This is a genomic window from Nocardia sp. NPDC050630, from assembly GCF_044457245.1.
GTDB lineage: Bacteria > Actinomycetota > Actinomycetes > Mycobacteriales > Mycobacteriaceae > Nocardia.
In genome coordinates, this window is the sequence record NZ_JBITGN010000006.1 from 109,382 (window position 1) to 334,462 (window position 225,081).

Here is a 225,081-nt window from a genome sequence, read left to right on the forward strand (position 1 = left end):
CCCCTGCCCGCGCCCCTCCGGGACCACCCGACGGCACCCACCACCGGCGCCCCGCCGCCCCCCCCCCCCCACACCAGGGGGCCGCGAACACGCAGCGCCGAAGGCGCTGCCATTGAACACAGTCAGACCTTGTACTGGTAGAAGCCTGCGCCGGTTTTCTTGCCGAGCAGACCGGCCTCGACCATGCGCATCAGCAGCGGCGGCGCCGAGTACAGCGGCTCCTTGAACTCCTGGTACATGGAGTCGGCAATGGATTTCACCGTGTCGAGCCCGACCAGGTCGGTCAGCGCCAGCGGACCCATCGGGTGGGCGCAGCCGAGCACCATCGCCTTGTCGACGTCTTCCTTGGTGGCGAAGCCGGATTCGACCATCCGGATGGCCGAGAGCAGGTACGGCACCAGCAGCGCGTTCACCACGAAACCGGAACGGTCGGCCGAACGCACGACCTGCTTGCCGAGCACATCACCGGCGAAGGCCTCGGCGCGGGCGGACACCGCCTCGCTGGTCTTCAGCGTGGTGACCAGCTCGACCAGCGGCAGCACCGGCACCGGGTTGAAGAAGTGCATGCCGACCACGCGCTCCGGGTTGGCGGTGGCGACGGCGATCTTCATGATCGGGATGGAGGAGGTGTTGGAGGCCAGCACGGCGTCCGGATCGGTGACGACCTTGTCGAGTTCGGCGAAGATCGCGGTTTTCACCTTCTCGTCCTCGAGCACTGCCTCGACCACCAGTTGGCGGTCGGCGAAATCGCCGAGGTCGGAGGTGAACCGCAGCCGCCACGCGGCCTGTTCGCGTTCGCGCTCGGTGATCTTGCCGCTGCTCACACCGCGGTCGAGCGAGCGCAGGATGCGGGCGCGACCTGCGGCGGCTAGCTCCCGGGTCTGTTCGTAGACGAGCACGTCGATATGCGCCCGCGCACACACCTCGGCGATGCCGGCACCCATCTGGCCGGCACCGATAATGCCGACGCGCTGAATCTTGTCGCTGCTCACGTCCCGCTCCTGCTGTTTGGTCTGGCTGTCGGGTGGCTGATGGAAGGCTGCTCCGATAAGAGCCGACCTTCGATGGTCCAAGGTATAGGGATGCCCTCCCGGCTGGGGCTGTTCAGCCGGGAGGGCGGTGTTGGATGGCCGCGCTCCGCGCGGCGTGTTCGCGGCCCCCCGATGTCTCGCGTCCGAGCCGTCGAGACTCGCGACTACGTCGCATGCGCTTCGACGACTCGGACGCGAGACGGGCCGCGAACGTCGCTCGTAAGACTCGCTCCGTCGGGGTCGGTTCAGCGTCGAACGCTGGTACACCCCGGTGTTCGACCGACTCGGACCGAGCGATGGCCATCGTTCACTTCATTCAGCTCAGTGGAACTGACCCTCTTCGGTGGAGCCCTTCAGGGCCGCCGTCGAGGTGTTCGGGTCCACGGTGGTGGCGATGGTGTCGAAGTAGCCGGCACCGACCTCACGCTGGTGCTTGATGGCGGTGAAGCCACGCTCGGCGGCGGCCTTGAACTCGCGCTCCTGCAGGTCGACGAAGGCGGTCATACCCTCGCGGGCGTAGCCGTAGGCCAAGTCGAACATGCCGTAGTTGAGCGAGTGGAAGCCGGCCAGGGTGATGAACTGGAACTTGAAGCCCATCGCGCCGAGCTCACGCTGGAACTTCGCGATGGTCGCGTCGTCCAGGTGCGCCTTCCAGTTGAAGGACGGCGAGCAGTTGTAGGCCAGCAGCTGGTCCGGGAACTCGCCGCGGACGGACTCGGCGAACTTGCGCGCGACCTCGAGGTCCGGCACGCCGGTCTCCATCCAGATCAGGTCGGCGTAGGGAGCGTAGGCCTTGGCACGCGCGATGCAGGGCTCGATGCCGTTCTTCACACCGAAGAAGCCCTCCGCGGTGCGGGTGCCGTCCAGGAACTCACGGTCGCGCTCGTCCACGTCCGAGGTGATCAGGGTGGCGGCCTCGGCGTCGGTGCGGGCGATGATGACCGAAGGCACGTCGGCGACGTCGGCCGCGAGGCGAGCCGAGGTCAGGGTGCGGATGTGCTGCTGGGTCGGGATCAGCACCTTGCCGCCCAGGTGGCCACACTTCTTCTCGGAGGCCAGCTGGTCCTCCCAGTGCACACCGGCGGCGCCGGCGGCGATCATGGCCTTCTGCAGTTCGTAGGCGTTCAGTGCGCCACCGAAGCCGGCCTCGGCGTCGGCGACAATCGGGGCCAGCCAGTTGGACACCGAGGTGTCGCCCTCGACCTTGGCGATCTCGTCGGCGCGCAGCAACGCGTTGTTGATGCGGCGCACCACGGACGGCACCGAGTTGGCCGGGTACAGCGACTGGTCCGGGTAGGTGTGGCCGGACAGGTTCGCGTCACCGGCGACCTGCCAACCGGACAGGTAGATGGCCTTCAGGCCGGCGCGGACCTGCTGGACCGCCTGGTTACCGGTGAGGGCACCGAGGGAGTTGATGTAGTCCTCGTTGTTGACCAGATCCCAGAGGATCTCCGAGCCACGACGGGCGAGGGTGGCCTCTTCGACGACGGTGCCCTGCAGCTTCGACACCTGGTCGGCGGTGTAGTTGCGGGTGACGCCCTTCCAGCGCGGGTTGGTGTCCCAGTCCTGCTGGATCTCCGCAGCGGTCTTCGGGGTGCCGACGTTCGACATCTCTGACTCCACTTCTTCGTTTCGGTGCCCCACGGTCGAGCATCGCTCGGACTGCTGTGGCGGCAATTTGCAGGCTTGCTAGGCCCATGGGGTGTACTTCCACACGATGGCACACCAGGAAATAGCCGTCTACCTGTTGCAAGTGTGAATCCGAGCTAGCTTTCGAACCGTCTTTGCTAACTCTGCGAAATTTGCCCGCAAATTGCAAGGATGCAACCTACCCGCCGGTAGCTCTGACATGCGGTTTTAGCGTAACGCTCGTACTGTTTGCGATCACCCCAGGGGTCACCATCCGAGGCGCCGGACATTCCGGGTTGTGAGCACCTTCACAACCGTCTGTGTGGTCTCCGCCACCTCGGCTGGGCGCCGATGGTTCGATTGACGGACCGAGTCATCGCGGACAGACGTTCAGCGTCCGAGTAGGAGCTTTTATGCGGAAAATGTGGTTCACCGTCGCCGTCGTCTGTGGTCTCGGCCTGCGGTTGCCCGCGGCGAGCGCCGATCCGGGCACGGTGGAATCCGTCGCGCCGCTGGCCACGGCGGCGACGCTGCCGGGTGCGGTGAATTCCAGCCGCATCCTCTACACGACGTCGACCGCGAACGATGTGCCGACGGTAGCCAGCGCCGCGGTCTACTTCCCGCCCGGGGAAGCCCCCGCGGGTGGTTGGCCGGTGATCGCGTGGGCGCACGGCACGGTCGGACTCGGCGACGACTGCGCATACAGCATCGCCGGGCCGAGCGCGGTCGAGCGGGACTGGGCCTATCTCGGGACCTGGCTGCGGCAGGGGTATGCGATAGTGGCGGCGGACTATGCCGGACTCGGCTCGCCGGGCGAACACCCCTACATCAACGGGCTCGTGGAAGCGCACAACATCGTGGACGCGGTCAAGGCCGCCACCGGGCAATACGCCACGCTGGCGAAGCGCTGGGTGGTCGTCGGACAGTCACAAGGCGGCGGTGCCGCCGTCTACACCGCGCGCTACGCGACCGAGTTCGGCGGACCCGAACTCGACTACCGGGGCGCGGTCGCCACCGGTGTGCCTGCCTATATCGAGGATGTCGTGCCGCTGCTCGGGCCGCACGTGCCGCCGGTGCGGCTGTCGGATTACACCACCGCTTATGTGCTGTACATCCTCAATGGCCTGCGCACCACCTACCCGGCCCTGGACATCGAGTCGTACCTGAACGATTCGGGTCGTGACTGGCTCGCGCGGTCCCGCGAGGCCTGCGTCACCCCGCTGCGCGACGAACTCGCGGCCCATGGCGTAGTCGCCGGTGACCTGTTCGCGCGTCCGCTGCTACAGATCCCGGATCTACACGGGTTGCTGACCCGCTACCTCGGCCTGCCCGAATCCGGTTACGACAAGCCGCTGTTCCTGGGTCAGGGACTGCTCGACACCGATGTGGTCACGCCGGAGACACTGCGGTTCGCGGCGGTGCTTGCGGTCAATCGGCAGCCGGTCACGTTGCATGTCTATCCGGATGATCACAGCGGAGCGGTCAATGGGTCGCTGCCGGATTCGCTGCCGTTCGTGCGGAATCTTTTCGCCTAGCCGACCGCCGGATGCACCCGTCGCCAGTGTTCGGCGATATCGATGCGACGCGCGACCCACACGTCGCCATGCGACTGGACGTGGTCGAGGAAGCGCTCCAGTGAGGCCAATCGAGCCGGACGGCCGACCAGACGACAGTGCAGACCGATCGACAGCATCTTCGGATTGCCCTCCGCCCCTTCGCGATAAAGCACGTCGAAGGCGTCGCGGAGGTGGGCGAAGAATTGTTCGCCGCTGGGGAAGCCCGCGGGCGAGGCGAAGCGCATGTCATTGGTGTCGAGGGTGTACGGAACGACCAGGTGGTTTCGGCCGTGCACGGTGACCCAGTACGGAAGATCGTCGGCGTAAGAGTCGGAGTCGTAGACGAAACCGCCGTGTTCGACCACCAATTCCCTGGTGTGCGGGGAGTCGCGGCCGGTGTACCAACCGAGCGGGGCCGCGCCGGTGAGTTCGGTGAGGATGCGCACGGCCTCGGCCATATGCGCGCGCTCGGTGTCGCGGTCGGTGAGTTGGTAGGACTGCCAGCGCAGGCCGTGGCTGGCGATTTCGTGACCGAGTTCGACAAAGGCGGCCACCGCCTCCGGATTTCGCTGCATGGCACGGGCGACGGCGAAAATGGTCAGCGGTAGGTCGCGGCGTTCGAAGGCGCGCAGCACCCGCCACAGTCCGGCGCGGGAGCCGTATTCGTAGAGCGATTCCATGCTCATGTGCCGATTCGGAAACGCTTGCGCGGGAGTCATTTCCGAGAGAAACGTCTCCGAATGTGGATCACCGTCGAGTACATTGTGCTCCGCGCCCTCTTCATAATTGAGGACGAACTGGACCGCGATCTTCGCAGCATCGGGCCACTGCGGATCCGGTGGCGTCGCGCCGTAGCCGACGAAATCGCGGTCGCCCATGCCGCTCAGCCCCCGAGTTCGCCGTAGAGGCGCAGTCGTGCCAGCCCACCGTCCGGGTAGATATCCAGCCGAACCTCCTCGACCGAGGCCGCCATCGGCGAGATCGCGAAGCGATGCCTGGTATCGGGCAGCAGGTCGGTGCGCGCAAGCAATTCGAGTTCGGTGCCGTCGGTGGTGCGGCCGGTGAGCCGGGCCGAACCCGGGCTATTGCCGAGGAAGTACGACGTATCGATCTCGGCGAGGCGGATGAGCCCGGGTCCGGCCAGTCGGATCCGCACCCAGTCGTTGCCGTCGTCGCGGCGGCGAGCGGTTTCCCAGCCGTCACCCATTTTTCCGGCCAGACCCGGATAGAGCAGCTGGTTCGGCGAACTGTAGAAGCGGTTGGAGCAGTCGAGCACCAGGGCGCCGTTTTCCAGTGCGGCCAGGTCCAGCGGGCCCAGACCGAGCAGATTCGGGTCGGGCCTACCCTCGCCGTGTACCCGCAGCCGGGCGACGCCGCCGTCCGGGTGCATGGTCAGTCTCACGTGGGTCCAACGGTTTTCGTTCTCGATCGGAAATCGATTGCGGCTGTCGCCGGTTACCGGGGCATGGTCGATCAGGGGCACCCAATCGTCGCGCTCGGCAATGGTTTCCGCGGGTGGATAGCCGTCGATCTCGAGTGCGGAGACCGAAACCGCGGGCGGATAGTTGCCCTTGAACCACGCGGTGTCCACCACGATGCCGCGGATGACGGCGGGTACGCCCAAGCGCACTATGGCGGAATCGTCACCGGGGCGGCCGCGGTGCCTGCGCGTTTCCCAGCCGTCGTAGATCTGACCCTTGTGCCCGAAGGTCGACGGCCGGTATTCCGAGGGGCCGGGATTGATCAAATTCTCTTTCTCGGCGAAGAATTCGTCGTCGGCCCAGATGACCGAGCCGCCGAGCGGTCGGACGGCAAGGTCGGGCAGCAGCGTGAAATCCGTGGGGTCGAGCCCACCCGTCGCCCGACCAGCACCGTCCACGGAATCGCTTCCGCTCATGACACCTCCTGCGTAGTCGTTCACAACGTCTCCTGCGGAATCGGCTCGCGCGCGACGAGTGCCCGCAGCACCTCCGGCGTCAGTACCGGCGCGAGCGCGCGCAGTTCGTCGGCGGTGCGTGCGCCGCAGTTCACGCCGCGTAGCACGGTGGCAGCCAGGGCTTCAGCGGTAGCGGGCTCGTCCATGACGCTGCTGGAACGCCGGTCGAGGTAGGCGACCAGACGCGGTACCGCGACATCGATGGCGCGACGGAAGAATTCGTAGGTGGCCAGCCAGCGGGTGATCAGGTGGCCCGGATGCATATCCCAGCCCTGGTAGTAACCCAGGCGCAACGCCCGGCCGACGAGCCGATGATGGTTGAGCAGTGCCGATTCCGGATCGCGGTCCGGCACGATCTGGGTGGAGCCGTCACAGATCCACACCCCGGTTTGGGCAGCGGCCACCTGCATGATCGACTTCGCGTAATCCGCCGCCGGATGATCGAGCGCCTGATCGGGCGCGGCGATACCGCACGCGGCGGTGTAGTCATAGGTGCCGAAGTGCAAAGCGCTGCAACGGCCTTCGGACAGGTGAAGCATCCTGGCGACGGGGGCGCTGCCGTCGGCGGCGATAATCGCCTGCGGGCTCTCGATCTGCAGTTCGAATCGCAGGGTGCCCGCATCGAGTCCGGAGCCGCGCTCCAGTCCGTCGCACAGCACTGCCAACGCCGAAGCCTGTTCCACCGCACGGATTTTCGGGACGGTGAAGACGAAACCCGGCGGCACACCGCCCGCGCCATCCAACACCAACTCCAGGGTGCGTATGGCGCGACCGCGTTCGATACCCGCCAAACCCTTCATCCGGATGCCGACGCTGGTCGGCCCACCGGGTTGCCGCGCCCACTCGGCGAGTGCCGCGCCCGCATTGGCGGCGGCCCGGTCCTCCTCGGCGTCGGCGCGGAATCCGTAGCCGTCCTCGAAGTCGATGCGCAGATCCTGGATCGGCCGCTGCTCGAGTTGGTTGCGCACGGCGGGCAGCGCGTCGGTGCCGTCGATTCCGGCGAGGAGTTCGTGGTGGTGATCGAGCAGCTCCAGCGCCGCCGTACCCCATTCGGCGGGGGTCGCGGCGGTTGCCCGGTCGGCGGGCACGTAGGCGGTGTGGATCGGCTGGACGCGGCCGCCCGGGCCCGGGTACCGGGTCCGCAACTCGGCATCGACCGTGTCGAGCATCGCTTCGATGCGAGCGCGGACATTCTCGGGTAGCTGTGTTCGATTTGCGCCGCTCCCCGGCCCTCCGTGATTACGCACGCTGCCTCCTCCGGGCCTGATGCTCACGACGCTGGGTTCGATTCGCACCGCTCCCCGGCCCTCCGTGGTCACGCAGGCAGCCTCCAACGGGCCCGATGCTCACGACGCAGGGTTCGATTCGCACCGCTCCCGGCCCTCCATGGTCACGCACGCAGCCTCCAACGGGCCTGATGCTCATGCGCTGGGTGCTCACACCCGGTCTCCTTCCTGAAGGGCGCGCCAGATCCGGTCCGCCGTCATCGGCAAACTGGTCTGTCGTACCCCCACAGCATCGCGGATAGCGTTCGCCAGTGCGGGCGCTACGGGGTTGTACGGGGATTCGCTCATCGACTTGGCACCGAGTGGGCCCAGGTCATCGGCGGTTTCGGCGAAGTAGACCTCGGTGTGTGGCAGGTCGGCGAACTGGGGGATGTGATAGTGCCGCAGCGTTCGCGTGGTTACCTCGCCTTGTGCCGATCGCATGTCCTCATAGAGGGCGGTGCCGATGGCCTGTGCGACGCCGCCGACCACTTGACCGCGGCACTGGACCGGATTGAGCACCGTGCCCGCGTCGGCGGACTGGACGGATTGCAGGATGCGCACCAACCCGGTCTCGGGCTGCACGGCCACCCGGAATGCCTGCACATTGAAGCTGACCGAGCGCGGGCTGCCCGCGTGTGCGCCGTGTCCGGACAACTCGCCGTCGGCCAAGAGTTCGGTGGCGCCGATCAGTCGATCGCCGCAGCGGACGCCCTCGGCCACCAGGTCACATTCCGCTTCGGCACGACCGGTCAGTTCGGCGGCCCGAACCAGGATGTGCTCGCGCAATGCCACGGCCGCGGCATAGGCGGCCTTGCCCGCGACGGTGAGGCCGGTGGATCCGAAGGCACCAGTGTCGTGGCCGACGATATCGGTGTCCGATTGCAGGATTACTATCCGGCGCACGTCGGTGTGCAGTGCCGTTGCCGCGAGTTGGGCGTGCACCGTTGTGGTGCCGTTGCCGAATTCGACTGTGCCGACGCGGAGTTCGTAGCGTCCGTCGGGGAGCAGGGTGACGGTTGCCTCGGAGCGGTGGCCGCGCGGTGGGATGGTGGCGATCATGGCCAGCGCCATACCGGTGCCGACCCGCCATTCCGGTCCTGGCGCGCGAACCGCATTGCCGCGCAGTAGTGCTCGTTCCGCGAGGTCGAGACACTGATCGAGGCCGTAGCTGCCGAAGTCGAGATCGCTGTCGCCCACTTGCGCGCCGACGAATGCGTCGCCGGGGACGATGACATTGCGGCGGCGGAATTCGAACGAGTCGATATCGAGTGCGCGCGCCAGTTCATCCATCGCCGATTCGATGCCGAAGATGATCTGTCCGAGGCCGTAGCCGCGGAAGGCGCCGGAGGGAATGTTGTTGGTGTAGACCGTCTTCCCCTCGACGCGCTTATTGGCGCAGCGGTAGACCTCGATGGATTCACCGACGCCGTGAAACAGCACGCCCGCACTGTGATTGCCGTAGGCACCGGCATCGGCGAGCACGTCGATCGACAGTGCGGTCAATACGCCATCGCCATTCGCGCCCGCGGTCACCGCTACCCGCATCGGATGACGGCAAGTGGCACTGGTGAATTCGTCGGAGCGGGTGAATTCGTATTGTGCGGGACGGCCGGTGCGCAGGACCGCCAGCGCTATCAGATCCTCGGCCAGCATCTCCTGTTTGGCGCCGAATCCGCCGCCGACGCGCTTGGCGAATACGCGGACCCGTTCACGTGGTAATCCGAATATCTGGCACAGTTCGTCGCGCACCAGGAACGGGACCTGCGTGCTGCAGCGGATGACCAGCCTGCCGTCCGTGTCCAACCAGCCGATACCGCCGTGGGTTTCCAGGTGTACGTGCTGGGCGCGCGGCGAATGCCAGACACCGCTGACCACCTTCGCCGCTGCCGCGAGGCCCGCCTCGACGTCACCGACCTCCCCATTGATCTCGGCGATCAGATTGCGTTCGCGATCGGCGATGCGAGCCGTATCCGGTTTACCGTCGTGCAGTTTCGGCGCTTCCGGCAGTAATGCCTCGGCCGGATCGAATACCGCCGGCAGGATTTCGTATTCGACCTTTAGTGCTCGGCAACCCGCGCGGGCGATATCCAGGCTCTCCGCCACTACTGCGGCGACCCGCTGTCCGATGAATCGCACCGTGCGATCCAGCACGTAGGTGTCGTCCGGATCGTCGGCTCGAATTTCGTGACGTGCGGTGGAAAAGGCGATATCGGGAGCGTCGGCGTAGGTGAGCACTACGTGCACGCCCGGTAGGTTTTCGGCGGCGGAGGTGTCGATGGATACGATTCGCGCGTGGGGGTGTGGGCTCGGTAGCACTGCGATATGCAGGGGGGTCGTGGGCGGTGCGTCCCCGCCCTCGGTGCCGACGTCGAAGGTGAAGGGCTCTGTGCCCGTGACAATTCGGGGTCCGGCAGGTGCGCCGGCACCGGTGCCCGCTCGTCCGGCGGCCTCGTCCGATGAGATGTGCCGAGCATTGGAGTCGACCTGCTCCCCATCCCTACTGTCGAGGCTCGGATATGCGGTTGCGTCCGCATCATGCGCCGAGATGGCATCGGGATCCGCGCCCAAGTCATCGGCGCTGGCCGGTGGCCCATCTCCACTGGCGCGGAGTTGGTCGCTCGTCGATTCGGGACCAGCAGTCGCACGTTCGCTCGGTGCCGAAACCGGGTTCAGCGATGCGGTCGCACCACACGCCGAGACGACATCCGGGTCCGTGCGGGAAGCCGCGCCGAGCGCATCGACGATCGCGCGATATCCGGTGCAGCGGCAGAGATTTCCCTTCATGAGCTCCGGTAGCGCCTCGGGATCCGGGGCGGTAGGGCCGCCGCAGCCGAGGCCCGCGGCGGTGACCACCATGCCCGCGGTGCAGAAGCCGCATTGGAAGGCGGCGGAATCGACGAAACGTTGCTGGACAGGGTGCGGCTCTTCAGCGGTGCCGAGACCGGATGCGGTGGTTATGGTGCGGTCGGCGGCACGGTAGGCGGGAATGATGCACGAGTGCACGGGGATGCCGTCGAGTTGCACGGTGCACGCACCGCAATCGCCCGCATCACAACCCTTCTTCACCGCGAAATGGCCGTGTTCGCGCAATAACGTCCGCAGGCATTGGCCAGGACGCGGTTCGGCCTGCACCGACTGGCCGTCGATCTCGAATCTCATTGCCCATCACCGGCTTCGCGGAGCTCGGTCGCAACCTCACGAGCGAGCACACCGGCGATATGGCGACGCCAGTCCGGTGCGCCATGCGGATCGTCGAACCAGAGCGTCGGGTCGATCGCGGCCACCGCACCCCGCACCTCGGCATCATCTGGTGTGGCAGCGAAATCCAGCACGATCGGACGGGTCGTCGCCGCGGTTATGGTCAGCGCGGTGCCACCGTCAGCCTCCCGCCGACCCATGACAACCGCACCGGAACGGCCGAGCGGAGCAAGGGCGATCTTCCGAAATGCCGTGCGTGCGTGCAGACTTCGAGTCGGGATAGTAATCGACCGCAACACATCACCCGAGCCGAGCACATTACATCCCGGCCCGAGCACGAACTCACGCAACGGGATCCGACGATCTGAACCATCCGGTGCCCACACCAGCGCTACACCGTCCAACGCCACCAGGGCCCCCAACACCGCCCCGGCGGGCAACGACAAACACACGTTCCCACCCACCGTCGCCGTCCGCCATATCTTGTGCGAGGCCACCAACGCCCGACACGCCCGCGCGAACACCGCGGTCCCCGGCCACTGCGCCCGCAATACCTCCACCCCCAACTCCCGCCCCACGCCAGCCCCCGCCAACTGCGCCAATGTGCAGGTGGCCGCGATCTCCAAGCCCTCCCCCGTCACAGTCAACGCCGCCCACCCGAGCCCAGTGATATCGACCAGCCGCTCCAACCCGTCCTGCGGCTCGGAAAACAAAAACGTGCCCCCAGCGAGCACTCCACAGCTCCCACCGACAAAAGCCAGGTCAGCCCGCCCCCGAGCCACAACCACATCCCGAATCGTGTCCAGATCCACGCCACACCTCGCTCCACTACCGCTGCCGACACAGTAGAAGCCGCGGGTTGCCGCGATGTTGCGCGACAACCGCCCCAGGTTGCGCGGTCGTTACCCGCTGAACCGAGCATCCCGCGCCCGCGGATCCGCACAGTCCGAGACATCTCTGTTCCAGTATTCAGCAAATCCGCCTGATCAGGTCATTCGCCTTGATCCGCGGCAACTTGCGGCCCCGCCGGACAAGCCGTTTACTCCTCGGACCTTCCGATCGGCGGACATCCGCGGCCTCGGAGAAGGCCAATCGACAGCGGGGATACGAGTGGGCAACCAGCCCGCTGCTCGCCGCGGGCTCCGAACTGCTCGAGCGGCGTTGGACCGCGAGTCAGCCCGCCTTCGCGACCAGCGCCGCCTGCGCCCGCGCGACCTCGCCGCCGACTTTCTCCTCGTCGACCGTGCGCACCTCAGCATCCCGAACAACGATGCGCCCGTTGACCATCAACGCCGCCAGTGGCGGCGCCGAACCGAGAATCAATGCCGTCACCGGGTCACCGATGCCCGCGTGGGCGGGCGTATCGAGCCGCCATAAAGCGAGATCGGCAAGCTTGCCGGGTTCGATCGACCCGATTTCGGCTGCTCGCCCCAGCACCCGCGCACCACCGATAGTGGCCAGCTCCAAGGCTTTTCGAGTACTGATCGCGCGCGGTCCGCCCTTGGCCCTGGCATAGAGCAGCGCATTGCGCGGCTCCTCGATCATCGAACTGGATTCATTGCTCGCCGCACCGTCCACGCCGAGCCCTACCGGGACCCCCGCCGCGACGAGCTCCGCTGTGCGCGCCGTACCCGCGCCGATCCGCGCATTCGAGGTTGGACAATGTGCCACTCCGGTACCGGTTTTCGCCATGGTCTCGATGGCGGCATCGTCGAGGTGGATGCCATGGGCGTACCAGACATCCGATCCCAGCCAGCCGAGGCGCTCCATGTACTGCGCTGGTGTGCAGCCGAATTTATCCGCACAGAACTCCGCTTCATCGATCGTCTCGGCCAGGTGCGTATGCAGCCGTACGCCGAGATCGCGTGCCAGCACAGCGGATTCGCGGAGCAACTCGGTGGTCACCGAGAACGGCGAACATGGTGCGAGTGCGATCCGCAGCATCGAATCGAAGGACGGATCATGCCAACGCGCAACGGCATCCGCGCTCGCGGCGAGAATGACGTCGAGAGTCTGCACCACCTCATCGGGCGGCAGCCCGCCCGAACTCCGGCCGAGATCCATCGAGCCGCGCGTCGGATGGAATCGCAAGCCGACCTCGGCGGCCGCGGCGATTTCCGCGCCGAGCAGGTCACCGCCTTCGCGCGGGAATACATAGTGATGGTCGGTGGACGTGGTGCAACCGGTACGAGCCAGCGCGCTGAGCGCACCGGTCGCGGCAATGCGAACCGCGTCTTCATCGATGCCCGCCCAGATCGGATAGAGCGTGGTGAGCCATTCGAAAAGCGTGTTGTCCGCGGCCAGCCCTCGGCTGATCCACTGGTAGAGATGGTGATGGGTGTTGACCAATCCGGGCGTGAGCAGGCAGCCACGGCCATCGATGCGGTGCACATCCGCGCCGAGATCGGGCGCAGCACCCGCACCGACCGCGGTGATCCGGTTGCCCCGCACCGTCACATGCCCGCGACGGTATTCGGTGCCGTTCGGATCGACGGTCGCCACGGCGCACCCGTCGATGACCGTCGTAGTCGTCATGGCATCTACGGTAGCCATGCGGGTCCGGCTTCCGGGGCATCTTCGCGCTGCACAGTGGCATGGATGAGTCCGTAGGGCCGGTCGTCGGCGTGGAAGACCTCGCCGTGGTTCTCGATGCCGAATCGAGCGAGGTCGTAGTCGAAATGATGCTTATTCGGCGCGGCCAGCCGGATTTCGGCGAGCACAGGAAATGCCTCGAGCGCGGCCTTGCCCATTTCGAACAGCGTCTGCTGCATAGCCTTGGAGTGCAGCGTCGCGAAGACCTCGATCATCCGCTGCCGGATCCCGGCATATACCGCATCCCAGTTCACACCGGTCGCGGCGGCGAAACGCCACTGCGCGACGAGGGAGGTCGCGAGCATCCGGTCATCCGTCGGCGCGAGCACGGTGAAGTCGTCGGTGAGAAAGTCGGCGAACTCCGAGCCGGTCGACTTGAGAATCACCAGATCCTTGACCCCGCCGATCACCCAGGCCTGCTGCCGCTCGCCCTTACCCGACACCGTTACCGTCGCGGTCCGCACCTCCGAACCCTGCCGCACCCAGGTGTGATCGTGCTCGCTGCCGTCGACGGTAACCCGCTGCCAGGCATACTCCTCGACCTCGACGCGCGCGCTGTCGACCGGTGCGATCTCGTCGACGAAATGTGCGGCGAGCGTGAGCGCATAGTCCTCGATCGGTTGCAGCCCAGGTTTCTTCGCGTACGCATAGGCGGTCTGCTTCTGGCTGTCGGTGGGCAGCACCTTCGACTGGTCACCGGCGACATATGCGTCGGCGAAATCGCCACGCAGCACCGTGGATACGTTCACATCGCGGATCTCGTGACGCGGCTGGTCCCGGTAGATCCGGACGATACGATTCTCGGCCTTTCCATACCGGTTGTCGGACAGCACGATCGGCCCGGTCAGCTCCATGAATGGCTCAGCTCCCTCGGTAGGTGGAAAAGGCGAAGGGCGACAACAACAATGGCACGTGGTAGTGCCGCTCTTCGATGACGACGAAGGTGACGCAGACCTCCGGATAGAACGATTCGACCTCGCGCGCGGCGAAATATGCGCCGGTGTCGAACACCAGCCGATAGGTGCCGGGTGACAATGCCGCACCGAGCGAGGCGATCCTGCCATCGTCATCGGTGGTTCCGGAACCGAGCACCTCGCTATCTCGATAGAGCACCACCGCGATACCGGCCGCCGGCGCACCCGCGACGGCGTCGAGCACATGTGTACCGAGCGTGCTCATGATTGCAGCCGTGCCAACCGAATCCGATTGATCTTCGCCAATTCCGTTCGCATAACCCGCCTTTCGGTCTCCGGATCATTTCCGAGCCGGGCGGTGAGCAAATCGAGCAGCTCCTCCCCGGACTTACCGGTCGCGCACACCAGATAGATATGGCCGAACTTCTCCTCATAGGCCAGATTGCCATCGGCCAGTCCCGCCCGCACCGCATCCCCGGCCCCGGCCACCCCGGCCTGCTCGCGCACCGATGCCGCAGTATCGGGTCGGGCACCGATACGGGGATGTCCGTCGAGTGCGCGATCGATCTCCGCCTCGGACAACTCCGCCAGCACCGCGTCGGCAGCATCGAAGAGGGCATCGATATTCGGGTACGGCCGCCCGGCGACCAGCGCACGCGCCCATTCCGGCGACGAGCAACACGCGAGCAAGGCCGCGTTCGCCTCCGCTTCGGGCAACGCGTTGAATTCCGCTAGCCCCAACCCGTCGTCTGTCATCGAACCAGCATCGAATACGACCGACCCGGTCGCCAGTCGAAAGGGATAGATCACTTCCGGCGTGTCGTCAGCGTCCGACTGTCGACGTCACAGCACTCTTCCGTAACTCACTGGCTACGCGACCGGGCTACCGTCTTTTCATGGCTGCATCACCCGAACCGGTCTGCGCGGGCATCGTCCTGGCCGCGGGAGCCGGGACGCGCTACGGGATGCCCAAGGCATTGGCCGAGGGCGGCGCCTGGCTGCGGTCGGCGGTGGCGGCACTGCGCGACGGCGGCTGCGATCCGGTGATCGTGGTGCTCGGCGCAACCGGTCCGGCACCGGCCGCGGTCGACCTACCGGAGGGTGTCGATCATGTGTGGGCAGCCGACTGGGCGACCGGACTCGGGGCCTCGGTGCGGGCGGGTTTGCGAGCCGTCGCGCGCACGCCCGCCGAGTACGTCGCGATCATGCCGGTGGATACCCCCGATGTCGGAGCTGATGTGGTCGCCCGGGTACTCGGCGCGGCCGCCGCGGCACCGAGCGGCCTCGCGAGAGCTGTGTTCCACAACACACCAGGGCATCCGGTTGTGATGTCCCACAAGCATTGGACCTCGGTGTATCAAGCAGCCGTTAGAGATTCCGGGGGGCGCACCTATTTGGTCGGTAATAAGGATATGGTGTGCGTCACGTGCGACGATTTGGCGACAGGCGATGATCGTGACTTCCCGGCCGCGCCGCACGCGTGAGCGGAGCTGAACAGATGCGGGACATCGTCGAGGACCTATTGCGGGTGTGGCATTCGGGCCGGACAGGTGGACTGGCCACCGTCGTGCGAACTGTTGGTTCCGGGCCGCTGCCGGTGGGGACATCGATCCTGGTAGATGCCAATGGCGCGGTCTATGGTTCGCTCCTCGGCGGCAGCGTCGAAACGACCGTGATCGAGGCGGCGGCCGATGCCGCGCGCAGCGGTCGACGCGGACTGCACCGCTTGGGCGTTCCGCCGGGTGAGCCCGGCTTGGACTCCGGCGGCATGGTCGATGTTTTCGTCGAGCCGTTCTCACGGCGGGACTTCCCGGAATTCCCCTCCATCGCCGCGGAAATCGCCGCGCACCGCAGGGTTACCCTGTTCACCGTGGTGTGGAACCCGGACCCGGATCTGATCGGACAGCATCTGATCACCCCGCAGCGACATGCGACGGAACTGGTCGCGCTGCCCGAATCCGATGTGTTCGTGGCCTCGTTCCCACCGCCGCCGCGACTGATCATCTTCGGCGCCAACGCCTTTGCCGCAGCGCTGTCCGTACAGGCCAAACTGCTCGGCTACCGCGTAACCATCTGCGACTCCCGCGACACCTTCGCAACGCCGGATGCCTTCCCGGGCGCCGAGGTGGTCGTCGACTGGCCGCACCGATACCTGAACACCCTCTCGGCGGCGGGCGAAATCGACAGCAGCACGGCGATTGTCGTACTCGGGCACGATCCGACGTTCGAAATCCCGCTGCTCACTGTGGCACTGCGACTACCCGAACTGGGTTACCTCGCCGCAAACGGCTCATGGTCCGCGCATCTGAGACGCATCGAAGACCTGAGAGCGGGCGGTTTCGACGACGCGACGCTGGCCCGCCTGCATTCCCCCGCCGGTCTCGATATCGGGGCACGCACCGCCGCCGAGGTCGCCGTTTCGATCGCCGCGGAACTGCTTGTCGCCCGATCCGGAGGCGGGCAGCGGAGCTCCGAAAACCGGAGCGCGGAACCGCAATTCAGGGAACTACCGGCCAACGCCCCGGTGGCGCTCTAGCTCTACTTCAGGCCCGGGTTCTCCGCGTACACCTCGCGCAGCACCGAGAGGTCGAAAAGCTGGTCGGCCTTGATATCGATCTTGGCATTGCGCAGCGCGGCGATATTCTGCTCGATCAACTGATCGGTCATGGTCAGCAAACCATTGGCGGTCGAATCAGCCGAGACGACGAGGCCGTTCTGCGCGGTCGCCTCCTGGGTTTGTTCATTCAGATCGAGTTTCTGATCCTTGCCGTATACCTCGACCGCCAGACGCGCCGATTCGGCCGGATTCGCGACCGCATCTTTCCAGCCCTTGATCTCGGCGATCAGGAACGCCTTCAGCTTGTCGCGTTCCTTATCGATGGTGGACTGCTTGACCGTCAGGGTCTCGGCCACCAGCGGCAGGTTGTAGTCGGCGAAGAGGAAGTTGATATTCGGGAATCCCTTGGCGGTCAACGTGATCGGCTCATTGGTCACATAGCTGACCCAGCCGTCGACCTCACCGTTGGCCAGCGGGGTCGGATCGTATTGCGCCGGCACGATGGTCACATCGCTCGGCTTCATGCCGTTGGCATTCAACAGTGCGTTGAAGATCAGCTGATTGGTGTCCTGGACGCCGATCTTGCGACCCTTCATATCCTGCGGGGTCTTGATTGGCCGGGCGGCGGAGCTGACGATACAGAACGGGTTCTTCTGATAGGTGGTCGCGACGATCTTGGCGGGTAGTCCCTCCAGGATCGCGGGCGCGGTGGTCTGCGGGGCCGAGGTGCCGAGCCAGACCTTGCCGGTATCCAGTCCCGCCTCGACCGAGGTGCTCGCCGCGCCACCGGCGATCAAATTCACCGAACCGAATCCGGCCTCCTTGTAGTAGCCCTTGGAATCGGCGAAGTACTCGCCCGCGAATTCGATGTTCTTGAGCCAGGACAGCTGGACCGCGACGGAACCGTACTTGGATCCGTCCGCCACCGACCCGCCCGACGAGTCTTTCGAATCATCGCCACATGCGGCCAACAGGCTCGCGCCGCCCAATGCGGCGCCGGCCAGCGCGGAGTAACGAAGCAGGGATCGCCGGTTCAGGTTCGGCCCGAACGAAGAGCGTTGTACGGGGTTCATGGGCCGAATCTAGGGGGATTCCGTTTCGATTTCTTTACTTTGGCGTTCCGAGCATTGATTTTGCGAAAACTGACCGGTCAGCGGCGGCCCGCCTCGGGCCCGAAGCGGGCCAGCACCAGGTTCTCGATGACCCCGACAATCGCGTACAGCAGCACCGAGACGATGGTCACGATCACGATCGAGGCCCACAGCTTGCTGTATTGGAAGGTCGGGATAGCGCGAATCAGACTGGCTCCCAATCCAGTGCCGCTACCCAACCATTCACCGAGTAATGCGCCGATCAGCGCACCGGGCACCGAAATTCGCGCCGCCGCGAAGACCGAGGGCAGGGCGGCGGGCACGGCGACCATGCGCAGTCCGGTCCAGCGGGAGCCGCCGTACGCGGCCACCAGGTCCATCGCCTGCCGCGGTGCATTGCGCAGACCGGCCATGATCATGACCAGTGCCGGGAAGAACACCACGATCGCCGCGAGCACCGTCACACCGGCGAGTCCGCGCCCGAACACCAGCACGATGATCGGAGTCAGCGCTACCAGGGGCACCGAACGCAACAGCATGGCGACCGGCATGAATGTCTGTTCGACCGCGGAGAACGAGACGAACAGCGCCGCGACGACGAGTGCCGCGAGCATACCGACGCCGAAGCCGATCGCGGCGTCGCGCAAGGTGATCTGTAGGTCGTCGAAGATGGCCTGACGTGCGGTGTGTGCGCCGGAGGAGTTGAACAGGTACTTCCAGATGTCGCTGGGTGTTTTGCCTACTCGCGGCCCGACCTGGGGGAAGGCATGGAGGAAGACGTACCAGATCACCAGCATCAGCAATAGCGCGGTGACCAGGGGGAACAGGAAGCGGCCGATGCGGGTGAGGACATTGAGCATTCCGGCGGCGGCGCTGCGCTGGGGCCGCGTGCTCGCCTCGACGGGCGGCGGCGCGGCGGCGGTCATGTTGTCCATCGGCACAAGTTCGTCAGTCATCCCTACCCTCTTTCGTGGGTTGCTCGGGCCAGTCGTAGGGTCTTGGTGCCCAGGGGTGCCGGGTATGGCTCTCAGTCATCTGCATCGGTTGTGGCTTAACACGATTGGCCGCCCAGCACCCCCTCGACGACTCGGCTGCTGATTGAGAATTGCGAACCAGTCGCTCCGTAGGGATAGGCCAGCGAAGTCGTCTGTGGTGCAACCGGTTTGGTGAGCGAGGGAGGCGATCTTGGAGTGTGCTTGGGCCGGAGTCGACATCGGCAAGGAACATCACCATGCGGTGGTAATCGACACCGACGGCAACCGGCTGCTGTCGCGCAGAGTTCACAATGACGAGACAGCCCTGTTGGATCTGATCGACAAGATCACTACTCTGGGCGACCAGGTCGACTGGGCCGTGGATATCGTCACCGGCGAGTCCGCGCTGCTGTTGACCTTGCTCGCAGCCCACCATCAACGGGTCTTCTACATCAGCGGCACCCAGGTCAACCGGGCCGCTGATGGCTACCGTGGCGCTGGAAGGACCGACGCGAAGGACGCGGCGATCATCGCCGATCAGGTCCGTATTCGCCGCGATCTGTCCCCGATGCGTATCGATGACGAGCTCATCGTGGAACTGCGGATGCTCGTTGCCCGCCGTCGTGACCTCGCCGGCGACCGTGTCCGGCTGGTCAACCGGCTGCACCAGCAGTTGCTGAGCATCAGCCCCGCCCTCGAGCGAGCCCTGGACTTGACCAACAAGGGACCGCTGGTGCTGCTCACCGGCTATCAGACCCCCGACGCTCTGCGGCGGGCAGGTGTCGCCGAGGTCGAGCAATGGCTGCGCTTGCAGAAGGTCAAAGGAGCTGGGGCGCTGGCGGTCAGGGCCGTCACCGCGGCCACCGCCCAGCACACCACCTTGCCCGGACAACGGTTGGCCGCCGAGTTGGTGGCCGACATGGCCAAGGGGGTGATCACCCTCGACGAGCAGCTCAAATACATCGACAAGCTCATCGAGGGCCGATTTCGCCGCCACCATACCGCCGAAATCCTGCTGAGCATGTCCGGTATCGGTCCGCTCATGGGCGCCACGTTCCTGGCTGCCACCGGCGGCGACATGACGGTCTTCGATTCGCCCAACCACCTGGCCGGCTACGGTGGCGTCGCACCAGCACCCCGGGACTCTGGACGAATATCGGGCAATCTGCACCGGCCCCGGCGCTATCACCGAGGATTGCACCACATGTTCTACACCTCGGCACTGATCAGTATCCGATTCCATGAGCAATCGCGAATCTTCTACGACCGCAAAAGATCTGAAGGCAAACACCATAATCAGGCGGTGCTCGCCCTCGCTCGACGCCGGGTCAACGTCCTCTGGGCACTTCTGCGCGAGGGCCGCACCTACGCCCCAGCCCCGCCCGACCACGCGGCCACCGCCGCCTGACACCAGACGCCCAAACTGATCTTGAAGGCTTGACATCATCATTGAGAATCGCACTCCTCCAACCCGGCCGCGGGCGGTCTCGCCCGACGCGCACTGCTTTGCCCGACGCACGCCAACTCGCCGCACGCTACCGGGCGACTGCGCACGCGGACGTCGAGTGCCGCGATAGCTTCGGCCGTATCGAGCTCGGCCCCAGGCAGTTCCCCCGAGCGGAGTCGAATGATGGTCGCCAATGCCGCATTCGACCGCCCTATCACTACCCTCGGCGAGCAAGCTGTCTGCATGAGAGGCGCGGCTCATGTCGGCTCCTGCGCGGTCCAGGGGGTGACCAATCGGGCGACCAGGGCGACAATCGCGTAGCCGAGCCCGGCGAGAGCGGCGGCGGCCAGTGCCATCCCCCAGGTACGCGGCACGTTGTAGGCGGTTTGCGCGGCGGTCAGCGCGACGCCGATGCCGCTGTCGACACCACCGAGGTATTCACCGATGATCGCGCCGAGCACAGCGGACGGCGCGGCAATCTTCAACGCCGCGAACATATTCGGCAGCGCGGCGATCGCCTGCACCCGGTAGAGCTGTTGCCAGCGGCCGCCGCCGTAGGCCCGCACCAGATCGAGGCTGGTGACATCGGCCGAGCGGAGTCCGGTGACCGTGCCGACCATGGTGGTGAAGAAGCAGTACATCGCCGCGAGGAATACCGTCGGGGTGCGCCCGCCGAAGACCACCAGAATGATCGGCCCGAGCGCGAGCAGTGGAATGCAGTAACTGAGGATAGCCAGCTGGGTGGCGAGCGGTTCGATCCACGGGATCAGCACGATCAGGAACGCCAGACCGATGGCCAGCGCATTACCCCAGATGAATCCCTTCAGCGCGCCGAGCGCCGTGATCCGGAAGTTGGGTCCGTACAGATCCCAACCGTCGCTGTACATGTTGTGCAGGACAGTCCACGGACTCGGGATCGTGCCACCCGCGACCTCCAGCGCCGCCAGCAGCCACCAGATCGCGATCAATCCGAGTACGCCGATCAGTCCGCCGATCCGTTTCATGCCACATCCCCTCGACTGCGGCGCCATGCCACCGACGGTCGCGGCTGATCCTGTCCGCCGACCTGCTGGTACCCCTGGCGCGCGCGGGACAGGCATCTGGTCACCTCATGCGAGCGCGGCTCTCGATTGTCATTCATCGCCGTACCTCGCGGACCGTTCCGATGCTGCGCGACACATGATTCGCTCACTCATGCGACACCGCCCTTGCCGGACTTTCCGAACAACAGCTCGGAAAGGTAATCATGCAACTTGTGGAATTCCGGTGTGCGCATCATCTCCGGCGTGCGCGGGCGCGGCAGATCGATCTTCACCAGTTCCAGCACCCGGCCCGGCCGCGGACTCATCACCGCGACGACATCGGAAAGAAATACGGCCTCCGCGATGCCGTGTGTGACCATCAGTGTGGTCGCTGGCTTCTCAGTCCAAATCCGCAACAATTCCAGATTCAGCCGCTGCCTGGTCATATCGTCGAGTGCGCCGAACGGCTCGTCGAGCAGCAGCACGGTCGGCTTGACGACCAGGGCGCGCGCGATCGAAACACGCTGGCGCATGCCACCCGACAGCTGCGCCGGTTTGGCCTTCTCGAAGCCGTCGAGGCCAACCAGCCGGACCAGATCCGCGATCAGTCCCGGATCCGGTGAGATGCCCGCGACCTGCAGCGGCAGCTTGATATTGGATTCCACCGAACGCCACGGCAGCAGTGCCGAATCCTGGAAGGCGATGCCGCGTTCGTGGCGGCTGCGCAGTTGGGCGGGGGTTTCACCGTCGATGAGCGCCTTGCCCGCCGTCGGTGTCTCCAGTCCGGCCAGGATGCGCAGCACCGTCGATTTGCCGCAGCCCGATGGGCCGAGCAGGGATAAGAACGCGCCCTGTTCGGTATGCAGCTCCACTTCATCCAGCGCCTGCACCGTCTTCCGGCCGACCCGGAATGTCTTCGTCAAACCGCTGATGTGGATGCCCGTCCCGCCGATGGGCTCCTCGGTACCGCTCGCCGTCATGACCAAAACACTAGGAGCAGGTCGTTGCGCGGATATTGCGAATCGCCACCCCAGATTGCGCAATCGTTACGCACGCCGCTTCGCAGACCTTTCTCGTACCTCGCACACCGACTCGCCGCACGAAATGCCGTCGCCGGAACGCGAAGGTATGCGTGAGACACCGCGGACGCTGTGGAATGAGAAGTCGAGGTGCTCGGGTTGTAGCGGAGGTGAACCCATTTTTCGCGCTGCTCGACGCGAAGCTGCATATCGCGGGCTCGGAGATCCTCTGGCGCGAGATCATCGGCAATGGCTTCGGGCTGGCCTCCGCGGTCGGCGGAATGCGACGGCGGGTGTGGGCGTGGCCGATCGGGATCGCGGGCAATGCGCTGTTGTTCACCGTTTTCGTCGGCGGAATCTTCCATACGCCACAGCATTTGAATATGGCCGGGCAGGCCGGTCGTCAGCTGATGTTCATCGCGGTCAGCATGTACGGCTGGTGGAGTTGGTATCGGCATGCCCACGCCGAAACCGGACTCGAGCACCGCGGCGTCATGCCGCGCTGGGCAAGCGGGCGTGAGCGGCTCGTGCTGGTGGCGGCCATGTTGGTCGGCACGGCCGCATTCGCTCGATTGTTCGCGTTGATCGGTTCCTATGGACCGTGGGCGGAGGCATGGATCTTCACCGGATCGGTGCTGGCGACCTACGGGATGGCGCGCGGGCTCGCCGAATTCTGGCTGATCTGGATCGCCGTCGACCTCGTCGGCGTGCCATTGCTGTTGCAGGCGGGCTATTACCCGTCGGCGACGCTGTATCTGATCTATGCGGGCTTCGTCGCGTGGGGCTTCGCCGTCTGGGTGCGCACCCTGCGCAAAGCCCCTGTCGTCGCTGATCTCGTGCCTTCGCGTTCCTAGAAACTTTTTTCGCAACCTCCGATGAATCCGCGCGGCGGCGCCGGTATGTACCCGCACAACCCATCGGAGGAATGCAATGAAGATGACCACGGGGCAGCGCTGGGTACTGGCGCTGACATCACTGGCGGGCTTGATGATCGTGCTCGACGCACTGGTCGTCACCACCGCGATGCATGCGATCCAGCTGGATCTGCACGCATCGATCGGCGAGTTGGAATGGACGATCAACGCCTACAACCTGAGTTTCGCCGTGCTGCTGATGGCGGGCGCGGCGCTCGGTGACCGCTACGGACGCAGACGGGTGCTCGTCGGTGGGCTGGCACTGTTCAGCGCGGCCTCGGCCGGATGTGCGCTGGCGCCGAATCTCGGTCTGTTGATCGCCGCCAGGACGGCACAGGGCGTCGGGGCCGCCGCCATCATGCCCGTTGCGGTGGCTTTGCTTTCGGCGGCGTTCCAGCCGGAGCAGCGGACCAAGGCACTCGGATTATTCGCGGCGGTAACCGGATTGGCCACCCTCGGCGGACCGCTCGTCGGCGGTGCGGTGGTGCAGGGCCTGGCTTGGCAGTGGATCTTCTGGTTGAACCTGCCGATCGGCGCGGTGCTGATCCCGCTGGCGCGCACACGGCTGGTCGAAAGTGTGGGCGAGGCGCGCAGATTGGACTTTCCCGGGATCGTGTTGGTGAGCACCGCGGCCTTCGGAATCGTCTGGGGTCTGATTCGGGGCAATGAATCCGGTTGGGCCAGTCCGGAAGTCGTCTCCGTATTGCTGATCGGCGCGGTGGCCGCAGTGGGATTCGTGCGCTGGGAACTGCGCACCACGGCTGCGCTGATTCCGATGCGTTTCTTTGCCTCTCGCGCCTTCTCCGCCGGCAATGCGGTCGGGTTCCTGTTGGCCGCCTCGATTTTCAGTGGTGCGTTCTTCTTCGCTCAGTTCTTGCAGATCGTGCAGCAGCAGGGCCCGCTCGGCGCCGGACTGCGTTTGGCACCGTGGACGGTCACGCTGTTCCTCGTGGCACCGATCGCGGGTAAGCAGGTCAACCGGTTCGGTGAGCGTCCGCTGGTTGTCACCGGTTTGCTCATGCAGGCCATCGGCTACGGGTGGATCGCCCTCACCGCCGGACCGGACCTGTCGTATGCGGCGATGATCGCGCCCTTCATCATCTCCGGCGTCGGTGTGTCGATGGCGATTCCCGCCGCGCAGAGCGCGGTACTGCGGGCCGTTCCGATGCCCGCGGTCGGGGCCGCATCGGGAACCTACAACACCCTGCGCCAACTCGGTGGCGCCTTTGGAATCGCCGTCCCCGCAGCGGTTTTCGCTGCCGTTGGCGGCTTCGCCAGCGCGCGGGCCTTCAGTGACGGTTTCGCGGCCGCCATCGCCACCGCTGCCGTGCTCGCGCTGCTCGGTGCCGCGATCGGTCTGCTGATTCCGGCCGGTGCGCCCCACGCCACCGAGCCGGTTGCGGCCGGCCCTGCGGACACACCGGGCGCTGGAATGGCCGCCTCGGCAGCCGGCGACGACCGCAGCGGGGTGCAGGCATGACCAGCACATCCTCGGTAGGTTTGGCACCCATGACGGTCAGTGCGGATTTCGCGGCGCGCACCGCGCCCTACCGGCCCGAACTGCTCGCGCACTGCTATCGGATGCTCGGCTCGATCCACGACGCCGAGGATCTGGTGCAGGAGACGATGCTGCGGGCATGGCGCTCGGCCGACCGTTATGACGCGGACCGCGCGTCGCTGCGCACTTGGCTGTATCGAATCGCCACCAATGTCTGCCTGACCGCGCTCGAACAGCGCGGCAGGCGGGCGCTACCGACCGGACTGGTCGGACCGAGCGATAGCCTGGTCACCAAACCGCAGCGTCATCCCGAAACCCCTTGGCTGGAACCGATTCCCGATGCACTGCTCGGCACCGCGTCCGATGATCCGGCGACCGTGGTCGCCGCCCGAAGCGGCATCCGACTCGCATTCATAGCGGCACTGCAATACCTACCCGCCCGACAACGCGCGGTCCTGATCCTGCGCGACGTACTCGCCTGGTCCGCGGCCGAAGTCGCCGACCTACTCGAAACCTCCCCCACCGCAGTCAATAGCGCACTGCAACGCGCGCACGCCCAATTGGAGAAAGACGCCCCCATGCTCGACCACGTATCGGAATCGTTGAGCCCGGACGAACGCGCGATGATCGACCGCTACGTAACCACCTTCGGCAACGCCGACATGGCTGCTTTCGCCAAACTCCTGCGCGACGATGTAGTCCTCGAAATGCCACCCGCCCTGCTCTGGTTCGCAGGACGCGCCCACGTCGTGGCCTTCTTCACCGACAGGTGTGGTTCCACCCCCGACCTCTGGCGCGCAATCCCCACCTCCGCCAACACCCAACCCGCCATCGCCTACTACCGCCGCGACCAAAACGACACCTACCAGGCACATTCCATCCACCTACTCACCCTCCGCGACGAAGCCATCGACCGAATCACGGTCTTCCTCGACGCCACCCTCTTCCCGGGCTTCGGGCTCCCTACCACCCTCTGAACAGGGGAGGTGAAGGGAAAACGCCGAGCCTGTTCTCCGCGACCGGATGCCGAAATTCGCGGCGGTATCGCCAGTGGCGAACGGCACCTTTCAAGCGGCGCACCTGGCCCGATCGCGGAGTGCCGTGACAGCGGGAAGGACGCGAGTTGCGGTATTGCGCAGCGCGATTCCGGCCTTCGTCGCCGGTATGAGCATCGATGCCGCAGTGGCCACGCCATTGAGTTTGGGATCGACCAGCACCCGGTGCCGGGTCTCGTAGCGCTGGAACGCGGCCTGGTGGTCCTCCGGTGCGCCCGCCAGTTCCTCCGCCAACGTGTACGCCCCGGCGATCGCGAGGGTGGAGCCGTCGCCGAACAGTGAGACGCAGGATGCGGCATCACCGAGCAGCGCGATGCGTCCGTGCGACCAGCGCGGGAGTTCGCCCTTGCTGACGGCATCGAAGAACAGGTCGTCGGTGTCGCGGACGCGGTCCAGCAATTCGGGAACCCGCCAGCCCTGGTCGGTGAAGGCCTCGATGACCAGGCGCTTGTGCAGTTCGGTGTCGCGATGGTCGAAACCGGGAACGCCCTTGTGCCGGAACATAAACGCCGCGAGAGCGCGGCCCTTCGTCGGGTGCACCGACAGCGCCCGTCCCGGCGTGTTGTAGATGAGGACTTCGCGGTCGCTGCCGAATGGCTCATCGATTCGGATGGTCGCGATGTAGATGCCCATATGCCGGACGAATTCGGATTCATCGCCGAAGGTCAGGCGGCGCACCACCGAATGCAGGCCGTCCGCGCCGATCACGAAGTCGAAGCGGCGCGGATCGGCATGTTCGAAGGTGACATCGACGCCGTCGGTGTGCTGTGACAGGCCGGTAATGGTGTCGCCCCACAGGAAGTCGGCGCTGTCGCGGCTGGCGTCGAGCAGGATCGTGGCGAGATCGGCTCGGGGGATCTCGACCTCGCGGTCGCCCGCCGATCCCTGGAAGGCCTTCAGATCGACCCCGGCGATGCGGCGGCCGCTCGCGTTGACGAAATTCATCTGGGACACAGCGGAATTCGCGGCGCGCAGTTGCGCCATGATGCCCATGCGCTCGGCCACATCGATGGCGGGTCCCTTGACGTCGACCGGATTTCCACTCGAGCGTTGGCCTGTCGCCCGCTCGACCACCGTGACCCGGAAGCCGCGGTCGGCCAGCCAGTACGCCAGGGTCGCACCGCCGATGCCCGCACCGGAGATCAGAACCGTCTTGTTCATGACAACACCTTCTGGTTAAGTGGACGAATTTCGTCCGGTTAAGAGGGAGCGTACAGTAAGTGGAAGGATTTCGTCCACTTAAACTCGGAGGTGAGGGCGACGACCGGTCTGAAGAGGGCTGATGCCAGGAACAACCGGGATCAGATCATTGCCGCGACGCTGGTGACCTTCCGTGAGCACGGTGTCGATGTGCCGATGAAGGAGATCGCGGATCGGGCGGGTGTGGGTGTCGGCACGTTGTATCGGCACTTCCCGGATCGGGATGCGTTGATCGCCGAGACTGCCCGGTCCTACCTCGCGGAGCTGGCCCAGATGGCGGCGACCGCATTGGAGCAGGAGGATGCGGCGTGGCCAGCGCTTGCGCGGTTTCTGCACGAATGTGCGCAGCGACGGGTCGGGGCGCTCGCATCGGCGATCGAGCCGAATCTGCACGCCGAGATACAGGCCGATCCGCGGTTGCACGAGGTGCGAGGGCGGATTGTCGAATCCGTCTCGCGGATGACCAGGCAGGCCCAGCAAGCCGGTGCCATGCGCGTCGATATCGATCCCGGCGAGGTGGCCGGGCTGATGACCTTGCAGATCTATACCCGGGCCGGTGAGTCGTATGCGGACGCGGTCCGTCGGGTGGTCGATCTCGTGCTCGATGGATTGCGGGCGCGGTGATGAAGGTGTCCGACTTGGTAATACGGCGGCCGAATCTCTACGGTCGGCACGTGCCTGTGCTCAGATTGTTCGCGTGCATGGAAAACCAGCAGGTCGCTCGCGTGGACGGGAAGGCTTGACATGACCGGACCGACGGACCGGCCGCAGCGATGGAACCGACTGCTGGAACTGCTCGCCGACACCGGGCGGCTTTCGGTAGAGGAGGCCGCCGAACGCCTCGGGGTTTCCCCGGCGACGGTACGCCGCGACTTCACCGCACTCGCCGAACAGCAGTTGGCGACCAGGACACACGGCGGTGTTGTCGCGACTTCGGTCGCCTACGACCTACCCGCGCGCTACCGGCAGGGCGCGGATGAACCGAAGCAGCGGATCGCCGAACACGCTGCGGGACTTATCGAACCGAGTGCGGTAGTCGGAATGAACGGTGGCACAACGACGACCGCCGTGGCACGCGCATTGGCCGGACGAACCGATTTGGCCAATGCCGCCGGTGACCCACTGACCATCGTCACCAACGCGCTCAATATCGCGGGCGAGATGGTGTTGCGGCCACATATGCGCACAATCGTGCTCGGCGGGGTGGCGCGCCGGGAGTCCTATGAGTTGCATGGCCCGTTGGCCGAGCGGGCCCTGGCCGAATTGCGTTTGGACGCACTGATTCTCGGTGTCAATGCGATTTCCGCCGAGGGCGGCGCGCAGTGTCGACATATCGATGAAGCCGGGGTGACCACCGAGATGGTCCGGCGGTCCGGTCAGGTGATGGTCGTCGCCACCGCGGACAAACTGGAGCGCTCAGCGCTGGCCCGGATCTGCGGGATCGAGCAGGTCGATGTGCTGGTGACGGATTCGGATGCGGATCCGGCCGCGGTGGCGACGATTCGAGCTGCCGGGGTTCGAGTGGACGTGGTTTAGCGCGGCGGGGACTTCGAAGTCCCGGATAGGCGTCAGAGGAACGCCAGGAGGTGGCGAGCGGTCTGCTCCGGGGCTTCCTCCGGCAAGAAATGTCCGGCGTCGAGCGGAGCACCACGGACATCGTCCGCCCAGCGGCGCCATACCTCCAGCGGCCTATGCCAACTGCCGACAGCGCCTGTGGCACTCCACAATACGAGCAGCGGACATTCGATCCGCCGCTGCCCGCGGTCAGCCTCGTCATGCGCATAATCGAGGGTCGCGGCGGCCCGATATTCCTCGCAAATCGCGTGCACGGTATCCGGGTCGCGGAATTTCTCGATGTATTCCGTGCGGATTTCATCCGAGAAAACACCGGGATCCTCGGCCCAGCTATCGAGCATATGGTTCACCAGAATCGCCGGATCACCGGCAATGAGCCGTTCCGGAATCGGTGCCGGTGCGGCGAGGAAGGACCACACCCAGAATCCGAGGCTGAAGTCCATATCCGCCGCACGGAAGCTGTCAGCGGTTGGCACGATATCCAGCACCGCCAGCCGCGTAACGATTGCCGGATGATCCAGCGCCATGCGATACGCGCACCGCGCGCCACGATCATGACCGACCACGCTGAACCGATCATGGCCGAGACTCGCCATCACCTCGACCTGTTCGGCGGCGATGGTCCGCATGCTGTGCGGACTGTGGTCCGGCCGACTCGGCGGCGAGGCGCTGTCGCCGAATCCCCGCAGATCCGTTGCCACGATGGTGAACCGCTCGGCCAACCGCGACGCGACCTTATGCCACATGAGGTGCGTCTCGGGTATCCCGTGCAGTAACAAGACGGGCGGCCCGTCACCACCGCGCCGCCCATGCACGCGCCCCTCGGCGGTCTCGATATCGAACTCGACGAATCCCTCGAACACCATTGCTCTCACCATAGCGGTTGGGCCCGAACCATTTTGGTTCGCTGATCAGTACAACGCAAGTCCAGAATTCACGAAATATGCTATTTCCTCGCATATTTCATCCAGCGACACCTCGGTATCGGGATGTGTGGTCCGCACCAACTCCTGGGCCAGTGAATTCACCGCGCCGATTACCGCGAGTGCGAATAGATCGAACCGGCGCGCCTTGGTCTCACCGCGCTCGACGGCTCGCTCCGCCTCGCTGATCAGCAGCGATGACAGCAGGCGGCGCTGCTGCCTGCGCCAATCCTCGACTGCCGAACTGACGCCGACGACTTCGACATAACACACCCGCGCCGAACGGTGATCGGCACAGGTCACCTCGAGATAGGCGCGGAAAGCATCGATGACCCGTGTGGAAAGCGGTTGTCCCGCGGTCTTTGCCATACTTTCCAGCGCGCGTTCGACCGCATGCGAGGTAATGCGATTGACCAGCGCGATCAACAACGCCTCGCGGCTGCCCATATCCTCGTAGAAGCTACGCGTGGAAACATTCGCGACGGCACACAGCCGTTCGATCGAGGTGGCCGCATAGCCCTGAGTACCGAACAATTCCAGCGCGGCATCGATGAGTCGCGCCTGCCGCTGGGCTACCCGCTGTTGTTTGGACAGCCCGCCGTAATTGCGGCCCTCCTTGGTTTCGTAATCCTGCCGTGCCACGGATTCGATGCTACCGGCCGGAAGCGACTACCCCCGGGCACGGACATTTGAATGACCGCTGCTTCCGCGCGCCGACAGCCTGTCCGACCAGGGGCTTGCGCCAAGGGCGGCAACAGTTCCGAGGGCGGGTGGCACACAGCCACCCGTCGCTCTCGGCGATTACTTGACGCTGCCTGCGGTGAGCCCCGCGACCAAGCGCTTCTCGATGAACGCGAACAGGATGACCACCGGAACGATGCCGACCGTGGAGATCGCGAAGACGTACTGCCACGCCGTGTCGTATTGCCCGACGAATTTGGTCAGCGCCACCGACAGCGGCTGATTCTCGGGAGTGGTCAATACCACCAGGCTCGCGGCGAATTCGTTCCAGCAGGCCACCACCACGAAAATCGTCGCGGTGACAATGCCCGGCCAGATCAACGGCAGACTCACCCGGACCAGGATCTGCCAGCGACTCAGACCATCGAGCTGCGCGGCCTCCTCGATCTCCACCGGAATGGCGGCGAAGAAGCTGTGCAGGATCCATACCGCGAACGAGAGGTTGAACGCGGCATTCACCAGAATCATGGCCAGCCAGGTGTCATTGATGCCGAGGGTGAAGAACTCCCGGATCAAACCGGTCACCAATACCGTCGGCTGCAACATCTGGGTGACCAGCACCAACGCCAGGAATACCGCGCGTCCAGGAAACTTGTGCCGCGCTGTGTAATACGCGGCCGGGATGGCCACGAAGAGCACCAGCAAGGTGGCACAGAACGAGATGATGATCGTGCTCGCCAGGTTGTAGGGCAGCGGCGTCTCCGGAGTGTCCCACATGGTGGCGTAGTTGTCCGGATGCCAGGTTTCGGGCAGATAGGTCGGTGGGATGCGCAGGATTTCGGCGCGGCTCTTCAGCGAGCCGAGCACCATCACTACGAACGGGGTCAGGAAGATGACGGCAAGCACCACGCCTACCGCGGTGAGCTCCCAACGCCGTCGCCGAGGTCGCCCGCTCGGGGCTTCGACAACCGTGGTGTCCGGCGGCATTTCCACACCCTCGATGTGGATGTCGGCCTGTGTGGTCATGCGTCCACCTGCTGAGTCGGCTTGATGATCTTCACATAGATCGCGATGATGACCACGATCAGCGCGAAGTTCAAAACGCTCATGGCAGCGGCGGTGTCGAGCTGTTGATTCTGCCGAATCAGCTTGAAGGTCAATGTCGTTGTCGTATCCGCACCGAAGCCCGCGATGCTGCCGGTGATCACCTGCAGAATGGGCAGCGAGTTGAACACGTTGATGATGTTGATGATGGTGGCGACCGCGATCGCCGGTCGCAATTGCGGCAGTGTGAGATACCGATAGCGCTGCCACGCACTGGCGCCGTCCACCCGGCCCGCCTCATCGATTTCGGCCGGAATCGATTGCAGGCCAGCCAGAATCGTGTAGGTCGTGAACGGGATCGAGACGAAGACCGCGACACCGATCGCCACCAGGAATGCGGGCGTCGGTTGTTTGGTGAAACCGTAGCCGCGATCCAATAGCCCGATATCGACCAGGAATCGGTTGGCGATGCCGACATCGGGGTCGAGCATGTAATAGAAGATGGTCGTCGTCATCACGACCGAGGCCGCCCACGGCACCAGAATCGCCATGCGCACCGCGGTGCGTCCCGGGAAATCCTTGTTCAGGAACTGCGCGAGTCCCGCGGAGAGCACCAGGGTGATCAGCACGACGCTGACCACCCAGACGACGGTGTGCGCCAATACCGATCCCAGTTCGCTGATGTCGAACAGGTTTCGGTAATTGGCCAGCCCAGCGGGACCACGGTCCTGGCCGTAGGCGCTCAGGTCCCGGGTGCTGGTCCAGACCATGTAGCCGACCGGGAACGCGACGATGGCCGCGATCAGCACCAGGGAGGGCCCGATCCAAGGGACGGCCCGCAGTGCCGAATTCTTCCCCACCAGTACCCGGGTACCTGTGCTGCGCCCCACGCTATTTCGCTGCTTCCTGAATCCGCTGCAACACTTGAGCCGGGTCCGCACCCTGCGCGATGGTGCCCATCTGCTGATGCATGGCGCCCTGCGCCGCTGCCCATTTCGGGTTATTGCTCGGATAGAACTTGGCCACCGGCAGGGTCGCCGCGAAGGCCTTGGTCACCGGATCGTCGGCGAGCACCGCGGTCGCACTGGTGGTGATCGGGATGAAGTGCTCGTTCTTGACGAAGTTCGAGTACACATTCGCCGAGTAGAAGAAGTCGAGGAACTTCTTGATCGTCTCGGCCTTCGTACCGTCCTTCTTGAAGGCCATCAGGTGATCGGCGACGCCCAGCGTGACCGGCGCGCCGTCCTTGGTCGGCGTGGGCGCGGTGGCGTACTTCAGACCCGGATTCTTATCGGCGATCTGGGCGATGGTTGGCGGCAGACCCTCGATCATCCCGATCTTGCCCTGGATGAAGGAATTGATGACGTCCTTGCGGTTGGTCGCACCTGGATTCGGCTGGGTGACACCGGCGTCGAAGATCTCCCGCATGGCCTTGACTCCCTCCAGGTTCTGCGGAGTATCCACGGTGATCTTGTCGCCATCGGACCAGTTTCCGCCCGCACCGAAGGTCCACAGCGATGTTTCGGCCTGCGATTCCTCACTGCCCAGCGGCAGACCGTAGCCGGAAACACCACCACCGAGCGCCTGGATCTTCTTGGCGGCATCGGTCAGCTCGGCCCAGGTCTTGGGTGGCGTGCTCACCCCGGCCTGCGCGAAGAGGTCGGTGTTGTAGAACAGGGTGCGAGTGGAGGCGAACAGCGGCATCGCATACTGCGTGCCGTTCAGCGAGGCATTCTTGGCGAAGCCGGGCTGCACGTCCGCCAGCACATTCGGGGAGACGACCTCGGAAACCGGATAGAGCATCCCGTCACCGGCGAAGCTGGCGTAGGCATCGATATTCAGCAGGTCCGGGGTGGTGGACTTGGACTGCAGTTTGGTCTTCACCACATCGTTGATCGACTCCCAGGACTCCATCTGCAGATTGACCTTGTAGTCCGGGTTCTGCTTCTGGAAGTCGTCGATGATCCGGTCCCATAGCGCCTTCGTGCCATTGGCACCGTCGCTATAGGTAGGAGCCAGGAAGTTGATCGTTTTATCGGAGTCGGCCGAATCCTTGGAGCCGAAACCACAGGACGTGACGGCGAGCGCGAGGCCGGTGACCAGCGCTATCCCCGCGAGGACGCCATGGAGGGGTCTTTTCACGAGCAGAACCTTTCAAATTTTCACTCCGGGCGCTACCGAAGCGCCGATGATGGAGCGAACGAATCGCTTGTCCAACAGGCTAGACCCAATCGTGATCATATGTGACTGATTTGATCGTAAATTTGACATGAACGATCACCTGGGGTGATTCTGTTGTTGTGCCGATCTCCGCTCACCCCGCCCCCGTGACTCATCTGGCCGCCGAAGTCGCCACCCAGCCGGACGACTGGATGCGCGCCGAGACCACCGCCGCCGAGCACCGCGCCGTACTACCCCAACCAGGCGAGCGCGTCGCCGTCATCGGCTGCGGCACGTCGCTGTTCATGTCCAGGGCCATCGCGGCACTGCGCGAGAGCTCGGGTCACGGCATTACCGACGCCTGGCCCGCGAGTGAGGTCCGCGCCGGTCGCGATTACGACCGCTACCTCGTCATCTGCCGCTCCGGCACCACCACCGAGGTGGTCGATGCCATGCGGGCGATACCGGCACGGATTCCGCGCACCGTCATCTGCAGCAGTCCGGGCACCCCGGTGCTCGACCTGGGCGATCCGATCCTGATCGAGGAGGTCGACGAGCAGTCGGTGGTGCAGACCCGTTTCGCCACCACCGCGCTGGCGATCCTGCGCTGGCATCTTGGCCAGGAACTGCGCCCGGCCATCGAGCAGGCAAGGGCCGTACTCGCCGAAGACCCGGCGACGGCACTGGCCGACGTGCGTCGTGCCGAGCAGATCAGCTTCGTCGGGATGGGGTTCGCGGCCGCGATCGCCGAGGAGGCGGGGCTCAAGCTGCGCGAATCCTGCCAATCCTGGACCGAGTCGTATCTGCAGACCGAATACCGGCACGGTCCGATCAGTATCTCCACCCCCGGCCGCGCCGTTTGGGCGTTCGGGCCGCTGGTCCCCCATTTCGCCGAGGATGTGGCCGTCACCGGCGCGCATTTCGAACACCGCGATATCGATCCGATGGCCGACCTGGTCCGCGTGCACCAGCTCTGCGTGCTGCGCGCCGCCGACCAAGGACTGGACCCGGACCATCCGCGCAACCTGAACCGTTCCGTCGTTCTGGATCGGTGACCGGTCGCTACCAGGAACTACTGTGCGGATATGGGAACGGAACAGCAGCCGGTCACGGCATTGACCGATGATCTGCTGGTACTCGGCCTCGATGTCGGCGGCACCACGATGAAGGGCGAGGTCACCGATGCCGCGGGCACGGTGCTCGCCGCGGGTGTGGTGGCCACACCGCAGGGCGAGGCGGCCTTCGAAACCATGGGCGCACTCGGTGATCAGTTGCTTGCCGAGTTGACCGATGACCAGCGCGATCGCGTCGCCCGCGCGGCGGTTCTGCTGCCGGGCATTGTCGATCCGGTCCGTTTGATCGCGGTATTCAGCAGCAATGTCGGTTGGCGCGATGTGCACATCGGTGATCGGTTCACCAGACGCTGGGGTATGCCGGTGCTGATCGAGCACGACGTCGCGGTGGCAGGCTGGGCCGAATGGCGGTTCGGCGCCGGTCGCGGTCACGATGACGTCTGCGTGGTCATTCTGGGCACCGGCATCAGCGGCACCCTTTCCGTCGGCGGCCGTTTGATGCGCAGCGCCTATGGACAGACCGGCGAATACGGACATATCCCGGTTCGGCATGCGGACGGATTGCGCTGTCCCTGCGGCAATATCGGCTGCGTGGAGACCGTGGCATCGGGAGCGTCCATCGCCCGGGCCTACGCGAAACGCACGGGACGCGCAACAGCCAGCGCAGCCGATGTTTTCGCGATACTCGATACCGATTCCGACGCCAAAGCCGTGGTCGACGAAGCGATCAGCGCACTCGCCGACGGGCTGCTCGGCCTCATCCACGCGGCGTGTCCGGAACTGATCATCCTTGGCGGTGGCCTGGCCGGGGCCGGGCCAGCACTTACCGAGCCCCTGCACCACACCATTGCCGAACGCCTGCGCGTGGTGCCCGCACCGCGCGTGGTGCTCGGCGAGTTCGGTGCTCGCGCGGGGGTCATGGGTGCGGCCCTGTTCGCCAGACAGGGCGGGCTCATATGACTCGCGTCGAGACGAGTGCAGGTCAACGCGTTCAGCCGATGGGTTCGGTCGCACGACGCTACGAAACGCGCATCGGCGAGATGGCGCTGGCCCATGCGAGGGCGCCCGCATGAGTCTCGAGATTCGCGGACGGATCGTATCGGCGACATCCATCTTCGACGACGGCGTCGTGTCCATACGCGCAGACCGGATCGAGCGGGTGCGGTCGCTTACGGATTGGGTTGTCGCGCATCCGGATTCGACCGTGCCACCGTTTTCCGGCACCCTTCTGCCCGGCCTCGTTGATATTCACAACCACGGCGGATTCGGCCACCGCTTCGACACCGTCGACGCTGACGAAGCCCGTGCGGCCGCGGAGTTTCATCACCGACGCGGCTCCACCACCGTGCTCGCCAGCGTTGTCACCGGCCCCGCGACCGATATGATCGCGCATGTCGCGACGCTGCGTGCGTTGGCCGCGGATGGCACCGTCGCCGGGATACATGCCGAAGGACCATTCCTGGCCGCCGCACGATGTGGTGCGCAGGACCCCCGATATCTGCGCGATCCCGATCTCGAGCTGACCGAACGCCTGCTCGCCGCCGCCGACGGCCATCTGCGGGTCATGACCCTCGCCCCGGAGCTGCCTGGATTCGATACAGTCGCCCAACGTCTTTCCGAACGTGATGTGGTGGTGTCGCTCGGCCACAGCGACACCGATTTCACCCGGTTCCAGCAGGCACTGCGACCCAACGGATTCGGCAGTCTGGTCACGCATTTGGCGAATGGAATGCCGCCACTGCATCACCGAACGCCAGGCCCGGTGGCCGCCGCACTCGTCGCCGCGGCGCGGCGTCAGGTCGTCGTGGAGCTGATCGGCGACGGAGTGCATATCGACTCCGGTTTCGGCGCATTGGTTTTCGCGACCGCACCTGGACAGGTCGCGCTGATTACCGATGCGATGCAGGCCGCGGGTATGCCTGATGGCGAGTATCAGCTCGGTCCGCAAGTCGTCCACGTCGTCGATGGCGTGGCCAGGATATCCAATGGATCCATCGCCGGCGGCACCGCCAACCTGCTGCGATGCCTCGCCTGGGCGGTCCGAGAATGCGGTGTGCCATTGCGCGAGGCCGTGCTTGCCGCCACGTCCGTGCCCGCCGCGGCGGCGGGACTGAGCGATGTCGGCGACCTCGAGGCCGACCATTTCGCCGACCTGCTGATAGTCGATGACAACCTAGAGTTGCGCCGGGTGCTCAGACGTGGACAGTTGTTGACGTGATCCTCACCGTGACAATGAATCCCGCCTACGACATGACCTACCGAGTAGAGCATTTCGAGCGCGGCCAGGCCCATCGGGTCCGTTCGGTCGAGCAGCGCATCGGCGGCAAGGGCATCAATGTGACGCGGGTGCTCAATCAGATCGGAAAATATGCCAGGGCAACAGGTTTCTCCGACCATGCCTTCGCCGCCGCCGCGGAGCTGGAAATGCCGGTCGACTTCGTACACGCACTGCCATGGGTCCGGCGCACGGTGGTGATCAGCGAATCCAGTGACGGAACCGCGACCGCACTGTGGGAGCCCGGCGCGCGCGTCTCGAATCCACATGCCGCCGAGCAGCTCTCGGTCCGGGTGTCGGGCATGCTGCCCGATATCAACGGCCTGGTCATCTCCGGATCACTGCCGGGCGGTATCGCCCACGGCCTGCCCGCCGACATCGCGCGCACCGCCATCGCCGCCGGTGTCCCGACCATCTGTGATGTCGACGGCGAGGCATTGCGCTTGGCCGCGCAAGTACCCGGCATCGTGCTGATGCCGAATACCGAAGAGCTGGAACGGCTCACCGGACGAGTTCCGGTGACGCCGGACGAAGTCGTCACGGCCGCACTGCCACTCATCGAACGCGGAGTGCGCGCGATCATCGCCACCCGCGGTGCCGAGGGAATGGTCGTGGTGACCGCCGATGGCGCGTGGTCGGCGGCGCTGCCCGAACCACTCGCCGGAAATCCCACCGGCGCGGGTGATTCCGCGACCGCCGCGGTGATCGCGGCACTCTCGGATGCGAAAGACACCCCGGACTGGTCTGACGTGCTCGTCGACGCCGTCGCGACCTCGGCCGCCGCGGTGGTCATCCCGGTCGCCGGTGAAATCGATCGCCGGGTGCGCACCCAGATCGCACCGACGGTGATCGTCGAACGACTAGCTACCCCGCAGGAGACTTCACCATGACCTCTAGAACCGTCGCGGACCTGATCGCGGCCGCCAGTCCGGGAGGTCTCGGCGCTTTCAATGTGATCACCATCGAACATGCCGAAGCCATCGCCGCGGCCGCCGAGACGGCGAAACGGCCCGTACTGCTTCAACTTTCGCAGAATACGGTGCACTACCACGGCAATCTGGCCCCGATCGCCTTGGCCTGCTTACGTATTGCCGCTGACAGCAGCGCGGATATCGCCGTACACCTGGACCATGCCACCTCGTTCGAACTCATCCGCACCGCGGTCGATCTCGGCATCGGCTCGGTAATGTACGACGGCTCCACTCTCGACTACGCCGAAAATGTCGCCGCCACCGCCGATATCGTCAGTTGGTGCCACGACCGCGATGTCTTCGTCGAGGCCGAACTCGGCGAGGTGGGCGGTAAGGACGGTGCACACGCCCCGGGTGTGCGCACCGATCCGGACGAGGCCGTCGAATTCGTCGCGGCCACCGGCGTTGACGCCCTCGCCGTGGCCGTCGGCTCCTCGCACGCCATGCAAACCCGCACGGCCGAACTCGATAACGACCTGATTGCCCGACTGGCCGCGAAAGTTCCCGTCCCCCTTGTGCTGCACGGCTCCTCCGGCGTCCCCGATGCGGGTCTGCGCGCCGCCGTCGCGCACGGCATGACCAAAATCAATATCGCCACCAGGCTGAATGTCCTTGCCACCGAGGCGATCCGGGCCGTGCTCGCGGACAGTCCCACCATTGCCGATCCGCGCAGGTACCTGCGGTCCGCCCGCGATGCGATCCAGTCCGAGGTCGAACATCTGCTGCGAGTGCTGGCCGGGTAGTTCTGGCCGACCCCGGAAAGTATGGGCAGCCGTTGTTGGGCAGCGATGATACGATGGATTGCCTTTAGTTTAGCTAAGGATTTGCTGTCCGCTAGAGCTGTATCACCTGATGAAGGAATAACAACTCCATGGCTGTCATCCTGCAAACAGGAGAACAGCGCGCTGCCGGTGCGGGGACGCAGCCCAAGGTCTCGCACAATTCAACGCTCAGTGCCGCAATCGTATTCGCCTCCCTGTCCATCGGCGCCTGGCTGCTATTTCTGCGGCCCAACTGGCAGATGTACTGGCACCAAGTCGATCTCCAGGTCTATATGTGGGGCGGTACCGCCGCGGCGACTCATCCCGCGCTGCTGTACGACGGCCGCGGACCGCTCGGCTTGCCCTTCCTGTATCCCGTCTTCGCCGCGTGGATCTGTGCCGAACTGTCGCGATTCCCGATCAATTACATCGGGACCGCCGTCACGGTGCTCACCATGGTGTCACTGTTCGTGAGCGTCTGGAGCGCCGCCAGACTTCAGCGAATCCGCCGTGGAACCGGTTTGCTGGCATTGAGCATCGCCGTCACCGGCGCCGCGATCTGGTTGGAGCCCGTCCAGCAGACATTCCGGTTCGGTCAGCTCAGCGCGATCCTCATGGCCTTGGTCCTGGCGGATCTCGCCATGCCCAAGCAGAGCCGATATCGGGGCATCCTCATCGGCATCGCGACCGGACTGAAGCTGACCCCGGCGGTCTTCATCGTCTATCTGCTCATCACCCGCCAGTTCCGGGCCGCCGCGACGGCCGCCGCGACCTTCGGCGCCACGGTGGCGATCGGCTTCTGGTACCGGCCGACCCAAGCGCTGCAGTTCTGGACGACGACCACGACCTCGCAGAACCGAATCGGCTTCGCCTATGTGCAGAATCAGTCGATCAACGGCATGTTCGGCCGCCTGGAATGGTCGACCTGGAACGACACCACAGCCTCGTTCGTCTGCGCCGGACTGCTCGGGCTGGCCGGAATGGCGGCGGCGCGGATCGCCCACCTGCGCGGTGACGAATTGCTCGGCGTACTGCTCGCGGCCACGGTAATGCTGCTGGTCTCGCCGATTTCCTGGACCCACTACTGGGTGTGGATCGCGCCCGCCCTGCTGTGGGTCATCCACGTGCTGCGCCATCGTCGGCTCGCCGTCCGGATCGCCGTACCCGCGCTCATCTATCTGTTCGTATTCGCCTGGCCGCTGCGGTCCGACCGGTTCGGCGCATGGGATCCGGACCTGCCACTGCTGCCGCAGGGGCTGATCTGGCAGGTACCGCAGACCGAGGGCCGCGAATTCCGTTGGACACTATGGCAATTCCTGCTCGGTGATTCGTATACCCTGCTCGCCACCATCGCGCTGATCGCCGCGATCGTCTGGCTGATTCCGCTCCGGCCGACCGCTGCGCAGCCGCCCGACGAGGAGTTCCCGGACCGGCGGCGCGAGCGAGGGGTGGGCGCCGCCGGTCGGCGGGAAGACGGTCCGAGCAGTGAACCGCCGGGGTCGAGCGAATTGGAAGCCGTGGGGTAGGCCCCTTTTCACTGGAAGCCGCTTCGCATTCGCCGACATCGATCATCCTGCTCCGATCACCTCGAGAATGCTGGCAATCCAGCTGTGAATCGGCTGGGAACCGATCACCCCGCCGGTTGCCGGGTGTGCCCGCGACTCGGCTGCCCTGCGCTAATCGGCGCTTTCGGGATCGGTCAGTGGGGTCGCCAGCGGCCAGCCGCCCGCCGCCAGATGGGACGCGACCCTGGCGATATCGTGCGCGTCCGGCTGTTCCTTCGCCATCCGCGCTATCGCCGCTTCGATATCGGCATGGCTGATCTCGCTGTCCGGATTGGAGTCCACCAACTCCTCGGCGATCGCCACCACCTCGTAGTCGGTCAGATGGCGGTGCAGCACCGCGAACAGGGCGACATAGTCCGACCGCGGAATCCCTTGTGGATAACCGGCGCGCAGCCAGCCGATGACCCGGCCGAGCAGATTCGGCCGGACCTGAGCGGATTTCGCTGGATCAGTCACGATTCGCCCTCCTCATGCGCCGAACAGATGAATACCGAATTTAGCCGCAAGGAATGCCTTCGCGGTGTAAAGAATTCCAGTGACAATCGCGACGACGATCAGCGCGAAGCAGGCGTAGGCACCGGCCAGTGCCGGATAATGGCGTTGGGCGCCAACATCTTCCGCGGGCACCGTCTCGGCAACCGACCAGAGCCGAACCCCGACGGCGAAGACGATCGGCAGACCGGCACCGAGTACGAGACCCGCGACGGTCACCTTCCACAGCGCGTTCAGATTCGTGACGAGTGTGTGCACGATATGGCTCCTCAGACCTGGGCCGAACGACTATTGGGTCCCGGCGCGGTCGCATCGGTCCCGGGCGCGGTCGCATCGGGCCCCTGCGCTGTCGCATCGGTCCCGGACGCGGTCGCATTGGGACCCTGCGCGGTCGCATCGGTTCCCTGCGCGGGCGATCCGCCTCGCGGCGAGAGCCCGTTTTGCGCGACCGGCGCGGTGTCCTTGGCGACCTCGGTGCCGGAGTCCGGCGTGTCGCCCGGCCACTCGTTGACATTGGTGGTGTCCACCGGATCCCGCCGCGACCGCAGATACATCACCAGCGACAGCGCGATCAGGAGCGCGAATACCACCAGCACACCGGGCAATCCGCCGATGAAATGCGCGATCGCCCAGCAGATGGCACCGGCCACACCCGCGAGCGGCAGCGTCAACAGCCAGGCGACCGTCATCCGGCCCATTACACCCCAGCGCACCTCCGCACCCTTGCCGAGCCCGGTGCCGAGAATGGATCCGGTCGCGGTCTGTGTGGTCGACAGCGGCAGGCCGAAGTGAGCCGAGGTGAGGATGATGGCGGCGGAGGAGGATTCGGCGGCCAGCCCCTGCGGCGAGTCGATTTCGACCAGCCCCTTGCCGAGGGTGCGGATGATCCGCCAGCCGCCGAGGTAGGTGCCCGCCGCGATGGCGACGGCACAGGCCGCCATCACCCACAGCGGCATTTCGTCGTTCTTGGTCAATGTGCCGTGCGCGACAAGTGCCAGGAAGATCACGCCCATGGTCTTCTGTGCGTCATTGGTGCCGTGCGCCAGCGAGACCAGTGACGCCGAACCGATCTGGCCCCAGCGGAAGCCCTCGTTCACCTTGTCGGGATCGGACTTTCCGGTGATCCGGTAGACGCCCCAGGTGCCGATGGCGGAGACCAGTGCGGCCACGACCGGCGCGAGCAGGGCGGGCAACACGATCTTGGTCAGCACGCCGTCCGCGCCGTGCGCCCAGATCACCCCGCCCCAGCCCAGTGCGGCGATGGTGGCGCCGATCAGGCCGCCGAACAATGCGTGCGAGGAACTCGACGGCAGGCCGAACAGCCACGTCAGCAGATTCCACAGAATGCCGCCGACCAGACCAGCGAACACGATGATGAGCAGCGCCTCGCCCTGCACCGCATCGAGCCGGACGATGCCCTTGGCCACCGTCGCGGCGACCGCGACCGACAGGAATGCGCCGAGCAGATTCAGCACCGCGGATACCGCGACCGCGATCCGTGGCCGCAGCGCGCCGGTGGCGATCGAGGTCGCCATGGCATTGGCGGTGTCGTGGAAGCCGTTGGTGAAATCGAATGCGAGTGCCGTGACGATGACGATAAGGAGTACCAAGAGGTCCGCGGTCACCCCTCCAGTGTGCGGCACTCGCGATCCGGATTGCCATGCGGTTGCCGCTTGTCGGGACGCATTTTCGATCGGTTACCGTGAATCTTCGCTCTACCTGTTGATCTTCGAGCAGCCGACCGGGGCGGGCGCACCGGCGAAGCGTTGTTCGATCCAGGAATCGGCGGCTCGAGCCGCGACATTGCCGACGATCAGATGCTCGCCGGGGTAGGCCTCGAAGCGCACCGCAACCCCCAACCGGCACCAGTCGTCGTAGAGGTGCTCGGCCCCGGCGAATGGCAGCCAGAACTCGTTGATGCCGTGGTACAGGAAGACCGGCACGCGCGGCGCGGCGGTGCCGAGGCGGTTCTCGGCCAGGATCTCCCTGATCATCGGCAGCTTCGTCGGGTGCGGCACGTCGGTGAGTGTTTCCGCGGGTATCGGCGCGAGCGCACCGAGCAACGCGGCGTCGAGAAAGCAGAGATCCTTCGCGAAATGCGAGAGCCGCCAACCGTTGTCGTTGAACAGCGCCATCATCTCCGGATACTCCCTGGCCAGCCCGAGGGTCGCGGCCAGGAATACCCCGGTGGCGGCATTGGCGCCGTTCATCGTGTCGATCAACATGCCGAAGTCGGCGGGCACGCCACCGACCACCGCACCGACGAGATTCAGCTCGCCCGCGTACACCGGTGCGAGTTGTGCCGCCCAGCCCGAGGCGATGGCACCGCCGGAGTACCCGGCCACGATAGTGGGCGCATCGGGCAACAGCCCCAACTCGGGCGTCTGTACGGCGGCGCGTATGGAGTCCAGCACGGCATGTCCGGCCATGCGACCTGCCGCATATGCCTGTCGCGGGCCCTGGTGATCGGGCACGATCACCGCGTAGTTCTTCGACAGCGGCACCTGCACCGAGCGGAGACCGGCCGCTAGCCCCATCTTGAGCTGCTGCGAGGGCGCACAGAGGTTGCCGAGTGAATCGATCGGCACATTGTTGGCGACGAGCGGGCGGGGTCCCGAACCCTGCCACGGTGTCGATGGCACGAGCAAGGTGGCGACCACCGGCACCGGACGGCCCTTGGCATCGGTCGATCGGATCAGCAGTTCGGTGGCGGTGAGCGGCGTCGGCTTCAACCCGATATCGACGACACGGGCCGCGACCACCGCGCCCGGACGCAGGTTTTCGAAACCCCGCGGCGGTGTGTAGAAGGGATCATCCAACGGGGTAGGCATGACCGAGGCGGGATCACGCGCGGGATGCAGGAAATCGGCCGTCGGATTCGGGTCCGCCGCAGCTGTTCCCGGCACCGCCATACCGACCGCCGCTACCACCCCGATACAGGTCACCGCACCGAGCACCTTCCGCATCGGCCGACCGATGGCCGACCCCGTCTGTTGTTTTCGTGCTGTACCGAGCAACGCCGAGTCCCCGTTTCCGCGCGTGTACCGGACTGAACCGGAGCCAGTCTGGCCTATGACCAGCTCGAACACTGGGAACCGGACGGCACGGTCGGCATAACAATTCTGCTGGCGGCGGACACTCGACCGAACAACCGTCGGTGCCCCGTCCAGAGAGGGTGCTTCGCTATCAGCGCCGGCTGCGCGTCGAGCGCAGTCGAAACGCGGCTCGTCGCGCCGTCCGACACCACGTTTCGGACTGCGCTCGACGCGATGGTGCTCGGGTGCCGCAAATCCGCCCGGGTTCGGACCCGCCAACTCGGCGGACGGGCGGCTACGAGGGCGATTCGGTTACGGCAGGAGCGCGCGGACCGTTTCGATGGTGTCGGCATCGGCGGCGGATTTATCCGGTCGATAGCGCACGACACGGGCGAAGCGCAGTGCGACGCCGCCCGGATAGCGCGGACTCACCTGGACGCCGTCGAGGGCGATCTCCACCACGAGTTCCGGCCAGAGGTAGACGGTGTATTCGTCGCGGGCACGCTCGTGCCTCGGGAATTCCGCGGTCTGCCACTGCAGCAGCGCATCGGTGAGGCCCTTGAAAGTCTTGCCGACCATCACCGGATCTCCGGTTTCCGGATCACGCGCGCCGAGATGCAAATTCGACAGATATCCGGTGCGACGGCCGTAACCCCATTCCGCGCCGAGCACAAGCAGGTCGAGGGTGTGTGTCGGCTTGATCTTCAGCCAGGACCGGCCGCGGCGACCCGCGGCGTAGTTTGCGCTCAACGACTTGACCATGACGCCCTCGTGTCCGGCGGCCAGCGCGCCGTCGAAGTATTCCGCGGCCGCCTCGGCGTCGGGTCGGATCAGCGCCGGGATGGTGTGCGCGGCCGCCACACTGGTCAGCGCCGTGCGGCGCTTGTGCAGCGGGACGTCGAGCAGATCCTCGCCGTTGAGATGCAGACAGTCGAAGAAGTACGGATGCAGCAGCAATTCCCTGGTCGAGCTGACCTCGGCGAAGCGGCTCATCGTTTCCTGGAACGGACGCGGCCGTCCGGAATCGTTGAGCGCCAATGTTTCTCCGTCCAGCACCACACTCGTGCAATTGAGCTGAGCGACCAGATCGACCAGTTCCGGCACACCGGCGGTGATATCGCGCAGCGTCCTGGTGAATACCCATACCCGCGACCCCTCGCGGTGCACCTGGATGCGCGCGCCGTCCAGTTTGTGCTCGACGCTCACCTCGTCACCGAATTCGGCCATCGCCTCGTCCAGCGTCGCACCGGGCGAGGCGAGCATGGGTTGGATCGGGCGGCCGATCTCGAGCCGGAATTCGCTCAGTGCCTCTGCCCCACCGGTCAGCGCGGCGACGGCCGTGACCGGCAGCTGACCCGACAGCATGTACGCCCGGCGGACCAGCTCGATCGGGACCGCAGCGGCCGCCGCGACCGCCTCGGCGACGATTGCGGTCAGCGCGCCCTGGCGCAACTCACCGCCGAGCAGGCGCATCAGGAAGGCCTGTTGGTCGGCGGTCGCGGCGGTCCACAAACCGCGCAGCAATGCCCTGCGCCGGTTCGTCGAGCCGGGGCCTGAGGTAGTGGCCAATTCGCTGAGCGTGTTGTCTACCGACGAAACCGTCAGCGTCGCAAGCTCACTCGGCTCGCATTCGAGTGCGGTAAGGGTGCGCCAGCCGGTGCCGATGCGCCCCTGCCGTAGTTCACCGGAAACCCATGCGACCACCGGCTCCAGCTCATCCGGGGCAGCGGCGGACAACAGCGCGGCCAGCGTCGCGATCTTCGTCTTGCGGGACCGGGTCGCCCGAACGGTCTCCGAGGCCTGCACGACATCCGAGAACAGCATCACTCGAAGGTAACCCGCCCCTGTGACATATCGCTCAGCTCTGCTGCTAATTACCCATTGGCAGGTTTGCGAATCCCTCATAAACTGGACGTATGGCCAAGACTTACGTCGGGGCGCGGCTTCGTCAGCTGCGGACCGAACGCGGGCTGAGCCAGGTCTCACTCGCCCAGAAGCTGGAGATCTCGGCGAGTTACCTCAACCAGATCGAACACGATGTGCGCCCGCTCACCGTACCGGTACTGCTGCGGATCAGCGAAGTGTTCGGCGTCGACGCGACCTTTTTCTCTTCCCAGGACGACACCCGGCTCATTGCCGAACTTCAAGAGGTCGTCATGGACCAGGAGCTCGGCATCGAGGCCGATACCCAGGAAATCGCGGATATGGTCTCCGCGCATCCGAGCATGGCGCGCGCACTGGTCAATATGCACAACCGGTACCGCAACACTTCCGCGCAGCTGGCCGCCGCGACCGAGGACCGCTTCGCCGACGGCTCCGGCAGCGCGGCAATCAGCAAACCGCACGAGGAAGTACGCGACTTCTTCTACCAGCGACAGAACTACATCCACGAATTGGATACCGCGGCAGAGGAACTCACTGCCCGCATCCGCTTCCACGGCGGGGATGTGAACAGTGAGATCGCCCGCCTGCTGCGCGCCCACGATGTGAACATTGTCGAGCGCATAGATCTCGGCGAGGGCGTATTGCACCGCTACGACCCACAGACCCAGCGCCTCGAAATCGCGCCCCACCTGTCCGGCGGCCAGCGCACCTTCAAACTCGCCGCGGAACTCGCCTACTTCGAATGCGGTGATCTGCTCGAAAAGCTGGTGGAGGAAGGCAATTTCGCCACCGAGGACACCCGCAAGCTGGCCATGCTCGGCCTGGCGAACTATTTCGCCGCGGCGACCGTCTTGCCCTACACACACTTTCACGAGGTCGCCGAGGATTTCCGGTACGACATCGAGCGCCTGTCTGCCTTCTTCACCCAGAGTTACGAGACCATCTGCCATCGCCTATCGACCCTGCAGCGGCCCAAGCTGCGCGGCGTGCCGTTCTCCTTCGTGCGCGTGGACCGCGCGGGGAACATGTCGAAACGCCAGTCCGCCACCGGTTTCCACTTCTCCTCCAGCGGTGGCACCTGCCCGCTGTGGAACGTCTACGAGACCTTCGCCTATCCAGGCAAGATCATGACGCAGATCGCCCAGATGCCCGACGGGCGCAAATACCTGTGGGTCGCCCGCACCGTCGAACGCCGTGCGACCCGATATGGGCAGGCCAGCAAGACCTTTGCGATCGGTCTGGGTTGCGAGCTGCGCCACGCTGGTCGCGTCGTATACGCCGACGGCATCGATCTGGACGAGGCGAAGGCAACGCCGATCGGTGCGGGCTGCCGGGTCTGCGAACGCGCCAATTGCCCGCAGCGTGCGTTCCCGCCGCTGGGCAAAGTCCTCGATATCAGCGAGCATCGAAGCTCGGTTTCCCCGTACGTCCTCAAGTGAGGCGGTGCCGCCTACGCGGCATGGGAACCGCACACCAGGCGGAGGCGTCGCGGCGAGCGCTCGGCCGACATCGGCGAATCCGATGTCGGCCGAGCGCATTCGACTAAGCAGGCAGCGACGAACGCTGGATCCGTACCCCGAACAGAGTCAGGCCGAGCGCCGCGACCAGCAGGATGGCCAGGGTCCACGCCAGCACCGAAAAGCCGTGGGGCGCGGCGGCCGCGGCCACCAGCGGTCCGGCGGTGGCACCGACGTAGAAGCTGAACATGGCGACCGAGGACGCGGCGGCGCGAGCCTCACCGCCCAGCTCCCCCGCCGTCTGCAAGACCGCGGGCGCGATGACGCCGAGCCCGCCGACCAGCACGGCGAGCAGGATGGTCAGGACGGCGAGATGAGTGCCTTCGAAAGTGGCGATCACCATGGCGGTCGCTGCGACCAACACGCCGAGCACCATCTGGCCCGGCTTGGTCAGGCGCGAAAGCGGGATGGCCAACAGCGGCAGTGCGAACATCACCGGCAGCGCACCCGCACGCAGTGCGAGCAGTTCACCGGAACCCCTGACCAATCCAGTGATTTCGATGCCGGTATAGACACCGACCATGACCGCCATAGCCAGCGCGCCCGCGGCCAGCATCGGCAGCAGCGCCTTGATGCGCAGCACGGCCGGAATCGCGGCGTAACTGTGCACGAGTGGCTTATCGCGGCCGGTGGGAGCGTCATCGAGCATGACCGCACGCAGCACGAATGCGAGCGCTACGAACACGACCGCCGAACCGATGAACATGGTGCGCCACGGGAACGCGGCGACGACGGCCTGCGAGGCGATCTGCGCCAGCACCGTGGCGGCCAGGAACGAGGTGGCCACCGACATGGTGACCACCGCGCGATGCGTCGGTGCGATGCGGGTGGCGATATAGGCCATGATCGCGGGCGGTATCGAACCGACGACAAGTCCCTGTGCGACGCGCAGACCGACCGCGATCGGCGCACTGACCGATAAGCCGGTCAATAGCGTGACCACCGCAGCGACGATCATGCCAGTGACCAGTACCCGACGGTGGCCATACCGATCCGAGAGCGGGCCGAAGAGCACGAAGCCGCCCGCATAGCCGAAGGCGAAGGCGCTGATGATCCAGGTCATGACGCCCGCGCCCACATTCCAGTCGGCCTTCATGGCCGTGAACAGGGGAATCGGGATGTACATCTGGCCGGTGGCCAGCAGAGCGGACAGAACGAATACAGGGAGGGTACGCCCGGTGTGCGCGCGTGGTGACGCGCTGCGAGTGCGTGCCCGAGCCGGGATACCGGCCGGAAGCTGAAGAGTCGGCGTTGCCATGTGGACGAAGTTAGGCCCATGACAGGGTGGTTGTCAACCAAATAGTTGGTTTAATGGGATGGTAAAGTCGCGGTCATGACGGTCACCATGAAACGCAGCGACGCGACCAAGCAGGCCTTGCTGCGCGCCGCGCGCGACGAATTCGCCGAGTACGGCCTGGCCGGCGCGCGGGTGGACCGGATCGCCGAAGCGGCCGGAGTGAACAAGGAGCGCATCTACGGCCTGTTCGGCAGCAAGGACAAACTCTTCGACGTCATCCTGATCGACACCATGCGCGAATTCCTGGATGTGGTCCAACCCCTTGCCGAGACCGAACCCGGCGAGTACGTGGGCAAGCTGTTCGACTATCACCGCGAAAATCCGCAATTGCTCAGGCTTCTGCTCTGGGAGGGACTGCACCGCGGCACCGACGCGCACGATATCGACGGCTGGCGCGCCCAGCACTACCTGCGGAAATTCGACCGCGCCAAGGAACAGTTCGATGTCGACGCCAGTCACGCGGGCCGCCTGCTGCTGGCCCTGTGCGGCCTGTCCAACTGGAGCCTCGCGGTCCCGCAGACCACCCGCCTGCTGCTCGGCGCGGATGCCGAGAACCAGGGAGCGACCCGCGAATTCATGATGGAGTTCGCCAGGGCGGCGATGCGAACGGATAAGTCGGTCCCACACCGCGAGGCGGTCAATGCGTTGACCACCGAATCGGCCAGCGGGGTTGACGCCGCTGCCACGGGCGTCGATCCCGTAGACCGCGCGGCCCAACGGCTACGCGCGGCCCAGGCCGCCGCCGATGCGGCCCGCGACGAACTCGCCGCCGCCCTGCGCGACGCCCACGCCGAAGGCACCAGCGCCAACCAACTCGCCCGTCAGGTCTCGGGCACCCTGTCCCGCCCTGTCGTCCTGAAGCTTCTAGCCGACTGATCGCATTTCCGATCTGGCCATACCTGCGACAACTCGGCTTGAAAGCCACCCTCCTAGCACTGGTGTACGGGATGGTCGCCTGGGCCGCGCGGCGGGTTCGATCGCGAGAGTCAATCCCGCACGGCACGTGAGAGTTTCGTGAACTCGATCGCCTGCTGGGCACGCGCGAGTACGTGTGTTCGCGAGCTTCCGATGTGTGCGGTGAGGGTGCGCAGCGCGGCATTCGGATCACCAGCGAGCAGGTGTTCGGCGATAGCGATGTGCTCGGCGGTCATGGTGGCGATCCGCTCCGGCGTCGGCAGGTCCAGGGTGCGGACCGGGCGGACCCGGACGTACACGCCGGTCAGTGCGTCCGCCAGCGCCGCATTGCCCGCCGCCGCGAGCAGACTCGTGTGGAACTGTTCGTCCGCGGCGACCAGCGCGGGACCCGGCTCGGGCGGATCATCGCGAAATCCGCGCCAGATATCGAGTTCCGCACGCACCAGCGACGAGTCGTGCACCGGTGCTGGTTCGCCGACGACACCGATTACGCGCTGAATTCCCCTGGTCTCCAATACAATCCGTAGCTCGTAGAGATTGCCGAGCTCCTCCAATCGCGGTCGATACGGGTAGAGCCCGTCGGCGTGCCGCTCCACCAGCCCGTCGGCCTGCAGCCGGGCGAGCGCTTCCCGCACGGGGGTGCGCGAAACCCCGTAGGTCTCGGCGAGGCGTTCCTCGCCGAGCCGTTCGGTGGGCACGATCGCCCCCGTGGCCAAGTCTCGCCGCAGCGATTCGTAAACCCGCTCGCTGAGCGGAACCCGCCCCCTGCGCGTCATGGCGGCCAGCTCAGATCGCCATCGCCGAGCGAACCGAGGTCTCCGCGCCCGCTCCGCCGTCACCGGTGGATGTCACACGGCCGGACTGCAGCACGTAATAGCGTTGCGCCGCTTGCAGTGCGAAGCCGATGTGCTGTTCCACCAGCAGTACGCTGAGTCCGCCACGACCGGTCAATTCAATGATGGTGCGCTCGATTTCGGCCACGACGGACGGCTGGATGCCCTCGGTCGGCTCATCGAGAATCAGCAGCTTCGGCTCAGTGACCAGTGCCCTGGCGATCGCCAATTGCTGGCGTTGACCGCCGGATAGCAGGCCAGCCTTGCGATTCAACAGTTCTCGCAATGCCGGAAACAGATCGAGCGATTCGTCGATCAAGGCCTTACCGCGTTTGCGGCCGTCGGCGACGACCTGCAGATTCTCGGCGGTGGTGAGTTGCGGGAAGCTCTGTTGTCCCTGCGGCACATACGCGATACCGCGTTTGACCCGACGCGACGGCGACATTTTGGTGATCGCCTCACCATTGAAGTTGATCTGTCCGGATTTGCTGCCGATCAGACCGACGGCCGTGCGCAACAGCGTGGTTTTGCCCGCGCCGTTGTGGCCCATGATCGCCACCACGCTGTCATCCGCGACGGTGATCGAGACGCCGTGGATCACCTCGGTCCGGCCGTAACCCGAATGGATGTCGATGAGTTCAAGCATCGGCGGACTCCTTTGCGGTCAGCTCCTGCGCGGTCTGCGCGTCTTCGAGTTCGGTGCCGATGGCAGCGGCAGTGCCGAGATAGACCTGTTGTACCTTCGGATCGGCCTGCACCTGTTCGACGGTGCCCTCACTGAGTACCTTGCCCGAGGCAAGCACGGTCACCGAGCTCGCGAAGGAACGCATGAAATCCATATCGTGCTCGACCACCACGACGATGCGCTCACCGCCGATGCGCCGCAGCAGATTTCCGGTCTCCTCGCGCTCTTCGGCGCTCATCCCCGCCACCGGTTCGTCGAGCAGCAACACCGAGGCGTTCTGCACCAGCAGCATGCCGATTTCCAGCCACTGCTTCTGCCCGTGCGCCAGCACACCGGCGGGCTTATCACGCAGCTCGCCGAGACCGGTGATCTCCAGTGCCTCTTCGATACTCGGCAAGACCGACTTTCTCCGGCGCAACAGCGTCAGCGCCGAACGCCCCGCACCCGCCGCGATATCGAGATTCTGCAGCACACTGAGTTGCTCGAAAACGCTTGCCGTCTGGAAGGTTCGGCCGATGCCGAGCCTGGCGATCTGATGCACCTTCTTGCCGAGGAAATCGACGCCGGACTTCTGTGCCGATCCGGTAGCGGGCACCAGGCCGGTGATCGCATCGATGAGCGTGGTCTTACCTGCCCCATTGGGTCCGATCAAGAATCGCAGATCACCTTGCAGCACAGTGAGATCCACATCCGATACCGCGTTGAACCCGTCGAAGCTCACCGAGAGACCGCGGATTTCGAGGTACTCACTGGACATACCCGCATTGCCGCCCGGCTTCGGGTCGTGTGCGCTCATCGCGATTCCACCTTCTCCTCGGTCACGACTTCGGGCAGCGTTTCATCGACAACTGCCCGAGCATGCGCGGGAGCCGCACGAAACTTACTGTCCAGCCACCCCTTCACCATCGGCCACACCCCCGCCAGACCCGCCGGAATGAACCCGACGACCACGATGAACAGCACGCCTTGCAGATAGGTCCAGCTGGACGGAAACTCTTCCGAGAGCGCGGTCTGCGCCCAGGCGACACCGATCGCGCCGAGTACCGGACCGAGTAGTGTCGTCCGCCCACCGATCGCCACACCGATAATGAATGCGATGGACGGCACGACGCCGATATCGGCGGGTGAGATGATACCGACGATCGGGGTGAACAGCGCACCCGCGATGCCAGCGAAGAATGCCGCGACCACATACGCCACGATCTTGATATTGGCCGGATCGTAGCCGAGGAAGCGCACCCGCTCCTCCTGATCGCGCACGGCGACAAGCAATTCGCCGTAGCGGCTGTGCATGAGCTGGCGGACCGCGGCGACCACCAGCAGCAAGGTGCCCGCCGCGATGAAGAACAGCATCTGCCGGTTGACCGGATCGGAGAGTTTGAAGCCGAAGAAGGCGCGGAAGTCCGAAAGTCCGGTGAATCCGCCGATCTTCTGCTGTCCGGTCAGCAGGATCGCGAGCGCCGCGGCCAAAGCCTGGCTCAGGATCGCGAAATACGTGCCCTTGACCCGGCGCTTGAACACGCCGTAACCGAGTGCCGCCGCGATCAGCGCGGGCAGCACCAGAATGCCGATGAGGGCGACCGGAGCCGACGCGAAAGGCCGCCAGAACGACGGCAATTCACGGATTCCGGCAATTTCCATGAACTCCGGCACCTCATTGTGCAACCGGGCCGCATCAGCCATCTGCAGATGCATCGCCATGATGTATGCGCCGATCCCGAAGAACACACCTTGCCCGAGCGTAAGCATTCCGCCACGGCCCCAAGCCAATCCAATGCCCGCCGCCACGATCGCGAAGCACAGGAATTTGGCCAGCAGGTTGAGCCGGAAGTCGCTGAGCACGGCGGGCGCGACCGCGAACAGCAGGATCGCGGCGACGATGAAGCCGCCCCACGCGGTCACGGAAGAATGTGCGCGCCAACGTTGTCCGAGTGTGGTCATGCCAGGCTCCTCGTCCGAACGGTGAATAGCCCCTGCGGACGAACCTGCAGGAAAATGACGATGATGACGAAGACGATCACCTTCGCGATCGAGGCCGTCGTCGAGTATTCGATATACGAATTCAGCAGGCCGAGCGCGAAGGCCGCGATCACGGTGCCCTTGATCTGCCCGAGCCCGCCGATCACGACGACCAGGAAGGCATCGATCAGATAGCTCTGTCCGATGGTCGGGCTGGTCGAACCGATCAGCGTCAGCGCGACGCCCGCGACCCCGGCCAGGCCGGAGCCGATGAAGAAGGTGCTGATATCGGTGACGCGGCTGGAGACGCCGCTGGTCTCGGCCAGACCACGGTTCTGCACGACCGCGCGAACGCGCCGACCGAGCGGGGTGGTCTTGAGCACGGTGGCCAGCGCGGTCACCGCGACGACCGCGAGCACGAGAATGAAGATGCGGGTCTTCGGCACCACCGCACCGACGATCGTGACACCGCCGCTGAGCCAATCGGGTGCGAGCACGTTCTTGGCGGGCGCGCCGAAGATGTCCCGCGCGGCCTGCTGCAGCACGAGTCCCACGCCGAAGGTGACGAGCAGGGTGTCCAGCGGCCGGTCGTACATCCACCGGATCAGACCCATTTCCAGAGCCGCCCCGAGCAGTCCGCCGACCAGGAAACCGACAAGCAGGGAAACGACCAGCGATACCCCGGTCGACGAGATGACCTTCTGCACAACATAAGTCGTGTAACACCCGGCCATGATGAATTCGCCGTGCGCCATGTTGATCACGCCCATCTGACCGAAGGTCAGCGAAAGGCCCAGCGCCGCAAGCAGAAGTATGGATCCCAGACTCAGCCCGGTGAAGAGCTGGCCGATCAACACGTCCATATTTGGATTCCTAACGGGGTTTGCCGGATGCGGGCTCCCCCTCGTAGAGCCCGCATCCGGCGCTATTCGACTACTTGAGGCCCTTGGCCCACTCGTAGGACGTCAGGTACGGGTCCGGCGTCACCGGCTTGCCCGAGTCCCACACCGTGTAGATCAGGCCATCCGGGCGGATTTCGCCGATGCGGGCGGTCTTGGTGATGTGGTGGTTGGAACCGTCGATGGTGACCGAGCCCTCCGGAGCATCGAAGCTCACGCCGTCGGCCGCTGCCTGAATATCGGCCACCTTGAACGACTTCGCCTTTTCAACAGTGTTCTTCCACAGGAAGACCGAAGTGTAGGCGGCCTCCATCGGGTCCGAGGTCGGCTTGTCGGCGCCGAATGCGGCCTTGTAGTCCGCGACGAACTTCTTGTTAACGGGAGTATCGACCGTCTGGTAGTAATTCCACGCGGTCAGCTGTCCGGCGATATTCTGCGCGCCGATACCGGCGACCTCTTCCTCGGCGATCGATACCGAGACCACGGGCATATCAGCGGCTTTCAGACCCGCATTGGTGTACTCGCGGAAGAACGCCACATTCGAATCGCCATTGAGGGTGTTGAATACCGCGCCCGCCTTGGCATTACGGACCTTGTTCACAATTGTGGAGAAGTCCGTGGAGCCCAGCGGGGTGTAGTCCTCACCCTTGATCTCGATGCCGTTCGCCGCCGCGTAGGCCTTGATCTCGCGATTGGCGGTCTGCGGGAAGACGTAGTCCGAGCCGACCAGGTAGAGGGATTTGATGCCCTTCTGCTTCAGATAATCCAGCGCGGGCAGGATCTGCTGGTTGGTGGTCGCGCCGGTGTAGAAGATGTTCTTGCTGTCCTCCAGGCCCTCGTACTGGACCGGGTAATAGAGCAGTGAGTTCAGGCTCTCGAACTTCGGCTTCATGGCCTTGCGGCTCGACGAGGTCCAGCCGCCGAATACCGCGGCCACACAGTCGGAGCTGATCAGCTTCTCGGCCTTCTCCGCGAACGTCTTCGGATCCGAGGCGCCGTCCTCGAGGACCAGGTCGAGCTTCTTGCCGAGTACACCGCCCGCGGCGTTGATCTGGTCGACCGCCAGTTTGGTCGAATTGGCCACCGTGACTTCGGAAATCGCCATGGTGCCCGATAGCGAGTGCAGCGAGCCGATCTTGATCGAGTCCTTCGAGGTGTCGACGCAGGACGAGGCGTTGGAGCCGCTGCTCGAGGCGTCATCCTTGGCGCCACAGCCGGTCAGCAACAGACCGGCGAGTGCGACGGCCGTCGGCGCGGCCAGCGCCTTGCTGACGCGGCGCGAACGCGATCGACGGATATCACGGGATTCTGGCATGGAGCGCCACCCTTCTCACTTCATCAGGTGTTCGGCGGCGCTGCGTGCGCCGCGCCGAATACGCCCGCCTTTGCCCCGGTCACGGCTGTAGACCGGGTTGTATACAGCGGCTGTATTCGTGGTGCGAACGTTAGACAGAAGTTGTTGCGCCGGAATATCTCTCGGTGACGAGTCCGTTGCGCACGTTTCGTCAGTGTGAACGTTCGCCGAAATCGCTCGGCAAACCGCTGTGAGGCCCCCTCCTGCCTACGGTTGCGTAGCAAGACAGCGGTACGGCACGCTCTTTTTGTACAACGTCAAAACGCCGATTCCGTGGCTGCCCGGTCGCGGAGGCGTGAGTCCGAGGAGGACCGGTGGGTCACTACAAGGCGAACGTTCGGGATATCGAGTTCAACCTGTTCGAGGTGTTGGGACTGGACAAACTCCTTGATACGGGTGCCTATGGCGATCTCGATTCGGAAACCGTGCGCGAGATCCTGGCCGAGGTGAAGCGGCTGGCCGAGGGGCCGGTGGCGGAATCCTTCACAGCGGCCGACCGCGACCCAGTGGTCTACGATCCGGCCACCTTCTCGATTTCGGTGCCCGAACCGCTACGCAAGACCGTCCAGGCCGTGCACGAGGCCGACTGGAGTCGGCTCGGCATGCCGGAGGGGATGGGCGGCACGCCCGCTCCCGCCGCGGTGGTCTGGTCGATCAATGAGATGCTCACCTGCGCCAATCCGGCGGCGAGCTTCTTCAATATGGGCCCGGTGATGTCCTCGGTGCTGTTCAACGTCGGCACCGAACAGCAGAAGCAATGGGCAACGAAGGGTTACGACCGGGGCTGGGCGGGCACCATGGTGCTGACCGAACCCGACGCCGGTTCCGATGTCGGCGCGGGCCGCACCAAGGCGCTCGAGCAGGAGGACGGCTCCTGGCATATCGAGGGCGTCAAGCGCTTCATCTCCGGCGGTGATGTCGGTGAGACCGCCGAGAACGTCTTCCACCTGGTACTGGCTCGTCCGGAAGGCGCCGGTCCCGGCACCAAGGGCCTGTCGCTGTTCTATGTGCCGAAATTCCTGTTCGATCACGAGACGCTGGAGCTGGGCGACCGCAATGGCGTCTACGTGACCGGTGTCGAGCACAAGATGGGTCTGAAGTCCTCGCCCACCTGTGAGCTGACCTTCGGCGCGACCGATGTTCCCGCCAAGGGCTGGCTGGTCGGCGAGGTGCACAACGGCATCGCCCAGATGTTCCAGGTGATCGAGAACGCCCGCATGGTGGTCGGCATCAAATCCGCCGGAACCCTGTCCACCGGATACCTCAACGCGCTCGACTACGCCAAACAGCGCGTGCAGGGTGCGGACCTGACCCAGATGACGGATAAGGCCGCCCCGCGCGTCGCCATTACCCACCACCCGGATGTGCGACGTTCGCTGGCGATGCAGAAGGCCTACGCCGAAGGTCTGCGCGCGGTATACCTTTACACCGCAGCCCATCAGAATGCCGATGTGGCACAACTGGTTTCGGGCGCGGACGCCGAATTGGCGCACCGGGTAGACGATCTGCTGCTGCCGATCGTCAAGGGTGTCGGTTCCGAGCGGGCCTACCAGTACCTGACCGAATCGCTGCAGACACTCGGTGGTTCGGGCTATCTGCAGGATTACCCGATCGAGCAGTACATCCGTGACGCGAAGATCGACTCGCTCTATGAGGGCACGACCGCGATCCAGGCGCAGGACTTCTTCTTCCGCAAGATCGTTCGGGATAAGGGTGTGGCGCTCGCGCATGTCAACGGGCAGATCGCCGCCTTCCTGGAGGCGAAGACCGGCCGCTTCGAGACCGAGCGGGCGCTGCTGGCCACCGCGGTCGAGGATGTGCAGGCGATGACCGCCACGCTGACCAGCTATCTGATGGGCTCGCAACAGGATCCGAAGCAGTTGTACAAGGTCGGACTCGGTTCGGTGCGCTTCCTGCTCGCGGTCGGCGATCTGCTCATCGGCTGGCGACTGCTGGCGCAGGCCGAGATCGCGGCCGCCGCACTTGCCGCGGAAGCACCGGCGAAGGATCGGGCGTTCTATTCCGGAAAGGTCGCTGTGGCAAGCTTTTTCGCGAAGAACGCATTGCCGGAATTGACCGCGGTCAAGAACATCATCGCCGCGATCGACAACGACATCATGGAGCTGGACGAAGCCGCGTTCTGAATCAGCAGTTGGTCTGCAGGGGCCAGCACTCGGTCGGACGGTACGGCGGCGGCGAGGGCGTCACGCTCGTTGTCGAGGTATCCGGTTCGCGGGCCGGATCGGCCGAATCGTTGGCGAGCGAACTCGCGATCACGATGAGGACCACGACCATTCCGATCAGGGCAACCGCGAAGACCGTCCACCCCGCCGCCGTCTGGCGCCTGCTCGGCGGCAGCGGCGCGGGGATGACGTGCTGGCGCAGCTCCCGCGCCGATGGCGACGGCGCTTTCGGCTGCACCTCGTCGAAGCCATCGGCGAGTAGCTCGGCGCGCGAAGGCTTTTCGGTGACGCCGAGTGCGTCGCAGGCGGCGACGATCCGATCCGCGGTCCAGCTGCGCGGTCCGGCGGAAAAGCCCTCGAGGTAGATGCGGAGTTCAGTCGCGTCACGGGCATTCGAGACGAGGATGTCCATACCCGGACGCAGGTTGGTCCGCGCGGGCCGCACCGCGACCCCGCGGAACGGCACGAGTACGACGGCGCCGCAGATGTGGCCCGGATCGATCAGCGCCCGCTCCAGCCGGGTCTTCACCGCATGCACGCTGTGTTCCAGCTGATCGACCGGATTGCCGGAGATCTCCTCGTCCAGGTCGGTAGGCTCCGCGCTGATCGTCCATCGACCGTCGCCCGCGATATTCAGAATCCCGCTCTGGCGGCGTCGGAAGCCCTTGATATCGGCCACGGTAATGCCGCGCGGGGTCAGGATGACCGCGTCGACCCGACGGGATCCATGGTCGCCGATCTCCATGCCGACCAATGCGACAGCGGTCGTCGGATACAACCGCAGGCATTCCACGAACTCCTGTTCGGCTCCGGACAGATTCGCTCCGGTCTTGATCTTCACCAGCATCGCGTATTCCCTACCCTCATCCGGTTCACCCCGGCGCCCCACATCCACCGCGCCGGTACTGATGATGACCCGCCGTCGCGACGAAGACCACCGGAAAGCCCAACTCGGTGCCGCCGACCCGCCGATCGCGGACCTACCCACTAGTACGCTCGGATTCGGTCCGGGAAGACCAATCCCGCCACCGGCAGTGAACAAGGAGGCATAGGCATGGTTTCGGCGTTGCAACCACGCATTTCACCCGGTCGGCTCCGGGAGCTCGGACCGGTCAATTGGGTTGTCTGGCAGATACTTTCGCGTGCGGCTGGGACGGACGACGCGCACCTGTTCAGCACACTTGGCCGCACCAGGGGACTATTCCGGGGCTGGCTGCATTTCTCCGGACGGTTGATGCCCGGTGGCCGACTGCCCAGACACGAATCGGAGCTGGTGATCCTGCGCGTCGCCCAACTGCGTGACTGCGCCTACGAGATGGACCATCACATTCGCCTCGGCAGGCGGGCGGGCGTCACGCCGGAGATTCTGGAGCGGGTTCGCACCGGCCCCGCCGCCGACGGATGGTCGGGCAAGCATCGAGCGCTGCTTACCGCGGTCGACGAACTCGTCGAGACCCGCGATATCGACGACACCACCTGGACCGCACTTGCCGGACATTACGACGAGCGCACTCTGATCGAAATCGTGCTGCTCATCAATCAGTACGAGGGACTGGCCGCGACCATAACCGCGCTGCGGATCCAGCGCGACGGAATCTGACCGACCGCGGCGTCGGGCGCACAGTTCTCCCCTGGCCACTGCCGTCAGCTCTCGATTTAGCAATTCCAGAGCGATCGCCATCGATAGCCCCTAAACTGAAACGCGACACGCACAGAATGACGGCTCTCGTGACGGTCATCATTCTGCAACCTCAGCTTTCGAGACACTGACCGATGTGTGTCGCATGCCATAGTGTGGCGGCACCAGGATCGGAAACCCCTCCATCAAGCTAGCTGGCAATTAGCTGTCGGCTCGACAGGAGAAAGGGGCCGTCATGACCGTCAGCCTCGTGTTGATCGTGGCGGGATTCATCCTTCTATCCATCGTGATCACCAGCTTCATGCTTCCCGGCAGTCCGGACGCCGCACGGCATCCGAAATCGCACAATGAGACCGGCGATCAGTAGCCTTGCGACTCAGCGGTTTTCGATGATCTGGGCCAGTCCGTCCAGGACTCGCGCCAGGCCGAATTCGTAGGCGTGGTCGGCGCTGTAGGCGGAGTCGTGCGCCTGCCCCGCGACCGCGCCGATGCGGGCGGCGAGCGGGTAGCGCTCGGCATCGAAGAATTGGGCCAGTAGCGGGGCCGCACGCTCCCACCATTGCCGGTCGGACATGGCGCTATCGGCGGCGGCACGTTCGGTGTCGATGGCGATGCGCGCCACCGAGGTGACGAAGCCGAGGACATAGGTGACGGCGGCGTCCATCTCGAGATCATCGAGGCCGAGGCCGTCGAAGGCACGCAGTTCGTGTTCATATTTGGCGGCGATACCCGGACCGAGCGGCGGCCGCGTGGTCGGCAGGTAGGCGACCCACGGGTGGCGGACCAGCATGGCGCGATTCTCGGCGGCGATCTTCACCACGCGATCGCGCCAGGGCAGTTCGGTCAGATCGGCACGCGGCATCTGCTGGTAGACCGCATCGAGCATAAGGTCGACGAGTTCCGCCTTGCCGGGTACGTAGGTGTAAGTGGCCATGGGTGTCAGCCCCAGTTCGGTGGCGACGGCTCGCATGGTGAGCGCGCCGATCCCCTTCGCATCCGCGATTTCGATGGCCACCGCGACCACGGCATCCACACTGCTGCGCTGCTTCGGTCCACGGACCGACGCCATAGGCACTCGCCACAGCAGTTCCAAGGTGCGCACGGGATCGCCCGCGCTGCTGCGGTCCCGCGACTGCTCGGCCATGCCGCCTCCTCGTTTCCGTATGCGAAAGCCGATCGTATCGGCGTGATCCACGCGACAGTGTGCCCGGTCGGATTTCTCTATACAAAGTACAGAGTACTTTGTATAGTGTTTGAATCCGGCTCCAGAGGAGGACCTTGTGCACATCACCGCTTCCGCCATCTCGCTCAATGTCGCCGACCCGCAGGCCTCGGCGAAGTTCGCCATCGACCACCTCGGCTTCACCGAGCAGATGTCGGCCGACGGTTTCGTCTCGGTCGCCCGCCCCGATGCCGGTTTCACCCTGTGCTACCTGCGCACCGGTCTCGACAGCTTCAAGCCGAAAGATAAGGCCGGGAGCGCGGGCGAGGGCCTACTCGTCGCATTCGTCGTGGACGATATCGATGCCGAGTACGAACGGCTCCAGCGCGAGGGCGTACCGATCGTCACCCCGATCGAAACCGAGCCCTGGGGTGAGCGCTACTTCCAGACGGCCGATCCGAACGGCATCATCCTGCAACTGGTGCAGTGGGTCTGATGCGGATCGAGGTCGCAGGTCCGTAAGCACGGCATGCGACCTCGGGCGCCGCGCCCTACGCATCGCACGCCGTGGCAACTTTCGTGGCCGCGGCGTGCAAGCGTGGGCTTCCCTTAGATGTGTCACTCGGCGGCGGCGTGCGGTCTCGGCACGTCGGCTGGTGCCGCGTCCAGATAGCTTCTGAGGTCACTGAGATCCGTCGAGCGTAGTCATATGGCGGTGCCGGTGGGGCGTGTCGTGCCGCGTTTCGACTGTGCTCGCCGAGTGAACCGGAACTGATAGCGCGGCAACCTATCCGGAGGTGGCACTAGCCAGTTCTTCGACGTACGACGGAGTCGCACGCCGTATCGCTATGTTGCGGCCGCGGCGCGCAAGCCCGTAGACCTATCTACCTATCCATTCGTCACGCTGGGACGGCGTGAGACCTCGACGCCTCAGCTACCGGCTCTTGAAACACACAACAGATTGCGCGCCGGGGCGCTACGTGGCGACGACGGCGCGCAAGCCCGTTGAACTCGCCCTCGAATGCGTCAGGCGAGGGCAGCGCGGAAGACCTCTACCGCAGGAGTGGACGGACGGCCGAGCAGTTTTTGAAGGTCGCCGGAGTCCACGTCCAGGATGCCGTCGCCGACTCCGGCGTCCGCCTCAGCGAGTACGGCAGCGTAGTCGCTGGGCAGACCGGCCTGCTCGAGCGCCGCGCTGTAGTCCTGCTCGGACAGATTCTCGTAACGCACCGGCTTGCCGGATGCCTGCGAAATCACCTGGGCGAGTTCGGCATAGGTGAGGCGCTCATCGCCGCCGAGTTCGTAGATCCGACCAGCATGGCCGTCGGTGGTCAGCACCTTGGCGGCCGCCTCGGCGTAGTCGGCACGCGCGGCACCGGCGACCCGGCCGGTGCCCGCGGCGCCGTGCAGCACGCCGGACTCGACCGTGTGCCCGAGCGCACCGAAGTAGTTCTCCCAGTACCAACCATTGCGCAGGAGTGTGTGCGGGACAGTCGATTTCGCGAGCGCCTCCTCGGTACCGCGGTGCTCCTGGGCCAGGATGAGCGGGTTCTCGGTGGCGCGCGGAATGCTGGTGTAGGCGAGCAGTTTCACACCTGCGCGCTCTGCGGCCCGAATTACGTTGGTGTGTTGAGCGACTCGCGCACCGAATTCGTTACCGGAGACCAGCAGCACCCGGTCGACACCGGCCAAGGCGCGGTCGAGCGCTTCCGCGTCGTCATAAGAGGCCTGTCGGACCTCGACGCCCCGCTCGGCCAGATCGGCGACCTTCTGCGGATCACGCACGATCGCGACCACCGAGGTGGTCCCATCGCGCAACAGCGCCTCGATAACGAGACGGCCCAACTGCCCAGTTGCTCCAGTTACGGCGACGGTCATGACTTACCTCCACGGTTCATACGTTTCATCAAGCACTAACTATTAGTAAGTACTATGCATTCCCTACACACTTTGGTCAAGTTGGGTACTATCGATCCCATGACCAGTCAGCGCACCCCGTTGGTGGATACCGACGATCCGACGCTGGAAGCCGACGTATTCGCCCGAAACTGCACGTCTCGTCCGGTGCTGCAGAATGTTGTCAGCCGCTGGGGCACCCTCGCCCTGGTCGCGCTGCGCGAGGGGCCGTACCGGTTCAGCGCCCTGCGCCGCCGCGTCGACGGTGTCAGCGAGCGCATGCTCTCGCAAACCCTGCAGGCCCTCGAACGCGACGGCATGGTCCACCGTGAGGTGCAGGAAACCATCCCCCCGCGAGTCGAATACACCCTCACCGACCTCGGCGCCCAAGTCGCCGAACGCCTCGAAGACCTCATCCAGATCATCGAGATCAACATGCCCCGAGTCCACGAGGCCCAAGCCACCTACCACCGCGACTGACGCGAAGATCATCGTGCACTGGCCTCTCGGCCTACGCCGCAACCACGTAGTGCTCAACGGGCCAGCGGGAAGGTCGGAAGGTTGCGAGGGGTTGGTGTGGGTATGGAAATTTCCTCGGCTGTCGATTTCGCGCGGACCACCAAGCAGTCCGTACTCACCACGATTCGGCGCAATAGTCGCCCACAGCTGTCCAATGTGCTGCATGTCGTCGGTGACGACGGGATCATCCGCATCTCCATCACCGCCGACCGGGCCAAGTACCACAACCTGGTGCGCGATCCATGGGCCGCAATCCACGTCACCCGCGACGACTTCTTCGCCTACGCCGTCATCGAGGGCACCGTCGACCTGACGCCAGTGGCCGCCGACCCGCACGATCAGACCGTCGACGAACTGGTCGCCTACTACCGAGCGGCCTCAGGCGAGCACCCCGACTGGGACGAATACCGCAAGGCCATGGTCACCGACCGCCGTGCCCTCGTCCGTCTGACACCCACCAACGCCTACGGCAGGCTCTGACGAGCTCAGCGCTTCAGCAACTCCGACACGGTGACGAATTGATAACCAGCGGAACGCAATTCGCTGACGATGCGTGGAATGGCGGCCAGGGATTCGTTCCACTCGCCCATGACGTGCAGTAAGACAATGGAGCCCGGCCGGACCTTGGCCACGGTTTCGGTGACGATGGCGTCGGCGCTCATATGTTTGCCCGAATCGGGTTCGACATCCCAGGTGATCGTCGTGCGGTCGTGGTCGGACAGGTACTTCGGCAGGGCCCAGAGCTTCTTGCCGTAGGGCGGGCGAAAGGTGACCGGGCCCTGGTAACCGGTTTTGGTGATTTCCGCGTCGGTTCGTTCGACCTCGTCGCGGACGGTATCGCTGGAGACGAGCACCATGCGGCGATGGCTGTAGGTGTGATTGCCGATTTCGTGACCGGCCTGCGCGACCGCCCTGCCGTATTCGGGATGCGCGGCCAGGTCACGGCCCATGAGATAGAAGGTGGCCGGAATCCCAGCTTCGGCAAGAACTTTCAGCACTTCGGGCGCTTTGTCGGTCGGCCCGTCATCCAGGGTCAACGCGACCACCTTGTCGGTCGTATCGACCCGGTTCACCAACCGCCCCGCCAGTTGGAAGGTGCGTGAGTTCATCAGGTAATAGCCGCCGACCGCCAGCGCCAACACCACCACGAGTACCAGCGCACCACCGATCAACCACTTGCGTCGCATCATTGCGCTCCAATGAAAAACGGTGGCGCCCGGACCTTACGGCCCGAACACCACCGACTTCGACACGGATCAGAAGTTGATCATATGGCCCGCGAGGCCGTGGAACGCTTCCTGCAGGGCTTCGCTCAACGTCGGGTGGGTGTGGACGTTGCGGGTCAGCTCATTGACGGTCAGGTCCCACTTCTGGGCCAGGGTCAGCTCCGGCAGCAGCTCGGAAACGTCCGGACCGATGAGGTGGCCACCGAGCAGTTCGCCGTACTTGGCGTCGGCGACCAGCTTGACGAAACCGGTCGGATCGCCGAGGCCGTGCGCCTTGCCATTGGCGGTGAACGGGAAGGTGGCGACCTTCACGTCGTAGCCCTCGTCGCGGGCCTGCTGCTCGGTGAGGCCGAAGCTGGCGACCTGCGGCTGGCAGAAGGTGGCGCGCGGCATCATCCGGTAGTCGCCGAGGGTGACCGTCGGCGCTCCGGCGATGGTCTCCGCGGCTACGACGCCCTGGGCCTCCGCGACATGGGCGAGCTGCAGCTTCGCGGTCACGTCACCGATGGCGTAGATGTGCGGCACATTGGTGCGCATGTTGTCGTCGATGACGATGGCGCCGCGTTCGAGCGCGACACCGGTGTTCTCCAGGCCGTAGCCCTCCACCCGCGGCGCGAAACCGACGGCCTGCAACACCTTGTCGACGGTGACCGTCTCCAGGTTGCCGGTCTTGTTGTCCTTGATCGACACGGTGACCTTCGAACCGTCGTCGTCGATCGACTGCACGGCCGCACCGGTGGTGATGGTGATGCCGAGCTTCTTGTACTGCTTGGTGATCTCCTTGGAGACGTCGGCGTCCTCGTTCGGTAGCGCGCGGTCCAGGAACTCCACGATGCGCACGTCGACGCCGTAGTTCTTCAGGACGTAGCCGAACTCCATGCCGATCGCGCCGGCGCCGACGATCAGGATCGAGCCGGGCAGTTCGCGGGTGAGGATCTGCTCCTCGTAGGTCACCACATTCGCGCTGAGCGAGGTGCCCGGCAGCAGCTTGGTGACGGTGCCCGCGGCGATGATGACATTGCTGAAGGTGATCGTCTCGGTGCCGCCGCTGGACAGGGCAACCGAGAGGGTGTTCGCGTCGGTAAAGGTGCCCTTACCGTCGAACTCGTCGATCTTGTTCTTCTTCATCAGGAAGTGGACGCCCTTGACCCGGCCGTCGGCGACCTTGCGGCTGCGGTCGAACGCGACACCGAAGTCGAAGCTCACCTCGCCGGAGATGCCGAACGTCTTGGCTTCCTTGGTGAAGATATGCGCGAGTTCCGCGTTGCGCAGCAGCGCCTTGGAAGGGATGCAGCCCACGTTGAGGCAGACACCACCCCAATACTTCTGCTCGACGATCGCGGTACGGAGGCCAAGTTGTGCCGCGCGGATGGCGGCGACATAACCGCCAGGACCGGCACCGAGAACGACAACGTCGTAATGGGAAGTCACGACGTCGAGCCTAACTCTGTCGGGCGAACTTCACCCACCGTCCCCCCGCAACTATGAGATGCGCGCCACAGGGTGCCGCGACTTTCGTACGACCAGGCAGCTGCGTGGGGCTGCGATACCTCGGCCGGCGGCTGCGGCACCCGGCATCGGTGAACTAAACTCCTCGGGCCAGCCAGCAGCACTGATAGCCATCAGCTCTTGAATCGAATATGCACCCATCGGTGCGCGCACCAGATCGAATCGTCGGTTCGGTGAACATTATTTACACGACGGCGGCCGTAGCCGATTCGGCTCGGCTGACGATAATCGGTCCGGTGGTGACCTCCGATGACGTACGTAGGATCGCGCTGAGCCTGCCGCGAACGACCGAGGCGCTGGTGCGGGATCGGGTGAAGTTCCGGGTGGGCCGCATCGTGTACCTGGCGCTGTCCACGGACGAGGCCCGCATGGGGTTCGCCTTTCCCAAGCAAGAGCGGGCGGCGCTGGTGGCGGCTGAGCCCGATAAGTTCCTGATGCCGCTGCCGCGCGACGAGCGATACAACTGGGTTCGGGTGCGTCTCGATGCCATCGACGAGACGGAGTTGACGGAACTGGTCATCGAGGCGTGGCGCATGGTCGTCCCCAAGCGCGTCGCCGCCGCGCACCTCGGTGACTGAGGCACCGCGCTAGTCACGCCAGACCTGCTGTGCGATCCGGGCGAAGTTGCCACCGAATACCGCCGCCCGGTCCCCGGCACTGAAACCACGATCGGCAAGCTCGGCATCCAGTCCGGGTAGTTCGTCGAGTCCGAGCAGATCCTCCGGCGGCACCCATTGCAGCGGTCCCCACTTCGTATACGCATCGGAAAACGCGCCGGGATCCTGGGTGAGCATGTCATTGAAATCCTCGGCATCGAAGGAGTAGTCCGACCCGATGCCGAGATGTTCGATTCCGACGAGTTCCGCACCGTATTCGATATGAGCGGCCATTGCCGCGACCCGCTCGGCTCGGCCATCGATCGCGTTCTGCCCCAGAAAGATGCCCACGCCATTGATACCGATAACCCCGCCGGTCCGCGCACAGGCCAGCGCCTGTTCATCGGTGATATTGCGCGGATGCGCCCACAGTGCGGCGAAATTGGAATGGCTGTAGATCATCGGAACTTCGGTGCATTCGGCCAAGTCGAGACCGGTGCGCCGGGAGCAGTGCGAACCGTCGACGAATATGCCGACGTCGTTCTGTTTGCGCACCAGGTCTCGGCCGTAGGCGGTGAGTCCGGTGTCTTCGGTATCCAGACAACCGCAACCGGCTGCATTGGCGTGGTTGTAGGTCGGCAGCATTGAACGAACGCCCAGTTCGTAAAAGATTTCGAGGTTGTCCGGGTCACCGCCCAGCGGCCCTGAGTCCTCCAGATCGAAGGCCAGCGAAATGGTATCGGCCGCACCGATATCGGCGAACCGCTCGATCAGCCGGAAACGGCCATCATCCAGCGCATCCCGGCGGAACTTGTGTAGCAGCGCCAGCGAATCCTCGGTCGACTGGCGCGAATATCCGACGTTCACCGATAAATACGACCCGAGCGGATAGCGGGCCAGGTCCGCGATCCGCGCGGAATGCAGTAATGGCAGGCAGCAGTGCTGCTCCCAGAGAAACTGTGGCAAACCGGCCACCTTCCGCCTCGGTTCGATATCGGAGCAGCGATCCTACTGAGCCGACCGGTACGGATGTCAGACCTTGACGCGATGTCGAGTAACAGCGCGCCCGAATTGCCCGATTCACCGAGTGATATCTCACCTTTGAAGCCTCTCGGCAACAATGTGGACATGACGGGCGTTGAGCAAACTGTGACCGATCCTTACCTGTGGCTCGAAGAAGTGACCGATGAGCGGGCCCTCGACTTCGCCCGCGCGCACAACCAGGTGGTTGTCGAGCGTTTCGCCAGCTCCGATCGGTTCACCGAGCTCGAGCGCCGCATCCTGGACATGCTCGACACCGATACCAAGATCGCCTACCCGAGTCGGCGCGGCCGCTGGCTCTACAACTTCTGGCGCGATGCCGAACATCCGCGCGGGCTGTGGCGGCGCACCACCTTCGCCGAATACGCCGAGGAAGCGCCGGACTGGGATGTGCTGATCGACCTGGACGCGCTCGGCACCGCGGAGGGCGAGAACTGGGTGTGGGGCGGTGCCGCGGTGCTGCGGCCGGAGCAGTCGCGTGCACTCATCAGCCTGTCCCGCGGCGGCGCGGATGCCAAGGTAGTGCGCGAATTCGATCTCGAGACAAGAGAATTCATCGATCCCGCCGACGGCGGTTACTTCCTGCCCGAGGCGAAATCCGAGATGCGCTGGATCGATATCGACTCGGTGTATGTCGGCACCGACTTCGGTCCCGGTTCGCTCACCGATTCCGGCTATCCGCGAATCGCCAAGCGCTGGCGGCGCGGCACGCCGCTCGCCGAGGCAGAAACGGTATTCGAGGGCGAGCCAGGCGATGTCGCGGTATCGGCCGGATACGACCGGACTCCCGGCTATGAACGGCATTTCGTCGGCCGCGCCACCGACTTCTTCAACGAAGAGGTGTACCTGCTCGAAAACGACGGCAGTCTGCGGCATCTCGATGTACCGACCGACGCGAGTGAATCCTGGTACAAGGATTGGTTCCTGGTGCGACTGAAGTCGCCGTGGGAGATCGGCGGCAAGACCTACCCCGCCGGCGCGCTGCTGGCCCTCGACTTCGAGAAGTTCCTTTCCGGTGCACGGCAATTCGAGGTGATCTTCACCCCCGACGAGCACACCTCGCTGCACGGCTACGGCTGGACCGAGAACCATCTGCTGCTGATCACCCTCGAGGACGTGCAGACCAAGCTCTATGTTCTTACGCCCGGCCCGGATGGCTGGCACAAGGAGCCGCTCGCCGATACCCCGCCGATGGCGACCACCAGTGTGATGAATCTGGACCCGCTCGAGGGCGGCGACGAATTCATGCTGACCACAAGCGGATTCACCACTCCGGCCACCCTGCTCGCCAGCGCGGTCGGCGGCCGGACCGAACAACTCAAGCAGGAACCCGGATTCTTCGATGCCGAGGGCATCGAGACCGAGCAGTTCTTCGCGCACTCCGACGACGGAACCATGGTGCCGTACTTCGTAATCCGCCACCGCGACCACAAGGGCACCCCCGGCCCCACGGTGATGTCCGGCTACGGCGGCTTCGAGGTATCCCGCACACCCGCCTACAGTGGTGCCTCCGGGATGGGCTGGCTGGAACACGGCGGAACCTGGGTGATGACCAATATCCGCGGCGGCGGTGAATACGGCCCGCAATGGCACACCTCGGTGCAGAAGGCCAACCGGCACAAGGTCTATGAGGACTTCTCCTCGATCGCCAAGGATCTGGTGGCCCGCGGCATCACCACACATGAACAGCTGGGCGCCGTCGGCGGCAGCAATGGCGGCCTGCTCATGGGTGTCATGCTGACCCGCTATCCGGAACTGTTCGGCGCCATCGTCTGCCAGGTCCCGTTGCTCGATATGCAGCGATATCACCTACTGCTGGCCGGTGCGTCCTGGGTGGCCGAATACGGCGATCCGGATAAGCCGGAAGAGTGGGAGTACATCAGCAAGTACTCGCCCTACCAGAACGTCCGCGCCGACGCGGCCTATCCCCCGATCCTGCTGACCACCTCCACCCGCGACGACCGAGTCCACCCTGGCCACGCCCGCAAGATGGCCGCGCTGCTCGAGGAGCAGGGGCACACGGTCTGGTACCACGAGAACATCGAAGGTGGCCACGGCGGCGCGGCCGACAACAAGCAGTCGGCATTCCAGGCCGGACTCATCTACGAGTTCTTCACGCAGATGTTGATGGAGCGGTAATCACGTACAACCGGGCCCGGCGCATCCTTTGCTGCCGCCGGAAGCCACCACAAAACCGACCGCTTCGAAATCGGCCCCACCACACTGCTCCGCGGATTCGACAAGCACCTCGGCCAAACTCCACCACACTGAGCGCCTTAGACCGGGCTGCATCCGATTCAGCATTGTCTCGGCAGCAGACGAACGTGTCGCATTCAACCTGTCCGACGCCAACGGCAAACCGGCTGGCGCTGCGGTGACCAGCGATCCACGGATCGTGGAGTACTGCCGAGGCGTGCAAGCGCGGCTGTGAGACCTGGCGACGCCGTACGCGGAGTATGTCACCACGTGACGGGTTCGATTCAGCACTAATGCCTATCAATTGTCGTTGGTGGGGGTCAGGATGACCACCGGAATCTGCCAGGACACCTTCGCCTGGAAGTCGGCGAGGAACGGTGCGTCCACCAACTTGCGTGCCCAAAGCTGTTGTCGTTCTTCACCTTCCGCAAAGGATGCGATCACGGGCCAAGATTCGGTACCGACCTCTACGACGGCTTCGGGATGCGCTGTCAGATTGTGGTACCACCCCGGACGATTCGGCCGCCCACCGTTCGCGGCGTAGACCACTACCCGGTCACCGTCGCGCTGATATGCCAGCGGCCAGGTGCGGGGTTCGCCCGTGCGGGCACCGGTGGTGGTCAGCAGGAGCAGCGGTATGTTCGCGAACTGTCCGCCGACCTTTCCCGCATTGGCGCGGAATTCCGCGATGACATCCAGATGTAGTTGCCGCCGTTGCTCATTCGACACGCACACCAGCCTATGACGGGTTGCGCGATTACGCCTCGTCGTAACGCAGACGCGAAGGTCGCCGTCTAGCGGTCCCGCAGCCACTTCTCGATTTGATCGACCGTGCTGCCGCACTGACGGATCCAACCGTTGTGCCCCAACGGTTCCGGTTGCAGCCAGGTGGTCACCTCGGCCTTCGGCATCTTCGCCAGCAGGTGCGCGGCCGAACTGCTCGGCGCGACATCGTCGCCGGCAATGGTGATCGACAGCACCGGCAGCTTCAGTCTGGCGATCCGCTCCTCGTAGTCGATATCGGCATCGACCGGCGCGAAGCGGCCGGTACGGGCCAGCCGCGCCCAGTCCGACATCAGCACCTTCGATTGGCGTCCGAAGCCGCCGAGGGAGATCCGGTCGCCGGGCCAGAAGCCGGTCAGATTGGCCGTCAGCGACATGGCCGCGGTGCCGACCAGCATGCCCGGGCCCGAAATGCCCCGGAACCCGCGGTGATACGGGGTGCCGGAGGCGATCAGAATCAGCCCGCCCAAGCGGCCGCGGATCCGCGACGCGTACAGCACCGCGAGTTGGCCGCCCATGCTGTGACCGAGCAGATACGGGGTGCTGTCCGGGAAGCGGTCGCGCACCACCGAGAAGATCGCCGGGAAGTCGACCGAGGCCAGTTCGTGGTAGCCGAAGGTACTCGCGGCGCTCGGACGCGGACGACTGTCACCTACGCCGCGCAGCTCACCGATCGCGACATCGAAGCCGCGCGCGGCCAGCCCCTGGGCGAACAGTTCGTAGTACCCGGCCGGAACACCGAGACCGGGCACCATCACCACCACCGGACGCGGCGCATCCGGGCGCACCGGATGCCGATGCGCACCGGTCGCCGCGAACAGCCGCACCGGCACGGTGGTGCCGTCCGGCATCTGGATCGGAACCGTCTCCATAGAGCGCACGCTAGCCGACGGCTGGCGGAACTACGCGCCGACCGCGCCCATGATCACGCGGCTGAGCACTCGGATCACGTCGTCCAGTGGCGGTCGCGGATCCGAGCCGCTCCACGAATCCACCACGTAGTTGACCGCGCCGATTATGGCCAGCACCCGCATCTCGTAGTCGCCCGTTGGGATTTCGCCGTGCAAGGCGGCATCCTCCGCGGCGCTGGCGAGTAGCGAACCCCAGACGCGACGTAGCTCCAGCCGGAACTTCTCCACCTTCGGCCCGGCGCCGACGACCTCTACCAGCGCCACCCGCGCCTTGCGCGGATCGGAGCCGATGGATTCGACGTAGGCGCGCACCGCGGCATCGATGATCTCCAGCGCGGTCGCATCGGATTTCTTCTCCAGGGCGGCGGTCACCGCTTCGCGCGATTCCTTATCGATCTGCTCGTAGAGCTCGAGTAGCAGGGATTCGCGGCCGGTGAACTCCTCATAGAACTGCCTCGAGGAGAGTCCGGCGTCCTTACAGATAGCGCCGACCGAACTATTGGCGTAGCCGTCGCGCGCAAAGACCGTAAGGCCTGATTCCAGAAAACGCGCACGCCGCTGACGTTGCCGGTCCTCTACGGGTTGCCCGGCATACATTCGTCCCGTATTCGCATCCTGTGACATTGGGGCAGACAATACCGAAGGGCCCGAACCCCTCGTCATGGATCGGGCTGTTCGTCTCAACGTTCGGCAAAAGAGGCGTTAGCCGAAAGTTGGCCGCGCGGTTGCTATTGCGCTTACGGGAGGCCACTCTCCGACCTAGCCGCCCCCACGGGGGTCGTCACTGAGTGTTTGCCACATCGGAGGACGCTAAGAGGTTCGGCACGCAGAAAGTATTTTGAAGGACTTTTTTAGAATTATTCTTTCGACAGACCTTTCATCAACGCGGGCAGTTCCGCGACGGAATCGATGACGTGATCCGGTGTGGCCGAAGCCGTCGCCAGAACGGCGGGCCGGAATTTGCCGGTGCGCACCAGAACTCCGGTCATACCGACCCGTTGGGCGGCGAGTACATCCGAATGCAGATCGTCGCCGATCATCAGCACCTCGACCGGATCGAGGCCCATGAGATCCGCACAGGTTCGGAACCCGGCCGCCGCGGGCTTGCCGACCACCGCGATCTCGGCATTGGCCGCCGCCTCCAGACCCGGCAGATATGCGCCCGCATCGATGCGGAGCCCGGTATCGGTAGCCCAGGTCAGGCCGCTGTGCATTGCGACGACCGGTATACCGTCGAGCATCAGCTCGGCCACCCGGCTCAGCGCGTCGTGCGTGAATTCCGCACCGGCACCGCCGATTACGATGACGTCCGGATCTTCGTCGTCGAGAGTCAGCTCGGCGAGATCGGCCGCGATATCGCCATGATTGAGCACCCACACCGCCGCATTCGGGTAGCGGTGGCCCACGTATTCGCCGGTGAGCCGGGCGGCGGTGACGATCTCCGCGGTATCGACATCGAATCCGGCGTCCCGCAGCCGCTCGGCGATCTCATCGCAGGTGCGGGAAGTGGTATTGGTGAGAAACCTTCGGCGCAAACCACTTTCACGCACGCGGCGCACGGCTTCGACCGCACCATCGATCTCGCGCCATGAGGTCACCAGCACGCCGTCGATGTCGTAGAGCACACCGCGTATGTCACCAGACATGGGTTCAGCCTACGACCGTCGAGTCGTCCGCCGCATCCGTTCGATATGGCGCGTCAGCGGGTGAAACCGCGGGCGGCTCGCTCGAGCATCCATAGCACGAGCCGACGGTGGAATGGCCGCACAATGGCGAAATACCTTCTATCCCAGTGATTTCGATACTTGACCAGCGACGTGATGGTGACCGTACCGTCGTCGACCAGAACAGAGACGACAAAGTCGAGGACCGCCATCGCATCGGCGGACACGTGCTCATGCTCGTCGCTTTCGCGATCAGGAAAAGGCTTGCCGAAGAATATCTTTCGAGTCCATTCCCGCAGATCAACAGGAGCGCCGGACGGCAACGCTTTTTCATAGGAATCGATGTAATCCCCATCGATTTCCGACGAGCGCGCGAGGGTGGCCCGTTCGGGAATCTCATAAGTCGGCATCGCATTCCTCCGATAACCCATACGGGAGCGTATGGAATAACCATACGGTAGCGTACGGGAATGGCACAAGGGGATGCGAAGGCACGGCTCAGCGCCGACGATTGGGCACAGGCCGCACTGGACGCGCTGGCAGAGGGCGGCCTGGCGGCGGTGGCCGTCGAGCCCATCGCCAAGCGGCTCGGCACCACCAAGGGCAGCTTCTATTGGCATTTCAAGGACCGCGCGGCCCTCATCGATGCGGCGCTGGTGCGCTGGGAGCAGCGCAGCACCGATGATGTGATCGCCGAGATCGCCGTCGAGACAGACCCGGCCGAGCGGCTGCATCGACTCTTCGCCCAGGTCATCGATTACGCGGCCACCGGACGCGTCGAATTGGCGCTACTAGCCTCGGCAGACCAGCCGTCGGTCGCCGCGACATTGCGCCGAGTCGCGGACCGACGCATCGAATACGTCGCGGAACTGCTGGGTGAACTGGGGCTGACCGCCGGGCAGGCGCGGACCAGAGCGGTTGTCGCCGTGAGCATTTACCACGGCTTCAACCAACTATCCCGCGTCTCCCCCGACAGGATCCCCACCACGGAAGCACAGCGAAGAGCATTGGTGGACAGCGCATTCGAGAGTCTCCTGCCGAAACGACGTTGACTCAGCTGCCACCGCCACAACCACCGCCGCCACCGCAGCCCGAGCCGCCACCGCAGCTGGATCCACCACCACAACTCGAGCCGCCGCAACCACCGCCGCCGCCATCGCCACCGCTGCCCGCGGCCCATCGATTTCGTCTGCGGCGGTTGCGGCGCCCCCGACTGCCGCGGTTCGCGTAATGGATGATCGTGATCGTCCCGTACAGCGCCAGGAAACCGATCACGACAAAGATTCCGTCCATTGTCCCCACCCCTGAGTGACGTTCGAGTCCTCACACCAAGTGCACCCGCTACGGGACCGCCCGTAAAGCCAATACTTTTGGGGCTTTTGAACCGCTCAATGGACGCGGGCAGTGGGTACCTCGGCTCACGGAGACCGGGCATGGGTGAACGATTGCCGGGGTCAGGATTGCGCGCCGTTGATGATCGCATCGAGCAGGCCGGGAAAACGCTCGTCCAGATCGTCGCGCCGCAGTTCGACGAGCCGGTTGCGGCCGGAGACATAGGTGGTCGTGACACCCGCGTCGCGCAGCACCTTCCAGTGATGCGATGCGGTCGCGGCGGTGATTTCGACATCGAATTTGTCGATGGCGCAACTGAGCGGTTCGCGGACCCCCGCGAGCGCACGAATCAGCTCCAGCCGGATCGGATCGGCGATGGCGCTGAGCACTCGGATCAGGTCCAGGTCGCCGGTGCTCGGCTGCGGTAGCTGACGCACGTTCATCCTCCGATCGTTTGACAACCATCGAATTATAACTCAGCATCATAAGATGCTTCGACAATCATCGAATGATCTGTATCGGTCCCTGATTCCGCTCGCCGTGGGCACCTTCGTGCTGGGTACCGACGGTTTCGTCCTCAATGGCATGCTCCCGCTCATCGCCCGCGACCTGGACGTGTCGGTGGCCACCGCGGGCCAGCTCACCACCATGTTCGCCTGGACTTACGCCATCGCCTCACCGATCATCGCGGCCGCCACCGGATCCTGGGACCGGCGTTGGGTATTGGGCGGCGGTGCGGTTCTTTTCGTCCTCGGCATGATCGGACAGGCTGCGGCGCAGGACTTTTCAGTAATGGCCGGGGCGCGCATCATTGCCGCCATCGGCGCGGCGGCGTTCCAGGCCAATGCCTACGCCGTGGCCGGGGTAGTCGCCGACGATGCGCACCGCGGCCGGGCACTCTCGGTCGTCACCGCCGGAATCACGCTGTCGGCCGTCGCGGGCGTGCCGATCGGCATCTTCGTGGAGCGCTGGATCGGGTGGCGCGGCGTGCTCTGGGCGATTGCCGCGGGCGGCGCCATCGCGGCCGTGCTCGTGGTGTTGCTGCCGCGCGTCACGTTGCCGAGCACCGGATTGCGCGATCGCGTCGGCGTACTGGCCCGGCCCGCCGTACTGCGGGTCCTGCTGGTGACGACGCTGCAGATGACCGCGGTCTATACGACCATCGTTTATCTGCCGGTCGTCATCGCGCCATCGGTGCCGCAGGGGCAGCTCGCGTGGCTGCTGCTGGTCATGGGCATCGGTCAGGTCGTCGGCAACTCGCAGGCGGGCCGCGCGGTAGACAGCTTCGGCCCGGCGCGCACGCTGACCGTGGGACTCGTCGGCAGCCTCATCGGCCTACTCCTGCTCGGCCCGGCCACCCACGCCAACTGGGCGGTCTTCGCGGTACTCGGCCTGACCGGTCTGTTCGGATCCGCGATCCTCATCCCGCAACAGTTCCGGCTCTTCGCCATTGCGCACGACGCGCCGACCGTCGCGCTCGGACTCAATGGCTCGGCCATCTACCTCGGCAGCGGCATCGGTTCACTGCTGGGCGGCACGGTGCTGGATTCGTCGGGCGCGAGCTGGCTGCCGTGGACCTCGGCCGCGGTCGGCTTCCTCGCCCTCGCGCTCGGCGTCGCGACACTGCGCCGACCATCTCGCATCGAAACAGCGGTGGTCGCCCCGGCGTGAGATCGCCAGCACTCCAATAGCTCCCGGATCCCGGGAGCTATTTTTTCGGCGCGGATTCGGGACGAATGGAGTCGAGTAGGTCGGCGCAGCGGGTGAGCAGTTCGCGTAGCGCGGTGTGTTCGGCCTCGGTGAATTCGTCGGCCAACGCGCGTTCCACGCGCACGGCACTCACGTCCGCCTCTTGCGCGAGCGCCGCGCCCGCTTCGGTGAGCCGAGTCTCCAGGACGTTCTTGTGCCAGGCGTGCGGGGTGCGCTCGATGAGGCCGCGGTCCTGGAGATTGGTCAGGATCGTATTCATGGTCGGCGGGGTCACCCCGCACAGCCGGGCCAGCGCGGCGGCATTGATGCCCGGGTTTTCGATGAGGAACAGCAAGGCCCCGTACTGGGGAACGGTGAGGCCCGCCGGTTTGAGCGCCGCGCTCTTCGCCGAGTTGAGGGCCTGTTCGGCGCGCTTGAGATACGAGCCGAGGCGCTCGGAGGAGTGCATGGACGTCATATCCGCATGGTAACTGCCCGTCTGCTCGTTAGGTTCTTGACGTTGATTAGAGTCCTAATATACATTCGTGCACGTTTTACGATGTGAATACATCTGGATGTTCGACTATCAGGAGCCGCGAGCATGTTCCGCACCATCTCGACCATGGCCATCGCCATTGCCTGCACCGCAGTCGCGGCATGCGGCACGACGACCGAGGCCGTGAGCCAACCGACCATCCGCATCAGCACCGCCTACGAACTGCCCGGAGATCGCGTCTATCCAGAGGGCATCGCGGTCGATCCGCGCACCGGTGACACCTACGTCGGCTCCTACGCCAACGGCGCCGTCTACCGCGCGACACCCGGCGCGGCACGGGCCGAAATCTTCCTGCCCGAGGGGGCCGACGGCCGCAAGACCGCCAATGGACTGAAAGTCGATGCGGCGGGACGACTGTGGGTTATCGATTCGACGGTCGGAGTCGCGGTGTACGACACCGGCAGCCGTGCGCTGATCGCCCGCTTCGATATCGCCGACACTGGACCGAGGCTGGTCAATGATCTGACCATCACACCGGACGGCAACGCGTACCTGACCGACAGCCTGCGCCCGGTCGTCTACCAGGTCACCCCCGAGCAGGTCACCGCGGCCCACGGCGGCAAGGCGGAGCTGACCGTACGATTCGACCTGAGCACCACCATCAGCCCGCATGCGCCGGACGCATTCACCTTGAACGGCATCGCCTCCGACGATTCCGGTCGCTATCTGTTGATCGTGGATATGAACTCGGGCGAGCTGTACCGCGTTGCGACCGCGGCGAATTCGCCGGATTCGATTCGCAAGGTGACCATGCGCGGCGCCGACCTGAAATACGGTGACGGACTGGAATTGCACGGCAGCACGCTGTGGGCGGCTCAGAACACCAGCAACACCATTACCCGCTGGCAGATCAGCGATGATGGCGCGACCGTCGAGCTGGACCGCAAGGTCACCGATGAATCCCTGCGAATTCCCACCACATTGGTGCGCAGCAGTGATCGAACACTGGTTGTCTCTTCCCAATTCGATAAGGGCGGGCCGATGGGGGCCGGCACCCCCACCATGCCTTTCGCCGTTCTGATGGTCGACGGAATCTGATACCGCCGCGTGGCCGGTCCGTTCAGCGGACCGGCCATCGGCTTATTCGCGGCATGACAACTTGATCTAAATCACGACGAAACGCCCGCACCCATCGCGGGTATGTCGTCGCGATGGCGTAAGCTCGGCCGACTGACCGGGCACGAGGCTGGGGTGGCGACCTTCGGTCGAGTGTCATACGCTTCGCCGCGGAGGAAAACCGCCTCATGGAGAGACAATTGACCACTCCGAGCCATGGCGATGTCGGAACCGGCGGGCCACAAAAGGTTCCACTGTCGCAGCTGATCCACCTGATGGCCGAATATCAGAAGCTCGGCACGCACCGACAGACGTTTCTACCGGCGCCGGCGAGCGACAGCCTCGTGCGCGGCTATGGGATCGTCGCGGGCGGGTTCGCGGCAGTCGGCGTTATCTGTGTGACGGTCGGGGCATATCCCGGTGCCCTCGCGATCGGTCTGCTCGCGCTTGTGCCCACGTCATTGGCATTCTTTCGCGGGCGGCGCAATCGTCGGCACCGCACGGCTCGGCTCGACCTATTCGAATTCGGCATGACCGTGTATCGCTCCGGGGAGCAGGTGGCCGGATTCCGCTGGAATAGTGCCGAAGTGCGCCAACAGGTCATCCCTTTCCAGAATTCCGCCCACACCGAGTACTCACTGCGGATGTCGGGCCCCGACGGCGCCGAGGCCGCATTCGACGACACCCTGTTCGGCGAGGCGCGCGAATGGGGCAGGGCCATCCAGTCTGCCGTCACCCTGGCCCAACTCCCGCGCGCCGTGGCCGCCATCGATGACGGCGCGACCGTCTATTTCGGCGAAATCGCCCTCGACCTGGCCGCACTCTATTTCCGCAGCCGGGCCTACGCCTGGGAACAGATCCAATTGATCGACGCCCGAAGCGGTTTGGTCCGCATGAAGGTAGACGGCAACTGGGTCTCGCTCACCCCCGTCGGCCAGATCCCCAATTTCTATATCTTCAACGAGCTCGCCGAACGCCTACGCCTGGCCGCCGCAGCAGAATCCGCCGCCGAATCGGCCGCGATCGAACCAGCGGAACCCGAACTGCGCGCCATCACACCGGCCGCCGCCGAATCCGATCCACGCACGCCGGTTCTCGACGCGGATCCGATGGTCGACAGCGCACCCGCGGCAACCGCCGATCAACGAATCGAATCCCCAACCCCAACGACCAACGGCACCACCAAAACAGCCGATCGCACCATCGAAATAACCCCCGCTCCAACAACTTCCACCGAATCGGTCGCTACAAAGCTTTGACCCGCTCGCTTCGCCATTCCGTTCAACCCGCTCGATCAGCAAAGCCGTGATACCGAAATCTCCCTTAAGATAGCGGCCGACGCACAATCGATAGCAAACCCCATTGCGCCCCTTGAAAACCCCACCAGACCAAAATAGACCGAAGGCCGGTCCACCATTGGTGGACCGGCCTTCGGGTCTAGAAGTGGGAGGCGGGACTCAGAAGTCCATACCGCCCATGCCACCGGTCGGGTCGCCGGCGGGAGCGGCGGCCTTCTCCGGCTTGTCGGCGACAACGGCCTCGGTGGTGAGGAACAGGGCCGCGATGGAGGCCGCGTTCTGCAGGGCCGAACGGGTGACCTTGACCGGGTCGGCGACACCAGCGGCCAGCAGGTCCTGGTACTCGCCCGAGTCGGCGTTCAGGCCGTGGCCCGCCGGCAGGTTCGAGACCTTCTCGGCGACAACGCCGGGCTCGAGGCCCGCGTTGAAGGCGATCTGCTTCAGCGGAGCCGACAGCGCGACGCGCACGATGTTCGCGCCGGTCGCCTCGTCACCGGTGAGCTTCAGGTCGTCCAGGGCCGGAGCCGACTGCAGCAGCGCCACGCCACCACCGGCGACGATGCCCTCCTCGACGGCGGCCTTGGCGTTGCGCACGGCATCCTCGATGCGGTGCTTGCGCTCCTTGAGCTCGACCTCGGTCGCGGCACCGGCCTTGATCACCGCAACACCGCCGGCCAGCTTGGCCAGCCGCTCCTGCAGCTTCTCCCGGTCGTAGTCCGAGTCCGAGTTCTCGATCTCGGTGCGGATCTGCGCGACGCGGCCCTTGATGGCCTCCGCGTCACCCGCGCCCTCGACGATGGTGGTCTCGTCCTTGGTGATGACGACCTTGCGTGCCTGGCCGAGCAGCTCGATGCCGGCGGTCTCCAGGGACAGACCGACCTCTTCGCTGATGACCTCGCCACCGGTCAGGATGGCGATATCGGCGAGCTGCGCCTTGCGACGGTCACCGAAGCCCGGCGCCTTGACGGCAACGGACTTGAAGGTGCCGCGGATCTTGTTCACGACCAGGGTCGACAGGGCCTCGCCCTCGACGTCCTCGGCGATGATCAGCAGCGGCTTACCGGCCTGGATGACCTTCTCCAGCAGCGGCAGCAGGTCCTTGACGGTGGAAACCTTGGACCCGACGAGCAGGATGTACGGGTCCTCGAGGACCGCTTCCTGACGCTCCGGGTCGGTCACGAAGTAACCGGAGATGTAGCCCTTGTCGAAGCGCATACCCTCGGTGAGCTCCAGCTGGAGCCCGAAGGTGTTGCTCTCCTCGACGGTGATGACGCCTTCCTTGCCGACCTTGTCCATGGCCTCGGCGATGAGCTCACCGATGGACGAGTCGCCGGCGGAGATACCAGCGGTAGCAGCGATCTGCTCCTTGGTGTCGATCTCCTTGGCGGTGGCGAGGAGCTTGGTGGTGACGGCCTCGACGGCCTTCTCGATGCCGCGCTTGAGGCCGAGGGGGTTGGCGCCGGCCGCCACGTTGCGCAGACCCTCACGTACGAGCGCCTGGGCGAGCACGGTAGCGGTGGTGGTGCCGTCACCCGCGACGTCGTCGGTCTTCTTGGCGACTTCCTTGACCAGCTCGGCGCCGATCTTCTCGTACGGGTCCTCCAGCTCGATCTCCTTGGCGATGGAAACACCATCGTTGGTGATCGTGGGGGCGCCCCACTTCTTCTCCAGGACAACGTTGCGACCCTTGGGCCCCAGCGTCACCTTGACCGCGTCGGCGAGGGCGTTGAGGCCCCGCTCGAGGCCGCGACGGGCCTCTTCGTCGTACGCAATTGTCTTGGCCATTGCGTTGAGATCCTCCACATGTATATGGCTGACACACAGGACGATCGCAGGTTGGATCGCCCCATTTACGCTGGCCAGGTTCGGTGCCCGCGACGGACGACCGAGGGTGTCGATGGAACCCGGTCTCACCGTCCCGACCTGGCACTCACACGTCGAGAGTGCCAAGCCCTTTTTAGCACTCAGGGGTATCGAGTGCAAGGTCCGCCGCGCGGCTCAGGCCGAGCTGCGGTCGTCCACCCGGAGTATCAATGCCACGAACGCATCGGCCCGGCGCTCCTCGGGCGTGCGTGGTTCACCCTCATCGACCGTTACGAGTTCCGCGTCGTTCAGCAGCAACTCCGCCTCCACCCGCATGATCGCCCGAATGAACGGTGGCGCGACATCGGGCGGCAGGTCGCCGTTGATGATGTAGCTGCCGTCGGGCTGCGACTCGGTGGAGACATAGGTCAGCGCGCGCTCGAGATCAGCGCGTCGTTCCCCCGCAACCAGGTCGGAATCCGTGTCATCCGCCATTGCTATAGCTTACCGGTGCGGCGGAGCAGCCCTTTCCCGACAGGCCGCCCAGTCCGGAACCCGCGGCGCCGACCCGGATCGCGCGACCAGCAAAGGGCTGCCCGCCAATGACTATCCGTGTGGCGCGACGCATGATCGACGCCGACCTTATGGTGTCCAGGTGAGTGAAAGTCCCGGCTGGAACGCTATCGACGCGGCGTTGGAACAGCTGTACCACGACACCGCACCCAGCCATTGGGGGACGGGCGTCCCCTGGTCGCTCGGCGGGCCCGATCCACTGGACGGCATCAGCGCTTATCCGCGCACCGAACCGGTCCCACACTGGCACTACATCAGCTATGGCATGACCGAGCTGTACGAGAAGGAATGGGATAACCCGGACGAATCGGGCTGGGGATTCGAATTCACCTTCCGGCTGCTGCGCACCCCGTCCGATGAGAAGCCGCCGGTCTGGCCCGCGAACTTCCTGCAGAATCTGGCCCGGTATGTGTTCCAGTCCGGGAATTGGTTCGAACCCGGCCACACCATCAAGCCCAACGGCCCCATCGCGGCGGACCATCCGGATTCGGATATCCAGGCCGTTGCCTTCACCGCCGACCCGGAGCTCGGCACCATAGACACACCTCACGGGCGCGTGCAGTTCCTCCAGATCGTCGGTCTGACCATGCCGGAGTACCGGACCGCGCAGGGCGGGCACACCCAGGCCGTGCTCGACGAACTCGCGCCACGGCTGCCGCTGTTGGTCACCGATATCGGGCGCGGACCGCTGATGGAGGAGCCGAAGACCAAGGCGAAATGGCCGCGCTGGGGCGGCGGACTGCGTGGGCGGGCGTAGTTTCGAAGCGGAGGAAGATCAACCATCCCGGAAGGGGAAGTCCGTGCCCGCACTGCCGTTCGACTCGCTCTATCGGCACGGGTTCGCACGGGTGGCGGTCGCCGTGCCGCGGATCCGCGTGGCCGATCCCGCGTTCAATGTCGAGCAGACACTCGAGCTCGCCCGGCAAGCGGCCGCCGACGGCGTTGTGCTGACGGTGTTTCCCGAACTAGGACTCGCCAGCTACACCGCCGACGACCTGTTCCACCAGGATGCGCTCGATGATGCGGTCGGCACGGCGATCGAGCGGATAGTCGCGGCGAGCACGGAAATCGACACGGTGCTATTGGTCGGTGCGCCGGTGCGGACCCAGGGTCGGCTTTTCAACTGCGGAATCGCGGTGTGCCGCGGCAAAGTACTCGGGGTCGCGCCGAAAAGCTATCTGCCGAACTATCGCGAGTTCTACGAGAAGCGCCAGTTCGCGGCGGGGCGCGAGACATTGGACGACCACATCACGATCGCGGGTCAGCGCGTGCCGTTCGGTTCCGACCTGTTGTTCACCGCGACCAATCTCGACGGCTTCGTATTCCACCTGGAGATCTGCGAGGACGGCTGGGTTCCGTTGCCGCCCAGCGGATATGCCGCGCTGGCCGGTGCGACCGTGCTGGTCAATCTGTCGGCGAGCAATATCGTCATCGGCAAGGCCGACTACCGGCGCGCGCTGTGCACCTCGCATTCCGCACGGTATCTGGCCGCATATCTGTATTCGGCTGCGGGACATGGCGAATCGACCACCGATATGGCCTGGGACGGGCAGGCACTGGTATGTGAGAACGGCGACCTGCTCGCCGAGGGCGAGCGGTTTTGCGACCATCCCCAGTTGATCACCGCCGATCTCGATCTGCAGCGGCTGGCCGCGGACCGCATCCGCACCACCAGTTTCGCCGACAATGTGCATGATCACCGCGATCGCCTGATGCGAATGCGGCGCATCGAGGTGCAGTTGCCGGTTGCGACGAACGCCATCGCCCTGCGCCGCGAAATCCAGCGCTTCCCTTATGTTCCCAGCGATCCGGCCGCCCGCAACGAACGCTGTGCCGAGGTGCATCACATCCAGGTCGAGGGCCTGAGTACCCGGTTGCGCGCGACCGGCAGTCAGCGGTTGGTCATCGGCGTCTCCGGCGGATTGGACTCCACCCAGGCGCTGATCGTCGCGGCCAAAACCATGGACCGGCTCGGACTGCCGCGCACGAATGTGCTGGCCTACACCATGCCCGGCTTCGCGACCAGCTCCCGAACCCGCACCGACGCGCACGCGCTGATGGACGCGCTCGGCGTGACCGCGCAGGAGATCGATATCCGGCCGTCGGCGACCCAGATGCTGCGCGACCTGAATCACCCTGCCGCCGAAGGTATTCCGCAGTACGACGTGACCTACGAGAATGTGCAGGCAGGTGAGCGCACCTCGCATCTGTTCCGACTCGCCAACCAGCACAACGCGCTCGTGGTCGGCACCGGCGATCTCAGCGAACTCGCACTGGGCTGGTGCACTTTCGGCGTCGGCGACCATATGGCGCATTACAGCGTGAACGCCTCCGTCCCCAAAACACTGATCAAATACTTGATCGCCTGGGCGGTCGACACCCATCAGTTCGGCCCCGAGGCAGGCCGGGTGCTGTCATCGATCCTGCAGACCGAGATCTCGCCGGAGCTGGTGCCCAGCCACGACTCCACCACCCCGGGACAGAGCTCCGAGGCCACCGTCGGCCCCTATGAACTGCAGGACTTCCACCTCTACTACCTGCTCCGCTTCGGCTATCGCCCGAGCCGAGTCGCCTATCTGGCTCGACACGCTTGGTCCGAGCTCGACCGTGGCAGCTGGCCGGACCTCATTCCAGCCGACCAGCGCAACGCCTACGATCTTCCGACCATCAAACACTGGCTGGCCGAATTCCTGCGCCGCTTCATCCAGACCAGCCAGTTCAAACGCTCCACCCTGCCCAACGCCCCGAAAGTCGGTTCGGGCGGCTCACTTTCACCCCGCGGCGACTGGCGTGCGCCGAGCGATGCCTCGGCCGCCGCCTGGTTGGACGAACTCGCCCGCAACGTGCCGGAGAAGTGAACCGCTGTCACGCCGCGACAGGCTCACGGTATTCGAGCGGTATCCGTGAGCCGCGCCGCGCCGACGTCCCCCGCGATCGGATGGCCCGCCGCTGCCGTGCCCTGGCCGCGTGTGCGCATCGAATACCGAGGACGATCCAGGCAATTCGACGTCGTCCGGCGACGAACGCGGCCCGGACGTTCACGACTTCTCGGCGGCGATCACCGACAGCAGTTCGGCCAGATCGGCTTCGGCTTTCGCCTTGTCGACGCCGAGAGCGGACAGGATCCCAGAACCGTTCTCCTGTTCGAGCAGTGCGAGCAGAACATGTTCGGTGCCGATGTAGTTGTGTCCCAAGCGAAGTGCCTCACGGAAGGTCAGCTCCAGCACCTTCTTGGTCTCGGGCCCGAACGGAATGAGTGCGGGCAGATTCGCCGGATCGGCGGGTTTTTGGGCGATGGCGGCTGTCGCCGCATCCCGGACCGCGTCGAGTTCCACCCCTTGGGCGACGATCTCTCTGGCGCCGAGGCCTTCCGATTGGGACAGCAGGGCCAGCACCAGATGCCCGACGGCGATCTCCGGATGACCAGAATTGCGCGCCGCCTCCTGGGAGGCCACCACAATCTGCCGTGCGCGCGGGGTGAACTTCGCGAAACCCGCACTGGGATCCATCGCCGCGGCCTCCGCCGGATCACCCGGCCCCTTCGGCACGAACCGCTTCTGCGCCGCCTGTTTGGTGACACCCATGCTCGCGCCGATATCGGTCCACGAGGCGCCGGAGCGGCGGGCCTGATCCACGAAGTGACCGATCAGATGATCGGCCACTTCGCCGAAATGCCCGGCCGTGACCACGGCATCGGAGAGTTGGTCGAGCACATTGTCCGGACGTGCCTTTTTGATGCCCTCGATCAGATCGTCGAGTCGTACGTTGATTGTCATGCGTCAACCATAAGTTGACGATCGCTCATCGTCAACCATTAGTTGACGATACTCATGCACGCGCCACCCCGGCCGCATAACGCACGACTTGCTCCTTGAACACGGCCGCAGTCCGTCCGGTCAGCACAATCCTTCCCGGTGAGTCATCCGCACGCAGGGCCTGAATGACGCCATCACGCCGCCCGAGGCTGATGCACTGCAAGATGTACCGGAACCGCAGCTCACGCGGCGCACGACCGGCCAGCCGAGCGATAACGGCATCGGCCGCGTACTTACCGGTGGGCAATGCCGTGGCACAGGCCATCCGCAGCTCCCGACCACCCGGACCCGCGATCACGGCGGCGTCACCGGCCGCGTACACATCCGGATGCGATATCGAGCGCAATGTCTCATCGGTCAGCACTCGACCGTGCACGTCCACCGCGAGTCCGGACCGCTGCGCCAGCGCCGGCACCCCGAACCCGGCGGTCCACACCGTCGCAGCGGCCTCGACCACGGAACCGTCGGCCAACCGGACGCCCTCCGGCGTCACCTCGATAACTTTTGCGTCCGAACGGATCTCGACCCCGAGCCGCGCCAGCACCCGTCGCACATGATCGCGCGCCCGTGCGGACAGCCAAGAAGCAGGCTCATCCGAGCCGAGCAGCAACACCCGCGAATCCGACCGGGACTCGGCCAGTTCCGCGGCCAACTCGATTCCGGTGGCGCCACCACCGACCACCACGGTCCGCCCTGACGGAATACCGGTCCGTAGATACTCCGAATCCTCTGGTGTGGCAATTGAATACGCGTACTCGGCCGCCCCTTGCACGCCCGGATCGTTGGTACTGCCCAACGCGTAGATGAGTGAGTCGTATTCCAGATCCGGTGCGCCGTCGAGGACCACGCGCTTGTGCTCGATACCGCGCGCCCAGGCCTGCACGAAGTGGATTCGTTTGGGCTCGAGCAACTCTCGCAGATCCCATTCCGGAATCGACTGCCCCGCACCGTATTGGTGCAACCGCACCCGTTCGATGAAGCTCGCCCGGGCGTCGACAACGGTGATATGGGCGTCGCGGGCGGTGCGCGCCAATCTGCGGGCCGCCGCCAACCCCGCGTATCCGGCGCCCAGAACGACGATTCGATGCTGTCCGGTCATGATGTGGCTCCCTTTCGATCGGCCGACACCCCTCGGACTGGACAGCCCCGCGATCCATGACAGCCTCGGATAATGACCTGCGTCACTCCCGCCCGATACGGGCAAGCTTCTCCGGATTGACGATCAAGCGCAGCGCGGTCACGGCATCGTCGAGGGTGTCCACGCCGACCACCAGCGCGGGCTCTCCCGCCAAGCGCACGACGACCGCCAGTGCGCCATTGATCTCCTCCAGCGCCATCACCATCCCCGGCACTTCCCAGCGGAACAGTCCGGCCACATACCGCGCGACCGCGGGAGCCCCGACAATCGGCCGCCGCGCCGCGGTGACCTGACCGCCGCCATCCGCGGTCGAGACGACATCGTCCGCGAGCATCCGCTCCAACGCCTCGATATCGCCGATCCGCGCCGCCTTCAGGAAGCGTTCGATCAGTTCACGGGCCTGATCTGCCGGAACATCGAAGCGCGGTCGCCCCTCGCGCACCCGGATACCGGCCCGGCGGAAAATCTGCTGCGAATTGGCCTCGGATACCGCGAGCATGTCCGCGATCTCCCGGTGGGCATATCCGAACGCCTCGCGCAGTACGAAAACCGCCCGCTCGATCGGGCTCAGCCTTTCCAATGCCGTCAGCAGCGCCAGCGATACCAGCTCGCGCTCCTCCACCGTCTCCAGCGGCCCGAGTTCACCGCGCGCGGTCGGCACCGGCTCGGGCAACCAGGGGCCGACATAGGTTTCGCGGCGGGCCCGCGCCGAAACCAGCCAGGTGCGGCAGAGATTCACGACCGTGGTGGTCAGCCACGCCTCGGCAGAGCGAATCGTGGAGCGGTCGGTGCCGTCCCAGCGCAGGTAGGTCTCCTGCACCGCGTCCTCGGCCTCGGTCGCGGAGCCGAGCATCCGATAGGCGAGCGCGAACAGGCGCGGGCGATGCGCCTGGAATTCGCGCAGTCCGTCCGGTTCCACCGCCACCTTCTTCCGTGCTCGGCCGCCGAAGATGACGGTACCGGTCGCGATCCTCCCGGCCTTCGAGAGTTCGCCCGCCGATCCGATGGTCGGCTCGCCACCGAAAACCCGACCGAGGTCGAATCCCCAGAATCCCAAACCACCAAGTGCCGCAACGCCGCTCATAACCGCAGCATTCCCGCGGCACCTAGATGATTCCTTAAGGAATACCTGGCGAACCGCAACGGCTCAGAGTTGCAGGTCGTCCACCCGACGTTCCTTGCCCGGACTGCGCAGCCGCAGCCGGCTCGCCCCGCGGATCGCCGGACGCCGCAGTGCGGGCCGTCGCCGCTGCGCCCGCCGCTGGGCCCGCCGTTCGGATGGCTTGTGCTGCCAGGTTTCCGGACGCGCGGCGACCCAGCGCTGCGAATGCCAGGCGAACGGGATATGCCCGAGATACAGCGCGACCAGCACTAACAGCAGCACGATCGGATAGGTGACCAGCGCCGCCGCCGCGAGGGCGGTCAGCACCAGCAATCCGGCCGCGGCCTGCGGCGCCACCGATACCGACTTCATGGCCAGCGTCGGAATCGTGCTGACCGCCAAGGCCGCCGCGAAGATCGTCCAGGCCGCGACCTCGTAATAGCCGACCCACCAGCCGTCACCGAACTGCACGTACAGCCCGATCGGCACCAGCGCGATCAGCGCCGCCGCCGGGGCAGGGACGCCGACGAAGTACTCGCGCGACCATTCCGGTCGAGTGTCGTCGTCGAGCAGGGTGTTGAACCTGGCCAGGCGCAGCACAATACTCACCGCGAAAACCAGCGCGATGATCCAGCCCGCGCTATTGCTGTCCAGCAGCGCGATGTAGAGCACTAGACCGGGCGCGACACCGAAGGAGATGGCGTCGGAGAGCGAATCGAGTTCGGCGCCGATCTTGGTGGTGGCGTCGAGCATCCTGGCCAGCCGACCGTCGAGGGTGTCCAGTACGGCCGCCGCGCCGACCATCGCCAAGGAGATGTCGAGCTTGTCGTCCAAAGCGAACTTCACCGCGGACAATCCGGCGCACAGCGCCAGGATTGTCACGATGCTCGGCAACAGCCGGATGCTGCGGCGCCTTCGCTGTGGTGTCGGCAGGGCCTGCTCCATCATGAGTCGGTGGCAAGTACGGCCAGCACGGTCTCGCCCCCGATCGTGCGCTGTCCGGGTTCGACGAGTAATTCGGTACCCGCCGGGAAGTATGTGTCGACTCGGGACCCGAAACGGATCAGGCCGTAGGTGTCGCCAATGGCCAGTTTGTCACCGACCTGCGCGTCGCAAACGATGCGCCGCGCCAGCAGACCCGCGATCTGTACGACCACGAGCTGCGCGCCACCGGGGGTATCGATGACCATGCTGTTGCGCTCGTTCACCGCACTGGCCTCGGGCAGATCCGCCGAACGGAACTGACCGGACTGGTGCAGCACCGTACGCACGGTGCCGGAGATGGGTGTGCGCTGCACGTGCACATCGAGCACTGAAAGGAAGATGCTCACGCGCGGCAGCGGGGCATCGCCGAGGCCGAGTTCGGCGGGCGGCATCGCGGTATCGACCAGGGCGATCTCACCATCGGCCGGTGCGACGACCACGCCCGCCCGATTCGGCGGCACCCGGTTCGGATGCCGGAAGAAGGTCGCGCAGGCCGCAGCGGCAAACAGGCCCGTACGGCGCACCCACTTGCGCTTACCCGCGATGACCGCCACCGCGAGCGGTGCCGCGACGAAGGGCAGCCCGGCGGGATGCAGTGGGGGAATCGCGGCCCGGACCAGATCGACGACATGGCCGACTCCGGTCGTTTCGGGCGTGCCGGGCGGGGTGGGACGGCGTGCCACAGGCTCCTCTTTCGTGCTCGATGCAGACGGTTTGCGCCCCTCAACGATAGGTCGGCGCAAGCGTTCACACCTTACGGGAACCGAGTCTGTGGCACGGCGGCGTTTGCGTCAGGCCCGCGGGAGCCTGGTAGCCACGTAGGGCCCGCAAACGCCGCACCTCCGACACAGCCGGTCAGCTCATGGCTTTTCGCCCGGTGAACAAGCGCACGAGGAACAGCAGAATCACCGCGCCACCGAGGCAGGTGAAGAAGCTGAACCATAGTCCGCCGCCCTCGACATCCACGCCGAGCACCTTGAGTAGGAACCCACCTAGGAGGCCGCCGACCACGCCGACCACGATGTTGAGGAGGATGCCTTGTTGCGCATCCGTCTTCATGATCTTGCTGGCAATCCAGCCGGCCAGACCTCCGATGATGATCCACCCGATAATCCCGAGTCCGAGCATGGTGACCTCGAATCACTAGTTGGAGCAGCGCCGCACCACAGGGCGTGCTTCGTGGATATACCCGCCAAATGTGAGAATACGCACGCCAAACATGCCCAACTCGGGCTAATATGAGGGGGCCTCATGTCTACGGTGACGTAGGCGGCCGGCCGATGAGGGACTCATTTCGTTGCTTTCGGGGTACAACCCGGCGGCGCCGCCGCAGGTACATAGGAGACGCATCATGGCTGCTCGAATCGCCCAGACAACAGGGGCTGAGCACACGGCGATCCTCGGGCTCGGCGTTTACCGCCCCGCTCGAATCGTCACCAACGACGAGGTCGCCGGACCCATCGACTCGAGTGACGAGTGGATCCGCACCCGTTCCGGAATCAAAACGCGGCGCTTCGCCTCGGAGGAGGAGACGATTCAGAGCATGAGCGTCGCGGCCTCTCGCGGCGCGCTCGAATCTGCGGGAGTCGAGGTCGATCAGGTCGACTGCGTCATCGTCGCCACCTCCACCCACCTCTTGCTGACTCCGGCGGCCGCGCCGCAGATCGCGACCGAACTGGGCATGAACGGCACGGCGGCGTTCGATATCTCGGCCGGATGCGCGGGCTTCTGTCACGCGCTCGCGCTCGCCTCGGATCTGGTTCGCGCCGGAACCGCCGGACATGTGCTGGTGATCGGTGTGGAGAAATTGACCAACACCGTCAATCCGAAGGACCGCGCGACCGCCTTCCTGTTCGCCGACGGCGCGGGCGCGGTGGTGGTCGGACCGTCCGAGGAGCAGCGCATCGGACCCACGGTCTGGGGGTCGGACGGCACGCAGCACCACGCGATCCGCCAGGACAAGGACTGGATGGAGTTCTTCGCCGAAATCGATGAAAAGGGCCTGGACGCGGTGCGTCCCTACCTCGCCATGGAGGGTACGGCGGTGTTCCGCTGGGCCGCGCATTCCTTGGAGAAGGTCTGCCGCGACGCCATTGATCGCGCGGGCCTATCCACCGACGACCTGGACGCGATGATCCCGCACCAGGCCAACGGCCGGATCATCGAGATCATGGCCCGGGTGCTCAAGCTGCCCGAGCACTGCGCACTCGCCAACGATATCGAGGAGACCGGAAATACCTCGGCCGCCTCGATTCCGCTGGCCATGGAGGCGCTGCTGCGCAAGGGCGAGTCGAAGCCCGGCGATACCGCGCTGCTGATCGCCTTCGGTGCGGGCCTGTCCTACGCCGCGCAGGTCGTGACGCTGCCCAACTGGCAGTAACCCACCTTCACCGGGCGGGTGCCCGGTTCCCTCTGGCACGAATGATCGAGTCGACCTGCCAGGGAGCTACTTCTCGCATACCTTCGCGGTTTGGACGCGGCGTTTCATCGGGTGGGTCGGTGTGCGAGGTGCACGAAAGGTGTGCGAGGGCAACGATTGACGGGCCCGAGCTGTGGACGCAACGCAGGCCTACGCGGCCGCCTCGACCGCGGACTTGATCTTGTCGAGCGTCACTTTCATCCCGCGCTCGAGTTCTTCCTCGAACAGCGCCTCGCCGCCCATCGCGGCATCGATGGACTTGCGGGAGAACCAGGTGGTGCCGTTGGGCACATCGCGGCGTTCGATCAGCCGGGTGCCGGTGTCGGTCGGCTCCAGCGTGTAGCTCCAGATGCTGCGGTTCTCGTTGATCCGAAATGCGAAGGCCTGGTTGGGCTCATAGCGCACGATGCGTGCGGTGGTCGGCCAGTACTTCTTGCCGTCGGTATTGAGATTGATGGTCCAGGTGCCCGCCTTCGGGGTGCCGAGCGCGAGCATCCGTACGCACTGCGGGCTGAACTCCGGCATCCGCTTGAGATCGGCGACAACGGCCCAGACCTGTTCCGGCGGTGCCGCGATCTCGATCGTGGCTTCGATATTTTTCGGCAAAGCTGCCTCCGGGGAACTGTGTGAGGGATGTCCGGCTAGCACGACTTATCGGTTTGGCAAATAGCCTAGTCGGCGGCTGTTGGAAGACAAATGTGTCACTTTTTCGCGATTTGATCACCCGGCCGTGTAATGGCCCGCGCACAATGTGGGATAGACGAAGCATCAGACACTGCCACAAGCGTTTCCATCAAGCGTGAGGTGATCGGCCGTGAAACTGCGCTCGCTCTTACATCGGCGCCACCTGGATCAGGTTCCGCTGCTTCCCGCCATCGCACCTGAGACACCCGCAACTCGAGACATCTCCACGCCGCGCTTGGTCCACCCCATAGACGAACAACTCGAGCGTCTGCTCACGCCCACCGAACTCGACTTGGTGCGCGAGCATCGCGTTTGACGCGCGTTCCATACTCGATAGGTGACTGCACCCGCTGCTACGAAACCGGCCATCCTCAGCGTCGATGACGATCCGGGAGTCTCCCGCGCGGTCGTACGCGACCTGCGCCGCCGTTATGGGGCCGAGTACCGGATTCTGCGCGCGGAGTCGGGCGCGGGTGCGCTCGACGCACTGCGTGAGATGAAGCTGCGCGGCCAACCGGTCGCGGTACTGATCGCCGATTATCGGATGCCGGGCATGGACGGCATCGAATTCCTCGAGCAGGCCATGGACCTGCATCCGTACGCGCGCCGCGTGCTGCTGACCGCCTACGCCGATACCAGCGCCGCGATAGACGCGATCAATGTCGTCGACCTCGACCACTATCTGCTCAAGCCGTGGGATCCGCCGGAGGAGAAGCTCTATCCGGTGCTCGACGGTCTGCTGGAGGCCTGGCGCAGCAACGACCACAAACCCGTCACCGAGACCAAGGTGGTCGGCAACCGTTGGTCCCCGCGATCGTCGGAGGTGCGCGAATTCCTGGCCCGCAATCAGCTGCCCTACCGCTGGTACCTGGCCGAGGAGCCGGAAGGCGCACGGCTACTGGAGGCCGCTGGCGCCGATCCGAACATCTGTCCGGTCGTGATCACCCCCGGCGGGCAGGCGCTGGTGCAACCGAGCGATGGCGAGTTGGCCGAAAGCGTCGGGCTGAATACCAATCCGACCGGTGATTTCTACGACCTGATCGTGGTCGGCGGTGGACCCGCCGGACTCGGCGCGGCCGTCTACGGCGCCTCCGAGGGCTTGCGCACGGTGCTGGTCGAGCGCACGGCGACCGGCGGCCAGGCGGGCCAGAGTTCGCGCATCGAGAACTATTTGGGCTTCCCGGACGGGCTGTCCGGTGCACAACTGGCAGATCGAGCGCGGCGGCAGGCCGCGAAGTTCGGTGCCGAGGTGATCACCACACGCGAGGTGGTCGGGCTCGAGGTGAACGGTTCCGCGCGAACCGTGCGGTTCGCTGATGGCGGACGGCTCTGCGCGCACACGGTGATCATCGCGACGGGTGTGGATTACCGGCGGCACCCGGCCCCCGGCGTGGACGACTTCACCGGGCGCGGTGTCTATTACGGCTCGGCCATGACCGAGGCCTCCGAATGCGCCGACCGCGATGTCTACATTGTCGGCGGGGCGAATTCGGCGGGGCAGGCGGCGGTATTCCTGTCCCGCAACGCGCGCACGGTACATCTGATGGTCCGCGCGGACTCGCTGGACAAGTCCATGTCGCACTACCTGATCCAGCAGATCGCGCAGATACCGAATATCCAGGTGCATACCGATACCGAGGTGATCGCCGCCGACGGCGACGATCACCTGCAGCAGATCGTGCTGCGCAACAACCGGACCGGCGCGGAAGAAAAAGCCGAGGCCGAACGGTTGTTCCTGTTCATCGGTGCCGCACCACAGACCGACTGGCTCGATGGCGTGGTCAAGCGGGACGAGGCGGGCTATGTGCTCGCCGGTCCCGATCTGCTCGTCGACGGAACCAGACCCGCGGGCTGGGAGCTACCCAGACCGCCGCATCACCTGGAGACCAGCGTCCCCGGCGTTTTCGTCGCCGGTGACGTGCACGCCGACTCGGCGAAGCGGGTCGCCTCGGCGGTCGGCGAGGGTGCGATGGCGGTCATGCTCGTGCATCGGTACCTGGCGTGATAGGAGGCTGGACCATGAATTCGAAGGAGACAGCGGAGCGCAGCAGTCATCTGGTCTGCGATCCCGAGGAACTGCGCAGCCTCTTTCTGTTCGAGAAGCTCACCGACGAACAGCTGGAGCTGCTGTGCGCCCATGGCCGCATCGAGATCATCGAAACGGGACTGGTCTTCCGGGAAGGTGATCCGGCCACCTGCTTCTACGTGATGATCGAGGGCGAGGTGCAGCTCACCAAGCTCTCCGGCGGCACCGAGATCGAGATGTCGCGCACCGACTATCGCGGCGCGTACGCGGGTGCGTGGACCGCCTATCTCGGCGACAAGGTCGACCAGACCTACACCGGTTCGATGTACGTGACCCGTCGGTCCCGATTCTTCGTACTGGATGCCGGCGCCTTCGCGCGGATGATGCACGACTGGTTCCCGATGGCCGTGCACCTGCTCGAGGGCGCATTCTTCGGTAACCGCAGTAACATCGAGCGGATCGCCCAGCGCGAACGCCTGCTCGCATTGGGCTCCTTGTCGGCGGGTCTGACCCATGAGCTGAACAATCCGGCCGCCGCCGCGGTGCGCGCCACTTCCGGCCTGCGCGATCGGGTCGCGGGCATGCGGCACAAATTGGCCATGATGGCCCAGGGCAAATTCGATACCGAATCCCTGGAAGCGCTGGTGCGCCTGCAGGAGGAGGCCGCCGCCCAGGTCGCCAAGGCGCCGGAGCTGACCACCCTGGAGGCCTCCGAGCGCGAGGACATCCTCAGCGAATGGCTGGAGGATCACAGCATCGAGGACGCCTGGAACCTGGCCCCGAATTTCGTGCAGGCCGGTTTCGATGTGGACTGGCTGGAACGGGTTTCGGCCACCCTGGAGGGCTGTCCGGACCTGGTATTCCAGGGCGCGATCCGATGGCTGAACTACACCATCGAGACCGAGTTGCTGATGAACGAGATCGCCGATTCGACCACCCGCATCTCCACCCTGATCGGTGCGGCCAAACAGTATTCGCAGATGGATCGGGCGCCGTTCCAGGTGGTCGACATCCACGAACTGCTCGACAGCACGCTGGTGATGCTGAGCCGCAAGATCGGCGACGGCGTCAAGGTGGTCAAGGAGTACGACCGGACATTGCCCGAAGTGCCCTGCTACGCGGCGGAATTGAATCAGGTGTGGACCAACCTGATCGATAACGCGGTGTACGCGATGAACGGCCAGGGCACCCTTACCATCGGCACCAGGCGCGAAAACGATTGCGCCGTCATCGAAATCGGCGATACCGGGCCGGGGGTACCGGCCGAGGTGCGCAGTCGCATCTTCGAACCGTTCTTCACCACCAAGCCGGTGGGCGAGGGAACCGGTCTGGGCCTGGATATTTCGTTCCGGATCGTGGTGAATAAACACCACGGCGATATCCAACTCGATTCCGAGCCGGGCAATACCCGATTCACGGTCTGGCTCCCGCTGCACCGTCCCGAGGAAATGCCGGAAACCGGCGAGCGATCCGAAGCCGAAGCAGGAGGTCAGTGATGACGCAGGAGTTGGAGGGTATCGATCCCGCGGTCGCGCCCAGCGGTCCGGGCTGTATGGAATGTGAAGCGGCCCAGGGCTGGTGGGTGCATCTGCGGCGCTGCGCACAGTGCGGCCATATAGGCTGCTGCGACACCTCGCCGGAGCAGCACGCCTCCAAACACGCCAAGGACACCGGACATCCGTTCATTCAGAGCTATGAGCCGGGCGAGGATTGGTTCTTCGACTTCCGCTCCGAGGAGATGTACAGCGGCGGACCGGAACTCGCGCCGCCGACGCATCATCCGGTGGACCAGTCGGTGCCAGGACCGCGCGACCGGGTGCCGGCCGATTGGCAGAGCCACATCCACTGACCATCAGGGATCGTTCGGAAAGCGTAAGGGCCGTCCCACACTGTGGGCTCCATGACAACCGAACGATCCCACCCGGTACCCTGCTCCGGACGCGCCGGAGACTCCGGCGCCGCGAGTTACCGGGGAACGCACGTGATCAAGCGAGTTACCGCCATCGCCCTGGCCACCGGGGCGGTGGCCGTCGCGCTGGCCGGATGTGGCAGTTCGGACGATTCCAGCTCCGATGCGAACGGTCTGCGCAAGGGCGCGACGGGCACCAGTACGCCCGCCAGCACCACTTCCGCGACCGGCGCAGCGCCGACCACGGCCGCCGACGCACCGACCACCACCAAGACCACGGCGAACTATCCCTCGCTCGGCCCGGCGTCGAGCACCACCTGCGGTGAATTCAAGAAATTGGACAGCACCGAGGAGAAGTCGCTGATCGAGAAGGTGCTCGCGGAGAATCCGGGCAGCGAGTTCGAGGGCAGCCCGAATGTCGCGCTCGGCACCGCCAAACTCGTCTGCCTGGCCCCCACCTACACCGATACCCCGGTCGCGGTGGCCGCCGGGATCGTCGAAAAGGACAAATAAGCGGCCGCGGCATCAACGGCACATACACAGAACGCGCGTACACAGCGGGCAGGCGCTGTGTACGCGCGTTCTATTCATGGCGCGACGATCAGGGCTGACCGGTGGCGAACGCGATCACGGCGTCGAGGAACTCCTGGCCGCCCATGACGTATCCGCCGATCAGCGCACCGGCCGGGATGCTGATGATCCACAGGAACGGGATGAAAGCCCCGATGACGGCACCGATGACGATGCCGGGCAGGTTCTTGTTGACCTGCTCCATGAGCCGGTCGTAGGAGCTGATGTCCTTCAGGCCCGCAATGTCGTTCACCTTCGCGGTGTCCGCCGGGGTCATCGTCGAAGTCAGCGCCAGAGTGTGGCCGTCCGCGCTGATCTGCTGGCTTACCGCGATCGGAAGTCCCGCGACCTCGGAGTGCAGCGGCACCTGGTCCACCGTCGCGCCGTCGTCGGACTTCAGCAGCACTGCGGCACCGTCCGAGGCCAGCTCGAAGCGGCCGCTGTCAACCGCCCAGGTGATGGTCTTATCAGTTGGGGAAACCGTTGTGTGGTAGTTGATTCCGTGGGCAACACCAGAAGTCACGCCCCCCTGGGTCACTGCCGCCGGCTGCTCAGTCGCCACAGCGGGCTGCCCATTGGCGGTAGCCGCGGTAATCCCCACCGCGGTGACAGCCATGAAGACAGCAGTAGTGATCTTTCCGAACTTCATTCCTTGAATTCCCTCCACTTTGTTGTCCCGCCCGACAAGGGGCGGGAACAGAACGTTAGCGTGCGGAATTCGTTGTCGCACATCGGGGTTCGTCAGTCATGAAATCGTCGACACAATTGCCGAAGTTTAGCTATCCACAGTTTCGCGGATCGATTTGCAATACCGTCGGGACACATGAGAGATGCCCAGCATTTGCTCGAGCTGAGCCGATAACTCTGAAACAGTCGCACGTCATATCGCAGCCCAGCCGTAGGTCCTGGTCACCGTGCTGCGGCGGCGCGATTGACCGTTCGCTGGTGAAATCGACTCGGACAGGCGTACCAGTCTCCGGTGCGAAATTACTGGTCAACAGTGCCCTGCCGCATTGCACGTCCAATCGGCGAATCGACGACGATCCGAGGCCGTTTTCGGTTCCGTGAGTACATTCACAATTTGGATTGCCGGCCGGAAATGCCGGATGGCAGCGCTCGCCATCGAGGATTTTCCGCGTATCCGCGATCTATCCGACGGTCAGCCGACCAACGAGGGCCGGACGCGGGCAGAATGACACAGTGGCAGAACTCGCGCTCACCGCTCGACTGAATCCCTCCGCCGCGGATGCCAGGCGCGGGGTGGTCCGGTTACATCCGGAGGCACTCACCGCGCTCGGCCTGCGGGAATGGGACGGTATCGCGCTGATCGGGGCACGGCGCACCGCCGCGGTGGTCGGGAAGGCTCCGGCAGGCACACCGGCGGGGGTAGCACTGCTCGATGACGTGACATTGTCCAATGCGGGACTGCGCGAGGACGCGAATGTGGTGGTCTCCCCCGCGACCGTGTACGGCGCCAAACAGATCTCGCTGAGCGGTTCGGTACATGCCACCAGGACTATTCCCGCGGCAACGCTGCGCCAGGCGCTGCTGGGCAAGGTGGTCACGGTCGGTGACACGGTATCGCTGCTGCCCCGGGACCTCGGCCCGGATATCAGCTCTTCGGCTGCCACCCAGTCCCTTTCACGCACCTTCGGTATTGCCTGGACCACCGAGTTGCTGACCGTAACCGCGACCGATCCCGCCCGCGCTCCGGTGAGCGTGCAGCCGAATACCGCAGTGGTCTGGGGCGCGAGTGCGGTGGCGGCCCGGGATTCCGCCGATCGGGCGGCGGCCGGGCTGCCGGCAGCGGCGGGTGAGGCCGCGCGCGGGGCCACCGAGGCAGCGGCGCTGTGCGCGACCAATGGGACGGGCGCGGGCTGGACCGCGACCGTCGGCGAGTCGGCCATTCCGGTCGAGGATCTGGCGGGTGCGCACGGTCAGGCCGCGAAACTCCAGGAGTGGCTCAGCCTGGCACTCGACGAACCGGAGCTGCTGAAGGCCCTCGGCGCCACACCACACCTCGGGGTATTGATCACCGGCCCGGCCGGAGTCGGCAAGGCCACGCTGGCGCGTGCGGTGGCGGCGCCGCGGCGCATTGTCGAATTGGACGGCCCGACGGTCGGCGCGGCCGAGAGCGGTGCGCGGTTGCGCGAGGTCGCGGCCGCGGTATCCGAAATCGGTTGCGGGCGAGGTGGAATCCTGCTCGTCACCGATATCGACGCGCTGCTGCCCGCACCGGCCGAACCGGTCGCCACGCTGATCCTGGACCAGTTGCGCGCCGCGATCGCCGAACCCTGCGTGGCACTCCTGGCGACCACGGCGCATCCGGCCGGTATCGATCCGCGGCTGCGCGCGCCCGATCTCTGCGATCGCGAACTCGCACTCGCGCTGCCCACCGCCGCCGTGCGCAAGGCACTGCTGGAGCAGCTGTTGCGCAAGGTACCGACCAAGGATCTGAAGATAGACGAGATCGCCTCGCGCACACCTGGATTCGTGGTGTCCGATCTAGCCGCGCTGTGCCGCGAGGCGGCGTTGCGCGCGGCTTCGCGGGCCAGTAAACAACAGTCGGAACCGGAGCTGACCCAACCGGACCTGCTCGGCGCCACCGAGGTGATCCGGCCGCTATCACGTTCCGGCACCGAGGAACTCGCGATCGGCAGCCTCGGCCTCGATGACGTCGGGGACATGGTCGAAACCAAAGAAGCGCTCACCGAAACCGTGCTCTGGCCGCTGCGCCACCCGGATTCATTCGCCCGCCTCGGTATTCGCCCGCCGCGCGGTGTACTGCTCTACGGTCCGCCGGGCTGCGGTAAGACCTTCCTGATCCGGGCGCTGGCCGGAACCGGTCAGCTCAGCGTGCATGCGGTCAAAGGCGCCGAATTGATGGACAAATGGGTCGGCGCCTCCGAGCGCGCGGTGCGCGAATTATTCCAGCGCGCACGCGATTCCGCGCCCTCGTTGATCTTCCTGGACGAGGTGGACGCGCTCGCACCGCGCCGCGGGCGCAACAGCGACTCCGGCGTCGGTGACCGCGTAGTCGCCGCACTGCTGACCGAACTCGACGGCGTGGAACCGCTGCGTGACGTGGTGGTGCTCGGGGCGACGAACCGTCCGGAACTGATCGATCCCGCACTGCTTCGCCCCGGCAGATTGGAACGGCTGATCTTCGTGCCGCCGCCGGATCGCCAGGCCCGCCTGGAAATCCTGCGCGCCGCAGGGAAGTCGGTGCCGCTGGCCGCCGATGTCGACCTGGCCGCGCTCGCCGCCGACCTGGACGGCTATTCCGCGGCCGATTGCAGTGCCTTGCTGCGCGAGGCCGCATTGACCGCGATGCGCCGGGATATGGACGCCGCCGATGTCACCGCCAGGGATGTCGCGGCGGCCTTGGCGGTGGTGCGCCCGTCGCTGGATGCCGAGCAGATCGAGTCGCTGCGCCGGTACGCGGACAGTCGTCGATAGCCGATTACAGCAATCATTCAGTAACTGCCATCTTCCTGGACTTTCTGCCTGTCCGACATATCCGGGCAATATGGTCGCAATCATCGGATCCCGCGTCGAGCCCGAGTAAGTTCGACGAGGTGCGCAAGATCGGCGATGCGATCGATACGATCACGGCCTTCTTCGGGGCCGTGATCGCGGGCGTCGCCCTGTTCCTGCCGATCACCTTCCGATGGACCGCCGACAGCTCGCCGTATCGGTTGGCCAGCCTGAACAACAGCGTCCCACGCGGGGCCGCGATCGGGGTGATCGTCGCGGTGGCCGTCGCGGTGCTGGTGATCACCTTCCACAAGCCGCTGGTGGCGTGGACAGCGGCGCTGTTCGGTGCGATCGCCATGGACATCAATCACATTGCCGGGCGCCATGTCTCCTCGGCCGACCTGCTGACCACCCAGAACTATCTGGATTCGATTCTGGCCGGCGTACTGCTCGGCGCGTTGGGCGCGGCGGTGCGACGCCGATCGGGTCCGGCGGCCGGATTCGCGATCGGCACCGCGGGGTTCTTCGTCTTCGGTGACCTCGCGGAACTGTTGGATATCGCCTACGACAATCCGTACGCGGCACTCGAAACACCCCCGCGCTGGCTCGTCAGCGTGGCGGTGATACTGCTGATCATCAGCACGCTGCGCAACCGGTCCCAGCCCGAGCAATCGCGGCCGCCGGGGATCACCGTCGAACTTCCGGTCACGCCGATCCTGGCCTCGATGGTGTTGGCACTGGTGATCCTGGCCATTACCGAATGGCTGGCGCGCCAGTATCAACACGCGCCGAACGTCAGTCATGCGGTCGAAATCGGGATGGCGGTCGCCGCGACGGTCATCGCCGCCACCGCCGCGGCCATGCTGCTACCCGGACGCGACGGCACCGGCGTGTATTTGGCGGTGGGTCTGGTCGCCGCTGCCGAGGCGATCGGCGGGGATCCGCGGCCTGGGTGGAGCATCGCCGCGCTGCTCGCGGTCACCGCGGTCGGGCTGCTCATCGGGGTACGCCTGCCCTCGACCTTCATCGCCATCCTGCTGATCACCGGACTAGCGGTATTCGCCCTGGTGCAGCCCCCGCACGAGCATCGCTACGTGACCGCGGCCGGCAGCGCGGCTCTGGCACTGACGGCCGGATACTGCTGTGGCACCGCGCGTCCCCGATACGCACCGAGTGGGGTGCTCGCCCTCTCGGCGCTGTATCTGCCATCGATCATCACCGCACTGCCGCACGACACCGCCGAATGGCCGCCGAACGGGGGCGCCGATCATCAAGCCCTGGCCGGTCGGACCGCGCTCGCGATAGCCTGCGGCTCGGCCATCGGGTTGATAGTGCTGCGCCGAGTCCGTCCGCGCAGCCGACCCAAGCCGGGGCAATCCGTCGACGACCAATCGTTAGCGGACATATAGCCCATACGCTTGGAGATGGCATATGCCATATTCGCTCGGCTGACGAAAGTCGCAGGCTCCGAGTAAGGTCATGGGTAATCACCCCGCCGCAACTACCCGACGGAGTGCAGTTTGCTCGGAATCCTGCTCGCGCTCGTGATAGCCGCACTCGCGGCACCGCTGTGCGTGCGGGCATTGGGGCGCAACGGTTTCTACGTACTCGCGCTCGTCCCGTTCGGCTGTCTCGGCTGGGTGATCGCGAATTGGGGTAGCACACAGCGGGTTCGGGTCCAGTGGGCGTCGAGCATCGACATGAATATCGAGCTGCGCTTCGATTCGCTCGCCGCGATCATGTCCGCGCTGGTGCTCGGCGTCGGTGCGGTGATTCTGACTTATTGCGCACGGTATTTCGAGGACGACGAACCGCGGCTACTGGTGTTCGCGGCCCAGTTGGTCGCCTTCGCCGCGGCCATGTTCGGCCTGGTCGTCAGCGATAACATGCTGCTGCTCTATGTCTTCTGGGAAATGACGACGGTGTTGTCGTTCCTGCTGGTCGGTCACCATGCCGAACAGGCGGTGAGCAGGCGGGCGGCGATCCAGGCGCTCTTGGTGACCGGGGCGGGCGGGCTGGCGATGCTGGTCGGGATCGTCATCCTCGGTCAGGTCAGCGGCAGCTACCTACTGTCGGATCTACTCGCCGGGGCGCCATCCGGCATCGCGGTGGATGTCGCCGTGGTCCTGCTGCTGGCCGGGGCATTGAGCAAATCGGCGATCGTGCCGCTGCACTTCTGGCTGCCGGGCGCGATGGCGGCGCCGACACCGGTGAGCGCGTACCTGCACGCGGCGGCAATGGTGAAGGCGGGCGTCTATCTGGTGGCGCGATTGGCGCCGGTATTCGCGGAAAGCCCGGCCTGGCATCCGTTGATCCTCACGCTGGGTGTGGCGTCGATGGTGCTCGCCGGGTTGCGGTCGTTGCAGGTGACGGATCTGAAGCTGGTGCTCGCCTTCGGGACGGTGAGCCAGTTGGGGTTGCTGATCATGCTGGTCGGGCTGGGTACGCCGGATGCGGCGCTGGCCGGTTCGGCCTTGATCGTGGCGCATGCGCTGTTCAAGGCGTGTTTGTTCATGGTGGTCGGGATCATCGACCACGGGGCCGGTACCCGGGATCTGCGGGAGTTGTCGGGGCTGGGGCGGCGGGCACCGGTGCTGTGCGGGGTCGCGGTATTGGCGGCGCTGAGCATGGCCGGGATTGCGCCGCTAGTCGGGTTCGTGGGCAAGGAAAGTGCGCTGGCAGCGGTGTTGGATGCCGATGTCCTTGCCATACCGGCCAAGGCCGCATTGGCCGTCGGTGTGATGCTCGGGTCCACACTGACCGTTGCGTACAGCATTCGGTTCATTTGGGGCGCCTTTGCGGATAGGGAGGTGCTATCCGGTAGCGAGCAGGTGCGCCTCGCGGAACACGGTTGTTCGGAAAATGGCCAGTGGCACGCGCCAGGAGCGCTGTTCACAGCTGCGCCCGCCGTGCTCGCGGTGGGAAGCTTGGTTGCGGGTCTCGGCACGCCATGGCTGGACGAACTGCTGAACCCCTATGCGAAAACCCTTCCTGGCATGCTCGATTCGCATCTCGCGCTCTGGCACGGCTTCGCTTTCCCACTGGCGCTGACCATCCTGATCATCGTCGCGGGCATCGTGATCTTCCAGCTGCGGGGTCACATCGGCGAATCCGCGACCATGCTCGGCAATGCCGACCGCGCCTACGACGCCACCCTGCGGGCCATGGACCGGCTGTCACTGCGAATGACGGGTGCGGTGCAGCGCGGCTCGCTGCCGCTGAGTCAGGCGGCGATCCTGGTGACATTGATCCTGCTGCCGACAGTGCTGCTCGCGATCGACACCCGCACCGGAGTTCGCCTGCGCCTGTGGGATTCGCCGTTTCAGGTCGTCATCGGCGCGATCATGGCCGTCATGACACTGGCCGCGACGGTGCTGCGCAACCGATTGGCCAGTGTGCTCGTCGTCGGTGTCTCCGGTTACGGCTGCGGTGTGATCTTCGCACTGCACGGTGCGCCCGATCTCGCGCTGACCCAATTCCTCGTCGAGACACTGACTTTGGTGATCTTCATGCTGGTGCTGCGTGCCTTCCCCGCCGAAATCGAGGAAAGCCGCACGGCCCCATTCAAAGTGCGGCGGGCAATCCTGTCCGCACTGGTCGGCGCGACGGTCGCGGTGCTGGCCGCCTTCGCCGTCGCCGCTCGTTCCACCGAACCCATCTGGCACCTGATCCCCGATGCCGCATACACATTCGGCGGCGGTAAGAACGCCGTCAACGTTCTGCTGGTCGATATCCGGGCCTGGGACACCCTCGGCGAGATCTCGGTACTCGTCGTGGCCGCGACCGGTGTGGCATCGCTGGTATTCCGCAGCCGCCGTTTCGGCAGTGCCCCGCGGGCAGCGGACGCCCCGAACTACGATCCGGAACTGATCAGCTGGTTGCCGGCGGGGCGGCTGGTGGATCGGCGGGACAGATCGATGGTCCTGCAGGTCACCACCCGACTGGTCTTCCCGACCATCATGGTGCTGTCGGTGTACTTCTTCTTCTCCGGCCACAATGCGCCGGGCGGTGGTTTCGCGGGCGGGCTGACCGCCGGACTCGCGCTGACGCTGCGCTATCTGGCGGGCGGCCCCTACGAACTCGGCGAGGCGCTGCCCGTCGACGCGGGACATCTGCTCGGCGGCGGGCTGGCGCTGGCGGCAGGGACCGCGAGCACCTCCCTGCTGCTCGGCGCACCGCCGCTGTCATCGGCGATTGTGGAAGTGACGCTGCCGCTGATCGGGCATATCAAGGTGGTCACCGCATTGTTCTTCGATCTCGGTGTCTATCTCATCGTGGTCGGGTTGGTCCTGGACGTGCTGCGCAGCCTGGGCGCGCGCCTGGACAGCGAGCTGGCCACCGACGAAGACGAATCCGCCTCGGTGCGAGGAGGTTCCCGGTGAGCGCGAATCTGACCCTGCTGATCCTGATCGGGATTCACGTCGCGTGCGGTGTCTATCTGATCCTGGAACGCGCGGTCTCGAAAATGCTGCTCGGCATGATTCTGTTCGGCAATGCGGTCAATCTGCTGATCCTGACGGCGGGCGGGCGGGACGGTCGACCACCCATCCGGGGTGAGGGTGAGGATATGGCCGATCCGCTCGCCCAGGCCATGGTGCTCACCGCGATCGTGATCACCATGGGTCTCGCGGCCTTCGTGCTCGCCCTCGCCTATCGCTCCTACATCCTCACGACCACTGACACCGTGCACAACGATCCCGAGGATGCCGAGGTTGCCGCCCGGCGCGAGGGAGAGGATCCCGAGGATTGATTCCGCTGACCGCGCTCGCGCCGCTACCGGTCCTGGTGCCCCTGCTCGGGGCGGCGGGCACGCTGGTGTTCGGGCGGCAGCCGCGCATCCAGCGCTTCATCATGCTGGCGGTGCTGTCGGTCGTGGTGGTCATCTGCGCCGTGCTGCTGTATCTGGTCGATCGCGACGGAACCACCGCGCTGCAGGTCGGCGGCTGGAATGCGCCGATCGGCATCACGCTGGTCCTCGACCGGCTATCCGCGGCCATGCTGCTCATCTCGGCGATCGTGCTGCTCGCGGTCTCGGTCTACGGTGCGGGCCAGAATATTCGCGACGGTGACGAGCGCCAGCCGACCTCGATCTACCGACCGACGTATCTTGTTCTCACCGCGGGTGTTTCGGCCGCATTCCTGGCCGGTGATCTGTTCAACCTGTTCGTCGGCTTCGAAATTCTGCTCGCCGCATCGTTCGTACTGCTCACCGTCGGCGCGACCGCGGACCGGATCCGGGCCGGTATCGCGTATGTGATGGTCTCGATGGTGTCGTCGCTCATCTTTTTGACCGGCATCGCGCTGGCCTACGCGGCCACCGGAACACTGAACCTGGCTCAGCTCGCGGTGCGGATGGGCCAGGTGCCCGATGGTATTCGGATGTCGGTCTACGCGGTGCTGCTGGTGGCCTTCGGCATCAAGGCCGCTGTCTTTCCGCTCTCGAACTGGTTGCCCGATTCCTACCCCACGGCACCCGCGCCCGTAACCGCGGTTTTCGCAGGCCTGCTGACGAAAGTCGGCGTGTACGCGATCATCCGGACGCACTCGCTGCTGTTCCCGGACGGCGGATTCGACGATGTGCTGCTGATGTGTGGTCTGCTCACCATGGTGGTCGGGATCTTCGGTGCGATCGCGCAGAGCGATATCCGACGCCTGCTGTCGTTCACCCTGGTGAGCCATATCGGCTACATGGTGTTCGGCATCGGACTCTCCACCGCCGCCGGACTTTCCGGCGCGGTTTTCTATGTGGCACACCACATTCTGGTGCAGACGGCGCTGTTCCTGGTGGTCGGATTGATCGAGCGGCAAGCGGGCTCGGTATCGCTGCGACGGCTTGGCGGTTTGGCTGCGGCCAGTCCGCTGCTTGCGATCCTGTTCCTGGTGCCCGCCTTGAATCTCGGTGGTATACCGCCCTTCTCGGGATTCATCGGCAAGGTCGCACTGCTGCAGGCGGGCGCGGCGGCTGGCAGCGTGCTGGCCTGGGTGCTGGTCGCGGGCTCGGTGGTAACCAGCCTGCTGACGCTATATGCCATGGCGCGCGTGTGGAGCAAGGCATTCTGGCGGCCGCGCGTCGAGGCGCCGGAGGGGCATCTCACCGCGGCGAAACCACCAACGCTGGTCGAGGATTCGACCGATGTGCGCTATGACGAACGCACCGATCCGGGCCGCATGCCAGTGCTGATGGTCGGCTCGACGGCGGCGCTCGTGGTGGTCGGTCTGTGCCTGACCGTATTCGCCGGTCCGATTCTGCGCATTACCGACCGGGCCGCCGACGATCTGAGCAATCCGGCGGTATATGTCGGCGCGGTGCTCGGCGATTCGCATGCCGAGGCGAAGGGCAAGCTCCGATGAGGACCCCTCGTCGGCTTGTCCCGAATCGGTCGACCGCCGTGCGCATCGGCGTGCTGTTGTGGCTGACGGCAGTGTGGCTGACGCTCTGGGGCGAAGTCAGTGTGGGCAATCTGCTGGCCGGTCTCGTCGTCGGCGCGCTGATCATGCTGACCTTGCCGCTGCCGCGCGTCCCGGTATCGGGGCGCATACATCCGCTGTCGCTGATCGAATTGATCGTCGTCAGTGCGTATTACGCGCTGGAATCGAGTCTGCAGGTGGCCTGGTTCGCGATCCGTCCGGCGCCGCCGCCGGTCTCCGGTGTGCTGCGGGTGAATCTGAGTATGCGATCGGATCTGGTGCTGGTGCTGTGCGCCGATGTGCTCAATCTGATTCCCGGCACGATGGTGTTGGAGATCGACCGGCGGCGCTGCGTCTTCTACGTGCATGTCCTGGACGTGAGCAGTGATAAAGCGGTCGACGCGTTCTACCGGACCACGCGGCGGCTGGAACGGCTGCTCATCTCATCGTTCGAACGCCCCACCGAATGGCGTTCGGCCCGAACAACTCCGGAGGTGGAGCCGTGACCGAGCGTAGCGAGGGAACCGATGACACAGCACCGCCGGTCACGGCGGAACCGAGCGTCAGCGAGGTGGAGTCGTGACCGAGCGTAGCGAGGGAACCAATGACACAGCACCGCCGGTCACGGCGGAACCGAGCGTCAGCGAGGTGGAGTCGTGACTGTTGTCGCGATTGTGGCGGGCATCATGCTGATGGCCGCCGCCGTGATCGTCGGCTATCGCATCCTGGCCGGGCCGAGCATCCAGGACCGCGTTGTCGGCATCGACTCGCTGATGGCCATTGCCGCCTCCGGCTTGGCGGTCTGGGCCGCCTACAGCGACGACACCACGGTCGTACCCGCGATCGTCGCGCTGGCACTGGTCGGCTTCCTCGGCTCCGCCGCGGTCTCCCGATTCCACATCCGGGACGACATATGAATCTGTGGCACGTGGCCTCCGGGGTCCTCATCCTGAGTGGCGCGACACTCGCGCTGACCGCATCGATTGCCATCGTGCGCTTTCCTGACACGCTCTCGCGCATGCACGCCGCCACCAAACCCCAGGTGGTGGGCCTGATCCTGGTTCTGGAAGGTGCGGCGATCCAATTGCGCGGCCACGGCAATATCGGGCTGCTGGTGCTGGTCGGGCTGTTCACCCTGCTCACCGCTCCGGTAATCGCGCATCTGATCGGCCGAACGGCGTATCGGGAGCAGCGCTACCGTGACGGGCTATCGCGGGTGAACGAGTTTCGCGACGATACGTTGTGAGCCGACGGAACTCGGGCGTGGTCCAGCACCCATTCTCGCGCCGAATCCGCGGATGCTCAGGCTATCGAGCCGCGCCGACGGGAGTCTGTTCCGCCTCAACCACCGCAGTCCCGGCGAACCACGTCGCATGGAACGCCGCAGCCATCGCGGCCAGCAGCGCGAGCACCACAGTCCCTGCCAGCACCGGATATTCGGCCATCGAAACCGCGAGATAGCGGAACGAGAGCAACAGCGCGCCGAGGATCACCGCACCGAACAGCACCAGCCGCACCCGGAACCGTCCCCAGCCGCGCTCGGGATCGCGCAGCGCGGACTCGATCGTCAGGCACAGCACCGCACCGGCGACCAGATCGACGCCGTAGTGGTAGCCGAAGCCCAGTGTCGCCGTCAGCGTGGCGGCCAACCAGAACGCGCCGAGGCAGCGCAGCCACAGCGGAGCACGCGAACCATCGGTGTCCCTGCGAGTGTGCAGAAAGACCGACAGCGCCCAAGCGGTATGCATGGAAGGCACGCAGTTGCGTGGCGTGAAGGAATCGAATGGCAGCGGTGCGGGATTGCGATCGATCGGCGGGACGACACCGGGCCAGAAGTTGCCCACCTGCATGCCGTGGCCATCCGCGCCGTAGCCGAACATCGGGCCCACTACCGGGAAGATGACGTAGATGACCGGACCGATCAGTCCGAGCACCAGGAAGGTGCGCACCAGATAGTGCGTGGGCCAAACACCGGTCGATACCACCCGACGCAGCTGCCATACCGCGACGACGATCGCCGCTACCGGCAGTTCGATGTAAACCCAGTGCAGCACCGCATAGACGGCCGGTCCGAGCGCATCCACCACGCGCCCTATCACCCAGGACGGATCACCGAGCGCATGATCGGCCAGTGCCACATAGACGTCGTAGACCTGTGGCCGACTGACGACCGTAATGTGCAGCCACACATCGCCGACCTTGGTGGCCAGCACCAGCAAAGCCCCCAGCGCGGCGGCGTGCAGCGCATTGCGGCGCTCCACCCCGCTCCAGCGGAATCCGGCGACCAGCGCCAGACCGGTGAGCATGAGCGTCGGCCCGTTCCCGATGGCGAACGACTCGCCGCTCAGCAGTCGAACACTCGCCCATACCACGTCGATACCCGCCGCAATGCCGACCGTGATTATCCTGCGGCGCTGGGAGATTCCGACCAGCGCCAGGATGAGTCCGGCCCACGGCACCGACATGGACTTGGGCGTGCCGACGTAGTCGTGCCACAGACTGCCGAGCGGCCCCTCGAAATCGTGCCCGATCGATCCCGCCTGTAGGGCGATGAGCAGTACCGGCACCGCCGCGATCGCGGCCGCCGTCCAGATCCGCGAGCGCGGCGCGCGCGCCCGCTCGGTATTCGATTCGCGGCGCTCCCGGGTCCCTCCGTGGTTACCCTCCGCTACCGCCTCCGGGCCCGTCGCTCGCGCCGCGGGGACGCTGCCACCTCTTTGACTCGGATCTTCGACAAGCACGTCGACCATAGTAAACGGCGGATGAACGCCATCCCCCTGACCAGCTGAACGTCAGTCGATCTTTCGACCAGGCAGAACTACTGGTTCAACTCCTTGACCAGGGCATCGACCACCGCGACCAGATCACCCTGGGTGCTCGCGGCCACTTTGCGCTGCCGCTGATAGGACGCGCCGCGCTGCGGGATCTCCGCCACGAACGCGAGTTCATCCGCACAGCCGAGCCGCTTGGCGGTCGGCTCCAGCCGCCCCAGCAGTTCCATCAGATCATCGGTGACCAACCGCTCATTGCTGTCATCGTCCACGACGACGATCGCGTCGAGGCCGTAGCGGGCCGCACGCCACTTGTTCTCCTGGGCATGCCACGGCGGGATGGTCGGCAGCGTCTCACCGTTTTCGAGGCGCTGATCCAGATCGACGATCAGACAGTGAATGAGCGCGGCCATGGCCGCCAGCTCTGCGCGGGTCGAGATCCCATCGCAGACGCGCACCTCGATGGTGCCCCATTTCGGCGCGGGCCGGATATCCCAGTGCATACCGCCGAGTTGCTCGAAGACTCCGGTCTTCATTTCGTCGTGCACGAAATGCTCGAACTGGGTCCAGTTTTCGAATTGGAACGGCAGACCGGCAGTGGGCAGCTGCTGGAACATCAACGTCCGGTTGCTGGCATACCCGGTATCGGAACCCGCCCACATCGGCGAGGACGCGGATAGCGCGAGCAGGTGCGGATACGACAGCAGCAGCGAGTTGAGGATCGGAAAAACCTTCTCGGCGTGCGAAACTCCGACATGCACGTGCACGCCCCAGATCATCATCTGGCGGCCCCACCACTGGGTTCGATCGATCAATTCGTCGTAATGCGGTGAGCGCGTGAGCTGTTGGGCAGACCACTGGGCGAACGGGTGGGTGCCAGCGCAGAACAGATCGACGCCGAGCGGATCGGCGGCGCGGCGCACGGTGTCCATGGTGCCACGCAGCTCATCGACCGCTTCGCCGACAGTGTTGTGCACACCGGTGACGAGTTCGACCGTATTGCGCAGCAATTCCTTGGTGACCTGCTGGGTTCCGTCGTAGGAGTGTAGTTCGCCGAGCGAATCGAATACGGCCGCAGCGGTATTCGACAGATCGCGAGTCACCTTGTCGACGAGCGCGATCTCCCATTCGATCCCGATGGTAGGCCGGGGCGACCCGGGGAAGGGAACCCGCGCGATTGCTGGTCCGGCCATATCGGTGACCTTGCTACTGGATTACACCGCAGGCGATGCGACCACCCGCGTCGCCCGTCGCCAATGTGGTGTCGTCCGGGCCGGCAACGCCGTCGGCGCGGACATAACGGTTGGGGATATTGCCGAAGTTATCGGCATCGGCGTGGATCATCAGGGCCTTGCCCTTGATGTCGTCCAGCGTCACCGCATCGGTGGTGGTGACCAGTTTGGCGGTACCGTCGGAACGGACCTCGAGCGACGTCAGATCGCCGCTGGCCGGATGGGCATTGGCGCTGCCGACCTGCAGGTGACCACCGGCCGACAGGAAGTCACCCGCCGGACCACCGGTGGGCGCGACCGAGTTGGGCTCGCACTTGCCGACCTGGTGGACGTGCAGGCCGTGGAAGCCGGGACGCAGGCCGTGCGCCTCGATGCTGACCTGCAGGTGGTTGCCGTCCTTGGTGATATTCGCGACGGCGACCGAGGAACCGGCGGGGTCCTTCAGGTCGACCTTCACTCCCGTGTTGGCATTCGGGGCACCGGTCTCGGTGCCGGATTCGCCGGCGGGCGGGGCGGACGCACCGGTCCACACGGGCGGCGTAGTTCCCTGGACGTCGCTCGACTCCTGGCTGTTCGTGCAGGCGGCGAGGCCGAAGACCGCGACAGCGAGCACCGGGGTCACAGTCCGCCAGGACGGGCGACGAGTTGTGGACGGGGCCATCGGGGGAACTCCTTTACGAGTACCGAGTTTACGAGTAAAGCTGGGTGGACACGTTCGTTACCGGACAAGATGATGCCACGCCCGCCGTGTCGCACCCGTGACCGGGCCGTGTCGCGAGCACCCCGCACTGATCAGTTACCCGTGACAACCACTGTCACACCCGAACCCGAACCCGAACCACCCGGGCGCGGCTCGGCGGTCGCGCCCAGTTCATCGGCTATGGCCAGGGCGGCTTCCTTCTCGCCGGGGTTATTGCCGTAATACACAGTCGTATTGGTGATATTAGGGCCGGGATAGTTGCCGACCTCGGCAACGTTCCAGCCATCGGCGGTGAGCTCGCTCGCGGTGCGCGCGGCCAGTCCAGCTACGGTGCTGTTGTTCAGAACATGGACCGGCACAGCGCGATTCGCCGTGGTGGTCGCCGGCGTAGTCGTCGTGGTCGACGGCTTCGTGGTGGCCGACGCCGAACTGGTCAGTGCCGAACTCGTGGTCTGCACCGGCGCGTTGGTCGTCGCGACCGCCGTGGTGGCAGCGGCCCGACTCGTTGTGCTCGGGGTTTCACCGGCCCCCGAGGTATCGGAGTCCGAACTCGATAACGACATAGCGCCGAGCCCGGCGAAAACGATGGCCAGCGCGATCAACACCATCGCCAGCGCGCGCAACGGCGGCCCGCCGGGGGTGGGATTCGGGTCGCTCACGGCCGCGCCTCGCTGGCGCTCGGCTCCGCCGTGCGCCACGGCGCGCTGTGTTGACGGTTCACTCGCTGACGCTCGCTCACGACAATGACCCTATCCGCAATCCGAGCCCTATGGTCGTTGCGCTGGCTCCGCTTCTACTGCGGCGCGTCATACCTGGAAGCCGAGCCTCCGAGCGGCTCGCGCCTTCTGCCTACTCGCCCGCAGTCGGCGCAACCGTTTCACCAGCATGGGATCTGCGGCCAATGCCTCCGGCCGATCCACCACGGCATTGAGAACCTGGTAGTACCTGGTCGGCGACATGCCGAACAGTTCACGAATGGCCTCTTCTTTAGCCCCGGCGTACTTCCACCATTGCCGTTCGAAGGCCAAGATGTCGTGTTCGCGACGGCTGAGACCGTCACCGTCACCTTCGACCTGCGGGGCTGCCGTGACATCTTCGCTCGCAGAAGGGCCGTCCTGGGTCACGGAAAGACTCCGAGCCGCTGCGCCGTCCATCTTGCTCCCTCGCCGAGTAACCACCAGACGAAAATGATGCTTGTAGGTCGCGGATCATTCAACCATGGGCCGCGGCATTGCCCCAGCACCGTCGCGGCGTGTTCGCTACCGGTCGGTAGCGCGTCGTGACCACCCGCGATCGCGGCGGCTGCGACCCGTGCGAGCCCATCGGCAATAATTGCCCCTATGGCAATCCTCCCCATCGTGATCGTCGGTGACCCCGTTCTGCACAATCCGACCGAGCAGGTCACCAAGACGCCGGAGGAACTGGCCGGGCTGATCGCGGATATGTACGAGACACTCGATGCCGCCAACGGCGTCGGCCTGGCCGCGAACCAGGTCGGCGTGCCCCTGCGGCTGTTCGTCTACGACTGCCCCGATATCGATGCCAAGGGTTCGGCCGTGCGCCGCAAGGGCGCCGTGATCAATCCGGTGCTGGAGACTTCCGAGATTCCGGAGACCATGCCGGATCCCGATGACAATGACGAGGGCTGTCTGTCGGTGCCCGGTGAGCAGTTCCCCACCGGCCGGGCCGAATGGGCGCGCGTCACCGGAACCGATGAGCACGGCGAACCGGTCGAAATCGAGGGCAAGGGTTTCTTCGCCCGCATGCTGCAGCACGAGGTCGGACATCTCGACGGTTTCCTCTATGTGGATGTGCTGATCGGCCGCAACGCTCGCGCGGCCAAGAAGGCGATCAAGCGAAACGGTTGGGGCACACCGGGGCTCAGCTGGATTCCGGGTACCGTGCCCGACCCGTTCGGACACGATGACTGATCCTGCGGGTGATTCGCCACTGCCCGATATCCAGCTGGGTCGGCGTGTGGTGCTGCGGTATCGGTTGCCAGCGGGTTATCCACAATCGCTCACAGATGTGATCGGCGAACTGATTTCGCTGGATCCGCCGACCGTGCGGGCCGCGGACGGGCAAGTCATCGCGGTCGCGGTGGATCGTGTGGTCGCGATGAAGGCATTGGGGCCGAGGCCGATTCGCACCAAGGAGATCCGAGCGCTCGAAGCCGCGGCGGCGTACGGGTGGCCCGGCATCGAGCAGGGTTGGATCGACGGCTGGCTATTGCGAGCCGGAAGCGGCTACACCAACCGCGCCAATTCCGCTGTGCCGCTCGGCAGTTCGGATGGCCCGGCAGCCTTGGGCGCGGATACGCTGCAGCGGATCGGCGAGTGGTACACCGCACATGGACTGCCGGTGCAGATCGCGCTGCCGGACCGGCTCGCGACGTTGCCGCCGGGCTGGCGGAGTTGGCGCGAAACTCAGCTGTTGGCGATCGATATCGAGAATTTCGTCCTGCCCCAGGGCCCGCGGATGGTGCGCATTGTGCCCGCACCCGATGACGCCTGGTTGACGATGCATCGCTACAGTGGCGAAGACCCTGCGACACAGCCGATTTCGACGCAACCGGTGATCGAGGTGCTGACGGCTGTGCACGACGGCGAAGTGGGTTTCGCATCGCTCGGATTGCCGCAGCCGATCGCGATCGGTCGTGGTGCACTCACCACCGCACCGGACGGGCGTCGCTGGATCGGGTTGAGCTGCGTCGCGGTGGCCGCCGAACACCGCAGGCACGGACTGGGTTCGCTGATCTGCGCGGAACTGATCCGCTGGGGTTTCGACCGCGGCGCCACCCACGCCTATCTCCAAGTCGAGGCCGAGAACACCGGGGCCATCGCGATGTACCACGAGCTGGGCTTCCTCGACCACCACACCTACCGCTATGCCGCTCCGGACGGCTCTCGCTGAACCCACTCCTGCTGCGGTACAACAGACCTATAGCCCATTGCGAAGGAAGTCATCCGTGCGTCTCGCGACCTGGAACGTCAATTCGATCCGCTCCCGCCTCGACCGGGTCGCGGACTTCCTCGACCGCCAGGACATCGATGTGCTCGCGATGCAGGAAACCAAATGTCGCGACGACCAGTTCCCGTTCGAGCGCTTCGACGAACTCGGCTATGAGGTCGCCCATATCGGGCTGAACCAGTGGAACGGTGTCGCCATCGCCTCCCGCATCGGCCTCGACGATGTGGAAGCCGCGTTCCCGAACCAGCCCGGCTTCGACAAGGATGCGGCCGACTCGCTGATCAGCGCCCCGATCGTGGAATCGCGTGCACTCGGCGCGACCTGCGGCGGGGTCCGGGTCTGGAGCCTGTACGTCCCCAATGGCCGAACACTGCTCGATCCGCACTACACCTACAAACTGGAATGGCTTGCCGCCCTGCGCGCCAACGGCGCCCAATGGCTGGCCGAGCATCCGGAGGCGCAGATCGCCCTGGTCGGCGACTGGAATATCGCTCCGACCGACGACGATGTGTGGTCCGTCGAATTCTTCGCCAATAAAACCCACGTCTCCCAACCCGAACGCGACGCCTTCAACGCCATCGTCGAAACCGGCTTCGCCGACGTAATGCGCCCCTACGCCCCCGGCCCCGGCGTCTACACCTACTGGGACTACACCCAACTGCGCTTCCCCCGAAAAGAAGGCATGCGCATCGATTTCATCCTCGCCTCCCCCACCCTGGCGGCCCGCACCAAGGACGCGATGGTCGACCGCGAGGAACGAAAAGGCAAAAGCCCCAGCGACCACGCCCCGGTAATCGCCGAATTCACCGACTGATCGCTGATACCGATCTCATTCATAGTGGAAGCGGCAGGCGACAATCTTGGCCGTATCATCCTCGATCACATACACAATGCGGTGCTTGGATGTAATGCGACGCGACCAGAACCCAGCGAGGTTCTGCCGCAGTGGTTCCGGCTTGCCTATCCCGTCGTAGCCGTTGCGGGTGATGTCCTCGCTGAGTCTGTTGATTCGCCTCAGGGTTGCCTTGTCGTTGGCTTGCCACCAGAGATAGTCGGCCCAGGCATCCGGCGTGAACAAGACCTTCACTCCACGCCCTCGTCGTCTGTTTCGACGAGTTCATGGTGTTCGGTCTCGCCGGCCCGTAACTGCTCGATCGATCGCTCCAGATGGCGAGCATTGGCTGGTGATCCGAGCAGGTATGCGGTTTCCTTCAGCGACTGGTACTCACGCAGCGAAATCACGACTGCAGACTCTCGTCCCGCGCGGGTGATGACGACCTCTTCCAGGTCTTCGGTAGCCGAATCCAGGACAGAAGCCAGATTGGCGCGAGCTTCGGTGATGGAGATGGGTCGCATGACGGTCCTCTCGAACGTTCGTATGTATCTATGTACGCCATCACGTACATAGAGTGCACCGTAGACAGGCCGCACCGTTCCCTCGGGGGGGCGCGGAAGAGACGTGGTACCAGGGCAAACCTGGTGGGTAACGCTGATATCTTGGTGCGCATGGCTAGCGAGACGGCGGTGCGGCCACGGCAGCGGGCCCAGCATCTGGGTCCGGAGCGTCGCCGCCCCCAGGTGCTCGATACCGCACTGGCGATTGCCGTCGAGCACGGCGTCGCGGCGGTCACCATGGCCGCGATCGCCGAGCGGATGAATGTGACCAGGCCGGTGGTCTACGCCTGTTTCCCGGATCGCGTCGAACTGATCGAGGCGCTCATCCAGCGCGAGGAGAGCTTCCTGGTCGGCGGCGTGCTCGAAGTGCTGCCACCCCGCGCTGTCGACGCGGGCGAGACCGTTTTCGTCGATGGTTTCCGCGCACTGCTGGAGAAGGCGGCCGAGCGACCGGATGCCTGGCGGCTGCTGTACGGCAATCCCGATCCGGCCGTTGCGGATTCGTTCGGGCGCGGTCGCCGGCTCGCCATCGAGCGTTGCACCACGCTGCTGCGACCGACGCTGCGCGCCTGGGGTACCGAAGATGCCGAGCGTAAGTTGCCGGTGCTTGTCGAGTTGTGGGTGTCCGCAGGTGAGGGTGCGGTGCGCACACTGCTTGCCGATGAGGGCGGTTGGGATGCGCAGAGCCTCGGGGCCTTTGTCGGGGCGGCCGTGTACCGCGCATTACGTCACGCCTGACAATTGTTCAGGACTTCACCCTATCGCTAGGCGAAATGCCGCAGAAGTTGCCGATGGGCCGACAAAATGCCCACCATAGCGGCACCGGCGGCACTACGATGGAGGTGAATCCAGCGGTCCAGCCGGAGGTGCGGTCATGGCGTTCTATCGGCAGGTGGGAGCGGTGCCGCCGAAGCGGCACACCCAGCATCGCGACGATCAGGGACGGCTCTATTACGAAGAGCTGATGGGCGAGGAGGGCTTCTCCGGCGATTCCTCACTGCTGTATCACCGCGGTCTGCCGCCCGCCATTGTCGATTCGACGGTATGGGAGTTGCCGGACCAGACCCTCACCCCGAATCATCCACTGCGCCATCGACATCTGCGTCTGCACCAACTCTTCCCCGGCGACACCCCGGCCGGAACCGATCCCGTCACCGGCCGTCGGCTGTTGCTCGGCAATGCGGATGTGCGGATCTCCTATGTGGTGGCCAAGGGCGCGTCACCGCTGTACCGCAATGCCATCGGCGACGAACTGGTGTACATGGAATCCGGTGCGGCCGTGGTCGAAACGGTCTTCGGCACCATCCCGGCCCGGCAGGGCGACCAGGTTTTGATTCCGCGCGCGACCACCCACCGCTGGCTACCGAGCGGCCCGGAACCCCTGCGCGCGTATGTGATCGAAGCGTCCAGCCACATCACCCCGCCGAAGCGGTATCTCTCGAAATTCGGTCAGCTGCTGGAACATTCGCCGTACTGCGAGCGGGATCTGCACGGCCCGGGGGAACCGCTGATCGCCACCGGAACCGATATCGAAGTGCTGGTGAAGCATCGCCCGGGCGGTCAGGTGGTCGGCACGCGGATGACCTACGCGACGCATCCGTTCGATGTGGTCGGCTGGGACGGCTGCCTGTATCCGCTCACCTTCAATATCGCCGATTTCGAACCGCTCACCGGCCGAGTGCACCAGCCACCGCCCGCCCATCAGGCGTTCGAGGGGATCAATTTCGTGGTGTGCAATTTCGTACCACGCAAGGTGGACTACCACCCGCTCTCGATTCCGGTGCCGTACTACCACTCCAATGTCGACAGCGACGAGATCATGTTCTACTGCGGCGGAAACTACGAGGCGCGTCGGGGTTCCGGTATCGGACAGGGTTCGGTATCGGTACATCCCGGCGGTTATGCGCACGGCCCGCAGCCGGGCGCGCACGAGCGCAGCATCGGCATCGATTTCTTCGACGAACTCGCGGTCATGGTCGACACCTTCCGACCGCTCGAACTCGGTGAAGGCGCGCTGGCCTGTGAGGATCCCGGATATGCGTGGACCTGGTCCGGTCGCGGACCGCAATCCGAGCCGCACGGGCAACCGGATCAGCGCCCGCACGCGAACCAGCGTGGCCCCGCATGAAGACCCGCATCGAGGTCCCCGACAACACCCTGTTCGGTGCGGACAATCTCCCCTACGGCGTCTTCGCGCCGGAGGGCCAGGACTTCCGGGTCGGTGTGCGGATCGGCGATCTTGTCATCGATCTGGCTGCGACATTGCCGGATCCGACATTCGCCGAGCCGAGTCTCAATGCACACATGGCGGCGGGGCCACGTCGGTGGCGGGAGGTACGCGACCGGATCCGCGAGCTGGTCGATGATGAAATCCCCGCGGAGGCAGTGCATCCGCTGCACGACGTGCGCACCAAGCTACCGATGACGATCGGCGATTACGTCGATTTCTACGCCAGTATCGACCACGCGACGAACCTCGGCAGGATGTTCCGTCCCGACGCCGAACCGTTGCTGCCGAATTGGCGACATCTGCCGGTCGGATATCACGGACGTGCTGGCACGGTCGTCGTCTCCGGCACCGATATCGTGCGTCCGCACGGGCAACGCCGAACACCCTCCGGCACACCGGATTTCGGGCCATCGCAACGTCTCGATATCGAGGCCGAGCTCGGATTCGTGGTCGGAGTCGGCTCCGAACTCGGCGCACCCATCGATATCGACGAGTTCGCCGAGCACGTCTTCGGCGTCGCGCTGGTGAACGATTGGTCCGCGCGCGATATCCAGGCGTGGGAGTATCAGCCACTCGGACCGTTTCTCGGCAAGTCGTTCGCCACCTCGATCTCACCCTGGGTAACCCCGCTGGTCGCACTGGAAAACGCCCGCATACCGCTGCCGAAGCAAGAACCCGAACCACTGCCCTATCTGCGGAGCAGCCAGAAGTGGGGCCTCGATATCGACCTGGCCGTGCAATGGAACGGCCAAACCGTCTCGCATCCACCGTATTCCGCGATGTACTGGTCACCGGCCCAGATGCTGGCGCATCTCACCGCGAATGGCGCCGCCACTCGCACCGGTGATCTCTACGCCTCCGGCACCATCTCCGGACCGGAGCCGGACCAACGCGGTTCATTCATCGAATTGTCCTGGGGCGGAGCCGAACCGGTCACGGTGAACGGCCTGCGCCGAACCTTCCTGGAGGACGGCGACGAGGTGGTCATCACCGCATCGGCACCGGGCCCGCATAGGCGACGCATCGGCCTGGGCGAGGTCCGCGGACGCATCTGGCATGCCCGCTAGCGCCGCGTCGAACATTGGTTCGGAGTGGTTTCGGTCGGACGCAGGCGAATGGCGGCCGCATTCGAGACCGCCATATGACCGCGCTCGGCGAACAGCCGGACCGGGCGGGCTCAGCGTGCGGCGGCCGTTCGGACACCCGCATCGACGACGGCGATGAATCGCTGCAGATCCTCGGTGAGCGTATCGACCAGATCGGGAGCGCCGCCATCGTCGTGATGGTGCAGCCAGTCGGCGACGAGTTCGAATATGCCCCCAATGGTAGCCAGCGCCAGAGTAATTCGCCTGCGCTGCTCCTGCGGATCCGTCGACTCCACGCCCGACCACTGCTGATCGAGGAAGGCCGCCGCCCAACGCCGATTACTGCGCCGTTGCTTCTCGACCGCCGGTGAGATGCCGCCCGCCTCCCCGAATGTCACCTTGGCCAGCCGCGGATCGTCGGCAATGGCGTGCACGAAGGCCGCGATAATGGCCTGCGCGCGCTCCGGCCATGGCAGTTCGGCGGACGCGATTGCGGCCTCGATGGCACGCTGCTGAATCTGCTCGGTGATCTGAGTGAGCAGCGCGACGTAGCACGCTTCCTTGCTGTCGAAATGATCGTAGAAACCCTTGGTCCCGACGAACGCGCGCTGACAGATCTGTTCGATCGATGTACCCGAAAAGCTTTGCTCGGCAAATAGTTCGGTGGCCGCGTCGAGCAATTGGCTGCGGCGTTGCGCGCTGCGCTGCTCGGCATCGAGGCCGCGGATGCGCCGCCGCGCCGGAGTCGGATCGGGCCGCGCGGCGGATTTGCTGCGGGTCATACCTCGACCTTAGTCGGAGCAGTTTCAGAAAGGCTTCTTGTTGGTAATAGGAAGTCGTGTTGTAATCACTGTCACGTCGATGAGGAAGGGACATACGTGTCAGTGACCAATGGGGATCCGGCCCGAAAACGTCGGCGCGGACTGCGCGCAACCGTCGCGCTGGTATCGATGGCGATGGCAATGCTGGCAGGTGGCACAACCATTCCCGCCGCCGCTGTACCTGTGCCACAACAGGATTCGTTCTATCAACCGCCGGATGGCTTCGCCGCGCAGGAAGTCGGCACCATTCTGCGCTCGCGCGAAGTGCAGCTGGCTGCGCTGACCGTACTACCGCTGAGCGTGCGCTCGTGGCAGCTGCTCTATCGCAGCACCGATCTGTTTGGACAACCGACGGCCGCCGTCACTACCGTCATCCTGCCCGTGGGCGCGGATCCGAACCGCTCGCGTCCGCTGGTCTCGCTGCAGTTCTACTACGACAGCGCCAGCATCGACTGCTCGCCGTCATTCGTACTGCGGCAAGGCGCCGGGCTACCAGGTGTCGAAGGCATCCATTCACAGAGTGAGCTGATCGCGATCGCCGCGCTGATCAGTCAGGGTTGGGCCATTTCGGTGCCGGACTACGAGGGCCTCGATGGACATCTGGCGGTGGCCGAGGAGCCGGGATATATGACACTCGACGGCATTCGAACCGCCGAGCGATTCGAACCGCTCGGCCTGGACGGCGCGAATACCCCGGTGGCACTGTGGGGCTATTCCGGCGGAGGCATGGGTAGCGGGTGGGCCGCGCAGATGCAGCCGAGCTACGCACCGGAGCTGAACGTGAAAGGCGCCGCGCTCGGTGCGCCGGTTTCGGATGTCGAATCCCTGCTGCATGTCAACGGATCCATGTTCTCCAGCCTCATCGGCATCGGCGTCTCCTCGCTCTACAACGCCTACCCGAAGTTCCGTGAGGTGACCGATCAGTACCTGACGACCGAGGGCAAGGCGCTGATGAATCGGACCAACTCGCAGTGCCTGCCGCGCAATGCGCTGACCCAGATGTTCACCGATTACCAACGAATACTGACGATCCCGATCGCGCAGTACCTCGCACTACCGGAAATCCGCGAGGTCTTCGACGCGACCGTGCTTGGCCAGCACACCCCGACCGCACCGCTGTTCATCTATCAGGGAGTCCTGGACGAGGCCGTGCCGATCTGGACCACCGATCGCCTGAACCAGCAGTGGTGTGCCGACGGCGCATCGATCGTGTACAAACGCGACCACCTCAGCGAACACCTGACCCTTCCCTCGCTCGGCATGGCCGACACCTTCAACTGGTTGAAGTCGCGCCTGGCCACCGATGCACCGGATCAGATCGGTTGCCGCACAGAGAACGTGGTTTCCATGCTCGCCGACTTCAACGCCCTGCTCACCCAGATCGAGATCAATCTCAACGCCACCTTCGGCGCGCTCGGTTTCCCGATCGGACCGCGTGAACGCTGATCCACCACTGCCTCGGCATCAATTTGTGCGAATCCACTCCTGAGCGGCGGATTCTTCGTGTATCTTCCTGAATGAAGCCCCGGACCACCCCTTGGTCCGGGGCTATCGCCATTTTTACGACACGACCGGCAGGTACACCTGTGCGCCGTGGTCGGCGAATTCGGCGGACTTCTCCGCCATACCGGCTTGCAGCGCTTCGGTCTCGGTGAGCCCTTGGCGCGCGGCGTATTCCCGCACATCGGCGGAGATGCGCATGGAGCAGAACTTCGGTCCGCACATCGAGCAGAAGTGGGCGGTCTTGGCGGGTTCGGCGGGGAGGGTTTCGTCGTGGTACTCGCGGGCGGTGTCCGGATCGAGCGAGAGGGCGAACTGGTCGCGCCAGCGGAATTCGAACCGCGCCTTGGACAGTTCGTTATCGCGGTCCTGGGCGTGCGGATGGCCCTTGGCAAGGTCGGCGGCGTGCGCGGCGATCTTGTAGGTGATCACTCCGACCTTGACGTCGTCGCGGTTGGGCAGCCCCAGGTGCTCCTTGGGGGTGACATAGCAGAGCATCGCGGTGCCCGCCTGGGCGATGATGGCCGCACCGATGGCCGAGGTGATGTGGTCGTAGGCCGGTGCGATATCGGTGGCGAGCGGGCCGAGGGTATAGAACGGCGCCTCCTCGCACAGCTCCTCCTCCAGCCGCACGTTCTCCACGATCTTGTGCATCGGTACGTGACCCGGACCCTCGATCATGACCTGCACACCATGCGATTTCGCGATCTTGGTCAGCTCACCGAGAGTGCGCAGCTCGGCGAACTGGGCCTCGTCATTGGCATCGGCGATGGAGCCGGGCCGCAGGCCATCGCCGAGGGAGAAGGTCACGTCGTAGCGCGCCAGGATTTCGCAGAGTTCGGCGAAGTTGGTGTACAGGAACGACTCCTGGTGATGCGCCAGACACCATGCGGCCATGATGGATCCGCCACGCGAGACGATGCCGGTGACCCGCTTGGCGGTCAACGGCACATAGCGCAGCAGCACACCGGCGTGCACGGTCATATAGTCGACACCCTGCTCGCACTGCTCGATTACGGTGTCGCGGTAGATCTCCCAGGTGAGCGCGGTCGGATCGCCGTTCACCTTCTCCAGCGCCTGATAGATCGGCACGGTGCCGACCGGGACGGGCGAATTGCGCAGGATCCATTCGCGCGTCTCGTGAATGTTCTTGCCGGTGGACAGATCCATGATGGTGTCCGCACCCCAGCGGGTGGCCCACACCATCTTCTCCACCTCCTCCGCGATCGAGGAGGACACAGCCGAGTTGCCGATATTGGCATTGATCTTGACCAGGAACTTCTTGCCGATAATGGTCGGCTCCAGCTCCGGATGCTTGTGATTGGCCGGGATAACCGCGCGACCCGCGGCGACCTCGTCGCGTACCAGCTCCGGGGTCACGCCCTCGCGGGCCGCGATGAAGCGCATCTCGGGAGTGATGATGCCCTGGCGTGCCCAGGCCAGCTGGGTCGGCGGACCGTCGACCTCGGGCTTGGTCCAGCCGTCGCGCAACTTCGGTAGACCGGCCTCCAGATCAATGGTCGCCGTGTCGTCGGTGTACGGGCCCGAGGTGTCGTAGACGTCGAAGTGCTCGCCATTGGTCAGATTGATCCGACGCACCGGAATGCGCAGGTCATCGACCTGTTGGTAATGCTTGACACTGCCTTCGATCGGACCGGTGGTCACGGAGTCGACAGGTGTGGCCATGAATATCCTCCCTACGCCGGCATTACCCGGTCAGGTTCATACGGTCGACAGCCCTGAACGCCCGAATGGGCTAGCCGTCCTCTCAGCCCGCTGGTGCGAGCCCCCGTTGGTGTGTGAAATTTTCCTGCCCGACGATACCTTTCCACGTCCGCACCGCGCCGGGCGATCGGAGGAGGCGATCGATAACTCCGGATACCGCGAGGTCGGCTCCTGGCAGATCAGCTGAGCTTGCCCTCGTAGGCGTCGCGCATGCCTTGCAGGTCGATCTTCTGCATACCGAGCATCGCCTGCATGGCGCGGTTCGCTGCCGCGCGGTCGGTACCGGTCAGCAGAGCGTCGGCTTCGACGGGCCAGATCTGCCAGGGAATGCCATATTTATCGTTGAGCCAACCACATTCGATCGGCTGGCCGCCGTCGGCGAGCAGTGCCGTCCAGAGTCGGTCGACCTCGTCCTGACTGTCACAGTTGACCAGCAGCGACATGGCGTGGGTGTAGTGATAGTCGCCGCCGCCGTTGATGGCGGTGAACTTCTGTCCGTTGAGTTCGAAATCCACAAGCATGGTGAGCCCGGATTCGCGCGGACCCACCTCGGAGTAGGGCACGACGTTGGTGATCTTCGAATCCTCGAACAGCGAACAGTAGAACCCGGCGGCCTCCTCGGCCTGGGTGTCGTACCAGAGGTTGGTGACGATCTTCTGCATGGTGGTCCTCCCGATCGGTGTGCCTGTATTAGTGCCGACGGTGCTGGCGGACGGAATTCATCGCCCGTCAGTAGGACTGGAGCTCGATCAGGGTACCTGCCGGATCGCGCAGGTGGGCTGAGCGCAGGTTGGGACCCCAGTTCGGTCGATCGGCCGCGGCCGCGGCAAGGGTCGCGCCGTTGCGCAGGCACAGGTCGAGGCCCGCGTCGACGTCGGGCACTCGACAGACGAACATCACGACATCTTGCGCGGGTGCGGCGGTGACGGGCAGGTCGGTGGTGCCGACGACTTCGGACATCGCGCTGCGGTCGAAGAGCACGAGTACCGCTTGGTCGTCGACATCCCAGTTCGCGTAGGGACCCGACGAGGTGCCTTTGATCAGCTTGGCGCCGATGAGCTCAGGGAGGACGGCGTTGTAGAAGTCGAAGCATTCAGCGAAATGGGTGACGAGCAGTCTCGGGTGCAGGGCATCCACGCTGTCTCCTTATTAGTAGGTGCAGACCTATCATAGGTTCAGACCTATACTTTGTCGCATGGATTCCGCGCGCGCACTCCCGCCGAGCCTGCTCGGGCTCGAGACCTACCTGCTTTCCCGGGTGGGCAAGGTCGCACGTGGACGGTTCGCCGAACGCCTCGCGGCGCGCGGACTTCGGCTGTGGCATATGGCAGTCCTCGCCGCACTCGTCGATTTCGGGCCGCATGCGCAGCGCGATCTGGGTATTCGGCTCGATATTCATCCGAGCGATGTGGCGAAGATCGTCGACGAATTGGCCAGCGCCGGTCAGGTCGAGCGCACACGCGATCCGGAGGATCGTCGTCGAATGTCGGTGCGGATCACCAAGACCGGTCGGGCTTTGCTGCGAGCCCTCGACAAGGACGCGGGACGAATACGCGATGAGATTCTCGCTCCGCTCCGTCCGGAAGAACGAATTGTGCTGGGGGACATGTTGCTTCGACTGTTCGAGCACACACATCCGGATACTGTGTCGGAATGAATCGCGCCTGCCCGATCTCAGCGTGATCGGGCAGGCGCGGTGATCATTTCAGGCCGCGGCCCTGGTTTCGGACTTGTCGGTCACAGCCGGCTCAGGCACCTTGCCGCGCAACGGTACTTCTTCGATGAACCAGGCGATCAGGAAGCCGAGTGCGCAGATCGCGGCGGCAGCCAGGAAGATATGTCCGGTGCCGGCGGCGAAGGCCGCGAGGTAGCCGTGTCCCTCGGCCGGCACATGGCCCTGTAGCGCCCTGGTGAACAGGGATCCGAAAGCCGCGACCCCGATGGATCCGCCCAAGGTACGGAACAGCGTGACCGCACCGGATGCCGCACCGATATTCGCCATCGCCACACTGTTTTGTGCGACGGCCGTGGACAACTGCATCGAGAAGCCGAGTCCGGTACCCATCAGCGCCATGGCGAAACCAGTTGTCAGCCGACCGGTTTCGGCGTCGATGATGGCCAGCAGTAGCGCGCCCGCGGTGAGGAACAGCCCGCCGAGGATGAAGAAGATCTTGTACTTACCGGTCGCGGTCATCCGCTTCCCGACGATCTGCGAGACCACCAGCAGCGGCAGCATCATCGGCAGCAGAAGCAGTCCGGAGTTCGCGGCCGAGGCGCCCTGCACCGTCTGCTGGAACAGCGGCAGATACAGCACCGAGCCGAACATGATCACGCCGCCGACCAGTGCGGTCAGCGCCGCCAGGGTGAGATTGCGGGTGCGGAAGATCCAGAGCGGAATGACCGGATCGACGGCCCGACGTTCGATGACCAGGAATGCGACCAAGGCGGCGACCGCGAGCACGGCCAGGCCGATGATCCGCGCCGAGAGCCAGGCGTAGTCGACACCGCCCCAGGTCGCGATCAGCACCAATGCGGCGATCGCGGTCGTCAGCGCGAGAATGCCCGCGTAGTCGATGGTCACCTTCCTGCGCACGGCGGGCAGTTCGAGCCGCCACCACAGCCAAGCGAAGGCCACCAGGCCCAGCGGAATATTGATGTAGAAGGCCCAGCGCCAGTCGAGTCCGTCGGTGATCACGCCGCCGAGCAGCGGTCCGCCGATGGTGCCGACGGCCATCGCGGTTGCGGTCATGCCCTGGTATTTTCCGCGTTCGCGCGGCGGGACCAGCGCACCTATGACGGCGAATGCGGTGACGGCTATGCCGCCCGCGCCGAGGCCCTGCACTGCGCGGAATCCGATCAGCGCGGGCATCGACCAGGATGCGCCGGCCAGTACCGAGCCGAGCAGGAATACGCCGATCGCACTGAGGAATATGGATTTTCGGCTGTACAGATCGCCGAGTTTCGCCCACACCGGCGTCGAGATCGCCGACAGCAGGGTGTAGGCGGTCACCACCCAGGCGACCTGGGACAGTCCGCCCAATTCGCGCACGATCGTCGGCATCGCGGTGCCGACGATCGCGTTGTCCAACATTGCCAGCAGCATCGCCAATAGCACCCCGGCCAGTACCAATCGGATCTGTCGCGCGCTGTTCGTCTCGGTCATTTCCGCGGACATCGCCGCTCACCTCCTTCGAGTCTCGGCAGCTTCGACAGCGGCCGACCGAACCCAGAAAACCATAGTCGATATAAAAGTACAACTGCTCCGACTTTAGTGTCGATAGCCTAATCGGGTAGAGTTGCGGCATGACCGCGACGATCGGGCGCAGGGAGCGCAAGAAGGCACAGACGCGGCAGGCGTTGGCCGACGCCGCGATAAAGCTGTTCACCGAACGCGGCTACGACAATGTCGGCGTCCGCGAGGTCGCCGAGGCGGCGGATGTATCGCTGAGCACGCTGTTCAAGCATTTCCCCCGCAAGGAATCACTGGTCTTCGACTTGGACGCGGATATCGAGGCCGACCTGGTCGCAGCCGTCCGTGACCGGCCCGCTGGACAATCGGTCATCCACGGGCTGCGCGACTATCTGATGCGCACCCGCACCGCGCGCAACGACGATCCCGGAATCGTGGCCTTCCACCAGCTCGTAGACTCCACGCCCGCGCTGCGCGAGTACGCGCACCAGATGCTGTTGCGGCACGAATCCGCATTGGCGGCCGCGATCGCCGAGGCAACCGGCGTACCGGAGGGCGATCTCGCGGCCGCGGGACTCGCCCACTTCGCCCTGGAAACCGCCAAAGTCGCGAGCACCAGGCAAGATCCGGCGAGCGCGTTCCGCGAGTTGTTCGATCTGCTCGAAAACGGCTGGGGTCGGTAACTTCCAGCCCCCGAAATCTCCTGGGCACCAACCACACTCGGAAGCCCCGCCGGTACGGAGCCTTCCGGGGAGACCAGTACCGCTGCGGCGGCGATGATCGCCGAACCGTCACGAGTCCGCAGGTCGCGAGGATAAGGGCGACAACGGGATAGGTGGTCGGCTCGGGACTCACGTCGCGCTGGCGACCGCCACCCATATGCCCATGGCGAGGCCGCATTCTCTGGCGTCGATGAAGGCCTTGCGGATCAGCGAGAGCGTGGACGGATCACTACGGTGCCGCCGATGGGCGAGCAGCATCCCACCCGCAATCAACTGCGCGGAACTGCGCGAAGTCGCTGCCACCATTGAGAACACCGCTGCTCGCCGATGTCAGTCTTTCAGCCAACAGCTAGCAACCGCGCCGAAGGGGTCGGCGGCGTGCGGAATGCCGATACGGGTTGACTAAGTCATCTAGCGTCGCTAGATTCTCTAACAACGCTAAATCAGAGAACGGAACAGCTCATGATCACCACCCTCATCCAGGTCGTCGCCATCGTCTCGGTCCTCGCGAACGCCGTCGTCTACGGCACCGATGCCTGCTTCGCACTGATCACGCGGTCGGTGTACGACAAGCTGGACGACCGGACCGTGACCATGTCGGCGGGCTGGGGTCACTACTACGGTGACCGCCGCATGCCGATCGTCGGCATCAGCGGCGTGGTGACCGCGGTCGCGGCAACGGCCCTCGCGGCCATCGGCGGATACGCGGCGGCTGCGATCGCGGCGGGTATCGCCGTCTTGGCGCTGGTGACCTGGCTCGGAATCTACGTTCGGGTCGCGAAGCCGGTGAACACCCAACAGACCGCGGCCGCGCACAACGGTGTCATTCCGGCGAATGCCCGTGCGCTGCAAGACAAATGGAACAGTGTGATCAATGGCCGGGTGGCGCTGCAGTTCATCGCCGTCGCCGCACTCTGCGCCACGATCGCCCTCGCCTGACGCGCCGCATCGACAACCCTGTATCGGCCACACCACGCATGTGCCGCCGACACAGGGTTTTTCGTTTGCCCGATCAGTACGGTCTACCAAAGCAGCGAATCGACCCGCCGCTCCGAAATATGGGCGCCTATCGGATGATTTGTTCGATCAGCCGACGCGCGGCCCGATCGGTGCGCTCGACATCACCGGTGATCAGCCGATCCTGAATAATGCCGCGCAGACCCGAAACCAACAGCGTAGCAACAGCTTCTGGGTCGTCGATGGATTCGATCCGACGCAGCGTATCGGCCAACGTCGCGATGAACGTCGCGATCGCGGCATTCGCATAGTCGCCGTAGGGACTACCCGGCGCACAAGCGGCCCCCAGCACCTGCAGCAGCACCCGCACACTCGTCGTGGCCTCCCCGGCGATATTCACCGCACAGAATTCGCTGAGCCTTTCGCGCAGCGAAGCCGCATCGCAGACCCCCGCGAAGACCGCGGCGATATCCGGGCGCTGCGTGGTGAGCGCCTGCACCAGCAGTTCTTCCTTGGTGTTGAAGTAGTGGATCAGCATACGCGAACTGGTGCCGAGTTCCGCGGCGAGCGGGCGCAGCGATAGGTCACCGAGACCGTGGGCGGCGATGTATTCGACGACACCGGCCAGTAGGTCGGCGCGTTTCGCGTGGTCGAGTGGGCGAGCCATGAGTTGACTGTAGCGATTGGTACAGGTATTGATGACATCGTGACTGTAACAATCGCTTCAGAAACTCTCCCGGCCGTCGTGGTCACCGCGGTCGCCGCGACCACATCGATCGCCGATGACATCGACGCGACCTGGTCCGGACTGCTCGCCGGGCGCAGCGGTATCGGCATGCTCGCCGACGATTTCGTGGCCGAATACGATCTACCGGTCCGCATCGGCGGCAAGTTGAAGTCACGGCCGGGTGATCAGCTCACCCGCGTCGAGCAGCGCCGCCACTCCTATGTCGAGCAGATGGCGCTGGTACTCGGCCGCCAGGTCTGGCGCAATGCGGGCGCACCCGAAGTCGAGGGCGAGCGGCTCGCGGTTGTCATCGGCACCGGGCTTGGCGGCGGCGATGCGCTGATCAAGGCGGTCGATTCGATGCGCGACGGCGGCTACCGCAAGGTCTCGCCGATGTCGGTGCCGATGGTGATGCCGAATGGTCCGGCCGCGACGGTTGGACTCGAAATCGGGGCCAAGGCAGGAGTTTTCGCGCCCGTCTCCGCTTGTTCATCGGGTTCGGAGGCGATCGCGCACGCCTGGCGGTTGATCACTACCGGTGAGGCGGATGTGGTGGTAGCCGGTGGCGTCGAGGGGCATATCGATGCGGTGCCGATCGCGAGTTTCGCCATGATGCGGGCGATGAGTACGCGCAATGCCGAGCCGGAGCGGGCATCGCGGCCATTCGATCGGGATCGCGACGGGTTTGTTTTCGGTGAGGCGGGAGCACTGCTGGTACTGGAGTCCGAGCGGCATGCGCGGGCGCGCGGGGCGCAGATTCACGGCCGCGTGCTGGGCGCGGGGATCACTTCGGACGCCTATCACATCGTCGCGTCGGAGCCGGAGGGCATCGGTGCGGCGCGCGCGATGCGCAAGGCGATATGCACTGCCGGACTGGAGGTTTCGGATATTCAGCACGTCAACGCGCACGCCACCTCGACCTCCATCGGGGACGCGTCGGAAGCCAGTGCCATCACCGCGGTCACCCCGCAGGCATCGGTCTACGCACCCAAATCCGCACTTGGCCATTCGATCGGGGCGGTCGGTGCGCTCGAATCGATCCTCACCATGCTGACGCTGCGTGACCAAATCGTGCCGCCCACATTGAATCTCGATAATCGGGACCTGGAGATCGACCTCGATATCGTCGCGGGCGCGCCCCGCGAGCAGCGCATCGATTTCGCACTCAACAACTCGTTCGGTTTCGGCGGTCACAATGTCGCCCTCGCCTTCGGCCGGGCATAGCGGGCGGCCGATCGCCGCGCCGAGTAGCGTCGTAGCAGAATCGTTAACCGTACGAACAATCCAGCGGAACGGGACAACGACGTGGCCGATGCCTTCTACACCCCAGATCCGGCGAATCCGAATCGGTTCGTCTCGACCGAGCTGACCCGCGGTCCGTGGTCACCCGACGCACAGCATGCCGGACCACCATCGGCGCTACTCGGGCACGCGATCGAACGCTGTGAGCCGCGGGCCGGATTTCAGATCGGGCGGGTCGCGGTGGAAATCCTCGGCCCGGTTCCATTGGAGCCGCTGCTGGCGACGACACGGGTAGCCCGTCCCGGACGCAGTGTGGAGCTGATCGAGGCGACCCTGTCCACCGATCGCGGACCCGTCATGCGAGCGAATGCCTGGCGCTTCAAACTCGCCGAGCCGGAGCTCGAACTCCCCGAACAGTTCCTGCCGAGCGGTATCCGTCCCGGCCCGGATCAGGCGGTGCCGTCCCACTTTCCGTCGACCCAGTCCATCGGATTTCACACCGGTATCGACTACCGCTTCGTTTCCGGATCTTTCGAAGATCCCGGCCCGGCGATCTGCTGGATCCGTCTGAAATATCCAATAGTCGCAGGTACCACGCCGAGTCCGCTGGAACGCACCCTCGCCGCGGCGGATTCGGGCAATGGTGTCAGCCGGGTGCTGGATTGGAATCAATACCTGTTCATCAATACCGATCTCACAGTCACGCTGCACCGGCAGCCGGTCGGTGAATGGGTCTGCCTGGATGCCGCCACCTATCCCCAACCGCACGGCATCGGCCTGGCGGAGTCGTCGCTCTTCGATGAAAAGGGCCCGCTCGGCCGAAGCACCCAAACGCTGTTCCTGGGACCGCGCTAGCTCGGCTGCCACCCACGCGATCGAAAATTGCCGCACCGGCCGGACGCCTGGCGCTCGGACCGAGTTGCGCGGCATTTCGGATCAAAGCGGAAAACACGGTCCGAACGTCGCGGGTCGAGATCATCGGTCGGCCTGTTGCTGAGCAATCGCCGCATGTGAAACCATGAATGTGATTCGGTCGACCCGAAAACTCTGATGACTGGACACCCGGCAGCAGGCCGCGCACCGCGGACACCGGGCCCGGCGACCGATACCACTCGCGCAATGGTTCGCGGTCCGGGTCTTGCTGAATTTTGCGCCCTGCTCGGCCTGGTTCCGGTCGCGCCGCTGCTGGCCTGGAGCGACCGGGCGTTGCGGCCACAGACGGATGTGCGCGACGGCCCGTGCCTGGGCTACTTCGGCCGCCGCGGCATCCGGCGCATCCAGGACGGTGCGGTGTGCACGCCCACCGAGCCGCTTTCGCGCAGCGGCTCGGGCGCGGGAAGGAGTCGACGATGCTGATGCGCTTCCGACTGGCCCAGGACCAACTCGCCGCGGCCTTGTCCATCGCTGGGCTGACGCCGGGACCGCGGTCCGGACTGCCGCTGACAACCCCGCCGGAGGACCCGGTGGCGGCGCTGCGGGACACCGGGCTGCTCGAAGCGGACGGCCGACTCACCGGACCAGCGACGGGAGCACTGCGGATCGCCGCCGATCCCGCCCACACCACCGCCATCACCGCCAACCACGTCGGGCAGGACGACTGGACAGCGGCGCTGGTGCTGCGCGGGGACGAAGACGACACCTTCGTCATGCAGGCCGGGAGCGGCGACGACGGCTTCGATTTCACCGTTGTGCCAACGCTCGCCCAGGCCACCATGCTGATCGACCAACTCCTCGATCTCAGCTCATACGGCCCCGGATTCGCATCACCGCCGATCGACCTCGATCTCATCACATTCGCCGCACTGCTCGCCGCCGCCGATGCGGCACAGGAGGCCCGCCTGGCTGGAGTCCTGCGTCGAAACGTCGCGCCAGGACCGCTCGAGCTGCGGGCGCTCGAACTGGAGGAGCAACTCGCCAAGGGGCTGGCCGCCGGCGACACCCGCTGGGCCTTGTCCGCCGCCCAGCGCACCACACCGGTATCACTCGCGGCGGCGGCCGGTCGGATGCCGGAGGGACTGGCACGGCTGGCGTCGCTGGGTCTTGTTCGACTGGCGGCGCTCGGTAGCTACCGATTCACCGATGCCGGGACCGCGGTGGCGCGGTCGTTCGGCCAACTGTTGACGACCGGAAGAATCGCCGTAATGACAGGTGCGGCAAGGAAACAGGACGCACTCGCCGATTTCACGGTGTTCCGTTCCACGTTCTCGACCCGGTTCGCCTGCTGGCGCGAGCTGACGGCGCGCAACCCACGTGCCGAATTGTTCGAGACCACAACGGAAGTCGCGCTCCGTGTGGTGCGCGATGTGCTGGATCCCGCCGTGGTCAAGCCATTCACCGGTGGCATACCGGCATTAGACGCCTCTGCCGTACCCACGGAAGTCGTGCCGGTGGTCGAGCGCGGCGGCACACCGGCATTTCATCCGACCCATCAGGTACCCGACCACGGCATGCCCGCATGGGCCACTCCCGACTCGACCCGGCCGCCCGTCGCCCGCATCGATCCGCGCGTCGAACTACAGATCCTCGAGCGCTCCGGCGACTGGGCGCATATCGCCTGCAACAACGGCTGGACCGCATGGGTCGACGGCCGCGCCATCGAACCTCTCGCCGCCCCCTGGTATCCGACCCACCTGGTGCCCGACGGCGGATTGGACGCATGGGCCGCGCCTGATCCGAGCCTCGGCCCGCTCACCAGCATCGATCCGGGCGTCGAACTTCAGATCCTCGGCCGCGCCGGGGACTGGGCGCATATCGCCTGCAACAACGGCTGGACCGCATGGGTCGACGGCCGCGCGATCCAACCCCTCGCACGGCCCGACGCAGCCCGGACATCCACCGGCAACAAGCGCGACTGATGTTCCGGTCGCAACCATGGCATAGCTCTCGGGAACCAGAGCCGTCGAAATCTCTTGTCCGACCCAGCAATTGCCGCCGAGATCGGTGAAGAAGCAGAACCCGACATTGGCGAGCGGGCCGGACACAAGCCTGAGATTCGCACCGATCACTGCGCGGACCGCACGCGACCGCACTCATCGGCCTACTTGCGCGGTTTCCAGCGCCATGCGAATTCGCCCGACTCCGGCGGCGGACCCGGCAGTTCACCTTTTCCCGAGAGCCCCGCGATCAGCATGGCGAGCACTCGCCTCCGCAGTTCCGCGGTTCGCACTTGGTCCGGCATGGCGATTGCCGCGCAGGATTCCAGAACCAGACCGAGGTCGTTGGCATTGGCATCCGCGCGCAGCCGACCGGAGGCGTGTGCGCGCCGCACCAGTTCCTCGGTGACTTCACCCGAATGCGTGACGTCCGGCAACATCGAATCGTCCGGCGTGAACGTGCCTGCCAGATGCACGGTCAGTGAGTGCACATCCGCGTCGACCACCCGCTCCAGGAATCCGACCAGACCACGCCAGCCATCCGAATCCTCCAGCGCGGCATCGGCTTCGGCGTTGTAGCGACGCAGGCCCTCATGGCAGAGGGTACGCAGCAGCACCTCCTTGCTCGGATAGCGGCGATAGAGGGCGCTGATCCCTACTCCCGCGCGCTCGGCGACGGCGGCGATGGGGGCATTGGCATCGGCGAGGAAGACCGCGCGGGCGGCCTCGAGGATGAGCCCGTCATTGCGGGCGGCCTGCGCCTTGCGCCCGGGCAGACCCTTCTGAGCTCGGGCATCGGATGTCTTCGGCATGAGTTCAGATTAGCACTTGAAACGGAATGATCCGTTCTGATACTGTTCAAACAGAACGAATCATTCCGTTTCACAAGGAGTTGAAATGAACGCCATCACGCCCTTCACCATCGACGTTCCGCAAGCTCAGCTCGATGACTTGACCGACCGGCTGTCCCGAGCCCTCTACCCGAACGAGTTGCCCGGCGTCGGCGACGCGTACGGCGTTCCGAACGAGCGGGTGCGCAATCTTGCCGCGTACTGGCTGGAACACTTCGAGTGGCGCACTCTGGAGGCGAAGCTGAACTCCTACCCGCAGTTCACTACCGAGATCGATGGCGAAGATATCCACTTCCTGCACGTCAGGTCCTCCCGGCCGGATGCGCTGCCAGTGATCCTCACCCACGGCTGGCCGGGTTCGGTGCTCGAATACCTCGATGTCATAGCGCCACTGACCGAACCGGAATCGGCCGACGATCCCGCCTTCCACCTGGTCATCCCATCGCTGCCAGGATTCGGATTCTCCGGTCCGACCCGCAGCACCGGATGGGGCACAGTCCGCACCGCCGCGGCTTGGGCGGAGCTGATGAGCCGCTTGGGCTACGAGCGCTACGGCGCCATCGGCAACGACGGTGGCTCGATGGTGTCACCGGAGATCGGGCGGCTGGATTCCGATCACGTGGTCGGAGTCCATGTGACGCAGCTCTTTTCGTTCCCATCCGGCGATCCAGCGGAGTTCGACGGGCTGTCCGAGGACGATATGGCGGCGCTGCAGCACCTGCAGTGGTTCCACGAGAACAAGATGGCCTTCAATACCTTGCACAGCCAGCAGCCGCAGACGCTGGCGTTCGCGCTGGCCGATTCGCCGGTCGGGTTGCTCGGCTGGAACGCGCAGTTGTTCGGCGAGAGCCTCGACGAGGAATTCGTGATCGGCAATGTGGCCATCTACTGGCTCACCGGTACGGCCGGGTCGTCGCTGCGGTTCTACTACGAGAATGCGCACACCGCGCAGCAGCCGAGCGGGCCGACCACGGTGCCGACCGGCTTGGCGATGTTCAAGGGCGATTTCCAGTCGATCCGCCGGTTCGCCGAGCGCGATCACAGCAACATCGTCAGCTGGAATTCTTATGACGTCGGCTCCGCACAAGGCGGCCCGAACGATGCCGCCGGGCATTACGCAGCACATGAGGCACCGCAGGTGATCGTCGCTGATATCCGGCAATTCTTCGCCAAGCTCGGCTGACTGCACGCTGCGCGACGGCTGGCATCCCGCTTCCGGACGCCAGCCGCTACGCGGTTTCCGGCGTAGACCCTCTCGTATGGTCCCGAGACGCGCGGCCATGGTTCGTCTCGTTCTCCGTTGATGTACTGGATTCACCAACAGCTCAACAGCTTCCAACACCCGCAGTGCGAGTGTCCGGCCCGAAGGCGGCAGCCTGCGTAACCACGTAGGGCCCGGGCACACGGCGAATTCAACACAGGAGAACGTCATGCGTATCGCAGTATTCGGAGCCACCAGCACCGTCGGTCGGCTGGTCGTCGAGCAGGCGCTCAAACAGGGGCACGAGGTCACCGCATTCACTCGCGATGCCGCGAATGTGCGGCAGCGGCACGAGCGGCTGCACATTGTCGAGGGCGATGTGCTCGATACGAATTCAGTGGAGCGGGCGGTGGTTGGGCAGGATGCGGTGCTGATCTCGCTCGGTGCGGGCCGCAAGGGCGTCATCCGGGCCGAGGGCACCCGCGCGGTGCTCGAGGCGATGGACCGGACCGGTGTGAAACGCCTGATCTGCCAGACCACCCTTGGCGTCGGCGACAGCCGCGGCAACCTGAACTTCCTCTGGAAGTACGTCATGTTCGGAATGCTGCTGCGCCAGGCCTACGCCGACCACGTCGAGCAGGAAGAGTACGTCCGCGCCAGCAACCTCGACTGGACCATTGTCCGCCCGAGCGCCTTCACCGACGGCCCTCGCACCGACACCTACCGCCAGGGGTTTCCCGCCGACGCCAAGGGCCTGTCGCTCAAAATCGCCCGCGCCGACATCGCCGCCTTCATGCTCACCCAACTCACCGACCCCACCTACATTCACCAGGCTCCCGGCATCTCCAACTAGCGGTCGAGAATGCGGTGGTGGAGGGGCGCTCTCGACGGTTGCCTGCATAGCTGCCCGGTGATCGATTGTGCAGGTCAGTGCTGGTGCAGAGCGCCCCAGGTGGGGAACGGGTCGGGGTAGGCAGTCCAGGCGGTGGGGCCCGCGCTGAGTTCGTCGTCGGTGAGCAGGGCGGCATCGAGGAGGGCGCGGATGTGGGCGGTGTCCAATTTGATGCCGATGAAGACGATTTCTTGGCCCGCGGGGACTTCGAGGGCGGACCACCAGGCGGCGGGTTCGAAGGTGAGGTTCGGACCGGCTTGGGACCAGATTGCGGCGAGGTCGGGGCGAGTCGCGAGCCAACAGAAACCCTTGCTGCGCAACATGCCTCGCAGTTGGGTGAGGGCCTCGGCGAGACGGTGGGGATGGAAGGGGCGCTCGGCGGTGTAGGTGAGGCTGCGGATGCCGTATTCCTCGGTTTCCGGGGTGTGGCCGCCCGCGAGTTCCTCGGCCCAGCCATCGGATTCGGCGGCGACGACGGGGTTGTAGCGGCCGGTCGCGAGGACCTCCGCGAGATCTACCGCTCCCTTCTCGGTGCGCAGCACATGCGCGCGCGGATTGAGCCGTCGCACAGTGGCTTCCACGGTTCCGGCGGCATTGGCGCTGACCAGATCGGTCTTATTGATCAGCAGGACATCGGCGAATTCGACCTGATCGACGAGCAAGTCGGCGATGGTGCGCGTATCGCCTTCGCCCGCTTCGAGATTCCGCTCCGCGAGGGCCTGCCCGCGAGCGATTTCGGCGAGGAAGGTGGAGGCGTCCACCACGGTGACCATGGTGTCGAGGCGAGCGATACCGCCGAGTTTGAAGCCGTCCTCGAATTCCCAGTCGAAGGTCGCGGCGACCGGCATCGGCTCGGAGATGCCGGTGGATTCGATGACCAACTGATCGAAGCGGCCTTCGCGGGCGAGCTTGCCGACCGCCTCGATCAGATCCTCGCGCAGCGTGCAGCAGATGCAGCCATTGGTCAGTTCGACCAGCTTCTCCTCGGTGCGGTCGAGGTGGCCCTGCCCGGCGACGAGCGCGGCATCGATATTGACCTCGCTCATGTCGTTGACGATAACCGCGACACGGCGACCGTCTCGATTGGCCAGGATGTGGTTGAGCAGGGTCGTCTTGCCGGCGCCGAGGAAGCCGGAGAGCACGGTAACGGGCAGCAGGTCAGGGGTCGATGAGGTGGTCACGCGTTAATGATAATGGTTTTCATTTATTTCGGTTGGGTCAACGCTGAGTAGGGTCTGGGTTGTGAAATTCCTGCCGCTTGTGCCCGACGGGCAGACCCCGGTTCGTGTCCTCACTATCGCCGGGACCGACTCCGGCGGCGGCGCTGGTATTCAGGCCGATTCGCGAACCATGGCCTTGTGTGGGGTGCACGCATGCGTGGCGGTGGCGGCGGTGACGGTGCAGAACTCGGTCGGAGTGAGTGGGTTCCACGAGATTCCGCCGCAGGTGGTGGCCGATCAGGTGCGTGCGGTGGTCGGAGATATCGGGGTCGGCGCGGCAAAGACCGGGATGCTGGCTTCGACCGCGATCATCGAGTCGGTGGCACAGGTGTGTCAGGAAGTCGGGATCGGGCGGGATCGGACGCCATTGGTGGTCGATCCGGTCGCGGCATCCATGCACGGCGATCCGTTGCTGCACGCGGAGGCGCTGGACGCGGTGCGGCACACGCTGATTCCGCTCGCCACGGTGGTGACGCCGAATCTCGACGAGGTGCGGTTGATCACCGGAATCGAGGTCATCGATGATGCCTCGGCGCGGCGAGCGGCGCAGGCGCTGCACAAGCTCGGCGCGCAGTGGGCGATCGTCAAGGGCGGGCACCTGCGCTCCTCGGCAGTGAGCACGGATCTGCTCTTCGACGGCGATCGCTTCCTGGAATTCACCGCACCGCGAATCACCACCGGCAACGACCACGGCGGCGGCGACACACTGGCCGCGGCCATCGCATGCGCCCTCGCCAACGGTTACTCGGTACCCGACGCCGTCGAATTCGCCAAGGAATGGACCTACCGCTGCCTAGCCGCCTCCTACGATCTCGGCGCAGGCCACGGCCCCGTCTCCCCGCTCTGGCGCCTGTCCCACTCCTGACCGATTGGCTGGGATGTACCTCCATCCCGGCGACAGCGTGATCGTGCCGATGACGCTGCGCGAGACCGTCGAGCGGACCATGCCGCGCAAAAACTACATCGGCTTCTAATGCCGCGACGGGTACCGAAACTTGTCGGTGGGTGGGGGCATACTGTGGGCATCGCAGCCACCGTTGGCCTCGATGATGCGGTTGGCGAGAACGATGTGGTTCGAAGTGGCTGCGGGAGCCGACCGCTAATGGCGCGCTCGCGGTCGGTGCCACAAGTCAGTCGCCGGCGAAGGCGAGGTGCAGCGGTAGATCCGCATTGACGCGGATGCCGTTGAGCCGTGCGTTCGCCTCGACCAGTGCGCAGATGATCTCGGCCAGGTAGGCGACGAATTTCTCGGTCGGCATGGTGTGTGCCGGTAGCCGGTTCGCGCCGAGCCACCAGTCGGTGGCCGAGGCCACCGCACCGAAGACCGAATAGTTGACGAGTTCGACGCTGGATACTTCGACGGATTTATCGGCGAGCAGTCCGGCGAACAGGTCCGCGGCCCGCTTGGCCGACTGCCGAGCCGACTGCAATGCCCGCTCGGATTCATCGGCCCGCTGGGTGAAGTGGCTGTGCAGCATGAACCGGAAAACATTGGGATGCTCGGATACCACGAGCACATATTCGGCCGCGCCCCGCCGAATCAGCTCGCGCGCCGAATCATTCGTCAGATCGGCACTGGAAATAATCCGCTCCCACAGCATGTCGCGGACCCGGTCGACAATCGCGTTGTACAGGTCGGTCTTGTCCTCGAAGTGCCGATAAAGCTTGGGCTTGGCCGCCCCGGCCTCCTTCGCGATATCTCCCATACTCACCTCGGGCCCGAACTTGTCCAGCGCCCGCAACGCCGCATCCACGAACTCCGCCCGAACCTTCACCCGATGCTCCCGCCACCGCTCGGTCCGAGCATCGACCCGCCTGGGCGTCCCCACATCCACTCCCCGCCCACTGCGCATCACAATCCGACCGTACCAATCCCTACACCCGACCTCGCTGGACGCTGTTGCCGAAACGGCAATAAGGTTGGCGTTTTCGCGGGCGCGGCATACATCATGCGAAAACAGCCGAAATACGCGATGGGAGAGCGGCGCATGAGCGAGGGCACCACAACCGGCACCCAGGAGTTCTGGGAGGGGTTCTATCAGGATCGGGATCAGATTTGGACCGGGAAGCCGAATCCGTTGTTGGTGCGCGAGGCCGCATCGCTCGACCCGGGAACCGCATTGGACCTCGGCTGCGGTGAGGGTGCGGACGCTGTTTGGCTGGCGGGGCTGGGCTGGCGGGTCACCGCCGTCGATGTGTCGTCGACAGCGCTGCGCCGGGCGGCCGTACATGCCGAGCAGGCCGGTGTCGGCGAGCGCATTGTGTTTGCCGAACATGATCTGGCGCAATCGTTTCCGGACGGGGAGTTCGATTTGGTCTCGGCGCAGTTCTTTCATTCACCGGTCGCACAGGACGACGAGCGGACGAAGGTTTTGCGGCGAGCCGCGGAGGCGGTCGGGATCGGTGGGGTTTTGTTGATCGCGGGGCATGCGGGGTGGCCTTCGTTTATCGAAGACCGACATGACGTGCACTTTCCGACGATGGACGAGGTGCTCGACGGGTTAGCGCTCGGGGCGGACTGGAGCGTGGAGACCAAGGATGCGGTCGAGCGGGAAATAACGGGACCGGAGGGGCAGGTGGGTCTGCGTACCGACACCGTGTTGCGTCTTCGGCGGGTGCGCTAGCCACGGTCCCCAGGAACCTCACAGGTAGGGCCCAGCTAGGGTCCAGCGCGGTTCGCGAGGGTAGTCAGCATGACCGAATCGACGACCGCCGCGCACCGGGCGGAAATGACCGAAACGGTGATCACGCCCGTGCTGGACGTCGTGATCCCCGTCTACAACGAAGAAGCCGATCTGGGCATCTGCGTGCGGCGGCTGCACGCCTACCTGCGCGACGGGTTCCCGTTCCCGGCGCGGATCACCGTAGCCGACAACGCGAGCACCGATGACACCATGCAGGTCGCCGAGCTGCTCGCGGACGAACTCGATGACGTGCGCGTCGTGCACCTCGACGCCAAGGGCCGCGGCCGCGCGCTGCGCGCGGTGTGGGAGCACTCCGATGCCCAGGTCGTCGCCTACATGGACGTGGATCTGTCCACCGACCTCAACGCGCTGCTGCCCTTGGTCGCTCCGCTGATCTCGGGACACTCCGATCTGGCCATCGGCACCCGGCTCGACGCGGCGTCGCGAGTCGTGCGCGGACCCAAGCGCGAGTTCATCTCCCGCTGCTACAACCTGATCTTGAAAGCCTCACTGCAGGCGCGTTTTTCGGATGCGCAGTGCGGTTTCAAGGCGATGCGCACCGATGTGGCGCGGCGGCTGCTGCCGCTGGTGCAGGACGGGGAATGGTTCTTCGACACCGAGCTCTTGGTGCTCGCCGAGCGGGCGGGGTTGCGCATCCACGAGGTGCCGGTCGACTGGATCGACGATCCGGACAGCCGGGTCGACATCATCGATACCGCGCGCAAGGATCTGCTCGGCGTGTGGCGACTGCTGCGCGGTCTGACAACCGGTGCGCTGCCGTTGGAGGAGCTGCGCCGCTCGGTCGGACGGGAACCGCTGGTGCCCGGTGTGCCGTTGGGGATGGTCGGGCAGGTGGTGCGGTTCGCCATCGTCGGCGTCATCTCCACGCTCGCCTATATGCTGCTGTACCTGGTGTTGCAGCCGATGACCGGCGCGCAGGTCGCGAACTTCGTCGCGCTGCTGATCACCGCGGTCGGCAATACCGCCGCCAATCGCGCCTTCACGTTCGGGGTGCGTGGATCGAATGACGTTGTGTCACATCAATTCCAAGGTCTCTTGATCTTCGGCTTCGGCTTATTGGTCACCAGCGGCTCGTTGTTCGCCTTGCACCGATGGGCCCCCGACGCCGCCGTTCATCTGGAATTGTTCGTACTCGTGGTCGCCAATCTCATTGCCACGCTGATCCGATTCGTCGGCCTGCGCTGGGTCTTCCGTAACCCGACCGCCATTCGCACGATGGTCACCGAGGGCGGACACCAGTGACCGCTACGCTCACGCCACCGTCGACAGCGGTACCGCCGCACTCGCGCCCCGAGCGCGAGAGCCGCTGGGAGTACCCGGCATTGGCGGTACTGCTGCTCAGCACCGCAATCGCCTACCTGTGCAACCTCAGCGCCAGCGGGTGGTCGAATTCCTTCTATTCCGCCGCGGTACAGGCAGGTTCGAAGTCCTGGAAGGCCTTCTTCTTCGGTTCTTCGGATGCGGCGAACTCGATCACCGTCGACAAGCCACCGGCCTCGCTGTGGTTGATGGAACTGTCGGTGCGGGCGTTCGGACTGAATTCCTGGACCATCCTGGTGCCGGAGGTGCTGCTCGGCGTCGCCTCGGTGGCGCTGGTGTGGGCCACGGTACGCAGGCCATTCGGCCCGGCGGCCGGGCTCATCGCCGGACTGGCACTCGCGGTGACGCCCGTTGCCGCACTGATGTTCCGATTCAACAACCCCGATGCGCTGCTGGTATTCCTGATGATCGCGGCGGCCTGGGCGATGACCAGGGCGGTCGAGGACGGGCGCACCCGCTGGTTGGTGCTCACCGGCGTCTTCATCGGATTCGGGTTCCTCACCAAGCAATTGCAGGTACTGCTGGTGGTGCCGACACTGGCGCTGACCTATCTGTTCGCGGGTCCACCCAAACTCGGCAAGCGGATCCTGCAGCTGCTCGCGGCGGGTTTGTCGATGATCGCCGCGGCGGGCTGGTGGCTGCTCACGGTCGAACTGTGGCCGGAATCTTCACGGCCGTGGATCGGTGGGTCACAACACAATTCGATCGTCGAACTCACCCTCGGCTACAACGGCCTCGGCCGACTGAACGGCAACGAACGCGGCAGCGTCATCCCCGGCGGTGGCGGCGATATGCCGCCCGGTGGCGGTGGCCGCAGCATGTGGGGCAGCACTGGAATCACCCGAATGTTCGAACCGGCGCAGGGCGGTCAGATCGCCTGGCTCATCCCCGCAGCACTGGTCGCCCTTGTTGCGGGAATTCTCTTGCGCGGCAAGGCTGCCCGCACCGATGGACGGCGCGCGGCGCTGATCCTGTGGGGCGGCTGGCTGCTGGTGACCGGGCTGACCTTCAGCTTCATGGCGGGCATTTTCCACCAGTACTACACGGTGGCGCTGGCTCCGGCGATCGCCGCATTGGTCGGTATCGGCGCGGTGCAGCTGTGGCGAGATCGGCATCGACTGTGGGTCCGGCTGTTCGCCGGACTTGCGGTCGGCCTGACCACCGCGACGTCGTGGATGTTGTTGTCGCGCAGCTCGAGCTTTGTGCCGTGGTTGCGCTGGGCGGTGCTGGTGGTCGGTGTGCTCGCGACCATCACGGTGCTGCTGCCCGCACCGCGGAAGGTGGCGCTGGTCGCGGCATTGGCCGCCGCATTCGCCGGATTGGCCGGGCCCGTCGCGTATTCCGCCCAGACCATTTCGACCGGACACGAGGGCGGCATCCCTTCGGCGGGACCGAATGTCGGGCGGTTCGGGATGTTCGGACCTCCACCGTGGGCCGAAGGCACCGGTGGTCCCGGTGGCGAAGGCGGCTTCGGCGGCGGCATCCCCGGTGCGCGAAATGCTGACGGTCGCAATACGAATGGCGCTGGCCGCAATGGCGCGCAGGCGAGAGAACAAGGCACCAACGAAGCGGGCAATCCGATGATGGGCGGCCCCGCCGGTGGTCTGCTCGGCGCGAGCAGGCCGAGCGCGAAGGTCATCGCACTGCTGGAAAACAACGGCTCCGACTACACCTGGGTCGCCGCCGCCACCGGGTCCAACAGCGCCGCCGGATTCCAGCTGGCCACCGAACTGCCGGTCATGCCGGTCGGCGGCTTCAACGGCAGCGATCCGTCGCCGACATTGGATCAGTTCAAGCAGTACGTCGCCGATGGCAAGATCCACTACTTCATCGGCAGTGGCAATCGCGGCGGTGCGGAGGGCGGTTTCGGATTCGGCCGCTCCGGCACCAGCAGCGAGATCAGCAAGTGGGTGGAAGAGAACTTCACCGCGACGGAAGTCGACGGCATCACGCTCTACGACCTGACCGCAGCCCACTAATCGGCATCCTGCTGCCGGGATCCGCGCCGAGCTCACGGGACGGGCGCGGATCCGGCACAGCGATTCGCCCGGTGCACGCATCGGGCGAATCGCGTTGTGTATCAGGCGTAAGTAGCTTCGACCCACTCTGCGAACGTCGGACCGGCCAACTCGGCGTGCGCCCCGGGCAGCAACCCACCGTTCTCGTACTGCGCACGATCCGGGTTCGCCTCATCACTCGACTCGATCACCTGGGCAGGCGCACCGAGCTTGGCCGCGAGCAAACCGGCCGCACCCGCCATCGTCTCCGGCTGCGGTCCCGCGATCTCGGGGAACGGCACATCGAGCGACTCCGGCAACGGATTCACCGCCAGTTCCACCAGCGCCTCGGCCACCGCCCGCGCCGCCACCAACTGGGTGCGCATCTTCGGCAGATAGGCGATGTCGCCCTGGGTCCCCCACTGCATCATCACCTCGACCAACTCGTGGAACTGGGCCGCCCGCAGAATCTGCACCGGCAGCGGCCCTTCCAGCAACGCGGCCTCATGCGCCAGCTTCGCGGCGTTGTATCCGGCGAGCGAGCCATCGATGCCGATGATGGACACCACCACCAGCCGCTCGACACCGGCCTTCTGCCCCGCCTCGTGCAGGTTGCGCGCCGCGGCTCGGAAGAATTCGGTCGCGATGGTCTGATCGGCGGACGGCGTGCTGGACGCATCGATGACAACATCCACACCGTCGAGCGCCTCGACAAGTCCGACGCCGGTCTCGATATCCACGCCGTTGGCGCGGGAGAATGCGACGACCTCGTGCCCCTGCTCGTTCAGCACATCCACGACGTGGCGGCCCAGCCGTCCGGTCGCTCCGGCCACCGCTACCTTGATGTTCGACATGATTCCCGCTCCTGATTTCGCCGCGTTGTTCCGCTTTCACAGGGAGGACGACGCAGGACGACCGAGTGTGACATCCGGTTCCTCGAGATTCCTTTACCTACTTCCTCGAAATCCTCTTAATGCGGCATTCATCCGAAACCCTTTCGCACGCCGCGAACTCCGGGAATGATGATCCAGTCGCGCCAACCCTTCGAACCACCAGGAAAACCGTGAGAAGCATTTCGAGATTCGTCCTGACCGTCATCGGTGCGCTTGTCGCCATCGCGCTCACCGTCGGCTTCGCCTCGACCGCGTCGGCCGCACCGGGCGAATCACCGGAACCGACGGCACCGGTCGCGACCCAGCCGATCGCCGCGGCAACCGAACCGACCCCGCAAGCCGACCTCATCGGCCAGTGCCTGGCACCCGGCGACACCATCGAGGTCAGGACGCTGGTCGGTGGTCTGCTCGGCGCCACTATCGGCGGCATCGCTGGTCTGCCCCTCTTCTTCGTCGGCGCGATTCCGGGATTGATCATCGGCGGACTCCTCGGCGTCCTCATCGGTTCCACCTCCTACGCCGTCGATGAAGGGCACCTTCAGCAGCAAGGCTTGTGCTAGTCACCCACCCGACAACATTGCGTCGGCAATCGCTGATGCCCCGGTAGGCCAACAAACACTGTTTCCGCGCATCGTTTCGCCCGCGATTTCGTGCGCGGCGTGACAAAAGGCACGCGGGAGCGCATGTTGTTACCGAGGCAAGCTATTGGACGACACGGTTGTCGCGAAAGTGGTTGCGGGGCAAGGTGCTAGCGTGCTGGTATGAGCTCGGCCACTGATCGATTCATAGACGCCGTATTCGACTTCGAACGCGCGGTGCGCGCGCAGGATCCAGAAGCACAGCAACAGGCCCACATGGAGTTGCATCGTCTGTACCAATCGGCGACTCCGGAGGAAATGGCGCAGGGCGGAAAACTGCTCGCCGATGTGCTGACAGATGTACCGCCGGGACCGCGGGCCAGTATCGCGGTCCTGATCGGCGCGTGCGTCGAAGGTGGCGCGGATCCGGTGGCATGCGCGCCGAGCGTGCTTGCCAATCTCGCCGAATCCCTCGATAGCGCAACCGAATTCGCGCAGCAGTGGGCGACCGCCGATGTCGGCGAAGCCCCCGACCCGGAGCATGTCGAGCTGGACCCGGAACTGTTCGAATACTTCGGCTTCGACCCGACACTGTCGTGGTGGACGCTCGCCGACTGGAATCGGGCTGCGTTGGCCATGTTGTCGCACAAGGAAGTTCGACAGAAGTTCGGACACTCCGGTCGCGAGATCATCCGCGAGCGGCACGACGCACTCGGCGAAATCTCGGACCGGTGGGATAAATGCCTCGGCTATGCGTTGAGCGTGCTGGACGACGAGCCGGTCATCGTGCTGCACCGCGAGACCAACACCGGCTACGCCATGCGCATGACCGGCATCGGCGACAACTTCCAATTGCACACCCTGCTCGCCGACGCCCTCATCGGCGGCGGGCATATTCCGGGTGAGGCGCCGTCGGCGGACGCGGTCGCGATGTGCCGCGATGTTCCCGGCATGGTGCACACCACCGGATCGTTCAATCTGGTAGCGCCGGATGGCAGCTGGATCTGGAACGAGGGCACGCCCTCCGATATTCCGGTCGTCGACGGCACCCGTCTACTGGTGCTGGATCCGCCTCCGTACCAACGCAGTTGGCCCGCCGGGCGCTTCTTCCCGAATATGGTCGGCGACCTTACCCTGGAACGGGTGCTCACCCCGGATGAAACGGCCGCCTGGTTCGAGCGTGTATCACCGGCGAAGGGTCCCAACGAGGAGTAGCGGCTGACGCCTTAGCCCAATCGGCGACTCAGCTCGGCCCGGCCACTCGAATCCGCCAGCTCCACCCGGCATCGGCTCGAGCAGAAATCACCTCCACCTGGCGGCTCAGCTCCACCTGGCGGCTCACCTCCACCTGGAGGCTCACCTCCACCTGGCGGCTCAGCTCCACCTGGCGGCTCAGCTCTACCCGGCGGCTCAGCTCCACCTGGCGGCTCAGCTCCACCTGGCGGCTCAGCTCTACCCGGCGGCTCAGCTCCACCTGGCGGCTCAGCTCTACCCGGCGGCTCAGCTCCACCTGGCGGCTCAGCTCCACCTGGCCGCTCAGCTCCACCCCGCGGCTCAGCTCCACCCCGCGGCTCAGCTCCACCCGCGGCTCAGCTCCACCCGGCGGTTCAGCTCCGGCCTGGCAACTCAGCCCGGCCCCAGCTGGGGCGCCGGGCTCAGGGCGGTGGGGGGTGCAGTGCGGCGTGCAGCGTGGCCGCCCATTGCGAGACGATCTGTTTGCGGCGCGCCGAGTCGTCGGTCAGGACATCGGCCAGACCGAGCCCGCGTGCCATATCGAGTGTCGCCTGAACGAGGTGATGGGTAACCGGATCATTATCGTCCACGCCGAGCGCCGCCACGGCCCGGCGATGCGATATGCGCCCAAATTTGGCCTCCAGCGGCACAATTCGCTCCCGCAGTGCCGGATCGGCCGCCGCATGCGTCCACACCTGCAGCGCCGCTTTGAACAGCGGGCTGGTGTAGGAGTCGACCAGACCGGCCACCACCGCCTCGGTGCGCTCGACCCCGCCGGCCAGCGCGGCCATCGCCAGCGCCTCATCCTTGGACTGCTGGGTGCGGGTGTCGAACATGTACTCGAGTGCGGCGGTGATCAGGTCTTCCCTGGTCGGGAAGTGATGCTGGGCGGCGCCCCGTGACACCCCGGCCCGTTCCGCGACGACCGAGACCGTCGCCGCTGCCCAACCCTTTTCGGCCAGGCAGTCGATGGTCGCCTCGAGCAGGCGCTGCCGGGTGATCCGGCTGCGGTCCTGCTTGGGTTCGTGGGGTGTCACCATCAGTTCACTCCGAACAGGCTGGCGGCCGTGGTGGCATTGGTCGTCGGCGATGTCACGGCGCTATTCTGCCCAGGTCGGTGGACGGCGCTGCAAGAAGGCCATCATGCCCTCCTGTACCTCTGGCGTGCCGAAGCAGCTCGCGGAACGTTTCGCCAGCGCCTCGGCGGAGCTGTCGAACTCGGCCAGGATGCCCGCGTTGACCAGTCGCTTGGCCTCGGCGAGACCCTGCGGGGAGCCCTTGCGCAGCTCCGCGCCCAGTCGTGCCACCTCGGCCGCCGGATCGTCGGCGGTAATGGTGACCAGACCGATCTGCTCGGCGATATCCGCGCCGAACTTCTCGCCGGTGAGGTAGTAGCGACTGGCCGCGCGCGGGCTCAGCCGCGGCAAGAGGGTCAGCGAAATCATGAACGGCGCCAATCCGATTCGCACCTCGGTGAGTGCGAAACTGCTGCCGGGACCGGCGACGACGATGTCACAGGCCGCGACGATGCCCATGCCACCGGCGCGCACATTGCCGTCGATCTGGGCGATGATCGGCTTCGGTGTTTCGACGAGCCGGCGCAGTACGCCGATCATCACCCGGGTGCGCTCATCGGCGGCAACGGCCGGATCGGCATTGCTGGCCTCACTCAGGTCGGCGCCCGCGCAGAAGGTATTGCCGGTGTGCGCGAGCACGATGCCGCGCACGGCGGGGTCGGCTGCGGCATCGTCGAGACCCTGCAGCAACTCGGCGACCAGCCGCGAGGACAGCGCATTGCGGTTGTGCGGCGAGTCGAATGTCAGCGTCGCGAATCCATTGCCGACCTCGTAACGCACGTATGGCGCGGTGGATGTCTCGGTCATCGAGCCTCCTGTCGTGGCATCCGAGCCCGCCCTCGTCGCCCCGACATCGGAAGACGAGGGCGGGATATCAGTAGGACTTCGGCAGGCCCAGCGAGTACTGGGCGACGAAATTCAGCACCATCTCGCGGCTGACCGGGGCGATGCGACCGATGCGGGCGGCCGCGAGCATCGCGGCGAGTCCGTACTCCTTGGTGAGGCCCGCGCCGCCGTGGGTCTGGATGGCCTGATCGAGTGCCTTGATACTGGCTTCGGCCGCAGCGTATTTCGCCATATTCGCGGCCTCGGCCGCGCCCATCTCATCGCCCACGTCGTAGAGCGTCGCGGCCTTCTGCATCATCAGCCTGGCCAGTTCCACCTCGACCTTCACTGCGGCGAGCGGATGCGAAATGCCTTGGTGCGCACCGATCGGTGTCTTCCACACCGTGCGTTCCTTGGCGTATTCGACGGCACGGTCGATGGCGTAGCGGCCCATGCCGACGGCCATCGCCGCGCCCATGATGCGCTCGGGGTTGAGGCCCGCGAACAGCTGCATGAGCGCGGCATCTTCCTTGCCCACCAGGGCATCCGACGGCAGGCGCACGTCATCGAGGAACAGCGTGAACTGGTGGTCCGGCTCGATGATGTCCATTTCCTGCGGCGTCTTGATGAAGCCGGGGGCATCGGTGGGCACGATGAACAGCGCGGGCTTGAGCTTGCCGGTCTTGTGGTCCTCGGTGCGCGACACGATGAGCACGGCCTCGGCCTGGTCCACACCGGAGATGAAGATCTTGCGGCCGTTGAGGATCCAGTCGTCACCGTCACGACGCGCGGTGGTGGTGATCTGGTGCGAGTTCGAACCGGCGTCGGGTTCGGTGATACCGAAGACCATCTTGGCGGTGCCGTCGGCAAGTTTGGGCAGCCAGAGCTGCTTCTGCTCGTCGGTGCCGTATTTGGTGATGATGGTGCCGCAGATCGCCGGAGAAACCACCATCAGCAGCAGGCCCGCACCTTGCGCGGACAGCTCCTCCATCACCAGTGCGAGCTCGTACATGCCCGCGCCACCGCCGCCGTATTCCTCCGGCAGATTCACGCCGAGGAAGCCGAGCTTGCCTGCCTCATCCCACAATTCGGTGAGCGGCTCGTTCTTGCGCGCCTTCGGCAGCACATAATCGCGGAAGCCGTACTTAGCGGCGAGCGCGGCGACCGCGGATCGCAGCGCCTTCTGCTCGTCGGTTTCGATGAAACTCATGAGTTCTCCTGGGATTCGGTGGGATCGACGACGGCGAGCACGGCGCCGACATCGACCTGCTGGCCGACAGTGACATTGAGGACGCTGAGCACGCCCGCGGCGGGTGCGGAGATGGTGTGCTCCATCTTCATGGCCTCCAGCCACAGAATCGGCTGGCCCTGTTCGACGGCGCTGCCGACCTCCGCGCCGATACGGATCACGCTGCCCGGCATAGGCGCGAGCAGTGAACCGTGCGCGACCTGATCGGCCGGATCGCTGAAGCGCGGCAGTCTGCGCACCGAAACCGGTCCGAGCGGCGAGTCGACGCAGACCAGCTCGCCGTAGCGGGCGATATCGAATTGCCGACGCACCAAGCCGCGTTCGCCGGGCACCGCGAGGACTACACGCCCGGGACTCGCCGCTACCAATTCGAGGCCGTCGTAACCATCGACCGCGACACCGGTTCGGGTGAATCGGTATCCGATGTCATGTATTCCGCTGGTCCGACTTTCGTACGACTTGCGCTGTGACTGTGCCGGTAGATTCCGCCAGCCCGCTGGCAGCCCGCCACCGACTCTGGCCGCCTGCCGGTTCGCCGCGGCATCGGCGAGCGCGGCGGCGACAATGGACAGTGCCTCATCGGCTTCGGAAACCAAAGGCGCGGAGAGCGAATCCAACCCGTGCGTTGCGAAGAACGCTGTGTCGGTATCCCCAGCCAGGAATGCCGGATGGCGTAGCACCCGCACCAGGAGATCGCGGTTGGTCAGCAGGCCGTGAATCTTGGCGCGCTGCAAGGTCGTTGCCAGCAGGCGCGCCGCTTCACCGCGAGTCTCGGCGTAGGAGATGACCTTCGCCAGCATCGGGTCGTAATGCACGCCGACAACCGAACCGTTCACCACACCCGTATCCAGGCGTACGCCGGGCCGGTCGAGAACATCGAATTGGTTTGCCACCGAGGGAATATCGAGCCGATGCACCGTCCCGCTCTGTGGCTGCCATTCGTGCGCCGGATCTTCGGCATACAGCCGGACCTCGATCGAATGCCCACGCAGCGGCGGCGGCGCGAGCGCCAACTCGCCGCCAGCCGCGACCTCCAGCTGAGTCCGCACCAGATCAAGTCCGGTGGTGCATTCGGTCACCGGATGCTCCACCTGCAGCCGGGTATTCATCTCCAGGAAGTAGAACTCCCCCGTCTCGTCGGCGAGGAATTCCACGGTCCCGGCACCGGTGTAGCCGATCGCACCGGCCGCGAGCTTGGCCGCCTCGAACAGTCGCTCGCGCATGCTCTGTCCATTGGTCGTAAGCGGGGACCCTTCGTGGTCACGCGCCTCCTGGCCTGCCCCGCGCCCGCCGTCGATCCGCTGGACCAGCGGCGAGGGCGCCTCCTCGACCACCTTCTGGTGACGGCGCTGAATCGAGCATTCCCGCTCGCCGACGGCCCAGATGGTGCCGTGGGTATCGGCCATGATCTGGACTTCGATATGTCGGCCGGTCTCTAGATACCGCTCGCAGAACACCGTCGGATCGCCGAATGCGGACTCGGCTTCCCTGCGCGCTGCGGCGATCTGGGGTTCCAGATCGGCGAGTTCGCGCACCACGCGCATACCGCGCCCACCACCACCGGCGGACGCCTTGATCAGCACCGGCAGATGCGCTGTGGTGACCTCGGCGGGATCGAGTTCGGCCAGTACCGGCACTCCGGCCGCATCCATCAACTTCTTGGAAGCGACCTTCGAACCCATCTGTTCGATGGCCTCGACCGGCGGGCCGATCCACACCAGTCCGGCTGCCAGTACGGCCTGCGCGAATTCCGCATTCTCGGAAAGGAATCCGTAACCGGGATGGATGGCATCGGCCCCGGTGGCCAAGGCAGCCTCGATGATCAGCTCGCCGCGCAGGTAGGTCTCGGCAGGGCTACTGCCCGGAAGACGCACCGCCGCATCGGCTTCGGCGACATGCGGTGCCGCGGCATCCGCATCGGAGTAGACCGCGACCGTACCGATTCCCATGCGGCGACAGGTCGCGAAAACCCGACGGGCGATCTCACCGCGATTGGCAACCAGGACATTCGTTAACGACATCGCGGCCCTCACATCCGGAAGACGCCGAAGCCATCGGCGCCCTTGACTGGGGCATTGTGGATGGCCGACAACGCCATTCCCAATACCGTGCGGGTATCACGGGGATCGATCACACCGTCGTCGTACAGCCGCCCCGACATGAACATCGGCAGCGATTCGGCCTCGATCTGTGCCTCCACCATCGCGCGCATCCCGGCATCGGCCTCCTCGTCGAACGGAAGGCCCTTGGCCTCCGCGGCCGCACGACCCACGATGGAAATCACACCGGCGAGCTGCGCACCGCCCATGACAGCGGATTTCGCACTGGGCCAAGCGAAGACGAACCGCGGGTCATATGCGCGACCACACATGCCGTAATGACCGGCACCATAGGACGCGCCCATCAACAGCGAGATATGCGGCACCTTCGAATTCGAGACCGCATTGATCATCATCGCGCCGTGCTTGATGATGCCCTTCTGTTCGAACTCCTTACCGACCATATAGCCGGTGGTGTTGTGCAGGAACAGCAGTGGCGTATTCGACTGATTGGCCAGCTGGATGAACTGGGTCGCCTTCTGCGACTCCTCCGAGAACAGCACGCCGCGCGCATTGGCGAGAATGCCGACCGGATAACCATGCAGTTCCGCCCAGCCGGTCACCAGGCTGCTGCCGTAGAGCGGTTTGAATTCATCGAAATCGGAGCCGTCGACCACGCGGGCGATCACCTCGCGCGGATCGAACGGAATCTTCAGATCGGACGGAACAATGCCGAGCAGATCGTCCGGGTCGTACAGCGGCTCGATCACCTCGGCGCGCGGAGCCGGACCCTGCTTCTTCCAGTTCAGCCGCTTGATAATCGAGCGACCTATGCGAATCGCGTCCTGCTCGTCGGCCGCCAGATAATCGGCCAGACCCGAGACGCGCGCATGCATATCCGCGCCGCCGAGCGATTCGTCATCGGATTCCTCACCGGTGGCCATCTTGACCAGCGGCGGCCCGCCGAGGAATACCTTGGAGCGCTCCTTGATCATTACCGTGTAGTCGGACATGCCCGGGATATAGGCGCCACCGGCGGTCGAATTGCCGAAAACCAGAGCGATGGTGGGGATTCCAGCCGCAGACGCCCTGGTGAGGTCGCGGAACATCCGTCCGCCGGGCACGAAGACTTCCTTCTGTGTCGGCAGATCCGCGCCGCCGGATTCGACGAGTCCGATCACCGGTAGTCGGTTCTGCATGACAATGTCGTTCATGCGCAGGTTCTTGCGCAGTGTCCACGGATTCGAGGTGCCACCGCGCACCGTGGGATCCGGCGCGACGATCATGCATTCGACGCCCTCGACAATGCCGATACCACAGACAACACTCGCCCCGACGTGGAAGTCGCTGCCCCACGCGGCAAGTGGACACAGTTCGAGGAATGGCGAATCCTCGTCGATGAGCAGTTCGATGCGCTCACGCGCGGTGAGCTTGCCACGTTTGCGATGCCGGGCGAGCTTATCCGGGCCACCGCCCGCGATGGCCTTGGCGAATTCGGCCTCCACTTCGGCGAGTTTGGTGGTCATGGCCTCGGCCGCGGCCGTGTACTCCGGCGATGCGGTATCGAGGGTGGTGCGTAGTGTCGTCAAGACTGGTACCCCAATCGTTTCGCCGCCAGTCCGGTCAGGATTTCAGTTGTGCCACCGCCGATACCGAGAATCCGGATATCGCGATACTGCCGCTCGACCTCGGATTCGCGCATATAGCCCAGGCCGCCGAATAGCTGCACAGCCTGATTGGCGACCCATTCGCCCGCCTCGACCGCGGTGTTCTTGGCGAAGCACACCTCGGCGATCAAATCGGTTTCGCCATCGGCGCTGTATCTACCCACCCCGCCGACTGCGTCGGCTACCGTCCCCCAGTGCTGCACCACATCTCGGGTGTAGACGCGCGCCACGTCGATGCGGCGGGCCATTTCGGTCACCGTATTCTGCACGGCCTGCCTGCTGATCAGCGGGCGGCCGAAGGTCTCTCGGCTGCGCACCCAGTCCAAGGTCAGGTCCAGGCAACGCTGGGCCTGTGAATACGCCTGCACCGCGAGCCCGACCCGCTCACTGACGAAGGCACCTGCGATCTGATAGAAGCCGGAATTCTCCGGTCCGACCAGATTCTGCACCGGCACCCGAACATCCACATAGGACAGTTCGGCGGTGTCGGAAGCCCGCCACCCCATCTTGTCGAGCTTGCGGCTGACCGTGAAGCCGGGCATACCCCGCTCCACCACCAGCAGCGAAATCCCGCCGGAGCCCGGACCGCCCGTGCGCACGGCGGTCACCACGAAATCGGCGCGCACACCCGAGGTGATGTAGGTCTTGGCGCCATTGACGATGTAGTGGTCGCCATCGCGGCGTGCGGTTGTGGTGAGGTGGCCGACGTCGGAGCCGCCACCCGGTTCGGTAATCGCGAGCGAGCCGATCTTCTCCCCGGCCAGTGTCGGGCGCGCGAAGCGCTCGATCAGATCTGCATTACCCGAGGCGATAATGTGCGGCACCGCGATACCGCAGGTGAACAGCGAGGCGAACAGACCGCCGGAGCAACCGGCCTGATGCATCTCCTCACAGACGATCATGGCGTCGATACCGTCACCACCGGAACCTCCCGCGGATTCCGGGAATTGAATGCCGAGCAGCCCGAGCGCTCCGGCCTTCTTGTGCAGTTCGCGTGGGATCTCGCCGTCGCGCTCCCAGGCGTCGAGGTACGGAAGAACTTCTCGCTCGGCGAAACCTCGTACGGTGGCGCGCAATTCACGCCGTTCCGGTGTATTCCACGGACTCATAGCAACTCCAATGGGATATCAACATGACGCGAGCGCAGCCATTCGCCGAGCCCTTTGGCCTGCGGATCGAAGCGGGCCTGATAGGCCACCCCCTGCCCGAGCAGACCCTCGATAATGAAGTTCACGGCACGCAGATTCGGCAGCACGTGTCGGGTGACGGTCAGCGGCGCGGCCTCGGGCAGCAGTTGCTTGATCCGCTCCACCGTCAGTATGTGCGCAAGCCAGCGCCACTGCTCATCGGTGCGAACCCACACGCCGATATTGGCATTGCCGCCCTTGTCACCGCTGCGGGCCAGCGCGATCGTGCCGAGCGGGGCTCGGCGAGTGCCGTTGGTGGGCAATGGCTGCGGTAGTTCCGGCTCGGCTACCTCCGCCAATTCCAGAGTGTCCGACGCGGGTGCGATATCGACCCGCGTGCCCTGCGGCAGCACCGCCGCATGCGGCACCTCGGCGGCATCGACGAACCCCGGCGTGTACACGCCATACGGCGAACCATTGCCGGGCAGGCTGGTGAAGCTGGTGCCCGGATAGCTGGCCAATGCCAATTCGACCGCGACATTGGAGAAGGAGCGACCGACCTTGTTCGGATCCGGATCGCGAACCACGCAGCGCAGCAAAGCGCTTGCCTGCTCTTCGGTTTCGGCATCGGGACGGTCGAGGCGCGCCAACGTCCAGGTCAATTCCGCGGGCCGCACGGGCAGCCAGGACTCCAGCTGCCGTTGCGCCAGTTCGGCTTTCGCCTCGATATCGAGTCCGGTGAGCACGAACTCCATCTCATTGCGGAAACCACCGAGAGTATTGAGCGACACCTTGAGCCGCGGCGGCGGCGCTTCACCGGTCACACCGCTGATCAACACCCGATCCGGACCTTCTCGAGTCAGCTCGATACTGTCCAGCCGCGTAGTGACATCGGGTCCCGCATAACGCGCACCCTGGATCTCGTACATCAGCTGTGCTGCAACGGTATCCACCGTAACCGCACCACCCGTGCCCTGATGCTTCGTAATGACACTGCTGCCATCCCTACGCACTTCGGCAATCGGGAAACCCGGCCGCCCCAGATCGGCGAGCTCGGTGAAGAACGCGAAATTGCCGCCGGTGGCCTGGGTACTGCACTCGATCACATGTCCGGCCACCACCGCACCGGCTAGCCGGTCGTAATCGGTTCGCCCCCAACCGAAATGAGCGGCGGCCGGGCCGACAACCACCGAGGCGTCGGTGACCCGACCGGTGACCACGATATCCGCGCCCGCGTTCAAGCATTCGACGATGCCCCAGGCACCGAGATAGGCATTCGCGGTCAACGGTGATCCGAGGCCGAGCTCACCTGCCCGGCTGAGCAAGTCGTCCCCCTCGACATGCGCGACCTTGGCTTCGAGTCCAAGATCCGCGGCAACCTTGCGCAGCTTCTCCGCGAGCCCGGCAGGGTTGAGGCCGCCCGCATTGGTGACGATCTGCACATTGCGTTCCAGCGCCAGCCCGAGGCAGTCCTCGATCTGCCGGACAAAGGTCTTGGCATAGCCGAGGCTGGGATCCTTCATCCGGTCGCGGCCGAGTATCAGCATGGTCAGCTCGGCCAGATAGTCCCCGGTGAGCACATCGAGCTGCCCGCCCTCGAGCATCTCCCGCATGGCGCTGAGCCGATCACCGTAGAACCCGGAACAGTTGCCGATTCGGATCAGCTCCGGATCGGCGGCCAGCATACTCATCAGCTGGAAGGCCCTCCTGTGCGGCGAACCGTCCCAGCGCGCCGCGTTGCGCCGCCGGTGAAGTCCGCGTTCCGGGTCCAGCATCACACCGGATCAAGAAAAAAGCAAGCACGCGTGCTTGTTAATTGAACAGTGTGCTATCAGCAGACAGAGCACGCGAGGCAGAATGACCAAATGTCGTCCGTCATCCTGTTCGCCCTGGCCGGATTCCTGCTGGGCGGCGCCTACTCCACCTGGAAGACCGCCCGCCCCCTCGCCATCGCCCTGGTGGTACTCGCCGTTCTAGCCGCCGCGGGCGCGGTCGCCTGGTTGATGTAGGCACTCCACTCGCCACCGCAATGGCGTGCTCGCCGTACTAGCGGCCGCCTGCGCGATCACCTGGTTGATATAGGCACCTCAACCCACTCGACCACGACGGAGCGAGTCTTACCGTTTCGCATCCGAAATCGTTGAAGCGCAGGCGGTGCAGGTGCGAGTCGCGCCCATCCCGCATGCGTGCACCAGGTACCGAACGCCCCGCCACTACCGACCACAACGGAGCGAGTCCTACGAACGACCGTTCGCGGCCCGTCTCGCGTCCGAACCCTCGAGCACAAGCGACGAAGTCGCGAGTCGCGCCGTTCCAGCACGCGTGCACCAGATGCCGAACACCCCGCCACTACCGACCACAACGGAGCGAGTCCTACGAACGACCGTTCGCGGCCGGTCTCGCATCCGACCCGGCCAAACGCATGCGCCGCAGGCGCAAGTCGCGCCCTTCCAGCACGCGTGCACCAGATGCCGAACACCCCGCCATCACTGACCCCAACGGAGCGAGTCTTACGAGCGACCGTTCGCGGCCCGTCTCGCCTCCGAGCCGTCGAAGCGCATGCGACGAAGTCGCGAGTCTCGACGGCTCGGACGCGAGACACCAGGGGGCCGCGAACACGCCGCGCCCGCGCGGCCAAAAACACAGCACACGCAGCGCCGAAGGCGCTGCCATTAACACAGCCGGAAGATCCGCAGGTCCTCCGGCACCCCACTCAGCGGTGCGGCGAAGAAACTGCGCCGGTACGGCTTGACCGAGAATCCGAGTTCGTCGAGCGTCTCCGGCGCGAGGGCCTGCAATGTCGCATGCGAAAGCATGGTGTTGCCATTGCCTCCGGCCTCCATCACCCGGGCGGCAATCGTCACGTCCACACCGAGCCAGTCGCCGCCGATCTCGCGCGGCGAGCCGGTGTGCAGACCGATCCGCATCTGCGGCCGATAACCGCGCACACTGACATCGGCGAGATTCCGTTTGGCCTGCACAGCCGCGCGCACCGCATGATCGGCCGAGGTGAACACGGCCATCACGCCGTCGCCCATGCGTTTGACCACCTGACCGCCGCGATCGGCGATCGGCGGTTCGATGGCCTTGGCTACTCCGCGCAACAATTCGAGGGTCGCCTCATCGCCAGCCGAGAGCGACCAACTGGAGAACGCCACCAGATCGGTGAACATCACAGTTATTTCTTCGCTACCTCGACCGCGGCCGACGCGTTCCAACATGGCCTGCCAGACCTGCAGTGCGCCGAACCCGATTTCCCGAGCCGCGCTCGGCGTATCGCCGACCAACTTGTCCGCCGCGCGCGCCACCGCGCGGGCACCTCCGGGACCCGAAACCGAAAGCGGGTCACCGAAAGACGGGTCACCTGGCAGTTGTTCGCGCGCCTTGCGCAGTGCACCGATGATGTCGGGCCGCTGGTTCGCGGCATTCACCAAGGCGGAGAACTGACCGCGTCGAATTCCCGAGCCGGGACGACGAGCGGATCGATCCTCGTCGGCGGGCACCAACGGTATGGTCACCTCGGATGGGCCGCCCCCGTTGTTCTCCGGCTCCGTCCCCGGCTCAGCACCGCCGGAAGGTGTTTCGGTCACGCCCCGAGCGTATCTCAGCCGACCAACCGTCGGCGGGGTACGTGTTATCGCCACCTGCGCCCCCTCGATCAGACTGAGCGGGCACTTCGACGGGTCCGCCAATGGATAACTCACTGGTTGCTGAATCCTGAGCGTAGCCAGGGCTGATTCCGGATGGAAGCGCTGCCGGGCATAGTTTCCGGGATGTTCACATGCCGCCCGGATTGTCCCCAATACATACACCGGCCCGGTGTGGAAGGGGATTCACACACCGGGCCGATGACACATCGTCCGCCGGGCAGTGGCAGACGGTGCGCGGGGCGCTCGGACCTCCCGACAAGGTCGGCGCCCGTCACCCGAGCGGCGAGGGAGGGCAACTCGGGTAGTTCAATCATGCATCGCGTTGGTTGACGATAACCAGTGCACCGCCGAAGACAATTGCGACGAAAACCGCGAAGTAGAGCAGACCGCCCCACGGTCCCCAGTGCCAGTTCGCCGTCGATTCGGAGGCGCTGTAGAAGTGGCTCGCATTCGCGAACGGCAGGAACGGCTGCACATTGCGTCCGAAGCTGCCGAAGGCGCCGAGTAGCGGCTCGATCAGCAGCGGCCACAGCACGATCAGGGAAATCGCCGCGGCCGACTGCCGGACCAGCACACCGATGCCGACCGCGAGGATTACGCCGAGGAACGTATAAATCGGAATGCCGTAGATCTCGCGCCAGGCATCACCGCCGGAGAGCGTCAGATTGTTGGCCGCATCACCACCGATTGCCTTGGCGATCGCGTAGGCGGCGAAGGCCAGCACAATGGTGAGCACCGCGCCGTATACGCCGACCAGACCCGCCTTGGTGGCGATCACCTTCGCGCGATGCGGTGTCGCCTGGAAGGTGGTCCGGATGATGCCGAAGCGGTATTCGCTGGTCACGGTCAAGGTGGCCATGATCATCAAGACCATCACGCCGAATCCGCTGATCCCGCCGACCGCCGTGGACACGGTGAGATCGAGCGCATTCTCCTTGCCCGATGACGAGCGGGCGACCGCCGCGAACAGCGCGGCCAAGCCGAGGGCGAGCACCACCACGATCGCCGAGCACCACCACGGCGACCTGGTCGAGGTGAGCTTGATACGTTCCGCTGCCAGCACGCCCATCAGAGCGCACCTCCCATCACCTGGTCGAAGCCTTCGCCGTGGTACTCCACCGCGCCACCGGTCATCCGCATGAAGGCCTCCTCCAGCGAGGCCCGCTGCGGTGCCAATTCGTACAGGGTGATGTCGTTGGAACCGGCCAGCTTGCCGACCGTGTCACTGGTTACCCCGGCCACGACCAATGCGGCGCCGTCCTGGCCGGTGCCGTCCTCGCGGACGGTCATGCCATTGGAGGTGAGCAAGCTGCGCAACTGCTCGAGTTGCGGACTGCGCACGCGTACCGACTGTTCCGAGGCGCGCTCGATGAATTCCTGAGTGGTCGAATCGGAAATCAGCTGACCGCGTCCGATGACGACCAAATGCTCTGCGGTCTGGGCCATTTCGGAGAGCAGATGGCTCGAGACCAGCACCGTGCGCCCTTCGGCCGCGAGCCGCTGCATGAAGCGGCGGATCCAGAGGATGCCCTCGGGGTCGAGGCCGTTCACCGGCTCGTCGAACAACAGCACCGGCGGATCGCCGAGCAGCGCCCCGGCCAAGCCGAGCCGCTGCGACATGCCGAGGGAGTAACCACCGGCGCTCTTACCCGCCACCTCGGACAGGCCGACCAGCCGCAGCACCTCGTCCACGCGGGATGTGGCGATGCCGTTCGAGGCGGCCATCCACTGCAGATGCGCGCGGGCCGAACGGTTCGGATGCACCCACTTGGCATCCAGCAGCGCACCGACGGCACGCAGCGGATGGTCCAGCTCGTGGTACGGCTTGCCCTGGATCAATGCGGTGCCCGCAGTGGGCTTGTCCAGGCCGAGGATCATCCGCATAGTGGTGGATTTACCGGCGCCGTTCGGCCCAAGAAAGCCCGTCACCTGTCCGGGTCGAACGGTGAAGGAGAGATCTTTAACCGCGACGGTCTGCCCGAAATGCTTGGTCAGGCCCCTCAGCTCGATCATGGTGACCAGCTTTCCTCATTGCGCGGCCACGCGCGTCATTAAATGGTGCCGAGTTCGATCATCCTCGAGGATGACGAGGGATGCCCTCGGCCCCCAGTCGTATCAGGGGAATCCCCCTGACCGATGCCCCTTTTAACGAGCCGAGGCTCCGAGCGGGCCGCCAGATATCATCCGCTGGACGTCAACTGTAGGCCGCAACCCTCACGCCGATCGCGGTAGCCGCGCCAACACCAGGCCGGAGCCGACCGGGGCCTTGTCTACTCGTCGTCCTCGTCATCGCGGCTGGAGGTCGGCCAGCACACCGCGCCGACCAGCACTGCCAGCGGCAACCCAACCGCCACAGCCAACTCGAACACAACCGTCGCGTTCACGACTGCGTCTCGCTGACGCCCGGCTCTGTCGTACGAGATTGCGCGCTGTGCTGATAATTCACTCGCTGGTGCTCGCTCACCGCAGCCGCCCGGAAGGCGCGACCGCCGCCCAACGATGGAACGACAGCCGCGGCAGCACGATCTCCACATCGGCCACACTCATGATCGCGTTCACCGCAAGCACATTCAGGTGTTCGAGCGATGGCGCGACCACCGCATCGACATCAGCGCAGCGGACCTGGTCGACCAGCGGAAGCGGCGATAACTCCGACGGCCAGATCAGCGCATACCCGAGCCGCTGCGCCAGCCGCCGAATCTGTGCCACATCCCAGCCCGACGCCGAGCTGATTTCGAGGTCGACCCATCCCAACGCGGTCGGCTCTTCTCGCATCGCAATACCCCCTCGGTCGCATGGTTGGCACCCGCCGCCGAGGGTGCCGATGCAGAAGGCGTCGACCCGGCGGCGCGTGCTACCTCGAGCGTCACACCCGGGGACCACGGCATTCAATGGCACTTCGACAAGCGATGATGCGGAAGTGCCACAGCGAAGTCTCGCGCGCAGAGCCCGGCGGCACGCGAAAAGGATTGGTGTGCTTAGTATTCCAGGCGGACCAGATCAGCCAGCTCGCGCATTTCGTCGGTGAGAGTCCCTCGGCGGGTGATGATCCTGCCGACCAGATCCCGGGCCATCCGCTGCTCGATCAACCACGGCCGGGCTTCGCGAGACAGGCGTAGCAGGGTTTCGAATGCCGCGTCGTAACGGCGTAGCTCGATATGCGCGTGCGCGACGTCCAGCAGATGCCGGTTTCGGTTATCCGATGTCGGCCGCAGGCCCGCTGGCACGTTGCGGGCGAGTCGCAGTGCCAGATCCGGCCGATCGTCCACGACCGCGTTCTCTACTCGTTTCATCGCGACCGTCGCGGCGTCGAAAGTTGTCCAATATTGGTGGTAGCCGCCCGGTTGGCGGCGGACCGCGACAGCTCCGGCCTGGGCAAGACGCATCATGTCGTCGGCCTCGTCGGACCGGTTGTCCCTGATGGCTGCGGCGGACGCCCGCAACAGCAACCAACCCCACGTCGAGATCTCCTCGGTGGTGGCCACCGACAGTCGCGGCTCGACCCGATCGGCCCATTGCGTGGCCAGCTCGCGAACCTTCTCGAACTGCCGCTCGACCAGCAGCAGCCAGCACAGGGTCACCACGGCCGACGCCGCGTCGAGCACGTTGCCGGTCGCTTCGGCTTCGGCCAGGGAACGCTCGAGCGCCACCCGCGCTGGCTCCAGCTGGCGGGTCTGAACCAGCACCGAACCGGCAAGTTGCAGAATCCGCGAGCGCATGAGTGGAGACCCGGCATGGCCGTCCTCGATCAGTCGAGGCAACACCGCGGCGAGCCGCTCGTACTCGTTGTCGTGGTACAGCTTCACGGCCCCAGCCAGTGCTTCTGACATGGCACCGTCGGCTACCGACCCGCCGTCCTGCACATGCCTCGGCGACAGGATGGCAGTACGGGTCGGGAGCCACAGATTGCCCCCGCCACTTTCGGGTGTCCCCGGGTTCGGGCCGAGCAACACAGACACCGGGCACTCCAGCGCGACGGCCATCCGGCGCAGAGTTTCGATCCGGGTATCGTCGCGCTCTCCCTGCTCGATCTTGCGGACCAACGACACCGAGACATTCGAAGCTTGTGCAAGCTCCCGCTGAGTCAGCCCCCGCCGCTTCCGAACCGATTGCAGGCGTTCACCGAGATCCGCCATGATCCGAGCATACGGCCATGTGCATGCGCCCGTCACGCTTCGGGCTGCTGCCGCGCATTGATTCGCGCGCCACGCACGAATTCGCACGAGACAACATGCGTGGCAGGCGAATCGCTGCGCCGGACGGTGCTATCGGCGGCAGGCGTGCGTCAGCGGCGTTGTAGCGACTCAGCGGGGCGGTGAGGAGGCTTGGGACCAGAAGCGTTTGGGGATGCGGCCTGCTCGACGCGCCAGGTGACCGGCGGTGACCGCATTGCGCATAGCGGCGGCCATGAGGGCAGGTTGCTGGGCTCGGGTAACGGCGGTGGCGAGCAGCACGGCCGAGCAGCCGAGTTCCATGGCCAGGGCGGCGTCGCTCGCGGTGCCGATGCCCGCGTCGAGGATGATCGGGACGCCCGCGGCCGCCACGATCATCTCGATATTGTGTGGATTGCCGATGCCGAGTCCGGTGCCGATCGGCGCGCCGAGCGGCATGACGGCGGCACAGCCCGCATCCTCCAGTCGACGGGCCAGGATCGGGTCGTCGGTGGTGTACGGCAGTACGACGAATCCGGCATCGACCAATTGTTCCGCGGCGGTGAGTAATTCGATCGGGTCGGGGAGCAGGGTGCGGTCGTCGGCGATCACCTCGAGTTTGACCCAGTTGGTATCGAGGGCCTCGGCGGCCAGTTGCGCGGTGAGCACGGCCTCGGCAGCCGTATGACAGCCCGCGGTATTGGGCAGCGGCGTGATCTCGAGGCGTTTGAGCAGGTCGAGCACGCCGGTGCCGCCGACGGCGTCGACCCGGCGCATGGCGACCGTGGTCAGCTCGGTGCCCGAGGCGATCAACGCCTCCTCCAGCACGGCCAGATTCTCGGCGCCGCCGGTGCCCATGATGAGGCGGGAGCCGAATCGCTTGCCCGCGATCTCCAGTGCGTCAGGGGTGTCCAGTGCTTCAGCCACCCTGGACCGCCGTAAGCACTTCGATCTCCCAGCCGCGCCCGACCGGCTCGTCCCAGCGGGACTTCGGGAAAACCGCACCGTCCACCGCGAGCGCGACGCCCTGCGACGGCAGCCCGAGACGATCGAGAAGTTCACGCACCGAGAGGGATCGGTCGAATTCGTGGTCCTGCCCGTTCACGGTGACACCGATGGGGACCGAGGTCATCGAACTCCTCCTGCAGATCTTGCGAGTGACGGCGAGTGCGCCGTCGAAAAACGTTGGGGGTCGGCGGCTTTCGCATCAGCGAGCGGTGCGCCTTCGAGCAGGCCCAGCACCGCGTCGACGGTGAGCGGTACCGTCAGCATGCCGTTGCGGCCGTGGCCGGTGGCGACCACGATCCGGTCGGTGAGCCGCCCGATCAAAGGCAGGTTGTCGGGGGTACCCGGCCTGGATCCGGCGCTGGCCTCGGCCAATTCGTATTCGCCGATACCGGGCAGCACCGCCTCGGCGTCGGCGATCAGGTCGCGGACCCCGGTGACGGTCACGGTCGTGTCGAAGCCCGCTTCGTATTGTGTTGCGCCGACGACGATTCCGTCCGCGCGGGGCACCAGGTAGACCTGTCTGCCGTGCACCCGCGCGCGAATCACGCGCTGCGGCGGTGGTGTCGCGCCCGGACGATGGCGCAGGCGCAGGATCTCGCCCTTCACCGGGCGGACCGGGAGTTCGGGCCACAGTCGCGAGGATGCGGCGCCCGCGGCCAGCGCGACTTGCTCCTGTGGCAGTGCGTCCACTCTTTCCACCGTTTCGGCACGCACCTCGACTCCTGCTGTCCCGCAAGCCTTTTGGAGGGCATCCAGCAGTCGTCGATTATCGATGGCGGGTTCGGCGGGTGCGCGTAGACCGGCGCGCACGGTGCGCGCCAGCGCGGGTTCCAGTGCGCGCACACCGGCCCGGTCGAGCACCTCGAGCTCATGGCCGCGAGCACCGACCCATTCGGCCACCGTGCGCAGATCGGCGGCGTCCGCGCCATCCAGCGCGACGGTCAGGGTTTCATCGGCGACGAATACCGATACACCGGTCCGCGATTCGAGTCGTGCGGCGAATTCGGGCCAGCGAGCCAGCGAGGCCGCGCCGAATTCCAGGACTGGATCCTCCCCCGGCCAGCCCTCGGACAGCGGTGCGAGCATCCCCCCGGCAACCCAGGAGGCGCCGGACCCGACGGCGGGATCGAATACGGTGACCGACCAGCCCGCCTCGGCCGCCCGCCAAGCGGCCGCGAGTCCGATGACGCCGCCACCGACGACGGCCAGAGTCCGCACTAGATCCACCTGCCTCACTATTCGCATCCCCACGGTAGCGCGACTACGGTCGAGCACGTGCAACCCTCCCACCAGTTCCGGTCCCTACCGCCCAGGGAGCGTTTGGCTACCGCCCGGCTGTATCTGTGCACGGACGCACGCAGGGAGAAGGGCGACTTGGCCAAGTTCGCCGATGCCGCGTTCGCGGGCGGTGTCGACATCATTCAGCTCAGAGATAAGGGTTCCCCCGGTGAGGCGAAATTCGGCCCGCTCGAGGCCAAGGCCGAAATCGGCGTACTCGCCGAATTGAAGGCCGCGGCCCGCAGGCACGGCGCACTGATCGGGGTGAACGACCGCGCCGATATCGCATTCGCCGCCGGAGCCGATGTGCTGCACCTGGGACAGAACGATCTGCCGCCGTGGTACGCGCGGCGCATTCTCGGCCCCGATGTGGTGATCGGGCGCTCCACCAACAACCGGGCGCAAGCCGGACTCGCCGCGATCGACGAACACATCGACTACTTCTGCACCGGCCCGGTGTGGGCGACGCCGACAAAGCCGGGACGTCAGGCGGCGGGCCTGGACCTGGTGCGCTCCACCGCCGACGCCCACCCCACCCGACCGTGGTTCGCGATCGGCGGCATCGATGCCGAGCGACTACCCGAGGTGCTGGCGGCGGGAGCGCAGCGCGTTGTGGTGGTTCGCGCGATTACCGAGGCGCGCGATCCGGAGGCGGCCGCACGGCAGCTGAAGACGGCACTTCTACGAAACGCTCAGCTCGGCTAGATCTAACCGAGCGCTACCCGCACGCAGCGGCGCGACAACTCCGGCCAGCGCTACAGCAAGACGCCTAGGTCGGCGGAGACTCGGCGCGCGGAAACCCGATGTGACGTTGGTCGGTCAGCACAGCCACAGCCTGCCGAGTGCGAACCCGAAGCACCGCCCCTCCCCCTGCGGCCTGCCGATCACGAACTCGAGGCGACCTGCCCAGCAGGACTCGAAGCTGTGCTGCCGCATTCCAGCGCTGCGGTGAGGTGCGGCTTCCGCGAAGACTGGACGCTGAGCCCCCTCTTCAGGACAACACCTGGACTCGGGTAAGCGCCAAGATCGAATCGGCCCGGGCGATCGTCGAATTCGCCTCCGGCCGCAAGGCATCCGTCGAATCCCTATCCGCATCGACTATGCGGGCGTAGGCACCAGGTCCCTCCGGATCGGCGTGCAACCACACGAAGCCTCGAGCGGCGAGGTCAACGGTGCGAGGCAGCGCGGCCGCGACGGTGTCGGCGTCGTCCACGTCGATGTCATCGAGGCAGACGCGCGCCGGAGCCGCCCGCAGCGCAGGCCAGGAGACGGCGAAGCCGGGGTGCAGCGGATGGCTGTCGACCTCGTCCTCGGGAACCCAGGCCAACGCACTGCTCTCCCGGTTGCGACTGGTCGGCAGCGTCATCACGGCATCGGCCACCACGGTGGTGTATGTCCAGCCGCTCAGTGCTGTCGCGGTGACGCGCTCGCCGCGTACCCGAACATCGGCGGGATCGATGCCCGCTTCCTCCCAAGCCTCGCGGACCGCGGCGTGCACGGGGGTCTCGTGACTGTCACGAGCGCCGCCGGGCAACGCCCAGGTTCCGCCCTGATGACTCCACGGCGCGCGGTGCTGCAACAACACCGCCGAAACGCCGTTGGCGAGCGGCGCGCGCAGCAGCAGTCCGGCCGCACCGAAGCGGCCCCAATGCCGCAATCCGTCCGGGCCACGTGACCAACCGTCACCGTCACCACGCATCTGGTTACCATCCTCATCTAGCCGTCGCGCGGTTGTTTCACACGCCACGGCGCCGGTAAGACCACAATAAGCTCCGAGCAGGAGCACATGTGCGCACCAACCGGGGAGGTGGAGATGGCAGCGCTCGACTCGACGACGGCCCCGCGGCCGCCGTCGGTCACGGCCGATGTCGGGCCCGAGCGGCTGGACGTGCCGCGCGAAGCGGGGCTACGCGCCCATCTGGACCCGGCCAACCTACGATCGTTCGCGCTATCGACCCCAGGTCGGTTGATCGCCATCGGTCTGCTGCTCATCGGCCTGTGCCTGGCCGCGGGCACGATGACCGCCGCGACGGTGAGCGATCGCCAGCAGTCGCTGGACATCCTGCTCGACGACACCGAGCCGGACGCGAACTCCTCCCATCACCTCTACACCTCGCTGTCCATCGCCGATGCCGCGGCGAGTACCGCGTTCATCGCGGGCGGCCTGGAACCGGAGACCGTGCGCGACCGATACAGCCAGGCACTGGGCGAGGCGTCCGCGGAGTTGGTGACGCAATCAGGTCACGCGGCCGGACAGGCCACCGACGATGATCCGGACACCCGGCTGCGCACGGGCATCGCCACCGGCCTGCCGGTCTACTCTGGTCTGGTCGAAACCGCCCGCGCGAACAATCGCAACGGGTACCCGGTCGGCGCCGCGTATTTGAGCGAGGCATCGAATCAGATGCAGACCGTCCTGCTGCCGATGGCCGCACAGCTGCAGAGCCACCGTTCCGATGCCGTGAGTGCGGCCCAGCGGCATCATGTGCAGCCGCCGTGGTCCGCGATCGGCGTGCTGATCCTGGCGTTGGGAGCGCTGGTCTGGGCGCAGTTCGATTTGTCGAAGCGCTGGCACCGGGTACTCAATCCGGGACTGCTGCTCGCTTCGGCCGGGATGCTGATCCTGTTGGCGTGGACACTGATCGCCGGATCCGTCTCGGCCGCTGACATGATCGGTGGCCGCGACCACGGCGCGGTGCCGAGCTCTCGGTTGACCGAGAGCCGCATCCTGACCCAGCAGGCGCGGTCGGCGGAGACACTGAAGCTGGTGCGCCGCGACGCCACCGGCGACTACGACCGCACCTACGAATCCAGCGTCATCCGGCTCAACGAACTGCTCAGTGGTTATCCGTCCGAAGCACCCGCGGCCGATGAGATCGCGCATGCTCGTGAGGCACTAACCCGTTGGCGAGCGGCGCATCAGCGGATGAACGACGCCCTCGCCCGCGGTGATTTCGTCGGCGCGGCGACGGTGACTACCGGACCGGGCTCAGCCGATGCCACGGCACAAGTGGAATCGCTGGACCGAGCACTGGGACTCGGCCTGGATGCGACGCGCGAAACGTTGCGCGACAACATCTCCGGCGCGGCCCGATCACTGGACTTCCTGGCACCGGGCGCGATGGTGCTCGGAATACTCGCCGCGGCCTATGTCGGGCTCGGTATCTGGCCGCGACTTCGGGAGTACCGATGAACCGCGTGCGCGGACTGCTCGCCGCGCTCGCCGCAACCGCTCTGCTCGCCGGGTGCGCGGCGGGCTCGGACACGATCGATACCAAGACCACCAAGTACACCGAACCGCCGCTGCCCGCCAAAGCCATTGCGATACCGACGGATTCACCGATTCCACCGGAACGCGACGAGCAGTGCGGCGATCCGACCGCGAGCCTGCGACCCGCCGGGGCGGGTGCGGCCGCCCACGGGCCGACCATCGATGCGATTCGCGCCCGCGGTCGACTGGTAGTCGGATTGGATACCGGCAGTAACCTTTTCAGCTTCCGGGATCCGGTCAGCGGCACGATTGTCGGATTCGATGCCGATATCGCCAGGGAGGTCGCCCGGGATCTGCTCGGTAGTCCAGAGCAGATCGAGTACCGCAGTCTCGGGTCCGCCGAGCGTGAATCCGCGCTGCAGAATCATGTCGTCGATATCGTCGCCAAGACGATGACGATCAATTGTGAACGGCGCCAGAAGGTCTCCTTCTCGACCGTTTACCTGCACGCCAATCAGCGTGTGCTCGCGGTGAAGAACTCCGGCATCCGAAGTCTGGCCGATCTGGCCGGTAAGCGGGTGTGCATCGTCTCCGGCACCACCTCGCTGGACCACATGCGCCGCGAGCAGCCCGCCGCGACCATCCTCACGGTGCCGACCTGGGCCGACTGTTTGGTCGTGCTGCAGCAGCGTCAAGTCGACGCCATCAGCACCGACGACGCCATTCTCGCCGGACTCGGCGTACAGGACTCGGCGTACACCGAGTTGGTCGGCCCCAGCATCAGCGTCGAGCCCTACGGCATCGGAATCCCCAAGGGCAATGACGATCTGGTCCGCTTCGTCAACGGCACGCTGGAGCGCATCCGCAATGACGGCACCTGGGCCCGGCTGTACCAGCAATACCTGATCGCACTCGGGCCGGTTCCGAACCCGCCCGCCCCGACCTATCAGGACTGACGGCGATGACATCACCGCACGATGCCGCCGATTCGACCGAGGGCGAGCCGAAGGAACTCGCCGAGGAATCCGGAGAAAGTACCAGGGCAACCGCGTTCCTCGAACCAGCCGAACCCGCCTCCGCGGCCATCGAAACGATCAGGTGGTCACCGGGCACCGGCCCCGAGGCCGAACGCCCGCGTACCGGGGCGGCCGAGGGTGCCAGCACCGCTTCCGGTGAAACGGTTCGTCACCAGCCCTCCGCCGAAACGATCCGGGACCACCGCGCCTCCCACGAGACCATCCGCCGCCGACCCGCATCCGGCGAAACCGTTCGCCGTGACGATATGGCCGCCGAATTCACCGTCGGCGCATGGAATGCTCCGGAGCCGACTTCCGCCGCGATCATGCGCACCTCCGGCCGCAGCGTGCGCACCGCGCGCTCGCGACCGACAACACGCAAACTCGGCGCCGGACTGGTCACGATTCCGAATATCCCGCCCGCCGATCCACGCACCGCGGTGCTCGCCGACCCTGTGGTCTCCGAGGGCAGGCGCTTCTGTTGGCGCTGCGGTAACCCCGTCGGTCGCGCCACCGCGACCCGCCCGGCGACGTCCGCTGGCACCTGCGAAACCTGCGGTGCACAATATGATTTCCGCCCGTCGCTGCACGAGGGCGATATGGTGTCGAGCCAGTACGAGGTTCAGGGCTGTATCGCGCACGGCGGACTCGGCTGGATCTACCTCGCGATCGATCGCAATGTCAGCGACCGCTGGGTCGTTTTGAAGGGCCTACTGCACGCGGGCGATACCGAGGCCCAGGCGGTGGCCGTTGCCGAACGCCAATTCCTCGCCGAGGTAGCACATCCCAGCATCGTCAAGATCCACAACTTCGTCGAGCACACCGGCCCGGATGGCGAGTCGATCGGCTACATCGTCATGGAGTACGTCGGCGGCCGCTCACTGCGCGATATCCTCGACACCTATCCGCGGCCGCAGCGGATGCCGGTCCCCGAGGCCATCGCCTATCTGCTGGAGATCCTGCCCGCACTGGAATATCTGCATTCGATCGGATTGACCTACAACGACCTCAAACCGGACAACATCATGGTCACCGAGGATCAGGTCAAGCTCATCGACCTGGGTGCCGTCGCAACCATCGATGCCTACGGAAACCTATATGGCACCAGGGGATTTCAGGCTCCCGAGATCGCCAGGACCGGGCCGACCGTGGCCTCGGACATCTACACCGTCGGACGCACGCTGGCGGTGCTGACGTTGAGCATGCCGATGGAACAGGGACGCTATCTCGACGGCATTCCCGACCCCGCCGACCATCCGGTGCTCGAGCGCTACGAGTTCTTCCACCGCTTGCTGCTGTGCGCGACCGATCCCGATCCCGAACGCCGCTTCCCTTCCGCGCGCGTCATGTCCGCGCAGCTGGCCGGGGTATTGCGCGAGATCCTGGCCATGGACACCGGTGCCGAACATCCACAGTTGTCCACAGTTTTCAGTCCACAACGCGCCAGCTTCGGCACCGAGGAATTGATCAGCCAAACCGACGCCTATGCCGACGGCATAGCCAGAAGCAATCTGCTGCGCGCCGACGAAGTGGCCGCGGCACTTCCGGTTCCACTCATCGATCCGACCGACGCATCGGTACCGGTGCTCGCGGCGTTGGCACATCCGGAACCGAACGACGCGCTCGCGGCATTGCAGGAGGCACATGAGCGCGCCGTAGCCGACCCGGAAAAGACCCAGGAGACATGGGATCTGGAGCTGACGCTGGCCGAGGCCAGGCTCCGGCTCGAACTCGGCGAATCGGCGGCGGTGCTGCAGATGCTGTCGCGGCTGCCCAGCGATCACGATTGGCGCATCGACTGGTACCTGGGCCACGCCCAGCTGCTGCGGTTGGATTATGAGCAGGCCTACAAGAGCTTCGATGCGGTGCTGCGGGTGCTGCCCGGTGAGATCGCACCCAAACTCGCACTCGCGGCGACCGCGGAACTCGTTCTGCAGCACTGGGATTCGGCCGATCACGAACAATGGCGAGCCTACGCCGAGAAGTTCTATGCCACCGTCTGGCGCACCGATCACGCCGTGGTGAGTGCCGCCTTCGGTCTGGCCAGGCAGTCCGCCGAGGCGGGTCAGGTCGACGAGGCCGTGCGCGCGCTCGACGAGGTGCCCGCCGCCTCCCGGCATTACACAACGGCACGGATGACCGCGGTATGGCTGTTGCTCACCGCCGCCCCGATCGCCGAACTCCCCGAATCCACCCTGCACCTTTCGGCCGCGCGCATCGTCGCCCTCCCCAGCGGCGAGAGCCGCGCGACCCAGATGCGCGTGCTCGTCCTCGGTGCCGCGCTGGCCTGGCTGCAATCGGGCAATACGCCCGCGAGCGACCAGGCGACCCTCTTCGGTGCGCCGTTCACCGAGCGCGTACTGCGCGCGGGCACCGAGGCCGGGCTGCGCGCCCTGGCCCGCAGCGCCCCTGGCCGCAATCACCGCTATGCCCTAGTGGACCTGGCGAACTCGATCCGCGCCAAGACCTGGATCTAGATCCGGCGCTGGACAACTCACCCGGCCGGGCGGAAAACACCGGCCGGGCTCGGATCCGGGTCCGCGGAGCAGTCGGCACACCGATGATCCCCAGGGTTCCGCGCTTCGGGCCCGCTCCGGGGGCAGCCGGAGCGGGCACATCGGGAGCGGCGAGGGCATCGCGGTCCCGATAGCGGCGGAGGTTCGGCCCGGTTTCGGCCTCCGGCGCGAACCTGATCCGACACCAATACTGCCGCAGCGACTGTGAGGATTCCGTGAGGTTTTCTAGGGCCGCTCAATCATCGCGCTGAGCTGCGACAACGCGTAGCGCGGCCTGCGCGATCGCCAGTTCCTCATTGGTCGGCACGACCAGCACGGCAACCTCGGCCCCCGGTGCGGAGATATGCCGGGCGGCGCGGTCCTTCGCGGTATTGCGGTCCGGATCGACCACGATGCCGAAGCGGGACAGCCCGGCGAGCGCGTCGGCGCGGACCTGCGGACTGTTCTCGCCGACGCCCGCGGTGAAGGTAATGGCGTCGACGCCGCCGAGTTCGATCAGATACGCGCCGAGATAGCGGCGCAGGCGGTGGATATACACGTCGTAGGCCAGGCGGGCCGCGGTATCGCCCGCCTCGATCAGCCGCTGCAACTCACGGAAGTCGTTGACGCCGGACAGGCCCTTGAGTCCGGAATTGCGGTTCAGCATTTCATCGATCCGGTCGACATCCATATGGGCGGCACGGACCAGATGCGCGATGATCCCCGGATCGAGATCCCCGCCCCTGGTACCCATCACCAGGCCCTCCAGCGGGGTGAGTCCCATGGTGGTGTCGATCGGATGTCCGCCGCGAATGGCCGATGCCGAAGCACCATTGCCGAGGTGGAAGATGATCTGATTCAGGTCGGCCGGATCTCGATCGAGCAGCGCGGCGACGCGACCGGAAACGTACTCGTGCGAAGTGCCGTGAAAGCCGTACTTCCGGATGCCATGCGCGACAGCGAGTTTCGCGTCGATGGCGTAAGTTTTGGCGGCATCGGGCAGGCTGTGGAAGAACGCGGTATCGAAGACCGCGACCTGCGGTACGCCGGGCAGCAGTTCGCGCGCACTCTCGATGCCCGCCACATTCGCCGGATTATGCAGCGGCGCGAGCGAAGATAGCTCGGATATGGCCGCGACCACAGCGTCATCGATGAGCGTCGGGCGGTAGAACACCTCACCGCCGTGCACAACGCGGTGCCCGACCGCGCGCACACCCGCCGCGGCCAGATCGTGGCCGGATTCGGCGAACACATCGAAGACCAGCCGCAACCCCGCCGTGTGATCGGCGATCGGCTCGCGATGTTCGATGGTTCGGCCATCGACCTGGTGCTCGATTCCGGCCTGCTCCTCGCCGATCCGATCGACCATGCCGGAGGCGGCAACCGCACCCGAGTCCGGGTCCAGCAGTTGGTATTTGATCGACGACGAGCCGGAGTTGATCACCAACACCAGGTCATCGCGCCCACCCGTCGCCGGACCGCCGCCGCTTGTCGAATCGCTCCGCGATGCCGCGTTCATCACACCTCCTGCGTTTCGTGCGTTCCCCGCACTCGTTCAGCAATCACGGTCGCCGCCAGTCGGTCCGCAGCAGGCCGCCCGTCGCGGGCCACCGGTGTGGTCCGGGCCGCCGAACATCTCGCTCATCGGTCTGCCATCAGTGTGGGAGGACATGGTCTGCGCATCGAACGAGTCGGTTCGCATCAACCCTCCTGCGCCTGGATCGCCGTAATCGCGACGGTATTCACGATGTCGGCGACGAGCGCACCGCGAGACAGATCGTTGACCGGTTTGCGCAGCCCCTGCAGCACCGGACCGATCGCGATCGCACCGGCGCTGCGCTGAACCGCCTTATAGGTGTTGTTACCGGTATTGAGGTCGGGAAACACGAAGACCGTTGCGCGCCCGGCCACTTCGGAATCCGGAAGTTTGGTGGTCGCCACGGTCGGTTCGATCGCGGCGTCGTACTGGATCGGGCCCTCCACCAGCAGCTCCGGCGCGCGCTCGCGGACCAGTTTGGTCGCGACGCGCACCTTGTCCACATCGACGCCACTACCGGATTCACCGGTCGAGTACGACAGCATCGCGATTCGCGCGTCGATGCCGAAGCGGGCCGCGGTGTGCGCGGAGGAGATCGCGATATCGGCCAACTGCTCCGAGGTCGGATCCGGGACGACGGCGCAGTCGCCGTAGGCGAGCACCCGGTCGGCCAGGCACATCAGGAACACACTGGAGACGGTGGAGACGCCCGGCACGGTCTTGATGATCTCGAAGGACGGTCGGATGGTGTGCGCCGTGGTGTGCGCGGCGCCGGAGACCATGCCGTCGGCTATGCCCTTGTGCACCATCATGGTGCCGAAATAGGAGATATCGGCCATGGTTTCGCGGGCGCGCTCCAGTGTCATGCCCTTGTGCTTGCGCAATTCGGTGTATTCCGCGGCGAATTCGTCGAGGTAGCCGGAGGTGCGCGGGTCGAGTACCCGTGCTGCCGAGATATCGACGCCGAGTTCCGCGGCGCGGGCACGCGCCGCGGCCTCATCACCGAGAATGACCAGATCCGCGATTTTGCGCTGCAGTACGCGACCGGCGGCGCGCAGAATCCGGTCGTCGTCGCCCTCGGGCAGCACAATGGTCTTGCGGTCGGCCCTGGCGCGTTCGATCAGCTGGTATTCGAACATCTGCGGTGTCACCACCGGGGTATCCGGAATCTCGATGCGCCGCAACAGCTCGGGCGCGTCGATATGCTGTTCCATCAGGGCCAGCGCGGTATCGACCTTGCGCGGGCTGCCCGCCGACATGCGGCCGCGGGTGCGGAAGGCCGCGCTCGCGGTGTCGTAGGTGCCGAGCTCGGTAGTGAGGATCGGCAGCTTGGGCTTGAGCCCGTTCATCAGCCTGGCGATGGCCGGATGCGGCAGCATGCCACCGTTCATGATGATGCCCGATAGCGACGGAAAGCCTTCTGCCTCATGCGCGTTCACGACACTGAGCAGTACGTCGGAACGGTCACCGGGCGCGATGACGACCACACCGTCGACCAACCGCTCCAGAATATGTTCGGCTGTCATACCGCCGACCATGATCTTCAGCGCCTCGCGCTGCAGCAATTCCACATCACCGCTGTATATTTCGCCGTCGATGGCGGTACACAGCTCAGCCATGGTTGGCGAAATCAGCAGTGGCACTTCGGGTAACGTCCAGGACGGCACATCGAAGGCCTGCAGTGCGGCGCCGACTTCGTCCAATTGCTCTGGATCGCAACGGTTGGCGATAATGGACATCAGGTGCGCGTGTTCGAGAGCCAGCTCGTGCGCGCACAACTCGGCCAGCTGTTCGACCTCGTCGGGGGTACGGCCCGCACCGCGCACCACCAGCAGCACCGGCGCGCCGAGGTTCACCGCGATGCGGGCGTTGAAGCGCAACTCGCTCGGGCTGGCCACATCGGTGTAGTCACTGCCGACGATCACCACCGCGTCACACAGCTTCGCGACCTCGTGGAACCGCATCACGATCTCGCTGATCGCGGCATCCGGATCCGCGTGTACCTGCTCGTAGGTGACGCCGATGGCCTGCGCGTAATCGATATCGGCGGTGCTGTGCTCGAGCAGCAATTCCAGGATGTAATCCGGCTCGGTGGTCGAGCGGGTGATCGGGCGGAATACGCCGACCCGGGCGGTGGTCGCGCACAGCATCTGGAGCATGCCGAGGGCCACCGTCGATTTTCCGGTGTCACCCTCCGGAGATGCGATGTACACAGCGGATGGAGCGGAATCGGCCATGTCCGAAAGCTTAGTGAACCCGCCGCTACCTCGACCGTTCGGCGAGACGGCAATCACGACTATCCGTATATAGTCCGGGCATGGCTGAGCAATTCCCGAAGCAGCAGTGGGGTTCGAACACCAATTTTCTTGCCCGCCTGGCGACCAAGCTCGCTTCCACCAAACCCGGGTCATGGCTGATTCGGAAAGTCACCCCGCTGGATCGGGCCATCCTCGAGCGCACGAACGCCAAGTACACGCTTCTCGGTCCGATCGGCGCGCCGGTCATGCTGCTCACCACCACCGGTCGCAAATCCGGTGAGCCGCGCACCCAACCACTGCTCTACCTGCACGACGGCGACACCATCTACGTGATCGGCAGTAACTTCGGCCAGCAGCATCATCCAGCCTGGACCGCCAACCTCCTGGCGAACCCGAATGCCACCGTCGCCATCGCAGGCCAACGCATCCCCGTGCGCGCCACCCTGGTCGAAGCCGACAAAGACGCCCTCTTCGCCCGCTTCATCGAAATCACCAGCGCCTACGGCGTCTACCGCACCCGCACCACCCGAGACCTCCGCATCTTCGCCCTCACCCGAGCCTGACCCCCGCCCAACCGAGCGCAGTCAGAGGGGCGTGACTGCCCATCAGCCACCAATTGACTGCGTTCGACCGGCAGGTCAGCCCAAGTGCCGCCTAGCCGCCGCGCACTCGGGTGCTGGACAACCAACGCCGAGGGTAGTCAAAGGGGCTTTGCGGGACTGCCGATGAGGCACCGTTCGACTACCCTCGATGGGGATTTGCTGACGCCGGAGGCAGGTCGCGGCTCAGCCCAGGGCGCGCAGGCGGGGGGCCAGGTCGCGCTGGAAGAGGTCGAGGAAGCGGGGCTGATCGTGGCCGGGGGCGTGGAAGACCAGGTGGTTGAGACCGGCGTCGAGGTAAGGCTTGATCTGTTCGACGGCCTCGTCGGGATCACTGGCGACGATCCAGCGCTTGGCGATCTGCTCGATCGGGAGGGCGTCGGCGGCGGCCTCCATTTCGATCGGGTCGGTAATCGAGTGCTTCTGCTCGGCGGTCAGCGAGAGCGGGGCCCAGAAGCGCGTATTCTCCAATGCCAGTTCGGGATCGGTGTCGTAGGAGATCTTGATTTCGATCATCCGGTCGATCTGCTCGATGGTGCGTCCGGCCTTGGCAGCACCCTCCGCGACGGCGGGCATCAGCTTCTCGGTATAGAGGTCCATGCCCTTGCCGGAGGTGCAGATGAAACCGTCACCGGCCCGGCCCGCGTAGCGCGCGACCAGGGGTCCGCCCGCGGCGACGTAGATCGGGATGCCGCCCTTGGGCACGTCGTAGATCGAGGCGCCGACGGTCTTGTAGTACTCACCGTCGAAGTCGGTGCGCTCACCGGTCCACAGCGCGCGCATGAGATCGACGGATTCGCGCAGCCGGGCGAAACGCTCCTTGAATTCCGGCCATTCGCCGGTATAGCCGGTGGCGATCTCATTGAGCGCCTCGCCACTGCCGACACCGAGCATGATGCGATCCGGGTAGAGACAACCCATGGTCGCGAAGGCCTGCGCGATCACGGCGGGGTTGTAGCGGAAGGTCGGGGTGAGCACCGAGGTACCGAGTTGGATGCGCTTGGTGCGCTCGCCCACCGCGGCCATCCAGGCCAGCGAGAACGGTGCGTGTCCGCCCTTGTGCCGCCATGGCTGGAAATGGTCGCTCACGGTCGCGCTGTCGAGGCCGTGTTCCTCGGCCGCCACCGCGATATCCACTAATTCCCGCGGTCCGAATTGTTCTGCCGACGCCTTGTATCCGAGCTTGAGATCACCCATATGCGCCACTCCTGTCGCTTAGCTCAACGGTCCGTGCGGGAGGTTCCGCACACCGTCGGCCGCCTGAATCCCGCGACCGCATCCCGGTACAACCGCAAGGGCGACACGGGAGTTCCCGAGCCGCGATCGGCCTACCTGAGCGCTGCGCGATCGGTTCTCACACGGCCTCCCCTCGACCATAGTCAGCCCGAGCCAGCGCGATGCGCAGGGTCGCGCTACGCGAGCGCGCACAGCTCATACCGTCTGCTGGATGCGCACCGCTTGTACAGCCTCGAGCTCGAAGGTGAGGCGCGCGATATATCGCCACAGCTCATACCGTCTGTTGGACGCCCACCACTTGTACAGCCTCGAGCTCGAAGGTGCGCGGCACGGTGTGGGGATGGTCGCACCTGATCTGGTATCCCAGCGGTGAGCGGGCGGGTAGCCGACAATTGACCGGTGAGCACACCAGATGAACCGATCCTGTCCTACTTGACCGATATGGATGGGGTGCTGGTGCACGAAGACCATCTGGTGCCGGGCGCCGACAAGTTCCTTGCCGAGCTGCGCAGCAACGAGATCCCGTTCTTGGTGCTCACCAATAACTCCATCCGCACACCGCGCGATCTGCAGGCCCGGCTGCGTCACACCGGACTCGATATTCCGGAGGAGGCGATCTGGACCTCGGCGCTGGCCACCGCGACCTTTCTCAACGATCAGCGCCCCAATGGAACCGCCTACGTGGTCGGCGAATCCGGCCTCACCACCGCCCTGCACGAAATCGGCTATGTGCTGACCGATAGCGCTCCGGACTACGTGGTGCTCGGCGAAACCCGCACCTACTCCTTCGAGGCGATCACCACCGCGATCCGCCTGGTAGACCGAGGCGCGCGCTTCATCGCCACCAACCCCGACGCGACCGGACCGTCCCGCGAGGGTCTGCTTCCCGCGACCGGCTCGGTTGCCGCGCTGATCACCCGTGCCACCGGCAGGGAGCCGTACTACGTCGGCAAGCCGAACCCACTGATGATGCGCTCGGCACTGCGCCGGATCGGCGCGCATTCGCAATCGACAGTGATGATCGGCGACCGGATGGACACCGATATCGTCTCGGGCCTCGAAGCGGGCATGCGCACCGTCCTGGTCACCACCGGCATCTCCACCCGCGAGTCGGTCGAGCAATTCCCGTACCGCCCGACCCTGGTCGTCGATTCAGTTGCCGACCTGGTCGGCCGAACCGACAAACCCTTCGCCTGACCGACGCGGATTCGCATCCGGTACGGCCGCCACACACCAAGACAGGCGCGGGCTGGCGTGAGCGGATTCACTGACTTACTGGGCCGAATTGACGACCGGCTGATGGCAGCGCTGGCGTGGGCACCGTGGTGTAGGCGTTCGGAATAGGTCCGTTGCCCCACAGCCGGCAATCAGGCCTGGTCGGTGATGGCGTCGAGCGCGGTTGAGAGTCGGGTCATGACCTGCGCGGTCAGGGCGAATTGCTCGGCACCGAGTTCATCGGCGAGCCGTTTCGCCATGACGGCATGCTGTGGATTGATGCGTTTGATGGCCTCGCGACCCGACTCGGTGACCGCGACGAGTTTGGCCCGGCGGTGCGCCGGATTCGGCTGGTACTCGGCAAGTCCCTTGTCCACCAGGAGGTCCGCGATGCGCTGCACACTCTGCCGGGTGATCCCCATCGCTCGGGCGATTCCGGCGACCGGCAGTGGTTCGCGCAGCACCGCGCCGAGCACCTGCCACCACGCCGCCGTAATTCCGCCGGGCGCGGCCAATTCCTCTGCGATGGCGAGGAATTGACCATTCAGCCGGAACGAGGTGATAGCGACGCTCGCGAAGAGTTCCTGCTCAGGCGTGTCACTCATCTCGGAACTCCTGTTCTGCGCGCCTTCCTGGATCGGCGATTCTCTGCGGATTCTTCCTCACACGGAAGCGGTGGTCCTATGCGCCTCGTACTCGGAAAGCGCGGCGAATGCGGCCGGATCGCTGTGGCCGAACAAGCGATACCACGCGTCCAGCACATGCGGTTCATAGACATCGAGCCTGCGCAATACCTCCCGGGCGAATTCGAACGGCGCGGTCGGACCTGCCGTGATGAGATCGCCGTCCAGCACCGCGGCCTGGTCCAGATAGTGGTCGCCGCCCGAATATCCGCTGTCGGCAAGGTATTCCGCGGCGGCACCGGTATGGGAGTGATTATCGAGGAGCCCTTCCTTCGCCAATCCGAAGGTGGCACCACAGATCGCCGCGACCGGAACCCCCGCATCCAGAAACTCCCGCGCCTTGTGAGTGAAGGGCACGAGTTCGCCAGTCTCCCACGTGTCAGCGCCGGGCAGGATCAGCATCGCGCTCGCGGCGGGCGTGAGATCGGCGAGCACCATATCCGGCACGATCCGCATCCCACCTGTCGTCATGATCGGATCGGCGGTGAGCCCAACGGTCTGCACTTGGAAGGTTCCAGGCGCCTTCTGCCAGTTGGGCCGATTGACATGCGCGGTCGCCGCACCGACCTCCCAGTCGGCGAGCGTGTCGTAAACGGCCATGTGAACTGTTTTCGTAGGCATGACAGTATGCTGTCATATTTGACAGCATACTGTCAATGCATCAATGTCCGCGTTCGATCTTCGCCAGATGCGCGATATTGGCGCGATCCTCCACATCAGCACTCGGCTCGCCGCCGAACCACGCGTCGAGAATCTCCGTCAGCTCTGCCCGGGAAGTCGAACGCAGGCTCAGCGCAAGCACATTCGCGTCATTCCACTTCCGCGCACCAGCGGCGGTCGCCGCATCCCCACACAGCGCGGCCCGGATCCCCGCCACCTTGTTGGCGGCAATAGAAGCCCCCGTCCCCGTCCAACAGCACACCACCCCCTGCTCCGCCCGACCCTCGGCCACATCCCGCGCCGCCGCCTCACTGGCCCAAGCCCAGTCGTCGCGCTCACTATCCGATAGCGCCCCATGGACCACCGTCTCGAACCCCCGCCGCCCGAGCTCCACCACCAGCTCCTCGGCCACCCCGACCCGCTCATCCGCCGCAACCGAAATTCGCATACCCCAAGCGTAATAACGTCCCCACCACACAGCCCCGCAAAACGGCGAGCGGCCCGTCCCCTGTTCCGAGGACGGGCCACCGCGCGCGTCACCAGGCAACTGGTCCGAGGCGATCGATGAAGATCCCGGTCGGCCCGTCGGCGTCGATCATCGCGAGTTCGACGATCGAATCGGTGCCCTCGGTAACCGTCAGCTGTCCGGTGTGATGGTTCATGTCGGTGGCGGCGAACTTGCGATTTGCGACCTCGCCGGGAGTTGCGACATTGAATTTGATCTTCGGAAGCGCCTGGGCATACCGCACGGTAATCATGTTCAGCGCCGCTTTCGACGAGCTGTAGGCGAGCTCGTGCATCTTCGAGACCGGCTGATCCGGATCGGTCACGACCGCGAAGGAACCGCCACCACTGGACACCATCACCACCCGCGGATTCTGCGCCGCCTGCAGCAAGGGCAGAAACGCGTGCGTGACCCGGATCGGTCCGTACACGTTGGTGTCGTAGACGGAATGAATTTCGTCAGCCGTCGCGTCCGCGGGCGCGACAATATTTCCCGGCGCACCGGCGTTGTTGATCAACACATCCAGTCGGTCGGTGTGCTCCCGAACCAGCCGCACCGCATCGGACACCGACTCGTCCGAGGTCACGTCCAGCGGGACCAGCACCACCCGCACCCCGTCAGCGGCGAGTTTCTCCTCGGCGGCCCGCCCGCGAGCACCGTCACGCGACCCGAGGAAGATCGTCCACCCCTGTTCCCCGAGCCGCCGCGCCGCTTCGAGACCGAGCCCCTTGTTGGCTCCGGTGATCAATACTGTCGTCTGTTCTGTGTTCGTCATGCCCACAAAGACGCCCCGCTCCACTCGCGACGTGACAACCTGTGAGCGGCCTCACAAACGCCGGCTCGATTACTCCCCCATGCATGAACCCGGCAAGTAGGCCAGAATCCTGGCAGCGTGACAAGACGCGCAGAGCGGAGGGACCGGCAGTGTCAGCTTGGGGTGAGGTAGTTGTCGGCCTGGTAATTCTGGTGGGACTGGTCGGGATCATCGTCCCGATTCTGCCGGGGGCCATCTTGATCTTCGGGGCCATCGCCGTGTGGGCGTTCCTGACCGGGGGTACGACGGCGTGGATCGTATTCGCCATCGGCACAGCCTTTTTGGTGCTGTCCGGCGTCATCAAATACACCTGGCCGGGCCGGAAGATGAAGGATGCGGGGGTATCCAATCGCGCGCTGTTCATCGGCGCGATCTTCGGCATCGTTGGCTTCTTCCTCATCCCGGTGGTCGGATTGTTCGTGGGATTCGTTCTGGGCGTGTACCTTTCGGAGTTGCAGCGGCTGCGCGACAACCAACGAGCTTGGCAGGCAACGGTTCACGCGCTCAAGGGCGTCGGATTGTCGATGCTGATCGAGCTCTTCGGTGCGCTGTTGGCCACGGGCGTGTGGGTCATCGGCGCGATCATCGCCTGATCGTCAGCGTCTGCGGCATTCATACGCTGCGGTACCGGCCCACGGCCAGGGCGCGCTCACTCGATGATCGGGAACGGAATCGTATCCGCCGGTTCGAACTTCGGCAGTTCATCGCGCCGCAGCGGCAGCGTCGGCTGCTCGGTGCGGTGAATCGGCAGGGTGGGCGTCGGGTCGGCCGCAATCGCGCGTTCGCGAGCGGGCAGCCGGTAGAATGCCCGCGCGTTGTCCTCCAGCACCTTGAACATATCGGTGCCGACCACATCGCAGATCAGGTCGACATCGGAATCCCGGAATGGCCGCCCCGCCCGGGTGCCGGGCAGATCGGTACCGAACATCAGCGCCTCGGGATTGACCGCATGGATTCGGCGCAGCGTATCGGCCACCTTCATGTGCACCCGACCGAAACCGGTCGCCTTCACCCGAGCCCCGCGATCCACCAGATCCAGCAGATAGGGCAGGCCTTCCTCGGACATGCCGAGATGGTCGATGGAGAACACCGGCAGCTTCGAGATCACCGGCTGCATCGAGGTGAGCATGTTGCCGTCGATATACACCTCGACATGCCAGCCGACGAGGTCGTGCGCACGCAACGCCTGGAGCGTCATCGCGGTGATATCCGCGGCCGCACGCTTGACGTTGAACCGCAGCGCACGCACACCGATCCGGTCGAGTTCGATGATCTCTTCGTCGGTGGCGTCGGGGTCCAGCGCGGTGACGCCGACCCACCCCTCACCGAGCTCGGCCAGCGCCGCTTTGAGGTAGGTCTGATCGGTGCCTTGGAACGATCCGCTGACCACGGCGCCGCCGCCGACATCGAACCGCGACATACGCTTTCGATAATCGGCGATGGTGAACGGGTCGGGCAGGTAGCCCTCGTTCTCGGCCAGCGGGAACCGCGGGTCGAAGATGTGGAGATGGGCATCGAACACTTGTACAGAATGCCTCATTGGATCCGCTCCCGCCTGAGGGAGGGAGATTCCCGGCTCATGTCGGCGAGCTGCCGTGGCGGCGACGGATTTCCGTCGCCGCCCGGCGGCGGGACTAGACCTTGTGCGGCTCGCTGGCGCGCAGCATGTCCTCGCGCTCGACGACCTTGACGCGCTCGCGGCCCTCCGGCTCGCCGAGTGCACGCTCATGCGCGTCGAGGCGGTACCAGCCCTGCCAGGTGGTGAACGGGATGCCCTTGCCCTCGAGGAATTCGGTGACCGCGTCCAGTTCCGGCTGGGCGGCCGGGGTGAAGTTCACGCTGTCGTCGAGCAGGCAGGCCACGGTCTCGTTGGCGTCGCCTTTGGTGTGGCCGATGAGGCCGACCGGGCCGCGCTTGATCCAGCCGGTGACATAGGTGGCGGGAAGGTAGCGGTCCGCACCGTCCGCGTCCTCGTCGGCAAGGACGCGTCCGGCCTCGTTCGGGACGACCCCGGCCTGATCGTCGAACGGCAGGTTGGTGAGGTTCTGCGACAGGTAGCCGACGGCGCGATAGACGGCCTGGACGTCCCAGTCCTTGAACACACCGGTGCCCTTCACATTGCCGGTGCCGTCGAGCTGGGTGCGCTCGGTGCGCAGGCCGACGACCTTGCCGTCCTCGCCGAGGATCTCGGCAGGCGATTCGAAGAAGTGCAGGAACAGCTTGTGCGGGCGGTTGCCGACATCGCGGATGGCCCACTGCTCCAGGGTGTTGGCGATCATGTCGACCTGCTTGGAGTGCCGCCGCGCGGCCTCGGAGCCCTCGTCGTAGTCGATGTCCTCGGGATCGACGATGACCTCGATGGTCGGGGAATGGTCGAGTTCGCGCAGCTCGAGCGGGGTGAACTTGGCCTGCGCCGGGCCGCGGCGGCCGAAGACGTGCACCTCGACGGCCTTATTGGCCTGCAGGCCGTTGTAAACGTTCGGCGGGATCTCGGTGGGCAGCAGTTCGTCACCGGTCTTGGCCAGCACGCGCGCCACGTCGAGTGCGACGTTACCGACGCCGAGGACCGCGACCTTCTCCGCCTCCAGCGGCCAGGTGCGCGGCACGTCCGGGTGGCCGTCATACCAGGAGACGAAGTCCGCGGCGCCGTAGCTGCCGTCCAGGTCGATGCCCGGGATAGGCAGTGCGCGGTCGGCGTTGGCGCCGGTGGAGAAGATGACCGCGTCATAGAACGTGCGCAGATCATCGAGGGTGATGTCGGTGCCGTAGTCGATATTGCCGAGCAGGCGGACCTGCGGCTTGTCCAGCACCTTGTGCAGGGCGGTGATGATGCCTTTGATGCGCGGATGGTCCGGCGCGACGCCGTAGCGGATCAATCCGAACGGCGCGGGCATGCGCTCGTACAGGTCGATGCTCACCTCGGCATCTGATTTCATCAACGCGTCGGCGGCGTAGATGCCGGCTGGGCCCGCGCCGACGATCGCGATGCGAAGCGGGCGAGGCCCCGCGGTGTGCGCGTCAGGCCTGGAGGAGGCAGCTTGCGCACCGCTGGTCGACTCAGCACTGTTTTCGGTCATCTCTTACGCGCACCCTTATGGTCGAAACAATTGACGGCGTCAGTCTTAGCTTAGGCTAACTTGACGCACCCTCTCGGTCGCATCTGCCGATGCGAACAGGCGGCCATCTCGGCTATGACAGCCACGCCGCAGTCTCGCGATTCTATCGGTGGCATAGCGCGCACCCTGCGGCGGTGCGTACACCGGGTGTTTGCTGTCCCGGCCCACCTACCGTGACTACCCGCTCTGGTGACATCTATCAAATCCGCGCGTCGCGGGTAATGGCCTGCGCGCGGGGGCGAGTGCCGGATACCACCGTCGACCAGGGATGATCGACGCATGACAGAGCAGCAGGGCACCGATGAAGAACCCGTAATCGAGGTCGATCAGACCGATCGTCGCTCCATCGCGCCGTTCATCGCGGCGGCCGTCTTCGCCGCTGTCGTGCTCATCGCGATCGTGCTCGGGGCGGTGCTTTCGCCCGCTGAGAAAAATGTCACAGAATCGGACAAGATCGCGGCAGCGGTGCAGCGCTACGCGGAGGCCCGCGCCACCACCGACAACACACTGCCGCCTGGGGTGGCCTGTCCGGAGTTCGACGAGACCAAGACACCGCTCGCAGGTCAGTTCGGTGGGTCCGCGGCCGGAAAGTCGATCAAGGTCACCAAGATTGAGAATTCGATGGTCGACGGCGATAAAGCCAAGGCGACGGTGACCATCGCGGTCGACGGCCGGGAGACCCCGGCCACCTGGAATCTGACCCGTTCCCAAGACCGCTGGATCGTCTGCGGTTGATTACTTCCGCGCGGCGCGAACTGGGGTTTGACACGGCGGCACCTGCCCAGGCAATCTCATTTTCGGGTCATGAGTACCAGCGCCAAGCCCCGGCTGGCTGGTCGGCAACCCTCCTCCGCGGTGGGGTGCTCCGGGTGACGACCTGGCCGCGCACCGAAGCCCAGGTGCGGCAAGCGTGGATTCACAGGAGGATCGCATGACATATGCCGGTGACATCACCCCACAGCAGGCGTGGGAGTTATTGCAGGACAACCCCGAAGCCGTCTTGGTCGACGTGCGCACCGAGGCCGAATGGCGTTTCGTCGGCGTGCCGGATACGACTTCGATCGACCGGCCGACGGTCCTGATCGAATGGGTCGACAGCAACGGCGCCCGCAACGGTGAATTCGTCGAGCAATTGACCAAGGCGCTGGAGGGTCGCGATCCGGCGGCGCCCGTCGTCTTCCTCTGTCGCTCCGGACAGCGCTCGGTTGGCGCGGCGGTGGCCGCGACCGGGGCAGGCATCGCCCCGTCGTTCAATGTGCTGGAGGGCTTCGAGGGCCCGATCGACGAGTTCGGACATCGTGGCGGTTCCGGCTGGCGCGCCATCGGCCTGCCGTGGCGGCAGTCATGATCACCGGGGGCGCGTTCGACAAGCCGCTGCCCGAAGGTGTCGGTCCCGCGACGCTCGGCGTGCGAGGTGGCCTGCGCCGCTCGGGATTCGAGGAAACCGCCGAGGCGCTGTATCTGTCCTCCGGTTTCGTCTATGAGAGCGCCGAGGCGGCCGAGGCCGCATTCACCGGCGATATCGAGCATTTCGTCTACTCCCGCTACGGCAACCCGACGGTCGCCATGTTCGAGGAGCGGCTGCGTCTGATCGACGGCGCCGAAGCGTGTTTCGCGACCGCAAGCGGTATGGCGGCCGTATTCACTGCGCTCGGTGCGCTTTTGGGCGCAGGCGACCGACTTGTCGCCGCGCGCAGTTTGTTCGGCTCGTGCTTCGTGGTGTGCAACGAGATCCTGCCGCGCTGGGGAGTGGAGACGGTCTTCGTCGACGGCGATGATCCGGATCAGTGGGAGCAGGCGCTTTCGGTGCCGACCCAGGCCGTATTCTTCGAGACACCGGCCAATCCGATGCAGACCCTGGTCGACGTGCGCCGGGTGACCGAGCTCGCGCACGCCGCAGGCGCGAAAGTGGTGCTGGACAACGTCTTTGCCACGCCGCTGCTGCAGCGCGGGTTCGAACTCGGTGCCGATGTGCTGGTGTATTCGGGCACCAAGCACATCGATGGTCAGGGCAGGGTGCTCGGTGGTGCGATCCTCGGCGCCGAGGACTACATCGACGGTCCGGTGAAAACCCTTATGCGCCATACCGGCCCGGCGCTGAGCCCCTTCAACGCATGGACCCTGCTCAAGGGTTTGGAGACCATGCCGCTGCGCGTGCGTCATTCGACCGAAGCCGCACTGCGCATCGCGCGCTTCCTCGAGAGCAACAAATCCGTCTCGTGGGTGCGCTACCCGTACCTGGAGTCGCATCCGCAGCACGACCTGGCGATCAGCCAGATGAGCGGCGGCGGCACCGTGGTCACCTTCGAACTGAATGCGCCCGAGGACGAGGCCAAGAAGCGCGCCTTCGAGGTCCTCAACCGCCTGCGCATCATCGATATCTCCAATAACCTCGGCGACTCCAAGAGCCTCATCACCCATCCGGCCACCACAACCCACCGCGCCATGGGCCCCGAAGGCCGCGCCACCATCGGCCTGTCCGACGGCGTCGTCCGCATCTCGGTGGGGCTGGAGGATGTCGAGGATTTGCTGGGCGATTTGGACTACGCGCTGAGCTAGAGCTCATGTCACCGACCTCGCCGGACCAAGTTCGGCACGGCGGCGTCGGTGACCACGACCAAGACGGCAATCACGCGTCCGGGATGCTCGAAGGCATCGCTCTGCCGGTGATCTCGGTGCCCGGCGGAATCATCTGTGCGCGTGCGGCTCGCAATCGCTCGCGTTCGGCCGGGCTCATCGCCGCCAAGGCCGCCTCCCGCCGTTTCGTCAAAGCCGCAAGCTCTTCCGAACTCAACTGCCGCGCATATTCTTCGCGCTGCCGCGTCAGCCGGGCGAACTCTTCCGGGGTCAGTGGTTGGTTCATCGTGATGGTCTCCTCGATCAATCGCAGGAATTCCGACGCCGATGGCTCGACCGCGTGGTCGAGGCCGTCGAGCACATCGAGCAGGCGGTCCCGCAGTCCGGTGGCCCGGGTGATGCGGTCCTCGACCAACGCCAACTGCTGCCTTACCAGCTCGCGTGGGTCCTGATCGGGTTCTGCGCGGAGGACGGCCGCAATGTCCTCGAGCCGAAACCCGAAGCCCCGCAACGCCACAATGCGATGCAGCCACCGGACATCGTCTCGGGTATAGCACCGGTGCCCGCCCGATGTTCGTGACGACGGCACCAACAGCTCGAGCCGGTCGTAATGGTGCAGCGTCCGCACCGTCACGCCGGTCTCCCGGGCCAAATCTCCGACCCGCCATACCCGCTCGGTCAACGCGCCCTCCTATCGATGTGCACCACCCACGCTAAAACCTGACGTTACGTCGGGTTCAAGTGTCGTTTCGATCACGGCTCCGGGGTTGTTGCCGTTGGGCCGCAGGCGATGTCGTGGAAGGCTTCGCGGAGCAGGGCTGTGATGCGCTCGGGCGGGGCGTCGCGTAGTCCGTCCAGCTGGAGTAGGTGTCGACCGATGACGGTGCCGATGGTGATCGCACCGATCAGCCCGGCACGCAGGTCGGCATCGTCGTCGGCGAGGTGCTGGGCGGCCTGCCTCTGCCGGGACACCATGGCGAGCTGTACTTCGGCGGCGGCGTCGGGATGGGTGAACATGGAGCGGATTGCGGCGAGTGCGTCGGTGGGGTGCTGGGCGAGTTTGATTTCGAGTGCGGCTAGCAGTTGCTCGGCCGCCTCTTCGGCCGTGCCGGTGACCAGGTCTTCCTGTTCGAAACCGGAAGCCTGGGCGAAGAGATTGTCTTTCGACCCGAAATAGCGCATCACCAGTCCGGGATCGGCCTGCGCCTCGGCGGCGATGGCACGAACGGTGGCCCGGTCGTAGCCGACCTCGGCGAACAGCCGCTTGGCCGCATCAAGGATCCGGGATTGCGTGCTCTGCCGTTGCTCGGCGCGGCTGCGAGGGCGAGACTTCATCGGCCCAGTCTACGGGCGTTGACCGAAGCCAACCGCCATGCTAGCTTTCGGTCTACAACCGTTGACCGAAAGAGGATCATCATGTGGCACACAATCCTGTTGTCCGCACTCGCCGGACTGTTCGGCGCGAATGCGGTACCGCATTTCGTCAAAGGCATGGTCGGCGAACAGTTTCCGAACGTGTGGGGTAACGATCCGCTGCGCAATGCGGTGGCGGGCACGTTCGGACTCGCACTCGCCGCCGTCATCGGATACTGGGCCGACCTCCCGGCGCACGCCTACGCGGGCATCGGCGGCGCCCTGGTCGGCGCGGTGGCGATGGCGATATTCCACGGCCGCGGTGGGGCCTATCGACTCAACTCCGCCTTGGGCCTCGCGAACCCATCTCGCGTATAGCTTCGGCGTTATTGTCATACTGTCAATACAGCCTCGGGTCACCCCCGAGGAGCGCTGGATCAACGACGAACCGAGGTAGGGCGTGAGTACACCATCCACCGCCGAGCAGGGCCCGCTCGCGGGCATCAAGGTCATCGAACTGGCCGGTATCGGCCCCGGTCCGCATGCGGCACTGCTGCTGGCGGACCTCGGCGCCGACGTGGTGCGGGTACAGCGACCCCATATGCTGCCCGGCTTCATGGAGCGGCCGCAGTGGCGCGGGCGCACCATCGTCGAGGCGAATCTGAAGGATCCGGCGGATATCGAGAAGGTGCTGGGACTCGCCGAGAAGGCGGATGTGCTGATCGAAGGGTTCCGGCCCGGCGTCACCGAACGCATGGGTCTCGGCCCGGATGCCGTGCTCGCGCGCAACCCACGGCTGGTCTACGGCCGGATGACCGGCTGGGGGCAGGACGGTCCACTGGCCGATCGCGCCGGACACGACATCAACTACATCTCGCTGACCGGTGTGCTGCACGCCATCGGCCGCAAGGGAGAGCGCCCGGTGCCGCCGCTGAATATGGTCGGCGATTTCGGTGGCGGCTCGATGTTCCTGGTATTCGGCATTCTCGCGGCCCTGGTCGAGCGGCAGAGTTCCGGTAAGGGGCAGGTCATCGATTCGGCGATGATTGATGGCGCGCTTGCCCTTTCACACATGATCTGGGGTATGCGCGGCATGGGCCTGTGGTCGGATGAGCGCGGCACCAACCTGCTCGATACCGGTATGGCGTTCTATGACACATACGAGACCTCGGACGGCAAGTACATGGCGGTCGGCGCGATCGAGCCACAGTTCTACGCGGAGCTGTTGCGGGGCTTGGAGATCGATCCCGAAGGTCTGCCCGCACAGATCGATCCGAATGGTCAGGATCAGCTGAAGAAGCTCTTCACGGAGAAGTTCAAGACCAAGACACGGGACGAATGGGCCGCGATCTTCGACGGCACCGACGCGTGCACGACACCAGTATTGACTTTCACTGAAGCAGAACAGAATCCACACATTGTGGCGCGCACCGGATTGATCGAGATCGACGGTGTCGTCCAGCACGCACCGGCCCCCCGCTTCTCCCGCACCCCCGCCGGTACCCCCACCCCGCCCCCCACCGACGCCACCCCGATCGAATCCATCTGGACGAACTGACAACTCGCCGCCAGCACCCTCCGCGGCGCGCTCCAACTGCTCCCGCGCACCGATTCACGCGCCACGCATGTTTTCGCCCGCGAATTCATGCGCGGCGCGACAATCCGAGCGCGGCGCGACAACAGCTAGTTGCGGGTCCATTCCGGCTGGGCGAAATGGGCGATGCGGGCGGCGGCGGGGTCTCGGCCGAGCAGTATGACTTCGCGGAACTGCCAGAGCATGGCACCGGTTGGGGCGTGGATGGTCATGTTCTCGGCGAGGCGCATCTGCAGTAGGCCAAGGCCGTCCGACTCGAGCGAAGGAGCGTCGCCGCGCAGATCCTTTTGTCGCACGGCATCGTTCGGGTGCACCCAGTGCGGGACATCGTCGGCGGCCAGCCGGGCGAGATCCACTTGATGGACCGAGTGGACCTCGTCCGGACTGGGCCGCAGCTCGGATGCGTCGTTGAGAGCCGCCACGATCGGGGTGATGACGAAGCCCGACGCGGCGGGAAAGTCATCGAGCCTGCCGAGCAGATCGGCCGGGCTGGCGGTCAGTCCGAGTTCCTCGTGCAATTCACGGATCGCCGCCTGCTCAACCGTTTCCCCGTCGTCGACCCGCCCACCGGGCAACGCCCATTGCCCGGCGTTGCGCCCGCGATACGCGCGTTTGATGACCAGCACCGATGGTGGGCCGTCCACTGCTACCACGCATAACAACACCGCTGCCCGCCGAATACCCGGCGCATCGGCCACCTCGGTATGCGGGAACTCGCCCAACCGCGCACGCGCGAGCACACGGAAGGCATCGACACTCTCAGGGACACCTGGTCCCGCACTAGGTCCCACACCCTAGATCTTGCCCTACGGCTCTCGCACACCCAGTCGCTATCTCACGTACCGCATAGTGGCTGTTACCGATGCGCCTCCCGTCACACTCGGGGGATCAAATCACCTCCGGCTGAGCATGATTGCACGGCAACCGCCAAAATAAGGGCGCGACCTGCGCAATCGCCAAATCCGCAACAATTCGGCAATGGGCTATATACCGTGTGCGAGATCACCATTCGGTATACGAGAAGCATCAGTAGCAGGTAAGCGGTTGGAGGGGGTCCGCGGCACGGGGCGTGAGGGCTTCGTAGGCGGCGGCGATGGACTTCACCGCCAGGCGCAGTTCCGGTTCCGGATGAGTGAAGGGAAGTCGGATAAAGCGTTCGAAGGCGCCCTGAACACCGAATCTCGGTCCGGCGGCGAGCAATACACCGTGGTTGGGGGCGGTTGCGGCCAGCGCCGTCGAGACCGGAGCCGGAAGCTGCGCCCAGACCGACATTCCGCCATCGCCGACGATCGTGCGCCAGTCCGGGAGCTCTTCGCCGAGCGTGGTGAGCAAAGCCGCACGCTGGGCGCGGAGTTGGTCGCGACGACGGGTGAGGATGGTGTCGGCGTTGTCCAGCAGGTGGATGGTGGCCAACTGGTCCATGACGGGCGTGCCGAGGTCGACGGTGGATCGGATGCCGAGCAGTTTGGTGATCAGCGACTGGTTGGTGCGAATCCAGCCGACGCGCAGACCGCCCCAGAAGGATTTGGAGGCCGAGCCGATGGTGATGATCTCGCTGCCCTTGGCGAAGGCCGCGACCGGCGGTGGCGCGGTCCGGTCGGTCAAGCTCAGGTCCACCATCGACTCGTCGATCACCACGGTCATCCGGGTTTCGCGGGCGATGGCGGCCAGTTCGGCGCGGCCGTCGGCGCCGAGCAACAGGCCGGTCGGGTTGTTGAAGTCCGGGACCAGGTAGGCCAGGGTGGCCGCGGTTTGCCTTGCCGCACTGCGGATCCCGTCGAGATCCCAGCCGGACTCCGGGGTTTCGGGGCGCAGCGGCACCGGTACCGGGCGGGCGCCGACATCGCGGATCGCCTCGATGGCATTCGGATAGGTCGGGTGGTCGATGAGAACCCGGGCCGCGGGCGCGGTGAGCACATTCAGCAATAGCCGCAGGCCGTGCTGGGCACCCAGGGTGACCAGGATCTGGTCCGGTTCGGTGGGCAGGCCGCGCTCGGTGTAGCGGCGGGCCACCGCCTCGCGCAGCGCGAGCACACCGACCGGATCCATGCCGTGCGTACCGAGATAGGCCGGAAGGCCTTGCAGTGCAACGGAGTACGCCTCCTGCATTTCCATGGGCGCGGCCATGGCGGCATAGGTCATATCAATGGTCGGCAGTTCCGGTTGCGCCATCATCGCGAGGATGCTGCGGGCCGGTTTGGTGCCGTCGTGCTGCACATCGCGCGGCAGGGCGACGGTGCTGCGCGAACCCTGACGGCTGATCAGATAGCCGTGTTCGCGCAGCAGGCTGTAGGTGGAGGTAATGGTCGTGCGACTGACGCCGAGGGTGGTGGCGAGGTCGCGCTCACTGGGCAGCGCGACACCGAGCGGTGCGCGACCGTCATGGATGAGCAGGCGGATGCCTTCGGCAAGAGCCAGATAGGCCGGGCGCGTCGAGCGGCGCTCCCCCGGTTCGCCGTTCTCGTCCGCACTGCGCCAACTCCCCAGATCGCGGGCAAGGCTGGCGGCACCGATAACTCTCGTCGACATAAAGTCCAGTATTAGCCAAGTGGATATTCAATGACAAGGCCAGTGCGCGCACGCTGACTCTTATGACCGCTCTCGCCACCCTGCTCGTCATCGCCGCCTTCGCCTATCTCATCCACCGGTTCGCACCGCGACGCCCGAGCGAGGCCTTTCGCCTCGAACGGTTCCACGCGCCGGGACCTTTGACCGCTTGGTCGCCGTCCTACTACGAAAACCAGCGTCAATACGCGGATCTCGCCGCGATCTACGGTCGCGACGATGTGCCGGATCCGGATGCGCCCGCCCTCGCGAATCCCGAGCGGGCCGCGCAACGCCGGACCTCGAATCCGAGCTGCGGGGCCGTGAAGCCGACCATCGGTGGTATCCAGGCCAGTTTCTGAGAACTGGACTGGTCTGCTCTCAGCTGTCGGACCCGGAGTGCACACTGACCGTATGAGTGCTTCCGCTCGTCCGGTCACCGGGTCGGCGCTGTTCGAAACCGCCATCGGCACCTGCGCGATCGCCTGGGCCGACGACTTCGTATTCCGATTCGGACTGCCCGCGGCCAGCCCCGCCGCGACGCGGACCCGGATCATGCGTCGCAGCAGCCGAATTCCGGACTCGCAGGACATTCCGGAGGCGAAACCCACCGGCCCGCTCGCCGATGTCATCGCCCGCATCCAGGCCCACCTCGCCGGGGAGCTCGACGATCTGCGCTGGATTCCCGTGACCACCAGTGGAATTCCGGAATTCCACCGCGCCGTCTACGAAGTGACCCGTGCGATCGATCCCGGCCACACCCTCAGCTACGGCCAGGTCGCCGACCGTATCGGCGCGCCCGGCGCCGCCCAAGCCGTCGGACAGGCCCTCGGCCGCAACCCGATCCCGCTGATCATCCCCTGCCACCGAGTCCTGGCCGCCGACCACACTCTCACCGGCTTCTCCGCCCCCGGCGGCATCACCACCAAACAGCGCCTTCTGGAAATCGAACGCACCCCCGGCTTCGGCGAACCCACCCTCTTCTGACCAGAAGCGCCTCGACCACGTATATCCGTGCTGATATCCTTGATATACGACTAGATATCAAGGGGGTTGCGCATGGCTCGGACTGTGATCGATGTCGATGATCAACTGCTTGCCGACGTCTCGAAAACACTGGGTACCAGCACAAAAAAGGACACGGTGAACTCGGCGCTCCGTGAAGTGCTGGAGAACCGGCGACGGACACTCGCACTGATACGACTGCAGGATGCCGCCGCCGACGGCGCCTTCGATATGGATCTGCTCGAGGACAAGCGGAACTACCGGCGGTGAGCGCGGCCCAGTTCTTGATCGACACCAGCGCATTGGTGCCGATCATGAAACAGGATCCGGACGCCTTCGCTTGGCAACGCGCGGCAGCGGCGGGGCTGATCGCTGTTTGCCCGATCGTCGAGCTCGAGTTCTTCTACTGTGCGCGTTCCATGGCCGATCGGGAACAGACCGTCGACGACATGCGGGTGCTGTTCGGCTGGGAACCCGTCGATGATCGGGCCTACGCCCGCGCCTGGGAGGTTCAGGCCGAGCTCACCAAGCGGGGACAGCATCGCAGCGCGGGCCCGGTCGACCTCGTCCTCGCAGCCACTGCCGAGTTGCGCGGGCTGACTTTGCTACATCGGGATCACGACTTCGACTGCATCGCCGCAGTGACCGGTCAGCCGCATCAATGGCTGGGCTCCCAGAAGACCATCGATCGGGCATAGTCGGGGACATGATCGATAACCGACCGGCGCTGGCTATTGCACTGGACTTGGAGCCGCATCCGGAGGGCGGCTGGTATCGGCAAACCTGGCGCAGTGCGGTCGAATTCACGCCGGAGGGCTATCCGGGGCCGCGGGCCAGCGCGACCGCGATCTACTTCTTGTTGATGCCGGGTGAGCGGTCGGCACCGCATACGGTGCGCTCGGACGAGGTGTGGTTGTGGCATCGGGGCGGGGCGTTGGCGCTCGACATCGGGGGCGAGGAGGTTCTCCTAGGACCCGATGTCGAGCGCGGTCAGGTATTGCAGGCGGTGGTGCCGGGCGGGGTCAGTCAGGCCGCGCGGCCAGCTGGCGATGAGTACGTGCTGGTGAGCTGCATCGTTGCGCCGGGATTCGACTTCGCCGACTTCACCCTCGACTGATCAGTCGATCTCCAACACACCCTCGTCGACCGCCCATTTGATCGTCTTCTCCAGTTGCGCACAGGTTTCCGGACGCCCCGGCCCGTACCCTTGCGCGCTCAGCCGGCCGAAAACCGGGCAGCGCGCGGCCGGATTCTCGGTCCACTGCACCGAGGTCTGGTGCGACGAACTCTTGCGCACCAGCACCTCGCTCTGGCAGGACTGACACCGCAGCGGTGTCAGTCCCTCCTCCAGATAGCGCTGTTTGTCGACGACGGTCTGGGCCTGCACCGCGGCCCGCCGCGCCGGTTCGTCGGCGAAGTCGGGTGCTTTCGCCCAGGTCGGCGCCATCAGACTCCCGCTTCCGCTTCCGTTTCCCGCTTGCGCCGGAGATTCTCGGCGACCTCGGCCTCCCATGCCTCATTCGCCTTGGTGGTATCCACCTCGAATTCGAAGCGCTGGGTCATCTTGTCGGTCACATCGGCCAGGTCCACATAGAACTGGTCGTACCAGCGACGCAGCTGATAAACCGGGCCGTCCTCCTCACAGAGCAGCGGATTTTCGACCTTGGACTTGTGCTTCCAGATCTCGACATCCTGTAGGAACCCGACACTGATGCCTTCGGTCATCTTCGCGGCCAACTTATCGGCCATCTCACCATCGACGCCCTTCGGCTTCTCCAGCGAGACGCCCCACTGCAGCACGAACGAATCCTGTGTCACCGGGTAGTGGCAGTTGATCAGGACGCTCTTGACCTCGTATCCGCTGTAGATATTGACCAGCGGGTTGATCATGTAAGAGGGCCCGAAGTACGACGCTTCCGACTTCAGCAGGGTGTCGCCGCCGTACTTGGAGGCCATGCCGATATCGGGACGACCCTTGGTCTCCAGGAACTGGGTGGCGATATGCCCCTCGAAGACGTTCTTGAAGTACGTCGGGAAGGCGAAGTGGATATAGAAGAAGTGGGCCATATCCACCACGTTGTCGATGATCTCGCGGCAGTTCGCGCCCTCGATCAGCAGGGAGTTCCAGGTCCATTCGGTCCATCCGCTGTCGAGTTGTTCGCTCGGATTGCCATCCGCGTCGGTGTACGGGCCGACGATGTGCGGAATGGTCACCTCCGGCGGTGGCTGGCTGCCCTCGACGTCGTGCCAGACGAACAGCTGGCCGTTGCGCTCGAGGGTGGTCCATTTGCGGGTGCGCGCCAGTGGCGGCACGCGCCGCGCATAGGGAATCGCGGTGCATTTGCCGCTGGTGCCGGACCAGCGCCAGTCGTGGAACGGGCAGGCGATATCACCGTCCTTGACCTCGCCCATGGTCAGGTCGCCACCCATATGCCTGCAGTAGGCGTCCAGCACCCGGAGTTCGTCATTGCTGTCGACCCAGACGACGAGCTTGGTTCCGAACACCTCGACCGCGTGCGGCTTACCGTCGCGGAACGTTTTCGCCAAACCGAGGCAATGCCATCCCCGCGCATATCGGGTGGGTGCGGAGCCCACATCGAGCTCGCGGACCTTCGCACCGCTCCCCAGTGGGGTAACTGCCATCGCGATTCCTCCTCCTTCTGTACTAGAACACGTTACAAAAATGTCGCGTTCCACGCCAGCGATTCCGTCGACCACCTGCGAATCGGTGACGAATGCCCCTTATGGTCACCCGTTCTCGACAGAAATAAGAACCTGTTCTAGTCTCAGAGGCAAATGAGTACCGGTTACCAATCCGACCAGGCAGGAGCAGGTCCCGCGATGACGCAAGAAGTGACCGAACGGGTCGAAGCACTGTTGCCGACGCTGCGCGAGCGCGCACAGGAGGCCGAGGACCTGCGGCGCATCCCCGACGAATCGATGAAGGCACTGCAGGCGACCGGCTTCTTCCGCCTGCTGCAGCCCAAGCAGTGGGGTGGCCATGCGGCCGACCCGGTCGTGTTCTACGACACGGTTCGCAAGCTCGCCAGCGCATGCGGCTCCACCGGCTGGGTGGCTGGCATCGTCGGCGTGCACAACTGGCACCTCGCATTGTTCGACCAGCAGGCGCAGGAGGATGTGTGGGGCGAGGACAACGAGGTCCGCATCTCCTCGTCGTACGCTCCGATGGGCGCGGGCACAGTCGTCGACGGCGGCTATATCGTCAAGGGCGCGTGGGCTTGGTCCTCTGGCTCGGATCACGCTACCTGGGCGGTGCTCGGCGGTCCGGTGATCAAGGACGGCAAGCCGGTCGACTTCGGCAGCTTCCTGATTCCGCGCAGTGACTACCGCATCGACGACGTGTGGAATGTGGTCGGCCTGCGCGGCACCGGATCCAATACCGTTGTGGTGGAGGATGTTTTCGTGCCGAAGCATCGGTTCCTGAGTTTCCGAGCGATGAGCGAGCTGAAATCCCCTGGCTTGGAACAGAACACCGACCCGGTGTACAAGATGCCCTGGGGCACAATCCATCCCACGACAATCTCCACGCCTATTGTCGGCATGGCCTACGGCGCCTACGCCGCTCATGTCGAGCATCAGGGTAAGCGGGTGCGCGCGGCCTACGCCGGCGAGAAGGCCAAGGAAGATCCGTTCACCAAGGTGCGTGTCGCCGAGGCATCCAGCGATATCGATGCGGCCTGGCGTCAGCTGTCGGGCAATGTCGCCGATGAATACGCACTGCTGGTGGCGGGCAAGGAGATTCCATTCGACCTGCGGGTGCGGGCGCGCCGCGACCAGGTGCGCGCGACCGGTCGGGCGATCGCCTCGATCGATAAGCTCTTCGAGGCATCTGGCGCCACCGCGCTGGCGAACGGCACTCCACTGCAACGCTTCTGGCGCGACGCGCACGCCGGTCGAGTGCACGCGGCCAACGATCCCGAGCGCGCCTACGTCATGTACGGAACGCACGAATTCGGGCTTCCGGTTACCGACGGCATGGTCTAGCCGTGACGGCGACAACCGAGCTCACCTTCGAATCGACCTCGCGATACGCGCAGGTGCGGCCCGATCTGCGCCTGCACTATCACGAGGCCGGAGTCGGCAACGGCCCGACGATCGTACTGCTGCACGGCGGCGGGCCCGGCGCCTCCTCGTGGTCGAACTTCGCCCGCAATATCCCGGTGCTGGCGCGCGAGTTCCACGTGCTCGCCGTGGATCAGCCTGGATTCGGGCTCTCGGATAAGCCCACCGAGCATCCGCAGTACTTCGTGCACAGCGCATCGGCATTGCGGGATCTCCTCGACGCGCTGGAGATCACCGGACGCGTACACCTACTGGGCAATTCGCTCGGCGGCGGCACCGCGGTGCGATTCGCGCTGGACTACCCGGATCGGGCGGGCAAGCTGGTGCTGATGGGTCCGGGCGGGTTGAGCGTCAACCTGTTCGCACCGGATCCGACCGAGGGCGTGAAGAACCTCGCGAAGTTCAATTACGAGCCGACCAGGGAAAACCTGGAGGCATTCCTGCGGATCATGGTCTTCGATCAGTCGCTGATCACCGACGAGCTGATCGAGGAGCGCTTCGCCTCGGCGAGCACGCCCGAGGCGCTGGCCGCGACCAGAGCGATGGGAAAATCCTTCGCCGGGGCCGATTTCGAGCAGGGCATGATCTGGCGCGACGCCTATAAGCTGCGCCAGCCGGTGCTGCTCATCTGGGGCCGGGAAGATCGGGTGAATCCACTCGATGGCGCGCTGGTGGCGACGAAGATGATTCCACGGGTGCAGCTGCACGTCTTCGGTGGTTGCGGGCACTGGGCCCAGCTGGAGAAGTTCGACGAATTCAACCGGCTGGCAACGGATTTCCTTGCCGGTGTGAAGGAGAAGTGATGGGCATTCGATCACTGGCGTATCTGCGCATCGAGGCCACCGATATGGCGGCCTGGCGTGAATACGGGCTCAAGGTGCTCGGCATGGTCGAGGGCAAGGGCAGCAATCCCGAGGCGCTGTATCTGCGCATGGACGACTTCCCGGCTCGGCTCGTCATCTCGCCGGGTGCGAAGGATCAGCTGCAGGTCTCCGGCTGGGAGACGGCCAACGCCGCTGAGCTGCAAGATATTCGGGATCGACTGGACGCGGCCGGGGTGCCGTTCAAGGAGGGCACCGCGCAGGAGAAGGCCGATCGCCGGGTCTACGAGTTGATCTCGTTCGAGGATCCGTCGGGCAACACCCTGGAGGCATTTCACGGTGCCGCACTGGAACATCGGCGCGTGGTCAGCCCCTACGGGCACCGATTCGTCACCGGAGAACAGGGACTCGGCCACGTGGTGCTCAGCACCAAGGATGATGCGGCCGCGCTGACCTTCTACCGCGATGTGCTCGGCTTCCGGCTGCGCGATTCGATGCGGCTGCCACCGCAAATGGTCGGACGGCCCGCCGACGGTGAACCGGCCTGGTTGCGCTTCTTCGGCTGCAACCCGCGCCACCACTCGCTGGCCTTCCTGCCCATGCCAACCCCCAGCGGCATCGTGCACCTGATGCTCGAGGTGGAGGGCTCCGACGATGTCGGGCTCTGCCTGGATCGCGCACTGCGCAAGAAGGTGAAGATGTCGGCGACCCTGGGTCGGCACGTCAACGACAAGATGCTGTCGTTCTATATGAAGACACCGGGCGGCTTCGACGTCGAATTCGGTTGTGAAGGCTTGGAAGTCGACGATGACGACTGGATCGCGCGGGAGTCCACCGCGGTCAGCCTGTGGGGTCACGACTTCACGGTCGGACAGCGGCAGCAGTAGCAATGCGGGACAGGGCGAGCGGGGAGACGATGACGACCGACGAACATCCGGCGATCGACGGGCGGCAGTTCCGAAATGTATTGGGGCAGTTCTGCACCGGCATCACGGTGATCACCACTTTCGATGCCGAGGGCGCCCCGATCGGGTTCGCCTGTCAATCCTTCGCTGCCCTGTCCCTAGACCCGCCGCTCGTGCTGTTCTGCCCGACCAAGACATCCCGGTCCTGGGCGGCCATCCAACAGTCCGGCTGCTTCTGTGTGAACGTCCTCGCCGAGGAGCAGCAGCAACTGTGTGCCCGCTTCGGTTCCCGCGAACTCGATAAGTTCGCCGAAACGAATTGGCACACTTCGGAACTGGAACTCCCGCTGCTGGACGATGCCCTGGCCACCATCGAGTGCAAGGTGGACAGTGTCGTCGACGGTGGCGATCACTACATCGTGATCGGCCGAGTACTGGCGCTGTCGGAGTCGACCAGCTCCGGCAGGCCGCTGCTGTTCTATCGCGGCCAGTACACCGCCATCGAACCGGATAAAACCGTACCGGCCCCTTGGCGGCATGACCTGGAACATTTCCTTACAACGACGACGCTGGACACCTGGCTCTGAACATATGGCCCCGCCCGGGATCCGGGCGGGGCATATTTCACCCCGCGGGCCGGGTGCTGCGGAAGGTGAGAGCGACGACGAAGGTCAGTGCGGCGATGACCACCGCTCCTGCGAAGGCGGTGGTAATGCCGCTGACCAGGGCGTGGTGTGCCGAACCTCCAGCGTCACGAGCGGCGGTGCCGAAGATAGTGACCAGTATGGCGAGTCCGAGCGAGGCGCCGGTCTGCTGCAGGGTCTGCAGCGCGCCGCCCGCGGCACCGGCTTCGGTCGGCGCGACGCTGGACATGATGATCACGTTGAGCGGCGAAAAGGCGAGGCCGATACCGCCTCCCATCAGGATCATGGCGATGAACAGCATCGGGAAGTAGGTGCTGTCGACGGTCAGCCGGGTCAGCAGTACCAATCCGGATGCCATCAGTAGCGTGCCGATTACCGTCACCGGTTTCGGACCGAAGCGCGGCAGCAGCCGCGGGATCAGCCGGATCATGGTGAACATCATCAGCGCGGTCGGCATGAAGGCGAAACCTGTTGCCAGCGCACTCAATCCGCGCACTTCCTGCAGATACTGGGTGAGGAAGAAGAACATCGACATACCGGCCATCGGGCCGAGGAACATATTGGCGTAGGCCGCCGCACGATTGCGATCGGCGAATAATCGCAGCGGCAGCAGGGGCTGGGCCGTGCGCGCCTCGATGGTCAGGAAGGCGGCGATCAGTGCCGCGCCGACAGCCAGCCAGATACCGGTGCCCGCATCGCTCCAGCCATGTGATGCGGCACTGATGAAGCCGTAGACCAGCGCGGCGACACCGCCGGTCGCCGTGACCGCACCGGGCAGGTCGAGGCGGGCGGGCTGACGTGCGGCTTCTGGCAGATAGCGCAGCGCGAGCACAACGACGGCCAAACCGAAAGGCACATTGATGAACAGCGCCGAGCGCCAGCTCAGCCATTCGGTCAGCAGGCCGCCGACGATGAGACCGATCGCGAAACCCGCACTGGACATGCCGGAGAACAGCGCGAGCACCCGCATCCGGGCCTTGGGTTCACTGAATGTAGTGGTCAGCAGTGCGAGGGTGCTCGGCCCGGCCATGGCACCGCCGATGCCCTGCACGACACGGGCGATGAGCAGCCAGGTGGCCGACGGTGCCAGTCCGCCCGCCAGCGATGCCAGCGTGAACAGGGCGGTACCGGCGATGAACAGGTTGCGACGGCCGAACAGATCGCCCGCGCGGCCACCGAGCAACAGCAGACCACCGAAGACCAGGGTGTAGGCGTTCATCACCCAGGACAGATTGGTCGCGCTGAAGTGCAGGTCGGTGCGGATGCGCGGCAGCGCCACATTCATCACGGTGATGTCGAGGATGATCATCAATTGGCAGGTCAGCAGCGTGACCAGCACAATGCCGGAGCGCAGCGGTCCGGCGCTGGAGATTGCGGGCACACGGGTGTCCGCGGACAAGGTGGTGGACAAAGAACGCTCCATCGAATGGGACTCAAACGGAGGGAGCCTCCGCTTCCGATAGGGCTATCATATGGAGGGTTCCTCCACTTACGCAAGCCTATCTGGAGGGTCCTTCCGTTTTCCAGTGGAGGGAATATGGCAGCACCGTCGACAGGACGGCCGATGCGCGCGGACGCCCGGCGCAACTATGAGCGGATCGTGACATCCGCTCAGCAGGCATTCGCCGAACAAGGCCCAGACGCCCCGCTGGAAGAGATCGCCCGCCGCGCCGGTGTCGGTATCGGCACGCTCTACCGACACTTCCCGAGCCGCGAGGTGCTGGTGGAGGCCGTATACCGTTCCAGCATCGAACGATTGAGCGCCCGCGCCCATGAACTGCTCGAAACCAACTCGGCCGCCGCGGCTTTCGAAACGTGGCTGCGCGAACAGGTGCACTGGGTGATGGCCAACCGCAGCCTCGCGACCACCATGAAGGCCGGTATGGACAAGGGTTCACCGACCTTCACCCTGTGTCGATCGATGATCACCGATGCGGCGGCCGCGCTGCTGCAGGCGGCACAGGATTCCGGCGATATCCGTCGCGATATCGAGCCGCGCGATCTGCTCAGATTCGGCCACGGGATCGGGGTCGCCTGCGAAACGGTACCCGAGGCCGCCGATCACATGCTGGATGTGACGCTGGACGGTATGCGCGCGCGGGACTGAACGCGGAAAGCCGAGGTGTCGATCCCCATCCCATTCGCATGGGACCAGCCGTTTTCAAGACGGTGACGGACGCCGGTCCGCATGACTTTCCGAGGTGAGGGTGGCGGAAAGACGAGGGCACGATCCCCAAGGCCGTTGGGCCTCGATTCGCTTAGCAAGCGATCCCAGACGCCCGTCTGGTTGACTTTCCCGGTCGTGCGCCCGGTAGGGATCGAACCTACGACCTTCGGATTAAAAGTCCGCAGCTCTACCAGCTGAGCTACAGGCGCATCGCGACCTCGACGGGAATCGAACCCGCGTCGCTCTGATCGACAATCAGAGTGCTCAACCAACAGAGCACGAGGCCAGGGATACCCGTTGAGAGAATTGAACTCCCATCTCCTCCGTATCAGAGAGGCGCTCTGCACCATTGAGCTAAACGGGTGTGACGCAGATCGGAATCGAACCGACGTGGTCCCTGAATGAAAGTCAGGTTGCCCATACCAGCAGAGCAACTGCGCCGCAGTGGGGACGGTAGGAATCGAACCTACCTGCCGAGGCACCTGATTTACAGTCAGGGTGAGCCACCAGGCCCATCATCCCCAGCGTGAAATACGCTGTCCCTATTGAGTTTTCGAAGACAATACGTGTGGTTGAACGAGTGGCCGACCGCAAAATCAAGAAGGGCCGCTCCCCGGCGTTTGCCTGGTGCGACCCGTTGCGACACAAGAGCTATGTCACGGACCGCACGCGGCGCTGGAAATGTCGTACGACGAAATACTCTGCGAGGCCGCGATTTCCAAGGCAGCATCGAACAAGCGCGGACTCTTCTCGAATTTCGCCTTGGTGGTCATTGCCGGCCCTTCCCTTGAACTTCGGTATATCCAAGGTATGCACGGCTCCGCGAGACCGCAACCGAATTGATTGCCCAAATAGGCTGTCGCACATCGCGTGGCCGTCGCGCATAGGTTGCACCCTCTGCGCGGTGTCCACTGGATATGCGAGCCGCCCGTCAGGCGTGCGACGCGACCGCGCGGACAGACAGGGGTCGAGTCCACTACGTGAGCGAGGTGCAGGTGGCGGAATCCGGCAATTCCTCTGCCAGGAAGACGGTTTGGGCCATCATCTTGAAGCCGGACATCTGTTCGCGGAAGACCTCGATGGACTCTTCCGGATGGACCGAGTCGATGACGGCGTGGGGGCCGATGGCATTGAACTGATGGCTCACGCCGCGGGGGATCTGCATATCGACGAAGGAGCAGGGCGGCACGATCAGGTTGTATCTGGTGCGGTGCAGGCCGGGTGGCGCGTCGGGAAGGTCGTCCTCGAATTGCTCGGGTGCGAAGGGCGTAACGCCTTCGACATCGGTTACCCGGAATGGCGAGAGGCTGCTCACCCGGATGTTGGTGTCCGGGCCGGTCATCATGCGCACGAAGCGCAGGCCGGTGTGCAGGTGCATGCGCGAGCAAATGCCGCGCTCCTCGGCATTGTAGAAATCCATGATGTATCGGTCGGCGAAGAAGCCATCGAAGGGCGACTCGATCATGTAGACGTCGCCCTCTTCGAAAGTCTGGGAACGGATGATGCCATCCGCGTCGGGTACGGTCGCGGCGCGACTCGCCTTCGCATTCCGGACTATCTGGGCGAAGGCATGGACGACCACCGCGGCGACCTCGGGCGGGAACTGCGCGACGGGTGTGACGACATTGTGTCCAGCGTCGACGAATTCGGCCAGGTCGTGGATCTCGTTCTCATCGTCGGCGTGGTGCTTGATTCGGGGATCGGACATTCGGCTCCTACTTCAACTCATGGCCCTACTTCGAAGGACCGCAACCACAGCTCCAACGACAGCACCAACCACAACTTGCCACCCTGCCGCGGCAACAGCGCACCGTCGCCGCGCAGCCACGAGCGGATGGTGTCCTCGCGGAACAGGCCGCGCGCCCGCGCGGATGAGCCGAGCAGCAGATCATGTCCGAGTTCGCGCAGTGGTCCGGAAAGCCACTGCTGAACCGGAACTCGCATACCGCTCTTCGGGCGGTCCACGATGGTTGCCGGAAGTAGGTCGCGCACCGCCTGTTTGAGGATCCACTTTTCGCTGGTACCCGCGAGCTTGAACCGACCTGGTACGCGGAAGGCATGGTCGATGACGGCGCGGTCGAACAGCGGTGCGCGACCCTCCAAACCGCTTGCCGCGGTGAGCCGTTCGACCTTGGTGAGAATGTGATGCGCGCCTTTGGTGCGCAGGTTTGTGTGCAGCAGTTGGTTCAGCAGGCCGGTCATCCGGCCCTGGCGCAGGTAGGGCGCGAGCAGATCGGTCAGTGGCGGTGCCGCTGCCAGTGCGGTCAGGACGTCGGGGCTCAGTAGGACCGGCAAGTCGCCATAGCATTTGCGGTAGCTGTCCAGATAAGCCAGCGCCCTGGCCTCCGGCGATGGGTCGTCACGGGACAATTCGAAGATGAGCATCGGCAGGTTTTTCGGGCCGCCGAAGACCGGGTCGCCGCCCTCGCCATTGAGGACAACCCGAATGCCGTCCGCGGCAACGGCTTCCGCGAGCAGTAGGTTGGGCACGGTAAGTGGGTCGCCGACCGGGCAGTCGAGCAACGAGACGGTCTCCGCCAGTCGTGACGCGACTGTTTCGCCGGGCACCGTAAGCACTCGGTGTTCGGTATTGCAGTGTGTGGCAACGAGTCCCGAGTACGCGAGTTCGTTCGGGGTGGCGCCGCCGAAGCTGATGGAATACGAGTGCACGCGCTGATCGTGCAGTTTGGCGGCGAGGGCAGTGACCAGACTGCTGTCGATTCCGCCGGAGAGCAGCACCGCGACCTCGTCGCCCGCAGGCAGTCGTCGGGCGACGGCATCCTCGAGCAGTTCGCGGAGTTCGAGTGCGTGGTCGGCGGCGGATCGAGTGTCCTCGACTTCGATTGGCTCCCAGTAGGTTTCCTCGGTCATCGTGCCGTCGCCGTGTAGGCGGATACAGTGTCCCGGCAAGACCTCGTGGATGCCGCGCAGCAGTGTCTCGCGTCCTGGCAGGTAGGCGAAGGTGAGGAAGGATCGAACCGCGGGTAGATGCAGACCGGTCCGCAGTGTGGGCCACCGGTGCAATGCACGCAGCGATGTGGATGCGGCCCAGCCATTGCCTGCGCGTGCATGAAAAAGCGTGCGAGTGCCGACGTGATCGCGGATCAGTACCAGGTCGTCGCCGTCGGCGATGGCTAGTGCGAACATTCCGTCGGCGGCGGCGATTCCGTCGAGTCCGAAACGTGCGTAGCAGTGCAGCAGCAGCTCACCGTCTGCGCAGTCCGGCGGCATATCCGCGCCGAGTCGGGCGCGCAGCCAGGCCGCGTTGAACAGCGTGACCTCACCGACAGCGGTCAGCTCACCAACGGCGAAGGGTCCGTCAGCAATGCCCGGTCCGTCGAGCAACCCCAGCGCATGACGGCCGCGCACCGACACCGGATCACCGCCGACCGCTCGCACCTGACCGGCCGGATCGTCCGGCGTCGAGAATGCACACCAACGAGACATCGTTTCCCTCAGCCGAAATCGCCGCCGTCGTCCCCGCCGTCATCGTCCCAACCGCCGTAATCCTCGCCCCCGTCGCCGGAACCGGACGACTGTGCGGCAGCATGGCGGCGCAACTCCTCCTCTTCTTCGGCACTCAGTGCATCCGGCGGCATGACCAACGCGCCGAGCAGCGCACCGCCCGCTATCGCGGCCAGAATGCCGCCGAGCCGACCACCGAACGAGGACCGATTGACGGTCAACACCCCGTCACCCCAGAGCGTGCGCCCGAATCCGGCCTCCCTGCCATAAAGCACGGATCCGTTGCGGTACACGCGCTTCACGATCTTCGGCCCGAGCCCCTCATCGGTCCCCGAGTTCCCCCGATCATCGCGCCAGGAGACCATCCCCTGCGCATCACGCGTCCGCCACTCCTGCCGCCCATCGGCATACCGCCGATGCACAGACCCGTCAGCAAGCAATTCATCGGTATACGTGATCTGCCGATGCTCCGGCACAACAATTCCCTTTCACGCAGCGGACCAAGTCGGAAAGCCCGCGTCCCGGGCACAGCACAGTTCGATCGAAGGTTTCACGGCGCATGCCTCCGAAAGGAGGCGGCGCAAAGCAGCGACGCCGGATGGATGACGCACCTTCCGCGCGCGGTGGGGCGCTCCGACAAAGCAGTGCATGGTGCGTAGTAGCGAGACCGGGCCGACCGCATCCCGTTCGGTGCCGCGCCCCTCTCGGCAGCCAGGCGCTTCCCGAAATCGACTGCTAGCGGCGCCACGTGCGGCTGCCGCATGGCGTTGACAGACCTCATGCGCCGCGCCAGGTCAGAAAGCCCAGGTTCCGGGGCGCAGCGCAGTGCGGTCGCGCGTTCGCGGCGCACACCTCGCGAACGAGAAACCCGAAGCTCCCCAAGATCGACTGGCATTGCCCGCGACTGCACCACAATGCTGAGCGACCTCATACTGCCGGCCAAGGTCATGAAGCCCGTGGTCCGGGCGCAGCGCAGTGCGGTCGAGCGTTCACGGCGCACACCTCGCGAACGAGAAACCCGAAGCTCCCCAACATCGACTGGCATTGCCCGCGACTGCACCACAATGCTGAGCGACCTCATACTGCCGGCCAAGTCATAAAGCCCGTGGTCCGGGCGCGGCGCAGTTCAGGCACGCTCGTTCGGGCCGGGCGAACCTCGCGGACGAGGCGGTGCACCGTGCGCAGTAGCGATGCCGGGCGCACCGCTTCGACTTCGACGAACCGGCCGCGGTTCAGCCATGCGCGTTCCCATGAGTCCAACTGCGCTGCCTGAGCACGCGGTACCGGGTTCGGGCGCTGCTCACCGCGCTCGCGCGGATCCACCTGCGCCGCTCGAGCACTCGACTCGAGGTCATGCAACTCTGCACCCCGCCACGAATCCATGCGCGCAGCCTCGGCACGCGGCACCGGGCGCGACTGTGTGCGCTCGCGCGGATCCACGTGCGTCGCCCGAGCATTCGAGGCGGAATCGGGGTGACCTTCGCGCCAGCTCGATTCGGCCTGTGCCGCTTCAGCTCTCGACTCAGGGTCGTGCAACTCTGCGCGCTCCCGCGAATCCATCCGCGCTGTCTGGGCACGCGGCACCGGGCGCGACTGTCGGCGCTCGTACGGCTCCATGTGCGCTGCTCGCGCTTGCGATGCCGGGTCGTGGTGCGATTTTTCGCGTTCGCTCGATTCGGTCTGGGCCGCCCCGGCACCCGATTCGAGGTCTAGCAAATCTTCATGCGCGGTCTGAGCACTCGACTCCGAGCGATGCGACCCTTCGCGTTCTCGCGGATCAACATGCGCCGCAATGGCACTCGGTATCGGGTCGCGAAGGTGAGTCAGGTGCAAGATGCCTGCTTGACGGGGGCGTAGCCCCAAGGGGACTACTCGTACACCCTCAGGGATCTCGGTCAGGTCCGTCAGTCGGGCTGGGAAGGTGAGGCCACAGGAGCTTGCGTCGTGCAGGAGGTAGATGGTGCCTTCGGCTCGGGTGAGCATTTGGGCGATACCAGGGTCGAGGGGGAGTTCGGACGCACCGAAGATCGGGCAGGCGGATTCCATCGGTAATCCGTTGGCGCGCAGCATTTGTGCTACTGAATCGGACTCGCAGACCAGTAGGCGGGGTAGGCCGTAGTCGAAGAGGTCTGGTTCGGGAGTGTGGAGTCCGGCGCGCGTGGTTCGCGGTGGGTTGGGGGTCAGTAGGCCCCGGAACGCTTGGCGGTCGAGGGCGGCGCGGAAGGCGGCGTAGCTCAGGGGTGCAGGGACCGTGAAGGTGAACCGGCGCGGCGCGCGATGTGTCGGCGCGAGTAGGCGGCAGAGCTCGTAATAGAGCTGGCGCTCGGTGAATCGGATTCCGCTCGGGGCGGCGGCGCGGTCGGCGGCGATGCGTAGTAGCCGATCGAGTATGTGCTGCTTCATCGGGACGGCCACGTGAGGACCGGCGACCACCACCCCTCGCAGAGCCACTCGATCTCCGCGGCCGATAACGGTTCCCCATGCAGAAATGCGGTGTCCTGCGGCTGCGGCTCCCGCAACCGCAGCGCCGACGCATTGGCCAAGACCGCGCGCGGCGAAAGGCCGACAACCACGGCCCGACTCCCGAGTGCGACGCGTGCTTTCCCGGCCACGGCAATGCCAGCCGGGCTGGCATCGTGCAGCACGATCACCGGCACCTCCGGCGGCAGCTGATCGATGCGAGCGCACAACGCCATGGACCAGGTCTGCGCCACATTGTTGGCGGCAAGGCAAGCGAGCACGCTGCGATCCGGGCACAAGACCGCCGAGCGCGGCCGGTCTATGGCCGGTGGGCGGACCTGCCCCTCATCGACCGAACCGGGCGGCGGGCCACCGTAAATCGGCGTCCACCGACCGACCACCTCTCGGCGAAACATGTCGTACGACACCGGCATTCGCACCGTGGCCCGGCGCAGGAACCACGGCCGCGCCGCCCCGATTCCGACGATGGCCAGCGCCGAAACCAGCACGGCGAGCGGGATCACCACCCCTGCCGGTGCCGCGCCACTCACCATCAGAAAAAAGGTGCCCACCACGATGGCCACCCCGACTCCGATACGCACCCGCTTGAACACGCGCGCCGCATCCGGAACCTTCTTGCGCCCGGCCGCATACCAGAGCTGCACCAGCGTGTACCGCAGCCCACGCCCGTCACCGAGCCGCTCGGCGAGCTTGCGCATCCGAATATCGTGCAGCCCGAGCGGACTTTCCTTCGGTTCGAGCGCGAACTCCCGCTTACATGTCGAACAGCGCCGACCACCGCGCTCTTTGCGCAGCAGATTCGCATTGCAATGCGGACAGATCACAATTCATGATCGCCGATTCCCCCACCCTCCGCGACCCCCGAATTCCAATATTCACCTGCCGCAAACCCAGTGGGCACCGCACACAAGCCGCAACGTCTGCGAGGCGCTCAACGGGTATGCGCCACCCCGCGCGCACAAGGGCCGCGACCAAACCGATCGCCGCCTTCCGAGGATAAGGCGGAGGCCTCGCGCTCAACCTCCAGCGCGATATCGACCAGCCAGTCCTCCTGGCCGCCGCCAATTTTCGACTGCCCGCGCACCAGTCGAACCGCAGCCAGTGGCTCACGCAAACCCAGTGGGCGCCACACACAAGCAGCAACCTTTGCGAGGCGTTTACCAGCTCTGCGACACTGTCGCGCAGAGGCCGCGCACCTGCTGGTACGCGGCCTTGTGGTCCTGGGATCAGGCCGAGACGGAGGCCTCGCGCTGGAGTTCCAGGGCGATATCGATCAACTGGTCCTCTTGACCGCCGACCAACTTGCGCTTGCCCGCGCGCACCAGCATTTCCGCCGCCGACACCCCATAACGCTCGGCCTGACGCTCGGCATGCTTGAGGAAGCTGGAGTACACACCCGCATACCCCATCATCAGCGCCTGCCGGTCCAACAGGCATTCCTGCGGCATGACGGGCCGAACCACATCCTCGGCGGCATCGGCGATCGCGAAGAAGTCGATACCGGTCTTGATCCCGAGCTTGTCGCAGACACCGACGAAGGCCTCGACCGGCGTATTGCCCGCACCGGCACCGAATCGCCTTGCGCTGCCGTCGATTTGCTTCGCACCGGCACGAACCGCGTAGACCGAGTTGGCGACCGCGAGGTCCAGGTTCTCATGGCCGTGGAAGCCGACTTGGGCGTCATCGCCGAGTTCGGCGACCAGCGCCGCCACTCGGTCCGAAACCTGTTCGAGCACAAGGGCACCCGCGGAGTCCACCACGTAGACGCACTGGCATCCGGCATCGGCCATGATGCGCGCCTGCTCGGCCAGCGCCTCCGGCGGCTGGGTGTGCGACATCATCAGGAAGCCAACGGTTTCCAGACCCAGTTCTCGCGCGAGACCGAAGTGCTGGATCGATACGTCCGCCTCGGTGCAGTGCGTGGCGATGCGGCAGATCGACGCACCGTTGTCCTGGGAGATCTTGATGTCCTCCTTGACGCCGACGCCGGGCAGCATGAGCACCGCGATCTTGGCCTGCTTCGCCGTCTCCGCGGCAATCTTGACCAGCTCCTGCTCCGGAGTATGCGAGAAGCCGTAGTTGAACGACGAACCGCCGAGGCCGTCGCCGTGCGTCACCTCGATGACCGGCACACCGGCGCCATCGAGGGCGGTCACGATATTGCGCACATCGTCGGCGGTGAACTGGTGGCGCTTGTGGTGCGAACCGTCACGCAGCGAGGTATCGGTGACGCGGATGTCGAGTTCTGCGGAATATGCCATGGTTGAGCTCCTTTACACCCGGGCCGACAGAATCTGCTGTGCCATGACCTCGCCCACCTGGGTGGCGGCCGCGGTCATGATGTCGAGGTTGCCCGCGTAGGGAGGCAGGAAATCGCCCGCACCCTCGACCTCCACGAAGACCGAAACCTTGGCCATCCCACCGGAAACCACCGAGGGCGGATCGAATTGCGGATCGTTCAGCAGCCGGTAGCCGGGCACATACTTCTGGATATCGGCGACCATCCGATGCACGGAATCGGCGATCGCATCGGTATCGGCATCCTCGGGAATCGCGCAGAAGATAGTGTCGCGCATGATCATCGGCGGTTCGGCCGGGTTCAGAATAATGATGGCCTTACCGCGCTGCGCACCGCCGATCGTCTCCACACCACGCGAGGTGGTCTTGGTGAATTCATCGATATTGGCGCGGGTGCCCGGTCCGGCGGACACCGACGACACCGAGGCGACGATTTCGGCATATGCCACCGGCACCACCCGCGATACCGCCGCGACGATCGGAATGGTGGCCTGACCACCGCAGGTGATCATATTGACATTCGGCGCATCGAGATTCGCCCCGACCAGGTTCACCGGCGGCACCACGGCGGGCCCGACCGCGGCGGGTGTGAGATCGACCGCGCGAATTCCGGCCTCGGCGTACTTCGGCGCGGCGGCCCGATGCACATATGCCGAGGTCGCCTCGAATACCAGATCCGGCAGTTCCGACTGCGCGAGCAGCCAGTCCACGCCCTCGTGCGAGGTTTCCAGCCCGAGCCCGCGGGCGCGCTTCAAACCCTCACTCTCCGGGTCGATTCCGATCATCCACTTCGGTTTCACCGTGCTGGAGCGCAGCAGTTTGTACAGCAGATCGGTGCTGATATTGCCGGATCCGACGATCGCGGCGGTGACGGTCCCCGTTTCGGACACGGCAAGCCTCCTATTTGAATTGCAGACGGACAGAACCGAGTCCGGCGAACTCGGCATGGAACGAATCACCCGCGCGGGCATCGATGGCGCGGGTGCAGGAACCGGGCAGCACAATGTCGCCCGCCTTCAACCGCACCCCGAAACCGGCGACCTTGCGCGCCAACCAGGCCACCGCGATGACCGGATCGCCGAGCACCGCATCGCTGCGCCCCTGCGCGATCACCTCGCCATTGCGGGTGAGCACGGCGTCGATGGCCTTGATATCCAGGTCTTTCGGCGCGACCCGCGCCGCACCCAGGACGAAACCGGCCGAGGACGCGTTATCGGAAATGGTGTCGGCCAGCCCGATCTTCCAATCCTTGATCCGCGAATCGATCAATTCGATGGACGGCGCATAGGCGACCGTCGCGGCGAGCACATCGGCCTCGGTGCAATCTTCGCCGGGCAGGTCCGCGCCGAGAATGAACCCGACCTCGACCTCGACGCGCGGAATCAGATAGCGCGAGGTCTCGACCGGAACATCCTCGAAGACCTCCATATCCGCGAGCAGATGACCGTAATCGGGTTCATCCACCCCCATCATCTGCTGCATGGCCAGCGAGGACAGCCCGACCTTGTGCCCGACCACCTTCGCGCCGTTATCGAGTTTGCGCCGGATATTGATCAGCTGAATCTCGTAGGCGTCGACGACATCGATATCCGGATGCCGGGCGATCAGCGGGTCGATGCCGACCCGATCGCGCTCGGCGGCCTCGAGTTCATCGGCCAATTCGATTCGTACCGCGTCGGACAGCACGCTAGTTTCCTTCCACTGTTGTCGCTTCGGGCACCGCGGCCCGCGAAAGCACTTCGGCGCCTGCCGCGAATCTGCCCGCACGCCGACCGGAGAAAATGCAGTCGGCCAGGGACAATCCGCTGACATAGGAGTCCGAGCAGATACCAACGGCCGTCCGCCCGGCCGCGTAAAGGCCGGGAATATCGGTTCCGGCAGTGGATTTCACCGCTCCGGTGTGCTCATCGACGACGACACCGCCGAGGGTGAGCATCGGGCACGGATTGACGACGCTCGGTTTGATACCAACATCCAACAGCCAGAACGGCCCCGCTCCCACGGTTTTGGTGAATTCGGCGGGCTTGCCGACCGGATCGGGTGCACCGTTCGCGATGGCGGCATTGTGCTCGGCGACCGTGGCGCGCAAACCGTCCGCGTCGATACCGGCCTTCGCCGCAACAGCATCCAGAGTTTCGCCACGCACGGCATTGCGCCGCATCGCCTCGAATTGTCCGCGCTGGAACCAGGCCGACTGCGTCCGAATCTGCGATATCGCGGTGCGCATCAGTTGGTCGTCGGCGAGCAACCACCCCTTGCCGCCGTGCTCGGTGATCAGGGCGTGGCCGACCGCCGCGCCGTAGCGGGTCTCATCGATAATCCGGCGACCGGCCGCATCGACCAGCACTGAACCGGTAAAAGCGCTGGGCGGCAAGATGAATCGCCACGCCGAGATATTGCCCATCCGATCCGTCGCCGCACCGACCTGCTCGGCCATCCGGATGCCGCTGCCGTCATCACCGGTGGTGCCGAGCGCGAGTCCGCCGCGATATTGCGGCCCGTATTCCCGCAGCATCTCCCGATTCGCGATGAATCCACCCGCGCTGAGCACCACACCGCGACGGGCCTGGATCCGAAGTCGCGTGCGGTACCGGCGATCCAACCTCGCGAGCTGACGCTCCATCGCCTTGCGCAGCGGCGGATAGTAAATGCCCGGTTTGGCAGCGATTTTCGCCATCCGGTTGTAGCGATCCCTGATCCACCCCGGAGCCTCGCGCAGTGACTCACATTCGACGCCGATCACGGAGCCGTTGTCATCGGTGATCAATCGCGTTGCCTGCGTGAGGGTTTCGACGCGAACCCCACGCCGTGACGCCGAAGCCGCGAGCGGGCCGGTGAGCTTCTTTCCGGACGTGCCCCTGCCCTTGACCCGATGTCCGCGCTGCGCGGGCGTCGCGACCTCGCGTCCGTAACCGGAGACCTCACTACCGGAGTAATACAGGTAGTAGCTGTCATTCGGATACGACGTCTTGTACGGACACAGCGACGCCTCGAACGGCACGCCATGCCCCTTCAGCCACTCGATCATCGCCGGGCTCTCGTTCACGAACCGCCGCAGCGTCTCGGGCGTGACCGCCGCGCCCACCTCACGCTCGAGATAGGCCAGCATCTGCTCCGGCGTATCGCGCACACCGGCCTCGTGCTGTACCGAGGTGCCACCGCCCGCGTAGATGATGCCGCCCGACAACGCCGACGCTCCGCCACCGACGAAACGCTCCAGTACCAGCACCTGCGCACCCGCGTCGGTCGCTTCCAGCGCGGCCGCGGCTCCCGCTGCGCCATAGCCCACGACGACCACGTCGGCGGTCAGGTCCCAATCCAGGCCCATGTACATCACTCCGGTCAGAAACTGAAACAAGTTTTCTCGACGAATGGAACGTCGAGCGCGTCTTCTGCCACTCAACATAGACCAAATGCGGTCCCATTCTATAACGTGTTCTACATGACTGATCCGGTTAACGATCCGCACAGCTACGACGTGGTGGTGGTCGGCAGCGGTGCCGCCGGGATGACCGCCGCCCTCGCCGCTGCCCACCATGGGCTGAGCGCGGTGATCATCGAGAAAGCCGCACATTACGGCGGGTCGACCGCACGCTCCGGCGGTGGCGTGTGGATCCCCGGCAACAAGGCGCTGAAGGCATCCGGCCGTCCCGACGACCGCGAGGACGCCCGCACCTACCTGCACAGCATCGTCGGCGACGTGGTGCCGAAGGACCGGATCGACACCTACATCGACCGTGGCGCGGAGGCCTTCGACTTCGTTCTCGACCACACCCCGCTGAAGATGAAGTGGGTGCCCGGCTACTCCGACTACTACCCGGAGGCCCCCGGCGGCCTCGGCCAGGGCCGCTCGTGCGAACCCGCGCCGTTCAATGCCAAAATCCTCGGCGAGGAGCGGTTCAACCTGGAGCCGCCGTATGCCAAGGCCCCGCTCAATGTCGTCGTCATGCAGGCCGACTTCGTCCGGCTCAACCTGATCCGTCGCCATCCCAAGGGCATCATGCGGGCCATGCGAGTCGGCGCGCGCACCTACTTCGCCAAGTGGACCGGCAAGCACATCCTCGGCATGGGCCAGGCGATTATCGCCGCCATGCGCAAGGGACTCATGGACGCGAATGTGCCGCTGCTGCTGAACACGCCACTGACCAAGCTCATTGTGGACAACGGCGTGGTTACCGGCGTCGAGGCCGAGCACAACGGCCAGAGCGTGCGGTTCACCGCCAAATACGGTGTAGTGCTCGGCAGCGGCGGCTTCGAGCACAATGCCGAGATGCGCACCAAATACCAGCGCCAACCCATCACCACCGACTGGACCACCGGTGCGGTCGCCAATACCGGCGACGGCATCACTGCCGGGATGGAAGTCGGCGGCGCGGTCGACTTCATGGAGGATGCCTGGTGGGGGCCGACCATCTTCAAGGGCGGCAAGCCCTGGTTCGCGCTGGCCGAGCGGAATCTGCCCGGCACCATCATGGTCAACGCCGACGGTAAGCGATTCGGAAATGAGTCCGCTCCTTACGTCGAGGCGGTGCACACCATGTACGGCGGCGAATACGGGCAGGGTGAGGGTCCGGGCGAGAACATCCCCGCGTGGCTGGTGTTCGACCAGCGCTACCGGAACCGCTACATCTTCGCCGGACTGCAGCCTGGTCAGCGGTTTCCGTCCCGCTGGATGGAAAACGACCTGATTGTCAAGGCCGACAGCCTCGCGGAGCTGGCCACGAAAATCGGCGTGCCCGGCGAAAATCTGGCCGCGACCGTCGAGCGGTTCAACAAGTTCGCCGAAACCGGTAAGGACGAGGATTTCGGCCGCGGCAACAGCCACTACGACCGGTATTACGGCGATCCGACCGTCAAGCCGAATCCATGCCTCGCGGGTCTGGTACAGGGTCCGTTCTACGCGGCCAAGATCGTGCCGGGAGACCTCGGCACCAAGGGGGGTCTGGTTGCCGATACCGCCGGACGGGTGCTGCGCGAGGACGGCAGCATAATCGAGGGCCTGTACGCCTCCGGCAATAGCGCGACCCCCGTCATGGGTCACACCTATGCGGGCCCCGGCGCGACCATCGGCCCAGCGATCACTTTCGGCTACCTGGCGGTGCTCGATATCGCCGAACGCAAGAAGCAGCAGTCGGCTGAGGCCACCGTTGAGGCATAAGCGCGGGTGGTCCGTCTCACCGAGCGGACGCCACCTTGCCCGCAGCCACGCGACCGCCGCACGATCGATCCGAGGCAACTACCACAAGGGCCTCGGATCGTTGGGATACGCCCACGACAGGTCTCCCGCGTAGCGCGGCTGTCTGTCCACAAGCATTCACAAGGAGAACTCGATGCCCATCGACCCGAAAATCGCACTTGGCGCGGAGCTCCCGAGCGGGGAGTTCACCTGGACGCCGTCCGAAGTGCAGTTGTACCACTTGGGCCTCGGGGCGGGCGCACGCTGGACCGATCCAGCCGAACTACGCTACGTCGACGACCGCGACCCGCAGGTGCTGCCGACCTTCGCGACCGTGGCGCCTACCTTCCACGACACGGAACCGCCGAAGGTGCGGTTCCCCGGCATAGACATCGATCTGGCGAAGGTCGTGCACGGCCACCAGGAGATCGAAGTACACCGCCCGATTCCAGCCGCGGGCAAGGCGACCATCACCAGACGCATCACCGAACTCTGGGATAAAGGGTCCGCCGCCGTCGTCGTCCAGGAACATACGATCACCGGCTCCGACGGCGAACCGCTCTGGACCGCCCGCTCATCCATCTTCGCCAAGGGTGAGGGCGGTTTCGGCGGCGAACGCGGACCGAGCACCAAGGCCGAACTCCCCGACCGCGCACCGGATTTCGACGTCACCACCCCGACCCAGCCCCAGCAGGCCCTGCTGTACCGCATGTGCGGCGACCGCAACCCGCTGCACTCGGATCCCGAATTCGCCCGCGCCGCAGGCTTCCCGAACCCGATCCTGCACGGCCTGTGCACCTACGGCATCGTCTGCAAAACGGCCACCGACACCGTGCTCGATTCGGATGCCAGCCGCGTCACCGGCTTCCGCGCCCGCTTCGCAGGCGTCCTCTACCCAGGCGAAACGATCCGCACCCGAATCTGGCGCACCGACGGCGAGCTCATCATCAGCGCCACCGTCGCGGACCGCGACGACGCCCCCGTCCTCGCCGACGTCAGCCTGCGCTTCACCTGAGCACTCTGTTGGTCGTCTGTTCACCGGTGTGTTGACGGAGCCAACCATCAACACACCGGCACACTTCCGAGCCAAAGCGCGCCGGCGACCAAACGCATGCGCTGGGCACGAGGGTCCCATCGATGCGAGTCGAATGGTCGCTCGCGGCCAGTCCTCGGCGGCTGTTCGACTACCCTCGGCGCTGGTGCACGGCAGTCGGGGCGGATGCTTTATGGGTTCGATTGGGCAGTGTCGGTGTGGCGGACTCGTTTGATTGCCACGCCCTGGATTACCAGGGCGTACAGCAGGGTCACCAGGATTGGGGCGGCGATCGGGACCCAGGCCAACCGTAACGGGAGCAGCGCCGCGCCGACAGCCACCGCGGAAAATGCCACCGCACCGGTGACGGACGGGACCGTGGTCGGCACAACACCAACCGGCGCGGAGACGGTCGCGGTATTCAACATATAAGTCGTGGCCACCAAACCTGTTGCGGCGGCCGCCAGTACACCAGTGTCCGCCGCGGCGAGCACCCCGACCGTCAGGAGCACCGCGCCGACGGCGGGCAGTCGGAACCACCAGCCAGCCACCACCAGTGCCGCCGCTGGAATACCCGCCCATGGCGTCATCAACGTCACCGAGGTCACCAGAAGCACCCCGGACAGAATGGCAAGGAATCGAATCATCGGCGCACCCTTACGGTTCGGCGATGGTCGGGGATCAATCGCATGACCTGATCCAGTCGCGCGCCTTCGGTCCAGGCGACGATATCGACGCCGACCGTCCCCATATCCCGATACATCGAGGCGCGCTCCAGATTCCACATCCGAGCCAGGGTCGGATCGAGATGTTCGTGGAAGGGCGTGCCGCGCAGGACATCCACGACCACCACCACATGTCCGCGCTTGCGCAAATCGATCAGCGCCAGCGCGAACTGGGTGTCCAGCAAGGTGGAGAAGGCGACGATGATCGCACCCAGCGGCACGGCAGCGTGCGGCGCCAAGGTGCCGGTGGTCGGAATGTGCTCATCGCCGACATCCAGCACGGTATCCACGATCCGATAGAACTGCCGCCGCCCGATATCCGGGCGCAGCCAGCGCGGGGACTGGCCGAGGCAGACCACCGCGGTGCGGTCGCCGGCCTGCAGCGTCGACTGCACCACCTGCGCGGCACCGCGCACCGACAGCTCGAGCGAATCGGTGGCCGGGCCGGGTGCCTGCTGCGAAGTATCCACCAGCACAACCACATCCGCCGATCGGTTGGTCAACCGCTCGGTGACATACAGTCGCCCGCGCCGCGCACTCACCGGCCAGTTCACGATGCGCAGCTGATCGCCGGGCGCGTAGGCGCGAATATCGGCGTACTCCACGCCCGGCCCGTGCTTGCGGGTGAGGTGGGTGCCGAGCCGTTCGGGAAGTTCGGTGCGCGGCAACTTCATTCGCTGCGGATCGGTGATCGGGTAGACGAACAGTTGCCCGGCGGGCAGCACCGCGGCGGCAACGGACAGTCCCGCCGGGCTCAACGCGGTGACCCGCACCGATAGCGGATAGCGACCCCAGCGGTCCGCCGTCAGAGCCAACCGCAGCCCGGCGGGCGCCGTCCCGGAATCGATCGCCTCCTCGATGTCGATCCCGAGTCCCGCGGACTTCTCCGGCTTCAACCGAAGCAACGCGTGACCCGATTCTACGAAGGCGCCGATCGTCGTCACGACCTCCTCCGTCTCGAAACACCGCAGCGTGGCGCCGCCGTCCACCTGGATCCGGGTCTTGGACTGCTGCCACGGCGCGGTCGCCAGTACACCGAGCAGCGGAGCCGCGAAGACGACCAACTGCCAGCGCCCGAGCACCACCGCGAGTAGCAGTGCCACGGCCGCGCTCACCGCCAGCATGAACACCAATGGCGCTGGACGCCAGCGCAATTCGGCCTCGACGGCAGCGCTCACATCGCGATGCCGCGCACCGCCCGCCATCGGCTCGTCCCGGGTCGGCGGTCGCGACGCTGCCGCGATTCCCTGGATGACAGGGGCGGCATCCGGCTCGGTCATGCGCTTTCCCGCCGGGTCATGTCACCGACGCGCGTGGAACCGGCAGACGGCGCAGCAATTCGGTGATCACGTCCTCGCCGCGGATCCGGCGCACCCACATCTCGGGACGCAGGGTGATGCGGTGCGCCATGGCCGGAACCGCCAGCGCCTTGACATCCTCGGGAATCACATAATCGCGCCCGAGCAGCAGCGCACGGGCCCGCGACATCTGCACCAGATCGAGTTCGGCGCGCGGGCTCGCACCCACCTCGACCTGGGGATGCGCACGCGTCGCACCGGCCAGCGCGACCACATAGCTGACCACATCCGGATGCACCGTGACGAATTCGACCGACTGCCGCATCTCGATCAGACCGTTCGCATCCACCACCTGCACCACCTGCGGTGTCGCCGAACCACGCTCCAAGCGGCGGCGGATCATCTGGCGCTCGTCGTTCTCCGACAGATAGCCCAGCCGCAGCTGCATGGCGAACCGGTCCAGCTGCGCTTCGGGCAGCGGATAGGTGCCCTCGTATTCGATCGGGTTATCGGTGGCCAGCACGACGAAAGGCTGTGGCAGCTGGAATGTTTCACCGTCGATGCTGACCTGGCCCTCGGCCATCGCCTCCAGCAGCGCGGCCTGGGTCTTCGGCGGCGTGCGGTTGATCTCGTCGGCCAGCAATACATTGGTGAAGACCGGTCCGCGCCGGAAATTGAACCGGCCCGAGGACATGTCGTAGATGGTGGAGCCGAGCAGGTCGGCGGGGAGCAGGTCGGGCGTGAATTGCACGCGGGTGAATTCCAGGCCGAGCGCGGCTGCGAAGGACCTGGCGATGAGCGTCTTACCGAGTCCGGGCAGATCCTCGATCAGGATGTGACCGCCGGAGAGTACGGCGATCATGATCAGCTGCAACTCATCCCGCTTGCCGACGATCACTCGGGAAAGTTCCCGGAGCACCGCCTCACTGCGCTGGATGGTCGCGTCCATCGGCACGGTCATATGTTTACTCGCACTCGCTCAAACCCATTCTCCTAAGACGACGAATTACATCTTCTGCAGGCAGCGCAGGATTTCGTCCAGCGCTGCCCGCCCCGGTGCGGGAGTCGTCTGATCCCGCAGTGCCGAGTTGGCCGGATCGACCCAGCGCCACAGCTCCGGACCGAACTGCAATATTCCGGCCGCCTCGGTCGCCTTGCGGTTCTTGGCGACTCGCAGGCCGGTGGACAACTCGAACTCCTTGGCCAGCAGCGGACGCAGATGCCGATCCCAGTCGGCTCGGGTGCCGTCCGCACGGTCGGCCAGCATCTCCGCTCTGGCATGCCAGTGCCGCAGCATCTCCGCGGGACCGTTGTCGATGTCGTCCGGCCCGGTCTCGGTTTTCAAGGCCGACCGGCCGGTCAACGACCAGATGAGCTGAATCATGGCCAGCGCCATCGGAATTCCGGCGGCGATGAGCAAAGCACCGCGGGCCTTGCCGAGCGTGATGAGCTCGATCAGCACGATGAGGATCAGCGCACCGATCACGATCGCGCGGTTCATACCATTTCCCCCTGCAGATCGGCCAGCACGATACGCAGCAGTTGTTCGGCCCGCATCCGCTGCCATTCCAGCATCGAATGCGGACTGAACCTGGCCTCCTCGAACAGCGCGACCAATTCTCTGGCCGACGCGTCGTGCAGTGCGCCGCGCTCGAAGGCCCTGGCCAGCACCTCCATCGGGGTATCCGAAGCCAGTGGTGCGGCCGCGCGATCGAAGGACAGCCCACGTTCCATCGCGACATAACAGGCGATGATGGCCTCACGCGGATCCTGGCCAGGCACATTCATCGCGGCCAAGCCCATCTCGGCCGCCCTGGCCAGCGAACCCGCGACCGTCGGCGCGGCCGGGGGCACCGGGACCGGCGTCGCGCGCGGCCTGCGCTGCCCCGCCACCGCGACCACGATGAGTCCGATCAATGCCCCGCCGACCAGCACGGCGGCGGCGACAATGGCGACCAGTAGCGCCGTACCGGTGAGATGCTGCGTGGGGGCGGCGTCGGGGGTCGCGGGGGCGGTGACCGTCTCCTGCGGGGTATGTGTCGTGGTGGCGCGCGGCGCCGACGACGGCGTCGGTGCACCCTCGCGACCGAATCCGACGAAGAAGATCGCCGACGCCGCCGCGATGATCAAGGAGATGACCGCCAGCGCGGCCAGCACCAGTAGGCCGGTGCGGCCGAGCACTCCGTCCCTGCGCTCGGAATCACGATCCACCTCCGGCATGGCCAACGGCAATCGATGCTGGCTGGCTATCACCCCGGCGATCAGGATCACCACCGATACCGTGAGCAGTACCGGCATCAATACCACCGAAATCGCCGATGGCACCGTGCGGTGATCGCCGGAATCATGGGTCCCGGGAATGTGGCCGCGCAGCGCGATCGCGGCACACGCCAGTAGCGTGATCAGCACGATCACGCGCGATATCGGCGCTCCCGCCCTGGCCACTTGCTACCACCACATCTGAGTACAGCTCTGAACAGGCACATAGTTACATGCCGAGTGGTCCGCTCGGGAGTGAATCGAATACTTACGATTGGCTCCTTTTTATCCGTAACCGGCCGTGCACTTACGTGGCTGCGCGGCTAGCCGAGAGTGACGGATTCGGGCTGACGTAGTTCACTGAGGCGGCTTGCGGTCCGTGCCAGGTCGGGGACGGCGGGGACGTCGGCCACCAGGTCCGAGAGCGAGGTGCGGGCCTCGACGGTCAGTTCGAGATCGACGTCGTAGAGCACGTCGACCAGATTGACCAAGCGCATTGCCCAGTCGGGTGGGACCTCGCGCAGGGCTGCGACATCGCGCAAGGTCCAGCGGCGAAAGCGGCGTGCGAGTTCGAGGTAATCCGAGGCGGCGGTGGCGGTGCCGCACAGGGCCGCGAAGTCGAAGGTGATAGCCGAGCCGTCGATGGCGCTGGCGTGGATCTCGCGGGTGCCCGAGACAGCAACCCGTGCGGTGTCGACGTCCCCAGCGTCGCCGATGCGGTAATAACCCGACGCGAACCCAGTGCCGCCGTGCGCGGCGCGGGTGCGGTAATCGAGTGGACCGTCGACCGAGACGGTATCCAGATGCGCGCGGATGCGCGCGATGGTCGGTAGAAAGCGGTCGTGGAACAGCGGGTTGGGCAGCAGCTGCTCTGGCGGGTAGTTCGAAGTCACCACCAGGACGATGCGGCGGGCGAACAGGGCATCGAGCATGCGGGCGATCAACATGGCGTCGCCGATATCGTGGACGTGGAATTCGTCGAAGCAAACCAGTTCGACATGGCCCAACAGGTGGTCGATGGCCTTGTCGATGGAGCCCGATTCATGTGCCACGACGTGCAATTGGGCGAAGAAATTGTGGAAGTGGAAGCGGCGCTTGCGGTTCGACGCTGCGCCCGCGAAGAAGTCGTCCATCAGCATTGTCTTACCGCGACCGGGTCTGCCGTGCAGGTAGATGCCGCGATGCCGCTTTATCGGCCGGCCGTGCCGGTCGAGCAGTTCGAGCAAGCGCGCCCGAGCCCGGAGTTGGTCGACATCCAATGTGACGCTGTCTTCCATGACATCCTCCTGATCCTCTACAGTTGTAGAGGATCAGCAGATGCGGCGGCCAGAGCAGGTGATCATGTCCACAACCGACCGACGCGCGGCACTCGTCGACGCCGCCATAGATGTGATTGCCACCCAAGGCATTCGAGCGCTCACTCACCGCGCCCTCGATACCGCCCTCGGACTGCCCGGCGGGTCGGCCTCCTATTACTTCCGCACCAAACGCGCGCTCATCGAGGCCATCACGGACCGGATCACCACCCGATCCCGCGACGACTTCACCGTCGCCGAACTCGCCCCGTCGGCATCCATCGAGCGGGAGGCGGTCGCGAAGGCCATAGCCAACTGGCTCGACCGGCTACTCGTCGAACGTCGCAATCACCTGATCGTCCGGCATGCGCTGATCATCGATCTGATCGGCGACCCGGAGCTGCACCGACGGCTGGCACACAGCCTGTTCTCGACCGAGCGGGCACGAGAGCTCTGCCGAGCCTTGGGATTTTCCGATCCCGATGCGGCCGCCGCCGACTTCATCGCGGTGGTCGAAGGCGCGGTCTTCGACAGATTCGCGGGCGCGCGGGCACATATTCCGGCAGACAACCAGGACAGCATCGACCAGCTCGCCGCCGTGCTGTCCCGCCAGCTCACCCCATAGGCCCTGGTTACGACACCCAACTCCGCCCGCGGTAGGTCGTGCCCATCGTGAACCCCGTCCTGTCGGGCCATCTCATCCCGCAGCGCGGGGCTCCTTCGCCTAGCCCAACTCGCTGTAGGTCGTACCCCATCGTGAACCCCGTCCTGTCGGGCCACCTCATCCCGCAGCGCGGAGCTACTTCGCCCAGCCCAACTCGCTGTAGGGCGTACCCATCGTGAGCCCACGGATTCCGGTAGCGGAATAGCGGATCAGCGACTCCTCCGGCAGCGCATCGAGCGAAAACCATTGCAGCCCATAGCTCTTATCCGGCTCGCGATTCTCCGGCTCACCCGTCCAGCGCTGCGCATGAAAGAACAGCCCGAGCCGGGCTTCGCGCCCGGAGCTGGTCACGTGCGCGGTATGCACCAGCCGCAGATCCGCCGGATCGATGACGACCCCGATCTCCTCCCCCGCCTCACGCGCGGCAGCGACGGTGGCTGATTCGCCGAACTCCAACTTCCCGGCGGGTAGATGCCACAGCCCATCGAATTCGTCGGCACTGCGCCGCCTGCTGAGCAACACTTCACCATCACGAATCAGCAGAATGTGGACATCGACCAGGTGTCGATTAGTCACATGATTCCCCTCTCAGCGGCCTCATGCGCCTAGCCAGGCAATCGGCATACTCTGCGGTATGACTGCTACAACCATCAAGGTGCCGAAGGCAACGCGTGACCGGCTGCACCGCCTGGCGGCAGCACACGGATTGACGTTAGCCCAGCAAATCGACCGACTGATCGATGAGAGTGCGGCGAAACCACGCCCAACGACCGGTGGATACCGCAGCGACCGACCGCTCAACGCCGAGGAAATCGATGAGCAGTTGGCTCGAGGCTTCGGCGAGTGACCGCATTCATCGTCGACACCAGTGCCATCCTCGCCGCCTTCGACGAGGCATATCCGGCGCAGCCGGTCATCGCGCGCACCCTCGAGGAGACGGACGATCTGCTTATCGTCTCCCCCTGATCATCGCCGAAGCCAACTACATGCTGTCGTCCCGACTGGGGGCAGACGCCGCGCGTGCCTTTGGTCAGGATGTCGTGACAGGCGCGTATGAGCTGGCCGAGTGGACTGCCGAAGACCATGCCGTGGCGCTGGCTATTACCCGCAAGTTCGATGGCCCCAAGGACTACATCGGAATCGCAGACGCGTCCAATGTCGTGCTGGCAGACCGTTACCGCACAACCTCGATTGTGACATTGGACCAGCGTCACTTCCGCCAGCTTCGTCCACTCTGGGGCTCGGACCACTTCACTCTCTTGCCTTACGACGCCGACCATCCGGCCCCAGCGTGACGGGCGAAGTCAGTTCGCGCTGAGCACCAACCCCGAGGTCGGGACGCCAGTGCCCGCGGTAACCAGGATGTTCTCCAAGTTGTCCACAGGGTTGACGGAGGTGCCGCGGATCTGCCGGACCGCCTCGGCGATCCCGTTCATACCGTGGATATAGGCCTCGCCGAGCTGCCCGCCGTGGGTATTGAGCGGTAAGCGGCCGCCGACTTCGATCGCGCCGTCGGCAATGAAATCCTTTGCCTCGCCGCGCCCGCAGAAACCGAGTTCCTCCAACTGCATGAGGACGAACGGGGTGAAGTGGTCGTAGAGGATGGCGGCCTGCATATCCTCCGGACGCAGACCGCTCTGTTCCCAGAGTTGATCGCCGACCAGTCCCATCTCCGGCAGGCCGGTGAGGGCATCGCGGTAGTAGCTGGTCATGACATACTGGTCCACACCGGAACCCTGTGCGGCGGCGGCGATTACGGCCGGACGCTGCGGCAGATCCCGAGCACGCTCGACACTGGTGACCACGATCGCGACACCGCCGTCGGATTCCTGGCAGCAGTCGAGCAGATGCAGCGGTTCGGCGATCCAACGCGAATTCTGGTGGTCTTCCAGTGTGATGGGCTTGCCGTAGAAGAAGGCGGCCGGATTCACCGCGGCATGTTTGCGGTCCGCCACGGCGACGCGGCCGAAGTCCGCGCTCGTCGCGCCGTACACATGCATATACCGGCGCGCGACCATGGCCACCTGCGCGGCCGGTGTCCCCAACCCCTGTGGATAGGACCAGCCCGCATCGATGCCCGATGAAGTCGGCGCGGTGGCCAACGCGGTGGAGAACTGGCCGAAACGCGATACCGAACGCTCGTTGAAGGCGCGGTAAGCGACAACTACATCGGCGACGCCGGTGGCGACCGCCATGGCCGCCTGCTGAATGGTGGCGCAGGCCGCACCACCGCCATATCCGATGTGGCTGAAGAACTTCAGCTGCGGAATACCGACCGCGCGTGCCACCGCCGCCTGAGTGTTGGTATCCATGGTGAAGGTTGTCAGGCCGTCCACATCGGCCGGCGTGAGACCAGCGTCGGCGAGCGCGGCGGTGACCGCCTCTGCGGCCAACCGCAATTCGCTGCGGCCGGAGTCCTTGGAGAAGTCGGTGGCGCCGATGCCGACGATGGCGGCCCGGCCGGAAATCCCGGTGTTGCTGTCAGCGGTCATCATGGCCTCCGCAGTGCGATAACGGCTTTCGCCGTGATGTGGTCACCGAGGCTGTCGCGACCGACGACATCGATATGGATGTCATCGCCATGGATCGCGGAGACGGTGCCGGAAAGCGTCAGGGTGTCACCGGCATACAGCGGCACACCCAGGCGCAGCGCGACCGACTTGACGATGGCGCGCGGTCCGGCCCAGTCGGTGACGAAGCGCTGTACCAGCCCGGTATCGGTGAGGATATTGACGAAGATGTCCTTGGAACCGCGGGCAACCGCCTTGTCCCTATCGTGGTGTACATCCTGAAAGTCCCTGGTGGCCAAGGCTGTACTGATCACGAAGGTCGGATCCGCGGTGATGACCAGCTCGGGCAGCACGGTGCCGACCTGCACGGTGGTCGGTTCGATGTAGGTCATGCGACCACCCGCCAGACCGGCAGCACGGCATCGTCGTCGAGCTTCTCGAACTCCACCTGCACCGGAAGACCGATCTTCACCTCGGCCGGATCGACGCCGCGCAGCTCACCGAGCATCCGCACCCCCTCCGCCAATTCGACCAGCGCGACCACGAAAGGCAGTTGCCGCCCGGGCACTTTCGGCGCGTGATGCACGACATAACTGAACACTTCACCGCGCCCGGAAGCGACGACATAGTCGGTCTGCTCCGACTTGTCCTGCCACAGCGCCGGAATCGGCGGATGCCGCAGCGTGCCGTCCGGTAGCCGCTGGATCCGCAACTCGCCGAGCTTGGTCCCCTCCCAGAAGAATTCGGTATCCCAAGAGACCAGCGGTTTGACCCGTTCGCCCGCAGGGGCTTTCGATGTGCCCGGCGCGAACTTCAGCAGCCGGAACAGCATTTCCGCGACGATCTCGTCACCGACGTGCCAGCTGGTCTGGAAGGTGACGAACCATCCCTCACCCAGCGCGGTCTTCTTCGGCCCGCGGATCTCGGACAGCCTGCTGGTCACCGAGATCTGCTCGCCGACGTTCACATACCGGTGATAGGTCTGCTGGCAGTCGGTGGCGACGACGGAGGTGTAGCCCGCGCTGTCGAGCAGCTCGGTGACCTGCGCCATCGGATCATCGGACGGACGTGAACCATTGAGCCCGAACATGGTCCACACCTGCGCCATGGCCGGTGGGGCCACGGTGCCTGGATGTCCGGCGGCACGCGCGGCGTCCTCGTCGACGTAGATCGGATTGCGGTCCCCGAGCGCCTCCACCCAGTTGTTGATCATCGGTTGGTTCACCGGGTCACGCCCGAGGCGTGGCGCGCAATCACCGGCCGCGATGATCTTCTCGGCGGCTTCGGTAATCGCTTCCGGAGTCATGGTTTCCGGCACGCGCGGCTCCTTGTCGTCGTGGCGTACCGCGCGAAGGCGCGCGGATTCATCGAGGTACCCGAGGCAGTTTCAGCCCGGAGGAGGCGACCAGTTCGCGCATCACCTCATTGACGCCGCCGCCGAAGGTCACCACCAGATTCTGTTTGGTTCTGCGGTCCAGCCAGGTCAGCAGTTCGGCGGTGTCCGGATCGGCCGGATCGCCGTAGTGCCCGACGACCTCCTCGGCCAGTCGGCCCGCCTCCTGCAGCGATTCGGTGGAATACACCTTGGTGGCCGATGCATCGGCGATCACGGTGGCCTGGTCACCGTTGACGGTCGCGGCGACCTGCCAGTTCAACAGTTCGTTGAGCCGAGCCATGGCGTGGATGCGGCCGAGTGAGCGGCGCACATCGGCCTCGGCGAGCACACCGCGCGATTGCGCCCATTCGCGTACCCGGTCGTAGAGCTGTTCGATCTTGCCGGATGGGCCGAGGCTCACCCGCTCGTGGTTGAGCTGGGTGGTGATCAGCCGCCAGCCCTTGTTCTCCTCGCCCACCAGCATGTTGGCGGGCACCCGGACATTGTCGAAATAGGTGGCGTTGGTGTGGTGCGCACCGTCGCAGGTGATGATCGGAGTCCAGGAGTAGCCGGGATCGGTGGTGTCCACGATCAGGATCGTGATGCCACGGTGCCGCGATTCGACCGAGCCGGTCCGGCAGGCCAGCCAGATGTAATCGGCCTCATGCGCACCGGTGGTGAAGATCTTCTGCCCGTTGACGATCCAGTCCCCGGATTCGTCGCGTACCGCACTCGTGCGCAGCGCGGCGAGGTCGGTGCCCGCCTCCGGTTCGGAGTATCCGATCGCGAAATGGATATCGCCGGAAAGGATTCCGGGCAGGAACTTGGCCTTCTGCTCGTCGGTGCCGAAGCTCTGCAGCGTCGGTCCGACTGTCAACAAAGTGACCAGCGGCAGCGGCACATCCGCGCGCACCGCCTCATTGAAGAAGATCTGCTGTTCCATCGGCCCGAAGCCCTGGCCGCCGAACTCCTTCGGCCACCCGACACCGAGCCAACCGTCCGCACCCATCCGTCGCACCACCGCGCGGTAGGCATCACCGTGCCGGTTGATCGCCATCTCGGCCTCCTCTTCGGGAGTCACGAGATCGGCGAAGTACGTGCGCAATTCATCGCGCAGCTTGCGCTGCTCCGCGGTCAGGTCGATGAACATCTGGCCCCCAATCGATCGAGTCGCAATGATTCGCCGCCGAGCCAGCGGGCGATGTCCTTGGCCTGTGAGTAGTAGCGGTGCATCGGGTGGGTCACATCGACCCCGAGGCCACCGTGCAGGTGATGGCATTTCTGCATGGCGGCGGGCAGTTCCGAGGCCACGGTGTAGGCGAGCACATCCAGGTCGTCATCGATGCGCTCCTGATGCAGCGGTGTCGAATCCGGCTGTGCCAGTGCCCAGTTCGCCGAAAC

Annotated in this window: 224 protein-coding genes, 5 tRNA genes and 2 riboswitches (1 of these 231 running past the window's edge); of the genes, 96 read left to right on the plus strand and 133 right to left on the minus strand. The window is 65.3% G+C overall.

Features of this window, described 5'->3' with window-relative positions; all coding sequences use genetic code 11:
• Positions 1-122: 122 nt before the first annotated feature.
• A complete protein-coding gene (locus tag ACIBG0_RS17600) occupies positions 123-992 on the minus strand; it encodes a 3-hydroxybutyryl-CoA dehydrogenase (RefSeq protein WP_397033602.1) in 870 nt (289 codons plus the stop codon).
• Between the two features lie 360 nt (positions 993-1,352).
• Entirely contained in the window at positions 1,353-2,642 is a 1,290-nt protein-coding gene (gene aceA / locus ACIBG0_RS17605; protein ID WP_397033604.1) for an isocitrate lyase, read from the minus strand.
• Positions 2,643-3,073: 431 nt separating this feature from the next.
• Between aceA and ACIBG0_RS17610 the strand changes: the two genes are divergently transcribed.
• Positions 3,074-4,195 (plus strand): lipase family protein, encoded by a 1,122-nt coding sequence (locus tag ACIBG0_RS17610; RefSeq protein ID WP_397033606.1) that lies wholly within the window; start codon positions 3,074-3,076, stop codon positions 4,193-4,195.
• On the opposite strand, the gene puuE is transcribed toward ACIBG0_RS17610, so the two are convergent.
• The 9 genes from puuE to uraD all read right to left on the minus strand — a co-directional run bounded on the left by puuE (position 4,192) and on the right by uraD (position 14,880).
• The gene (gene puuE / locus ACIBG0_RS17615) at positions 4,192-5,094 is read right to left on the minus strand and encodes an allantoinase PuuE (protein ID WP_397033608.1); all 903 of its coding nucleotides are present in this window, start codon (positions 5,092-5,094) and stop codon (positions 4,192-4,194) included. The genes ACIBG0_RS17610 and puuE overlap by 4 nt on opposite strands.
• 5 nt (positions 5,095-5,099) lie before the next feature.
• Complete coding sequence (gene alc / locus ACIBG0_RS17620) at positions 5,100-6,113, minus strand: allantoicase (RefSeq protein ID WP_397033609.1); 1,014 nt, start codon at positions 6,111-6,113, stop codon at positions 5,100-5,102.
• 20 nt (positions 6,114-6,133) lie between these two features.
• Positions 6,134-7,321: a DUF6986 family protein gene (locus ACIBG0_RS17625; RefSeq protein WP_397033611.1), complete on the minus strand. Its 1,188-nt coding sequence runs from the start codon at positions 7,319-7,321 to the stop codon at positions 6,134-6,136.
• Positions 7,322-7,588: 267 nt separating this feature from the next.
• Entirely contained in the window at positions 7,589-10,579 is a 2,991-nt protein-coding gene (locus ACIBG0_RS17630) for a molybdopterin-dependent oxidoreductase (RefSeq protein WP_397033613.1), read from the minus strand.
• The gene (locus ACIBG0_RS17635; protein ID WP_397033614.1) at positions 10,576-11,430 is read right to left on the minus strand and encodes an FAD binding domain-containing protein; all 855 of its coding nucleotides are present in this window, start codon (positions 11,428-11,430) and stop codon (positions 10,576-10,578) included. The genes ACIBG0_RS17630 and ACIBG0_RS17635 overlap by 4 nt, the downstream gene beginning before the upstream one ends.
• 361 nt (positions 11,431-11,791) lie before the next feature.
• Positions 11,792-13,153, minus strand: a complete 1,362-nt coding sequence (locus ACIBG0_RS17640) for an 8-oxoguanine deaminase (protein ID WP_397033616.1) — start codon at positions 13,151-13,153, stop codon at positions 11,792-11,794.
• Positions 13,154-13,158: 5 nt separating this feature from the next.
• Positions 13,159-14,064, minus strand: a complete 906-nt coding sequence (pucL, locus tag ACIBG0_RS17645) for a factor-independent urate hydroxylase (protein ID WP_397033617.1) — start codon at positions 14,062-14,064, stop codon at positions 13,159-13,161.
• Between the two features lie 7 nt (positions 14,065-14,071).
• Positions 14,072-14,389 carry a hydroxyisourate hydrolase gene (uraH, locus tag ACIBG0_RS17650; RefSeq protein WP_397033619.1) on the minus strand — a complete coding sequence of 106 codons (318 nt, stop codon included), beginning with the start codon at positions 14,387-14,389 and terminating at the stop codon, positions 14,072-14,074.
• Entirely contained in the window at positions 14,386-14,880 is a 495-nt protein-coding gene (uraD, locus tag ACIBG0_RS17655) for a 2-oxo-4-hydroxy-4-carboxy-5-ureidoimidazoline decarboxylase (protein WP_397033621.1), read from the minus strand. Before uraD ends, uraH begins: the two co-directional genes overlap by 4 nt.
• Before the next feature lie 140 nt (positions 14,881-15,020).
• Here uraD and ACIBG0_RS17660 point away from each other — a divergent pair, with 140 nt between their 5' ends.
• Together ACIBG0_RS17660 and ACIBG0_RS17665 are read left to right on the plus strand one after the other, a co-directional pair.
• Complete coding sequence (locus ACIBG0_RS17660) at positions 15,021-15,608, plus strand: NTP transferase domain-containing protein (protein WP_397033623.1); 588 nt, start codon at positions 15,021-15,023, stop codon at positions 15,606-15,608.
• Positions 15,609-15,622: 14 nt separating this feature from the next.
• Positions 15,623-16,660 (plus strand): XdhC family protein, encoded by a 1,038-nt coding sequence (locus tag ACIBG0_RS17665; RefSeq protein ID WP_397033625.1) that lies wholly within the window; start codon positions 15,623-15,625, stop codon positions 16,658-16,660.
• 2 nt (positions 16,661-16,662) lie between these two features.
• Here the strand turns inward: ACIBG0_RS17665 and ACIBG0_RS17670 are convergent, their stop codons facing one another.
• Both ACIBG0_RS17670 and ACIBG0_RS17675 read right to left on the minus strand, forming a co-directional pair.
• Complete coding sequence (locus tag ACIBG0_RS17670) at positions 16,663-17,754, minus strand: ABC transporter substrate-binding protein (RefSeq protein ID WP_397033627.1); 1,092 nt, start codon at positions 17,752-17,754, stop codon at positions 16,663-16,665.
• A gap of 77 nt (positions 17,755-17,831) precedes the next feature.
• The gene (locus ACIBG0_RS17675; protein WP_397034073.1) at positions 17,832-18,632 is read right to left on the minus strand and encodes an ABC transporter permease; all 801 of its coding nucleotides are present in this window, start codon (positions 18,630-18,632) and stop codon (positions 17,832-17,834) included.
• Between the two features lie 322 nt (positions 18,633-18,954).
• Here ACIBG0_RS17675 and ACIBG0_RS17680 point away from each other — a divergent pair, with 322 nt between their 5' ends.
• A complete protein-coding gene (locus tag ACIBG0_RS17680; RefSeq protein WP_397034075.1) occupies positions 18,955-20,154 on the plus strand; it encodes an IS110 family transposase in 1,200 nt (399 codons plus the stop codon).
• 296 nt (positions 20,155-20,450) lie between these two features.
• On the opposite strand, the gene ACIBG0_RS17685 is transcribed toward ACIBG0_RS17680, so the two are convergent.
• On the minus strand, positions 20,451-21,197 hold the full coding sequence (locus ACIBG0_RS17685) for an ABC transporter permease (protein WP_397033629.1): 747 nt from the start codon (positions 21,195-21,197) through the stop codon (positions 20,451-20,453).
• Between the two features lie 188 nt (positions 21,198-21,385).
• Positions 21,386-22,195, minus strand: a complete 810-nt coding sequence (locus ACIBG0_RS17690) for an ABC transporter ATP-binding protein (protein WP_397033631.1) — start codon at positions 22,193-22,195, stop codon at positions 21,386-21,388.
• A gap of 176 nt (positions 22,196-22,371) precedes the next feature.
• Here ACIBG0_RS17690 and pnuC point away from each other — a divergent pair, with 176 nt between their 5' ends.
• The 3 genes from pnuC (at position 22,372) to ACIBG0_RS17705 (ending at position 25,623) form a co-directional block, all read left to right on the plus strand.
• Positions 22,372-23,088 (plus strand): nicotinamide riboside transporter PnuC, encoded by a 717-nt coding sequence (pnuC, locus tag ACIBG0_RS17695; RefSeq protein WP_397033633.1) that lies wholly within the window; start codon positions 22,372-22,374, stop codon positions 23,086-23,088.
• A gap of 76 nt (positions 23,089-23,164) precedes the next feature.
• On the plus strand, positions 23,165-24,628 hold the full coding sequence (locus tag ACIBG0_RS17700) for a DHA2 family efflux MFS transporter permease subunit (RefSeq protein ID WP_397033635.1): 1,464 nt from the start codon (positions 23,165-23,167) through the stop codon (positions 24,626-24,628).
• Positions 24,625-25,623: a sigma-70 family RNA polymerase sigma factor gene (locus ACIBG0_RS17705; RefSeq protein ID WP_397033637.1), complete on the plus strand. Its 999-nt coding sequence runs from the start codon at positions 24,625-24,627 to the stop codon at positions 25,621-25,623. Before ACIBG0_RS17700 ends, ACIBG0_RS17705 begins: the two co-directional genes overlap by 4 nt.
• Before the next feature lie 90 nt (positions 25,624-25,713).
• Here ACIBG0_RS17705 and ACIBG0_RS17710 read toward each other — a convergent pair whose 3' ends face one another.
• Positions 25,714-26,862: an FAD-dependent monooxygenase gene (locus tag ACIBG0_RS17710; protein WP_397033639.1), complete on the minus strand. Its 1,149-nt coding sequence runs from the start codon at positions 26,860-26,862 to the stop codon at positions 25,714-25,716.
• Between the two features lie 90 nt (positions 26,863-26,952).
• Between ACIBG0_RS17710 and ACIBG0_RS17715 the strand changes: the two genes are divergently transcribed.
• Both ACIBG0_RS17715 and ACIBG0_RS17720 read left to right on the plus strand, forming a co-directional pair.
• A complete protein-coding gene (locus tag ACIBG0_RS17715) occupies positions 26,953-27,525 on the plus strand; it encodes a TetR/AcrR family transcriptional regulator (RefSeq protein WP_397033640.1) in 573 nt (190 codons plus the stop codon).
• Between the two features lie 120 nt (positions 27,526-27,645).
• Positions 27,646-28,437, plus strand: a complete 792-nt coding sequence (locus ACIBG0_RS17720; RefSeq protein ID WP_397033642.1) for a DeoR/GlpR family DNA-binding transcription regulator — start codon at positions 27,646-27,648, stop codon at positions 28,435-28,437.
• Between the two features lie 32 nt (positions 28,438-28,469).
• Here ACIBG0_RS17720 and ACIBG0_RS17725 read toward each other — a convergent pair whose 3' ends face one another.
• From ACIBG0_RS17725 to ACIBG0_RS17745, 5 genes are all read right to left on the minus strand, one after another.
• Entirely contained in the window at positions 28,470-29,342 is an 873-nt protein-coding gene (locus ACIBG0_RS17725) for an alpha/beta fold hydrolase (RefSeq protein ID WP_397033643.1), read from the minus strand.
• Between the two features lie 45 nt (positions 29,343-29,387).
• On the minus strand, positions 29,388-30,041 hold the full coding sequence (locus ACIBG0_RS17730) for a TetR/AcrR family transcriptional regulator (RefSeq protein WP_397033645.1): 654 nt from the start codon (positions 30,039-30,041) through the stop codon (positions 29,388-29,390).
• Between the two features lie 159 nt (positions 30,042-30,200).
• The gene (locus ACIBG0_RS17735) at positions 30,201-31,106 is read right to left on the minus strand and encodes a carbohydrate ABC transporter permease (protein ID WP_397033646.1); all 906 of its coding nucleotides are present in this window, start codon (positions 31,104-31,106) and stop codon (positions 30,201-30,203) included.
• The gene (locus ACIBG0_RS17740; RefSeq protein WP_397033648.1) at positions 31,103-31,984 is read right to left on the minus strand and encodes a carbohydrate ABC transporter permease; all 882 of its coding nucleotides are present in this window, start codon (positions 31,982-31,984) and stop codon (positions 31,103-31,105) included. Before ACIBG0_RS17740 ends, ACIBG0_RS17735 begins: the two co-directional genes overlap by 4 nt.
• Positions 31,985-32,015: 31 nt before the next feature.
• Complete coding sequence (locus ACIBG0_RS17745) at positions 32,016-33,266, minus strand: extracellular solute-binding protein (RefSeq protein WP_397033649.1); 1,251 nt, start codon at positions 33,264-33,266, stop codon at positions 32,016-32,018.
• A gap of 158 nt (positions 33,267-33,424) precedes the next feature.
• Between ACIBG0_RS17745 and ACIBG0_RS17750 the strand changes: the two genes are divergently transcribed.
• From ACIBG0_RS17750 to ACIBG0_RS17775, 6 genes are all read left to right on the plus strand, one after another.
• Positions 33,425-34,339, plus strand: coding sequence for an SIS domain-containing protein (locus ACIBG0_RS17750; RefSeq protein ID WP_397033650.1), 915 nt, complete (start codon positions 33,425-33,427; stop codon positions 34,337-34,339).
• A gap of 30 nt (positions 34,340-34,369) precedes the next feature.
• Complete coding sequence (locus tag ACIBG0_RS17755; RefSeq protein WP_397033651.1) at positions 34,370-35,317, plus strand: ROK family protein; 948 nt, start codon at positions 34,370-34,372, stop codon at positions 35,315-35,317.
• Positions 35,318-35,426: 109 nt separating this feature from the next.
• Entirely contained in the window at positions 35,427-36,575 is a 1,149-nt protein-coding gene (locus tag ACIBG0_RS17760) for an N-acetylglucosamine-6-phosphate deacetylase (protein WP_397033652.1), read from the plus strand.
• Complete coding sequence (locus ACIBG0_RS17765) at positions 36,572-37,522, plus strand: hexose kinase (protein ID WP_397033653.1); 951 nt, start codon at positions 36,572-36,574, stop codon at positions 37,520-37,522. Before ACIBG0_RS17760 ends, ACIBG0_RS17765 begins: the two co-directional genes overlap by 4 nt.
• On the plus strand, positions 37,519-38,346 hold the full coding sequence (locus ACIBG0_RS17770) for a class II fructose-bisphosphate aldolase (protein WP_397033654.1): 828 nt from the start codon (positions 37,519-37,521) through the stop codon (positions 38,344-38,346). The genes ACIBG0_RS17765 and ACIBG0_RS17770 overlap by 4 nt, the downstream gene beginning before the upstream one ends.
• A 128-nt stretch (positions 38,347-38,474) precedes the next feature.
• The gene (locus ACIBG0_RS17775) at positions 38,475-39,890 is read left to right on the plus strand and encodes a glycosyltransferase 87 family protein (protein ID WP_397033655.1); all 1,416 of its coding nucleotides are present in this window, start codon (positions 38,475-38,477) and stop codon (positions 39,888-39,890) included.
• A 150-nt stretch (positions 39,891-40,040) separates the two neighbouring features.
• Here ACIBG0_RS17775 and ACIBG0_RS17780 read toward each other — a convergent pair whose 3' ends face one another.
• The 5 genes from ACIBG0_RS17780 to ACIBG0_RS17800 form a co-directional block, all read right to left on the minus strand.
• A complete protein-coding gene (locus ACIBG0_RS17780; RefSeq protein ID WP_397033656.1) occupies positions 40,041-40,385 on the minus strand; it encodes a DUF3349 domain-containing protein in 345 nt (114 codons plus the stop codon).
• Positions 40,386-40,397: 12 nt separating this feature from the next.
• The gene (locus ACIBG0_RS17785; RefSeq protein ID WP_397033657.1) at positions 40,398-40,679 is read right to left on the minus strand and encodes a hypothetical protein; all 282 of its coding nucleotides are present in this window, start codon (positions 40,677-40,679) and stop codon (positions 40,398-40,400) included.
• Between the two features lie 11 nt (positions 40,680-40,690).
• A complete protein-coding gene (locus tag ACIBG0_RS17790; protein ID WP_397033658.1) occupies positions 40,691-42,046 on the minus strand; it encodes an inorganic phosphate transporter in 1,356 nt (451 codons plus the stop codon).
• A 90-nt stretch (positions 42,047-42,136) separates the two neighbouring features.
• Positions 42,137-43,387: a lipase family protein gene (locus tag ACIBG0_RS17795; RefSeq protein WP_397033660.1), complete on the minus strand. Its 1,251-nt coding sequence runs from the start codon at positions 43,385-43,387 to the stop codon at positions 42,137-42,139.
• 381 nt (positions 43,388-43,768) lie between these two features.
• The gene (locus tag ACIBG0_RS17800) at positions 43,769-45,280 is read right to left on the minus strand and encodes an ATP-dependent DNA ligase (RefSeq protein ID WP_397033662.1); all 1,512 of its coding nucleotides are present in this window, start codon (positions 45,278-45,280) and stop codon (positions 43,769-43,771) included.
• A 92-nt stretch (positions 45,281-45,372) separates the two neighbouring features.
• On the opposite strand from ACIBG0_RS17800, the gene ramB reads away from it, so the two are divergent.
• A complete protein-coding gene (ramB, locus tag ACIBG0_RS17805; RefSeq protein ID WP_397033664.1) occupies positions 45,373-46,779 on the plus strand; it encodes an acetate metabolism transcriptional regulator RamB in 1,407 nt (468 codons plus the stop codon).
• Positions 46,780-46,882: 103 nt separating this feature from the next.
• On the opposite strand, the gene ACIBG0_RS17810 is transcribed toward ramB, so the two are convergent.
• Positions 46,883-48,115, minus strand: a complete 1,233-nt coding sequence (locus tag ACIBG0_RS17810) for an MFS transporter (protein ID WP_397033666.1) — start codon at positions 48,113-48,115, stop codon at positions 46,883-46,885.
• Positions 48,116-48,190: 75 nt separating this feature from the next.
• Between ACIBG0_RS17810 and ACIBG0_RS17815 the strand changes: the two genes are divergently transcribed.
• Positions 48,191-49,030, plus strand: coding sequence for a TetR/AcrR family transcriptional regulator (locus ACIBG0_RS17815; protein WP_397033667.1), 840 nt, complete (start codon positions 48,191-48,193; stop codon positions 49,028-49,030).
• Positions 49,031-49,140: 110 nt separating this feature from the next.
• Here the strand turns inward: ACIBG0_RS17815 and ACIBG0_RS17820 are convergent, their stop codons facing one another.
• From ACIBG0_RS17820 to urtA, 6 genes are all read right to left on the minus strand, one after another.
• Positions 49,141-49,845 carry a GntR family transcriptional regulator gene (locus tag ACIBG0_RS17820; RefSeq protein WP_397033669.1) on the minus strand — a complete coding sequence of 235 codons (705 nt, stop codon included), beginning with the start codon at positions 49,843-49,845 and terminating at the stop codon, positions 49,141-49,143.
• Between the two features lie 10 nt (positions 49,846-49,855).
• Positions 49,856-50,548: an urea ABC transporter ATP-binding subunit UrtE gene (gene urtE / locus ACIBG0_RS17825; RefSeq protein WP_397033671.1), complete on the minus strand. Its 693-nt coding sequence runs from the start codon at positions 50,546-50,548 to the stop codon at positions 49,856-49,858.
• A complete protein-coding gene (gene urtD, locus ACIBG0_RS17830; protein WP_397033673.1) occupies positions 50,541-51,383 on the minus strand; it encodes an urea ABC transporter ATP-binding protein UrtD in 843 nt (280 codons plus the stop codon). The genes urtE and urtD overlap by 8 nt, the downstream gene beginning before the upstream one ends.
• Positions 51,380-52,528 (minus strand): urea ABC transporter permease subunit UrtC, encoded by a 1,149-nt coding sequence (gene urtC, locus ACIBG0_RS17835; protein ID WP_397033675.1) that lies wholly within the window; start codon positions 52,526-52,528, stop codon positions 51,380-51,382. Before urtC ends, urtD begins: the two co-directional genes overlap by 4 nt.
• Entirely contained in the window at positions 52,525-53,409 is an 885-nt protein-coding gene (gene urtB, locus ACIBG0_RS17840; protein WP_397033677.1) for an urea ABC transporter permease subunit UrtB, read from the minus strand. Before urtB ends, urtC begins: the two co-directional genes overlap by 4 nt.
• A 70-nt stretch (positions 53,410-53,479) precedes the next feature.
• Entirely contained in the window at positions 53,480-54,760 is a 1,281-nt protein-coding gene (gene urtA, locus ACIBG0_RS17845) for an urea ABC transporter substrate-binding protein (RefSeq protein WP_397033679.1), read from the minus strand.
• A gap of 353 nt (positions 54,761-55,113) precedes the next feature.
• On the opposite strand from urtA, the gene ACIBG0_RS17850 reads away from it, so the two are divergent.
• Positions 55,114-56,943: an acyl-CoA dehydrogenase gene (locus ACIBG0_RS17850; protein WP_397033681.1), complete on the plus strand. Its 1,830-nt coding sequence runs from the start codon at positions 55,114-55,116 to the stop codon at positions 56,941-56,943.
• Position 56,944: 1 nt separating this feature from the next.
• Here ACIBG0_RS17850 and ACIBG0_RS17855 read toward each other — a convergent pair whose 3' ends face one another.
• A complete protein-coding gene (locus ACIBG0_RS17855) occupies positions 56,945-57,829 on the minus strand; it encodes a nuclease-related domain-containing protein (RefSeq protein ID WP_397033683.1) in 885 nt (294 codons plus the stop codon).
• A 219-nt stretch (positions 57,830-58,048) separates the two neighbouring features.
• Here ACIBG0_RS17855 and ACIBG0_RS17860 point away from each other — a divergent pair, with 219 nt between their 5' ends.
• Positions 58,049-58,582, plus strand: a complete 534-nt coding sequence (locus tag ACIBG0_RS17860; protein WP_397034077.1) for a carboxymuconolactone decarboxylase family protein — start codon at positions 58,049-58,051, stop codon at positions 58,580-58,582.
• 274 nt (positions 58,583-58,856) lie between these two features.
• On the plus strand, positions 58,857-58,988 hold the full coding sequence (locus ACIBG0_RS17865) for a hypothetical protein (protein ID WP_397033685.1): 132 nt from the start codon (positions 58,857-58,859) through the stop codon (positions 58,986-58,988).
• Positions 58,989-58,997: 9 nt separating this feature from the next.
• Here the strand turns inward: ACIBG0_RS17865 and ACIBG0_RS17870 are convergent, their stop codons facing one another.
• Complete coding sequence (locus ACIBG0_RS17870) at positions 58,998-59,765, minus strand: TetR/AcrR family transcriptional regulator (protein WP_397033687.1); 768 nt, start codon at positions 59,763-59,765, stop codon at positions 58,998-59,000.
• A gap of 136 nt (positions 59,766-59,901) precedes the next feature.
• On the opposite strand from ACIBG0_RS17870, the gene ACIBG0_RS17875 reads away from it, so the two are divergent.
• Positions 59,902-60,279: a VOC family protein gene (locus ACIBG0_RS17875; protein ID WP_397033688.1), complete on the plus strand. Its 378-nt coding sequence runs from the start codon at positions 59,902-59,904 to the stop codon at positions 60,277-60,279.
• Between the two features lie 530 nt (positions 60,280-60,809).
• Here the strand turns inward: ACIBG0_RS17875 and ACIBG0_RS17880 are convergent.
• On the minus strand, positions 60,810-61,661 hold the full coding sequence (locus tag ACIBG0_RS17880) for an SDR family oxidoreductase (protein ID WP_397033690.1): 852 nt from the start codon (positions 61,659-61,661) through the stop codon (positions 60,810-60,812).
• 99 nt (positions 61,662-61,760) lie between these two features.
• Between ACIBG0_RS17880 and ACIBG0_RS17885 the strand changes: the two genes are divergently transcribed.
• Together ACIBG0_RS17885 and ACIBG0_RS17890 are read left to right on the plus strand one after the other, a co-directional pair.
• Positions 61,761-62,159, plus strand: a complete 399-nt coding sequence (locus ACIBG0_RS17885) for a winged helix-turn-helix transcriptional regulator (protein WP_397033692.1) — start codon at positions 61,761-61,763, stop codon at positions 62,157-62,159.
• Positions 62,160-62,261: 102 nt separating this feature from the next.
• Positions 62,262-62,678, plus strand: coding sequence for a PPOX class F420-dependent oxidoreductase (locus tag ACIBG0_RS17890; RefSeq protein WP_397033693.1), 417 nt, complete (start codon positions 62,262-62,264; stop codon positions 62,676-62,678).
• Between the two features lie 5 nt (positions 62,679-62,683).
• Here the strand turns inward: ACIBG0_RS17890 and ACIBG0_RS17895 are convergent, their stop codons facing one another.
• Positions 62,684-63,388 carry a polysaccharide deacetylase family protein gene (locus ACIBG0_RS17895; protein WP_397033695.1) on the minus strand — a complete coding sequence of 235 codons (705 nt, stop codon included), beginning with the start codon at positions 63,386-63,388 and terminating at the stop codon, positions 62,684-62,686.
• A gap of 66 nt (positions 63,389-63,454) precedes the next feature.
• The gene (lpdA, locus tag ACIBG0_RS17900; RefSeq protein WP_397033697.1) at positions 63,455-64,855 is read right to left on the minus strand and encodes a dihydrolipoyl dehydrogenase; all 1,401 of its coding nucleotides are present in this window, start codon (positions 64,853-64,855) and stop codon (positions 63,455-63,457) included.
• Between the two features lie 257 nt (positions 64,856-65,112).
• Here lpdA and ACIBG0_RS17905 point away from each other — a divergent pair, with 257 nt between their 5' ends.
• Positions 65,113-65,511, plus strand: coding sequence for an MmcQ/YjbR family DNA-binding protein (locus tag ACIBG0_RS17905; protein ID WP_397034079.1), 399 nt, complete (start codon positions 65,113-65,115; stop codon positions 65,509-65,511).
• A gap of 9 nt (positions 65,512-65,520) precedes the next feature.
• Here the strand turns inward: ACIBG0_RS17905 and ACIBG0_RS17910 are convergent, their stop codons facing one another.
• The gene (locus ACIBG0_RS17910) at positions 65,521-66,495 is read right to left on the minus strand and encodes a dipeptidase (RefSeq protein WP_397033699.1); all 975 of its coding nucleotides are present in this window, start codon (positions 66,493-66,495) and stop codon (positions 65,521-65,523) included.
• Positions 66,496-66,657: 162 nt separating this feature from the next.
• Between ACIBG0_RS17910 and ACIBG0_RS17915 the strand changes: the two genes are divergently transcribed.
• Positions 66,658-68,709, plus strand: coding sequence for a prolyl oligopeptidase family protein (locus tag ACIBG0_RS17915; protein ID WP_397033700.1), 2,052 nt, complete (start codon positions 66,658-66,660; stop codon positions 68,707-68,709).
• A 357-nt stretch (positions 68,710-69,066) separates the two neighbouring features.
• Here the strand turns inward: ACIBG0_RS17915 and ACIBG0_RS17920 are convergent, their stop codons facing one another.
• The 5 genes from ACIBG0_RS17920 to ACIBG0_RS17940 all read right to left on the minus strand — a co-directional run bounded on the left by ACIBG0_RS17920 (position 69,067) and on the right by ACIBG0_RS17940 (position 72,534).
• Positions 69,067-69,495 carry a nitroreductase family deazaflavin-dependent oxidoreductase gene (locus ACIBG0_RS17920; protein ID WP_397033702.1) on the minus strand — a complete coding sequence of 143 codons (429 nt, stop codon included), beginning with the start codon at positions 69,493-69,495 and terminating at the stop codon, positions 69,067-69,069.
• Between the two features lie 65 nt (positions 69,496-69,560).
• Positions 69,561-70,421: an alpha/beta fold hydrolase gene (locus tag ACIBG0_RS17925; protein WP_397033703.1), complete on the minus strand. Its 861-nt coding sequence runs from the start codon at positions 70,419-70,421 to the stop codon at positions 69,561-69,563.
• A gap of 30 nt (positions 70,422-70,451) precedes the next feature.
• Entirely contained in the window at positions 70,452-71,084 is a 633-nt protein-coding gene (locus tag ACIBG0_RS17930; RefSeq protein ID WP_397033705.1) for a TetR/AcrR family transcriptional regulator, read from the minus strand.
• Positions 71,085-71,317: 233 nt separating this feature from the next.
• The gene (locus tag ACIBG0_RS17935; RefSeq protein WP_397033706.1) at positions 71,318-72,106 is read right to left on the minus strand and encodes an HAD-IIA family hydrolase; all 789 of its coding nucleotides are present in this window, start codon (positions 72,104-72,106) and stop codon (positions 71,318-71,320) included.
• A gap of 53 nt (positions 72,107-72,159) precedes the next feature.
• Positions 72,160-72,534, minus strand: coding sequence for a DUF2867 domain-containing protein (locus ACIBG0_RS17940; RefSeq protein WP_397033708.1), 375 nt, complete (start codon positions 72,532-72,534; stop codon positions 72,160-72,162).
• A 60-nt stretch (positions 72,535-72,594) separates the two neighbouring features.
• On the opposite strand from ACIBG0_RS17940, the gene ACIBG0_RS17945 reads away from it, so the two are divergent.
• Positions 72,595-73,176, plus strand: a complete 582-nt coding sequence (locus tag ACIBG0_RS17945; RefSeq protein ID WP_397033710.1) for a TetR/AcrR family transcriptional regulator — start codon at positions 72,595-72,597, stop codon at positions 73,174-73,176.
• A gap of 402 nt (positions 73,177-73,578) precedes the next feature.
• Here the strand turns inward: ACIBG0_RS17945 and ACIBG0_RS17950 are convergent, their stop codons facing one another.
• Complete coding sequence (locus ACIBG0_RS17950; RefSeq protein ID WP_397033712.1) at positions 73,579-73,899, minus strand: ArsR/SmtB family transcription factor; 321 nt, start codon at positions 73,897-73,899, stop codon at positions 73,579-73,581.
• A 46-nt stretch (positions 73,900-73,945) separates the two neighbouring features.
• Between ACIBG0_RS17950 and ACIBG0_RS17955 the strand changes: the two genes are divergently transcribed.
• Positions 73,946-75,127 (plus strand): MFS transporter, encoded by a 1,182-nt coding sequence (locus ACIBG0_RS17955; RefSeq protein WP_397033714.1) that lies wholly within the window; start codon positions 73,946-73,948, stop codon positions 75,125-75,127.
• 37 nt (positions 75,128-75,164) lie between these two features.
• Here the strand turns inward: ACIBG0_RS17955 and ACIBG0_RS17960 are convergent, their stop codons facing one another.
• The gene (locus tag ACIBG0_RS17960) at positions 75,165-75,623 is read right to left on the minus strand and encodes a MarR family winged helix-turn-helix transcriptional regulator (RefSeq protein WP_397033716.1); all 459 of its coding nucleotides are present in this window, start codon (positions 75,621-75,623) and stop codon (positions 75,165-75,167) included.
• A 123-nt stretch (positions 75,624-75,746) separates the two neighbouring features.
• Between ACIBG0_RS17960 and ACIBG0_RS17965 the strand changes: the two genes are divergently transcribed.
• Positions 75,747-76,739 (plus strand): SMP-30/gluconolactonase/LRE family protein, encoded by a 993-nt coding sequence (locus tag ACIBG0_RS17965; protein ID WP_397033717.1) that lies wholly within the window; start codon positions 75,747-75,749, stop codon positions 76,737-76,739.
• A gap of 206 nt (positions 76,740-76,945) precedes the next feature.
• On the plus strand, positions 76,946-78,016 hold the full coding sequence (locus ACIBG0_RS17970; RefSeq protein WP_397033718.1) for a DUF6585 family protein: 1,071 nt from the start codon (positions 76,946-76,948) through the stop codon (positions 78,014-78,016).
• 198 nt (positions 78,017-78,214) lie between these two features.
• On the opposite strand, the gene groL is transcribed toward ACIBG0_RS17970, so the two are convergent.
• Both groL and ACIBG0_RS17980 read right to left on the minus strand, forming a co-directional pair.
• Positions 78,215-79,840, minus strand: a complete 1,626-nt coding sequence (gene groL, locus ACIBG0_RS17975) for a chaperonin GroEL (protein WP_062983560.1) — start codon at positions 79,838-79,840, stop codon at positions 78,215-78,217.
• Between the two features lie 213 nt (positions 79,841-80,053).
• The gene (locus ACIBG0_RS17980; protein WP_397033719.1) at positions 80,054-80,353 is read right to left on the minus strand and encodes a hypothetical protein; all 300 of its coding nucleotides are present in this window, start codon (positions 80,351-80,353) and stop codon (positions 80,054-80,056) included.
• Positions 80,354-80,513: 160 nt separating this feature from the next.
• Here ACIBG0_RS17980 and ACIBG0_RS17985 point away from each other — a divergent pair, with 160 nt between their 5' ends.
• Together ACIBG0_RS17985 and ACIBG0_RS17990 are read left to right on the plus strand one after the other, a co-directional pair.
• Positions 80,514-81,188 carry a suppressor of fused domain protein gene (locus ACIBG0_RS17985; protein ID WP_397033721.1) on the plus strand — a complete coding sequence of 225 codons (675 nt, stop codon included), beginning with the start codon at positions 80,514-80,516 and terminating at the stop codon, positions 81,186-81,188.
• A 43-nt stretch (positions 81,189-81,231) separates the two neighbouring features.
• Positions 81,232-83,289, plus strand: a complete 2,058-nt coding sequence (locus ACIBG0_RS17990; protein WP_397033723.1) for an NAD(+) synthase — start codon at positions 81,232-81,234, stop codon at positions 83,287-83,289.
• Between the two features lie 180 nt (positions 83,290-83,469).
• Here the strand turns inward: ACIBG0_RS17990 and ACIBG0_RS17995 are convergent, their stop codons facing one another.
• The 6 genes from ACIBG0_RS17995 to ACIBG0_RS18020 form a co-directional block, all read right to left on the minus strand.
• On the minus strand, positions 83,470-84,207 hold the full coding sequence (locus ACIBG0_RS17995) for a Clp protease N-terminal domain-containing protein (RefSeq protein ID WP_397033725.1): 738 nt from the start codon (positions 84,205-84,207) through the stop codon (positions 83,470-83,472).
• Positions 84,208-84,259: 52 nt separating this feature from the next.
• Entirely contained in the window at positions 84,260-85,345 is a 1,086-nt protein-coding gene (locus ACIBG0_RS18000) for an NAD(P)/FAD-dependent oxidoreductase (RefSeq protein WP_397033727.1), read from the minus strand.
• Between the two features lie 82 nt (positions 85,346-85,427).
• Complete coding sequence (locus ACIBG0_RS18005) at positions 85,428-86,303, minus strand: RNA polymerase sigma-70 factor (RefSeq protein WP_397034081.1); 876 nt, start codon at positions 86,301-86,303, stop codon at positions 85,428-85,430.
• A 228-nt stretch (positions 86,304-86,531) separates the two neighbouring features.
• Complete coding sequence (locus ACIBG0_RS18010; protein ID WP_397033729.1) at positions 86,532-87,434, minus strand: CDP-alcohol phosphatidyltransferase family protein; 903 nt, start codon at positions 87,432-87,434, stop codon at positions 86,532-86,534.
• Positions 87,431-88,153, minus strand: a complete 723-nt coding sequence (locus tag ACIBG0_RS18015; RefSeq protein ID WP_397033730.1) for a phosphatidylserine decarboxylase — start codon at positions 88,151-88,153, stop codon at positions 87,431-87,433. Before ACIBG0_RS18015 ends, ACIBG0_RS18010 begins: the two co-directional genes overlap by 4 nt.
• Positions 88,154-88,325: 172 nt before the next feature.
• Positions 88,326-88,598, minus strand: coding sequence for a GlsB/YeaQ/YmgE family stress response membrane protein (locus tag ACIBG0_RS18020; RefSeq protein WP_364353653.1), 273 nt, complete (start codon positions 88,596-88,598; stop codon positions 88,326-88,328).
• Positions 88,599-88,821: 223 nt separating this feature from the next.
• Between ACIBG0_RS18020 and ACIBG0_RS18025 the strand changes: the two genes are divergently transcribed.
• The gene (locus tag ACIBG0_RS18025; protein ID WP_397033731.1) at positions 88,822-89,850 is read left to right on the plus strand and encodes a beta-ketoacyl-ACP synthase III; all 1,029 of its coding nucleotides are present in this window, start codon (positions 88,822-88,824) and stop codon (positions 89,848-89,850) included.
• A gap of 189 nt (positions 89,851-90,039) precedes the next feature.
• On the opposite strand, the gene ACIBG0_RS18030 is transcribed toward ACIBG0_RS18025, so the two are convergent.
• Positions 90,040-90,495, minus strand: coding sequence for an SRPBCC family protein (locus ACIBG0_RS18030; protein WP_364353659.1), 456 nt, complete (start codon positions 90,493-90,495; stop codon positions 90,040-90,042).
• A 208-nt stretch (positions 90,496-90,703) separates the two neighbouring features.
• Here ACIBG0_RS18030 and ACIBG0_RS18035 point away from each other — a divergent pair, with 208 nt between their 5' ends.
• The 5 genes from ACIBG0_RS18035 (at position 90,704) to ACIBG0_RS18055 (ending at position 95,021) form a co-directional block, all read left to right on the plus strand.
• Positions 90,704-90,889 (plus strand): hypothetical protein, encoded by a 186-nt coding sequence (locus ACIBG0_RS18035; RefSeq protein WP_397033733.1) that lies wholly within the window; start codon positions 90,704-90,706, stop codon positions 90,887-90,889.
• A gap of 21 nt (positions 90,890-90,910) precedes the next feature.
• The gene (locus tag ACIBG0_RS18040; RefSeq protein ID WP_397033735.1) at positions 90,911-92,578 is read left to right on the plus strand and encodes an FAD-dependent oxidoreductase; all 1,668 of its coding nucleotides are present in this window, start codon (positions 90,911-90,913) and stop codon (positions 92,576-92,578) included.
• A 14-nt stretch (positions 92,579-92,592) separates the two neighbouring features.
• Positions 92,593-94,095, plus strand: coding sequence for an ATP-binding protein (locus ACIBG0_RS18045; RefSeq protein WP_397033737.1), 1,503 nt, complete (start codon positions 92,593-92,595; stop codon positions 94,093-94,095).
• Positions 94,095-94,448 carry a UBP-type zinc finger domain-containing protein gene (locus tag ACIBG0_RS18050; RefSeq protein ID WP_397033739.1) on the plus strand — a complete coding sequence of 118 codons (354 nt, stop codon included), beginning with the start codon at positions 94,095-94,097 and terminating at the stop codon, positions 94,446-94,448. Before ACIBG0_RS18045 ends, ACIBG0_RS18050 begins: the two co-directional genes overlap by 1 nt.
• Before the next feature lie 132 nt (positions 94,449-94,580).
• Positions 94,581-95,021 (plus strand): hypothetical protein, encoded by a 441-nt coding sequence (locus ACIBG0_RS18055; RefSeq protein ID WP_397033741.1) that lies wholly within the window; start codon positions 94,581-94,583, stop codon positions 95,019-95,021.
• Positions 95,022-95,109: 88 nt separating this feature from the next.
• On the opposite strand, the gene ACIBG0_RS18060 is transcribed toward ACIBG0_RS18055, so the two are convergent.
• Complete coding sequence (locus ACIBG0_RS18060; RefSeq protein ID WP_397033742.1) at positions 95,110-95,727, minus strand: hypothetical protein; 618 nt, start codon at positions 95,725-95,727, stop codon at positions 95,110-95,112.
• A 551-nt stretch (positions 95,728-96,278) separates the two neighbouring features.
• On the opposite strand from ACIBG0_RS18060, the gene ACIBG0_RS18065 reads away from it, so the two are divergent.
• The 8 genes from ACIBG0_RS18065 (at position 96,279) to mnhG (ending at position 106,209) form a co-directional block, all read left to right on the plus strand.
• Positions 96,279-98,537 (plus strand): AAA family ATPase, encoded by a 2,259-nt coding sequence (locus ACIBG0_RS18065; RefSeq protein WP_397033743.1) that lies wholly within the window; start codon positions 96,279-96,281, stop codon positions 98,535-98,537.
• Positions 98,538-98,656: 119 nt separating this feature from the next.
• Positions 98,657-99,964 carry a hypothetical protein gene (locus ACIBG0_RS18070; RefSeq protein ID WP_397033745.1) on the plus strand — a complete coding sequence of 436 codons (1,308 nt, stop codon included), beginning with the start codon at positions 98,657-98,659 and terminating at the stop codon, positions 99,962-99,964.
• 111 nt (positions 99,965-100,075) lie between these two features.
• A complete protein-coding gene (locus ACIBG0_RS18075; RefSeq protein WP_397033747.1) occupies positions 100,076-102,937 on the plus strand; it encodes a Na+/H+ antiporter subunit A in 2,862 nt (953 codons plus the stop codon).
• Entirely contained in the window at positions 102,934-103,305 is a 372-nt protein-coding gene (locus ACIBG0_RS18080; protein WP_397033748.1) for a Na(+)/H(+) antiporter subunit C, read from the plus strand. The genes ACIBG0_RS18075 and ACIBG0_RS18080 overlap by 4 nt, the downstream gene beginning before the upstream one ends.
• Complete coding sequence (locus ACIBG0_RS18085; RefSeq protein WP_397033749.1) at positions 103,302-104,906, plus strand: Na+/H+ antiporter subunit D; 1,605 nt, start codon at positions 103,302-103,304, stop codon at positions 104,904-104,906. Before ACIBG0_RS18080 ends, ACIBG0_RS18085 begins: the two co-directional genes overlap by 4 nt.
• Positions 104,903-105,469, plus strand: a complete 567-nt coding sequence (locus tag ACIBG0_RS18090) for a Na+/H+ antiporter subunit E (protein WP_397033751.1) — start codon at positions 104,903-104,905, stop codon at positions 105,467-105,469. Before ACIBG0_RS18085 ends, ACIBG0_RS18090 begins: the two co-directional genes overlap by 4 nt.
• A gap of 150 nt (positions 105,470-105,619) precedes the next feature.
• A complete protein-coding gene (locus ACIBG0_RS18095) occupies positions 105,620-105,880 on the plus strand; it encodes a monovalent cation/H+ antiporter complex subunit F (protein WP_397033753.1) in 261 nt (86 codons plus the stop codon).
• The gene (gene mnhG / locus ACIBG0_RS18100; protein ID WP_397033755.1) at positions 105,877-106,209 is read left to right on the plus strand and encodes a monovalent cation/H(+) antiporter subunit G; all 333 of its coding nucleotides are present in this window, start codon (positions 105,877-105,879) and stop codon (positions 106,207-106,209) included. Before ACIBG0_RS18095 ends, mnhG begins: the two co-directional genes overlap by 4 nt.
• 61 nt (positions 106,210-106,270) lie before the next feature.
• On the opposite strand, the gene ACIBG0_RS18105 is transcribed toward mnhG, so the two are convergent.
• The 5 genes from ACIBG0_RS18105 to ACIBG0_RS18125 all read right to left on the minus strand — a co-directional run bounded on the left by ACIBG0_RS18105 (position 106,271) and on the right by ACIBG0_RS18125 (position 110,820).
• Positions 106,271-107,557 (minus strand): DUF5933 domain-containing protein, encoded by a 1,287-nt coding sequence (locus ACIBG0_RS18105; protein WP_397034083.1) that lies wholly within the window; start codon positions 107,555-107,557, stop codon positions 106,271-106,273.
• 224 nt (positions 107,558-107,781) lie between these two features.
• Positions 107,782-108,927, minus strand: a complete 1,146-nt coding sequence (locus ACIBG0_RS18110) for a glutamate--cysteine ligase (protein ID WP_397033757.1) — start codon at positions 108,925-108,927, stop codon at positions 107,782-107,784.
• Positions 108,928-108,940: 13 nt separating this feature from the next.
• A complete protein-coding gene (gene sodC / locus ACIBG0_RS18115; RefSeq protein WP_397033759.1) occupies positions 108,941-109,627 on the minus strand; it encodes a superoxide dismutase[Cu-Zn] in 687 nt (228 codons plus the stop codon).
• A gap of 131 nt (positions 109,628-109,758) precedes the next feature.
• Entirely contained in the window at positions 109,759-110,325 is a 567-nt protein-coding gene (locus ACIBG0_RS18120; RefSeq protein ID WP_397033761.1) for a LytR C-terminal domain-containing protein, read from the minus strand.
• Positions 110,326-110,472: 147 nt separating this feature from the next.
• A complete protein-coding gene (locus tag ACIBG0_RS18125; RefSeq protein ID WP_397033762.1) occupies positions 110,473-110,820 on the minus strand; it encodes a DUF3263 domain-containing protein in 348 nt (115 codons plus the stop codon).
• Between the two features lie 186 nt (positions 110,821-111,006).
• Between ACIBG0_RS18125 and ACIBG0_RS18130 the strand changes: the two genes are divergently transcribed.
• Genes ACIBG0_RS18130 through ACIBG0_RS18140 form a run of 3 tightly spaced genes read left to right on the plus strand, consistent with a single transcriptional unit; the run spans position 111,007 to position 113,450 of the window.
• Positions 111,007-111,597 (plus strand): peptide deformylase, encoded by a 591-nt coding sequence (locus ACIBG0_RS18130; RefSeq protein ID WP_397033764.1) that lies wholly within the window; start codon positions 111,007-111,009, stop codon positions 111,595-111,597.
• Entirely contained in the window at positions 111,590-112,579 is a 990-nt protein-coding gene (locus ACIBG0_RS18135; RefSeq protein WP_397033766.1) for a GNAT family N-acetyltransferase, read from the plus strand. The genes ACIBG0_RS18130 and ACIBG0_RS18135 overlap by 8 nt, the downstream gene beginning before the upstream one ends.
• Before the next feature lie 55 nt (positions 112,580-112,634).
• Complete coding sequence (locus ACIBG0_RS18140; protein WP_397033767.1) at positions 112,635-113,450, plus strand: exodeoxyribonuclease III; 816 nt, start codon at positions 112,635-112,637, stop codon at positions 113,448-113,450.
• A gap of 15 nt (positions 113,451-113,465) precedes the next feature.
• Here the strand turns inward: ACIBG0_RS18140 and ACIBG0_RS18145 are convergent, their stop codons facing one another.
• Together ACIBG0_RS18145 and ACIBG0_RS18150 are read right to left on the minus strand one after the other, a co-directional pair.
• Entirely contained in the window at positions 113,466-113,723 is a 258-nt protein-coding gene (locus tag ACIBG0_RS18145) for a Txe/YoeB family addiction module toxin (RefSeq protein WP_397033769.1), read from the minus strand.
• Positions 113,720-113,992 carry a type II toxin-antitoxin system prevent-host-death family antitoxin gene (locus ACIBG0_RS18150; protein WP_364353731.1) on the minus strand — a complete coding sequence of 91 codons (273 nt, stop codon included), beginning with the start codon at positions 113,990-113,992 and terminating at the stop codon, positions 113,720-113,722. The genes ACIBG0_RS18145 and ACIBG0_RS18150 overlap by 4 nt, the downstream gene beginning before the upstream one ends.
• A 150-nt stretch (positions 113,993-114,142) precedes the next feature.
• Here ACIBG0_RS18150 and ACIBG0_RS18155 point away from each other — a divergent pair, with 150 nt between their 5' ends.
• From ACIBG0_RS18155 to fahA, 3 genes are all read left to right on the plus strand, one after another.
• Entirely contained in the window at positions 114,143-114,769 is a 627-nt protein-coding gene (locus ACIBG0_RS18155; protein ID WP_397033771.1) for a TetR/AcrR family transcriptional regulator, read from the plus strand.
• Positions 114,770-114,905: 136 nt separating this feature from the next.
• Positions 114,906-116,159 (plus strand): homogentisate 1,2-dioxygenase, encoded by a 1,254-nt coding sequence (locus ACIBG0_RS18160; RefSeq protein WP_397033772.1) that lies wholly within the window; start codon positions 114,906-114,908, stop codon positions 116,157-116,159.
• A complete protein-coding gene (gene fahA, locus ACIBG0_RS18165) occupies positions 116,156-117,328 on the plus strand; it encodes a fumarylacetoacetase (RefSeq protein ID WP_397033774.1) in 1,173 nt (390 codons plus the stop codon). The genes ACIBG0_RS18160 and fahA overlap by 4 nt, the downstream gene beginning before the upstream one ends.
• 110 nt (positions 117,329-117,438) lie before the next feature.
• Here fahA and ACIBG0_RS18170 read toward each other — a convergent pair whose 3' ends face one another.
• Positions 117,439-118,128, minus strand: a complete 690-nt coding sequence (locus ACIBG0_RS18170; RefSeq protein ID WP_397033776.1) for a TetR/AcrR family transcriptional regulator — start codon at positions 118,126-118,128, stop codon at positions 117,439-117,441.
• 96 nt (positions 118,129-118,224) lie between these two features.
• On the opposite strand from ACIBG0_RS18170, the gene ACIBG0_RS18175 reads away from it, so the two are divergent.
• Complete coding sequence (locus ACIBG0_RS18175) at positions 118,225-119,613, plus strand: lipase family protein (RefSeq protein ID WP_397033777.1); 1,389 nt, start codon at positions 118,225-118,227, stop codon at positions 119,611-119,613.
• Between the two features lie 114 nt (positions 119,614-119,727).
• On the opposite strand, the gene thiC is transcribed toward ACIBG0_RS18175, so the two are convergent.
• From thiC to ACIBG0_RS18190, 3 genes are all read right to left on the minus strand, one after another.
• Complete coding sequence (gene thiC, locus ACIBG0_RS18180; protein WP_397033779.1) at positions 119,728-121,353, minus strand: phosphomethylpyrimidine synthase ThiC; 1,626 nt, start codon at positions 121,351-121,353, stop codon at positions 119,728-119,730.
• A riboswitch (TPP riboswitch) is annotated at positions 121,345-121,470 on the minus strand. (Overlaps the previous gene by 9 nt.)
• Before the next feature lie 101 nt (positions 121,471-121,571).
• A complete protein-coding gene (locus tag ACIBG0_RS18185) occupies positions 121,572-122,054 on the minus strand; it encodes a VOC family protein (RefSeq protein ID WP_397033781.1) in 483 nt (160 codons plus the stop codon).
• Positions 122,055-122,121: 67 nt separating this feature from the next.
• Positions 122,122-122,529, minus strand: a complete 408-nt coding sequence (locus ACIBG0_RS18190) for a VOC family protein (RefSeq protein WP_397033782.1) — start codon at positions 122,527-122,529, stop codon at positions 122,122-122,124.
• A gap of 58 nt (positions 122,530-122,587) precedes the next feature.
• Between ACIBG0_RS18190 and ACIBG0_RS18195 the strand changes: the two genes are divergently transcribed.
• A complete protein-coding gene (locus ACIBG0_RS18195) occupies positions 122,588-123,049 on the plus strand; it encodes a MarR family winged helix-turn-helix transcriptional regulator (protein ID WP_397033784.1) in 462 nt (153 codons plus the stop codon).
• 48 nt (positions 123,050-123,097) lie between these two features.
• Here the strand turns inward: ACIBG0_RS18195 and ACIBG0_RS18200 are convergent, their stop codons facing one another.
• Positions 123,098-124,567: an MDR family MFS transporter gene (locus ACIBG0_RS18200; RefSeq protein ID WP_397033786.1), complete on the minus strand. Its 1,470-nt coding sequence runs from the start codon at positions 124,565-124,567 to the stop codon at positions 123,098-123,100.
• Positions 124,568-124,695: 128 nt separating this feature from the next.
• Here ACIBG0_RS18200 and ACIBG0_RS18205 point away from each other — a divergent pair, with 128 nt between their 5' ends.
• Positions 124,696-125,265 carry a TetR/AcrR family transcriptional regulator gene (locus ACIBG0_RS18205; RefSeq protein ID WP_397033788.1) on the plus strand — a complete coding sequence of 190 codons (570 nt, stop codon included), beginning with the start codon at positions 124,696-124,698 and terminating at the stop codon, positions 125,263-125,265.
• Positions 125,266-125,433: 168 nt separating this feature from the next.
• On the opposite strand, the gene ACIBG0_RS18210 is transcribed toward ACIBG0_RS18205, so the two are convergent.
• Positions 125,434-125,610, minus strand: coding sequence for a hypothetical protein (locus ACIBG0_RS18210; protein ID WP_397033790.1), 177 nt, complete (start codon positions 125,608-125,610; stop codon positions 125,434-125,436).
• 156 nt (positions 125,611-125,766) lie between these two features.
• Between ACIBG0_RS18210 and ACIBG0_RS18215 the strand changes: the two genes are divergently transcribed.
• Positions 125,767-126,243: a DUF1772 domain-containing protein gene (locus ACIBG0_RS18215; protein WP_397033792.1), complete on the plus strand. Its 477-nt coding sequence runs from the start codon at positions 125,767-125,769 to the stop codon at positions 126,241-126,243.
• Between the two features lie 127 nt (positions 126,244-126,370).
• Here the strand turns inward: ACIBG0_RS18215 and ACIBG0_RS18220 are convergent, their stop codons facing one another.
• Positions 126,371-126,928, minus strand: a complete 558-nt coding sequence (locus ACIBG0_RS18220; RefSeq protein ID WP_397033793.1) for a TetR/AcrR family transcriptional regulator — start codon at positions 126,926-126,928, stop codon at positions 126,371-126,373.
• A gap of 39 nt (positions 126,929-126,967) precedes the next feature.
• Here ACIBG0_RS18220 and ACIBG0_RS18225 point away from each other — a divergent pair, with 39 nt between their 5' ends.
• The 4 genes from ACIBG0_RS18225 (at position 126,968) to ACIBG0_RS18240 (ending at position 131,085) form a co-directional block, all read left to right on the plus strand.
• Positions 126,968-128,212, plus strand: a complete 1,245-nt coding sequence (locus ACIBG0_RS18225) for a KasA/KasB family beta-ketoacyl-ACP synthase (RefSeq protein WP_397033794.1) — start codon at positions 126,968-126,970, stop codon at positions 128,210-128,212.
• An 81-nt stretch (positions 128,213-128,293) separates the two neighbouring features.
• Positions 128,294-129,085, plus strand: coding sequence for a thioesterase family protein (locus ACIBG0_RS18230; RefSeq protein WP_397033795.1), 792 nt, complete (start codon positions 128,294-128,296; stop codon positions 129,083-129,085).
• 264 nt (positions 129,086-129,349) lie between these two features.
• Positions 129,350-129,586 (plus strand): hypothetical protein, encoded by a 237-nt coding sequence (locus ACIBG0_RS18235; protein ID WP_397033797.1) that lies wholly within the window; start codon positions 129,350-129,352, stop codon positions 129,584-129,586.
• The gene (locus ACIBG0_RS18240; RefSeq protein WP_397033799.1) at positions 129,580-131,085 is read left to right on the plus strand and encodes an SH3 domain-containing protein; all 1,506 of its coding nucleotides are present in this window, start codon (positions 129,580-129,582) and stop codon (positions 131,083-131,085) included. Before ACIBG0_RS18235 ends, ACIBG0_RS18240 begins: the two co-directional genes overlap by 7 nt.
• Positions 131,086-131,267: 182 nt before the next feature.
• Here ACIBG0_RS18240 and ACIBG0_RS18245 read toward each other — a convergent pair whose 3' ends face one another.
• Positions 131,268-131,915: a TetR/AcrR family transcriptional regulator gene (locus ACIBG0_RS18245; RefSeq protein WP_397033800.1), complete on the minus strand. Its 648-nt coding sequence runs from the start codon at positions 131,913-131,915 to the stop codon at positions 131,268-131,270.
• Between the two features lie 85 nt (positions 131,916-132,000).
• Between ACIBG0_RS18245 and ACIBG0_RS18250 the strand changes: the two genes are divergently transcribed.
• Both ACIBG0_RS18250 and ACIBG0_RS18255 read left to right on the plus strand, forming a co-directional pair.
• Complete coding sequence (locus ACIBG0_RS18250; protein ID WP_397033802.1) at positions 132,001-133,137, plus strand: epoxide hydrolase family protein; 1,137 nt, start codon at positions 132,001-132,003, stop codon at positions 133,135-133,137.
• Between the two features lie 247 nt (positions 133,138-133,384).
• Entirely contained in the window at positions 133,385-134,008 is a 624-nt protein-coding gene (locus tag ACIBG0_RS18255) for an NAD(P)-dependent oxidoreductase (RefSeq protein WP_397033803.1), read from the plus strand.
• A gap of 74 nt (positions 134,009-134,082) precedes the next feature.
• Here ACIBG0_RS18255 and ACIBG0_RS18260 read toward each other — a convergent pair whose 3' ends face one another.
• Complete coding sequence (locus ACIBG0_RS18260; RefSeq protein ID WP_397033805.1) at positions 134,083-135,228, minus strand: GTP-binding protein; 1,146 nt, start codon at positions 135,226-135,228, stop codon at positions 134,083-134,085.
• A gap of 61 nt (positions 135,229-135,289) precedes the next feature.
• Here ACIBG0_RS18260 and thiD point away from each other — a divergent pair, with 61 nt between their 5' ends.
• Complete coding sequence (gene thiD, locus ACIBG0_RS18265; protein WP_397033807.1) at positions 135,290-136,132, plus strand: bifunctional hydroxymethylpyrimidine kinase/phosphomethylpyrimidine kinase; 843 nt, start codon at positions 135,290-135,292, stop codon at positions 136,130-136,132.
• A gap of 265 nt (positions 136,133-136,397) precedes the next feature.
• Here thiD and ACIBG0_RS18270 read toward each other — a convergent pair whose 3' ends face one another.
• Positions 136,398-137,096, minus strand: a complete 699-nt coding sequence (locus ACIBG0_RS18270) for a TetR/AcrR family transcriptional regulator (RefSeq protein WP_397033809.1) — start codon at positions 137,094-137,096, stop codon at positions 136,398-136,400.
• A 159-nt stretch (positions 137,097-137,255) separates the two neighbouring features.
• On the opposite strand from ACIBG0_RS18270, the gene ACIBG0_RS18275 reads away from it, so the two are divergent.
• The 3 genes from ACIBG0_RS18275 (at position 137,256) to ACIBG0_RS18285 (ending at position 141,271) form a co-directional block, all read left to right on the plus strand.
• The gene (locus ACIBG0_RS18275; RefSeq protein WP_397033810.1) at positions 137,256-137,891 is read left to right on the plus strand and encodes a class I SAM-dependent methyltransferase; all 636 of its coding nucleotides are present in this window, start codon (positions 137,256-137,258) and stop codon (positions 137,889-137,891) included.
• 69 nt (positions 137,892-137,960) lie between these two features.
• Complete coding sequence (locus ACIBG0_RS18280; RefSeq protein WP_397033812.1) at positions 137,961-139,214, plus strand: glycosyltransferase; 1,254 nt, start codon at positions 137,961-137,963, stop codon at positions 139,212-139,214.
• Positions 139,211-141,271: an ArnT family glycosyltransferase gene (locus ACIBG0_RS18285; protein ID WP_397033813.1), complete on the plus strand. Its 2,061-nt coding sequence runs from the start codon at positions 139,211-139,213 to the stop codon at positions 141,269-141,271. Before ACIBG0_RS18280 ends, ACIBG0_RS18285 begins: the two co-directional genes overlap by 4 nt.
• 101 nt (positions 141,272-141,372) lie before the next feature.
• Here ACIBG0_RS18285 and ACIBG0_RS18290 read toward each other — a convergent pair whose 3' ends face one another.
• On the minus strand, positions 141,373-142,143 hold the full coding sequence (locus tag ACIBG0_RS18290; RefSeq protein ID WP_397033815.1) for an SDR family oxidoreductase: 771 nt from the start codon (positions 142,141-142,143) through the stop codon (positions 141,373-141,375).
• A 209-nt stretch (positions 142,144-142,352) separates the two neighbouring features.
• On the opposite strand from ACIBG0_RS18290, the gene ACIBG0_RS18295 reads away from it, so the two are divergent.
• Together ACIBG0_RS18295 and ACIBG0_RS18300 are read left to right on the plus strand one after the other, a co-directional pair.
• Entirely contained in the window at positions 142,353-142,742 is a 390-nt protein-coding gene (locus tag ACIBG0_RS18295; RefSeq protein WP_364353815.1) for a hypothetical protein, read from the plus strand.
• 201 nt (positions 142,743-142,943) lie between these two features.
• The gene (locus tag ACIBG0_RS18300; RefSeq protein ID WP_397033817.1) at positions 142,944-143,975 is read left to right on the plus strand and encodes a hypothetical protein; all 1,032 of its coding nucleotides are present in this window, start codon (positions 142,944-142,946) and stop codon (positions 143,973-143,975) included.
• A gap of 28 nt (positions 143,976-144,003) precedes the next feature.
• Here the strand turns inward: ACIBG0_RS18300 and ACIBG0_RS18305 are convergent, their stop codons facing one another.
• From ACIBG0_RS18305 to ACIBG0_RS18340, 8 genes are all read right to left on the minus strand, one after another.
• A complete protein-coding gene (locus ACIBG0_RS18305) occupies positions 144,004-144,342 on the minus strand; it encodes a hypothetical protein (protein WP_397033818.1) in 339 nt (112 codons plus the stop codon).
• A gap of 73 nt (positions 144,343-144,415) precedes the next feature.
• Positions 144,416-145,033: a TetR/AcrR family transcriptional regulator gene (locus ACIBG0_RS18310; RefSeq protein ID WP_397033820.1), complete on the minus strand. Its 618-nt coding sequence runs from the start codon at positions 145,031-145,033 to the stop codon at positions 144,416-144,418.
• 60 nt (positions 145,034-145,093) lie between these two features.
• Complete coding sequence (locus ACIBG0_RS18315; protein ID WP_397033821.1) at positions 145,094-145,876, minus strand: enoyl-CoA hydratase family protein; 783 nt, start codon at positions 145,874-145,876, stop codon at positions 145,094-145,096.
• Between the two features lie 67 nt (positions 145,877-145,943).
• Positions 145,944-147,104 carry an acyl-CoA dehydrogenase family protein gene (locus tag ACIBG0_RS18320; protein WP_397033822.1) on the minus strand — a complete coding sequence of 387 codons (1,161 nt, stop codon included), beginning with the start codon at positions 147,102-147,104 and terminating at the stop codon, positions 145,944-145,946.
• Positions 147,101-149,164, minus strand: coding sequence for an acetyl/propionyl/methylcrotonyl-CoA carboxylase subunit alpha (locus ACIBG0_RS18325; RefSeq protein WP_397033824.1), 2,064 nt, complete (start codon positions 149,162-149,164; stop codon positions 147,101-147,103). The genes ACIBG0_RS18320 and ACIBG0_RS18325 overlap by 4 nt, the downstream gene beginning before the upstream one ends.
• Before the next feature lie 8 nt (positions 149,165-149,172).
• Complete coding sequence (locus tag ACIBG0_RS18330) at positions 149,173-150,771, minus strand: acyl-CoA carboxylase subunit beta (RefSeq protein ID WP_397033826.1); 1,599 nt, start codon at positions 150,769-150,771, stop codon at positions 149,173-149,175.
• Positions 150,768-151,958: an acyl-CoA dehydrogenase family protein gene (locus ACIBG0_RS18335; RefSeq protein ID WP_397033828.1), complete on the minus strand. Its 1,191-nt coding sequence runs from the start codon at positions 151,956-151,958 to the stop codon at positions 150,768-150,770. Before ACIBG0_RS18335 ends, ACIBG0_RS18330 begins: the two co-directional genes overlap by 4 nt.
• Entirely contained in the window at positions 151,955-153,667 is a 1,713-nt protein-coding gene (locus ACIBG0_RS18340) for an acyclic terpene utilization AtuA family protein (RefSeq protein ID WP_397033830.1), read from the minus strand. The genes ACIBG0_RS18335 and ACIBG0_RS18340 overlap by 4 nt, the downstream gene beginning before the upstream one ends.
• A 174-nt stretch (positions 153,668-153,841) precedes the next feature.
• Between ACIBG0_RS18340 and ACIBG0_RS18345 the strand changes: the two genes are divergently transcribed.
• Complete coding sequence (locus ACIBG0_RS18345) at positions 153,842-153,985, plus strand: hypothetical protein (protein WP_169338115.1); 144 nt, start codon at positions 153,842-153,844, stop codon at positions 153,983-153,985.
• A 663-nt stretch (positions 153,986-154,648) separates the two neighbouring features.
• Here ACIBG0_RS18345 and ACIBG0_RS18350 read toward each other — a convergent pair.
• The 8 genes from ACIBG0_RS18350 to thiO form a co-directional block, all read right to left on the minus strand.
• Positions 154,649-155,566, minus strand: a complete 918-nt coding sequence (locus ACIBG0_RS18350; protein ID WP_397033832.1) for an adenylate/guanylate cyclase domain-containing protein — start codon at positions 155,564-155,566, stop codon at positions 154,649-154,651.
• 370 nt (positions 155,567-155,936) lie between these two features.
• Positions 155,937-156,695, minus strand: a complete 759-nt coding sequence (locus ACIBG0_RS18355) for an ABC transporter permease (RefSeq protein WP_397033833.1) — start codon at positions 156,693-156,695, stop codon at positions 155,937-155,939.
• Complete coding sequence (locus ACIBG0_RS18360) at positions 156,695-157,639, minus strand: ABC transporter ATP-binding protein (RefSeq protein WP_397033834.1); 945 nt, start codon at positions 157,637-157,639, stop codon at positions 156,695-156,697. Before ACIBG0_RS18360 ends, ACIBG0_RS18355 begins: the two co-directional genes overlap by 1 nt.
• A 447-nt stretch (positions 157,640-158,086) precedes the next feature.
• Complete coding sequence (locus ACIBG0_RS18365; protein ID WP_397033836.1) at positions 158,087-158,401, minus strand: hypothetical protein; 315 nt, start codon at positions 158,399-158,401, stop codon at positions 158,087-158,089.
• 203 nt (positions 158,402-158,604) lie between these two features.
• Positions 158,605-159,762: a helix-turn-helix domain-containing protein gene (locus ACIBG0_RS18370; protein ID WP_397033838.1), complete on the minus strand. Its 1,158-nt coding sequence runs from the start codon at positions 159,760-159,762 to the stop codon at positions 158,605-158,607.
• Between the two features lie 168 nt (positions 159,763-159,930).
• The gene (locus ACIBG0_RS18375; RefSeq protein WP_397033840.1) at positions 159,931-160,704 is read right to left on the minus strand and encodes a thiazole synthase; all 774 of its coding nucleotides are present in this window, start codon (positions 160,702-160,704) and stop codon (positions 159,931-159,933) included.
• Positions 160,697-160,909, minus strand: a complete 213-nt coding sequence (thiS, locus tag ACIBG0_RS18380; RefSeq protein WP_397033842.1) for a sulfur carrier protein ThiS — start codon at positions 160,907-160,909, stop codon at positions 160,697-160,699. Before thiS ends, ACIBG0_RS18375 begins: the two co-directional genes overlap by 8 nt.
• Positions 160,906-162,003, minus strand: a complete 1,098-nt coding sequence (thiO, locus tag ACIBG0_RS18385; RefSeq protein WP_397034085.1) for a glycine oxidase ThiO — start codon at positions 162,001-162,003, stop codon at positions 160,906-160,908. Before thiO ends, thiS begins: the two co-directional genes overlap by 4 nt.
• Positions 162,004-162,060: 57 nt before the next feature.
• Here thiO and thiE point away from each other — a divergent pair, with 57 nt between their 5' ends.
• Complete coding sequence (gene thiE / locus ACIBG0_RS18390) at positions 162,061-162,768, plus strand: thiamine phosphate synthase (RefSeq protein ID WP_397033844.1); 708 nt, start codon at positions 162,061-162,063, stop codon at positions 162,766-162,768.
• A 286-nt stretch (positions 162,769-163,054) separates the two neighbouring features.
• Here the strand turns inward: thiE and ACIBG0_RS18395 are convergent, their stop codons facing one another.
• Positions 163,055-163,762, minus strand: a complete 708-nt coding sequence (locus ACIBG0_RS18395; RefSeq protein WP_397033846.1) for an NUDIX hydrolase — start codon at positions 163,760-163,762, stop codon at positions 163,055-163,057.
• A gap of 114 nt (positions 163,763-163,876) precedes the next feature.
• On the opposite strand from ACIBG0_RS18395, the gene ACIBG0_RS18400 reads away from it, so the two are divergent.
• The 3 genes from ACIBG0_RS18400 to ACIBG0_RS18410 are packed head-to-tail and all read left to right on the plus strand — an operon-like array spanning position 163,877 to position 168,767.
• A complete protein-coding gene (locus ACIBG0_RS18400; RefSeq protein ID WP_397033848.1) occupies positions 163,877-165,256 on the plus strand; it encodes a hypothetical protein in 1,380 nt (459 codons plus the stop codon).
• On the plus strand, positions 165,253-166,230 hold the full coding sequence (locus ACIBG0_RS18405) for a glutamate ABC transporter substrate-binding protein (protein WP_397033850.1): 978 nt from the start codon (positions 165,253-165,255) through the stop codon (positions 166,228-166,230). The genes ACIBG0_RS18400 and ACIBG0_RS18405 overlap by 4 nt, the downstream gene beginning before the upstream one ends.
• A gap of 5 nt (positions 166,231-166,235) precedes the next feature.
• Complete coding sequence (locus ACIBG0_RS18410) at positions 166,236-168,767, plus strand: serine/threonine-protein kinase PknG (protein ID WP_397033852.1); 2,532 nt, start codon at positions 166,236-166,238, stop codon at positions 168,765-168,767.
• A gap of 274 nt (positions 168,768-169,041) precedes the next feature.
• Here the strand turns inward: ACIBG0_RS18410 and ACIBG0_RS18415 are convergent, their stop codons facing one another.
• Positions 169,042-170,304: an acetate kinase gene (locus ACIBG0_RS18415; RefSeq protein ID WP_397033854.1), complete on the minus strand. Its 1,263-nt coding sequence runs from the start codon at positions 170,302-170,304 to the stop codon at positions 169,042-169,044.
• Between the two features lie 182 nt (positions 170,305-170,486).
• Positions 170,487-172,559, minus strand: a complete 2,073-nt coding sequence (gene pta / locus ACIBG0_RS18420) for a phosphate acetyltransferase (RefSeq protein ID WP_397033855.1) — start codon at positions 172,557-172,559, stop codon at positions 170,487-170,489.
• An 80-nt stretch (positions 172,560-172,639) separates the two neighbouring features.
• Between pta and ACIBG0_RS18425 the strand changes: the two genes are divergently transcribed.
• On the plus strand, positions 172,640-173,143 hold the full coding sequence (locus ACIBG0_RS18425; RefSeq protein WP_397033857.1) for a nitroreductase family deazaflavin-dependent oxidoreductase: 504 nt from the start codon (positions 172,640-172,642) through the stop codon (positions 173,141-173,143).
• 222 nt (positions 173,144-173,365) lie between these two features.
• Here the strand turns inward: ACIBG0_RS18425 and fgd are convergent, their stop codons facing one another.
• Positions 173,366-174,376, minus strand: coding sequence for a glucose-6-phosphate dehydrogenase (coenzyme-F420) (fgd, locus tag ACIBG0_RS18430; RefSeq protein ID WP_397033859.1), 1,011 nt, complete (start codon positions 174,374-174,376; stop codon positions 173,366-173,368).
• A gap of 438 nt (positions 174,377-174,814) precedes the next feature.
• On the opposite strand from fgd, the gene ACIBG0_RS18435 reads away from it, so the two are divergent.
• Positions 174,815-175,612: an HAD-IIA family hydrolase gene (locus ACIBG0_RS18435; RefSeq protein ID WP_397033861.1), complete on the plus strand. Its 798-nt coding sequence runs from the start codon at positions 174,815-174,817 to the stop codon at positions 175,610-175,612.
• Between the two features lie 170 nt (positions 175,613-175,782).
• Here ACIBG0_RS18435 and ACIBG0_RS18440 read toward each other — a convergent pair whose 3' ends face one another.
• From ACIBG0_RS18440 to ACIBG0_RS18455, 4 genes are all read right to left on the minus strand, one after another.
• Positions 175,783-176,235, minus strand: a complete 453-nt coding sequence (locus ACIBG0_RS18440; protein ID WP_397033862.1) for a MarR family winged helix-turn-helix transcriptional regulator — start codon at positions 176,233-176,235, stop codon at positions 175,783-175,785.
• Positions 176,236-176,292: 57 nt separating this feature from the next.
• A complete protein-coding gene (locus ACIBG0_RS18445) occupies positions 176,293-176,934 on the minus strand; it encodes a DJ-1/PfpI family protein (RefSeq protein WP_397033864.1) in 642 nt (213 codons plus the stop codon).
• A gap of 40 nt (positions 176,935-176,974) precedes the next feature.
• The gene (locus ACIBG0_RS18450) at positions 176,975-177,421 is read right to left on the minus strand and encodes an RpiB/LacA/LacB family sugar-phosphate isomerase (protein ID WP_397033866.1); all 447 of its coding nucleotides are present in this window, start codon (positions 177,419-177,421) and stop codon (positions 176,975-176,977) included.
• Positions 177,422-177,509: 88 nt separating this feature from the next.
• Positions 177,510-178,253, minus strand: a complete 744-nt coding sequence (locus ACIBG0_RS18455) for an SDR family NAD(P)-dependent oxidoreductase (RefSeq protein ID WP_397033868.1) — start codon at positions 178,251-178,253, stop codon at positions 177,510-177,512.
• 149 nt (positions 178,254-178,402) lie between these two features.
• Here ACIBG0_RS18455 and ACIBG0_RS18460 point away from each other — a divergent pair, with 149 nt between their 5' ends.
• Complete coding sequence (locus tag ACIBG0_RS18460) at positions 178,403-178,885, plus strand: DUF456 domain-containing protein (RefSeq protein WP_397033870.1); 483 nt, start codon at positions 178,403-178,405, stop codon at positions 178,883-178,885.
• A 56-nt stretch (positions 178,886-178,941) separates the two neighbouring features.
• On the opposite strand, the gene ACIBG0_RS18465 is transcribed toward ACIBG0_RS18460, so the two are convergent.
• Positions 178,942-179,832 carry an amidohydrolase family protein gene (locus ACIBG0_RS18465; RefSeq protein WP_397033871.1) on the minus strand — a complete coding sequence of 297 codons (891 nt, stop codon included), beginning with the start codon at positions 179,830-179,832 and terminating at the stop codon, positions 178,942-178,944.
• Positions 179,833-179,926: 94 nt separating this feature from the next.
• On the minus strand, positions 179,927-181,369 hold the full coding sequence (locus ACIBG0_RS18470) for an FAD-dependent oxidoreductase (protein ID WP_397033873.1): 1,443 nt from the start codon (positions 181,367-181,369) through the stop codon (positions 179,927-179,929).
• Positions 181,370-181,687: 318 nt separating this feature from the next.
• On the opposite strand from ACIBG0_RS18470, the gene ACIBG0_RS18475 reads away from it, so the two are divergent.
• The 3 genes from ACIBG0_RS18475 (at position 181,688) to ACIBG0_RS18485 (ending at position 183,967) form a co-directional block, all read left to right on the plus strand.
• Positions 181,688-182,143, plus strand: a complete 456-nt coding sequence (locus ACIBG0_RS18475; RefSeq protein ID WP_397033875.1) for a hypothetical protein — start codon at positions 181,688-181,690, stop codon at positions 182,141-182,143.
• Positions 182,144-182,208: 65 nt separating this feature from the next.
• Positions 182,209-182,325: riboswitch (SAM riboswitch) on the plus strand.
• Between the two features lie 14 nt (positions 182,326-182,339).
• Positions 182,340-182,756 (plus strand): rhodanese-like domain-containing protein, encoded by a 417-nt coding sequence (locus ACIBG0_RS18480; RefSeq protein ID WP_397033877.1) that lies wholly within the window; start codon positions 182,340-182,342, stop codon positions 182,754-182,756.
• Positions 182,753-183,967 (plus strand): O-succinylhomoserine sulfhydrylase, encoded by a 1,215-nt coding sequence (locus tag ACIBG0_RS18485; RefSeq protein WP_397033879.1) that lies wholly within the window; start codon positions 182,753-182,755, stop codon positions 183,965-183,967. The genes ACIBG0_RS18480 and ACIBG0_RS18485 overlap by 4 nt, the downstream gene beginning before the upstream one ends.
• 70 nt (positions 183,968-184,037) lie before the next feature.
• Here the strand turns inward: ACIBG0_RS18485 and ACIBG0_RS18490 are convergent, their stop codons facing one another.
• Both ACIBG0_RS18490 and ACIBG0_RS18495 read right to left on the minus strand, forming a co-directional pair.
• Complete coding sequence (locus ACIBG0_RS18490) at positions 184,038-184,667, minus strand: MerR family transcriptional regulator (protein WP_397033881.1); 630 nt, start codon at positions 184,665-184,667, stop codon at positions 184,038-184,040.
• Positions 184,668-184,738: 71 nt separating this feature from the next.
• Positions 184,739-185,320 (minus strand): TetR/AcrR family transcriptional regulator, encoded by a 582-nt coding sequence (locus ACIBG0_RS18495; protein WP_397033882.1) that lies wholly within the window; start codon positions 185,318-185,320, stop codon positions 184,739-184,741.
• Between the two features lie 81 nt (positions 185,321-185,401).
• Here ACIBG0_RS18495 and ACIBG0_RS18500 point away from each other — a divergent pair, with 81 nt between their 5' ends.
• Positions 185,402-185,716 (plus strand): hypothetical protein, encoded by a 315-nt coding sequence (locus ACIBG0_RS18500; protein WP_397033884.1) that lies wholly within the window; start codon positions 185,402-185,404, stop codon positions 185,714-185,716.
• 82 nt (positions 185,717-185,798) lie between these two features.
• Complete coding sequence (locus ACIBG0_RS18505) at positions 185,799-186,896, plus strand: CaiB/BaiF CoA transferase family protein (protein ID WP_397033886.1); 1,098 nt, start codon at positions 185,799-185,801, stop codon at positions 186,894-186,896.
• A gap of 125 nt (positions 186,897-187,021) precedes the next feature.
• On the opposite strand, the gene ACIBG0_RS18510 is transcribed toward ACIBG0_RS18505, so the two are convergent.
• The gene (locus ACIBG0_RS18510) at positions 187,022-187,723 is read right to left on the minus strand and encodes an NUDIX hydrolase (RefSeq protein ID WP_397033888.1); all 702 of its coding nucleotides are present in this window, start codon (positions 187,721-187,723) and stop codon (positions 187,022-187,024) included.
• A gap of 235 nt (positions 187,724-187,958) precedes the next feature.
• Positions 187,959-189,461, minus strand: coding sequence for a PLP-dependent aminotransferase family protein (locus tag ACIBG0_RS18515; RefSeq protein WP_397033890.1), 1,503 nt, complete (start codon positions 189,459-189,461; stop codon positions 187,959-187,961).
• A gap of 62 nt (positions 189,462-189,523) precedes the next feature.
• Here ACIBG0_RS18515 and ACIBG0_RS18520 point away from each other — a divergent pair, with 62 nt between their 5' ends.
• The 5 genes from ACIBG0_RS18520 to ACIBG0_RS18540 all read left to right on the plus strand — a co-directional run bounded on the left by ACIBG0_RS18520 (position 189,524) and on the right by ACIBG0_RS18540 (position 191,598).
• On the plus strand, positions 189,524-189,838 hold the full coding sequence (locus ACIBG0_RS18520; RefSeq protein ID WP_397033892.1) for a hypothetical protein: 315 nt from the start codon (positions 189,524-189,526) through the stop codon (positions 189,836-189,838).
• A gap of 52 nt (positions 189,839-189,890) precedes the next feature.
• Positions 189,891-190,463 (plus strand): methylated-DNA--[protein]-cysteine S-methyltransferase, encoded by a 573-nt coding sequence (locus ACIBG0_RS18525; RefSeq protein ID WP_397033894.1) that lies wholly within the window; start codon positions 189,891-189,893, stop codon positions 190,461-190,463.
• Between the two features lie 72 nt (positions 190,464-190,535).
• Entirely contained in the window at positions 190,536-190,751 is a 216-nt protein-coding gene (locus ACIBG0_RS18530) for a type II toxin-antitoxin system VapB family antitoxin (RefSeq protein WP_063042695.1), read from the plus strand.
• Positions 190,748-191,179, plus strand: coding sequence for a PIN domain nuclease (locus ACIBG0_RS18535; protein ID WP_397033896.1), 432 nt, complete (start codon positions 190,748-190,750; stop codon positions 191,177-191,179). The genes ACIBG0_RS18530 and ACIBG0_RS18535 overlap by 4 nt, the downstream gene beginning before the upstream one ends.
• Before the next feature lie 8 nt (positions 191,180-191,187).
• Entirely contained in the window at positions 191,188-191,598 is a 411-nt protein-coding gene (locus ACIBG0_RS18540) for a cupin domain-containing protein (protein ID WP_397033898.1), read from the plus strand.
• Here ACIBG0_RS18540 and ACIBG0_RS18545 read toward each other — a convergent pair whose 3' ends face one another.
• Both ACIBG0_RS18545 and ACIBG0_RS18550 read right to left on the minus strand, forming a co-directional pair.
• Positions 191,599-191,928 (minus strand): hypothetical protein, encoded by a 330-nt coding sequence (locus ACIBG0_RS18545; protein WP_397033900.1) that lies wholly within the window; start codon positions 191,926-191,928, stop codon positions 191,599-191,601. It abuts the gene before it with no gap.
• A complete protein-coding gene (locus ACIBG0_RS18550; protein ID WP_397033902.1) occupies positions 191,928-193,124 on the minus strand; it encodes a Rieske 2Fe-2S domain-containing protein in 1,197 nt (398 codons plus the stop codon). The genes ACIBG0_RS18545 and ACIBG0_RS18550 overlap by 1 nt, the downstream gene beginning before the upstream one ends.
• 198 nt (positions 193,125-193,322) lie before the next feature.
• On the opposite strand from ACIBG0_RS18550, the gene hsaA reads away from it, so the two are divergent.
• From hsaA to hsaB, 4 genes are read left to right on the plus strand one after another with little or no spacing between them, the layout of a single operon-like run.
• The gene (gene hsaA, locus ACIBG0_RS18555; RefSeq protein ID WP_397033904.1) at positions 193,323-194,486 is read left to right on the plus strand and encodes a 3-hydroxy-9,10-secoandrosta-1,3,5(10)-triene-9,17-dione monooxygenase oxygenase subunit; all 1,164 of its coding nucleotides are present in this window, start codon (positions 193,323-193,325) and stop codon (positions 194,484-194,486) included.
• Between the two features lie 2 nt (positions 194,487-194,488).
• Entirely contained in the window at positions 194,489-195,367 is an 879-nt protein-coding gene (gene hsaD / locus ACIBG0_RS18560; RefSeq protein ID WP_397033906.1) for a 4,5:9,10-diseco-3-hydroxy-5,9,17-trioxoandrosta-1(10),2-diene-4-oate hydrolase, read from the plus strand.
• On the plus strand, positions 195,367-196,272 hold the full coding sequence (hsaC, locus tag ACIBG0_RS18565; protein WP_397033908.1) for an iron-dependent extradiol dioxygenase HsaC: 906 nt from the start codon (positions 195,367-195,369) through the stop codon (positions 196,270-196,272). The genes hsaD and hsaC overlap by 1 nt, the downstream gene beginning before the upstream one ends.
• Positions 196,273-196,301: 29 nt before the next feature.
• Positions 196,302-196,877 carry a 3-hydroxy-9,10-secoandrosta-1,3,5(10)-triene-9,17-dione monooxygenase reductase subunit gene (gene hsaB / locus ACIBG0_RS18570; protein ID WP_397033910.1) on the plus strand — a complete coding sequence of 192 codons (576 nt, stop codon included), beginning with the start codon at positions 196,302-196,304 and terminating at the stop codon, positions 196,875-196,877.
• Positions 196,878-196,914: 37 nt separating this feature from the next.
• Here hsaB and ACIBG0_RS18575 read toward each other — a convergent pair whose 3' ends face one another.
• On the minus strand, positions 196,915-198,345 hold the full coding sequence (locus ACIBG0_RS18575) for an MFS transporter (protein ID WP_397033912.1): 1,431 nt from the start codon (positions 198,343-198,345) through the stop codon (positions 196,915-196,917).
• Between the two features lie 126 nt (positions 198,346-198,471).
• On the opposite strand from ACIBG0_RS18575, the gene ACIBG0_RS18580 reads away from it, so the two are divergent.
• Complete coding sequence (locus ACIBG0_RS18580) at positions 198,472-199,041, plus strand: TetR family transcriptional regulator (RefSeq protein ID WP_397033914.1); 570 nt, start codon at positions 198,472-198,474, stop codon at positions 199,039-199,041.
• Between the two features lie 196 nt (positions 199,042-199,237).
• On the opposite strand, the gene ACIBG0_RS18585 is transcribed toward ACIBG0_RS18580, so the two are convergent.
• The 14 genes from ACIBG0_RS18585 to ACIBG0_RS18650 all read right to left on the minus strand — a co-directional run bounded on the left by ACIBG0_RS18585 (position 199,238) and on the right by ACIBG0_RS18650 (position 210,673).
• Positions 199,238-199,310: transfer RNA gene (locus ACIBG0_RS18585), tRNA-Lys, on the minus strand.
• A 4-nt stretch (positions 199,311-199,314) separates the two neighbouring features.
• Positions 199,315-199,387, minus strand: a tRNA-Asp gene (locus ACIBG0_RS18590).
• 5 nt (positions 199,388-199,392) lie between these two features.
• Positions 199,393-199,465: transfer RNA gene (locus ACIBG0_RS18595), tRNA-Ile, on the minus strand.
• A gap of 1 nt (position 199,466) precedes the next feature.
• Positions 199,467-199,542: transfer RNA gene (locus ACIBG0_RS18600), tRNA-Glu, on the minus strand.
• Between the two features lie 4 nt (positions 199,543-199,546).
• Positions 199,547-199,624 (minus strand) — tRNA-Tyr (locus ACIBG0_RS18605).
• 453 nt (positions 199,625-200,077) lie between these two features.
• Entirely contained in the window at positions 200,078-200,809 is a 732-nt protein-coding gene (locus tag ACIBG0_RS18610; RefSeq protein WP_397033916.1) for a hypothetical protein, read from the minus strand.
• A 17-nt stretch (positions 200,810-200,826) separates the two neighbouring features.
• The gene (locus tag ACIBG0_RS18615) at positions 200,827-202,548 is read right to left on the minus strand and encodes an asparagine synthetase B family protein (protein ID WP_397033918.1); all 1,722 of its coding nucleotides are present in this window, start codon (positions 202,546-202,548) and stop codon (positions 200,827-200,829) included.
• An 8-nt stretch (positions 202,549-202,556) separates the two neighbouring features.
• Positions 202,557-203,042, minus strand: coding sequence for a hypothetical protein (locus tag ACIBG0_RS18620; RefSeq protein WP_397033919.1), 486 nt, complete (start codon positions 203,040-203,042; stop codon positions 202,557-202,559).
• 601 nt (positions 203,043-203,643) lie between these two features.
• Positions 203,644-204,969 carry a hypothetical protein gene (locus ACIBG0_RS18625; RefSeq protein WP_397033920.1) on the minus strand — a complete coding sequence of 442 codons (1,326 nt, stop codon included), beginning with the start codon at positions 204,967-204,969 and terminating at the stop codon, positions 203,644-203,646.
• Positions 204,966-205,745, minus strand: coding sequence for a hypothetical protein (locus tag ACIBG0_RS18630; RefSeq protein WP_397033922.1), 780 nt, complete (start codon positions 205,743-205,745; stop codon positions 204,966-204,968). The genes ACIBG0_RS18625 and ACIBG0_RS18630 overlap by 4 nt, the downstream gene beginning before the upstream one ends.
• A gap of 528 nt (positions 205,746-206,273) precedes the next feature.
• Positions 206,274-207,308, minus strand: a complete 1,035-nt coding sequence (gene dmpG, locus ACIBG0_RS18635) for a 4-hydroxy-2-oxovalerate aldolase (RefSeq protein WP_397033924.1) — start codon at positions 207,306-207,308, stop codon at positions 206,274-206,276.
• A gap of 12 nt (positions 207,309-207,320) precedes the next feature.
• Positions 207,321-208,235 (minus strand): acetaldehyde dehydrogenase (acetylating), encoded by a 915-nt coding sequence (locus ACIBG0_RS18640; protein ID WP_397033926.1) that lies wholly within the window; start codon positions 208,233-208,235, stop codon positions 207,321-207,323.
• Positions 208,236-208,245: 10 nt separating this feature from the next.
• Positions 208,246-209,031, minus strand: a complete 786-nt coding sequence (locus tag ACIBG0_RS18645) for a 2-keto-4-pentenoate hydratase (protein WP_397033927.1) — start codon at positions 209,029-209,031, stop codon at positions 208,246-208,248.
• Between the two features lies 1 nt (position 209,032).
• Complete coding sequence (locus ACIBG0_RS18650; protein ID WP_397033928.1) at positions 209,033-210,673, minus strand: FAD-binding protein; 1,641 nt, start codon at positions 210,671-210,673, stop codon at positions 209,033-209,035.
• Positions 210,674-210,778: 105 nt separating this feature from the next.
• Between ACIBG0_RS18650 and kstD the strand changes: the two genes are divergently transcribed.
• Both kstD and ACIBG0_RS18660 read left to right on the plus strand, forming a co-directional pair.
• Positions 210,779-212,503: a 3-oxosteroid 1-dehydrogenase gene (gene kstD, locus ACIBG0_RS18655; RefSeq protein ID WP_397033930.1), complete on the plus strand. Its 1,725-nt coding sequence runs from the start codon at positions 210,779-210,781 to the stop codon at positions 212,501-212,503.
• A gap of 172 nt (positions 212,504-212,675) precedes the next feature.
• The gene (locus ACIBG0_RS18660; RefSeq protein WP_397033932.1) at positions 212,676-213,536 is read left to right on the plus strand and encodes a MaoC/PaaZ C-terminal domain-containing protein; all 861 of its coding nucleotides are present in this window, start codon (positions 212,676-212,678) and stop codon (positions 213,534-213,536) included.
• A gap of 209 nt (positions 213,537-213,745) precedes the next feature.
• Here the strand turns inward: ACIBG0_RS18660 and ACIBG0_RS18665 are convergent, their stop codons facing one another.
• The 6 genes from ACIBG0_RS18665 to zapE all read right to left on the minus strand — a co-directional run bounded on the left by ACIBG0_RS18665 (position 213,746) and on the right by zapE (position 219,113).
• On the minus strand, positions 213,746-214,201 hold the full coding sequence (locus tag ACIBG0_RS18665) for a hypothetical protein (RefSeq protein WP_397033934.1): 456 nt from the start codon (positions 214,199-214,201) through the stop codon (positions 213,746-213,748).
• On the minus strand, positions 214,198-215,484 hold the full coding sequence (locus ACIBG0_RS18670; RefSeq protein ID WP_397034087.1) for a DUF58 domain-containing protein: 1,287 nt from the start codon (positions 215,482-215,484) through the stop codon (positions 214,198-214,200). Before ACIBG0_RS18670 ends, ACIBG0_RS18665 begins: the two co-directional genes overlap by 4 nt.
• Before the next feature lie 91 nt (positions 215,485-215,575).
• On the minus strand, positions 215,576-216,526 hold the full coding sequence (locus tag ACIBG0_RS18675) for an AAA family ATPase (RefSeq protein ID WP_397033936.1): 951 nt from the start codon (positions 216,524-216,526) through the stop codon (positions 215,576-215,578).
• A 57-nt stretch (positions 216,527-216,583) separates the two neighbouring features.
• Positions 216,584-217,078 (minus strand): hypothetical protein, encoded by a 495-nt coding sequence (locus ACIBG0_RS18680; RefSeq protein ID WP_397033938.1) that lies wholly within the window; start codon positions 217,076-217,078, stop codon positions 216,584-216,586.
• The gene (locus ACIBG0_RS18685; protein ID WP_397033940.1) at positions 217,075-218,022 is read right to left on the minus strand and encodes a DUF4129 domain-containing protein; all 948 of its coding nucleotides are present in this window, start codon (positions 218,020-218,022) and stop codon (positions 217,075-217,077) included. The genes ACIBG0_RS18680 and ACIBG0_RS18685 overlap by 4 nt, the downstream gene beginning before the upstream one ends.
• 137 nt (positions 218,023-218,159) lie before the next feature.
• A complete protein-coding gene (zapE, locus tag ACIBG0_RS18690) occupies positions 218,160-219,113 on the minus strand; it encodes a cell division protein ZapE (protein ID WP_397033942.1) in 954 nt (317 codons plus the stop codon).
• Positions 219,114-219,177: 64 nt separating this feature from the next.
• On the opposite strand from zapE, the gene ACIBG0_RS18695 reads away from it, so the two are divergent.
• Entirely contained in the window at positions 219,178-219,756 is a 579-nt protein-coding gene (locus ACIBG0_RS18695) for a TetR/AcrR family transcriptional regulator (RefSeq protein WP_397033945.1), read from the plus strand.
• A 174-nt stretch (positions 219,757-219,930) separates the two neighbouring features.
• Here ACIBG0_RS18695 and ACIBG0_RS18700 read toward each other — a convergent pair whose 3' ends face one another.
• Complete coding sequence (locus ACIBG0_RS18700) at positions 219,931-220,371, minus strand: NUDIX domain-containing protein (protein ID WP_397033947.1); 441 nt, start codon at positions 220,369-220,371, stop codon at positions 219,931-219,933.
• Between the two features lie 58 nt (positions 220,372-220,429).
• Between ACIBG0_RS18700 and ACIBG0_RS18705 the strand changes: the two genes are divergently transcribed.
• From ACIBG0_RS18705 to ACIBG0_RS18715, 3 genes are all read left to right on the plus strand, one after another.
• Positions 220,430-220,642, plus strand: a complete 213-nt coding sequence (locus ACIBG0_RS18705; RefSeq protein WP_364357537.1) for a hypothetical protein — start codon at positions 220,430-220,432, stop codon at positions 220,640-220,642.
• Complete coding sequence (locus ACIBG0_RS18710; RefSeq protein WP_397033949.1) at positions 220,639-220,761, plus strand: hypothetical protein; 123 nt, start codon at positions 220,639-220,641, stop codon at positions 220,759-220,761. Before ACIBG0_RS18705 ends, ACIBG0_RS18710 begins: the two co-directional genes overlap by 4 nt.
• A gap of 74 nt (positions 220,762-220,835) precedes the next feature.
• On the plus strand, positions 220,836-221,090 hold the full coding sequence (locus ACIBG0_RS18715) for a hypothetical protein (protein ID WP_397033951.1): 255 nt from the start codon (positions 220,836-220,838) through the stop codon (positions 221,088-221,090).
• 9 nt (positions 221,091-221,099) lie between these two features.
• Here ACIBG0_RS18715 and ACIBG0_RS18720 read toward each other — a convergent pair whose 3' ends face one another.
• The 5 genes in view from ACIBG0_RS18720 to ACIBG0_RS18740 are tightly spaced (at most 58 nt apart) and all read right to left on the minus strand, a layout consistent with a single transcriptional unit that may run on beyond the window.
• Complete coding sequence (locus ACIBG0_RS18720; RefSeq protein ID WP_397033953.1) at positions 221,100-222,287, minus strand: lipid-transfer protein; 1,188 nt, start codon at positions 222,285-222,287, stop codon at positions 221,100-221,102.
• Positions 222,287-222,697 carry a MaoC family dehydratase gene (locus tag ACIBG0_RS18725; protein ID WP_397033954.1) on the minus strand — a complete coding sequence of 137 codons (411 nt, stop codon included), beginning with the start codon at positions 222,695-222,697 and terminating at the stop codon, positions 222,287-222,289. Before ACIBG0_RS18725 ends, ACIBG0_RS18720 begins: the two co-directional genes overlap by 1 nt.
• The gene (locus ACIBG0_RS18730) at positions 222,694-223,611 is read right to left on the minus strand and encodes a bifunctional MaoC family dehydratase N-terminal/OB-fold nucleic acid binding domain-containing protein (RefSeq protein ID WP_397034089.1); all 918 of its coding nucleotides are present in this window, start codon (positions 223,609-223,611) and stop codon (positions 222,694-222,696) included. The genes ACIBG0_RS18725 and ACIBG0_RS18730 overlap by 4 nt, the downstream gene beginning before the upstream one ends.
• A 58-nt stretch (positions 223,612-223,669) precedes the next feature.
• Entirely contained in the window at positions 223,670-224,830 is a 1,161-nt protein-coding gene (locus tag ACIBG0_RS18735) for an acyl-CoA dehydrogenase family protein (protein WP_397033956.1), read from the minus strand.
• Positions 224,815-225,081 carry the final stretch of an acyl-CoA dehydrogenase family protein gene (locus tag ACIBG0_RS18740; RefSeq protein WP_397033958.1) on the minus strand. 798 nt of this gene lie beyond the right edge of the window, so the window shows 267 of its 1,065 coding nt (coding positions 799-1,065); the start codon falls outside the window, past its right edge — the gene reads right to left on this strand; it ends in the stop codon at positions 224,815-224,817. Before ACIBG0_RS18740 ends, ACIBG0_RS18735 begins: the two co-directional genes overlap by 16 nt.

Excerpts from the sequence above, each read along its gene's own strand:
- ACIBG0_RS18280 (WP_397033812.1), top strand. The coding sequence starts at position 137,961 with ATGACCGAATCGACGACCGCCGCGCACCGGGCGGAAATGACCGAAACG.
- ACIBG0_RS17795 (WP_397033660.1), bottom strand. The coding sequence starts at position 43,387 with ATGCGGAAGGTGCTCGGTGCGGTGACCTGTATCGGGGTGGTAGCGGCG.
- ACIBG0_RS18480 (WP_397033877.1), top strand. The coding sequence starts at position 182,340 with ATGACATATGCCGGTGACATCACCCCACAGCAGGCGTGGGAGTTATTG.
- ACIBG0_RS17980 (WP_397033719.1), bottom strand. The coding sequence starts at position 80,353 with ATGGCGGATGACACGGATTCCGACCTGGTTGCGGGGGAACGACGCGCT.
- sodC (WP_397033759.1), bottom strand. The coding sequence starts at position 109,627 with ATGGCCCCGTCCACAACTCGTCGCCCGTCCTGGCGGACTGTGACCCCG.
- ACIBG0_RS18540 (WP_397033898.1), top strand. The coding sequence starts at position 191,188 with ATGATCGATAACCGACCGGCGCTGGCTATTGCACTGGACTTGGAGCCG.
- ACIBG0_RS17950 (WP_397033712.1), bottom strand. The coding sequence starts at position 73,899 with ATGAACGTGCGTCAGCTACCGCAGCCGAGCACCGGCGACCTGGACCTG.
- urtC (WP_397033675.1), bottom strand. The coding sequence starts at position 52,528 with ATGACCACACTCGGACAACGTTGGCGCGCACATTCTTCCGTGACCGCG.
- ACIBG0_RS18445 (WP_397033864.1), bottom strand. The coding sequence starts at position 176,934 with ATGCCTACGAAAACAGTTCACATGGCCGTTTACGACACGCTCGCCGAC.
- ACIBG0_RS18210 (WP_397033790.1), bottom strand. The coding sequence starts at position 125,610 with ATGGTGGCAGCGACTTCGCGCAGTTCCGCGCAGTTGATTGCGGGTGGG.
- ACIBG0_RS18720 (WP_397033953.1), bottom strand. The coding sequence starts at position 222,287 with ATGACCGCTGACAGCAACACCGGGATTTCCGGCCGGGCCGCCATCGTC.
- ACIBG0_RS18185 (WP_397033781.1), bottom strand. The coding sequence starts at position 122,054 with ATGCAGAAGATCGTCACCAACCTCTGGTACGACACCCAGGCCGAGGAG.
- ACIBG0_RS18400 (WP_397033848.1), top strand. The coding sequence starts at position 163,877 with ATGGCAGCGCTCGACTCGACGACGGCCCCGCGGCCGCCGTCGGTCACG.
- ACIBG0_RS18730 (WP_397034089.1), bottom strand. The coding sequence starts at position 223,611 with ATGACTCCGGAAGCGATTACCGAAGCCGCCGAGAAGATCATCGCGGCC.
- ACIBG0_RS18155 (WP_397033771.1), top strand. The coding sequence starts at position 114,143 with ATGGCTAGCGAGACGGCGGTGCGGCCACGGCAGCGGGCCCAGCATCTG.
- ACIBG0_RS17870 (WP_397033687.1), bottom strand. The coding sequence starts at position 59,765 with ATGGCCGAGCAGTCGCGGGACCGCAGCAGCGCGGGCGATCCCGTGCGC.
- ACIBG0_RS18215 (WP_397033792.1), top strand. The coding sequence starts at position 125,767 with ATGATCACCACCCTCATCCAGGTCGTCGCCATCGTCTCGGTCCTCGCG.
- mnhG (WP_397033755.1), top strand. The coding sequence starts at position 105,877 with ATGAATCTGTGGCACGTGGCCTCCGGGGTCCTCATCCTGAGTGGCGCG.
- ramB (WP_397033664.1), top strand. The coding sequence starts at position 45,373 with ATGGCCAAGACTTACGTCGGGGCGCGGCTTCGTCAGCTGCGGACCGAA.
- thiC (WP_397033779.1), bottom strand. The coding sequence starts at position 121,353 with ATGGCCACACCTGTCGACTCCGTGACCACCGGTCCGATCGAAGGCAGT.
- ACIBG0_RS18130 (WP_397033764.1), top strand. The coding sequence starts at position 111,007 with ATGGCAATCCTCCCCATCGTGATCGTCGGTGACCCCGTTCTGCACAAT.
- ACIBG0_RS17925 (WP_397033703.1), bottom strand. The coding sequence starts at position 70,421 with ATGGAGACGGTTCCGATCCAGATGCCGGACGGCACCACCGTGCCGGTG.
- hsaB (WP_397033910.1), top strand. The coding sequence starts at position 196,302 with ATGACGACCGACGAACATCCGGCGATCGACGGGCGGCAGTTCCGAAAT.
- pucL (WP_397033617.1), bottom strand. The coding sequence starts at position 14,064 with ATGGAGCTGACCGGGCCGATCGTGCTGTCCGACAACCGGTATGGAAAG.
- ACIBG0_RS17735 (WP_397033646.1), bottom strand. The coding sequence starts at position 31,106 with ATGACCACACAGGCCGACATCCACATCGAGGGTGTGGAAATGCCGCCG.
- ACIBG0_RS18475 (WP_397033875.1), top strand. The coding sequence starts at position 181,688 with ATGACAGAGCAGCAGGGCACCGATGAAGAACCCGTAATCGAGGTCGAT.
- ACIBG0_RS18395 (WP_397033846.1), bottom strand. The coding sequence starts at position 163,762 with ATGCGTGGTGACGGTGACGGTTGGTCACGTGGCCCGGACGGATTGCGG.
- ACIBG0_RS18525 (WP_397033894.1), top strand. The coding sequence starts at position 189,891 with ATGAGTGCTTCCGCTCGTCCGGTCACCGGGTCGGCGCTGTTCGAAACC.
- uraD (WP_397033621.1), bottom strand. The coding sequence starts at position 14,880 with ATGACAGACGACGGGTTGGGGCTAGCGGAATTCAACGCGTTGCCCGAA.
- ACIBG0_RS17770 (WP_397033654.1), top strand. The coding sequence starts at position 37,519 with ATGACCTCTAGAACCGTCGCGGACCTGATCGCGGCCGCCAGTCCGGGA.
- ACIBG0_RS17945 (WP_397033710.1), top strand. The coding sequence starts at position 72,595 with ATGGCACAAGGGGATGCGAAGGCACGGCTCAGCGCCGACGATTGGGCA.
- uraH (WP_397033619.1), bottom strand. The coding sequence starts at position 14,389 with ATGAGCACGCTCGGTACACATGTGCTCGACGCCGTCGCGGGTGCGCCG.
- ACIBG0_RS18705 (WP_364357537.1), top strand. The coding sequence starts at position 220,430 with ATGACTGCTACAACCATCAAGGTGCCGAAGGCAACGCGTGACCGGCTG.
- ACIBG0_RS18465 (WP_397033871.1), bottom strand. The coding sequence starts at position 179,832 with ATGAGGCATTCTGTACAAGTGTTCGATGCCCATCTCCACATCTTCGAC.
- ACIBG0_RS17955 (WP_397033714.1), top strand. The coding sequence starts at position 73,946 with ATGCTTCGACAATCATCGAATGATCTGTATCGGTCCCTGATTCCGCTC.
- ACIBG0_RS18410 (WP_397033852.1), top strand. The coding sequence starts at position 166,236 with ATGACATCACCGCACGATGCCGCCGATTCGACCGAGGGCGAGCCGAAG.
- ACIBG0_RS18440 (WP_397033862.1), bottom strand. The coding sequence starts at position 176,235 with ATGAGTGACACGCCTGAGCAGGAACTCTTCGCGAGCGTCGCTATCACC.
- ACIBG0_RS18405 (WP_397033850.1), top strand. The coding sequence starts at position 165,253 with ATGAACCGCGTGCGCGGACTGCTCGCCGCGCTCGCCGCAACCGCTCTG.
- ACIBG0_RS18695 (WP_397033945.1), top strand. The coding sequence starts at position 219,178 with ATGTCCACAACCGACCGACGCGCGGCACTCGTCGACGCCGCCATAGAT.
- ACIBG0_RS18235 (WP_397033797.1), top strand. The coding sequence starts at position 129,350 with ATGGTTCGCGGTCCGGGTCTTGCTGAATTTTGCGCCCTGCTCGGCCTG.
- ACIBG0_RS18680 (WP_397033938.1), bottom strand. The coding sequence starts at position 217,078 with ATGAACCGCGCGATCGTGATCGGTGCGCTGATCCTCATCGTGCTGATC.
- ACIBG0_RS17625 (WP_397033611.1), bottom strand. The coding sequence starts at position 7,321 with ATGCTCGACACGGTCGATGCCGAGTTGCGGACCCGGTACCCGGGCCCG.
- ACIBG0_RS18325 (WP_397033824.1), bottom strand. The coding sequence starts at position 149,164 with ATGTCGTTAACGAATGTCCTGGTTGCCAATCGCGGTGAGATCGCCCGT.
- ACIBG0_RS18725 (WP_397033954.1), bottom strand. The coding sequence starts at position 222,697 with ATGACCTACATCGAACCGACCACCGTGCAGGTCGGCACCGTGCTGCCC.
- urtE (WP_397033671.1), bottom strand. The coding sequence starts at position 50,548 with ATGCTTGAACTCATCGACATCCATTCGGGTTACGGCCGGACCGAGGTG.
- ACIBG0_RS17965 (WP_397033717.1), top strand. The coding sequence starts at position 75,747 with ATGTTCCGCACCATCTCGACCATGGCCATCGCCATTGCCTGCACCGCA.
- ACIBG0_RS17810 (WP_397033666.1), bottom strand. The coding sequence starts at position 48,115 with ATGGCAACGCCGACTCTTCAGCTTCCGGCCGGTATCCCGGCTCGGGCA.
- ACIBG0_RS18675 (WP_397033936.1), bottom strand. The coding sequence starts at position 216,526 with ATGGACGCGACCATCCAGCGCAGTGAGGCGGTGCTCCGGGAACTTTCC.
- ACIBG0_RS18315 (WP_397033821.1), bottom strand. The coding sequence starts at position 145,876 with ATGACCGAGACATCCACCGCGCCATACGTGCGTTACGAGGTCGGCAAT.
- ACIBG0_RS17915 (WP_397033700.1), top strand. The coding sequence starts at position 66,658 with ATGACGGGCGTTGAGCAAACTGTGACCGATCCTTACCTGTGGCTCGAA.
- ACIBG0_RS17640 (WP_397033616.1), bottom strand. The coding sequence starts at position 13,153 with ATGACGACTACGACGGTCATCGACGGGTGCGCCGTGGCGACCGTCGAT.
- ACIBG0_RS18485 (WP_397033879.1), top strand. The coding sequence starts at position 182,753 with ATGATCACCGGGGGCGCGTTCGACAAGCCGCTGCCCGAAGGTGTCGGT.
- ACIBG0_RS18495 (WP_397033882.1), bottom strand. The coding sequence starts at position 185,320 with ATGAAGTCTCGCCCTCGCAGCCGCGCCGAGCAACGGCAGAGCACGCAA.
- ACIBG0_RS18275 (WP_397033810.1), top strand. The coding sequence starts at position 137,256 with ATGAGCGAGGGCACCACAACCGGCACCCAGGAGTTCTGGGAGGGGTTC.
- ACIBG0_RS17665 (WP_397033625.1), top strand. The coding sequence starts at position 15,623 with ATGCGGGACATCGTCGAGGACCTATTGCGGGTGTGGCATTCGGGCCGG.
- ACIBG0_RS18195 (WP_397033784.1), top strand. The coding sequence starts at position 122,588 with ATGGATTCCGCGCGCGCACTCCCGCCGAGCCTGCTCGGGCTCGAGACC.
- ACIBG0_RS18060 (WP_397033742.1), bottom strand. The coding sequence starts at position 95,727 with ATGAAGTTCGGAAAGATCACTACTGCTGTCTTCATGGCTGTCACCGCG.
- ACIBG0_RS18580 (WP_397033914.1), top strand. The coding sequence starts at position 198,472 with ATGGCAGCACCGTCGACAGGACGGCCGATGCGCGCGGACGCCCGGCGC.
- ACIBG0_RS18310 (WP_397033820.1), bottom strand. The coding sequence starts at position 145,033 with ATGGTGACACCCCACGAACCCAAGCAGGACCGCAGCCGGATCACCCGG.
- ACIBG0_RS18425 (WP_397033857.1), top strand. The coding sequence starts at position 172,640 with ATGGCTGAGCAATTCCCGAAGCAGCAGTGGGGTTCGAACACCAATTTT.
- ACIBG0_RS17930 (WP_397033705.1), bottom strand. The coding sequence starts at position 71,084 with ATGTCACAGGATGCGAATACGGGACGAATGTATGCCGGGCAACCCGTA.
- ACIBG0_RS18335 (WP_397033828.1), bottom strand. The coding sequence starts at position 151,958 with ATGAGTCCGTGGAATACACCGGAACGGCGTGAATTGCGCGCCACCGTA.
- ACIBG0_RS18365 (WP_397033836.1), bottom strand. The coding sequence starts at position 158,401 with ATGCGAGAAGAGCCGACCGCGTTGGGATGGGTCGACCTCGAAATCAGC.
- ACIBG0_RS17815 (WP_397033667.1), top strand. The coding sequence starts at position 48,191 with ATGACGGTCACCATGAAACGCAGCGACGCGACCAAGCAGGCCTTGCTG.
- dmpG (WP_397033924.1), bottom strand. The coding sequence starts at position 207,308 with ATGGCATATTCCGCAGAACTCGACATCCGCGTCACCGATACCTCGCTG.
- ACIBG0_RS18515 (WP_397033890.1), bottom strand. The coding sequence starts at position 189,461 with ATGTCGACGAGAGTTATCGGTGCCGCCAGCCTTGCCCGCGATCTGGGG.
- ACIBG0_RS18125 (WP_397033762.1), bottom strand. The coding sequence starts at position 110,820 with ATGGACGGCGCAGCGGCTCGGAGTCTTTCCGTGACCCAGGACGGCCCT.
- ACIBG0_RS17755 (WP_397033651.1), top strand. The coding sequence starts at position 34,370 with ATGGGAACGGAACAGCAGCCGGTCACGGCATTGACCGATGATCTGCTG.
- ACIBG0_RS18545 (WP_397033900.1), bottom strand. The coding sequence starts at position 191,928 with ATGGCGCCGACCTGGGCGAAAGCACCCGACTTCGCCGACGAACCGGCG.
- ACIBG0_RS18650 (WP_397033928.1), bottom strand. The coding sequence starts at position 210,673 with ATGGGCCTGGATTGGGACCTGACCGCCGACGTGGTCGTCGTGGGCTAT.
- ACIBG0_RS18255 (WP_397033803.1), top strand. The coding sequence starts at position 133,385 with ATGCGTATCGCAGTATTCGGAGCCACCAGCACCGTCGGTCGGCTGGTC.
- pta (WP_397033855.1), bottom strand. The coding sequence starts at position 172,559 with ATGGCCGATTCCGCTCCATCCGCTGTGTACATCGCATCTCCGGAGGGT.
- pnuC (WP_397033633.1), top strand. The coding sequence starts at position 22,372 with ATGAGAAGTCGAGGTGCTCGGGTTGTAGCGGAGGTGAACCCATTTTTC.
- ACIBG0_RS17710 (WP_397033639.1), bottom strand. The coding sequence starts at position 26,862 with ATGAACAAGACGGTTCTGATCTCCGGTGCGGGCATCGGCGGTGCGACC.
- ACIBG0_RS18630 (WP_397033922.1), bottom strand. The coding sequence starts at position 205,745 with ATGCGCAAGCTCGCCGAGCGGCTCGGTGACGGGCGTGGGCTGCGGTAC.
- ACIBG0_RS18340 (WP_397033830.1), bottom strand. The coding sequence starts at position 153,667 with ATGAGTATGCTGGCCGCCGATCCGGAGCTGATCCGAATCGGCAACTGT.
- ACIBG0_RS18220 (WP_397033793.1), bottom strand. The coding sequence starts at position 126,928 with ATGGCTCGCCCACTCGACCACGCGAAACGCGCCGACCTACTGGCCGGT.
- ACIBG0_RS18415 (WP_397033854.1), bottom strand. The coding sequence starts at position 170,304 with ATGAACGCGGCATCGCGGAGCGATTCGACAAGCGGCGGCGGTCCGGCG.
- ACIBG0_RS17890 (WP_397033693.1), top strand. The coding sequence starts at position 62,262 with ATGGAAATTTCCTCGGCTGTCGATTTCGCGCGGACCACCAAGCAGTCC.
- ACIBG0_RS18500 (WP_397033884.1), top strand. The coding sequence starts at position 185,402 with ATGTGGCACACAATCCTGTTGTCCGCACTCGCCGGACTGTTCGGCGCG.
- ACIBG0_RS18200 (WP_397033786.1), bottom strand. The coding sequence starts at position 124,567 with ATGTCCGCGGAAATGACCGAGACGAACAGCGCGCGACAGATCCGATTG.
- ACIBG0_RS17610 (WP_397033606.1), top strand. The coding sequence starts at position 3,074 with ATGCGGAAAATGTGGTTCACCGTCGCCGTCGTCTGTGGTCTCGGCCTG.
- urtA (WP_397033679.1), bottom strand. The coding sequence starts at position 54,760 with ATGCCAGAATCCCGTGATATCCGTCGATCGCGTTCGCGCCGCGTCAGC.
- ACIBG0_RS18135 (WP_397033766.1), top strand. The coding sequence starts at position 111,590 with ATGACTGATCCTGCGGGTGATTCGCCACTGCCCGATATCCAGCTGGGT.
- ACIBG0_RS18665 (WP_397033934.1), bottom strand. The coding sequence starts at position 214,201 with ATGATTCGATTCCTTGCCATTCTGTCCGGGGTGCTTCTGGTGACCTCG.
- ACIBG0_RS17690 (WP_397033631.1), bottom strand. The coding sequence starts at position 22,195 with ATGACGGCGAGCGGTACCGAGGAGCCCATCGGCGGGACGGGCATCCAC.
- urtB (WP_397033677.1), bottom strand. The coding sequence starts at position 53,409 with ATGGACGTGTTGATCGGCCAGCTCTTCACCGGGCTGAGTCTGGGATCC.
- ACIBG0_RS18520 (WP_397033892.1), top strand. The coding sequence starts at position 189,524 with ATGACCGCTCTCGCCACCCTGCTCGTCATCGCCGCCTTCGCCTATCTC.
- ACIBG0_RS18160 (WP_397033772.1), top strand. The coding sequence starts at position 114,906 with ATGGCGTTCTATCGGCAGGTGGGAGCGGTGCCGCCGAAGCGGCACACC.
- ACIBG0_RS18670 (WP_397034087.1), bottom strand. The coding sequence starts at position 215,484 with ATGGCGGGCGGTGCGCGGCATCGCGATGTGAGCGCTGCCGTCGAGGCC.
- ACIBG0_RS17970 (WP_397033718.1), top strand. The coding sequence starts at position 76,946 with ATGGAGAGACAATTGACCACTCCGAGCCATGGCGATGTCGGAACCGGC.
- ACIBG0_RS17720 (WP_397033642.1), top strand. The coding sequence starts at position 27,646 with ATGACCGGACCGACGGACCGGCCGCAGCGATGGAACCGACTGCTGGAA.
- ACIBG0_RS18360 (WP_397033834.1), bottom strand. The coding sequence starts at position 157,639 with ATGATCGAGCTGAGGGGCCTGACCAAGCATTTCGGGCAGACCGTCGCG.
- ACIBG0_RS18250 (WP_397033802.1), top strand. The coding sequence starts at position 132,001 with ATGAACGCCATCACGCCCTTCACCATCGACGTTCCGCAAGCTCAGCTC.
- ACIBG0_RS18000 (WP_397033727.1), bottom strand. The coding sequence starts at position 85,345 with ATGACCGGACAGCATCGAATCGTCGTTCTGGGCGCCGGATACGCGGGG.
- thiS (WP_397033842.1), bottom strand. The coding sequence starts at position 160,909 with ATGACCTCGGTCCCCATCGGTGTCACCGTGAACGGGCAGGACCACGAA.
- ACIBG0_RS17670 (WP_397033627.1), bottom strand. The coding sequence starts at position 17,754 with ATGAACCCCGTACAACGCTCTTCGTTCGGGCCGAACCTGAACCGGCGA.
- ACIBG0_RS18045 (WP_397033737.1), top strand. The coding sequence starts at position 92,593 with ATGAATTCGAAGGAGACAGCGGAGCGCAGCAGTCATCTGGTCTGCGAT.
- ACIBG0_RS18050 (WP_397033739.1), top strand. The coding sequence starts at position 94,095 with ATGACGCAGGAGTTGGAGGGTATCGATCCCGCGGTCGCGCCCAGCGGT.
- ACIBG0_RS18010 (WP_397033729.1), bottom strand. The coding sequence starts at position 87,434 with ATGATGGAGCAGGCCCTGCCGACACCACAGCGAAGGCGCCGCAGCATC.
- ACIBG0_RS18735 (WP_397033956.1), bottom strand. The coding sequence starts at position 224,830 with ATGTTCATCGACCTGACCGCGGAGCAGCGCAAGCTGCGCGATGAATTG.
- fahA (WP_397033774.1), top strand. The coding sequence starts at position 116,156 with ATGAAGACCCGCATCGAGGTCCCCGACAACACCCTGTTCGGTGCGGAC.
- ACIBG0_RS17940 (WP_397033708.1), bottom strand. The coding sequence starts at position 72,534 with ATGCCGACTTATGAGATTCCCGAACGGGCCACCCTCGCGCGCTCGTCG.
- ACIBG0_RS17895 (WP_397033695.1), bottom strand. The coding sequence starts at position 63,388 with ATGATGCGACGCAAGTGGTTGATCGGTGGTGCGCTGGTACTCGTGGTG.
- ACIBG0_RS17960 (WP_397033716.1), bottom strand. The coding sequence starts at position 75,623 with ATGACGTCCATGCACTCCTCCGAGCGCCTCGGCTCGTATCTCAAGCGC.
- fgd (WP_397033859.1), bottom strand. The coding sequence starts at position 174,376 with ATGGGTGATCTCAAGCTCGGATACAAGGCGTCGGCAGAACAATTCGGA.
- ACIBG0_RS17855 (WP_397033683.1), bottom strand. The coding sequence starts at position 57,829 with ATGCTGGTGAAGATCAAGACCGGAGCGAATCTGTCCGGAGCCGAACAG.
- ACIBG0_RS17995 (WP_397033725.1), bottom strand. The coding sequence starts at position 84,207 with ATGACAATCAACGTACGACTCGACGATCTGATCGAGGGCATCAAAAAG.
- ACIBG0_RS18610 (WP_397033916.1), bottom strand. The coding sequence starts at position 200,809 with ATGTCCGATCCCCGAATCAAGCACCACGCCGACGATGAGAACGAGATC.
- ACIBG0_RS18150 (WP_364353731.1), bottom strand. The coding sequence starts at position 113,992 with ATGCGACCCATCTCCATCACCGAAGCTCGCGCCAATCTGGCTTCTGTC.
- ACIBG0_RS18090 (WP_397033751.1), top strand. The coding sequence starts at position 104,903 with ATGAGGACCCCTCGTCGGCTTGTCCCGAATCGGTCGACCGCCGTGCGC.
- ACIBG0_RS18615 (WP_397033918.1), bottom strand. The coding sequence starts at position 202,548 with ATGTCTCGTTGGTGTGCATTCTCGACGCCGGACGATCCGGCCGGTCAG.
- ACIBG0_RS18170 (WP_397033776.1), bottom strand. The coding sequence starts at position 118,128 with ATGACCCGCAGCAAATCCGCCGCGCGGCCCGATCCGACTCCGGCGCGG.
- ACIBG0_RS17630 (WP_397033613.1), bottom strand. The coding sequence starts at position 10,579 with ATGAGATTCGAGATCGACGGCCAGTCGGTGCAGGCCGAACCGCGTCCT.
- puuE (WP_397033608.1), bottom strand. The coding sequence starts at position 5,094 with ATGGGCGACCGCGATTTCGTCGGCTACGGCGCGACGCCACCGGATCCG.
- ACIBG0_RS18550 (WP_397033902.1), bottom strand. The coding sequence starts at position 193,124 with ATGGCAGTTACCCCACTGGGGAGCGGTGCGAAGGTCCGCGAGCTCGAT.
- ACIBG0_RS18320 (WP_397033822.1), bottom strand. The coding sequence starts at position 147,104 with ATGAGTTTCATCGAAACCGACGAGCAGAAGGCGCTGCGATCCGCGGTC.
- ACIBG0_RS18345 (WP_169338115.1), top strand. The coding sequence starts at position 153,842 with ATGTCGTCCGTCATCCTGTTCGCCCTGGCCGGATTCCTGCTGGGCGGC.
- aceA (WP_397033604.1), bottom strand. The coding sequence starts at position 2,642 with ATGTCGAACGTCGGCACCCCGAAGACCGCTGCGGAGATCCAGCAGGAC.
- ACIBG0_RS17880 (WP_397033690.1), bottom strand. The coding sequence starts at position 61,661 with ATGACCGTCGCCGTAACTGGAGCAACTGGGCAGTTGGGCCGTCTCGTT.
- ACIBG0_RS18370 (WP_397033838.1), bottom strand. The coding sequence starts at position 159,762 with ATGGCGGATCTCGGTGAACGCCTGCAATCGGTTCGGAAGCGGCGGGGG.
- ACIBG0_RS17865 (WP_397033685.1), top strand. The coding sequence starts at position 58,857 with ATGACCGTCAGCCTCGTGTTGATCGTGGCGGGATTCATCCTTCTATCC.
- ACIBG0_RS18300 (WP_397033817.1), top strand. The coding sequence starts at position 142,944 with ATGAGCTCGGCCACTGATCGATTCATAGACGCCGTATTCGACTTCGAA.
- ACIBG0_RS17800 (WP_397033662.1), bottom strand. The coding sequence starts at position 45,280 with ATGCTGTTCTCGGATGTCGTGCAGGCCTCGGAGACCGTTCGGGCGACC.
- ACIBG0_RS17725 (WP_397033643.1), bottom strand. The coding sequence starts at position 29,342 with ATGGTGTTCGAGGGATTCGTCGAGTTCGATATCGAGACCGCCGAGGGG.
- ACIBG0_RS18020 (WP_364353653.1), bottom strand. The coding sequence starts at position 88,598 with ATGCTCGGACTCGGGATTATCGGGTGGATCATCATCGGAGGTCTGGCC.
- ACIBG0_RS17700 (WP_397033635.1), top strand. The coding sequence starts at position 23,165 with ATGAAGATGACCACGGGGCAGCGCTGGGTACTGGCGCTGACATCACTG.
- zapE (WP_397033942.1), bottom strand. The coding sequence starts at position 219,113 with ATGGAAGACAGCGTCACATTGGATGTCGACCAACTCCGGGCTCGGGCG.
- ACIBG0_RS17775 (WP_397033655.1), top strand. The coding sequence starts at position 38,475 with ATGGCTGTCATCCTGCAAACAGGAGAACAGCGCGCTGCCGGTGCGGGG.
- ACIBG0_RS18245 (WP_397033800.1), bottom strand. The coding sequence starts at position 131,915 with ATGCCGAAGACATCCGATGCCCGAGCTCAGAAGGGTCTGCCCGGGCGC.
- ACIBG0_RS18660 (WP_397033932.1), top strand. The coding sequence starts at position 212,676 with ATGCCCATCGACCCGAAAATCGCACTTGGCGCGGAGCTCCCGAGCGGG.
- ACIBG0_RS18240 (WP_397033799.1), top strand. The coding sequence starts at position 129,580 with ATGCTGATGCGCTTCCGACTGGCCCAGGACCAACTCGCCGCGGCCTTG.
- groL (WP_062983560.1), bottom strand. The coding sequence starts at position 79,840 with ATGGCCAAGACAATTGCGTACGACGAAGAGGCCCGTCGCGGCCTCGAG.
- ACIBG0_RS18290 (WP_397033815.1), bottom strand. The coding sequence starts at position 142,143 with ATGTCGAACATCAAGGTAGCGGTGGCCGGAGCGACCGGACGGCTGGGC.
- ACIBG0_RS18450 (WP_397033866.1), bottom strand. The coding sequence starts at position 177,421 with ATGCGAATTTCGGTTGCGGCGGATGAGCGGGTCGGGGTGGCCGAGGAG.
- ACIBG0_RS17885 (WP_397033692.1), top strand. The coding sequence starts at position 61,761 with ATGACCAGTCAGCGCACCCCGTTGGTGGATACCGACGATCCGACGCTG.
- ACIBG0_RS17675 (WP_397034073.1), bottom strand. The coding sequence starts at position 18,632 with ATGCTCAATGTCCTCACCCGCATCGGCCGCTTCCTGTTCCCCCTGGTC.
- ACIBG0_RS17685 (WP_397033629.1), bottom strand. The coding sequence starts at position 21,197 with ATGAAACGGATCGGCGGACTGATCGGCGTACTCGGATTGATCGCGATC.
- ACIBG0_RS17760 (WP_397033652.1), top strand. The coding sequence starts at position 35,427 with ATGAGTCTCGAGATTCGCGGACGGATCGTATCGGCGACATCCATCTTC.
- ACIBG0_RS18530 (WP_063042695.1), top strand. The coding sequence starts at position 190,536 with ATGGCTCGGACTGTGATCGATGTCGATGATCAACTGCTTGCCGACGTC.
- ACIBG0_RS17705 (WP_397033637.1), top strand. The coding sequence starts at position 24,625 with ATGACCAGCACATCCTCGGTAGGTTTGGCACCCATGACGGTCAGTGCG.
- hsaC (WP_397033908.1), top strand. The coding sequence starts at position 195,367 with ATGGGCATTCGATCACTGGCGTATCTGCGCATCGAGGCCACCGATATG.
- ACIBG0_RS18110 (WP_397033757.1), bottom strand. The coding sequence starts at position 108,927 with ATGGCCGGACCAGCAATCGCGCGGGTTCCCTTCCCCGGGTCGCCCCGG.
- ACIBG0_RS18025 (WP_397033731.1), top strand. The coding sequence starts at position 88,822 with ATGGCTGCTCGAATCGCCCAGACAACAGGGGCTGAGCACACGGCGATC.
- ACIBG0_RS18470 (WP_397033873.1), bottom strand. The coding sequence starts at position 181,369 with ATGACCGAAAACAGTGCTGAGTCGACCAGCGGTGCGCAAGCTGCCTCC.
- ACIBG0_RS17935 (WP_397033706.1), bottom strand. The coding sequence starts at position 72,106 with ATGTCTGGTGACATACGCGGTGTGCTCTACGACATCGACGGCGTGCTG.
- ACIBG0_RS17820 (WP_397033669.1), bottom strand. The coding sequence starts at position 49,845 with ATGACGCGCAGGGGGCGGGTTCCGCTCAGCGAGCGGGTTTACGAATCG.
- hsaA (WP_397033904.1), top strand. The coding sequence starts at position 193,323 with ATGACGCAAGAAGTGACCGAACGGGTCGAAGCACTGTTGCCGACGCTG.
- alc (WP_397033609.1), bottom strand. The coding sequence starts at position 6,113 with ATGAGCGGAAGCGATTCCGTGGACGGTGCTGGTCGGGCGACGGGTGGG.
- ACIBG0_RS18625 (WP_397033920.1), bottom strand. The coding sequence starts at position 204,969 with ATGAAGCAGCACATACTCGATCGGCTACTACGCATCGCCGCCGACCGC.
- ACIBG0_RS18455 (WP_397033868.1), bottom strand. The coding sequence starts at position 178,253 with ATGACGAACACAGAACAGACGACAGTATTGATCACCGGAGCCAACAAG.
- urtD (WP_397033673.1), bottom strand. The coding sequence starts at position 51,383 with ATGAGCGCACACGACCCGAAGCCGGGCGGCAATGCGGGTATGTCCAGT.
- ACIBG0_RS17660 (WP_397033623.1), top strand. The coding sequence starts at position 15,021 with ATGGCTGCATCACCCGAACCGGTCTGCGCGGGCATCGTCCTGGCCGCG.
- ACIBG0_RS18205 (WP_397033788.1), top strand. The coding sequence starts at position 124,696 with ATGACCGCGACGATCGGGCGCAGGGAGCGCAAGAAGGCACAGACGCGG.
- ACIBG0_RS18355 (WP_397033833.1), bottom strand. The coding sequence starts at position 156,695 with ATGGGCGTGCTGGCAGCGGAACGTATCAAGCTCACCTCGACCAGGTCG.